The organism is Amycolatopsis sp. cmx-4-54 (assembly GCF_046548895.1).
In the GTDB taxonomy this organism is placed as follows: Bacteria; Actinomycetota; Actinomycetes; order Mycobacteriales; family Pseudonocardiaceae; genus Amycolatopsis.
In genome coordinates, this window is sequence record NZ_JAEBEJ010000002.1 from 1 (window position 1) to 226,796 (window position 226,796).

The window sequence follows — 226,796 nt, forward strand, 5'->3', positions numbered from 1 at the left end:
GTGGAACAACTCGCCCTGGTCGTTTCGGGTGAATCTCGGGGTGCGGCGGACCAGCAACCGTGCGGTGATCTCGCGTCCGGGGTTCTCGGTGACATTGGTGAACGCGGTCAGGGTGGTTTCGGCGATCTCGGCCTGGGTGATCATTTCCCCGGTCTCCGGTGCGGGGATCGGGCGCCGGTAGGCGATCGTGGTCCAGGCGTCCTCATCGATCCGGTCGATCACCGCTGTCACCGCCGTGTTTTTCCGGGCGGTGACCGAGAAATAGGCGCCCGCCTTGCGGGCCGCGGCGATGACCGGGCCGGTGAAGAACGCTGAATCCGCGCGGACCACGATCGTCCCGGTCGCCCCGGCCCGGCGCGCCAGCCGGATCGCCTCGGTGACCATCGACGCCGCCCCGCGACGGGAATCAGCGTTCCCGCCCCGCAGCCGCGCGGTCAGGATCACCGGCGCGCAGACCGGGCTGGAGAGGGTGGCGACCAGGTGGTTCAATCCGCGGACTCCGTTATAGGCGAACCCGCTGCCCTGCTTGGCATGCCCGTAGGTTTCTTTGATCTTGGAATCGATGTCAACAAACGCCAGCTGCTCGACGCCGGCCAGCAGCGACGGCACCCGCCCGGCCAGCCGGACCAGGGCCTCGGCGGTCGCGGACGCGAGCTGACGGACATGACCATGGGTGAACCCCCGCAACCACGAACCACACGTCGACGGCGCACGCAGACCGGTGAACAACCGGTGCATCCCGCCATGCCGGATCACGTCCAGATCCTCGATCGAGTCCGCCCCGGCCACCATGCCCGCCACGACCGACAACGCTTTCGCGCCCGGGTTCGCGCCGACCGGAATCCCCAGGTCAACCCGGTCTTCGATCAACCCGGCAAGATCAACATCCTCGGTCAGCCGCAACACCGGCACCAGCCCCGCGCACGACACGAGACCCGCATCATCGAACCTCACCGACACCGACCCGGCAGCATGAGATGATCGCATCCAGCAGATGCCCTCTCGCTCAATGGATTTTGTTCCGTCGCAAGAACAATCATCCCAAGCCAGAGGGCATCTGCCCCACCACGACACAACCCACCACCACAATTCACCGGTGGATCCAGGTTGGAGGTTGCGAAAGTGGCTTTCGCAACACGCCCCTCGGCCTCGACGGCGCCACGGGCACATCGGCGACGTAGTGAAGGCCTCCTTCCTTACCTTGAAGGTAGGGAAGGAGGCCTTCACGGACATCGCGCGTTAGACGGGCCAGCTCAGCCGAAAGCGGCGCGCAGCGCGGGCTTGCCGCCCGCCACCGGCAGCACCAGCGAAGTGCGGTTCAGCTCGACCGAGACACCGGCGCCCGGCTTCGGCCGGAGCGTGTAGTCGTGGTCGCTGGAGGCCACCAGGAACTCGATCTTGTGCCCGGCCGCGAGCAGATAGTCCTTCGCGACCAGTTCCACCTCGACCTTGTAGTTCTCACCGGGGGTGATCGGGTCGGTGCGAGCGGGGTCGCGCCGGTTCTGCGGGTCGGTCCAGCCTCGGGTGATCACCTTCGCCGTCCCGTCCGGAGCGCGGTCGAGGAGCACCGCGGTCACGTTCGTGGCCGGCTTGTCGAAGGACAGCGACAGGTCGGTCTTCACGGTTCCGGAAAGCCGCACGGGCTGCTTCGCCGCGGTGGTCGAGTACAGCAGCCGGTTACCCGACGACGTCGCGGCGGCGAGCTGTTCGATCGTCTTGCTCGCGTCGTCCGCCAGCGTCTCGACGGCGGCCTTGCCCGGAACGGGATTGCGCGTGTCGAGCTTGCCCTTCGAGGAGCCGCCGGGCCACGGGTAGAGCTTCACGTCCTGGGTGCCGGGCAGCGGCCACTCCGGCTCGTCCACCCACGACTTGTCCTCGCGCTGGATGGTGGCCTTCGGCTCGCGCTCGATGCCGTTGTCCACGTCGTAGAGGTAGTGCGACATCCACTTGTTGAGCGTGGCGAGCCAGACGTCGCGGCGGAGGCTGTACGGATCGGAGTGCCCGGCCTGGTGCAGCCAGATCTTGTGCTCGACACCGCGCGCCTTGAGCATCTCGTACCAGCGGGTGCCCTGGTCGGTCTTGACGTTCCAGTCGCCGAGGCCGTGCACCACGAGCACCGAGGCCCGCACCTTGTTCACGTCGTTGCGGTAGTTCCGTGCGTCCCAGAAGGCGCTGTAGTCACCGGTCACCCGGTCCTGGTCGACCGCGATCCGGTCGATCAGCGGACGGCAGACCGCGCGATCCTGGCGCGTGTGGACGTAGTCCGCGAGCACGTCCGCGTCCTCGCCCTGGAACCCGCCGGCCGCGACGACGGCACCGTCGTTGCGGTAGTAGTCGTACCAGCTGGAGATCGCCGCGATCGGGACGATCGTCTCCAGCCCTTCGACGCCCGTGCTGGCCACGGCGTTGGGCAGCGTCCCGTTGTAGGACACACCCATCATGCCGGTCTTTCCGGTGCTCCAGTCCGCGACCGCGGCCTTGCCCGCCGCGTCGCGTGCCGTCGCGCGGCCGTTCAGCCAGTCCACAATGGACTTCGCGCCGATGGTCTCGTTGACGTCGCCGCTGCTCGGGCAGCCGGTGGACTGGCCGCTGCCGAGCGACTCCCCGTACACCACGGCGAAGCCGCGGGCGGTGAAGTAGTCCTGGTAGCGCCAGCTGATCGGCGCCGCGTTCGGGCCGACGGTCTTCGTCGCGATCCGCGGGCCAGCCGGGGCACGCTTCGCGCCGGGCACGTACAACTCGACGTCGACGTTGTGGTTCGCGACGTCGTTGCCGCCCGCGTAGTACGGGCTGGCCTGGTAGACGACCGGGACCTTCATGCCCTGCTGCGTCGCGCGGGGCCGCACCACTTCCGCGTGCACGAGGTCGTCCTTGCCGTCACGGTCGCTGTCGACCGGCGCGGTGACCCAGACGTTCTCCCGGATGACGTCCGCCGGGTCGAACACCGGCTGGGCTTGGCCGTCCTTGAAGACCGGCGCCGGCGGCGCGTCGGCCTGGGCGGGCAACGCCGTCGCCGGAAGGACCAGGACGGCGGTGAACAGGGCAGCGAGCCTGGCGACTCTCACAGGACCCCCAATGGCGGGCGGGCAAGACCCAGCTGAGGTTTCCGGCCACCCGAACAGGTGTCAAGAGACTAACGTCGGAGGCATGCCGAGCGCACTGGAAGCACCGATCGTCGCCGTCACCGTCTACCCGCACCACGCCCGGATCACCAGACGGGCGTCGGCTGCCCTCGACGGCGAAACGCGCTTCGCCTTCGCCGGTCTGCCGTGGAACCTGGACACCGACTCGGTCCGCGTCACCGGTTCCGGCCCGGCGGTCATCGCCGGGGTCGACGTCGCCGTCGAGCGTCATCCCGCGCCCGCGGACGCCTCCCTGCGCGCGCTGACCGAGCAACGGCGCGCCGATCAGGCGGTGGTCGACGAGGTCGCGGACGCCGTCGCCGCGGAGACCGCGAAGGTCGATTTGCTGACCGGGCTAGCGACACGCAGCGGCAAGAGTTTCGCGAAGGCGCTCGCGGCGGGTACGGCGGAGCCGCCCCGGGTCGCCGAGGTCACCGACGCGCTCGGCACGCAATTGGCCGAGGCGCTCGGGAAGCGCCGCGAACTCGGCATCCGCCTCGCCCGGCTCCGTGACGACCTCAAGGCACTCGACCGCGAGATCGAGGCTAAGCAGGGAACGTCCGAAGTGGACAGCGCGACGGTCACGGTCGAGCTGGAGCCCCAGGAGGACGGCGCGGAGATCGGCCTGGAGCTGTCCTATGTGGTCGCGAACGCGAGCTGGGAGCCGGCTTACGACGTGCGTGTCCGTGGTGAGGACGTCTCGGTGACCTGGTACGGGCGGATCACCCAGCACACCGGTGAGGACTGGCCGGAATGCGAACTGGCCCTGTCCACCGCGCGACCGGCGAACACCGTCGAGGTGCCGGAACTCGATCCGTGGTTCCTCGACCGCGTGCCGGAGTTCAAGCCGTCGATGGCACGCATGGCGTACGGCAGTGCCTCGCCCGCGGGCGGCGGGATCCCGGAGTCGGTGGGCATGCCGGCTCCCGCCGCACCCCCGATGGCGGCGCGGACCGCGTCCGTCGAACAAGGCACCACCGCGGTCACCTACCGGCCCGGCCGCCCGGTGGCGGTCCCCTCGGGGGCGCAAGGGCACCGCACGACGCTCGCGCAGCTGGAGCTGACCGCGAAACTGGGTTACGTCACCGCTCCGGTGGTGTCGCCGGAGGCGTTCCTGCGGGCGACCGTGGTCAACACGTCGGAGCACACGTTGCGGCCGGGCAAGGCGTCGGTGTTCCACGAGACGGAGTTCGTCGGCACCACGCGGTTGGACGTCTGGGCGCCGGGTGAGGAACTCGAACTCGCCCTCGGCGTGGACGACCGGATCCGGGTCGAGCGGGAACTCGCGCACCGTACGGCGAGCAAGGCGACGCTGTCCGGGGTCCGCAAGCGGGAAGCCGCCTACACCACGACGATCGTCAACCACAGCCCGCGCGAAGCCGTCGTGACGGTGCTGGACCAGGCACCGGTCTCCCGGGACGACGCGATCACCGTCCGGGACGTGCGCACCGTGCCGGAGCCGGTGGAGCGGACCGAGCTGGGCGAGTTCACCTGGCGGCTGACGCTTGCTCCGGGCGCGAAGGGCGTCGTGACGCTCGGGTACCGGGTGGATGTCGCGAAGGGGGTCGAGCTGGCGGGGTGGCGGGAGTAGCCGTCCCTCGCGGATGCCATGAAAGGTCCTTTCCTTGCAAATTTTGCAAGGAAAGGACCTTTCATCGCACGTGCCGGACCGAGATCAGCCCTGCGAGATGTACGCCTCCAGCTGTTCCTGGCTCTTCTCCAGCTGCTCCATCCGGGTCTTCACGACGTCGCCGATGCTCACGATCCCCGCCAGCCTGCCGTCCACCAGGACCGGGACGTGCCGGATGCGGCGTTCGGTCATCAGGACCGACAGCTGATCGACCGAGTCCTCGGGGGTGCAGCTCGCGACCATCTTCGTCATGATCGCGGACACCGATCCGTCGAGCAGCTGGGGCCCGCGCTCGTTGAGCCGTCGCACCACGTCCCGTTCGGAGACGATCCCGACGATCCCGCCCTCGTCGTCGACGACCACCAGGGCGCCGACGTTGTGCTCCGCCAGTCTTTCGAGCAGTTCGGTGACGTTCGTCTCCGGCGAGACGGTCGCGACGGCCGCCCCCTTTGTCCGCAACAGATCGGAAATCCGCATACGCGCTCCTCCCGGATGGGTGACCTGAGTCACTCCAGGTTATGGCTTCACCGCCCTGCGCGAAAGTCCGGAGAGTCCGGTTCGATACCGAGCCTGGTCGCGAGCGCGTCGTACGCCTGGATGATCCCGGCGCCGTACGGGTCGTCGCCGAGCGCGCCGAGGGTGCGCCGCCCGAGCTCCCACTGGGCCTTCGCGGCCTCGTGATCACCGAGTTTGCGGTGGTCCTCGGCGAGGTTCAGGTGCAGCGACGGGTAGAACCCGCGCACGGCCAGCGTCGCGTGATACTCCTTGGCGCGTTCGTCGGTGAGCGAATCGGCCGCCGCGAGGGCGCGGAGATCCCAGACGAGTTCGTCGGCCGGATCGTCGCAGACGTCGGCCATGTAGTGCGCGAGCGCGCACCGGTGCAGCGGGTCGCCGTCCTCGCCGATCCGTTTCCACAACGCCGCGAACCTCTCGCGCGCGCCGGCCCGGTCACCGGAGATGTGCAGCTGAAGGCCGGTGTTGATCTCGGCCATCACGTCGTCGGTCATTTGACGTCCGAGGCCGGGGCCGCCCAGGTGTTGCACGCCGACGTCGTCTTCCCGGAGTACCCGGCCTTCGCCCATTTCAGCTGGTTACGACGGCTGCCGTGGGTGTCGCTGTCGTCGGCGCGGCCGTAGTCGTCGAGGGCGGCGTTGGCCAGCGACCTGCTGATCGAGCCACGACCGGCGGCCGCCGCCAGGGCGAGCGCGCCGAAGCAGTTCGCCTGCAGTTCGATGCGGCGGACCAGTTCCTTGTCGGCGGGAGAGTTCTCCTCCGGCGACGACATCTTCTCCGCGGCCGCCGACAGGATCCCGCTGGAACGCTGGACGTGATGCCCGTACTCGTGGGCCATCGTCGCGAGGTGACGGGACCGCTCGAGGCCCGCGTCGCCCAGCATCCACTGGGTCGGCGCGTAGATCGTGGTGTCGCCACCGCAGTAGTAGGCGACGGCCTCGTTCTCGCCCGGCGCCTTCCCGCAGGCGCTGGTCTCGGGCAGCGTCACCTGCACGGAAACCGTCAGCGCCGGCTCGTTCGCCTGGTCCAACGCGGGTTTCCAGGCTTCGGCCAGACACGACACGAACGTCTTGTAGTACGTCTCCAGTTTCGCGGGCTCGCGGCTGATCGCGGGCAGCCGGCAGGTGACCGCGCCGAGCGCGACGCCGTCCGCCAGCAGCGGGTTCGTCTCGAGTTCCCGCACCTCCTTGGGAGCGGGCTTCGCGTTCCCGGCCGGCGCCTTGGCCCCTTCCGAGGTGTACGCGCCGGGCACCGGGAGGGCCCGGCCCTCGACCGTTCGCGGTCCGCCCGCCATCGCCATGCCGGTGGTGGTCAAGGCGGCGACGATGAGCAGACCGATCACGGCGTTCCCCGTGCCACGCGGCTTTTCCGGACGAGGCGGCGAAGGCGCGAACGGTCTGGGTACCTCGTCGGTGCCGGTCATCGTGTCCCCCAAACGTGCGAGTCCACAGCATACGGAATGCCACACCTGGTGGCGCCGGGATGGAGCACCCGGCGAGACTGTCAGCATGAGTGACGAGGACCCGTACCTGTGGCTGGAAGACGTGACCGGCGAAGACGCGCTGGACTGGGTGCGAGCCCACAACGCCGAGGCTCTGGCGGAACTGGCGGGCGGCGAGCGATTTGCCGGGATCCGCGACGAGGTCCGCGAGGTCCTCGACGCCGACGACCGGATCCCGTACATCCGGCGCCGCGGCGAATACCTGTACAACTTCTGGCAGGACTCGGCCAACCCCCGGGGTCTGTGGCGCCGCACGACCCTGGAGCAGTACCGGCACGACACACCGGAGTGGGAACTCCTCCTCGACGTCGACGCGCTGGCCGAAGTCGAGGGCGAGAACTGGGTGTGGCAGGGCGCGGCCGTCCTCCGCCCGGGTTATGACCGGGCGCTGGTCGAACTGTCGAGGGGCGGCGCCGACGCGACAGTCGTCCGCGAGTTCGACCTCGGCGAGCGCCGTTTCGTCGAAGACGGGTTCTTCGTGCCCGAAGCCAAGACCAGGATCGGCTGGATCGACCGCGATCGGGTTTACGTCGGCACCGATTTCGGTCCGGGGACGCTGACCGATTCGGGCTATCCGAGGCTGGCGAAGGAATGGCGGCGCGGCACCCCGCTCGAAGAGGCGACGGTGGTCTTCGAGGGCAAGGCGGACGACGTCTCGGTGTCCGCCCACCACGATCCGACCGGAGGCTGGGAGCGTGACTTCGTCTACCGGTCGATCGACTTCTACCGCACGGAAAGGTATGTGCGGACGGCCGCTGGGCTCGACCGCATCGAGGTCCCCGAAGACGCGCAGACGTCTTCGCACCGCGAGTGGCTGCTGATCCGGCTTCGCTCGGACTGGACCGTCGAAGGCACGACGTACCCCTCCGGCGCTCTGCTGGCCTGCGGGTTCGACGCGTTCATGGCGGGCGAGCGCACTTTCACGACCCTGTTCACGCCGGACGCGCACACGTCCCTGGAGTACTGGGTGTGGACGCACAATCACCTGCTGCTCTCGACCCTGTCCGACGTCCGGACGGAACTGCGCGTGCTCACGCCGTCCGAGGGCTGGACCTCGGGGCCGCTCGCCGGCGCGCCGGAATTGGGCACCGCGCAGATCACCGGCACCGACCCCGACGTCAGCGACGAGTACCTGCTCGATTCCAGCGGCTACACCCAGCCGTCGACGCTGAGCTACGGGCACGTCGGGGGCGACGTCGAGGTCCTCAAGCGCGCTCCGGCGTTCTTCGACAGCGAGGGCATGACGGTCTCGCAGTACTTCGCGACCTCCGAAGACGGCACGAAGATCCCGTACTTCGTCGTACGCCCCTCCGGCGCCGAAGGCGGGCCGACGCTGCTGACCGGCTACGGCGGCTTCGAGGTCTCACTGACCCCCGGCTACAGCGGCATCATCGGCCGCGGCTGGCTCTCGCGCGGCGGCACCTACGTCGTCGCGAACATCCGCGGCGGCGGCGAGTACGGGCCGGATTGGCACACCTCGGTGACGAAAGCCAAGCGGTACAAGGTGTACGAGGACTTCTCCGCTGTCGCCGCCGACCTCGTCGAGCGCGGCATCAGCGAGCCCGCGCGCCTCGGCATCCAGGGCGGCAGCAACGGCGGGCTGCTGATGGGTGTCATGCTGACGCGCTATCCGCACCTGTTCGGCGCGATCGTGAGCCAGGTGCCGCTGCTGGACATGAAGCGGTACCACAAGCTCCTCGCGGGCGCGTCGTGGATGGCCGAGTACGGCGACCCCGACGATCCGGCGGAATGGGATTTCATCGGGAAGTACTCGCCGTACCAGAACGTCCACGCCGGACGCGAGTATCCGCCGGTCCTGTTCGTCACCTCCACCAGGGACGACCGCGTGCATCCCGCGCACGCCCGCAAGATGGTCGCGCGGATGCTGGAGCAAGGGCATGACGTGCGGTACCACGAGAACATCGAGGGCGGGCACGGCGCGGCGGCCGACAACGAGCAACTGGCGTTCAAATGGGCGCTGATGCTCGAATTCCTGTGGGAGAAGCTCGCCTGACCCGCCGGGAAGGGGACTTTCCGGCTCGAAAGTCCCCTTCCCGAGGTCACTCCGCGACCTTCGCCAGCACCACCCCGCCGACGATCAACGCCATCGCGGCGAACCGGCCGAAGCCGAGCGGATCCTTGTGGATCACGATGCCGAACACGATCGCGCCCACCGCGCCGATGCCGGTGAAGACGGCGTACGCGGTCCCGACCGGCAGCGAATCCATCGCCTTCGACAGCAGGTAGACCGCGGCGACGCCGAGCACGAAGCACAGCACGGTCGGCCAGAACCGGGTGAAGTTCTCCGTCGGCTTGATGCTCTGCGACCAGGCGACCTCGACGGCTCCCGCCAGCAGCAGGATTCCCCAGCCCATCAGGCTTCCCTTCCGGCCTTTTCGACGCCGAGGAGGGCTTGTTCCCGCGACGCGATCCGCTCGGGATCACGCGCGCTCAGCAGCGGGTCGACGAGAGCGTTCGTCAGTTCGGAGTTCAGGAACGTGACGTCCCGGACGTCGTAATGCCCGGCGAAGAAGTCGCGCAGGTACCGCTCGTGGTGGTCGACCGGCTCTCGCGGCGTGCCGGGCAGGTAGGTGCCACCGCGCGCTCCCGCGACCACGAAAGCCTTGCCCGCCAAGGACATCTTCGGGAACGTGACCTGGTCGATCCACAGCTTGAGGGTCGCGGGGATCGAGAAGTTGTACATCGGCGCCCCGATCAGCACGACGTCGGCGGCGAGCAGTTCGGCCAGCAGCGGCTCGATGACCGCCCAGGCCTCGCGCTGCTCCGGCGTCTTCACCACCGAGGCGTAACCGGCCGGATCGGTGATCCCGGCCTGGAGGAGGGCGTCGCAGATCTCGGTCCAGGCCTTGCCGATCGGCGGCACCGGATCGGCGGCGACGTCGCGGTAGGTATAGCCCGCGCCCGGGTTCGCGGCACGCCAGACCTCGGCGAAGCGAGCACTCAACTCGCGGGAGAAGGATGCGCTGCGGGCACTGGAGTCGAGGTGGAGAAGGTGGCTCATCGGGCCTCCCGGACCAGGAAGTGGACACGGCGTCCACTTGCTTCGCCGGGTACAAGTGGACGCCGCGTCCGGATATTCCCTAGGCTGCGAACATGCCGACGGAAGATCTGCTCGCGAACGGCCTGGGACGGGAACGCTCGGACGCCGCCCGCAACCGAGCGAAGATCCTGAAGGCCGCCGAAGAGCTCTTCGCGGCACGCCCGGCGGCGGACGTCACCATGGAGGACATCGCCCAAGCGGCCGGAGTCGGCCGGGCGACGCTGTACCGCCGCTACCCGGACCGCTCGGCGATCGCCGTCGCCTTGCTGGACGAGCACGAGCGGAAACTACAGGAGCGGCTGCTCACCGGCCCTCCCCCGCTGGGCCCCGGCGCACCGCCCGCCGAGCGGCTGGCCGCGTTCTACGCGGCGATGATCGGGCTGCTCACCCGGCACGCCCATCTCGTCCTCGGCACCGAGGTCGGGCATTCGCGCTTCACCAGCGGGCCGTACCGGCTGTGGCGCACCCACGTCCGCCACCTCGCCGAGCAGGCGAGAGCGAAGGATCCGGACGCGCTCGCCGACCTCCTGCTGGCGCCACTCGCCGCGGACGTGTTCCTCCATCAGACGGGCGAACTCGGCCTGAGCGCGGAACGGATCACCGACGCTCTGGCCGAACAGGCGCGGCGAGCGCTCGCCTGATCAGCCGGCGAGGCCGTCGACGACGAGCTTCATCACGGACTGCCAGTGCTCACGCTGCGCGGCGCGCTCTTCCGGGCCGACGAGCCGCTCCTGATGGAAGACCACGACCGTCTTGCCCGGCCCGGCCGGCCGGAGCCCCACCTGGACCGTGCTCTCGTGATCCCAGTCCTTTGGACGCCAGGTGAGGCGGATCTTCTCCTGTTCGCGGTAGCCGCAGACCTCGCCGACGGTGCCCTCGGTCGTCTCGTACGGCGCGCCCTTCTCCGGCTCCAGCCGCACGTCACCCAGCCAGGCCGCCAGGCCCGGACCCGAGATGTACTCCCACACCTGCTCCAGCGGATACGCCACCGTCTTGGACACGCCGATCTCCCAGCCCGCGTCCTTCGTCTCGCCGATCATCACGCCTCCGCCGTAACCGTCTTACCTGGTTTCTGGAACCGACGCCCAGGGTGAGCGGTACCGGTTCGATCCGGGCAGCCTCAGCCTCGAGCTCCTGCTGACCGGCGGTCCGGGACCGTACGAGCGCTACGAAATCGCGCACACTCCGTCCGCCCTCGCCGAGTGGTTCACCGGCTCCAGGCTGGCGCTGACCGCTCCCCTGACCGACGTCCGGATCCGGCCCGCCGAGCTCACCGCGCTCAAGGAACTCCGGGACACCCTCTATCGCGTCGCACCCGCGCTCGCCCGTGGTGAAAGGCCGTCGGACGACGATCTCGCCCTGCTGAACAGCGGGACCGCGGAGATCCCGAGGCCGCTCGTCGACCCGAAGACACGAAAGCTCGCCTGGGCGCCGCCCGTCACCGGGAAACAACTCCTCGGCGCCGTCGCCCGCGACGCCATCGGCCTCGTCGCGGGTGAACGATCCGGCCGCGTCCGCGAATGCTCCGCCGACGACTGCTATCTGCTGTTCTTGGACACCTCTCGGTCGGGCAACCGCCGCTGGTGCTCGATGGAGCGCTGTGGCAACCGCGCCAAGATCCGGGCCTCCCGGGCCCGCACCGAAACCGCGTGATCGCTAGGATTCCCCGCGATGCAGGGTGAGACGAAACTGGAACAGCGCGTCGTCGAGACGGCGGAAAAGCTGCTGGCCAAACGGAAATCGGTGACCGCGCTCGACATCCTGAGCGGTATCGGCTGGCTGCCGGAGAACGTGCTCAAAAGCTGGCAGCAGGGCCGGATCCCCGACCTGTCCACCGCCTTGTCGGTAAGTGCGGAGAAACTGGAGTTCGCCCTCGGCGCGCTTCACCGGTGGACACGGGAGAAGGCCCTCGAAAGCTCGGAGATCGAGCATGTCGGCGCGACCCGCGACCGGGCGGTCCTCCGGGTGACTTCGGGTGAACTGGCCGGTCTCGAACCGCTGTTCCGGACGCAGTGGCTCATGCCGAGACTGTCCGAAGCCAAACGTGCGCAAGTCCTCGCCCGGCAACGGAAAGCGCCGGATCTCGTCGTCTCCGTGGCGCTGAAGGACTGGACGTGCGCCGACTGCGGCGGCACCGGCGACCTGCTGTTCATGGAGAACGAGAAGCCGCACTGCCTCGACTGCGCCGACCTGGGCCACCTGGTCTTCCTGCCCGCCGGCGACACCGCCCTGACCCGCCGGGCCAAGAAGGCGAGCCGCCTTTCCGCCGTGGTCGTGCGCTTCAACCGGTCACGGAAGCGCAGTGAGCGGCAAGGGCTTCTGGTCGAGGAAGCGGCGCTGCGCGGCGCCGAGGAACAATGCCTCGCCGACGAGGACGTCCGGGAACGACGCCGCGGCCGGGATCGCGAACGCCGCGCCCACGAAGACGTCGAGTTCACCGCCCGGTTCCACACCGCGATCACGGAGTTGTTCCCCGGCTGCCCGCCGGAGCGGGCCCGCGCCATCGCCGAACACGCGGGCCAACGCGGCAGCGGCCGGGTGGGGCGGTCGGCCGCCGGGCGGGAACTGGCCGAACGAGCGGTGTTCCTCGCCGTCGTCGCCTCGATCCGGCATCTGGACACCGAGTACGACGACCTCCTCATGGCGGGCGTGGAACGGCAGGCCGCCCGCGACCGCATCCGCCCTGCCATCGACGCGGTGCTCGAACGCTGGCGGTCCTGACCGCTGTCACGTTCCGGGAGCGGGCCTCACAACAGTCCCTGAACACGAGCCCAGTCGCCGAACTCGCGCCGGTGCAAGGCAGCCGCATGCCTGTGTCCCGAACGGAGTCGATGAGGTTTCCAGCGGCGACCTCGGTCAGCTTCCCATCCCGGCAGGCCCGCGCCAGGAGCCAGATCGTTCCGTGAACCTCCAGGCCGTACCGCCTGGCCACCCGGAGCGCGGCCTGGTCATCGGTGATCGCCGTACAGTCCTCCAGCTCCGCCACCGCGAAAACGCTTGCCTCGCCACGATCCCGCTCGCCCGCCCCGATCCTTTCCGCCCACTTCACGAAACATTCGAGTTCGCGGATCGTGTCGAGCCGGTGCACTTTGATCCATTCGAGGGTCAAAGCGTCCTGAAGGGCAGGAAGAGCCGCCGAGCCGAGGCGCAGTTCCTGGATGACCACGTAGGTAGTACGACATTCATCGGAGACCAGCAGGTCCCGAAGGACGTCCAGCCGATCGGCGCGCGCGAAATGGTTCAGGCACATCGCGTCGAGCACCAGGGGACGAGAAGCGGTCACGAGCCGCTACCCGTTTCGACCTCCGGCAGATCCTCGATCTCGACCTCTCCGTGCAGGAGCTCGACGGCTCTCGCAGGCGTGACGAAGTGCTGCCGCAAAGCCTCCATCACCGCGTGGGCGTATGCGGGAGGAACCCGTACCCCCTCGAGGTCAGGCTGCGGAACCCAGCCGACGGCATCCCTGAGCTCCGCCCTCGTCGGCGCGTCGGAGAACCATTTGGTCAGTCGCTCTCCCTTGAGCAGACCGACGTGGCCGGCCTGGCGTACGGTAAGTGACCACGAAGTGCGGAAGACGGCGGACAGCTTGATCAGTTCGCCTCGTAGATCGCTCTTCACCACCTGCTCCAGCACGCCGGACGGAAGCAGGAACTCCGCCGCGAACGCGTCGATGACACGTTCCCTCTCTTCGCGAGAAGTCGATACACCGAGATCGGTCGAGTATTCGTCCCCCAGCACCAAGTGCCCCAACTCATGGGCGGCGGTCGCCCGGCGCCTGCCCGGATCGGCCAGCCTGCTGACCACGGACACGCCGAAATCCCCGTCCATCAGCGACGCCCCGTCGCCGGGGAGGTCCGACACCAGGACGTACTGCCCTGCTCGTTCACACTCCGCCATCAGTGTCCGGATCGGCTCTTGTCCGAGGTCATGCCTGTTCCTGAGCCACAAGGCAGCCTCCCGGGCACCCTGCGGATCCTTGACGGTTCTGTCGTACACCGCCGCCTTGCCCGGTTTGAGGAGGCCGAGGGCGATGACTTGGCGAAGGTCGTCCAGCCAGGCCATCAGCTTGGCCTCCAGCCGGTAGGAGTCCCTGGAGAGGGCACTGTCCGTGTCATCGACCAGGCTGGTCCGCCGCGACAGCACCACCGGCTGCTCGCGAAGGAAGTGGCCCATGGGCACCTTCAGTGCGGCAGCCAGCTTCGCCAGCTCGAGCGCATCGATCTGTCGTCCCCCGGACTCGATCTTGGCGATCTTCGTGCGCTCCAAACCGACAGCGCTCGCCAAACCGGCTTGCGACATACCCGCCGCCAACCGGCTCTCCCGGACGCGCTCGCCCACCTCAGTCCATTCCACCGGACCAGTGTGGTGCGATTTTCGCACATTCGTCAAGTCGGAGACCTGTCACCTGCGAAACGATCTCGAACCGATCACCCTGACCGCTGTCACGTTCCGGAAGCGGACCTCGTCCAGTGGGCATGTTCACCGCATATCTCATCGTGGCCATCGTGACGATCGTGCTCAACGCCGGGGCGGCGATCGCCGATTTCGTGTCCGCCCCGTTCGTTCTCAAGAACTCCGCCGCGGTCGACGTACCCCGTTCCTGGATCGTTCCCCTGGGCCTCGCGAAAGCCGCGGGCGCGGCGGGCCTGATCCTCGGCCTTTTCGGGGTGCCGTACCTCGGGGCCGCGGCGGCCGCCGGGCTCGTGCTGTTCTACATCGGCGCGGTCCTCGCCCACGTGCGTGCCCGCATCTTCCGCAGCATGGCCATCCCCGGCAGTCTGCTCGCGCTGGCCGCGGTCGTCCTGCTCCTGGATCTCGCTCAGGCCAGGTAGGGCCCGAAGTGCTCGGCGACGACGTCCGCGACCGCCTCGGCGTCTTCCGAACCGTCGACCCGCAGTACGCGGATGCCGAGCTCATTCGCGGTGCGGACGGCGTCCTCGGCGACGAGCCGATCCCGGTCGATCCGATTGCGCTGCGCGCGTTCGGGATCGCTGACCCGGTGCGCCACCGCGGCGGCCCGGGGCAGGACGCGAAGCTGGCGCTCACGGAAGCCATCCGTGGGAACCATCACGATCATGCGCCGCGGTGAATCCAGCGGCGGCGCGACCAATTCCGGGCGCAACCCTCAGCCTTCGGCGAGAATCGGGCGTCCGGAGACCAGCGCGCGCAGGTCGTCCAGAGCCCATTCGAACCGCAGCGGGAAACCGGCGATCGTGTCGGTGGCCATCTGTTCGGGAGTGGTGTCCACCCAGACGGTCTCCGGGTCGGGATCCGCGGCGAACAGTCCACTATGGACATGGTCGGCGATGCGGCGGTAGACGGTGATGCCGTAGCGGTACGCGAGCAGACGGGAGACGGTGGACTTTCCCGCCCATAGGCCGCCGCAGATCCACAAGGCTCGGCCGAGCGTGCCGAAAGGATCAACGATGGTCACGCACACGCCTCCAGTGTCATGAAAGGGTCGTTCAGGACATCTATCGCCCTGAACGACCCTTCATGACATTCGCTGTGCCCTAGCTGCAGCCGGAGGTGGCGCCGCACCCTTCACACGCGTAGCACGAACCGGCGGGCCGCATCTTGGTGCCGCAGGTCATGCAGAGCGGCGCGTCGGAGGCGGTGCCGAGGTTCAGTTCGACCAGCTCCGCCGTCGAATGCGCCACCTTGGCCGGCTCCGCGGCGGAAGAGTCCACAGTGGACCGAAGGGCGTCGAGGTCGACGTTCTCCGGTTCGACGGCGGGTGCCGTGCCGTAGTTCGCCTCGACCTGTGCCGAACGTTCGTCGGCGGTGAAGATGCCGAGCTGCGAACGCTTTTCGTAGGGCAGGTAGTCCAGTGCCAGCCTGCGGAACAGGTAATCCATGACGCTGGTGGCGATGCGGATGTCGGGGTCGTCGGTCATGCCGGCGGGCTCGAAGCGCAGGTTGGAGAACTTCGAAACGTAGAACTCCAGCGGGATCCCGTGCTGCAGGCCGACGGAGATCGACATCGAGAACGCGTCCATCACGCCCGAGAGGGTCGATCCCTGCTTGCCGAGCTTCACGAAGATCTCGCCGAGGCCGTCGTCCGGATACGAACCGGCGTGCAGGTAGCCCTCCGCGCCACCGACGGTGAACGACACCGTCTGGCTCGGGCGCTTCTTCGGCAGGCGTTTGCGGACCGGCCGGTACTCGACGACCTTTTCCGCCTCGGGCTCGGCCTTCTCCTTCTTACCGGTGGACAGCGGCTGGCCGACCTTGCAGTTGTCGCGGTAGATCGCGAGCGCCTTGAGGCCGTACTTCCAGCCCTGGAAGTAGATCTCCTCGACCTCTTCGACGGTCGCCGACTCCGGCATGTTGACCGTCTTGGAGATCGCGCCGGACAGGAACGGCTGCACGGCGGCCATCATCCGGACGTGCCCCAGCGGCGCGATGGACCGCTCCCCCACCGCGCAGTCGAACACCTCGTAGTGCTCCTGGCGCAGGCCGGGAGCGTCGACGACGTGACCGTGCTGCGCGATGTACTCGACGATCGCTTCGATCTGCTCGCCCTGGTAGCCGAGCGCGGCCAGGGCGCGCGGGACGGTCTGGTTGACGATCTGCATCGAGCCGCCGCCGACCAGTTTCTTGAACTTGACCAGCGAGAAGTCCGGCTCGATGCCGGTCGTGTCGCAGTCCATCATGAAGCCGATGGTGCCGGTGGGCGCGAGCACCGAAGCCTGCGCGTTACGCCAGCCGCCCTTCTCGCCCAGCTCGATGCCGCGCTTCCATTCCTGGGTCGCGAGCGCGCGGACCGCGGCGTCGTTCGAGTGGTAGGTCCGCACCAGTTCGTTGGCGGCGGCGTGCTTGCGCATGACCCTCTGGTGCGCCTCGGCGTTGCGCGCGTAGCCCTCGTACGGGCCGACTGCCACGGCGAGTTCGGCCGAGCGCCGATACGAGACGCCGGTCATCAGCGACGTGATCGAGGCGGCGAGCGCGCGGCCGCCCTCCGAGTCGTACGCGTGCCCGAGCGCCATCAGCAAGGCACCGAGGTTCGCGTAGCCGATACCCAGCTGGCGGAACTTGCGGGTGGTGTCGCCGATCGCCTCGGTCGGGAAGTCGGCGAAGCAGATCGAGATGTCCATCGCGGTGATGACCAGCTCGACGGCCTTCGCGAACAGCGGCGCGTCGAAACCGCCGTCCTCGGTGGCGAACTTGAGCAGGTTCAGCGAGGCGAGGTTGCAGCTGGAGTTGTCCAGGTGCATGTACTCCGAGCACGGGTTGGACGCGGTGATCCGGCCCGATTCGGGGCAGGTGTGCCAGTCGTTGATCGTGTCGTCGTACTGCAGGCCCGGGTCGGCGCATTCCCAGGCCGCCCGCGCGATGGTGCGGAACAGCTTCTTGGCGTCGACCCGGTCGATGACCTCGCCGGTCGTCCGGGACCGCAGGCCGAAATCGCCCTGGGTCTCGACGGCCTGCATGAACTCGTCGGAGACGCGGACCGAGTTGTTCGCGTTCTGGTACTGGACGGACGCGATGTCCGAACCGGAAAGGTCCATGTCGAACCCGGCGTCGCGGAGGACCTTGATCTTCTTCTCTTCGCGGGCCTTGGTCTGCACGAACTCCTCGACGTCCGGGTGATCGACGTCGAGCACGACCATCTTCGCCGCGCGCCGGGTGGCGCCACCGGACTTGATGGTGCCCGCGGAGGCGTCGGCGCCACGCATGAAGGAGACCGGGCCGGACGCGGTGCCGCCGGAGGACAACAGCTCACGCGAGGAACGGATGCGGGAGAGGTTCAGGCCGGCGCCGGAGCCGCCCTTGAAGATCAGGCCCTCTTCGCGGTACCAGTTGAGGATCGACTCCATGGTGTCGTCGACCGAGAGGATGAAACACGCCGAAACCTGCTGCTTCGACGTCGTGCCTACGTTGAACCAGACCGGCGAGTTGAAGCTGAACACCTGGTGCAACAGCATCCAGGTCAGCTCGTGATCGAAGACCTCGGCGTCGGCGGGGCTCGCGAAGTAGCCGTGTTCGCGACCGGCGTTCACATAGGAGCGGACGACGCGGTCGATCAGCTGTTTGAGGCTCTGCTCGCGCTGAGGTGTGCCGACGGCGCCGCGGAAGTACTTGCTGGTGACGATGTTCGTCGCGTTGACCGACCAGAAGCCGGGGAACTCGACACCGCGCTGTTCGAAGTTGACCGTACCGTCGCGCCAGTTCGTCATCACGACGTCCCGGTTCTCCCAGGTGACCTGGTCGTACGGGTGGACGCCCTCGGTGGTGAAGACACGCCGGACGGTGAGCCCGCCTGCCTGTTTCTTCTTCCCGCTCGTCCGCGTTGTGGCCGGGTTACCTGTTCCCACGGTCTCGGTCATGGGTCTTTCCCTCACTCCCACGCGGGAGGCGGCATCAGCCGTCTTTCGCGTCTTGATCGCTCTCGTCCGGTGCGGCAGCCATGGCCTCACGAAGGTCCGAGATCTCCTTCTCGAAGTCCTCGACCGAGGAGAAGGAGCGGTAGACACTGGCGAACCGGAGGTAGGCGACGCCGTCGAGTTCGCGCAGGGGGCCCAGGATCGCCAGGCCGACCTCGTGACTCGGGATCTCCGCCAGCCCCGCCGACCGGATCGATTCTTCGACCCGCTGCGCGAGCTGCTGCAGCGCGTCGTCGTCGACCGGCCTGCCCTGACAGGCGCGGCGCACCCCCCGGACCACCTTGTCCCGGCTGAACTGCTCGGTGACCCCGGATCGTTTGACGACGGCGAGCACCATCGTCTCCGAAGTGGTGAAGCGCCGGCCGCAAGCGGCGCACGAGCGCCTCCGCCGGATCGCCTGACCCTCATCCACCTCTCGGGAGTCGACGACCCGAGAGTCCGCATGCCGGCAGAACGGGCACCTCATCCGCCGATCACCTTCCCCTCCGCGCCGGCCGGCCCCGAATGGACGCCCGTCCCCGCCGCCACGCAACGACGAAAAGATCGACATGTGGATCGATCTGTGGACATCCGGTGGGTGAACACCGGCCAGCTGTGGACAACTGGTACCGAGTCTACCCCAAGCTATGGACCAACTACAGCCATGTAACTACTACATATAGCGGTGGAGACTAGAACGCAGGTCGGGCACACGCAAGCGCGACGGCCGGGCCGATCAGACACTGGTGAGGAGCTCACCCACGAGGGGTGAGAACGACATCGGAGTCACCTCCCGCCGTCCGCGATCTCGGCCGCGACCGGCACCGTGAGCGGCAGCCCGGGGACGAGAACGGCGTCTTCCAGGGAGTTGAGCTCCTTGATCTTGGCGACGACCGCGCCGGTGTCACTTCCTGGCGCGAAACGCGCCGCGAGATCGGACAGGGTCTCCCCCGCGGAAACGGACACCGTCGTGGTCCGTTCGGGCACCGCGGCGCCGGGAACCCCGGCCAAGAACAGACCCAATCCGGTGACGACCCCGGCGACGAGCAGGGCCATCCCGACGAGCGACGGCCACCTGAGCGGAAGCCGCCGCGGCGCCGGGCAAGCCGGAGAGACGGTGGCGACACCGGGACGGCGGCCCGCCACGACCCGCGCCCTGGTCGGCGGACGCAAGGGCTCGGCACGCCCGCCCCGCCCCACCCGCACGGGCCGGGTCACCCCTGCCGGAACGGACCTGGGGGAACTGGGCCGCACCAGTCCTCGATCGGCCAGAATCGACATCGGAACCTCCTCGCAACTCCTGCTGCGCTCGCGCCGGGCCGCGGCCCGGCGATCAAGATCGAACAGGCGTTCTATCGAACGCCCGTGCGAATGTGTACCACCTCCCACCGACAAAAATCGAGCGACACGGCGTGTCCATCGAACAGATGTTTGAAATCGTCGTCCCGGCGGGCTAACGTCGTTGACCAGGGCGTCTGCTGCGCGGACGCCGCCGGTGCCGTGGGCGGGAAGATCGTCCGCCACCGGCGAAGACACGCGAAGTCGGTCCGGGCGACCGGACGTACTGGGAGGCGACGCAGAGATGAAGGAGCGATACGGTGGCTAAGGAGAGCAAGGCGGGGAACGCGCCTAGGCGCTCGGGCAAGGTGCGCGCCTTGCCCGAGGTCTACGAGGTGGACGAGACCCTGACCGTGCGACAGCAGCAGGTGCTCGACGTGATCAAACTGTGGGTGAGCCGGTTCGGCTACCCGCCGAGTGTGCGTGAGATCGGCGAGGCGGTCGGGCTGACCTCCACTTCGTCGGTGTCGCACCAGTTGCAGGCCCTGCAGCGCAAGGGTTATCTGCGACGCGACCCGAACCGCCCGCGTGCGGTGGGGGTGCTCGCCGCGACCGACGACAACCCGATGGGCATCGACGTCGAGCAGCCGCAGTCGGCCGCGAAGGCCGCGTACGTGCCGCTCGTCGGCCGGATCGCCGCCGGTGGACCGGTGCTGGCGGAGCAGGCGATCGAAGACGTCTTCCCGCTGCCGAGGGAGATCGTCGGCGAGGGTGAGCTCTTCCTGCTCAGCGTCACGGGTGACTCGATGGTCGACGCCGCCATCACCGATGGCGACTGGGTCGTCGTGCGCCAGCAGCCCACGGCCGATCCGGGCGAGATCGTGGCCGCGATGATCGACGGTGAGGCGACGGTCAAGACGTTCAAGCGCAAGGACGGCCACATCTGGCTGATGCCGCACAACGAGGCGTACGAGCCCATCCCGGGTGACGACGCCACGATCCTCGGCAAGGTCGTCGCCGTTCTTCGCAGGCTGTAGTCCGGAGCCGGAGCACGCCGGGATCCCGGGTCACACGACCCGGGTCAGGCTCGGCAAGCTTCGGCAGACTCCTCGGCCTCTTGGTCAGGCGCGCCGCTTGCGCAGCCTGCCGACGAGGAGAAGGCCGCCGATCACGACGACCGCCGCGATCCCGACCTGCACGTACGGGAAGTCGGCCCCCTGGCCAGAGCCACCGGCCGCGGAGGTCCCGCCCGACGTGCGCCCCTCGGATTTCGCCGCGTCCACGGCGAGTGCCGCCGCGCCCTTCACCGCACGGATCTGCTCGCCGACGCCCTCCCCGCCGGACAGCAGCGTCCCGTCCGGGTCGAAGGCGATCGCCTCGCCCTGCTTCTCGTTCGGCAGGGGCACCCGCACGGGTTCGCGCTGCAGCGCACTCTTCAGATCTCCGTCGGTGACGGCGTAGAGATAGGCATCCGTGTAGGTGCGCAACGCGACCACCGAGCCGTCGGCCATCGAGGCCGCGCCGGTCACCGTCATCGAGCCGATGGACCCGACCGGTCCGCCCGGCGTCGAAGTCTCCTTGATCTGCAGCGACCCGACACTCTCCAGCGGCGTCGGGCCGGGGCTGGCGAGCGGCCCCGTCGGCCGGTACACCTTCGCGTCCCCGAAGACGTCCTTGGTGATCAGGTACGGCGTGCCCGAGCGGTCCATGATCAGCGCTTCGACGTCGTGCTGCCCGTCGGGGTAGGTGAGCCGGTGCAGCGTGGCCTTGCCCTGCGGGGTCAGCGAGATCAGCGCGACGGTGTCCCGCCGTTTGCGGTTGTCGCCGGTGTCGGAAAGCCAGAAGGTGCCGTCGGCGGTGCGGGCGAGATCCTCGGGGTCATACGGGTCCGTCGCGGCCGAGATGACCTTCTGGACTTTGCAGTCGCGGCCGAGGACGAAGACCTGCGTCTTGGTGCCGCCGTCGTTGAGGGCGTACAGGCGCTCGCCGTCGGAGACCAGGCCGGAAAGTTCACCGAGCCGGGAGTCGCTGTTCTTGCACACCGGCTGCGGCGCCGGGACCTCCTGCGCCAGGGCGGGAGCCGTCCCGCCGATGAACGCCGCCAGCACGACCGCGGCCGCGACAATCCCCCGCACATCCACCTCCGTACCGTGGAACCCCTGAAGCCCCACACTACGGAGACGTCCGGGACGGCGCGCAGTTCGGTGCGGATGCCGAGATGGGGCGGAATGTCGCGAAGGCCACTTTCAGCCACCAGCGATTGCGCGATGCCGGTGTCTTAGGCCGCACAAGTACATGAAGGGGTCCTTCACGTACTCGGCAAGCTGTGAAGGTCGAGTTTCCTCGGCTGAGCCGAGGGAAGGGGTCCTTCACGCGCCGCCGCTGTGACTGCTGGTGCTTGTGGGCCGTGTGTCGCGATCGTCGAATCCGTGAAGGCCTCCTTGAGGGACTCTGGGTCCCTCAAGGAGGCCTTCACGGACTTGGTTACAGAGCCGAGCCGTTCGTCTGGAAGTCGCTCAGCGCCGCGGCCAGTTCGGGCCTGCCGCGCACGACCAGGCGAGTACCGGTCTCGACGTGCTCTTCCTCCAGCACCTCGCCGTCGGCGTGGGCGCGGGAGACGAGTTCGCCCCGCGAGTACGGGATCAGCACCTCGACCACGATTTCCGGCCTCGGCAGCCGCTCGGCGATCACCTCGGCCAGCTCCGTGATCCCGGTGCCGGTTCGCGCCGACACCTGCACCGAACCGGCCAGCTGGTGCCGCAATCTGGCCAGCGACACCTCGTCGGCGGCGTCGGCCTTGTTGATCACCAGCAGCTCCGGCGGGAGCGGCTCGGAACGGCGCTTCGTGATCTCGGCGAGCACTTCGCGCACCGCGTTGACCTGCTCTTCCGGCGTCGGGTCGGAACCGTCGACGACGTGGACGAGCAGGTCGGCGCCGGCCGCCTCCTCCAGCGTCGAGCGGAACGCGTCCACCAGCTGGTGCGGCAGATGCCGGACGAAACCGACGGTGTCGGTCAGCGTGTAGGTGCGGCCGTCGGAGGTCTGTGCCCGCCGGGTCGTCGGATCCAGCGTGGCGAACAGCGCGTCCTCGACCAGCACCCCGGCGCCGGTCAGCGCGTTGAGCAGGCTCGACTTGCCGGCGTTGGTGTAGCCGACGATCGCGACGCTCGGCACCTCGTTGGCCACCCGCCGACCGCGTTTGGTCTCGCGGATGGTATCCATCGCGGCGATCTCACGGCGCAGCTTCGACACGCGCTTGCTGATCCGCCGCCGGTCGGTTTCGAGCTTCGTCTCACCGGGACCACGCAGGCCGACACCACCGTTGGCGCCGCCCGCCCGGCCACCGGCCTGCCGGGACAGCGCCGCACCCCACCCGCGAAGCCGCGGGATCAGGTACTGCAGCTGGGCCAGCTCGACCTGCGCCTTGCCCTCCTTGGAGCGGGCGTGCTGCGCGAAGATGTCGAGGATCAGGGCGGTGCGGTCGATGACCTTCACCTTGACCTTCTCCTCCAGCTGGCGCAGCTGGCCGGGTGAGAGTTCACCGTCGCAGATCACCGTGTCGGCACCGGTGGCCGTCACGATCTCGCGCAGTTCCTTGACCTTGCCCGAGCCGATGTAGGTGGCGGGATCCGGGCGGATCCGCCGCTGCACCAGGCCCTCCAGTACCTCGGAGCCTGCCGTTTCGGCCAGGCGGGCGAGTTCGGCGAGCGAGGCCTCGGACTGAAGGGCGCTGCCCTCGGTCCACACACCGACCAGAACGACGCGCTCCAGGCGCAACTGCCGGTATTCGACCTCGGTGACATCCGCGAGTTCGGTGGACAGGCCCGCTACCCGGCGGAGCGAGGCGCGGTCCTCGAGCTCCAGTTCGCCGGTCGATGGGTCCATGTCGTCGTTCAGATCGTTGTGTGTCAGTTCCGTCATCGTGCCTCCATGGTCCCACGTTTCGGCGGCGGGACCGAATTCATTACCTGCTGGGATACTTCGACAGGTAGATGGCCGTGCGTTTCGCGTCCGGGTCGACCGGCCGCGAGATGAAGTCGTCGACGAGCTCCATCAGCCTTGTTTCGAACTCGGCGATCTGCTCGTCCGGTACCTGGACGACCATGCGCGTCTGCTGCACCTCGTCGAATCCCACGTCGGCGATCTCGGCCAGGTAGGCCTCGAAGATCGCCTGATCGATTCCCCTGTCGCGGGAATCAAGATGCCAGGACAACCCGGTCGAGCGATACGGAATTTCTTTCGCGCCGCGCGTGCCGCGTCTCGGCGGAAGCGCTTCGAGGAACCCGGTGTCGACGAGCTTGCGCACATGGTGCAGCGTCGTCGCGGGGTCACGATCGAGCCGTTCGGCGAGTTCCTTGTTGGTCAGCGCCTCTGAGTAGGTCAACCGGATGATGCGCAGCCTTATTCCGGAGGCCATGGCGGCGATCTCGGCCTCGGTGGCGGCACGTCGTGGAGTGGGCACCGCGACAGCCTAGAGCGGAAAGTGATTGACAGTTTCCAATCACTCACGCCAAGGTGGCGTCGTGCGCAAGGACTCACTCTTCTTCCACGCCGACTTCCGGCGGCTCTGGGCCGGTGACACGGCCAGTCAGCTTGGTACCTTCGCGGGCCACACCGTGATCCCCTTGCTCGCGGCCACCGTGCTGGCCGCGACGCCGTTCCAGATGGGCCTGCTGACCGCGGCCGAGACCATCGCGTTCCTGATCATCGGGCTGCCGGCCGGGGTGTGGGTGGACCGGATGCGGCGGCGGGCGCTGATGCTGCGGGCCGACTTCGTCCGCGCCGCGCTGCTGCTCACCATTCCACTCGCCTGGTGGACAGATGTGCTGTCGCTGACGCAGCTGATCGTGGTCGCCACGCTCGTCGGCGTCGCGACGGTGTTCTTCGACGTCGCCTACCAGTCGTATCTGCCGTCACTGGTCGGCCGGGAGCATCTGCTCGAAGGAAACGCGAAACTCCAGGCCAGCCAGTCGGTCGCGTTCCTGACCGGACCGGGTGTCGGCGGCGGGCTGGTGCAGCTGGCGGGCGCGGCCAACGCCGTGCTGATGACCGGGGTGGGCTTCCTGACCTCCGCGCTGTGCCTGCTGCGGATCCGCACCGTCGAACAGGTCCCCGAGCGGCACGCCGACGAGAAGCTGCTCCCCCAGATCGTCGAAGGGCTGCGGTTCGTGTTCACCGACGCGGCCCTGCGCTCGATCGTCGCCTGCACCGCGACGGCCAACCTGGCCAACGGCGCCTTCACCGCCGTGCAGATCCTGTTCCTGAACCGGGAACTCGGCCTGTCGCCGGCGGTCGTCGGTGTCGTGCTGGCGACCGGTGGCGTTGGCGGGATCATCGGGGCGATCCTGGCCGGGCGTATCACGCGGCGGATCGGGCAGGCCCGCTCGATCTGGTTCGTCCCGTTGCTGACCTGGCCGTTCCAGTTGCTGCTCCCGCTCGCCGCGCCGGGCTGGCGGATCGTGCTGTTCCCCGCGGCGCTGGCGATCGCGGGGTTCGGGATCATCGTCTACAACGTCGCGCAGGTCTCCTACCGGCAGGCCGTCTGCCCGGACCGGCTGCTCGGCCGCATGAACGCCAGCGTGCGCTTCGTGGTGTGGGGCATGCTGCCGCTGGGCGGGCTGGTCGGCGGTGTGCTGGGTGAGACGATCGGCGTCCGGGGAACGCTGTGGTTCGCCGCGGCCGGCGAGGCGGCCGCGGTGTTGTGGGTGGTCTTCTCGCCGATCCGGAAGCTTCGCGACCTTCCCAAGGAGCCGGTCGCGGTCGGTTAGACGAGCCCGGCCCACCAGGTTTCGTCGAGTTCGCCGCGCGCGACGATCTTCGCCGGTCCGGTCAGCGTGGACCCGCCACGGCGCACATCGACCACAACGCGGCCGCCGGGGATGTCGACGGTCGCTTCGCCGGTGTCGGTTCCCGCGAGGTGCAGGGCGGCGGCGACCGCGGCGACCGTGCCGGTACCACAGGAGCGCGTCTCGCCGACGCCGCGTTCGTGGACGCGCATCTTCAGCTCGTTGCCGCCCAGCAGGTTGATGAACTCGAGGTTCACGCCGTCGGGGAACACATCGGAGTCGAAGTCGGGCTGGTCGCGCAGGTCGAGCACGTCGACGTCGTCCTCGACGACCGACACCAGGTGCGGGTTGCCGACGTTCACCGCGACGCCGGAGAACGGCTGCCCCGCGACCACGGTCACCGAAGTACCGGTGATGGTCGCCGGCCCCATCTGCACGGTCACCGATCCGTCCGCGTGCATCCGCACCGGCCGGTCGCCGGCGCGGGTGCCGATGACGAACTCGCGCTCGGACACGAGCCCGGAATCGACCAGGTGGCGCACGAAGACCCGGACCCCGTTGCCGCACATCTCCGCGATGGAGCCGTCGGCGTTGCGGTAGTCCATGAACCATTCGCCACCGGACTCGACGCCCAAGGCGGCCGAACGCACGATCCGAAGCACGCCGTCGGCGCCGAGACCACGCTGACGGTCGCACAGCGCCGCTACCCGCGCTTCGGTCAGCTCGAGGCGGCCGTCGGGGTCGGGAAGCAGCACGAAATCGTTCTGTGTGCCATGTCCCTTAAGGAATTCGATGCCGCCCATGCCCGCAAGATTACTGGGCCGTCACTTCGAGGACGCGCTCGGCCAGCCGCTCCGAACCGCCGTCCAACCACTCGATCCGCTTGTCCCGCCGGAACCAGGAACGTTGCCTTCGCACGAACCTGCGGGTGGCTTGCGCGGTGGCCTCAGCGGCGGCTTGGAAGTCGCCGTCGCCGTCGAGCGCGGCGATCACCTGCTGGTAACCCAGCGCCCTCGACGCGGTGAGCCCGTCGCGGAGTCCGTGGCCCAGCAAAGTCCGGACCTCGTCGACGAGCCCCGCTTCGAACATGAGCTCCACGCGGCGATCGACACGGGCGTCGAGTTCGGCCGGTTCGCGATCGATGCCGATCAGGACCGTGTCGTAGCGCGCGGGCCCCGGTTTCGGCAGGTTCGCCGAGAACGGTTCGCCGGTGATCTCGATGACCTCCAGCGCGCGCACGATCCGGCGGCTGTTGGTCGGCAGGATGGCGGTGGCGGCCACGGGGTCGAGTTCGGTGAGCCGGGCGTGCATCGCGGCGACACCGATTTCGTCGGCTTCGGCGGTCAGCCGGGCGCGCACGTCCGGATCGGTGCCCGGAAACGTGAGGTCGTCGAGCACGGCTTGGACGTACAGACCCGAGCCGCCGGTGAGGATCGGCACACGGCCGGCGTCGAGGAGGTCTTCGACGCGCTGACGTGCGTCGCGCTGATACGCGGCGACGGACGCCGTCTCCGTGACCTCGAGGACGTCCAGCAAATGATGCGGCACGCCCCGCCGCTCTTCGAGGGTCGCCTTGGCCGTCCCGATGTCCATCCCGCGGTACAGCTGCAGCGCGTCCGCGTTGACCACTTCACCCCCGAGGGTGAGGGCCAGTTCGACCGCCAGCGCGGTCTTCCCGGTCGCCGTGGGCCCGACGACCGCGACCGGCCGGATCACGCGCGCTCCCAGATCGCGACGTGGTAGCCGACGCCGAACGGCGCGGCGGAGTAGAGGACCTCGGCGGTCCAGTCCCCGTCCGCCGCCAAACCGGCGAGGACCTGCCAGGGCGCGCGGCCACCCGCCCCGAGTTCGGTCGCCAGAGCGGGGTCGAGTGCGGACAGCGCGCCCGTGTCGGCCTTGGCCAGCGCGTCGCGGATCCCGGCGTCGAAATCCCCCGCGCGCTCGTCTTCGCCACCGGGGGAACGCGGGCCGTGCCGGCTCGAACCGTCGCCGAGGACGAGTAGCGCGGCGGGCTCTCCCAGTCCGACGGCGAACTGTTCGCACTGGTCGGAAGGGGTGGCTGGGTCGACGAGGTGGACTCGGACGGACGCCGCGCCGCCCTGCTCGCGCAGCCAGCCGGCCACGAGCGCGGGCAACGGCAGCTCGGTTTCCGCAGTTGTCACCCGGCTGAGTGAGACTCCGAGGTCGACGCCGAATCCCCGGAAGGAGCCGCTCGCGTGCTCCGGTACCCCGGGCGCGCCCGGGGCCGCGCCGACGACGACCCAATCCGGCGAAACGCTGGTCAGGCGCCTCGCGGCGGTGAGGCAGGCTTCGCGCAGCTCGGCGCATTCGTCCGCCGCTCCGGCGGCGAGTTCGGGGATGAGCAGCGGGGGTTGCGGGAGCACGGCGACACGGCGGATCACGGCCGCCGACGTTACCTTCCCCGCCCACGGGGACCCGCAACCGACCGACACCGAGGGTCCTCCGGAAGTAGGATCACTGCCCTCTGGTGGTTCATCCGGTTCCACGGTGGACGCTGAGCTGCTTGAATGCCGCAAGGGGTTGATACCCCCGAAGCAAGACGGCAACGCATTACCCGGCCCCGCCGCTAGGCGGGGCGCCCGCGCCAGCGGGCGTACAGGCGATAAGGAGCCTGCGATGGCCCAGGAGAACACGTCCACCGGTACCCCGGCACCGCACCCGGTACCGCACGCGCTCGGTGGCGGGCACCCCGCACCCCCCGTGCCGCCCGCCGAGCCCAGCCCGTCCGCTTGGGGCAGGGTCGACGACGAAGGAACGGTCTACGTCACCACACCCGACGGCGAGCGCGCGGTCGGTGTCTGGCAGGCCGGGAGCCCGGACGAGGGTCTGCTCCACTACGCGCGCCGCTTCGACGACCTGCGCACCGAGGTCGAGCTGCTGGAAACCCGCCTGGAGTCCGGCGCGGGCGATCCGAAGCACGCCCTGGCGACGGCCACGCAGCTGCGTGGCGGCCTCGCCGAAGCCGCCGTCGTCGGCGACATCGCCGCGCTGAGCGGCCGCATCGAACAGGTCATCGCCCACGCCGAGAAGGCGCTGGCCTCGGCCAAGCAGGAGCGTGAGGAAGCCCGCGCGGCCGCCGTCGTCCGCAAGCAGGCCCTCGCCGACGAGGCCGAGAAGCTCGCCGCCGAGTCGACCCAGTGGAAGGCCGCCGGCGACCGGCTGCGCGCCATCCTGGACGAGTGGAAGACCGTCAAGGGGGTCGACCGCAAGACCGACGACGAGCTGTGGAAGCGGTTCTCCAAGGCCCGCGAGGCGTTCAACCGGCGCCGCGGCTCGCATTTCGCCGAGCTCGACAAGCAGCGCGCGGGCGCCAAGCACCGCAAGGAAGAGCTGATCGCCGAGGCCGAAGCGCTCTCGGAGTCGTCGGACTGGGGCGAGACGGCGGGCCGCTACAAGGACCTGATGACCGAGTGGAAGGCCGCCGGCCGCGCTCCCAAGGACAGTGACGAGGCGCTCTGGCAGCGTTTCCGTGCCGCGCAGGACAAGTTCTTCGCCCGGCGGTCCGCGGTGTTCTCCGAGCGGGACGCCGAGTTCGCGACCAACGCGCAGCAGAAGGAAGAGCTGCTCGTCGAGGCCGAGAAGATCGATCCCGCCGCGAACCTCGAGGCGGCGAAGCAGCACATGCGGCGCATCCAGGACCAGTGGGACGAGATCGGCAAGGTCCCGCGCGAGCGCATCCGCGAGCTGGACGGGCGGCTGAAGGCCGTGCAGGACGCGATCAAGTCGGCCGAGGACAGCAAGTGGCGCCGGACCGACCCGGAGGCGCAGGCCAGGGCGGCGCAGTTCCGCGAGCGGGTCGAGCAGTTCGAGTCGCAGGCGGCGAAGGCCCGTGCGGCGGGCGACGAGCGGCGCGCGAAGAAGGCGGACGAGCAGGCCGCGCAGTGGCGTGAGTGGCTCGAGGCGGCGGAAGCGGCCATCGCGAACCGGTAGGTCTTCAAGCGCGTGAAGGCCCCCTTCCCTCGGCTGAGCCGAGGGAAGGGGGCCTTCACGCGCTAATCGCGGGGTTAGGCGAAGGCGACGTGATGCGAAAGCCACTTTCGCAACGTTGAAGGTTGCGAAAGTGGCTTTCGCAACGTCGGCAACACGTCACTCCACTGTGGAGGGACGGCTAGCACCTTCGCGCGTATTCGAGCGCTCTCCGCGCTCGACCGTGGTCGACTTCGATCATGAACCAGACACTGATTCCCCCAGTACGCCGGGCGTTCGCCGCCCTGGCGATCAGTTGTGCTCTGGTGGCCGGGCTCGCCCCGGCCGCGGCGGCGACCGGTTCCCCGGCACCGCTCCCGGCCTCCTCCGAAGCCGGAAAGAAGGCCGGAAAGAAGAAGGTCAAGCTCGACGCCTCGCTCAGCAAGAAACAGGCCAAGGTCAACGAGCAGGTCACCCTCAAGGGGACTTTGCAGGCCCAAGAAGGCACCGACAGCACTGCCGGCACCGACAGCCTCGAAGCGATCATCGTGCAGCAGCTTTAGGGCAGCGTCTGGGTGAACATCGCCGACACGACATGCCGGCCCAACTCGACGTTCTCCCTGAGGCTGAGTTTCTCCTTCAGCGCGGTGATCACGCTGAGGGTCTATCACCCGGAAACGACGCTCTACGCGAGCGCCTATACGTCCAGCAACCTCACCTTGCGGGTCGGCTAGCTGCGCGAGAAGGCGGCACGCATCCAGTAGATGGCCAGCGCGACGGTGGCGATCCAGGCGACGATCAGCCCGAAGCCCGGACCGCCACCGACCGCGCCGGTCGCGTTCGAGGACTGCTGGGACCAGATCGCGAGCATTCCGTCGACGGAGGCGAACCAGCCTCCCGCGGCGCAGACCCAGGCCAGCCACCAGCGCCGCGTCACCAGCGTGACGGCGGAGACGAACACCCCGACCCCGGTGGAGGTCGCGGCGAACAGCTGCGGGATCCCGCCGCCCTCGCCGAGCAGCACCTCCCAGCCGGCGTGCTCGCCGACCCAGGGCAGCAGCTGCGCGACCAGCAGCACGAACACCAGCACGGCGATGGAGAACCCGCGCCTGCCCAGTTCGATCGTCTTGGCCGCGCGTTCGCCGACTTCGTCGATCTCGGCGGCGAGTTCGTCGATCTTCGGTTCGGTCACAGTGCACACCCGCTCACCGGTTCCGGCGTGACGGCCGGGGTACCGAAGCCCGGCAGGCCCAGCGTCACGCCGTTGGTCTTCGGCCGCAGCCCGGCCTCGGAGTTGTCGCCCGCCTTGGTACGGCGGTGCGAAAGCAGATCGCCGTCGGCGACGAGATGGTGCGGAGCGCCGTAGGTCACCACGGTCTCGACGACGTCGCCGGGACGCACCGAGCGGTCCACGAGCGGTCCCGTCGGCGTGAAGTGGACGAGCCTGCCGTCCCGCGCGCGGCCGCTCATGCGCCGCGTCTCGGTGTCCTTGCGGCCTTCGCCGGACGCCACCAGCAGCTCGACCCGCCGCCCGACGATCTTCTTGTTCTCGTCCCAGGAGATGTCGTTCTGCAGCTTCACGAGCCGTTCGTAGCGCTCCTGCACGACCTCCTTCGGCAGCTGCCCGTCCATCTCGGCCGCGGGCGTGCCCGGCCGGATCGAGTACTGGAAGGTGAACGCGCTGGAGAACCGCGCCTGCGCGACGACGTCGAGCGTCGCCTGGAAGTCTTCCTCGGTCTCGCCGGGGAAGCCGACGATGATGTCGGTGGTGATCGCGGCGTCGGGCATGGCCTCGCGCACGCGGTCGAGGATCTTGAGGTAGCGCGCGGAACGGTAGGACCGCTTCATCTCGCGCAGCACCCGGTCCGAACCGGACTGCAACGGCATGTGCAGCTGGTGGCAGACGTTCGGCGTCTCGGCCATCGCGTCGATGACGTCCTCGGTGAACGCCGCCGGATGCGGAGAGGTGAACCGGACGCGCTCCAGCCCGTCCACCGCACCGCAGGCGCGCAGCAGCTTCCCGAAGGCGAGCCGATCACCGAACTCGACGCCGTAGGAGTTCACGTTCTGACCGAGCAGGGTCACTTCCAGCACGCCTTCGGCGACGAGCGCCTCGACCTCGGCCAGGATCTCGCCGGGGCGGCGGTCGCGTTCCTTGCCGCGCAGCGCCGGGACGATGCAGAAGGTGCAGGTGTTGTTGCAGCCGACCGAAATCGACACCCAGCCCGCGTACGCCGAATCGCGCTTCGCCGGGAGCGTCGAAGGGAAGGTCTCGAGCGATTCGAGGATCTCGACCTCGGCCTCGGCGTTGTGCCGCGCGCGCTCCAGCAGCGTCGGCAGCGAACCGATGTTGTGCGTGCCGAAGACGACGTCGACCCAGGGCGCGCGCTTGACGATCTCGCCGCGGTCCTTCTGGGCGAGGCAGCCGCCGACGGCGATCTGCATCTCCGGCTTCGCCGTCTTCTGCGGCCGCAGATGGCCGAGGGTGCCGTACAGCTTGTTGTCCGCGTTCTCCCGCACCGCGCAGGTGTTGAACACGATCAGGTCGGGTGTGGCCTCGCCGTCACCCGGAACGTAGCCGGCGTCCTCGAGCTGCCCGGCAAGACGTTCGGAGTCATGCACGTTCATCTGGCAGCCGAAGGTGCGGATCTGGTAAGTACGCGCGCTCATCTCGCCTTCGAGGGTACGCGGGCGGGGTTCCATGGCACGATCGACCCTCATGAGGAGACCAGGGGTGCTCGCGGTGGTGATCGCCGTGGTCTGCGCCCTGGTCGCCGGGTGCGGACCGGATCTGTCCGGCACGAAGGTGCGGATCGCGGCGGGGCTCAACGGCGGCGTCTACGACAAGCTGGCCGAGGCGCTGGCCGATGCCTGGACCGCGCAACTGGACACCCAGCGGCCGGAGATCCAGGAGACGCACGGCTCCCCGGACAACATCGACCGGGTGCGCGCGGGGAAGGCCGACGTCGCGTTCGTGGCCGCCGACGTCGCCGCCGCGAAGAGCACCGGGCTGGCCGCACTGGCCCGGGTGCACGACGACTACCTGCACGTCATCGTGCGGGCCGACTCGCCGGTCGAGTCGTTCGCCCAGCTGCGCGGGCGCAAGGTCGCGATCGGCTCACCGGACTCCGGCGTCGAATTCCTGTCGAAGCAGTTGCTGACGGCGTCCGGTCTCACCGGCGCGATCGACCGGCGGAACCTGGGGATCGACGAAGCGCTGCCCGCGTTGAGGGACCGGCAGATCGACGCCGTGATCTGGTCCGGTGGTGTGCCGACGCCGTCGATCACGGAAGCCGTGCAGACGTTCGGTGTGCGGCTGCTCGACATCACCGACCTCGCGGACGCCCTGCGGGCCTCCAGCCCGGTGTATCGCACGGCGACCATCCCGGTGACGGCCTACAACCTGTCGGAGCCGGTGACCACCCTCGTCCTGCCGAACTTCCTGGTCGTACCCGCCTCGATGTCCGACGACGTCGCCGAGGCGCTGGTGCGCGGCCTGTTCGACGCGCGGGACCAGCTGGTCAAGGCGGCGGGGGCCGCGCTGTCGATCGACGTCCACCCCGCCATCGAGACCTCTCCCCTGCCGTTGCACCCCGGTGCGCTGCGCTACTTCCGTTCGCTCAAGAACTGACGATCGGCAGGGTCACGGTCACCTCGAGGCCGCCGCCCTCGGGTGAGCCGAGCCGCAGCGAACCGTCCGAGCGGGCCAGAATCTCGGTGACGATGGCCAGGCCGAGGCCCGATCCGGGCACGTTCTGATGCGCGGTGCTGCGCCAGAACCGGTCCGCCGCGCGGTCCAGCTCGTCGTCGCGCAGGCCGGGGCCGTGGTCGCGGACGGCGATGTCGACCTTCCCGTCCGCGGTGGTGACGTCCACCCGCACCTCGGTCCCCGGCTCGGTGAACTTGAGCGCGTTGTCCAGCAGCGCGTCGAGGACCACTTCGAGGCCGCGGGCCGGGGTGAGCACCCGCAGTCCGCCGCCAAGGCCGGTCGCCACCAGCGTGATGTCGCGTGCCGCGCCGACCACGGTCCAGTCGGCGACCCTGGCGCCCACCATCTCGTCGAGGCCGACCGGCACCAGTTCGCCACCAGAGGCCTCGGCGCGGGCCAGCGAGAGGAGTTCGTCGAGGATCTGGTTGAGCCGTCGCGCGTCGACGACGGCGGCTTCGAGGTCGGCAGCGGCGAGGTCGTCGTCGACGTGGCCGTCGAGGTTGCCGAGCCGGATCTTCAACGCGGTCAACGGGTTCCGCAGCTGGTGGGAGGCGTCGGCGACGAACGCGCGCTGCGCCGAAAGTGCCTCGTCGACGCTGGCGGCCATCCGGTCGAAGGACCGTTCGAGCTGCCGTAGTTCCGGCGGCCCGCCGGTCTCCCCCACCCGTTTGACCTCGCGTCCGCTGACCACGGAGGCGACCAGTTCGCCGGTGGCGTCGTCGAGCCGCCGGACCGGGCGCAGGATCCAGCGCACCACCGGCACCGCGACCAGCAACGCGATCCCGAACGCCAGCACCGCGCCCGCCGCGATGAGCAGCCACCACCACAGGAGTTCGGTGCGGGCCTTGCCGGTCGAGGACACGGTGATCACCGCGCCCCGCACCTCGCCGTCGATGAGGATCGGCTCGGCCAGCACCAGCGGCTCGGTGGTCCACGGTATCAGCAGCGCTCCGGGCTCCGAACGCCGCCCCGCCAGCGCCTGCTGCAGATGCGAGGCGATGACGGGGTCCTTCAGGTCGATCCCGGATGTCTCACCCGGCCCCCTGACGACGGATTCGCCGTCCTGGTCGACGATCGCCACCGGCACGTCGTAGACCTCGGTGTAGCGGTGGAGCTCGTCCACGATCAGGTCCGGCCGGTTCTCCACCAGCGGTCGCTGGGCCAGCGACGCGAACCGGGAGGTGTCGGTGAGACGGTCGAGGAAGAGGTCGAGCTGCACACTGGCCGCCACGCTGAGCGCGAGCGGGATGCCGAGGCCGAACACGAGCGCCGCGACCAGCGTCAGCACGATCGCCTGGAGGCGGACGCGCACCGGCTCAGCCCTCTTCGGCCGGACCGTAGGCGCCGCCGAGGCGGTACCCGACGCCGCGGACGGTCTCGATCAGCGCGGGCCTGCCCAGTTTGGTCCGCAGGGTGGCGACGTGGACGTCGAGCGACCGGCTCTCCGCGGGACCGCGATGCCCCCAGACCTCGTTCAGCACGTGATCACGGGCGCAGACCGCGCCGCGGGCGGTGACCACCAGCGCGAGCACCTGGAACTCCTTGCGGGACAACGAAACCGGCTGCCCGTCGACCTGCACCTCGTGGCGCCCGATATCGACCGAGACATCACCTGCCCGGATGACGCCCGGCGGTTCGGGCGCGGCGGGCCGTTCCCCGCGGCGACGGCGCACGGCCTCGACCCGGGCGACCAGTTCGTCGACGTCGTAGGGCTTGACCAGATAGTCGTCGGCGCCGGACCGGAGCCCTTGGATCCGGTCGTCGACCTCGCCTCGCGCCGATACGACGATCACCGCGACGTCGCTGACCGCGCGGATCCGGCGGCACAGGACGATCCCGTCGATGTCGGGGAGCCCGAGGTCGAGCAGCACGACGTCGACCTCGTGCACCAGATCGAGCACCCCGGCGCCGGAGGCGAGGCGTTTGATCGTCAGGCCGCGCCGGGTCAGCGCGGGCGTCAAGGCACCCGCGACCCGGTCGTCGTCCTCCACCAGCAGTACCCGCACCCGTGTTTTCCCTTTCGCGCCGTCACCGCCACCGCGACGACTTGAAGAACGACTCTATGGGGTGAGTCACCTCTCGCGCTGCCCGTACCGCTGGGCCGGATGGCTCTGTGAGGGACCCACTGCACGCGGTAATGGTCACGATGTGTCACAGATCTGCTGTGACCCCGGTTACGGGACACCCCCGCCTTGTCTAGGCTGATCAGCGCCGGACGGAGGTGGACCGGGGCCGTCCGGTGGCTTGAGAACGATACGGACTTGAAACCCTAAGTATTGGTCAAGCCGTCTTTACAAGCGGTCCGACGGGAGTAGGTTTCCGCCATCGCGTGGTGCCTGACCCCGCAGTCCCCTGCAAACGAACGCTCCTGGAGGCCAGATGACCGCGGAGGTGGCGGCGCCGATGATCAAGGCGGCCGCCGTGAACAAGTACTTCGGCGACCTGCACGTGCTCAAGGAGATCAACCTCGAGGTGCCGCGCGGGCAGGTCGTGGTCGTGCTCGGGCCGTCCGGGTCTGGCAAGTCGACGCTGTGCCGGGCGATCAACCGGCTGGAACCCATCAACTCCGGTGAGATCGCGGTGGACGGCGTGCCGCTGCCCGCCGAAGGAAAGGCGCTGGCCGCGCTGCGCGCCGACGTCGGCATGGTGTTCCAGTCGTTCAACCTGTTCGCGCACAAGACGATCCTCGAGAACGTCATGCTCGCGCCGATGAAGGTCCGCAAGGTCAACACGGCCGAGGCCCGCAAGACCGCGATGGACCTGCTCGAACGCGTCGGCATCGCCAACCAGGCAGGCAAGTACCCGGCGCAGCTCTCCGGCGGGCAGCAGCAGCGGGTGGCGATCGCCCGCGCGCTGGCCATGCGCCCCAAGGTGATGCTGTTCGACGAGCCGACCTCGGCGCTGGACCCGGAGATGGTCCAGGAGGTCCTCGACGTGATGACCACGCTCGCCAAAGACGGGATGACGATGCTCGTCGTCACCCACGAGATGGGCTTCGCGCGGCGCGCGGCGAACCGGGTGGTGTTCATGTCCGACGGCGAGATCGTCGAGGACTCCACCCCCGACGAGTTCTTCACCAAGCCGAGGACGGATCGCGCCAAGGACTTCCTCGGCAAGATCCTGACCCACTGAGGTCTTCCCCGCCGGCCGGTATGGCTGGACAAGATTCGGAAGGAAACTGAGAACAATGCGGTTGAACCGAGTTCTGCGAATGAGCGCGGCCGTCGTGGCGGCCGGTCTCGCCCTCTCCGCCTGTGGTGGCGGCGGCGGGTCGGACGCCGGCAGCGGCTCCAGCGGCGCCAAGAACGTGGTGGCGAAGGCCAAGAGCGACAAGAAGCTGGTCATCGGCATCAAGTTCGACCAGCCCGGTCTCGGCCAGAAGCAGGCCGACGGCACCTACGCTGGTTTCGACGTCGACGTGGCGAAGTACATCGCCAAGGAGCTCGGCGTCGAAGAGTCGGGGATCACCTGGAAGGAAGCGCAGTCCGCGCAGCGTGAGGACCTGATCAAGAAGGGTGAGGTCGACTTCATCGTCGCCACCTACTCGATCACCGACAAGCGCAAGAACGAGGTCTCCTTCGCGGGCCCGTACTTCATCGCCCACCAGGACCTCCTGGTGCGTGCCGACTCCACCGACATCACCGGCCCCGAGTCGCTGACCGGCAACAAGAAGCTCTGCTCGGTCAAGGGTTCGACCCCGGCGCAGAACGTCAAGGAGAAGTACGCCAAGGACGTTCAGCTCCAGGAAGTCGGCAAATACACCGACTGCGTCACCTCGCTGCTGAACAAGACCGTCGACGCCATGACCACCGATGACGTCATCCTCGGTGGCTACGCCGCGCAGCAGCCCGGCAAGCTGAAGCTGGTCGGCAAGGGCTTCACCGACGAGAAGTACGGCGTCGGCCTGAAGAAGGACGACAACGAGAGCATCACCGCGATCAACAACGCGATCAAGAAGATGCAGCAGGACGGCGCGTGGAAGGCCGCTCTGGAGAAGAACGTCGGCCCGTCGGGATACAAGATCCCCGAGCCCCCGGCCATCTCCTGACACTCGGCTCGCTGAGCCGCTGAACTGAAGGAATCGAACGGTGCGCCGTGTACCGCGGCGCACCGTTCCCGTACCGAGGCTGGGTTGAGCACCTTGTTCGATTTCCTCGACAATCCCAATTACGACTTGCTCGGCGCCTTCTGGATGACGATCAAGCTCACCTTCTTCTCCGCGATCGGTTCCCTGATCTGGGGCACCATCCTGGTGGGGATGCGGGTGAGCCCGGTTCCGATCATGCGGGCGTTCGGCACCGCCTACGTCAACATCTTCCGGAACACCCCCCTGACCGTGATCATCGTCTTCACGTCGCTGGGACTGTCCTCCACCCTGGGACTCAACCTGGCCTCGTCGGAGTCGACGACGTCATTGGATGACAACGCCTTCCGGCTCGCGATCCTCGGCTTCGTCGCCTACACCGCCACGTTCGTCTGTGAATCGCTGCGGTCGGGCATCAACACCGTCCCGGTCGGCCAGGCGGAAGCGGCCCGCGCACTGGGGCTCGGCTTCGTCCAGGTGCTGACCCTGATCGTGTTGCCGCAGGCGTTCCGGTCGGTGATCGCGCCGCTGGCGAACGTCATGATCGCCCTGCTGAAGAACACCACGGTCGCGTCGATCATCGGTGTCGCCGAGGCGTCACTGCTGATGTCGGACATGGTCGAGAACGAGTCCGACTCGCTGTTGCTGGTCTTCCTGGTCTTCGCCGTCGGTTTCGTCATCCTGGTCCTCCCCCTCGGCCTGCTGCTGGGCTGGGTCGCCAAGAAGGTCGAGGTCAAGCGATGAGCGCGCAGACCGTCCTCTATGACATTCCCGGGCCGAAGGCGCGAGCACGAAACTGGCTCTACTCGGTTCTTTTCGTGCTCGTCGTGGCACTGGTCGCGTACCTCGTCTACGTGGGCTTCGACGAGAAGAACCAGTGGGCCGGCGCGCTGTGGGAGCCCTTCGTCAAGGGTTCCACCTGGACCGAATTCATCCTGCCCGGTCTCCTCAACACCCTGAAGGCCGCGGCGCTGTCGATCGTGATCGCGCTGCCGATCGGTGCGCTGCTGGGCATCGGCCGGTTGTCGGAGCACAAGTGGATCCGGGTCCCGGTCGGCGCGGTCGTCGAGTTCTTCCGGGCGATCCCGGTGCTGCTGCTGATGGTCTTCGCCGCCGCGTTCTACGCGTTCTACACCGACATCGACGCCGAGATCCGCCCGCTGTTCGCGGCGGTGACCGGCCTGGTGCTCTACAACGGTTCGGTCATGGCCGAGGTGTTCCGCGCGGGCATCCTTTCGCTGCCCAAGGGCCAAGGTGAGGCCGCGTCCGCGCTGGGTATGCGCAAGACCCAGATCATGATGACCGTCCTGCTGCCGCAGGCGGTCACCCTGATGCTGCCCGCGCTGGTGAGCCAGCTGGTGGTCATCCTCAAGGACACCGCGCTGGCCGGTCAGCTGACCATCGGCTTCAACGAGCTGATCCGCAGTACCGGGCCGCTCACCGGTCTCTACGGCAACACGATCCCGACGCTGATCATCGTCGCGATCATCTTCATCGTGCTGAACCTGCTCCTGAGCTGGTTCGCGTCGTGGCTGGAGAACAAGCTGGCGCGGCGGAAGAAGGCGCCCAAGGGCGCAAAGCCGGTGCACTCCGCACCGTCCAGCGTGGTCATGCAGCGCGACGACGCGAGCGGTGGGGCGCTGTAGCTCCGTCGAAGTACATGAAGGCCCCCTTCCTTGCGTCCAGGTACAGGAAGGGGGCTTTCATGTACTTCGGGATAGGCCTCTTGGTCCTGTCGGGACGGTGACCTCGTCGGCTAACGTCGGCCGTATGGCGGACCAGGCCGCGACGCTGCTCGAAGCGCTGCCGGACCTGGCGGGCAGGTCGGTCCTGGTCGTCGGGTGCGGTGATGGCCGCTATCCGCGCCTGCTCAGACGAGAGGGTGCGCGCCGCGTGGCCGGCGTCGACGCGGACCAGACGCTGATCGCGGCCGCGCAACGCGAAGAGGAACGCGACCCCGTCGGGGTTTCGTACGAGGTCCACCAGCTCGCCCGGCTTCCGGCGATGGGTGCCTTCGACATTGTCGTGGCTTTCCTGGACTCGCCCGAACCTCTTGGTCGCGTCGCCACGAGCCTGGTGACGGGCGGACTGCTCGTGGCCGTCGCCACGAACGGCGTCGGCCTGGAAGAAGCGTTGCGGGACAACGGTTTCCAGGACATCGTCCTGCGCCGTCACAAAAGTGGCGACGTGCACAGCGCCCGCAAAATGGGTTGAGTCGCGCACCCTGGTGTCGAGCCAGGCTGGCCGGGGCTATGAATCCCGGCCGGTCGCCGGACCGTGCGCGTCTGGCGGCATGGGACACACGGACCCCACACCGCCGCACCGGTACGACGGAACAGGTTTCCCCGCCGTGCCGGGGCGTAGCGCGTGTGGGAGTCGAACCCACGTCACCGGGGTGAAAACCCGGTATCCCTTCCGCTGGACCAACGCGCCTTGGCCTGGAACACAGTCCGGCGCGCACCGCGCACCGGACTGCTTCGTTCCAGAAATCAGGGTCACCCAAAGAAAAAGCCGCCCGGTTCGGTTTCCCGATGGGCGGCTCCGCGTAGGCGACGTCCGGTTAGGACATCGGCCTGGAGCCGTGTTTTTCTTCCATGCCAAGGGCCATGGCGTAACAACGTCGCGTCATGTGTCCTCCCTTGGTGGTGTGCGGTAAGGATGCGTCAAAGCGGTGGGTGACGGCAACCGATTTAAGCTCGTGCCCGACCACGCCACCGCCGCCCTTGCCCGGTACATGGAGGGAAGGCGCGAAGGTCGAGTTTCCTCGGCTGAGCCGAGGGAAGGGGGCCTTCACGCGCAGCCACTGAGACGGCTGGTGCAGGTGGGGCGAACGTGGCGATCGCCTGGTCCGTGAAGGCCTCCTTGAGGGACTCTGGGTCCCTCAAGGAGGCCTTCACGGACTTTCCGGACTCGCGTTACTTGTCCCGCCGGAACAGCTTGTTCCCCAGCCACACGATGGGATCGTACTTCCGGTCCGCGACGCGTTCCTTCATCGGGATCAGCGCGTTGTCGGTGATGTGGATGCCCTCCGGGCACACGTCCGAGCAGCACTTGGTGATGTTGCAGTAGCCGAGGCCGTGCTCCTCCTGCGCCTCGTCACGCCGGTCGGCGACGTCGAGGGGGTGCATTTCGAGTTCGGCGATCCGCATCAGGTACCGGGGCCCGGCGAAGGCCTCCTTGTTCTCCTCGTGGTCACGCACCACGTGGCAGGTGTTCTGGCACAGGAAGCACTCGATGCACTTGCGGAACTCCTGCGAGCGCTCGACGTCCACCTGCTGCATCCGGTACTCCCCCGGCTTCAGCTCCAGGGGCGGCGTGAACGACGGGATCTCACGGGCCTTGGTGTAGTTGAACGACACGTCGGTCACCAGGTCGCGGATCACCGGGAACGTCCGCATCGGGGTCACGGTGATGACCTCGTCCTCGGTGAACGTCGACATCCGGGTCATGCACAGCAACCGTGGTTTGCCGTTGATCTCCGCCGAGCACGAACCGCATTTACCCGCCTTGCAGTTCCACCGCACCGCCAGATCCGAGGCCTGGGTGGCCTGCAACCGGTGGATGATGTCGAGGACGACCTCGCCCTCGTTGACCTCGACGGTGTAGTCCTTCAGCTCACCCGAATCGGCGTCGCCGCGCCACACCCGGAAACTCGCCTTGTAGCTCATGCCGGACTCCCGGGGTGCGAGGCCAGTTCTTCGTCGGTGTAGTACTTCCCCAGCTCGGACAGTTCGAACAGCTCCAGCAGATCCTGCCGCAGCGGGGTCTGTGCCTTGACCTCGATACCGATCTCCGGCACCACCGGGTTGTCGCCCGGCGTGGCCGAGCAGACCAGGAGTTTGTTGCGCCACTGGGCGTCCATGCCCGGATGGTCGTCGCGCGTGTGCCCGCCCCGGCTCTCGGTCCGCAGCAGCGCGGCACGGGCGACGCATTCGCTGACCATCAGCATGTTCCGCAGATCGACGGCGAGATGCCAGCCGGGGTTGAACTGCCGGTGTCCCTCGACGGTGACCCGCTTGATCCGCTCGCGCAGTTCCCCGAGCTTCTCCAGCGCCCGCTCGATCTCCTCCGACTTGCGGATGATGCCGACGAGATCGTTCATCGACTGCTGCAGTTCGGTGTGCAGGCTGTACGGGTTCTCCTCGACACCGTTGCCCGGCGGGTCGAACGGCGCGAGCGCCATCGTCGCGGCGGCGTCCACATCGGACTGACTGACCTTCGGACGGTCCTTCAGTTCCGCGACGTAGGACGCGGCACCGAGGCCCGCACGACGGCCGAAGACGAGCAAATCCGAAAGCGAGTTCCCGCCGAGCCGGTTCGAGCCGTGCATGCCGCCCGAGCACTCGCCCGCGGCGAACAGCCCGGGCACGCTCGACGACGCGGTGTCCGGGTCGACCTCGATCCCGCCCATCACGTAGTGACAGGTGGGGCCGACCTCCATCGGCTCCTTCGTGATGTCGACGTCGGCGAGTTCCTTGAACTGGTGGTACATCGAAGGCAGCCGTTTGCGGATCTCCTCCGCGGGCAGCCTGCTGGCGATGTCGAGGAAGACCCCGCCGTGCGGTGATCCCCGGCCCGCCTTGACCTCGGAGTTGATCGCGCGCGCCACCTCGTCACGTGGCAGCAGATCCGGGGTGCGGCGGTTCTTCTCCTGGTCGGTGTACCAGCGGTCGGCTTCTTCCTCACTGTCCGCGTACTGCCCCTTGAACACGTCGGGGACGTAGGAGAACATGAACCGCTTGTCCTCGGTGTTCTTGAGGACCCCGCCGTCACCGCGGACGCCTTCGGTGACCAGGATCCCCTTCACACTCGGCGGCCAGACCATGCCGGTCGGGTGGAACTGGACGAACTCCATGTTGATGAGCGTCGCCCCGGCCCGCAGCGCCAGCGCGTGCCCGTCACCGGTGTATTCCCACGAGTTCGAGGTGACCTTGAACGATTTTCCGATGCCGCCGGTGGCGAGCACCACCGCCGGCGCCTCGAACAGGATGAACCGGCCGCTCTCGCGCCAGTACCCGAAGGCACCGGAGATCCGGCCGTTCTCGGTCAGCAGTTCGGTGATCGTGCATTCGGCGAAGACCTTGATCCGCGCCTCGTAGTCCCCGGTCTCCTTGAAGTCCTCTTGTTGCAGCGAAACGATTTTCTGCTGCATCGTGCGGATCAGTTCGAGCCCGGTGCGGTCGCCGACATGCGCCAGCCGCGGGTACGTGTGCCCGCCGAAGTTGCGCTGGCTGATCCGGCCGTCCTTCGTGCGGTCGAACAGCGCGCCGTAGGTCTCCAGTTCCCAGACCCGGTCCGGCGCCTCCCTGGCGTGGAGTTCGGCCATCCGCCAGTTGTTGAGGAACTTCCCGCCACGCATGGTGTCGCGGAAGTGCACCTGCCAGTTGTCGTTCGAGTTCGCGTTGCCCATCGACGCCGCGCAGCCGCCTTCGGCCATCACCGTATGCGCCTTGCCGAACAGCGATTTGCACACCACCGCGACGCTGAAGCCGCGTTCACGGGCTTCGATGACCGCGCGGAGACCGGCACCACCGGCACCGATCACCACCACGTCGTAGTTGAGCCGTTCGACCTCGGTCATAGAAAGAGCCACCTCAAAGCTTGTCGCCGGGGACGGGAGATTCCCGCGCCGCTAGTTGATGAACCGCAGATCCGAAATGGCGCCGCTGGCCACGAGCATCACGTAGAGGTCGGTCAGCACGAGCGTGCCGAGCGTCGTCCACGCCAGCGCCATGTGCCGGGTGTTGAGTTTCGTGATCTGCGTCCAGATCCAGTAGCGGACCGGATGTTTCGAGAAGTGCTTGAGCCTGCCGCCGGTCACGTGACGGCACGAGTGGCACGACAACGTGTAGGCCCACAACAGGATCACGTTGCCGGTCAGCACGATGTTGCCGAACCCGAAACCGAATCCGCCGGTCTTGCCGTGGAACGCGGTGATCGCGTCGTAGGTGTTGACCAGCGAGACGACCACGGCCACGTAGAAGAAGTAGCGATGGGCGTTCTGGATGATCAGCGGCAGCCGCGTCTCACCGGTGTACTTCGCGTGCGGTTCGGCGACCGCGCAGGCGGGCGGCGAGAACCAGACGGCCCGGTAGTAGGCCTTGCGGTAGTAGTAGCAGGTCAGCCGGAAGCCCAGCAGGAACGGCAGGACGAGGAAGCCGAGCGGGATGAAGCCCGGCAGCTCGCCGATCCAGGCCCCGAAATGCCGGGAGCCTTCGACGCAGGATTCCGAGACGCAGGGCGAATAGAACGGCGTCAGGTAGTGGTACTCGGGCACCCAGTACGCGGTGCGCACGAAGGACCTGATCGTCGCGTAGATGATGAAGGCGGAGAGGCCGAGGACGGTCAGCAGCGGGGACAGCCACCACCGGTCGGTGCGCAGCGTTTTTTCGGCGATCCGGGCCCGCGACGGTGCGCGGACCCCCGTACCCCGTCCGGCCTCATCGCCGGCGGGGGCGCTCACCGCTGGTCGCGCTTGTAGCCGCCGACGCCTTCGTCATCGGCGCCATGCCAGAGCGCCGGGTCGTAGGGCGTATCGGGTACCTGGACACGATCGGCGGCCTTCGCCTGCGCGGGCACCGCGTTCGGGGTCGTGTCGAGGTCGGTCGCGTCGATGTCGAGCCGCTCGACGTCGTTCGCCAGGCGTCGTACCGCCGAGGCGTCGCCGTATCGGGATCGCAGCGCGCCGACGCACTGCCTCAACTGACCGATGGCTCGCCGAAGCTCGGCGATCTCTGTGGTGGACATCGGTACCTCCCGATGGTCGGTTCGGTTGGCCGCTGGAGCCTTCGAAGGCCGGTGATTCCTCGCCGTCCCGACTCTGCCGCGCGTTGTGCAATGTGACAAGTAGCACAGTGGAACCTAGTGACGTGACGGAGGTCACGCGAGTCGATCTTCTGTATCGATTTTGATTCGCGCTTTCCCCCGAGGTACTGTGGCCACTGTCACGACCCAGCGACGTCAGCGTTGCCGTCCCGCGGACCACCACGACCAGTGATCCGGAGCCGGACAATGAGCACCGCCCCGAACGTCCACCCCATCATCGCCGAAGTCACCGAACGGATCGCCGCCCGCAGCGCCGAAACCCGCGCCGCGCACCTCGAGCGCGTCGCCGCCTCCCACGACGAAGGGCCGATGCGGCGCGGCCTCGACTGCAGCAACCTCGCCCACGGCTTCGCCGCGATGGAAGGTGTCGACAAAGCGGCACTGCGCGCCGTGCGGGCGCCGGGCGTCGCGATCGTCTCGTCCTACAACGACATGCTTTCGGCGCACCAGCCGATGCAGGAGTACCCCGCGATGCTCAAGGGCTCGGTCCGTCAGGCGGGCGGGGTGGCGCAGTTCGCTGGCGGTGTGCCCGCGATGTGCGACGGGGTCACCCAGGGCCGTCCCGGGATGGAGCTGTCGCTGTTCAGCCGCGAGGTGATCGCGATGTCGACCGCGATCGCGCTCTCCCACGACATGTTCGACGCGGCGCTGCTGCTCGGCGTCTGCGACAAGATCGTTCCCGGCCTGCTGATCGGGGCGCTGTCCTTCGGGCATCTCCCGGCGATCCTGGTGCCCGCCGGGCCGATGAACTCGGGCCTGCCGAACAAGGAGAAGGCGCGCGTGCGCCAGCTCTACGCCGAGGGCAAGGCGACCCGCGAAGACCTGCTGGACGCCGAAGCGGCTTCGTACCACTCGGCGGGCACGTGCACCTTCTACGGCACCGCCAACTCGAACCAGATGGTCGTCGAGGTGATGGGCCTGCACCTGCCGGGCGCCAGCTTCGTGCAGCCGAACTCGCCGCTGCGGAAGGCGCTCACCGAAGAGGCCGGACGCCGTGTGGTGAAGCTGTCGCGGGGCGAGGAGTACACGCCGATCTCGCGCGTGATCGACGAGAAGGCCGTCGTCAACGGTGTCATCGCGCTGCTCGCCACGGGCGGTTCGACCAACCACACGATGCACCTCGTCGCGATCGCCGCCGCCGCGGGCATCCAGCTGACCTGGGACGACTTCTCCGACCTGTCGTCGGTGATCCCCCTGCTGGCGCGCGTGTACCCGAACGGCAGCGCCGACATCAACCACTTCCACGCCGCCGGCGGCATCCAGTTCCTGGTCGGCACCCTGCTCGACGCGGGCCTGCTGCACGAGGACGTCCGGACCGTCGCCGGCCCGGGCCTGCACCGCTACCGGCAGGAGCCGATCCTCTCCGAGGGCGAGCTGGTCTGGCGTGACGTTCCGACGCGCAGCCTCGACGAGGACGTGCTGCGTCCCGTGTGGCGGCCGTTCGCCGCCGACGGCGGACTGCGGATGGTCGCGGGCAACCTCGGCCGCGCGGTGATCAAGGTGTCGGCGGTGGCGCCGGAGCACCGGATCGTCCAGGCCCCGGCGCGGGTGTTCACCGACCAGAAGTCGTTCAAGGACGCTTTCGAGGCCGGCGAGCTGGACCGCGACGTCGTCGTGGTCATCCGGCAGCAGGGCCCTCAGGCCAACGGGATGCCGGAACTGCACGGTCTCACCCCGGCACTGGGCGTGCTGATGGACCGCGGGTACCAGGTGGCGTTGCTCACCGACGGCCGGATGTCGGGCGCGTCCGGGAAGATCCCGGCGGCGATCCAGGTGACCCCGGAAGCCGCGGCGGGCGGCCCGATCGCGCGGATCGCCGACGGTGACGTCGTCCGCCTCGACGCCAGGGCCGGGACGCTCGACGTCCTCGTGGGTGACGAAGAACTCGCCCGCCGTGAACTGGTGGACTCCCCGCCTTCGGAGGCATCCTGGACCGGCACCGGCCGGGAGCTGTTCGCGGCGCTGCGCCGCGCGGTCGGCCCCGCCGATCAGGGCGCGAGCGTGTTCGGACCGCTCACGCCGGAACACTTCGGCGCTCCGGCGCACACGTTAACCCCTGTGGAGGTAACCCAGTGACCACCGGCGCCGACCTGCTCGGCCTGTCCCCCGTGATGCCCGTCGTCGTGCTCGACGACGCCGACGACGCCGTGCCCACCGCGCGGGCCCTGCTCGCGGGCGGGATCGGCGTGATCGAGCTGACCCTGCGCACCCCGGCGGCACTCGCCTCCATCGAGCGGATCGCCGCGGAGGTCCCGGAGATCGTCATCGGCGCCGGGACCATCACCGCGCCCGAACACGCCAAGCAGGCCGCCGACGCCGGCGCGAAGTTCCTGGTGACCCCGGGCTGCACGGACGCCGTGCTGGACGCCGCGTTCGACACCGGCCTGCCGTTCCTGCCGGGCGCGAGCACGGTCTCGGAGGCGATGCGGCTGGCCGAACGCGGGCTGACCGCGCTGAAGTTCTTCCCCGCCGAGGCCAGCGGCGGCGTGGCGTACCTGAAGTCGATCGGCGGGCCGCTGCCCGGGCTGAAGTTCTGCCCGACCGGCGGGATCACCGTGAAGACCGCGCCGGACTATCTCGCACTGTCCAATGTGGGCTGCATCGGTGGTTCGTGGCTGACGCCGAAGGACGCCTTGGCGGCCAAGGACTTCGGGAAGATCGAGGCTTTCGCGGCGGAGGCTTCGAAGCTCTGACCCGTGGTGTGAAGGCCACCTTCGCGAAGGTGGCCTTCACTGTTTTCAGAGCGGCAGCTGGTACTGGAGGAACCCGCGGTTGACCGCGACCTGGTCGTACAGCCGGCGCGCGATGGCGTTGGATTCCTTGGTGTGCCAGTAAACCCTGTCGCAGCCGCGGTCGCGTGCCCAGTCCGCGACGGCCTCGATCAACGCCCGCGCGACCCCCTTGCCCCGGGCTTCCGGCGCGGTGAACAGGTCTTGCAGGTAACAGACGTCGGTGAGCGCGGAAGTGCTGGGGTGTACCAGGAAATGCGTGATCCCGACGAGCTCGCCGCCCACATGGGCACCGAGCGCGTGCATCCGTTCCCCGGTCCGGAATTCGCGCCAGGCTCGGTCATAGACCTCCTGGGGCGCGACACGTTCGTAGAAGGCGATGTACGCGCGGAACAGGTGCTCCCAGGCTTCGCGGTCTTCGGGCTTCAGCGGCTCGATGGTGATCATGTGGTCCTCCCGGTGATCATCCGAGCCTAGGGTTTCACCGCTGTGTCGCGAGTGGCCACTCACGCGGTAAACCGGGCTGCCACTCGCTGTGCGTGGCTTGCCGGGAGGACGTTGCGAAAGCCACTTTCACAACGTTGAAGGTTGCGAAAGTGGCTTTCGCAACGTCCTTCCACCGGGCATCGCCTGCGGTGACTCAGCTGACGGCTTGCTTCACCAGCGCGGCGATGCGCTCCTCCGCCTCGGCGGTGACGCCGGTCAGCGCGAAGGCCGTCGCCCACATCGCGCCGTCGTCCAGCCGAGCGGCCTCGTTGAAGCCGAGCGTCGCGTACCGCGTCTTGAACTTGGCCGCCGCCTGGAAGAAACAGACGATCTTGCCGTCCAGCGCGTAAGCGGGCTGGCCGTACCAGAGTTTCGGCGCGAGCATCGGGGCGTTCGCCTTCACGACGCTGTGGACCAGCTCGGCGAGCACCCTGTCCTCATCGGACATCTCGGCGATTTTCGCGACCACGTCCTGCTCGGCGGCCGCCGCTTTGTCGGCGGCGGAACCGCGACGCGCGGCTTTCTTCATGTCCTGGGCGTGTTCTTTCATCGCGGCCTTCTCTTCGGCCGTGAATCCTTCGTACGTGGTGCTCATGGCGGTTTCTCCTTGGTAAGCGGCGAGCGGGGGCATCCGGTAGTGGCACATCAGGACTGGGTGGCGAGAGTCGAGGTCTCCCATACGAACCCGTCGAGGTCGGTGAACGGGGCGGCGCCGCAGATCGCGATACGGTGCGAGCCGGTGCCCTCCGGGGACACGCCGGCGTCCTTGGCCAGGGCCTTGCGCTTGTACAGCGCCAGCTTCACGGGGCTCGAGCCGGCTTCGAACTCGACGTACACGCGGCCGAAGCTCTTTCCCACGGTGAGCCCGTGCTCGACGTAGAACTTCTTGCTCGCGGCCACGTCGGCGACGCCCAGCAGCAACACGATGGCGTCGAACTCGCGGGTCGCCGGTCCGGTGTTCTTCTTGGCGGAGGTCGCGATCTTCCAGATCGCACCGTCCGGGGCCTGCACGGTTCCGCCGTAGCCCCACATCGACTTCGTGGCGGGCTTGATCACGGTCGCCCCGGCGACGACGGCGGCGTCGATGAGCGCGTCGGCGTTGGCGGGCTGGGAAACCGTGAGGGAAAGGGTGTAGCCGCGGAAGCCGGTGGACGGCTCCTGCGAAGCCCGCAGACGCAGCTCGGAGCCGAGCCCGAAGGCGGTGGTGTAGAAGCGTTCGGCGGCCTCGGTGTCGGCCACTTCGAGGGTGATGGCGTCGATGAAGTTCATGCCGGTAACGCTATTTCCGGGCGGGCTTCCGGCGCTTCTCGATTCCTGATCGGTCGTATCGGCGCTGGTCAGCGGCTCACAGTCGCATTTGAGACGCTCAGTGTCCCTGATGCGACACTCGGCCCAGGCTGTCCCATGGCGGACCCGCCCACCCAGCAGACACGTTTGCCTACCCCTCAATACCCCGAAACAGCCGCCCGGGAACGCAAAACACCGGCCGACGGACGAACGGGGCCCGCACGGCCGGTGAGCGGCTCAGCTGATGAAGGTCAGTCTAGGGTGGCGTCGTCCAGCAGCGCCGACTCGGCGCCGAACTCGCGGAGTTCTTCGCGGATCACGGTGTAGGCCAGCCCTTGAGGATAGCCCTTGCGGGCGAGGAGGCCCAGCAGGCGGCGGATCGCCGTCTGCTCGTCGACGTTGCCCAAGGAGCGCATGCGCTTCCGTACCAGCTCTCGGGCGCGCTGCTCCTCTGCCTCTCGGTCCACCTCGTCGGCGGCCTGGACGGCGATATCCCCATCGATTCCTTTGCGTTTGAGTTCGGCTACGAGAGCGTTCCGTGCCAGGCCCATGTTGGCATGGCGGGAACGCACCCACATCTCGGCGAACTCGGCGTCGTTGATGAGCCCTGCCTGGTCCAGCTTACCCAGCAGGGTCTCCGTCGTCTCCTCGTCGAAGCCCTTGCGCTTGAGGGCCTGACGCAGTTCGTCCGCGGAACGCGGGCGCGCGGCCAGGAGATCGAAGCAGATCTCCTTGGCCTTCTTCCTCCGCTCGTCCGGCGGCAGCTCCGCCGGATCCACTTTGGGCGCACGCATTCAGCTCTCACTCCTCAAAGGCAACAATGAATCGGCACCCGAGCCCCGGGGGTCCAGGGGCTCACTCCGAGCGCGACCCACGCCCGGGGACCCAGGGGGCTTGCCCTCTGGCGGGGGCCTGGGGGTCCGACCCCCGGAAGGCACGGCGAAGGGATCAGGGCGAGCGCTCTCCGCGAGCACACCCCTCCCGATCCCGCGCCCCCCTCAGAAGTCGACCGGCGCGGGGGCGGCTTCGGCGTCGACAACGGCGCCGATGCCGAGCTTCTCCTTGATGCGCTTCTCGATCTCGTTGGCGATGTCCGGGTTCTCGAGCAGGAACTTGCGCGCGTTCTCCTTGCCCTGGCCCAGCTGGTCGCCCTCGTAGGTGTACCAGGCGCCGGACTTGCGCAGGATGCCCTGGTCGACACCCATGTCGATCAGCGAGCCCTCGCGGGAGATGCCCTTCCCGTACAGGATGTCGAACTCGGCCTGCTTGAAGGGCGGCGCGACCTTGTTCTTCACGACCTTGACACGGGTGCGGTTACCGACGGGCTCGCCGCCGTCCTTCAGCGTCTCGATCCGCCGGACGTCCAGGCGGACCGACGCGTAGAACTTCAGCGCCTTACCACCGGTCGTGGTCTCCGGGGAGCCGAACATGACGCCGATCTTCTCGCGCAGCTGGTTGATGAAGATCGCGGTGGTGCCGGAGTTGCTCATCGCACCGGTCATCTTCCGCAGTGCCTGGCTCATCAGCCGGGCCTGGAGACCGACGTGGCTGTCACCCATCTCACCCTCGATCTCGGCGCGCGGCACGAGCGCGGCGACCGAGTCGATGACCAGGATGTCGAGCGCGCCGGAGCGGATCAGCATGTCCGCGATCTCGAGCGCCTGCTCACCGGTGTCCGGCTGGGAGACCAGCAGCGCGTCGGTGTCGACGCCGAGCTTCTGGGCGTAATCCGGGTCCAGCGCGTGCTCCGCGTCGATGAACGCGGCGATGCCGCCGTTCCGCTGCGCGTTGGCGACCGCGTGCAGCGCGACAGTGGTCTTACCGGAGGACTCCGGACCGTAGACCTCGATGACCCGGCCGCGGGGCAGGCCACCGATCCCGAGCGCGACGTCGAGCGCGATGGCACCGGTCGGGATGACCTCGATCGGCACACGGCCCTCTTCGCCGAGGCGCATGACCGAGCCCTTGCCGTACTGCTTGTCGATCTGGGCCAGGGCCAGTTCGAGCGCTTTGTCCTTGTCGGGTGCTGCTGGTGCCATGGAGTCCACCTCGTTGGTTGAGCCGGTAAGGCTTGTTTCAGTTCTGAGCTGTCGGGTCCGACGCTACGGGCGACCACCGACAATTCCAGGCCTCGCGCCCAAGCTGTGGATCGCTGACCCCGTTGTGGACAACACCCTAGACGAACGTGTGTTCGAGGCCTTGACCGACACGCCGTCGCGCTAGGGTTCTTGTCCCTTTGCCGAGGTCAGCGCCGCTCCGGCGGGATCTCGAAGGCTTCGCAGACCGCCCGCCAGACATCCTTGGCCGAAGTTCCCGCGTCGAGTGCCTGTTCGACGGTCCGGCCCCCGAGTTCGCCGAAGACGTGATCCCTGGCGAGGGTTTCCGCACGTCCGGGACCGAATTCGTCGGCCATCAACCGCCGGAAGACCGTGATACGCATCGGGAGAAGTCTAGCCCCGCCTCGAGCGCGAAACGCGTGAAGGCCCCCTTCCCTCGGCTGAGCCGAGGGAAGGGGGCCTTCACGCGCGAACAGGGGCTATTCGCCCGGCTGGACGCTCTTTTCGAAATAGTCGGCCAGTTCGCCCGGCGTCGGGTTCTGGCCTTCGGCCGGGACCTGGTAGATGAAGCCGACCAGCGGCCGGTCGGTCACGGTGAACACCAGCACGGCGGCGTTCCGCCCGGCGGCCGAGGAGTACTGGCCTTCCAGCGCGTTGCCCGCCCACTTGGCCTCGGTGCGGTCCCCACCGGCCGATTTGAGCAGCCCGTCGGTGTAGGCCTTGAGCTTGTCCGTGGAGTCGCTCTGCAGGTAGGTCACCTGGGTCCCGGCACGCCCCGGGGCGGAGCAGGTCGACGTCACGCCGAGATCCTCCGCCGGTTTCGCCGGCCCGTTGCCCATCCCGGGTTTGCAGTCGCCGGTGTCGGCGATCTTCCCGGCGAGCTGGCGCAGGCAACCGGTGAGGCCCTTGTCGTCGGCCGCGCCGGGCGCCTTGCATTCGTCGGCCGTGTACGTCGCCACCGAAGAGGAGGTCAGGAAGTACGTGAGCCCGGCGGCGAGCAGCACGACGACGGCCACGATCGCGCCGATGACGAGCGGCTTCTTCCTGCTCGCGGGCGCCTTGTCACCGGAGGCCTGGCCGGCCAGCGAGTACGTCGGGAAATTCGCCGGCGCGGGCTGTTGCACCTGCTGCGGGCCGCTGTTCGGGTAACCCGTCTGGGGGAAACCGCCGGACTGGCCGGGCCCGCCGCCCGAGTACCCCGGGATCGACGCGACCTGCTGCGGCGGTGGCGCGTACGGACCCGAAACGCCGGGGTGTGCGCCGGTTCCCGCGGCGACCTGCCCTTCGACGCCCTGCGTGCGCGAGCTGATGCCGTCGGAGGCGACGTGCTGGGCGCCGAGCGCGACCGCGGTCTCGGGCTGGTCCAGGCTGCCGGGGACGACGCCGAGCTTCTCCGCGATCAGGCTGCCGACCAGCGGGAGACGGCTCGAACCGCCGACGAGGTAGATACCGGCGAGCCGGTCCGGGGTCATCCCGGCCGAGCGGACCACCCGCGACATCAGCTCGACACTGCGCAGCATCGACGGCCGCACCAGCGCTTCGAGTTCCCCTCGCGTGACGAGGACGTCCTCGAACGGCTCCGGCATCGGGACCTCGGTCTGCGGGTGCCGCGAGAGGGCTTCCTTCGCCGCCTTCACGTCCTCCTGCAGCGCGCGCCGCGTACGACGGTCCGGCGTGGACTCCGGCCGCAGGACCCGCTGCCAGCGCTGGGGATCCTTGTGTGAGACCTCGCGGCCGACGTGCACCAGCAGCGCCTGGTCGACGTCGAGACCGCCGAGGTCGGGGAGGCCGTCTTCGGCGACGACGGTGAAGCCGCCGTTCGGGGTCGCGCCGACGATCGCGACGTCGAAGGTGCCGGCGCCGAGGTCGTACACCGCGAGCGCCTGACCGGGCGCGAGCGTCTTGCCGGGGAACGACGCGAAGTGCGCGGCCGCGGCGACGGGCTCGGGGACGAGCACCAGGTTGCCGCCCATCCCGGCGAGCCGGGCGGCGGACAGCAGCACGTTGCGGCGGGTCGGGCCCCACTGCGCGGGGTGGGTGAGCCGGACCTCGTCGGGCAGGTCGCCGCCGAGCTGGCGGGTGGTCTCGTCGAGGACGCGGCGCAGGATCGCGGCCAGCACCTCGCTGACCGGGATGACGTCGGTGCCCAGCAGGAGCGTCTGCTCGTCGATGCGGCGTTTGGGGTTGGGCTCGAAGCGGGTCGGGTCGAGACGGGCGCGACGCTCGGCGTCGCGGCCGACCATGATCGTGCCGTCCTCGGTGGCGAACACCGCGGACGGCATGTTGGCCGAACCGTCGACCTCGACCACGCGCGGGGGCCTCCCGTGCGCCGAAAGGACGGCCACGGTGTTGGACGTCCCGAGGTCCACCGACAGGATCCGCACAGCTCATACCCCTTCACAGACGAACGGCGACCGCCCCAGCACTGATCCGGTCGCGCTGGCGGTGATGCTCCCATGAGCGAGGTCACCGCACGTGCGGAACCCGCCGAACTCGTCCCCGAGCGGGTGCCTCGTCACAGCCTCGGAGCGAAACTGTCGGTGGTCCGGCGCAGTATGGAGGGCGTGGCACACGTACTCGACCTTTTCTCCCCCGCGACCAGGGACTGGTTCACCGGGGCCTTCGCCGCGCCCACCCGCGCGCAGGAAGGCGCGTGGCGTGCCGCGCACGCGGGGGAACACGCGCTGGTCGTGGCCCCGACAGGCTCCGGCAAGACGCTCTCGGCCTTCCTCTGGGCGCTGGACCGGCTCTCGGTCGAGCCACCGCCGTCCGAGCCGAGGAAACGCTGCCGTGTCCTCTACGTCTCCCCGCTGAAGGCGCTGGCGGTCGACGTCCAGCGCAACCTGCGGGCACCGCTGGCGGGTATCTCCCAGGCGTCGCGGCGGCTCGGGCTGCCGGTGCCGGACATCGGCGTCGGGATGCGGACGGGCGACACCACCGCGGCCGAGCGGCGCTCGTTCGGCAAGACCCCGCCGGACGTGCTGGTCACCACGCCGGAGTCGCTGTTCCTGATCCTCACCTCCTCCGCCCGCGATTCGCTGCGCGGCGTGGAGACGGTGATCATCGACGAGGTGCACGCGGTCGCGGGCGGAAAACGCGGCGCGCATCTGGCCCTGTCCCTGGAGCGGCTCGACGCCCTCCTGGAGAAACCCGCCCAGCGGATCGGGCTGTCGGCGACGGTACGGCCGATCGACGAGGTCGCGTCGTTCCTGGCGGGCGGCAGGCCGGTCACCGTCGTCCAGCCGAAGCTCGCGAAGACGATCGAGGTCCGCGTCGAGGTCCCGGTCGAGGACATGTCCAATCTCGACGGTCCGCAAGGGCCGAAGCAGAACGAAGACCTCGACGCGGGCCTCGCCCGGCTGCCCGGCTCGCTGGAGGACATCGACGGCGCGCCGCGGCGGCCGTCGATCTGGCCCGCGGTGGAGGAGCGCGTCCTCGAACTGATCCAGGCGCATCGGTCGACGATCGTGTTCGCCAACTCGCGGCGGCTCACCGAGCGAATGACGGCCCGGCTCAACGAACTCGTGGCGGAGCAGGCCGAGCTGGAGCCGGAACAGCGGTATCCGGCCGAAGCGATCGGCCAGTCCGGGCTCACCACCGGAGCGGCGCCGGTGATCGCGCGGGCGCACCACGGCTCGATGTCACGCGAGCAGCGCACCCATGTGGAAGAGGAGCTCAAGTCCGGGCGGCTGGCGTGCGTCGTGGCGACGTCCTCCTTGGAGCTGGGCATCGACATGGGCGCCGTCGACCTCGTCGTGCAGATCGAGGCGCCGCCGACGGTCGCTTCGGGACTGCAGCGGGTCGGGCGGGCCGGGCACCAGGTCGGCGCGGTGTCGAGCGGGGTGATGTTCCCGAAGTTCCGGGGCGACCTCGTCTCCTGCGCGGTGGTCGCGGAACGGATGGCGTCCGGGGCGATCGAGGCGGTGCGGTACCCGCGGAACCCGCTGGACGTGCTCGCGCAGCAGGTCGTGGCGATGGTGGCGCTCGAATCGTGGACCGTCGACGAGCTGGCCGCCCTCGCCCGCCGGGCGGCGCCGTTCGCGTCCCTGCCGGACGACGCGCTGCTGGCCGTGCTCGACATGCTCGCCGGCCGGTATCCGAGCGAGGAGTTCGGCGAGCTGCGCGCCCGGATCACCTGGGACCGGGTCTCCGGCGAACTGCACGGCCGTCCGGGGTCGCAGCGGCTGGCGGTGACCTCCGGCGGCACGATCCCCGACCGCGGCCTGTTCACCGTGATGACGCCGGGTTCCGACGGCAAAGCCGACTCTGCTGATGGCCCCTCAGCGGGAAAGCGTACTTCGGGGAGCCGCGTGGGCGAGCTGGACGAGGAGATGGTCTACGAGTCCCGCGTCGGGGACACGATCCTGCTCGGCACCTCCTCCTGGCGGGTCACCGACATCACCCACGACCGCGTGATCGTGGTCCCCGCACCGGGCGAGCCCGCCCGGATGCCGTTTTGGAAGGGCGACGCCCCCGGCCGCCCGCTGGAACTGGGGCGGGCGCTGGGCGCGTTCGTCCGCGAACTGTCCACTTCGGAGCCATCGGTGGCCAGGGAACGCGCCGCCGTCGCCGGATTGGACGAGTACGCCTGCGACAACCTGCTGGCGTACCTGGAAGAGCAGAAGTCGGCCACGAGGCATGTGCCGAACGACAAAACCTTGCTGCTGGAACGGTTTCGCGACGAACTGGGTGACTGGCGGGTCATCCTGCACTCGCCGTTCGGCGCGCAGGTCAACGCTCCGTGGGCGCTCGCGATCGCGGCCCGCCTGCGGGAGAACCGCGGGGTCGACGCCCAGGTCGCGCATTCCGACGACGGCATCGTGCTGCGGCTGCCCGAGGCGCTGGACATGGACGGCGCCGAGGTCACCATCGGCGTCGAGGACGTACTGCTCGATCCGGAAGAGGTCGAGCAGCTGATCGTGGCCGAGGTCGGCGGTTCGGCGCTGTTCGCCGCGCGGTTCCGGGAATGCGCGGCGCGGTCGCTGCTGCTCCCCCGCCGGGATCCGCGCCGCCGCACCCCGCTGTGGCAGCAGCGGCAGCGCGCGTCCCAGCTGCTTTCGGTCGCGGCCAAGTACGAGCGGTTCCCCGTGGTGCTGGAGGCGATGCGGGAAGTCCTGCAGGACGTGTACGACGTCGGCGGGCTGCGCGAGCTGATGAGCGACGTCCGGTCGCGGAAGGTCAAGCTGGTCGAGGTCGAGACGCCGTCGGCGTCGCCGTTCGCGCGCAGCCTGCTCTTCGGCTATGTCGGGATGTTCCTGTACGAGACCGACGCGCCGCTCGCGGAACGGCGCGCGGCGGCGCTGGCGCTGGATTCGACGCTGCTGGCCGAACTGCTCGGCACCGAGGCGATCCGGGAACTGCTGGACGCCGAGGTCGTCGCCGAAGTCGAGCGCTCCCTGCAACGCCTCGATCCGGACAGGCACGCCCGCAACGCCGAAGAGGCCGCGGATCTGTTGCGGTTCCTCGGCGATCTCTCGATCGAGGAGGCCGCGGCGCGCGGCATCCAGCGGGAATGGCTGGAGGAACTGGAAGCCGCGCGGCGGGTGATCCGGGTCCGCATCGGCGGCGGCGAACGCTTCATCGCCATCGAGGACGCGGGCCGGGTGCGAGACGCGCTCGGCACCGCGTTGCCGGTCGGGGTACCGGAGGCGTTCACCGAGCCGGTCGAGGATCCCGTCGGAGACCTGCTTTCCCGCTATTCGCGCAGCCGCGGCCCGTTCAGCGCCCGGCAGGCGGCCGAGCGGTTCGGCCTCGGGACGGCCGTGGTCACCGGTGTGCTGGACAGGCTGACCGCGCAGGGCAGGCTGGTCCGGGGCGAGTTGAGCCCCATCGGGCATCCGGAGACCCATGGCGTCGGGATGGAGTTCTGCGACGCGTCGGTGCTGCGCAGGCTCAGGCGGGCGTCGCTGGCCCGGCTGCGGGCGGAAGTCGAACCGGTCGAACCGGCCGCGCTGGGGCGGTTCCTGCCCTCGTGGCACGGTATCGGGGCGCGGGTGCGGTCGGCGCCGACCGCGGACGACGTACTGTCCGTGGTCGAGCAACTGGCCGGTGCCCCGCTCCCGGCGAGCGCGGTCGAGTCGCTGATCCTGCCGAGCAGGCTGCCCGGCTACACCCCCTCGCTGCTGGACGAACTCACCACGGCGGGCGAGGTCACCTGGTGCGGCTGCGGTTCCCTGTCCGGCGGGGACGGCTGGCTGGCGCTCGCACCCACGGACGTCGCCGATCTGCTGTTGCCCGATCTCGACGACGATCTGCCCTCCGGCCCGCTGCACCAGGCGATTCTGTCCACTTTGGAGGGTGGAGCGCAGTTCTTCCGTCAGCTCGTGGACCGGGCGTCGCCGCTGGTCGAAACCCCGCCCAACGACGGTGAAGTCGTGGCGGCGCTGTGGGATCTCGTGTGGGCCGGTCTGGTCACCGGGGACACGCTGGGCCCGCTGCGGGCCCAGGTCTCCGGTTCCGGTGCGGCGCACAAGCCACGGCGGCAGGCTCCTCGCGGCCGGTACGCGCGGCTTCGGGCCGGGCGCCCGGCGATGCCTTCGCGCACCGGGCCGCCGACGGTGGCCGGGCGCTGGGCATTGACCCCGGAACGTGAAGCGGATCCGACCAGGCGCGCGCTGGCGCGGACGGAGGCCTTCTTGGAACGGCACGGCGTCCTCACCCGCGGCGCCCTCGACACCGAACGCGTGACGGGCGGTTTTTCGGGGATCTACAAGGTTTTGCGCGGTATGGAGGATTCGGGGCAGGTCGTCCGGGGATACGTGGTCGAGGGGCTCGGCGCGGCGCAGTTCGCGGCGAAGGGCGCAGTCGACAGGCTGCGCGCGCAGTCCGGGAACCAGCGCACCACCCAGGAAGGCGCCGTCGTCCTCGCCGCCGCCGACCCGGCGCAGCCCTACGGCGCCGCGTTGCCTTGGCCCGCCGCGACGGGCGACACGAAACACCGTCCGGCAAGGAAAGCGGGCGCGCTGGCGGTGCTCGTGGACGGTGTCCCGGCGATGTACGTCGAACGCGGCGGCCGGTCGCTGCTGAGCTTCACCGAGGATCAGGACAGGTTGCGCTCGGCCGCGCGGGCGCTGTCCACGGCGGTGCGGGAAGGCTGGCTGGGGCAGCTCGCGGTGCAGAAGGCCGACGGCGAGGTGGCGCTCACCTCGGAGCTTTCAGCCGTCCTTCAGGAGGCGGGTTTCCGGGCGACTCCCAAGGGCCTGCGCCTGCGGGCCTAGAATCACCGCTCAGACCTGCGGAGAAGGACGTTCGAACATGGTGATGCGCGACCTGCGCTATTTCGGGGATCCCGTGCTCAAGACCGTATGCGACCCGGTCACGACGTTCGACAAGAAGATCGAGTCGCTGGTGACCGATCTGATGGACGGGGTGAAACCGGCCGGGCGCGCGGGTCTCGCGGCGCCGCAGATCGGGGTCGGGCTGCGGGTGTTCAGCTACGACGTCGGCGGGTTGAGCGGGTACGTGATCAACCCCGAGATCGTCGAACTGTCCGAAGAGACGCACGAGATCGGCGAGGGCTGTCTGTCGGTGCCGGAGCTGTGGTTCCCGGTCGTCCGCGCGAAGCACGCCGTGGTGCGCGGTGTCGATCTGCGCAACGAGCCGGTCGAGGTCGAAGGTGTCGACGTGCTCGCCCAGTGCCTGCAGCACGAGACCGATCACCTCGACGGCAAGCTCTACCTTGAGCGGCTCACTCCCGAGCGCAAGAAGCGCGCGCTGGGTGAGGCCCGCGGCAAAGACTGGTTCTGGAACCGCTGACCCACCCCCGCGTTTCGTCCTCTGAATGCGGTGGTCGGCACCCCGAACCACCGCATCCAGAGGACTAAATGCGGGGGTCGGGGAGCGCGAAGCGCAGGGTGCCGGGGTCGCCGGGTGCGCGTTCGGGGCGGAGCCCCACGCGGGTGGCGGTGCGGTGGAGGGAGTCGTCGCCGGGCAGGCAGACGGCGGTGAGCTCACGCTCCCCCTTCGCCATGGCGAGGGTGGCGAGCCTGGCCAGCAAAGCCGTGCCGATGCCCTGGCGCTGCCAGGAATCCTCGACCAGGAGCGAGACTTCGGCCGCGCCGCCGCCGGCGGCCGGGATCAGCTGGCCGAGACCGATCACGTCACGGCCGCAGACCGCGAGCAGGCTGATCCCGCGCGGCGGCATCAGGAGCCGGTGCAGCCAGCGACGCGGCACGGCACGCATTCCGGTGTGGTAGCGGTGGAAGAGCGTGGTCATCGAGCATCTCTGGTGCAGCGCGGACACCGCTTCCGCGTCACCAGGGACCCCCTTGCGCAGGACGATCGCGGCGCCGTCGGCCCGGTCGAGCACGATCGGACCGGTCACGTTGTCGCGGACCGCGGTGCTCAGGCCGATCAGCGCGACGGCGCGGCTCAGCTCCAGTTCGACGAACGGCGACCACCGGCGGCGCGCGACGAACGCGGCGCCGTCGCCCGCCGGGAACACCGCGCGGTGACCGCCCTCGGTGCGGGCCGGGTTCGCCTCGATCGACGGGACTTTGGTGACGACGTCGGCCGCGAGGACGCCCCGGAGCACTTGCGCCAGGCCGCCGGGCTCCTCGACGGCCCGTGTGGCCGCGGTGAGCGTCGCGGTGGCCGGGTCGACCAGTTCGGCCAGATCCGCGTCGATGACGGCGGAGCATTCGCATCCTTCGTCGCGGATCGCGTCGACGAGCAGCCGGCGTGGCAGACCGGTGGCCGGCCGCAGGACGATCTCGTCGAGCACGCCGCCGGGGACCGGGAGCACCGACAGCCCGAGGATGTTGCATTCGAGGTCGGCGAGCCGGATCGCGATCCTGGCCAGCGTGCCGGGCCGGTCGTCCACGCGGATCCGGAGACGCCAGGCCGACGCGGCCGCCGTCTCTTCGCCGGGATGGATCAGGGCGGGCCGGGCTCGATAGGTCTCCATGACTCCACGGTCCCGGCCGGTTGTTGCCTGCCCACGGCGCGGGTGTTTCGCGCACGTCAGCGTTCGACGCCACCGCGCAACCCCGGCGAAACACTCAGCGCGGAGACAGCACGCTGAATTCGTTGCCCTCCGGATCCAGCAGTGCTTCGCCACGCTCCCCTGACGCGCCCAGCTCCCGCAGGCGCCGGACCTCGGCCGCCCGGCTCTTGCCTCGCCGTGGCGCGATCTCGAACCGCAGCCGGTTCCTGTGCCTTTTCTCCTCTTTCGTGGCGAGGAACTCGACCCAGGGGCCGCGGCCGTCCGGTGGCCGCAGACCGGCGATCGCCTCTTCCCGGACGCCGATCTCCCAGCCGAGCGCGGCCGCCCAGAACCGCGCCAGCCGCTCCGGATCGAGGGCGTCGGTGACGACCGAAGCGATCGCGCCGGTGCCTTCGTACTGCTCGCGGGGCTCCAGGACGCAGAACTCGTTGCCCTCGGGGTCCGCGAGCACCACCCACGGCACCCGTTTCTCCTCCGGCGGGCCCTGGCCGATGTCGATATGCCGTGCGCCGAGGGTCAGCGCACGGTCCACCAGCTCGGCCTGGTGCTCGAGCGAACGGCTCGCCAGATCCAGGTGCAGCCGGTTCTTGCCCCGTTTGGGGCCCGCCTCGGAGCGGAACGCCGGCTGGAACGGGGCGTCCCAGCTGAACAGCCCTTCCCAGAAACCCGCCAGATCTCTGGGAAGGGCCGAGTCGAAGACCAGGTTCACCAGCTGTGCCGCCACACCGGTGAATCTAGACGGCACCACCGACACTTCTGTGCGGCTTCAGTGAACCCGCGGACGCGCGAGCACATCTCCGCTGGCTGACACTTCTGACCGGTTTGGCTTCCCCACCGACCGGTCATCGGGTCGCGAGCCGCAGAAGGGCCCAGAGTTGTCCCGCCATGTCCTGGTCTCCGCTGACCGTCACCGCCGTCGGACCCGCCCGGCCCCAGAGCCAGCGGTAGATCTTGTCCGGCTTCCCGGTGATCAGGTCGTCCGCGCGCTGGGCCTCCTCGGCCGAGCACCGCCAGGCGACCGTTTCCGTGGGCCCCGCCCTGGCGATCCAGGTGTGGCCCGCGGTGCGCACGCCGACCGAGCCGGTCTTGGTGCCGGACAGTCCCAGCAACGGCAACCGCTGGCCGAACCACAGCACCAGCGCCTCGTCGATCCCGTCGAGTGCCACGTCTTCGGGGATCGCCGACACTTCCCGGCCTGCCGCGCTCTCCGCGTCGATCCGGTGGATCGTCGTCTCGTGCGCCATCCGCCGCCGCCAGAACCCGTAGCTGCGATCCGCCGGCCACCAGCTCGGCGCCGGCTCGTCCGGGTCGTGCGCGGACAGTTCGGCGACGAGTTCGTCCCGGCCCTGGCGGAAGTACTCCTCCAGGTTCTGCCCCGGCCCCGGTTTGCGCTGCCAGTGCTCGGGACGCCGTCCGTCGGTGATCCAGCGGCGGGTGACCCGGTACACGCTGCCCACATGCCTGAGGATCTCCCCGAGCGTCCAGCCCGGGCAGGTCGGGACCGGCGCGTCGGCGGACGCGGTATGCGCCACCTGGGCCATCAACTCGGTTTCGGCGCCGATCACCTCCAGGAACCTGCCCTGGTCGATCATGGCCTGCCCGGCCATCGGGCACCCCCTCTCCATGGTGGCTCTGCCGAATAGGTGAACCCGCATCCGCGACCTGGTCTCTCAAGTCACGAAGGACAAAACCGCAGCTCCGCCACCAGGCTGCTAAGCCACATGAACCGAGTCGCCCATCGGCAGCCCGTGCACCACCCGTCGCACCAGTTCCAGGAACACCGTGGCGGCCCGCGTCAGCTCGTCCGCCAGCTCGACGGAGACCTTGCCGGTGATGCCCGCCTGCGCGGCGGCCCGCGTCGCCGAATTGGCCGCGAAGAACGCCGCCCATTCCTTCAGCTCAGGGGCGACGGAATCGAGCAGCACCCAGCCGCTCGCCGGGCGGGCACGACCCCGGTGCGGACGGCCGCGGGCCTCCAGCACCGCCGCCGCACCCCGCAGCGCGGCGAGATACGCCCCGATGAACCGCTCCGCGGGATCGCTCTCCCGCTCTGCTTCGGCGAGACCCCGCCTCGCCTGTGCGTACAAGGAGACCGCCGCGGGTGGTGCCGGCGGGCGCAACGACATCGGCAGGGCGGGCTGCGCGGCGCCCCCCGGCCTCTCGGCTTCGTCGGGGGACACGACCGAAACGGACATGACGACCCTCCTCCTGTACGTGAGCGCCTGCCGGTGCCCGGCGCCGAGGCGCTTCCCCCGCCCCCGCGCCGGGCACCTACCGGTGCGCGCTCACCGAATGTCGAACGTCTGTTCGAACAGCTCCAATGTAACCCCGAAGTGCCCCATTCCTCAACCCCGTACCCGGGTGATCGCCGCATGTGGTGCGGGACACGGCATCGGCCACGTGATCTCATAGGCGTATGAGCACCATCGACCGGTCCGGTCATCCCTCGGTGGCCAAGGTCGCGGCCGCGCTCGCCGAGGCGGGCCAGCACGCCGCCGCCGACGGGATCCGGATCCTCCCCGCCGAAGTCCGCACGGCCGCGCAGGCCGCCGAAGCGCTCGGTGCCGAGGTCGGCGCGATCGCGAACAGCCTCGTCTTCCGCGGCCGCACCGGCGACACGGAAACGGCCCTGCTCGCACTGACCTCGGGCGCGCACCGCGCCGACACCGCGCTGCTGGCCTCGCTGACCGGAGCCGACGAGATCGGCAAGGCGGACGCGGAGTTCGTCCGCGCGCACACCGGACAGCCGATCGGTGGCGTCGCCCCGGTCGGTCACCCGACGGCGTTGACCACCCTCGTCGACACCGCGTTACGCGCGCACGAGGTCGTCTGGGCCGCCGCCGGGCATCCGAAGTCGGTGTACCCCACGACGTTCGAGGGCCTCGTCGCGCTGACCGGGGGCACTCCCGCGGACGTCGCGGGCGACGGGCAGGATGGGCGCCCGTGACCGCGATGTCCTCGGAATGCACCCGTTACGTCCAGCTGTCCGCGGACGAGTTCCGCGCCCGGCTCCCCGAGGCGCTGACCATCTACGTCAACGCCATGCGCTACCCCGAAGGCACGGCGGAGCAACGCGCGCCGATGTGGCTCACGCACGCGCTGCGCGAAGGCTGGCGCTGCATGGCCGCGCTCGACGCGGACGGCGTCCTGCTCGGGCTCGCCTACGGCTACAAGGGCCGCGGCGGCCAGTGGTGGCACGAACAGGTCCGCCACGGCCTGACCCGGCGTGAGGGCCAGGCCGCCGCCGAGCACTGGATGTCCGACTACTTCGAGCTCACCGAGATCCACGTCAGCCCCGAAAGCCAGGGGAAGCGGATCGGCGAGGACCTCCTGCGCCGGCTGCTCGACGGCGTGCCCAGCGCCCACGTCCTCCTTTCCACGCCGGAGGGCACCAGCCGGGCCTGGAACCTGTACCGGCGGGTCGGCTTCGTCGACGTGCTGCGGGACTACCACTTCGCCGGGGATCCGCGGCCGTTCGCGATCCTCGGCCGGACGCTGCCGCTCTAGGGCTTCGAGTACGCCACGGTGAGCGCGGCGATGAGCACCACCGCGCCGCACCAGCCCACGGTGCCGAGCCGTTCCCCGAGCAGCAGCATGGACAGCAGCGCGGCGGTCAACGGTTCGAGCAGGGCGGACAGCGCGGCCAGTACGGGATGCGCGCTTTCGAGACCGCGGAAGTACGCGGCGTACGCCAGCGCCGTCGGCACGACGCCGAAGTAGACGACGAGCGCGAGCACGTCGGCCTGGAACGGCACCGCCATCCCGAACCACAGCGCGGCCGGGGCGAGCGCCGCGCCGCCGATCAGGCAGCCGAAAGCCGTGGTGGGCAAGGGGTCGAGCCCTTCGACGCGGGTCGCGGTCACCAGCGTCAGCGCGGCGAACCCGGCCGCGGCGAGCAGGGCGAACAGCACTCCGGCGACGTCGACCTCTTGTCCGGGCGTCCATTGCAGCAGCGCGAGCCCGATGAGGGAGCCGGCCACGGACACCGCCGTCCACGCTCCGGGCAGGCGGCGGGTCTTGACGGCCGTCGCGACGGCGAGCAGGACGGGCGCGCTGCCGATGGTGGTCATCGTCGCGACGCTCACGGAACTCAGCGAGACCGCGGCGAAGTAGCTGGTCTGGAAGAGGGCGAACAACCCGCCGACCGTCAGGAGCCGGCGGCGGACCTCAGGGGTGCGGGGGAAGCCGCGGAGGCCTCCGGTGAGCCAGAGATAGCCGGTGGCGATCACGCCGCCGATGAGCAGCCGGTACGCGGCGACGCTCAGGGGATGGAGTCCCGCGCGGGACGCGAGCAGGGATCCGGCGAGGCCGCCGGTCCCCCAGAGGACTCCGGCGAGGACGAGCGCGGCCGACGATCGGGCGCGCGTGGGTACGGCAACGGACATGGGGAAACGCTCCTGCGTCTGTGTCGGTCGGAAAGGACGTCGACGACGCGGGGTGCTTCAGTGCAGCACGGATCGGCCGGGCGGCTGGAACGCCGCGCGGCCGGAGACACCCCGCTCAGGAGGCGGGGGGTGGGGTGACGAGAAAGATCCGGTGCACGGACGGAACCTACCAAGTCCCCGGCACCGGAAGCACGTGAATTGCGGCAGGCGGGCGGAGGCCCCCTCCGGATGCAATGAAAGGTCCTTTCCTTGCAAATTTCGCAAGGAAAGGACCTTTCCTAGCACTCCGCGAGGGGCACCGCGGCTCAGTCCAGCGCGGCCAGCATCTCCCGCAGCGTGTCCAGCCCCATCCCGCCGAGCGCCAGCGCTCGCGTGTGGAACTGCTTGATGTCGAACGCGTCGCCCTGCCGCGCGCGGGCCTCGTCGCGGGCGGCGAGCCAGAGCCGTTCGCCGAGCTTGTACGACGGCGCCTGCCCCGGCCAGCCCAGGTAGCGGTCGATCTCGTCGTGCACGTGGGCCGGGTCGGTGACGGTCCGGGTGAGCATGAACTCCAGGCCCAGTTCGGGCGTCCACCGCTCGCCCTCGTGGAAGCCGGTACCCGCCGGGATCTCCAGTTCCAGGTGCATGCCGATGTCGACGATCACGCGCGCGGCGCGGAAGAGCTGCTCGGACAGCATGCCGAGCAGTTCGCCGTCGTCGGCGAGGAACCCGAGGTCCTCCATGAGCCGTTCGGAGTACAGCGCCCAGCCCTCGGCGTGCCCGGAGGTGAACGCCAGCAGCCGCTGGTACTTGTTCAGCGACTCCGACTGGTCGACCGCGGTCGCGATCTGCAGGTGGTGACCCGGCGCGCCCTCGTGGTAGACGGTGCTGACCTCGCGCCAGGTGGTGAACTCGTCCCGGCCCTGCGGCAGCGACCACCACATGCGGCCGGGGCGGGAGAAGTCCTCGCTCGGGCCGGTGTAGTACGCGCCGACGGTGCCGCCGGGCGGGGCGATCTTGCACTCCAGCGCCATCACCCGGTCGGAGATGTCGAAGTGCTTGCCGCGCAACGACTTCAGCGCGTTGTCGGACAGGTTCTGCATCCAGGCCTGGAATTCGGCCCGGCCACGGACGGTGTACTTGGGGTCGGCGTCGAGGACGGCGGCCGCCTCGGCGAGGGTGGCGCCGGGTTTGATCCGGCCCGCGACCTCGCGCATCTCCGTCTCGATGCGGGTGAACTCCGCCCAGCCCCAGGCGTAGGCCTCGTCCAGGTCGAAGGTGGCGCCGGTGAACACCCTGGACCACAGCTTGTACACCTCGGCGCCGACGGCGTCCTTGACCGGCGCCAGCGGGGCGAGTTCGGCCCGGAGAAAACCGGCGAACTCCGCGTACGCCTCCTGAGCGGCGTGAGCGGCCTGGCCGAGTTCGGTGCGGAGCTTCTCGTCGACGTCCTTCGCGCCCGAGGCGAGTGTTTCGAAGAAACCGGTCTCGTCCTTCAGACCGGCCCAGGTTTCGGCCTGTTCGGCGACCTTGCCGACCTGCCGCAACGCCGACACCCGGCCCGCGTCGGCGGCCGCGAGCAGCGAGACGCGGAGACCGTCGAGCGCTTCGGGCACTCTCGCCATCCGGGCGGCGATCGTCGCCCAGTCCTCGGCGGTGTCGGTGGGCATGTAATCGAAGACCATGCGCACTTCCTGCACGGGGCTTTCGATCACGTTCAGCACCGCGAGGTCGAGACCGGCTTCGTGGATCTCGAGGTTCAGCGCGATCCGCTCGCTGAACACCGCTTTGGCCGCGCGTTCGCCGTCGTCGGCCGGTTCGGCCGCGGTGATCTCGGCCAACGCGCGCCTGGCGATCGCGGCCCTGGCCGCGTGCCCGGCGGGCGAGTAGTCGGTCAGCTGGTCGTCGTATCCGGTGATACCGAACGTCGTCGCGGCGACCGGGTCGGCCGCGGCGTACTCGTCGACGTACCGGTCACAGATCTGGTGCACATTTTGCGCGGTCGAAGCCATGACCGGCACGCTACCGGGACGGCGGGCGACTTCGGTACGGAGTTACGCGCGGGCCGGGACCAGCCCGAGCCTGCTGACCACCTCACGCGTGGCCTTGGACCGGTTGAACGTGTAGAAGTGCAGGTCGGGGACGCCTTCGGCGATGAGCCGCTCGCCCAGTTCGGTCACCGCGTCGATTCCTTCGGCGCGGAAGGCCTTCGGGTCGCCGGCCAGCGGTTCGAGCCGGTCCAGCAGCCGCCGCGGCGCGGGCGCGCCGGACAGCTTGATGGAAGTGTGCAGGGTCCGCGGCGTGGTCAGCGGCATGATCCCGGGGATGACCAGCGCCTCGCAGCCCGTGGCCGCCACCCGGTCGCGCAGGCGGAGGAAGTCCTCCGGCTCGAAGAACAGCTGCGCGATCGCGAAATCCGCGCCGGCGCGGAGCTTGCGCACGAGGTACTCGGTGTCGGCTTCGAGATTCGCCGACCGCGGGTGGCCGTACGGGAAGGCCGAGACGCCGACGCAGAAGTCGCCGAGCGAACGCACCAGCTCGACGAGTTCCTCGGCGTAGTTGAGCCCTTCCGGATGCGGGACCCAGTCGCCGTAGACGTCGCCCGGCGGGTCGCCCCGCAGGGCGAGGATGTTCCGCACGCCGACGGCGGCGTACCAGCCGATGACGTTGCGCAGTTCCGCGACCGAGTGGTTCACGGCGGTGAGATGCGCCATCGGCACCAGCGTGGTCTCGGTGGCGACGCGGGCGATGCTGCGGATCGTGCCGTCCCGGCTGGAGCCACCGGCGCCGTAGGTGATCGACATGTACGCCGGGTCCAGGGGCTCGAGTTCCCGGATCGACTTCCACAGCACGGCCTCGTCGGCCGCGTCACGGGGCGGGAAGAACTCGATGGAGAACACGGGTCCATCACCCTGCAACCGCTCGACCACCGAAGTCATTCCGCCATTTTAAGGGGGAATGTCCGCTGGCTGGGAGCCCCCTCTCAAGCTATGGGCGTGCGACTTCAGCCACGTACGAGCGGTTGCCGAGTGGAGCCGGGCTGGGGAGACTCGGTGACGAGCACAGGGAGCCGCCATGAGCGCCGAAACCGACACCAGCTGGGACGAGGACGTCCGCGTCGCGGTCTACCGCGCGTTCGCCGAGCACGGGAGGCCGCCGACGGCCCCGGAACTGGCCGACGCCGCCCACGGATCACTCGCGGTGGCGAAACAGGCGCTGCACCGGCTCGCGGAGCGGCGGCATCTCGTGCTCGACGAATGCGAGCACGTCGTGCTGGCGCATCCGTTCGCGGCGATCCCGCTGGGGTTCTCCGTGATGGGCGCGCACACGCTGTGGTGGGGCGGCTGCGCGTGGGACGCGTTCGCGATCCCCCATCTGGTCAAGGCCGAACCCGATGTGCTGGTGTCCACACGCTGCCGGGGCTGCGGCGAGCCGCACGCCCTGCTGGTGAACGACCGCACCCCGCCGAAGGGCGAGCTGGTCGCGCATTTCCTGGTTCCGGTGGCGCGGATGTGGGACGACGTCGTGCACACCTGCGCCAACCAGCGCCTGTTCTGTGGCGAGTCCTGTGTGGACGGCTGGCTGACGGAAACGGGGCAGGACAAGGGGCACGTCATGGATCTGGCGACGTTGTGGCGGCTCGCGGCAGGGTGGTACGAGGGCAGGCTCGAGCACGGGTACACCCGCCGGGATCCGGCCGCCGCGGCCGCGTACTTCACCCAGGCCGGGCTGAGCGGCCCGTTCTGGCGCTAGACGAAGGTGCCGTGGCGAAGGTGCCGTGTTGCGAAAGCCACTTTCGCAACGTTGAAGGTTGCGAAAGTGGCTTTCGCAACGCGCGGCCGGCGGGGCATCCGCGCCCCTGCCGTGGCGGCTGATGCGGAAGAGCACACCTGCGCCGAGCTGCCATGGCACGAAGGGGACGTGACTCGCGTGATTGAGCCCGTGACTCGCGAGTCACGTCCCTGGTCACGCGAGTTTCCCCGCGCCACATCGGGAGCAACCGCACGAGGGCGTCAGCGTGACTCCAGCACCCGCTCGACGAACCGGTGCAGCTTGTCCTCCAGGCGGAAGACGCGCTCTCCCAGCGTCAAGGACTCGAACGGCTGCGGCACGTCCGACTGCAACTCGCCGCGGACGTACTGGCTGCACGCGAGGTTCGCGCACGCGTAGATGCCGAGCGTGTTCCCTTCCCGCCCGAGCTTCCCGGCGCGGCGGCCGGAGAACAGCGCGATGTCGGACAGCGGATGTGTCGTCGTGCACAGCCCGCACATGTTGCTCAGCAGGACACGGCCCTTCGGCCGGGGAGCGGCCCGCAGGGACAGTCCGACGGTTTCCCCGCGGTACGGCAGCACCAGATACGCCCTGGCGGCGGCCTTCGGATCGCGCCAGCCGAGGAATTCCCTTTTCTCCCAAGGGATCTCTTCGGGCCGGGCGGGCAGCGTGACCCCCTTGGCCTCGCCTCGGGTGCAGTTCACGAAGGACGCTCTGATCTCGTCCTGACCCAGCGGTTCCATACCCGCACGGTAACCACCGCACCCGAGAACGGGCGAACCGTTTTCCGCCGGAGGTCATACGATCATCGGGTGCGCGGGATGACGATGTCGAGCCGGTTCCGGCTGGTGCTCAGGACCAGTCTCGGTTTCGCCGCGCTCGGCGTCGGATCCAGTGTGTGCGGTGCCGGCGTGGTCGCGTTGCTGCTGCTCCTGCAGGGCCTGCCGAGCGAGGTCGGCGATCGCGGCTGGATCCTCGGCGTCACCGCGGCGGGCTTCGTCGCGCTGTCGCTGATCGTCGGCACCTTGTGGACGGCGTGGCTCCAGCGGCGCACGGCGGTCTGGTTCGTGTTCGGCCGCCCGCCGACGAAGGCCGAGGCCGAGCGGGCGCTCCGGCTCCCGGTCGACATGGGGATCGTGAGCGGGACGCTCTGGCTGATCGGCACGATCGTGCTCGGCGCGCTCGCGCGGGTGCTCGGGTCCTGGATGGACGCGCTCGGGATGGCGCTGGTGATCGGGCTCGGTGGGCTGACCACGGTCGGCCTCACCTATCTCGCCGCCGAATGGGTCGCGCGGCCGGTGATGACGATCGCGCTCAAGGTGACCCCGCCGAAGGGGACGCTCAGGGTCACCGTGCGGACCAGGGTGGTCGTCACCTGGTCGCTGGCGAGCGGCGTGCCGTTCCTCGGTGTCCTGCTGGTGGCCGCCCCGCCGGACCTGGGCCAAGGCGACCACGTCGCGAGCCTGATCATGCTTTCGGCGATCGGCCTCGGTGTCGGCGCGATCGGGACGGGCGTGCTCGCGAAGGCCGTCGCGACGCCGCTGCACCGGCTGCGCGTCGCCCTCGACGAGATCGCGCGCGGCAACAAGGAGATCGTGGTCGACGTCGACGACTCCAGCGAGATCGGGCTGCTCCAGACCTCGGTCAACGACCTGGCCGCCGGGCTCCGCGAGCAGGAACGGATGCGGGATCTCTTCGGCAGGCACGTCGGGGACGAGGTCGCGCGGCACGCGCTCGAGTACGGCGCCTCCCTTTCGGGTGACGTACGCGAGGTGACGGCGCTGTTCGTCGACGTCGTCGATTCGACGGCCTTGGCGAGCCGCACTCCGCCCGAAGACCTCGTGAAGACGCTCAACCGGTTCTTCACCAGCGTGGTGCACGCGGTCGGGGCACGCGGCGGGCTGGTCAACAAGTTCCAGGGTGACGCCGCGCTCTGCGTCTTCGGCGCTCCGACCAGGCTCGCGGACGCGCCGACGGCGGCGCTTTCGGCCGCGCGGGCCATCCGGGACGCCGTCCAGGAGACCGGTGAGCTGGACCTCGGCATCGGCGTCGCGAGCGGGCGGGTCTTCGCCGGTCAGCTCGGGACCAGCAGCCGGTTCGAGTACACCGTCATCGGCGACGCGGTGAACGAGGCCGCGCGCCTGACCGAGTACGCGAAATCCGCCGACGGCCGGATCCTGGCGAGCGAGGCGGTGCTCGAGGCGGCGTTGGAGAGCGAGCGCTCGCACTGGAAGCCGTACGCGGAACTCGAGCTGCGCGGGCGCCAGGAGCCGACGCCCGCCTGGGAGGCGAGCGCGTTCAGCCCGGAATGACGTCCGGCCAGCGCAGCAGCGTCGAGCCCCAGGTCAGCCCGGCGCCGAAGGCCCCCATCACGACGCGGTGCCCCGGCTGGAGCGCGCCTTCCTTGGCCGCGTCGGCCAGCGCGATCGGGATCGAGGCGGCGCTCGTGTTGCCGACCTTCTCGATGTTCGAGTACATGACGTCCTCCGCGAGCCCGAGCTGCTTCGCGCAGGTCTGCAGGATGCGGATGTTCGCCTGGTGCCCGATGAACCGGTCGATGTCGCCGACCACCCAGCCCGCGGTGCCCAGCACCGCGCGCGCCGATTCGGCCATGCGGGCACAGGCGTGCCGGAAGACGGTCTGGCCCTGCATCACCAGATAGTGGTCACGCGGGTCGTCCGAGCTGCGGTTCTTCGCGCCGCCGGCCTCGACCCAGAGCAGTTCCGCGAGCGCGCCCTCGCTGTGCAGGTCGAACGGGCCGAGGGCACCGAGCTCGTCCGGGTCGCCCGCGCGCAGCAGGACGGCGCCCGCGCCGTCGCCGAAGATCGGCACCGTGCCGCGGTCTTCGGGGTCGACGAGCGAGGTGAAGACGTCGGCGCCGATTACCAGCACCCGGCGCGCGATGCCGGCGGCGATCAGCCCGGCGCCGGTGGCGAGCCCGTAGACGAATCCGCTGCACACGGCGTTGACGTCGAAGGCGGCGACACCGTTCAGCCCGAGTTCGGTCGCGACCTGCGGCGCGCTGGCCGGGCACAGCTGGTCGGCCGTGGACGTCGCGAGCACGACGGCGTCCGCCGTGGTCTCCCCCGCCGACGCCAGCGCCCGGCGCCCCGCCTCGACCGCGAGGTCCACAGTGGACGTCCCGGGATCGACGACCCGGCGTTCGGCGATACCGGTCCGCGAGCGGATCCACTCATCGGAGGTGTCCAGCCGCTGGGCGATCTCCTCGTTGCCCACCACGCGCGGAGGCAGCCATGAGCCGAGACCGGCGAGAACGGCGGCCTGAGATGAGGGCACCAAGAAATCCTTTCGCGGGGGAAATGAGAGGTCTGCCATTCACTTGTAAGCGCTACCATTCAGTAGACCCGCCAGTTGTGTTCCGGGTCACAATTCAAAGCATTCTCATCTTCCCCCAGGAGTGACCGGGCACACGGGCCGAGCATCCGAACGGGTGACGCACACCGCGTCGAGGCGCGGCCGGAGAACAGGCGCCCCGGAGAGCCGTCCGGTTAGCCTGACCTGGTGCACACACCCGACCTCGACCGCATGGACGTCGCCATCCTCGCCTGTCTCCAGTCCGACGCCCGCACGATCGCCGAGCACATCGGCGCGAAGGTGGGCCTGTCGGCGGCCGCCGTCCAGCGGCGGATCAAACGGCTGCGCGAGACCGGGGTGATCGAACGCGAGGTGGCGGTGCTGTCGCCGCGGGCGCTCGGGCTGTCGATGACGTTCGTGGTGATGGTCGAGATGGAACGCGAGAACCTCGCGGTCCTCGACGGGTTCCGGCGTCAGGTCCTCGCGGACGACAACGTCCAGCAGTGTTACTACGTCACCGGCAACGCGGATTTCGTGCTCGTGGTGACCTGCCGGGACATGGCGGATTTCGAGACGTTCACGCGGCGCATGTTCTTCGACAACCCGAACGTGCGGCACTTCACGACGTCGGTGGCGATGGACCGGGTCAAGACCGGCCTGACGCTGCCGCTGGAGCCCTGAGGGACGCCGAAGGGGGACGACGGCCGTGTTGCGAAAGCCACTTTCGCAACGTTGAAGGTTGCGAAAGTGGCTTTCGCAACACGCATTGCCCCAGTGCCGCCAGGAGTCGAACGTCGCCCGCCTCCAAAGAGGACAGTCCTCAGTGGACCTCGCGACGGGCAGGCCGCGCGAGAGCGGCCCACTTCGCAAGTTGCATTCTGCGCAACACCGACCTCGTCACCACGGGTGTCCGCCCGAACGCAAGGGGTCTGTGCCCGGCGTTACACCACTATGGACATGTGCAGCCGATAGCGTGAACGTCGCCGTAGTCGCGTCATCCGGCCCGTATCCGGCCATCTCCTCCCCGAGACGAAAAGTTCGCGCCGCGCGAACCACGAGCACCGAGGAGTGGCCGTGCACACCGACGCAATTCACCAGAGCCAGTTCGTTCTGCTGAACAACAGCAGCACGCCCGTTCTTTCCCGCCTGTCCTTCCACGCCGGCGAACCGTTCGCGGTCACCGTGTCGTTCCGGACGGAGCGCGGCCGGTGGGTCGAGTGGACCTTCGCGCGTGAGCTGCTCGCCACCGGCCTCACCGACCCCGCCGGGCTCGGCGACGTCCGCGTCCGCCCCGACCTCTCGGAGGACGAGGCGCTGCTGACACTCGAAATCGAGTCACCCGACGGTTATGCGTCGTTCGAACTCGAACGCGAGGACGTCGAGACCTTCCTCGAGTCCACGTACGAGCTCGTCCCGCTCGGCTCCGAGAGCGAGCACTTCGACGTCGAGGCGCTGATCGAGGAGATCAGCAACGTCTGAGACCTTCCCGCAGCAGGAAGACGAAGGGCGGCCCGAGTGCGCTGGAGGCACTCGGCCCGCCCTTCGTCGGTGTTCAGGGTCAGCCGAGGACCAGCGAGGTCCCGGTCGCGGACAGCGCCGGCCGGACCGGGAAGAAGTACGTCACCGAGCTGTTGCCGCCGGACAACATGCCCTGGGCCTGGTTGCCCGCGATGAACGAGCCGCCGGAGTCGCCCGCCTGCGAGCGGACGTTGGTGGCGGTCATGCCGTAGACCGTGCCTTCGGCGTAGCGGACGGTCTGGTTCTTGGCACCGACGGTGCCGCAGGTCCAGCCGGTGGTCGACCCGGACTTGCAGACCGACGCGCCGGTGGCGGCCTCGGTCGAACCGCTCACGCGGGTGCCGTTGTTGATGATGCCGCGCGGCACCCAGTTGCTGTTGACCCGGACGTGGCCGTAGTCGTTCCCGGGGAAGCTGGCGCGGGCGAACGAGCCCATCGCGACCCGGTTGGAGCCGGTCACCGTGCCCGGGCCGCAGTGCCCGGCGGTGAGGAAGCCGCCGTTGACCGAGAAGCCGATCGAGCAGCGCGAAGAGTTGTTGATGTAGTACGCGTCACCACCGCGGACGTCGTACTTCAGGGTCGGCACCGAAGTGGTCTCGACCACCGAGACGGCGGCCTTGTCCACCTTGGTCTTCTCCAGGTACGAGTCGACGACGCCGCTCTTGCCCGGCAGGACGTTCACCGTCACGCGGTTGGTCTTGGTATCGACGCCCCAGCCGGTGATCGCGCCGTCCGCCGCGCGCTCACCCGCGTTCAGTTTGTCCACAGTGGAATCCAGCTGGGCGGCCGAGAAGCGCACGAGTTCCGCCTCCGCGCCGACGGCGAGGACCTGCCCCAGCTTCGCCGCGTCCGTGACGCCGACGCGGAGCTTGCCGGTGGCCTCGTTGTAGCTGGCGCCGCCGAAGCTGCCGGCGAGCGCCGAAGCGAGCGACTGTTCGAGCGTGCCGGCGGCGGTCTCGCTCTGGATCCTGGCGAGTGCCTGGTCGGCGGTCAGGCCGAGGTCCCGCTGCAGGGCGGGGACCATCTCGGCGTTGAGCGGAGTTTCCGAAGACGCTGAGGTCGCTGCCGCGGGGGTACCCGTGACGAGCGCGCCGGTGGCCAGTGCTGCCGTGGCGGCCACACCGAGGAGCTTCGTGATCTTCATGCTTCTCCCTCGTCATCACGCACGGCTCCGGTTCGCCATGCGATGTCCTCCCCTGACGGGTGAGAGTTCTGGACTCGGACGAAGCCCGCAATCCGGGTCGGCGCGGGATAGGTATACCCATTCTTCGGGCACCGAATCTCCTGCTCCAGGGGCGGGCACCTAGTGCTGGCACCCGGACGGGCACGTCCGTAAGTAGGGTTTCGAAGCAAATACCTTGCGTAATCATGACCACCCCCTGAACGTGGGATGAATCGCTGAATCGGGTAGGTCGCCGACGTTTCGGGTGTCCGGTGATTTTCCAACCGACGATCCGTCAGCCAACCGGTGACGCTGCGTCGGCGGACGGCCTCATGGGGTGCCCATGGTGTCCGGGTTGGGTGGTTTACGACCAGGTAGGCAGTGCTTAGGCTCCGCAGGACAACGCACAAGATCGTGTCGGGCTCAGCGGGAACCCCCACCGAGGAGCGCATGATGTGGCTTGCCACCCCTCGCCCGACCTCGGTTTCGGTCCGCGCCGGATCGACGGCGCTCGTGGGCCGCGACGTCGAGGTCTCGGCGATCGTGAAGATCCTGCTGCGCCGTCCCGCCGCCGTGCTGATCGAAGGCGAACCCGGGATGGGCCGCAGCAGGCTGCTCGAAGAGCTGGCCGGACGCCGTGAATTCGCGGCCGCACGGGTGCTCCGGGGTGCCTGCCAGCCGATGCGCGAACCGTTCCCGTTCGGACCGGTGCTCGAAGCGCTGCGGTCGGCGGGCGACCGGCCGCTCGGTCCGCTCAGCCCGGTCGCCGGGGTGCTGAGACCCTTACTGCCCGAACTGGTGGAAAGCCTTCCGCCCCAACCGGAACCGCTCGCCGACCCGTGCGCCGAACGGCACCGCCAGTTCCGCGCCGTCCGCGAGCTCCTGATCGCCTGCGGGCCCGCGCTCATCCTGATCGACGACCTCCAGTGGGCCGACGAAGGCACCCGTGACCTCATGCGGTTCCTCGCCGCGGCCATGCCCGCCGAGCTGGCCGTCGTCGCGGCGTACCGGACCGGCTCGCCGTCGGGACACGGCGGCGCGGGCATTCCCTTCCGCACCCCGCCGAACGTCCAGACCGCCCGCGTGACGCTGGGCCCGCTCGACGTCGAAGCCGTCGGGAAGCTGGCCGAGGAACTGCTGGACCTGCCGCGGGTTTCCGCGCCGTTCATCGCGAAGCTGCACGAAAGCACCGCCGGGATCCCGTTCGTGGTCGAGGAGACCCTGCGGGCGCTGCGGGACGCGGCCGGGCGCCTGCCCATCGGGGAGGTGCTGAGCGACCGGCTGCTGGAAAGCCTCGAAGTCCCGATCTCCCTGCGGGAGGCCATCACCGAACGGCTCGAAGCGCTGCCGGAGCCCGCCGTCCGGCTGGCCCGCGCGGCGGCGGTGCTCGCCGTCCCGTCCGAGCCGTCGGTGATCGGCGAACTCGCCTGCCTCGACGGCGACGCGCTCCGCGCGGCTCTTTTGTCCACTTTGGATGGCGGCGTCCTCGGCGAACTCGGCGGCGACCGTTACGGCTTCCGGCATCCGTTGGCCCGCAAGGCCGTCTACGACACGGTGAGCGGCCCGGAGCGCACCCTGTTGCATTCGCGCGCCATCCAAGTGCTCGCCGGTCAGCCGGTTCCTCCGCTCACCCTGCTGGCGAATCACTCGCGCGCGGCGGGGCGGATGGAGCAATGGCGTCACTACGCCGAAGCCGCCTCCGACGAGGCCATCGCCCACGGTGACACGTCACGGGCCATCGACCTGCTCCAGTCCGTCCTCGCCGAGGCGGGGCTCGGCGAGGACGACATCGCCCGGCTGGCCACGAAGCTCAGCCAGGTCGCGTTGCGCGGATTCCGCCCGGACGTCATCGAGACACTGGAGCGGATCCTCGAAGACCTCACCGACCTGCGCCCGAGCGTGCGCGGGACGATCCGGCTCAGCCTCGGGATGCTGCTCGTCCGCACGATCGGGCGCCTCGGCCGCGGCCGGGTCGAGGTGGAGAAGGCGATCACCGAACTGGTCGACGAACCGGAACTCGCCGCACGGGGGATCAACCTGCTCGCCCAGCCGATCGACGGGCTGACGCCGTTGTCCTGGCACGAGGTCTGGATGGAACGGGCCCGCGAGGTCTTCGGCCGGATCGAAGACCCGGAACTGCGGCTCGCGCTCCTCGGCGACCGCATCTCCACCCAGGCGCATATCGGCGACGGGTCGGCCTGGACCGAGTTCACCGAGCTGCCCGACCAAGGCAGCGTGGTCGACGGGGTCGCCGAGCGGGTCCAGCTGGCACGGCTGTGGTGCAACCTCGCCGACGCGCAGTCCTGGGCCGGACATCTGACCAGGGCGGAAAAGCTGGTCACGGAGGGGATCCGCCGCGCGACCGACGCCGGCGCGCTCTACGCCGCCGGGCTCGCGCAGGGCACCCGGGTCCGGCTCGACTGGGTGCGCGGCGACTGGTCCGGCCTCGCGGAGGCAACCGAACAACTGCGCGACACCTATCCCGACCTCGGCCCGATCGTCATGGAGTGCTCGCTCGTCCTCGGCGGATTGTCCGCCGTTCGCGGGGAATTCGCGGCCGCGCAACGACATCTGGCCGCGGCGAGCGTCCACGCCCCGGAGCACGGGCCCATCCCCGTCGTCCTCTCGGCCGCCGGGGTCCTGATCCGGGTGCTCCTCGCGACGGACGACGTCGACGGCGCGTGCGCGGCGGCCGACAACGCCGTCGCGGCGGCCCGGCGCAAGGGCGTCTGGGTATGGGCGGCGGCGCTGGTCCCCGCCGCGGCCGAGGCCTACACGCGGGCCGGGCGCTGGTCGGAGGCGGACGCGGTGGTCGAGGAATTCGCCCGCGGGATCGACGGCAAGGATTCGCCGGTCTCCCGGGTCGCGCTGCTCGCCGGCCGGGCGATCCTGCTCGACGCGCGCGGCAAACATCCCGCCGCGGCAACGGTTTTCGACGAGGCCGCGGCGGGTTACGAGGCGCTGCCGATGCCGTACCAGGCGATCGGCGCCCGGGAGCGCGCGGCGCTGGCCCGGCTCAACGCGGGCCGCCACACCCCCGGCGACCGCAAGGCGATCGAGGAGCTCGCGGCGGCCGCCGAGGCCTACGAGCGGCTCGGTGCGACCAGGGACGCCGGCCGCTGCCGCCATCAGCTGCGGGAACACGGCGCGTGGGCTCCGTCGCAACGCGGGCGGCGCGGCTACGGCCAGGAGCTTTCGCCCCGGGAGCTCGAGGTCGCGCGAATGCTTTCCGACGGACGGACGAACCGGGAGATAGCGGACGGATTGTTCCTCTCGCCGCGTACTGTCGAACAGCACGTCGCCAAGGTCCTGCGCAAATTAGGCGCCCGTTCGCGGACCGACGTGGCCCGCCGGATGACGACCTACGCCCCCGCGGCGGCCGACCGGTAACGTGCCGGTGAACGGCCGTTATTCCTTTAGGGGCAAGAAAAGTGCCCGATCGGGCATGGTGATCCATTCCATCGGGTTCAGCGGTGTGCGTATGGTTTCGTAGGTTCATGCGCTGTGCTAGTTTGTTTTGGCCATTAACAAAGTCGGGGCCCGCCCCCGTGAGGGAGTAGCGCAGAAGCATGGCTGAGCGAGCCGATTTCGCGCTGGGGACGGTCGAGGCGACAGTGGTCGGGCGGGCGCTTGGCGTCGATGCCCGCTTGTTTCCCTTGCGCGTTCAGAACACTTCGATCGACCCGGAACGGTTCGCCGCGATCGTCCGGAAGGTCTACACCGATCTCGAACAGCGCCGCCTGTCGATCGACGGCGAGCTGAACCAGGCCGTCCGCACCGCGTTCGCGCTGCTCGGGAACCACCGGATCACCGTTTCGATCAACGGTATCGACGGTATCGGCCAGGACATCGCCGTCCTCGCGCTCACCGACGGCAGGCAGGCGCTCGGCATCACGCAGACCCACGGCGAAGACCTCCTGCAGTTCGCGCTCTTCTCCGACGAAGAGCTGGTCGAGGTCCTCTCCGGGGTACTGCCGCGGATGCGCCCCGCGTCGACCGGCCGCCGCACGATCGTGCAGAAGGAGGAGCGCGCCGTCTCCGCGATGACCGCGCGCCGCCAGGCCGAAGCCGAGTTCGACGAGGAAGAGACCGACGCGTTCGGCAACCTCCAGTTGACCGGCGTCGTCCGCGCCCGCCCGGAAGCCCCGGCGGCGCGCAGCGACGAGAGTGACGTCGAGGTCCTGGAGAAGGTGCTGTCCGGGACCCGCCTCGGCGGCGGGTACATCATCGTGAGCGGGATCGGCCGCCGCGGCGAACGGCTCCGGTCGACACCGTTGAGCTGGCTCGACACCGAAGACGGCCGGTACCTGGTCTGGACCGAGACCGACGAAGCCTCCGGCGCCGTGATCGGCCACTACGACCCGGTCAGTCAGGCGGGCGTGGCGAACTCGATCCGGGACGCCATCGCGGACATCTACTGACCTTCCTGAATCCGGCGAGAGGATCCTCCGTTGACCGAGGAAGCACAAGAACTGGAGCCGACGACGGCGTGGTCCGCCACGAAGGTCGCGCTCTCGGGCACGCAGCTCAAGCGCATGGCGGTGCAAGGCGGCTTCGCCGTCGACGAGACCACCGGCCAGGAGATGATCCGTTCACTCCAGGGTGTGATCGACAGCCTCGAAGAACGCTGGAGCGCGCTGACCAAACTTCAGAAGTCGCCGCCGATGAGCGCCACCGCGACCGCCCGCTGGGTGTCCGAGCACATGCACGGCACCGCGACGGACGCGCAAGGCCTGCTCACCCAGCTCGAAGCCGCCCGCGCCGAGTTCCCGACCTACATCGAGGCGATCGAACTCGCCCAGCGGAACTACCGGGAACGCGACACCCAGAACCAGCGTGACCTGAAGCAGATCGACACCGAGATCTGAAGGAGAGACCCGTGACCGAATCCGAGGAGAAGACGGCGAAGGTCTCCGACCCGAACTCGCCCGACTACGACAAGCTCGACCCGAACTACGACCCGACGTTCGACTCGTCGTCCGACTACTACGTCGGACCGCTGGCGGACGAGGCAGCCTCCGGCGACGAGATCCGGGCCGGGGCCTCGGCCGGAACGGACGCCATCTTCAACATCCTCGGCTGGGGGAAGACGCCGCTCGTCCTCGTGAAGGACCAGTTCACCCAGAAGATGTACGAAGCGCAGCTGGAGAAGGCGCGCGAGGGTCTCGAGAAGAATCTGGACATCCGCAAGCCCGGCGAGCCGCCGTCCACGGTCTGGGCGAACGCCACCCACGAGCAGATGCAGACCGCGATCGCGGACAACGCGGATCCGGCCGCGGTGGGCGAGACCTCCGAAGAGTGGATCCGGGCGGGCAACGACCTGGCCTCGCATCAGCGCAACCTGGCGAAGGCGATCAGCGCGAGCACGGCCAACTGGGAGGGCGAGGGCGGCGACGCGGCCCGCGAGCACCTCGCCGGTGTCGGCAAATGGCTCGGCTCGACCGCGAACGGCGCGACGCTGGCCGGGCGGCAGCAGCAGATCCACTCGCAGACGCTCAACGAGACGCAGAAGCACATGGCGGCGAACCCGCCGGTGGCGTTCAGCGTGCAGGAGGCCAACGCCAACCTGCAGAAGATCACCGACCCGTACGTGTACATGGCGCAGCTCGGCAAGGACCTCACCACCTTCAAGAAGCAGCAGGACGCGCGGGACCAGGCCGCGAAGGTGATGACCGAATTCGACACCACGGTCGGCTCGGCGATCGCCACCCCGGCGTTCCCCGCCCCGCCGAAGCTGGCGACGGCGTCCAGGCAGCTGAAGGGCAGCACGGCCGGCGGCGGCGCGGGTTCGCCCGCGCGCACGCTTCGCGACCGGATGTCGCCTGAGGGGGAGATCAGTCCCTTCAGCGCCGTCACGGAAGGTACGCGCCCGGACGGCCTCGCCGCTTCGATGGACGGGACGCCGCAGGGCGGGACCAGTGGTCCCGGCGGCGTGTCGCCATTCAGCTCGCCGAACGGCGGACCTGGTGGCGGACCCGGTGGCGGACCTGGCGGAGGTCCCGGTGGCGGTTTCCCCGGTGGCGGCGGTCCCGGTGGTGGCCCCGGTGGGGGTGGCCCCACCCCGGTCCTGCCCAACATCGGCGGCCCGAACGGGCCGACCGGCGGCGAGACCTACAAGCCCGCGGCCTCGGCGGGCCCCAACCTCCCGAACCTGCCCAAGTTCGACGACAGCACGCGCACCACGGGCTACACCCCGCCGTCCGTGACGCCGCCGTCGTTCACCCCGCCGAACATCCCCATCCCGGAGAGCGGCGGCGGCCCCCGGCCCGGTGGCGGTCTTCCGTTCACGCCGCCCAATATCCCCATCCCCAACGGGCCCAGCGGCGGCCCGCGACCGGTCATGCCGAACATCCCCGGTCCGAACGGGCCCAACAGCGGTGGGCCGAGGCCGGTCATGCCGAACATCCCACCCGTGCCGCGGCCCGGCGGTATCGGCGAGCGGCTCACCGGTCCTTCGTTCCCGGACGGCAACTCCTACAAGGGCACGCCGTACAACGCGCCCAAGCTCGGCATGCCGAACATCCCCGGCGGCGGCGGTACCGGTGGTACCAGTGGCTTCGGCGGTGGCGGCGGTACCGGCGCCGGTGGCGTGGGTGCCGGTGGTGCGGGCGCCGGAGGTCTCGGTGGGGCCGGCCGGGCGACGGGCTCGCTCGGCATGGGCGGCGCCGTCGGCGCGGGCGCGATGGATGCCGAAGCGGCCGCGGCCCGTGCGGCCGGCTCCGGCGGCAAACCCGGTACGCCCGGCGGCATGGGCCCGATGGGCGGCATGGCCCCCGCCGCGGGCAAGGGACAGGGCCAGGACGACAAGGAGCACAAGGTCGCCGACTACGTCGAGTCCGACGACCCGTCCTTCTTCGCCGCCGACGAGGTCGTGGCGCCGCCGGTGATCGGCGACTGGAAGAACAAGGACTGGAAGTGACGGCTTCGTTCGAGGTCGACCCGGACGACCTGACCGCGCACGCGAGCCATCTCGATGGGCTCGTCGACCGGCTGAACACCGCGCACGGCGCGACCGGTTCGGCGATGTCTTCGGACGCGTACGGCCTGTTGTGCGCGTTCCTGCCGCCGATCGTCAACCCGGCGGGCGAACGCGCGGCGGAGACGATCAAAGCGGCCGCGGAAGGCATCCAGTCGACGGCGGACAACGTCCGCACCGCGGCCAAGTCCTATGTAGACGGTGACAAGACCAACGCGGAACCGTTCAAGGCGGACTTCAAGGCCTTGGACATCGGAGGAAAACAGTGACCGGCGGAAACGAGCTCGGCGAGCTCATGCTGGACCCCGACGAGGCCCAGCGCAAAATGGACCGATGGGCCGCGGGGCTGGAAGAGAAGGCCCAGCGCTACGCGGCCGCGCAGGAGCGGACGGAGCAACTGCGGCTGACCGCGTCCAGCTCCGACGGCGCCGTCAAGATCACCGTCGGGGCGGACGGCGGCGTGACGGACATCGAGTTCGGGAACAAGGCCAGGACGTATCCGCTGGAGGAACTGTCGCGGCAGATCCTCCAGACCATGCACAAGGCGCAGTCCGGGATCGCGGAACAGGTCGCCGGGGTCATGCAGGAGTCGCTCGGCGACGAGGACCAGGAGACCAGGGCGCTGATGATCGGCACCCTGCGCAGCCGCTTCCCCGAAATGGAAGAGGACGAGCCTTCGGAGCCGCCCGCTCCCCCGGTTCCCCCCGCGTCGTCGGCCGACACACCGCCCCCGCCCCCGCCGCAGGCGCCTCGCGACAAGCGTCACGAAGCACCGGACGACGAGGAAAACTCGCCCTGGTGAGGCGCTCCGAGGTCGTCGTGGGTGATTCGCTTGTCGCCGAGGTAGCGGACTCGATGAAGGCGTAGGCCGGCTCGTCACCACAAAGGACCCGGCGCAACGTGGCGTATGGGTCCAGCGGCAGGCAAGTACGTGATGATCCGGTCAGGCCGGGAGCAAGCGGATATTTCCCCTTTGGTTCGCGCCTCTGTGGACAGTTGGCGAGCTTTCGGAAATCCGTGAAGGCAGCTGCCCGGACACGCCGGATTTGCCTTACCCGCAGCGTAAACTCAGTGTCCTTTAGGGACAACTGGCATCGCGATCGGCTTGCGTCGGCGGCGGAAACGCTGGCCCTTCGATCTCGAGTAGCGTGTCCTATGGACGGTGTCTCAGGCGGCGGCGAGCGCCACGACGCGATTCCGCCCGCTGTTCTTCGCCTGGTAGAGCGCGGAATCGGCGACGTGCAGCAGCCGTTCCAGCACGGCCCCGCCGGACGGGTAGACCGCGGCGCCGATCGACACCGAAAGCCCCCGCACGACGCGCGGTCCCGAAGCGCTCGCGACCTCGACCTCCAGCGCCATCACCGCCCGACGCACGCGCTCGGCCACGGGGAGCACGTCGGTCTCCGTCGCGCCGGGAAGCAGCACGACGAACTCCTCGCCACCGAAGCGGCCAACGGAGTCGTAATCGCGTACGTGCTCGGAGATCGTCTCCGCGACCGCCTTCAGCACGACGTCGCCGGCGAGATGCCCGTAGCCGTCGTTGACCTGCTTGAAATGGTCGAGATCGAGCATCAGCACGCCCAGTTTGCTCTTCGCCCTGGCCGCCGACGTGAGCTCCCGCTCGCTCAGCGCGTGCCACGCGTGCGCGTTCAGGACGCCGGTCTTGCCGTCGATGTTCGCCGCGATCTCCAGCTGCCGCACCAGCACACTGCGGTGCAGCACCAGCACCGGCAGCAGGACGAACGGGACGAGCGCGGGCGCGTGCACGATGCCCAGCGCGGTCGAGGTCCCGAGCACCAGCGTGGTGATCTCGAGCAGGTTGTCGTCGCCGGTGCCGAACAGCGAACGCGGGGCCCTCGCCCCGGTGTGCAGGTACACCGAGAGCGCCACGATGAACGCGTTGACCACGGTGAACACGGCCGCCGCCTCGACGATCTTCAGCGAGCCGGCGAACCCGACGGGCAGGCCGTTCCAGCCGGAGACGATGGCCCCCGACGCCAGACAGGAGATCACGATCGCCGCCGCGCAGTACACCACGCGATACGCCGGGCGGTGGCTCATCCCCCGCCACACCCGGAGCCAAAGATGCAGGTAGATGAGCAGCCCGAGGGCCAGCGCGAGCCCCTGCGGCAGGACGAGCACCCCCGCGAACGTCCACACCGAAGTCATGTTGATATGCGGCCGGTCACAGAGCGTGCGCCGTAACCGTTCCACCGAACGCGAAAGCTCGGCCTGCAGGACGGCGAGGCCGAGCAGTGATCCAAATCGGACGAATTCCGTAGTCTCGTAGTTCGATCGGAGCAGGGCGATTACGGCGACTGCCGCCGCCAGTCCTTCCACCACAAGAAAAACCGCGGGAACACCGCGTGGTCCGGACCATAAGTCCCAGCATCGGACCCAGGTTCTCAGACGTGTACCGGCCCCTTCTCCGGCGAGTTCCGTATCCCCCATAATCATCGTCACCGGCCCCCTTCCGTACACATTTCAATGTATCCGAGGTAGTACTGAGGGTGGCTCGAGTCAATTCCGGAACACACAGATGGAGCAGTGGGAGGGAGGACCATCATGAACGGTCGCGAGGACTGATCCCACCATTTCAGCCGGTCCGGCTCCCGGCCGGGAGCCATACATCGGGTCCGGTGGCGATGGCGCGTTTCCAGGCCATCGCCATCGGTCCCGCCGAGGCCACGGCCACCGTCGCGGCCACCCCGACGGCCACGAACGGACCGGTCAGCTGGGCGAGACCGCCCGCGAGCATGATCCCGATTCCTTGTACGGTCACCAAACTCGTCGAGGTCAGGCCCATCACCTGTGCCCGGACGCCGTCGGGAACCGCGCGGGCCATCAACGCGACGGCCTGCAGGTGGTACGGCGCCGCGAAGGCCCCGCTGAGCCCGATCAGCACCAGGCACACCGGCAGTGGCGGGCGAAAGACGAGAAAGACCAAAGGAACGACGGATGCGATGGCGAGAATGCCGACCATTCGCGTTTTCCGTCGCGCCGGAACCCATTTCGTGAAGATCCACGATCCGATTACCGAACCCACCGGATCCGCCGCGAGAATAAGCCCGACCGCGAAAGTCCCCGCCCCGAGACCGACGGCGAGCGGCGCCGCGAGCCCTTCCGGCGCGATGGCGAATCCGGCGAGCATCTTCAACCCGAAGAGCACCCGGATTCCCTTGCCCTGCCACAGTTCTCTGGCGCCTTCACCGCTGAAAGCCCGTGCCACCCGGCTTTTCACCGAAGATTCCGTGGCGACGGGTCGTCGCCGACGAACCCCTGTGGACACCAGCAGTGCCGAGACCACAAAGGTCACCGCGTCGATCACCAGCCCCCAGTAGGGCGTCACGAACCCGATCACCAGTCCGCCACCGCCGAATCCGGCGAGCTGTGCCGTTTGGATGGTGATCGTGCGGACCGCGAGCCCGGCGATGTACCGGTCGCCTTCGAGGACGTCCGGGAGCAACGCGAGCTGCGCCGCCCGGAAGGGCCCGCCCGCCATCGTCAGGATCACGAGCAGCCCGGCCAGCACCGGGAGCGGCGTTCCCGGTACGGCCATCAATGCCGCGAGCGCCGCGCGCAGCAGGTCGCAGACGATCATCACGGTCCGCCGCGGATACCGGTCCGCCAACCCGGCGAACAGGGTGCCGCCGATCAGCGTCGGCAGATACGTCAGGCCGTAGGTGAGCCCGGTCAGCCCCGCCGACGCGGTTCTTTCCCAGACCAGCACCGACAACGCCACCCTGGCCAGCTGGTCACCGGCCTGCGAAAGCGCCTCGGCCGCCCACAACGCCCGGAATTCGCCGACCGCGAAAGCGGCCTTGAACGTGGTGCTCCGGGCGGAATCCCCCTTCTCCATGAGCCCCTCCCCTTGGCTCACGGTAATCGATCACTTCCGCAGTGTCAGCGGCCATCCGGCCCACGACGTCCGTCAGTGTCCACTATGGACACTGTGGACAGCCAGGCTCGCGTGGTCCGCGGCGGCGCGGGCGAAGGCCTGGACGAGCGGATGCGGCCGGGTCCCGTCGCCGGCGAGTTCCGGCTGGAACAGCGTCGCCAGGAAGAACGGATGCTCCGGCAGTTCCGCGATCCGCGCGTCGCCCTCGCCGTCGAATCCGCTGAAGACCACCCCGTTCGCCGCCAAGGTGTCCAGATGCCGGGCGTCGAGACCGTACGAACAGTGGTACCGCTCAACGGAACGTTCGGCCCCGAGGACCCGTGCCGCGAGGGTGCCCGGGGTGACGTGGACGGCGCCCTCGTGCCGGCCTGCTCGGCCTGGTCGCCGCGGGTCAGGGGCTGGCCCTGCTCCCGGCGGACGTGCTCACCGGCGTGAGCACGCTTTCCCTGTCCTCGCCGCGCGTGGTGCACCGCACCGAACTCGTGCACGGCGACCCCGGCGAGGGCTCCGCGCTGGCCGCCGCCCTGACGGGTCAGCGGCCGTAGCTCACCATTCCCTGCGCCATCTCCATCGCCAGCGAGCTCGCCACGACGGGATCCATCATGCTCCGGAGCGCGTCGGCCGACTTGTCGCGTGATCCGGTGTCGGAACGCGGCTGCTCCGGCGGTTTGGTCTCGGCGGGCGGCAGGGCGACGACCCGTTCCTTGGCCGGCTTCTTCGTCGTCGCGGGCACTTGCTGTTTCACGGTGACCGGGACGTAGACGGTCACCGGGGCGGCCTGCGGCGCCGGCTGTACGGGCTGCGCGGGCGGCGGCGCCTGCTGGGTCGCCACGGCGGGCAGCGGCTGCTCGGGCAGGGCGGTGTCGTCGACCGGCCCCATGGTGAAGGTGCCGGCGAACCAGCCGATCGCGAGCAGCGCCACCCCGGCCCCGCCGACCAGCCACGACCGGGCGCGACGGTGGATGACGACGGCCTTGGGCCGCAGATCCTGGTCCACGACCGGCTCGCAGACCGGAGGGCGCACCGGCATCGGCTCGGGCTCGGGTTCGTTCTCCGGGCTGCGCCGCCGCTTCGGCAGGCTCGCGGCGATGATCCCCGTCCGGTCCAGCAGTTCGACGGTCTCGACAGGCGCGGAGAAGGCGTCGGTCGACGGACGTCGCTGGGCGGCGCGCGGCATGGGGACCTCCGGAAGCGGAATCACGAACTTGAGCATTGTGGTGCATTTCCGACGCCGCCGTAAGTAACGCACCCCGATCGAGTTATCCCGAGCCGTCCGGAGCACGGAGGGTTACTCCGTTCAGAGCCGCTTCATTCCCAAGCGCCCCAGCAGCGCGAGCGGCCGCTGGTAAAAAGAGCCGAGCACGCGGGGAATCGCGTCGATGGCGTACGCGTCCGGGCCGATCAGGATGCGCGCCGTCCCCCGTTCGATACCGCGCACGATGGTCTGCGCGGCCTTTTCCGGCGTCGTCCTCGCGATCTTTTCGAATCCTTCGGCCGCTTTGTCGATGTCGCGCTCGACGCCGCCCCGCGCGTCACGGGCGATATTCGTCTTGATGCCGCCGGGATGCACGCAGCTGACCTTGACCGGATGCCGGGCGATCAGCATTTCCTGCCGCAGCGCCTCGGTGAACCCCCGCACCCCGAATTTCGCCGCGTTGTAAGCACTCTGCGTGGGCACGCCGATGAAGCCGAACACACTCGAAACGTTGACGACATGCCCGTCACCCGAAGCGATCACCTGCGGCAGAAAGGCTTTCGTGCCGTTGACCACGCCGCCGAGATTGATCCCCATCAGCCAGTCGTAGTCGTCCCAGGTCATTTCCTCGACCGTGGCGCCGAGTGCGACCCCGGCGTTGTTCACCACGACGTTGGCGCCGCCGAAATCGACGGCGACCTCCTCGGCGTGCGCGAGGACGGCGTCACGGTCGGCGACGTCGAGTGCATACGCCTTCGCGGTCGCGCCCGCCTTCTCGCACTCCGCCACGGTGCCCGCCGCACGGACGGCGTCGACATCGGACAGCGCCAGCCTTGCGCCCCGCCTCGCCAGTTCGATCGCGAGCGCCTTGCCGATCCCCGAGCCCGCGCCGGTGATCACCACGACCTTGTCCGTGAACGACTTCATATCCGCTCCAACCCGCTCGACTGTTACCGGAGGTAACACATACTACGGCTGTGAGCTTGCTGTGCGTTGGCGGATTCGGGCTGTGTTCGCGGACCACTTATGGTGATCTGGAATCCGGAACTCCGACGGCCGTGGACGAGCGAAAGGAAGGCGATGCGCCGCGCCCTGTTGCTCGTGCTCTGTGTCGTTCTGTCCGGTTGTTCCGCCGCGTCCGATCCGGTCGCGACCGGAGACGCCGGCACCGCCGCGACGGTGGCGGCCACCCCCGCGTCGCGGACCACTCCGGCGATCGGCGCGCTCTTCCTCGACGGAACGCATTTCTGCACGGCCAGCGTCGTCCACAGCGCCCCCGGCGACCTCCTGCTCACGGCGGCGCATTGCCTCCACGACGGTGAAGGCGGCGAATACGCGACAGGGATCACGTTCGCGCCCGGCTATCACGACGGCGTCGCGCCCTACGGCTACTGGGACGTCTCGGATCCGCAGGTTCCCGACGGGTGGGCCGAATCCGCCGATCCGGACCTCGACGTCGGCTTCGCGACCGCCCACCAGGCGGGCACCACGAAGACGCTCGAAAGCGTCACCGGCGCCAACACGCTGCTGACCGGCGGCGGATTCGCCCATACGATCACCCTGACCGGCTATCCCGACGAACGGGAGGCGCCGGTCGTCTGCCACGGCGCCAGCGCGCAGGCCGACACCTACCAGATGCGCGTCGCGTGCCCCGGCTTCACGACCGGCACCAGCGGCGGCCCCTGGGTGGTCGGCGCCGACCCCGAGACCGAACTCGGCACCGTCGTCGGCGTGATCGGCGGCTATCTGTACGGCGGGGACGATCCGGACACGTCCTACAGCAGCTACTTCGACACCGACGTCGCCACCTTGTACCGGAAGATGGACGCACGGGGATGATCTCCCCATGAGCATCCACGACGTCCCGATCACCGGCGAGCCGATCCGCCTCGGCCAGTTCCTCAAACTGGCGAACCTGGCCGAAGACGGCTCGCACGCCAAAGACCTCCTCGACGCCGAAGAGGTCACGGTCAACGGCGAGGTGGAGGTCCGGCGCGGCCGTCAGCTGACGAACGGCGACGTCGTGAAGGTCGGCGGCGAAGGCGGCCGCGTCGTCTTGGCCTAGCGGGCGTTTCACAAGTCAAGTTCGCGGTCTCCGCGCCCAGGCGGCCCATCGAACAGACTTGTGAAACACCCGCTAGCGGCCCTGCAGCGGCGCCAGGCGCAACGCCCTCGCGAGCGCTTCGAGCTCGCGGTGCACCGGCTCGTTCAACGGGACACCCAGCGCTTGGCACTGTTCGAGGTACTGCGCCTCACGCCAGCCCGGGTAGCGCACCGGCGTGCCGCCCTCCCAGCCGAGCAGGCTGCCGAACAGCGCGCTGGCCGCCTTGTAGAACCCGTCGGCGCTGCGGAGCGTCGTCGGCGCGATGGCCATCACCATCAGGCCGGTGTCGTGATCGTGGTCGCCGACGCCCGACAGCACCCCGGCGAAGATCTCCACCAGCAGCGCGAAGCCGGAAATCGAGGCGCCGGCGGCATCCGCCAGAGTGTCCAGGTCGAGGACGAACTCCGGATACGCGCCCGCGGGGGCGGCCATCCCGAGCGGGTTCGCGGCCTTCCCCAGCTCACCGCCCGCCGCCATGACGAGCCCGATCATGGTGTGCGGCAACGCCCTCGCCGCATGGTGCCCGGCACGGCCGAACGGGCCGACGCCGCGGACCGACATGAGCCCGACGCCGTACCGGCCCGCCCGGGACACCGCCCGGTCCATCGCGTCGCCGACGGCCCACAGCCCCGGCGCGCGGCGGTAGTCGATCAGGGCCGCGGCGCCGCGGTCGGCGATCATCAGCGGTTCGGCCCTGGGCCGCACCGTGCCGTCGGCCAGCATCGGGAGATGCAGCCTGGTCAGTTCGGCGACACCGGACTCCGGCGTTCCGGTGAGATCGCCGTGGCACACCGCCTCGGCGGCCATCCTGGCGCGCGACCACGGCAGATCGTGCGCGGTGAAGATCTCGGTGACCAGGTCGATCAGGGCGTCGATCGGGACGCGCTGCCAGACCTGTTCCGGAATCGGGGAGGGTTCGGCCGGTTCGGGAATCGGCTCGACGGGCGCGCGGCGAAGTGAACGGGGTCTGAGGGGCACTCCGCCGAGGGTGCCCAACCGCGTTTTTCGGCGTCAACGAACCAAGGCACCTTCTAACCGACTGTGTGATCGAAGTACGCGGAAACGTGATCTGCTCACTCGGAAACGTCGGTGGGCGGACGTACCATCGGGCCATGTGCCGGAACATCACGACGCTTCGAGGGCTTGAGCCGGCGGCGACGCCGGACGAGATCGAGGCCGCCGCCCGCCAATACGTCCGCAAGGTGTCCGGGGTGCAGAGCCTGTCCGACGCCACCCGTGAGCCCTTCGAGGCCGCCGTCGCCGAGATCACCGAGATCACCCGCCGGTTGCTGACCGAACTGCCCGAACGCCGTCAGCCGCCGGCGACGGTGCCCCCGTTGCGCCGCCCCGAGGTCCAGGCGCGAATCGCGGCGAAGGCCGCGAAGAGTCAAGCTTCCTGAACTCGGGCGGTTACGGTGAGCGGGTGACATACCCGCAAGACCCCTACGGTCACCAGCAGCCCTACGGTCAGCCGTACCAGCAACCGGGCTACGGGTACGGCCCGCCGCAACCGCCGCAGGAGCAGGGCCTGGCGATAGCGGCGCTGGTCGTGTCGATCGCCAGCCTGGTCGCCTGCAGCGGCCTGCCGTCGATCGCGGGCGTCATCATGGGGCATATCGCGCATTCCAAGGCCAAACGCGGGGAAGCGGGCGGTCAGGGGATGGCGCTCGCGGCGATCATCATCGGCTATATCGGCGTCGCCATCATCGTGCTGCTCTTGGCGGGCTTCATCTTCGTGGGGATCCTGACCGACTGGGACTTCGACTAGATCCGAAGCATCCCAACAAAGCCTCGTCGGATACCCTCGACAGCGGTAGCGTGTCCGAGCGGCCGAAGGAACATGTCTTGAAAACATGCGAGGGCTCTGTCCTCCGTGGGTTCGAATCCCACCGCTACCGCCAGTCTTGAGAAACGAAGCGCCCCAGGTTCGCGAACCTGGGGCGCTTCGCGGTTACGCGGGTACGAGAGCCCAGACGGTCTCATCACTGCGGCCGCCGTGGAAGGGCCGCTGCTCCAGGATCGAGGCCGTGCCGTCGTTGACCTGCCGCACCGCCAGCTTGCTCGCCCGGTTCACCAGCCCGTAGCGCATGTCGGCGCTCCGGAGCAGCTTCCACTGCTGGTCGGTGGCCGAACCGCAGTGCGTCTGTTCCAGGAGCGCGCCCTCCGCGGTACTGCCCGAGACCGGCCGCAGGCACTGACCGCTGCGCTCGTTGGAGATCTTCCAGTACCCGCCGCCCGCGTCGGTGAGCCGCCACTTCTGGCCGTTGTCGTTCTGCCTGGCCACGTTGGTGATCTTCGCGCCCGCCGACGACGAACCGTCGACGACCGCCGCGCTGTTGCCGTTGGTGGCGACCGTCAGGTAGTACTTCTTGCCCGCCTTCGGGCCGGGGTCGGCGACGGGGTTCAGCGTCCACTGCTGGTTGGCCGCCCCGGTGTAGGGCCGCTGGACCAACGGCGCCGGATACGCGCCGCCGTCGGTGATCGCGTAGCCGGTCAGGTAGTTGAAGATCGCCACCTTGCCGTTGCCGAGCGGCTGGAACGCCCACCGCATGCCGTTCTGGCCGTTGCAGTTGTACTGGAGGATCTGCGTGCCGGGCGCCGTCCCGCTCTGCGCGCTGTCGGCGCACAGCTGGCTGTTGGCGTTGACGAGCTGCAATCCCGTGTTGTACCCGAGGATCCACTTCTGGCTCATGGAGTCGGTGCGCGGCCGGTGGCTGAGGTTGACGAGGCCGCCGGTCGACGAGCCCACGACGTCGATGGCGTCACCGTTCGCGCCGGTGATGACGTAGGTCTTGCCGCCTCGCGCGTGGCCGTCGTCGTTGTCGGGGATGTCCTTCTTGATCAGGAAGGCGCTGTTGGCGACGTTCCAATGGGTGGCGAGCCAGCTGCCGGGAGTCGGGTTCGTGCTGAAGTAGTCGTCGTTGCCGCAGTCCAGCAGCCGATCGAAATCGCGTTCCGTGCAGTCGAAGGACTGGGTGTCGCCGTAACACATCAGGTCCCATTCCTGGGAGCAGTGGCCGCCGCCCTGGTAATGCGGGGCGCCCGGCAGGACGGCGCCGAGCATGTGACCCAGTTCGTGGGCCGCGGCGTTGACACCCCAGCAGGGGACGGCGATCTCCGTGTAGTGCCTGCCGTTGTTGAAGGCGTTGGCGGGTCCGGGCTGGTCGTCGCTGTCGCCCCACGTGCCGGCGCAGGTGAGCGGGTTGTCGGAGAACAGCATGTAGTCGCGGTCGGCGTGGTGGAAACCGGCTTGGATGGCGCGTTCGCGGATCGCCCCCGTCTGGTACGTGCCTTCGGGCACCACGAGGTTCGCGACGGCGACCTGACAGCCCGCGCCCGCGGTCGTCACGTACCGGAGGTGCCTGCTGCCGCCGGTCGCCGCGGCGCTGTCGTTGAACGCGTCGTCGATCCCGGACGCGTAGGCGCGCAGAGACGGCACGACGGTCGAGTACCGGTCGGGCTGACCGGCCTCACGGACGTAGACCAGCTCGACACGTTTGCCGGAAACCCCGTCGCCCTCGCAGACCACCGGATTGGCGGCGACCTGCGCCTGAGCGACGGCGGGAGCGAGCGGGGCCACGGGCGCCGCGCCGGGTGGCAGTGGATGACTGTAGTCCTTGGCGACGGACACCCCGAATTCGGCGGGGTCATCGGAGGCCGCGGCCTCGCCGACGAGCAAACCACCAAGGAGACCGACTATGACCAGCAGTCGTTTCGCCTGGAACAAGGGCTCTTCCTTTCGCGAGGGAGGAACACGATGAGAACGCTAGAGGTCGGATGTATAGACCACCAGGCAGAAGGACCGGCAGACTGCCACTACCCTTCCGGCATGCCCAAGTACCTGCTGCTCAAGCACTACCGCGGCGCTCCGGCGGCGGTCAACGACATGCCGATGGACCACTGGGCCCCGCACGAGATCACGGCGCACATGAACTACATGAAGGACTTCGCCGCCCGGCTCGTCGAGACCGGCGAGTTCGTCCTTGAGCAGGCTCTCGCGCCCGAAGGCACCTTCGTCCGGTACGACGGCGAGGGCAAGCCTCCTGTCACCGACGGCCCGTTCGCCGAGACCAAGGACCTCATCGCCGGTTTCATGGTGATCGACGTCGACAGCCACGAGCGAGCGCTCGAACTGGCGGGCGAGCTGTCGGCCGCGCCGGGAGCGGGCGGGAAGCCGATCCACGAATGGCTCGAACTGCGTCCGGTCCTGAGCGAGCAGCTCGTCATCACGGAGTGAACGCCGAACCGGACGAGGCTCTGCTCCGGAGCCTCACCCCGAACGTCCTCGGAATCCTCGTCCGCCGCGGCGCCGACTTCGCCGCCGCGGAGGACGCCGTGCAGGAAGCGCTGATCGAAGCCGTCCGCGGCTGGCCCGCCGACCGGCCGAAGGACCCGAAAGGCTGGCTCGTCACCGTCGCGTGGCGCAAGTTCCTCGACATGACCCGGTCGGACGCCGCCCGTCGCCGGCGCGAAGAACTCGTCGACGAGGAGCCCGTCCCGGGGCCCGTCCCCGAGGTGGACGACACGCTGCAGCTCTACTTCCTGTGCGCCCACCCGTCGCTGACACCGTCTTCGGCGGTCGCGCTCACGCTGCGCGCCGTCGGCGGGCTGACCACCCGTCAGATCGCCGAGGCGTATCTGGTGCCCGAAGCGACCATGGCGCAGCGCATCAGCCGGGCCAAGCGCACCGTCTCCGGAGTGCGGTTCGACCAGGCCGGCGACGTCGCCACCGTGCTCCGCGTGCTGTACCTGGTGTTCAACGAGGGTTACTCCGGTGACGTCGACCTCGCCGCCGAAGCCATCCGGCTCACCCGCCGTCTCTCGGCCTCGATCGACCATCCCGAGGTCGCGGGCCTGCTCGCCCTCATGTTGCTCCACCACGCCCGCCGCGCCGCGCGGACGGCTCCCGGCGGCGAGCTGGTGCCGCTCGCCGAACAGGACCGTGGCGAATGGGACACGCGCCTGATCGCCGAAGGCGTCGAGATCCTGCAGGCGGCGCTCGCCCGCGACCGGCTGGGCGAATTCCAGGCACAGGCCGCCATCGCGGCGCTCCACGCCGACGCGCCCACCGCCGAGGAGACCGACTGGACGCAGATCGTCGAGTGGTACGACGAACTCGCGCGGCTGACCGGCAGCCCGGTCGTGCGGCTCAACCGCGCGGTGGCCGTCGGCGAGGCGGACGGACCGCGCGCGGGGCTGGCCGCCCTCGCGGAACTGGACGCCTCGCTGCCCCGGTACGCGGCGGTGGCGGCGTACCTGCACGAACGCGACGGCGACCTGGCGACGGCGGCGCGGCTGTACGGCGAGGCCGCCGTCAAGGCGGCGAACCTGGCCGAACACGCGCACCTGACCCGTCAGGCCGCGCGGCTCAACGCCCTCAAGAAGTGACCGGCGGCAGGCGCGGCAGGCCGTCGATCTCCGACAGGTGCTCCAGCACCCGCCCGAAAGCCTGCCCCAGCACCCGCTGCTCTTCGGGGCTCAGCAAATCGATCAGATGCTCACGGACCCCCTCGACGTGCGTCGGCGCGGCACCCTCCAGCAGTTCCGCGCCGCTTTCCGTCATCTCCGCGACGACACCGCGTTTGTCCGCCGGATCCCGCGTGCGGCGGATGAGACCGTCGGCCTCCAGCCGGACCATCTGGTGCGAAAGCCTGCTCTTGGTCGAGCCGAGCATGCTCGCCAGCTCCGTCATCCGCATCCGCCGGTCGGGCTGGAGCGAAAGGCAGACCAGGACCTCGTAATCGGCGAGGGTGACGTCGTGGCGCTCGGAGAGTTCGCGATGCAGGCGCTGCCGCAGCCGCATGGTGGCGACGATGTACGAGCGCCAGGCGACCATCTCGGACTCGGACAGCCAGCGCACTTCCTTCTGCTCCACCGCCATCCACGCAGAGTAGAGCGTTGATCGCACAAGGCGCATACCCACCGGTCACTTTTCGGACCGGGAAAAATCCGGCGGAACATTCGCCCGAAGGAGGGTTACGAAAAGGTTGAGACTCGGCGCGAAAAGGCGCATTCTGCTTGTCAGCGGATGGTCGGGCAAGTAACGGGCGATCGCCTCGAAGGGTCGCCGGACCTGCTCCCCAGCCGGGAAGGGTCAGGTGGTGGTATGGCGGGTGATTCTCGCGGTTGACCGCCTGCTGTGTCCCCGCGACCGGAACGGAAAGGACCGGGTCGGCCGCGACTGCGAACAGCGATGAGCGCGGGCATCTCAAGATGCGCTCGACAATTCTCGCGCATTCGGCGTCACTCCGGCCTGTTTCGGGTTCGCGGCCTCTTCGACCGCCTCGGCAGTGCCCGGCGCCGGCCCGGTGATCGCGGCCAACCGGCGATCGGAACAAGACAACCTCGGTAGTTCTGGGTGCGGCCGCTCCGGGTGGCCGCACCCAGGCATATCCGGCGTCTTCCGGTTACGCTTCCCCCGTGCGATTCGACGAAGGCGCGGGCCTGGACACCTCCGAGGTCGAAGACCTGCGCGGCGGCGGTGGTGGCGGCGGTATCGGCGGCCGGGTGGCCCTCGGTGGCGGCGGGCTCAGCGTGGTCGGCCTCGTCATCTACTTCCTCATCTCCCAGTTCGGCGGCGTGAGCCTGAACCCGTCTTCGGGCAGTCTCGGCGGCGTGGGCACCGGGCAGCAGATGGACAACACGTCGCTGTCGCAGGAGTGCAGGACCGGCGCGGACGCGAACCGGAACCACGACTGCGCGATCGTCGCCTTCATCAACTCGATCCAGGACTACTGGGGCCAGGAGTTCCAGCGGTCCGGGTCGACCTACCGCAAGGCCGTCACCAACTTCTTCAACGGCGGCGTGAACACCGCCTGCGGCAGCGCGACTTCGGACGTCGGGCCGTTCTACTGCCCTGGCGACTCCGAGGTCTACATCGACCTCGCCTTCTTCACCGAACTCCGCAGCCGGTTCGGCGCGCAGGGCGGGCCCTTCGCGGAGGCGTACGTGCTGGCCCACGAATACGGGCACCACGTGCAGAACCTCACCGGAGTGTCCAAAAAGGGCACCGGGAGCGGGCCGACGTCCGGTTCCGTGCGGCTCGAACTGCAGGCCGACTGCTACGCCGGTGTCTGGGCGAACCACGCCACGACCACCCCGACCGAATCCGGGCGGCCGCTGATCACCGAGGTCACCCAGGGGGACATCGACTCCGCGCTGGACACCGCTTCGCGGATCGGTGACGACTACATCCAGTCGAAGCTCGGCGGCGGCCGGGTCGACGAGTCGAAGTTCAGCCACGGCACTTCGGCGCAGCGGAAGAAGTGGTTCACCACCGGCTTCCAGACCGGCGAGCCGGCGCGGTGCGACACCTTCGCGGCCAAAAGCCTGGGCTGAGCCCTCACCCCGGCGAACGGGCACAACGCGTGGCCCGGCCCGTCCCACGGCCGACGTTGCGAAAGCCACTTTCGCAACGTTGAAGGTTGCGAAAGTGGCTTTCGCAACGTCCGGCGGACGACACGCGTGACTGGACGGACGACACGACCACGGCCAGGGGCCGAGACCTCAACGGCGCACCCGATAGCGCAGGTGAAGCACCCGGTCGCCTTGGATCACTTCGTCGGGACCCTCCAGCAGGTGCTGCGCCTGGACCGGCCCGAAGTAGCGCTTACCGGACCCGAACACCACGGGGACGACGTCCATGCGCACCTCGTCGACCAGGCCCGCGGCGAGCGCCTGGCCACCGACGTCACCGGCGGCGACCTCGACCACGCGGTCACCCGCGAGTTCCCGCGCCTTGGCCACGGCCGCTTCGACGCCGTCGACGAAGTGGAACGGCGCCGCGGGGTCCCAGCCCTCGGGCGCCGGCCGGTGCGTCACGACGACAACGTGGTCGATCCCGCCCGGCGGCTTCCCGTCCCAGCCGTCCGTCAGGTCGAAGACGTGGCGGCCGGCGATCGTCGCCCCGATCCGGTCCCAATAGGGCCGGGTGTAGTCGTAGGACACCTGCGACACCTTGAGCGCTCCGCTGTCGTCCAAGGGGACTTCACCGCTTGTCAACCAGTCGAACAACGGTCCGGGCTGGTCGTTCTCGTCGGCGATGAAGCCGTCCACCGACACCGAGCTGTACATGACCACTGTGCCCACGGGCTCTCCTCTGCTTGTGGTTCCCCGAACCTAGTGGGTCGCGAGGCGTCGCTCTTGTAAGAAATCAATCGGCGGGCAACGACCAGCCGTCCAGCGCGTGGCCGGGATGTTCGCGCAGGAACCGCCGCCGGACTTCGAGATACCGGGTCGGCGTGAGCCCGGTGAACTCCCGGAACTCGTGCCCGAAGTGGGCCTGGTCGAAGTAACCGGCCCCGCCGGCCAGGTCACCCCAGTCGACCGGTCCGGCGGGGTCGATCGCGAACACGGTGGCGGTGAGGCGGTAGGCGCGGGCAAGCCGCTTCGGCGTGACGCCGACGAGCTCTTTGAACCGCTTCGCCAGGTGAGTGCCGCTGACCCCGGCCGCCACGCTCAGGTCGCCGATCGCCACCGCCCCGCCGGTCGCCGCGAGAACGCCGCTCGTCTGGCGGACCAGCCCGAGGCCGGCGGTCTCGCGCAGCCGTCGCATCAGCTCCTCCTCGAGCAGCGTCAGCATCTCGTGCGGTCCGTCCACCGCGGCCAGCCGCTCACGCAGCTCGGCGACGGTGGGCCTGCCCCAAACCTGTTCCAGGGTCACCGGCCGATCGCACAGCTCGGCCGCGGGCATCGGCAGGAACGGCGCCGGCCCCCACGGTTTGAAGTGCACGCCGACGGACCGGGTCGCTGGTGGGTAGCCGAACTTCACCGCGCGGGTGGGCGTGGTGACCACACAGCCGTCGGCGTACTCGGCCGTTTCGCTGTCGGCGCCCGCGCGGATACGGAACGGCGGTCCGAGATTGACGATGAGGAACGCCCCAGGCATCGGCGGCAGTGTCAGCCGGGCGTACGGCGGCGCACCCTCCAGGTAGTAGAGGTCGTCGATCAGCCCGTCCAGCGGCGGCCGCGGCACTCTGGACACGTACTCCACGCCCACAGCATCGCCGAAGCCCCCTTCCTCGCGCCAGACGCGAGGAAGGGGGCTTCGGGTACTTCGGATCAGGCGGCGACGTGGTGGTCGTCAGCGTGGATCGAAGCCGTCAGGCTCCGCTGCTGCGACCGCTCGGCCGCGCGAAGCGCCTTCGCCTTCGCGGCCTTGGAACCCGAGACACCGTTGATGTTCTCGGTGCTGGTCGCGTACACGCCCAGCGCCCAGGCGACGGCGTCGGAGTTGCGGTCGAGCGCGACGCGATCGACGTTGCCGAGGTTGTCACAGGCCTGGTGGTAGCACTTGTCGTAAGGAACATCGGCGCTACCGCCCCACTTGGCGGCCTGTGCGGCGGTCTTCACGCCTTCGGCACCGGTGAACAGGCCACCGGCCGGGATACCGGCGCGGATGAAGCCCTGGTAGTCCGAGCGGCCGGTGAAGTCCGTGCCCTCGACCGGGACGCCCTTGCCGAGCTGCAGGTAGTCGACCAGGGTCTTTTCGAGCTGACCCGAGCCGTACGGGCCAGCGCCCTCGCCGACGCCGTCGGAGTTGTCACCGTCGTAGGCGAAGTACGCCGCGTTCGGCGAACCGATCATGTCGTAGTTGTAGTAGAGCGCGATGTCGAGCTGCTGCTCGAAGGACAGCGAGTTGACGTAGTGGGTCGAGCCGACGAGCCCGAACTCCTCGGCGCTCCACCAGCCGAAGCGGACGGCGTTGTTGGCCTTGGGCTTGCTGCCCAGCTGCAGCGCGGTCTCCAGCAGCGCGGCGGAACCGGTGCCGTTGTCGTTGATGCCGGGGCCCTCGGTGACGCTGTCGAGGTGGGCGCCGAGCATCACGACGTTGTCCTTGCGGCCGGTCTTGGTCTCGGCGAGGACGTTGTAGCTGGTCCGCTCCTCCAGGAAGGCGCGCAGGTCGAGGGTGACCGAGGAGCCCGCCTTGGTGGCGAGCGCCTGGCCGTCGGCCTGGCTGATGCCACCGGTCGGGATCTTGCCCGCGGCCGGGTCGCCGAGGGTGCCGTTGACCGGGCCCGGGACGTTGTTGTAGACGATCGCGCCGAGGGCGCCCGCCTCGGCTGCCGTCGCCTGCTTCTGCGCGAAGGAGCAGCCGCCGCGCTGGATCAGCGCGATCTTGCCCGCGACCCCGCCCGCGTAGTCGGCCGCTTCGCAACCGCTGGTGTCGTCGACCGGGACCACCGCGAGCGGCGCGGTGATTCCGCCCGCGGGCGTCGACGGGCTGTAGGACATGATGATGATCGGGACGTCGGCGCCCGCGACCGTCAGGTTCTCCGCGACGGTCTCCGCGTAGGTGAAGGGGAACTCCTGCCGCGTGACCGCGAAGCCCGCCTGCTCCAGCTTCGTGGCGATGTATTCCGCGGACCGCTTGTGGCCCTCGGTGCTGGCCGCGCGGCGGCCACCGGTCGCGTCCGAGATCCGCTGGAACGCGATCAGGTGCCGGTTGACGTTGTTCGCGTTCACCTTGTTGACGAGCTGCTTCGCCAGCGCGGGACCGTCGATCCCGGTGGCGGCGGTCGCAGCGGGAGCCATTCCGACCGTGAGCGCGGCGGTGGCCGCCACCACGATCGAGGGAACGATGCTTCTTCGCGAATATGACATGGGCGTCACCTTTATGTGGTTCGCGCCACAGGTCAACCGACGTTCGGCGGACTTTATGACACCGGGATAGGGTCGTTCGTATGTACGCGATCACCATCCGTGAGCCCGGCGATCCCGATGTCCTCGAATGGACCGAGGTCCCCGATCCCGTGGCCGGTGAAGGCGAAGTCGTCATCGAAGTCGCCGCGAGCGCCGTCAACCGCGCTGACCTGCTGCAACGCCAGGGAAATTACCCGCCTCCGCCGGGTGCGAGCGAAATCATCGGACTCGAATGTTCGGGCACGATCGCCGAAATCGGCGAAGGCGTCGAAGGATGGCGAATCGGCGACGAGGTTTGTGCTTTGCTCGCCGGTGGCGGCTATGGCGAAAAGGTCGCCGTCCCGGCCGGACAACTGCTTCCGCTTCCCGCCGAAGTCGAATTGCTCGCGGCCGCCGGATTGCCCGAAGTGGCGTGCACGGTCTGGGCGAACGTGGTGATGCACGCCGGCCTGTCCGAGGGTGAGGTCCTGCTCGTCCACGGCGGCGCGGGCGGCATCGGCACGCACGCCATCCAGGTCGCGAAGGCGCTCGGCGCGACGGTCGCGGTGACGGCGGGTTCGGAAGACCGGCTGGAGAGCTGCCGCCAGCTCGGCGCCGACATCGCGATCAATTACAAGGAGCAGGACTTCGTCGAGGTCCTGCGCGCCGAGACCGGCGGCGCGGACGTCATCCTCGACAACATGGGGGCCAAGTACCTCGACCGCAACATCGACGCGCTGAAAGCCGACGGCAGGCTGGTGATCATCGGCATGCAGGGCGGGGTCAAGGGCGAGCTGAACATCGGCAAGCTGCTGGGCAAACGCGTGAGCGTGTACGCCGCCGGGCTGCGTTCGCGGCCGCTGGAGCAGAAGGCGGCGATCGTCGCCGACGTCCGCGAGCGGCTGTGGCCGTTGGTGGCGCAGGGTTCGGTGAAACCGATCGTCGGCCAGGTCGTCCCGATGGCCGAAGCCGCTTCGGCGCATCGCGCGCTCGAAGAAGGCACGGTCTTCGGCAAGGTTCTGCTTGCGGCGAAGAGTTAGCGGATCTCTTCCAGCACCCGGACGAGCTGATTGACCTCGAAGACGTTCGAGTAGTGCGCGAGTCCGATGCGGACGGCGCCGCCGACCTCGGCGGCGCCGAGCGAGCCGAAGACACCGCTCGTACCGTCGTCGGCGAAGGCGCAGAGCCCCTGGGACGCCAGATATTCGGCGACCTCGGGCGCCTTCTTGCCCGCGACGGCGAACGCGAGCGCGGGGATCCGGCGCATGGCGTCGCCGATGACCATGACGTGCCGCAGCGAACGCAGCTCCGTGGACAGCTGCGCCAGTAGTCCCGCGTGGTACGACTTCGCCGAACCCAGCGACGTCACCAGCTTCTCGCGCCGCGAGCCCATCGCGGCGTCGTCCAACCCGGCCAGATAGTCGATCGACGCGACCAGACCGGCCAGCAACGGGTACGCGTGCGGCCCCAGCTCCATCCGGGCCGGACCGCGCGCGGCCGGATCGAGCGACACCGACGGCAGGCGTTCGAGCAGCTCGGGATCGCGGAAGACCAGCGCCCCCACCGACGGCCCGCCCCAGGCCTGCGCCGAAACCACCATCACGTCGGCACCGAGCGCGTTGAGGTCGAGCGGCACGAACGGCGCCGCGTACGTCGCGTCGACGACCACCAGCGCGCCCACCCGTTTGGCGAACTCGATCACCGTCGGGACGTCGGGCCGGGTGCCGACCGAACCGGACGCCAGCGTCACCGCGACGACCTTGGTGCGCGCGGAAACGAGGTTCTCGTACTGCCAGGCGGGCAGCTCACAGGTCTCGATGTCGATCTCGCCCCACCGCACGACCGCGCCGACGCGTTTCGCCGCGCGGCGCCACGGCGCGAGGTTGGCCTCCTCGTCGAGCCGGGAGACGACGACCTCGTCGCCGATCGTCCAGCGGTCGGCCATCGCGTCGACGAGACGGCGGATGAGATCGGGCGCGTTGGGGCCGAGCACGACCCCGTTCGGATCGGCGCCGACCAGGTCGGCGACCGCCCGGCGAGCGGCCGTGACAATGCTTTCCGCACGCTGGGAGGCCGGAAACGCTCCACCCGGCCCGGACACCGGAGCGCGCATGGCCGTGGATACGGCCGAAGCGACCTGTTCAGGTACGAGCATTCCGGCGGCGCCGTCGAAGTGAATCCAGCCGTCACCCAGCGCGGGAAACAACCCACGGATACGAGCGACGTCGAACGCCATGGGGACACCGTACGGACGTGCGGTTTGGCGCTTTACCCGGGGTTGGCTGCCCGAACACGGGGTGCGACGATTCCCGCTACGCTCGGAGACGGCGGCGAAAACCACACTGCGCTTCGCGCCCGACGTAGGCCAGGATGGAGCACATGACCGACCCAGTTTCCCGCGAATCGACCACCCCCGGTGACGGCGGCGGAGACTCCCAGCACCATGTGCTGGTCGTCGGTCCCGACGGCACCCCGGTCGGCACCGCACGCGTCGCCTCCCCCGGCTCCGGCTCCGGCGAGGAGGGGCAGGAGGAATCGCTCGGCGACCTCGTCGAAGAGCCCGCCAAGGTGATGCGCATCGGCACGATGATCAAACAGCTGCTGGAAGAGGTTCGCGCCGCGCCGCTGGACGACGCCAGCCGCACCCGCGTGCGCGAGATCCACCAGACCTCCATCCGCGAGCTGGAGCAGGCGCTCGCGCCCGAGCTGCAGGACGAGCTGGAGCGGCTCGTGCGGCCGTTCACCGAGAACTCGACGCCGTCGGATGCCGAACTGCGGATCGCGCAGGCGCAGCTGGTCGGCTGGCTGGAAGGGCTGTTCAGCGGCATCCAGACCGCGCTGTTCGCGCAGCAGATGGCCGCGCGGGTGCAGCTGGAGCAGATGCGGCGCGGGCTCCCGGCCGGGCCTTCCGCGGGCGGCGCCCTCGGCGGGCACGGGGCGGGCGGCGAGACGCACGGGCCGGGCCAGTACCTCTGACACGCGCCATGAAAGGTCCTTTCCTTGCAAATTTCGCAAGGAAAGGACCTTTCATGGCAGCGCGCGGAAGAACGTCCGCAGGTCGTCGATGAGCAGGTCCGGCACCTCCAGCCCGGGGAAGTGACCCCCGCGGTCCGGAGTGGACCAGTGCACGATGTTGTCGGTGCGCTCGGCGAGATGCCGGATCGGCAGGCCGGTGTCCTTCGGGAACACGGCCACCCCGGTGGGCACTGTGGACTCCGCCGGCCCCTCGCCCCAGGCAGGGCCGGGAGCGGCGTAGATCCGCGAAGACGAGTTCGCCGTGCCGGTGAGCCAGTAGAGCATCACGTTGGTGAGCAGATCGTCGCGATCGATCGCGTCCTCCGGGACGTCCCGCGAGTCCGAAAAGGACTTGAACTTCTCCACCAGCCAGCCGAGCTGCCCGGCCGGCGAGTCGGTGAGCCCGTAGGCAAGCGTTTGCGGTCTGGTCGCCTGGATCATCGCGTATCCCAGCTCGCCGGTCTGGAACTCCAGCCCGCGCGCCAGCGCTGCCTCACCTCGCGCCAGTTCGTCACCGGTGAGCCCGGCGAGATCGTCCTCGGATTCCGGCGCCGCGTGCGGCAGCATCGTCAGATGCGCGCCGATCACCCGCTCGGGGCACCGGACGCCCACCTCGCGCGACACGATCGCGCCCCAATCGCCGCCGTGCAGTCCGAACCGCTCGTACCCGAGGCGCGACATCAGCACTCCCCAGGCATCGGCGATCCGGCCGGTGCCCCAGCCCGCGTCGGTGGTCGGCCCCGAGAACCCGAACCCCGGCAGCGACGGCACGACGACGTGGAACGCGTCCGCGGGGTCGCCGCCGTACGCGCGCGGGTCCGAGAGCGGGCCGACGACGTCGAGGAATTCCACAATGGACCCCGGCCAGCCATGCGTGAGCACCAGCGGGATCGCGTCCGGCTCCGGTGACCGCGCGTGCAGGAAGTGGACGTTCGCGCCGTCGATGTTCGTCAGGAACCCCGGGAACCCGTTGAGGCGCTCCTCGTGGGCACGCCAGTCGTAGCGGAGCCGCCAGTACTCGGCGAGCTCCTGGAGATACCCGAGCGGCGTCCCGAGCCCCCATCCGACGCCGTCGATCTCGTCCGGCCAGCGCGTGTTCGCCAGGCGGGCAGCGAGGTCGTCGAGGTCGCGCTGGGGGACGGCGATCGTGAACGGCGTGATCTCAGCGGTCATGGGGCCGACGGTAGGGAGGATCGAGGACAGCCGCGGTCCTCGATCCTCCCCTATCGGTTACTCGAAATCGATTCCCCAACGCTGGTTGGCGAAGTACCGGCAGTCATAGATCGTCAGACGAGTGCCGTCCGCGTCGCCGCCGCCCAGCGTGCTGAGGCACCGGCCGGAACCGGTGTTCTCGATCATGCCGTCCGGGCGCTGGAACCAGCGCTGGGCCGTCCCGTAGTTGCAGTCCCACAGCTGAACCGACGTGTCGTTCGTGGTGGCACCGTTGGTGACGTCCAGGCAGCGGCTCTTCATCCTGATGGTGCCGTCGTTCTGCACCAGCACCTGCTGCGCGGTGGACCCGCTACAGGTGTACATGTTGATCGCGGTGCCGTTCGCGTCGTTGTTGTAGTACACGTCCGCGCACTTGCCGGTCACACCAACGAGCCGCCCCTTATGCGGGAAGGACCGGACGACGCTCCATACCTGGGGCTGCGAACCCGTGCAGGTCTGAATCGTCACCGTGGTCGCCCCCTGCGTCGAGTCGAGACACTTTCCGGACTGCGGATTGACGAGGGATCCGTCGGGCCGGAGCTGCCACGACTGAGCCGCGCCACCGGTGCACTGATACGACCAGACTGGCGTCCCGTCCGCGACGGCACCGTTCTTCACATCGAGACAACGGCCGAGCGCACGGATGCTCCCGTCCTTCGCCAGGGTCCATGTGTCCGACAGAGACGCGATACAACCCGTGGTGCCGATGGTCGCTCCGTTGCCTACGGCACGCCCGGTGACATTGAGACAGGCACCGAACCCATCGGTCAACTGACCCGCGGGCGCGGCCCGTTCGGAGATCTTCCAGATCTGCTGTGCCTGGCCGTTGCAGTCTTGGATGGTGATGGCCGAACCGTCCGCCGAACCGGCCGCCGACAAGCAGCGTCCGGCCGCGAGGTTGAAGATCCGGCCATCGTCGAAGATCTGCCATTCCTGCGTCGAAGACCCGGCACAGCCCACCGCGACCACGCGGGAACCGGCCGACGTAGCGCCGTTCTGCACGTCGAGGCACTGCCCCAGAACGTGGAGCACGGTGTCCCCGGCCGTCCACTGCTGGGCGACGGAACCCGAACAAGTCCACATATGGACCGTGGTGTTGGTCGGCACGCCACCGGACAGGTCGAGGCAAGCGCCGCCGACACCGGTCACCAGGCCACTCATCGAGACCCGGTTCGGGCGTGCCCTCAGGTTGCGGTACTTGACCTGGTCTCCAGTTCCATGACCCGAGAGCTGGACGTAGGAGCGGCGGTTGAACATCGACGGCGCGATGTACTCGTTCACCTTGGTGCCGTTGAGCAACACCGTCACCTTGGGGCCGGCCACGGTGATCTCGAAGGTGTTCCACTCCCCGACCGGTTTCGCCGCCGTCGCGATCGGGGCCTTGATTCCCTTGACCGCCCCGGTCGCGTCCGTGGGTGCCGCCGAAGCTCCGCCGATCGCGATCTGCGCCGCGGCGGGGCCAGGACCACGGGGAAGCCCGACGTGCACGGCCGACTGCGAATTCGCGCCCGTCGCCTTCCAGTCGACCCTCAGCGTGTAGTCGTTGTCGAACAGATTGGACGGGTTCCACGGGCCGGCCGTCTCGGCCAGCGTGCCGAATTCACAACCGTCCTGCGCGGCGGACGTCGTCCCCCAGCGAGCGAGGGAAGACTCAGCCCGGCCGTCCATGAGCGAACTGAAGCCGGGTTCGAGCTTCGCGTTGACACAGTTCCCCGCCGGGGCGGCAGCCGGGCCTCCGACGAAGTAGCCGGTCACGTCGGCGGTGAGTTCTGCTTCCCCTTCGGTGTTCGAGGCGCTGAGCTTCCCACTCGCGCCCAGCGGGACCAGTGCAGTGGCCGGAGCCGTTTTTCCCTGGTCGATTTGCAGGGCAGGCGCGTTGGCGAAGCCGGTTTCAGGAGCGAAGAAGGACACGCCTGTGTTGATCACCTTGTCGGCCGCCGATCCGGTGATCACCACGCCGGTCGCGCCGAGCGGGACTCCCGCCGTCCCAGCGACCTGCGCGGTCACGGTGGCGCCCCGCTTCAAGGTCCCCATCGGGACGCCGGTGCCGGTGCCGGTGTCGATCACCCGGCTGGTCCCGAGGGCGGGGACGAACTTCGCCCCCTCGCCGGGGGCGAACCAACCCAGCAGGTCGACCGCGAGATGAGCCAAACCGGCCGAATTCCGCAGCCGGATCTTTCCGTCGTCACCGATCCGGACGAAGGCGATGTTGGAACGTCGCTGGCCGACGTTCATGAAGACACTGCTGGTGTCGGGCGGGTAAGTCTGCGGGTACGCCGAGATGAAGGTCCCCGCGGTCGACTGGCCGGCCGTCAGGTTCACCACCACCGAGGTCGCGGTGGCCGGAACACCCGAAACACCACGGACCTGGACCGCGATCTCCTCACCTCCGCCAAGTGGCGTGTTCTTCACCGATGCGAGGTCCTTCGTATCGAGAAGCCTGGCGCCGCCTGTCTTGGCCGTGTAGGTGCCCACTCCATCAGGACTGAAGTACCCGGCGAAATCCACCGTCATCCCCGGCGTACCGACGGTGTTGTGGATCCGGACAGCCCCGTCACCGCCGAGTGGAACGATGACCGTCAGGGTGGTCTGCCTGCTGGTCTGCACAGGGAACCGGATCGGTTGCGCGGCCCCGGGGTTGCCGGCGGTGAACCGCAGTTCCGTGGGCCCGTCGGCGAGGCCGGCGGTCACGGTCAGCACGACCGCCGTCGCATTGGCCGGGGCACCGGGGACGGTGAGCGCGAAGGTCTCACCCGGGGTGAAGCGTCGCTGGTGCCCACCGACCGCTGTGTTTGTGTCGAGGATCCGAGTCGGGTTCGTCATCGCGGTGTAGCCACCCGGCTGCGCCGCGACGGCCGATCCCGGCGAACCGGCCCAGAGCACACCGACGCCCCAGTCGTTGGGCGATCCGCCCGCTACCGCCTTCGCTCGAGACTTGAGCAGGTACTCCAATTGCGCGGCGTCCAGCTGTGCGTTCGCGCCCTTGAACAAGGCGGCCACCCCGGCCACGTGTGCGGCGGCCGCGGACGTCCCGGTGAAGAGGTTCGGCGCTTTGGTGAACGTCGAAACGCCGGCGAAACCGGTGATGTCCGGCTTGGTCCGGCCGTCGACCGTCGGGCCGTGGCTGCTGTAGGGCTCGAGCTTCCCCGATGCCGGCTTGGTCGCGCCGACCGCGAGCACGTAGGGCGAACTAGCCGGCTCCGCGATACTTCCCGCCGAAGTCGACCACTGGAGGCCCCCGGTCTCCCCGAGCTTGGAGAGGTAGAGGTCGAACTTCGTGGTGAAGGGGGCATTGTTGTTCTTGACCCAGGCGTAATAAGTGCCACCTGAACCAGAGTCGTTGGTGAAGGTCGCTTCTTCGACCGGCGCACCCCCTCCGGCGGTGTCACGCTGAGCGAGCGTCGACCGAGCCACCACATGCGGATCGTTCGGACCTGTCGGAGCGGACGACCAGTCCGTAATGTAGAGGTCGAGGTCCTTCGTCGTGACCGGCCACGCATCCCAGCGCAGAGTCACCGTCGCAGGCTGTCCCGAACCGACCGAGAAGCTGTTGACCTCCGAAGCACCACTGAACTCGACCCAGGTGGAGGCCCCGGTCCGGTCCGCCGCCTGGCCGGCGAAATGCCGCTCGCCGTAGTTGCCCGCCGCCGTCGACCACAGGATTCCGGCTTGACGAGAACGCTGGACGACGTGCGCAGGACTGTTGACGTCCGGCCCCGTGCCGTCGCCACGCCCGGCCCCCGGCACGGCGATCGCCGCACTGATGATCTGCACACCCTGCTGCTGGAGCCAATCCGCAGCCGGCGCGAAACCCATATCGTCCTCGACACAGGCGAGATAGAGCTGCGCGGCAGGTGCCATGTCATGGACGATTTCCGCGACGTTCACACCGTGTGGGTCGTCGATCGTCGCGTCAAGACAGTTCGAACCGTTGGTGACGAGCTGGGTTCCGCTCGGAAGCTCACCCGCTGCCTGAGCAGCGGCCAGCCCGGCGAACCCGACGTCGAGGATGCCTATCTTCACCCCGGCGCCCTTGTTGTTCGTGTCGATCCACGCCTGGGCCCCGGAAGGCACGACACCTTCGGAAGTCACGCTAGACGGAAGCACTCTGGTCGGCCGCTTCAGTTCGCGAACGCCTGGCTGCTTCGCGAGTTGGTCGACCTTGTCCTCGGTCAACGCTGCCCTGACCCGCCCCGGCTGCGCGGCGGAAACCGTCCCGCCGACCGCCTTGACGGCGTTCCGGAGGTCGGATTCGTTCCGACCGTGCACGTAGAGGAGCACGCGGCCGTTCTGATCCTTGGCCACTCGCTCCTTGGGTCTCTGCCCGGCCACCGATTCCGCGACCGGCGCGTCGCCTGGTGGCGCCGCGTCGGCCGGCAACGTGAAGCCACTCACCGCCAAGGACATGGTGGCGGCTACCAGGGCCGCACGTCGCAATGTCTTCATTTTTCCTTCCGACCGTTCATATAAAAGAACACTAAACGCGATAATCCGGATGAGCCCAGTTAGTTAAGAGCTCCGCAGTTTCTGCCACGAGATCCTCGTCTTCGTCGCGCCCCTCCTGTCGAAGGCAGACCATAATTCGAGTTAATTCACTCAGGAGATCTTCTCGAGAGACTCCTCGCTCAAGTTCATCAATAAGCAAGTGCCTAATTCCCGGAAGATCCCTCCTAGCAACTATTCGCTCCATGAGAACCTTCTCGAATTCCTTGCCAACTTCCACTTGAAACCTCAATTCAAACTAGCGCCCCGCAAAGAACTCTAACAACTGAAGGCTAAGACCTAAAATGGCCCCACCTCCCCCGTAGCCCGCCTGGACGCCTCGGTCATTTCCCATCCTTTTCGAGTTTGCTCCAAGAGCTCTTGATACTCTCGCAAAGGCATTGACCAGCTCGGTTGAATAGTTCCATGATCAGGTGCGTCAGGAACATATTTCAAGCCCGGGGGAAGTTTGCAAGAATCGTAGCACCACATAGGGTTCTTACCCCTCCCACCATGCTCCGGAGGACGCCTGAAATCAACCGGCAGATGCGGCGCGGGCGATACCGACATCCCACCCTTTCCGGGGTGTACCATCCCGTTCTGATCAGGAACCAAGTCCGGGTTCTGACCGTCCGTCTTTACTCCTAGACCGTTCTTTCCTTGCACAACAAAAGGCAATCCGTCGTCCGCAATCTTCATGCTTCGGTAAACCATACCGCTACCCGCGATCGCATCTCCGATGCCAGGAATCGCAGCAATACCCGCAAGAAGTGCGCCATTCCAATCGCCGCGATCTAGGTAGCCACCCGCCGCGCTCGCATCCGCGAAGGCACCAACCCCTGGGAGCATCCCAAGCGACTCAAGGATTGCCTGTTGTTCGTCATACTTCGGCCCAACCGGAAGAGGACCTGTAACAGACGGGCATTGATATACGCTCCCTGTGACAGGAACACAATCCCCAAAGGAATCCGACGCGTTTGTCGCGTACTGAGAGGTCGACTCGGAAATCCGGTTGGCTATGGCAAACTGTGCAATCGACGTATCCCTTGGCGAAAATGATGGCGATGATACAGCTGAACGCTCGGGACCAATCGGCTTTACCGTCGAACCGGCAGGTGGAACATAAGCAGGCTTTTTCGCTGAAGTTTTCCACGCCGGAGGCGGCGGGCTCATTTTCCCATTGCGGTTGAAATTGCTTCCATTTCCGCTGAAATTATTGCCAGCCTTATTATGACCACCAGGACCGTTGCCGTACACTCCACCCTTCATAGTTCCGGTCATAGACGGCGGAACCGGCGCTTTGGGCGGCTTAGGTGGCTTGGGGGACTCGGCGTCGTCCCCATTGTTCCCGTAAACGTCATCCGAGAAGGGGTCCCACAAAGAATGACCGCTGGGGTCGGTTAGACCGATAGGGTCACTAGCCGCATAGGAATAACGGTTCGCCGCAGCCGACGGCACTGGATTGAGCGTCCAGTCGTCCCGCGAAAGGAACCCACCGCGCTCCGGCGAATACCACCGCGCGGTCATGTTGACGTCACCGGAATCCGGGCTGGTCCAGTCTCCCTGGTACCCCAGGTTCGAGGTGTCGCCCGACGAAGCCGTCACCACACCGAACGGATCGAACGTCCGCTGGCCGTCGACCGCCGCACCGAGGTAGCGCCCGACGACGTCACCGTGCCTGTCGGAATAGAGCAACTTCCCGCCGTCACCGGCCTTGTCGCCCAGCGCGGTTCCATCAGGAAGCCGGGACACGGTGCGCATGCCGTCGGTGACCGACTCGTTCGACAGGCCGTCGTAGGTCAGCGTGACGTTGTTGCGGGTGTGGACGCGGTCCTTGCTGTCGTATTGGTAGTTGGTCGCGCCTTTGGTGACCAGCCGATCGAAGGCGTCGAAACCGCTCGTCGTCGTGGTGCTCCCACGAGTCACCGCGGAGACTGTGCCGCGCTTCGTGTAGGTGTACGCGGCGCCGCCGCCCGACAGGAGCTGGTTTCGCTCGTTGTAGGTGTAAGCGGCGCCGTTGACCGATGATCGGTTGCCCGCGTCGTCCCAGCCATAGGTCGTCTGCTGGGTTCCGGCCGTCCACGAGGTCAGGCGACCGACACCGTCGTATCCGTAGGCATTCGCGGCAGGCGCGCCAGGACGTGTCGAGGTATTCGAGGTGACCTTGTCGTCCTTGTCGTATCCGTAGCTGTCCCCGAACACGACTCGTGCACTGGTGTCGTCGAACTGCGTCAGGTTGTCCGACGCCAGCCTGCCGAGCTTGTCGTAACCGATGTTGCGAGTGACCCGCCCAGACAGAGCCCGGTCTTTGGTCAGCGACAGCCGTCCCGCGCTGTCGTACCGGTAGTCCACCGTACGGCCGCTGATCGGGTCCGCGGCCGAGTAAAGCCGGCCTGCGGCGTCGTAGGTGAACGTCGCGGTTCCGGCCGCATCGGCGCGCGTCGCGAGAGTCCCGTTGCCGTTGTAGGTGTACACACTGGAGCCCATGGGTCCCTGCGAAGTCCGCAGGTTGCCGCGGTCGTCGTAGCGATAGTGAGTGTCGCCACCAGGGCTACCGACCTTCGTGACGCGACCCGCCAGGTCGTAGCCGAACGTGCGATCCGTGGTCGCCTGCTCCGCCCCGGCGCCACGTTCGGTGGTCAGCCTGTCCTGGTCGTCGTACTCCCGGGTGCGAGTGACACCGCCTGGAGCGACCAGCTTCGTCGCGCGTCCGACGGCGTCGTAAGAGGTGGTCCAGGAGCGATCACCGAGCTGCGTCGCACCCGTGACCGCCGGCTCGATCACCGATTCCGGCAGTCCCCAAGGGGTGTACGTGTACTCCGTCGCATTGCCCTTGCCGTCCACGAAGTGGCTGCGGCTGCCCAGCCGGTCGTAGCCGGTCCACGTCGTGATCGACTTGGTGGCGTCGACCTTCTCGACCTGCTTGACGAGCCGGTTGAGGAAGTCGTAGCCGTAGTCGACCGTCCGGCCTTCCGGCGAGACGGACTGCAGCACGTTCCCGTTGCCGTCATAGCTGGAAGACGACGAACGCTGCTGCTGGCCGTCGACGATCTGCGCGGTTCCGGTTACTCGGCCCGCCAGGTCATAGGTCCTCTTGCTAACCAAACCGGTCGGGTCGGTGACACTACTCTGCCGACCCGAGTCGTCATAGCCGTACGTCACCGTGCGGTTGGTCTCGTCGGTTTCGCTGATCAGCTCGTTCGCGCCGTTGTAGGCCTTCGTGCTGACGAAGCCTTGCGGAGTGGTCTGCGAAGTGACGTTCCCGGCGTCGTCATATCCGGTCCGAGCCGTGTAGAAGACGTTTTGACCGCCATAACGTTCGACCTGCGTCGCGGTGATCTGCCGGCCGAACTCGTCGTAGGTGAACTCCTCGCGTGCACCGGTCGCGTCGGTGCTGCTCAGAAGTTCGCCGTTCCCGTTGTAGGAAGACTTCAGAACCGACGGGGTGTCGCCGACCTGTGGCAACGTCGAGGTGAGTAGGTGGCCATAGGGGTCGTAGGTGTTCGTGGTGGTCCGGTTCAAATGATCGGTGACCGTGAGTGCGTTGCCGCCACGGTCATAGGCCGTCCGCGTCACCGGAGTGATCGGCTGGCCGCCTGGCGGCGTGTAGGTGGGGAGAATCCCTGCGGTCGCCCTGCCCATGTCGTCGCGCTCGGTCGTGGTGACGTTCCCGGCACTGTCCTTGGACTGGGTGACCTCGCCGAACGTGTTGTGCCCCAGAGACTCGGTCAGTTCCACGTTCGCGGTCTTCTGACCGTTGCCCCAGACGTCCACGGCCGGCTTGATCGTCGAAACGGGCTGCCCGGTCGCGTCGTAGGTGTAGCGAGTCTGGACCTGCCGCCTGTCGGTGCTCGCCACCGCCAGTCCGCGTTCGTCGAAGGTCGTCGTCGACGACAGGACGAGGCCTGTCGACGCGGTCGTGTCCTGCCTGCTGACACTGCCGTTGGGCGCGTAGCTGAAGTCGGTCGTCTCGACGCGCGCGGGGTCGGCCGCACCGGTCGAGGTGACGCGTGTGGGATTCCCCGCGCCATCTCGGACGAAGCCGGTCTTCCGCTTCACTCCATCCGGGTCCACTGTGGACTCGGTGGCGTAACCGGCGGGGTCGTACGCCGTCGTTGTCTTGCGGCCTCCCGCGGTGACCTGTTGGGTCAGGTTGCCGGCGGGGTCATAGACACGTTGCTCCAGCAGGACGTCTCGAGCAGGCCCGGGCGGAGGCTGATACCCCTCAAGCGTGGCCGTAGCGAGCAGACCATCGCCGTAGTAGCCGTACCGGGTGGACCGGTTCATCGCGTCTTGCACCCGCTCGAGCCGTCCAGCAGGGTCGTAGCTTCGGTTCTTCACCCGCAAGCTGCCCATACCCGAAGTGGCGGGGTCTGCCCCGATACCACTGGCCACTCGCGACAACAGGCGGCGCTCGTCGTCGAACTGATCGGTCCACTTCGTGCCGAGGACATCGGTGGTGACGACCTTGAGCAGATCAGGCGAGCGTTCGTACTGAACCACACCGCCATCTGGGTAGTTGACGCTGACCCGCTGATCGAAGGCGTTGTAGCCGAAGGTGGTCTTGCGAGCGAGGTCTCCACCTGTCGCGTCGGAGACCGTCGTCTCCAGGAGATTTCCATTGCCGTCGTAGACGTCGCTGGTGACGGACGTGTGCGTCACTCCGGTGATCGTGTTGGTCACCGCCGGTCCGGTGATCTTCGCGATCTCGGACTTCGGCGTGTACTCGAAGTTCCGGATCCCGAACACACCGCCGGCGGCGTTGCCCTCCTGCTGCGACAGCCGTCGGCCCACACCGTCATACGTGTACGACGCGACCAGCCCCATCACGTCCTTGGTGAACGCCAGATCCCCGTTCGCCCGAAACGCGTTGCTCGCGGTCTGATTTCGCCGGTCGGTGGCCTGGATCAGCAGGCCGGCGGGCACCTTGCCGCCGCCCTCGGCGGTTTCGAAACCGTTGGCGTAGGTCCGCACCTCCGTCGGCGCGGCGATCTGGCCTGCCGGGATCGGGAACGTCGTCGTGGTGAGCCGGCCTGCCGTGTCATAGGCGTAGGACGTCCGGTACCGGGTGTCGGTGGCGCTCGACGAGCGGGCATCGGAACTGGTGGCGAGCTTGTCACGCCTCGGATCCAGAGGATCCGATGACGTGACGTACGTGAAGTAGGAGGTGTTGCACGACCCCACGGCCCGGCAGGTCTTGCGGCTCAGCACGTTGCCGCGGTCGTCCGTGGTCTGCTCGACCCGGTTGTCGAGCTCGTCGACAGTGGCCTTCAGGAAGCCCTTCTCGTTGTACTCCCAATGCTTGTCGAATCCCTTGTGGACGATCGACGTGAGGTGACCGCCCTGGTCTGCGTCGAACTTGTAAGTCCACTCCGGGTAGGGGCCGCGCAACGTCACCGTGCGCTCCGCGTTGTTGCGCGACGGAAGATCGAGTGTCCACTTGCGACCGTCGTGGTCGGTGAGCGTCTTGGCACGGTCAGCTCGGTCGTCGTAACCGATCTCGGCGAAGACTCGGCCATCCTGCGGCAAGGTGACCTTCGTGAGCTGGTCGATCGTCCGCGCGGCGCCGAAGTGCTGCGCGACGGCGAACGGGCTCAAGGTGTGCTGGTAAAGCGCGACCTCGTCGATCGAGCCGTTGAAGTAGAAATCGCCACCGTTCGTCGACGGGAAGTTCTTGCCGACCCCTCCGCCGACCGTCAGCTTGCCCAGCGTCCCGTGATCGATCAGCCCGGTGATCGTTCCGATCGGCGCGCCATCGAGGTACAGGGTCTGGCGGTCGACCGCGGACGTCAGCACGGCATGGTGCCATCCGTTGTCGTTGACCGGGTTCGTGCTGACGACCTGGCTCGGGCCGGTCACGTTGCGGGCAGACAGTCCGCCGTAGAGGTGGCCGTCGATTCCCACGTAGAGCAATGGCCGCCATTTGGCGGGGGCGGTGGCGGGGAAGGCCTGATCGGCATAGCTGAGCAGAGTTCCGCTCGCTCCGGTCTTGAACCACAACTCGGCCGAGACCGACATGTTCTCCTTGAGCAGGTCGTCCGGCAGGGTCAGATAGCTGGCCATGCCGTCGAAGACCGCGGCGGTGTCGGTCGTACCGCCGAGTGCGCCCGCCGCCCCGAAGCCGAGGCCGTTCTGCTTGCCCGCGTCCGCGCCGGGCGTACGAGCCGCGGCACTCGCCGTCGTCGGACCGCTGTCCTCGCCGAGCCGCCAGTACCCACGCGGCCCGTCGTCCATGACCGAACTGCGGTAGTGCGAGCCGGCGAGACGCCCGTAACTCGTGCAGTTCGGTGCCGCGCCAGGAGCACAGACACCGGTCAACGTGTCGCCGTCGTAGGTGTAGGTCCAGGTCAACGGCTCCTGCCCGGCAGCGGGAGGGGGCGTCTGCACCTTGGTGACATGCGCTCCGGTCCAGGTGATCCCCAGCGACCGTCCGGATACGTCGTTCACCACCGCCGTCACGTGACCGGAGGTGTCGTACTCGAGGTGCTCGGTGAGCCCGGCCGGGTCGGTGATGCGGATCAGCTTGCCCGCGTTGTCGAACAGCCAGCGGCTGCCGGTGACGTCCCTGAGGGTGTAGTAGCCGGTGCCGCTGTCGTAAACGAGGTCGACGTTCTGCCCCATCGGCGGCGCGAAGGAGCCGTCCGGGTTTCGGCCGAACCGTGCCTGCCTTCCGTTCGGATAGGTCAGCAGGACGTCGACGACGACGTTCTGCGCGGACCGGTTCGGGACGAGCCGGGTGTCCAGACGGGACGCCCAGCCGACGCCGAAGGCGGTGTCCCTCCGGGGATCCAGGCTGTTGTAGGTCCTCGTGATGGTGAGGTCCGGCCCGACGGTGGCGACGCTGGCGTCGGTGACGACGGTCGAGTAGTTCCCGATCTGCGGATCGAGACCAGGACCGTTCACGGTATCCGGGCTGCCTGCGAGGTGCGAGGTGATCTCCGGCTGAGGGACACGCGTGGTCAGCGCCAACGGCCCGACCCAGTTCGGCGACGGACTCACGGTGTCATGAGTCTTGACACCCCAGTAGTAGGTCTTGCTCCAGACCAGTTTTCCGGCCGGCGGCACCCAGCTTTCGGGGCCCCACGGGGAATCCGTGCAGTTCTGGGTCAGCGCGGCATCGGTGCAGATCCGGAACTGGAACGTGAACCCCTTGTTCGGCCAGTTGTCGTCATCGACGGCCCTGGCGAACAGGGTCGGTGTCAAGGATTCGACCGTCGCGCCGTTTCCGGGTTGCTGGTAGTTGGACCCTGGCGGCGTGTTCTGGACCTTCAGCGGAGCCGAACCGTAAGGAACCTCGTAGACGACGTGGAAATCTTGGTTCGCGGGGTTCCACATGGTCAGAAGAAGTTCGTAGTCGCCTGGTGCCAATGCGCTCAGTGGCACCGTGATGGTCGCCTGGCCACCCGGTGGCACGTCCACACCCGGTGAGACTCCCTGCGAGGTCTTGATCACCGTGCCGTTCTGCTTGACCAGATAACCCAGCCGATATCCGCCACCGGCCGCCCAAGTGGAAGACCCCTGGTTGGTGACCTTCGCGGTGAACGTGCCCTCTCGCGTGTTGGTCGGCAGGAGAACGTCGGTGAGCTCGTAACCGGCGCCTTCCGGCGCGTAGCGAACATCGAGGTACGGCTTGTTCAGGGTGTTGGCGGAGGCGAAGCGTTTGAAAGCAGCGCTATCGCCTTCGTTCGCGGCGCGGATGGTGAAACCGTTGCCCAGGGCAGCTCCGTGTGACCATTGGATGGCGATGTCCTGCGGCAGAACGAACTGGGTCAGGTGCTGGCCGGCGCATCCCGCGCCCAACGCGGGGACATTCACGGTGGCGAGCGCACGGCCCGCCGCCGCTCCCGGCCAGACGGCGTTGTTGCCCCAGCCCTGGGTGACCTCGAAAAGAGTGACCGGGCGCGTCTGGCACGAATGAACGGCCAGCACGTCGAGGGTCGCCCCGATGATGTACTGGTTCCGAAGGGCGGCGGAAACCGACTCGAGCTTCAAGTACGAGCGGGAGATCGTCCTCCCACCGTTCGGCGAACCGACCTCGAGTTCGATGTTCCCCGAGTGGTTCTGCGTCGTACCGGACTTGACGTAGGTGTCCTCGTTGACCCAGACCTTCCCGACACTCGGGTCCACGACAACCGGAAAGACCCGGCTCGGATCCTTCAGCCAAGCTACGTCCAGGTCGACTCGCAGGGTCCAGGACTGGGCACCTGCCTGCGCGAGCGAGTACCGGACGCCCTCGCTTCGGACGCCGGTCCCGGTCACCGGATCGACCTTGCCGTCGATCATGAAGCCCGCGGGAATGACGCCTCGCGCCTCGCCCGCCTTGTCGACCAGCTTGATGTCGCCATCGACGATCTGCGGACGAAGTGCCCCAGTGTGCAAGTTGAACGCGTAACTCGACCGCGCCTTCGACGAGTGCAGTACGAATTCCTCTTTGAGCCCACCGTTGGTGGCCGACAACCGCAGGTCGACCTCCGGCAGGGCACCGGGGTAGGTCACCGTGTCAGCGGTCGGCCGAGCCGACACGGGGGCGGCTCCCTGGAGGGCGTAGGCCAGCGTGTGCCCACCGTCCAGACCGACGGTGGCTACCTGCCCGGCGTTCGCGAGCGGCGCGAAACTGACCGCGGTGGGAGCCTTTCGCGGAGACCACCGGCCGTCCGGGCCCGCCTGCAGGTTCAGATCGATCGGAGCCCAGCCACCGTCGGCCTCTCGAACGTTCGCCTGCCCGGTGTGCACCCGAAGAGTGCGGCTGCCATCCGGGTTCTCGAACGTCTGGGTGTCGGCAGTGCGGTCCTGCGGCCGTTCCACGGCCTTGGGATCGATCGCGGGCAACCCGCTTCGTTGTGCGAGCGCAGGCTTGACGTGTTGCACGCCGTTGACCACGCCGTTGACCTGAGGCGGCGCGGCGGCCGAGTCGGCCACCGCGCCGGCAGGACGAGGTGTGTCGCGGGGCTCGAGCCCCGGTCTTTCGTCTCTCCCTGAGCCCGGCCCGGTACCGGACCGCTGCTCGGGCGAATCAAGTGATGCCCCCAGAGGCAGCGGCTCGGCCGGTTTGGCGTACTCGACGGCCGAGCCTGCGACAGGAAACAAAACGGCCAGCACGAGGCCGAGAATCAACCAGTTCCGCGCAGCATTGACTACACGTGCACGCGCCACAGTGACGTACCCCCACGGACCGAGCGGTCGTCCCCCGACGCCGTGCGGAACGTTAAGTGCGCGTTAAACGATCAGTCAATGGAGCAGGCCATGAACTACTCGAATGCCGTAACAGTACGAAACATCCCATGTACTCCAAGTGGCCGAGTCGTCAACTGCGGATGAGGCGGGCCCACCGCCTCCGCAATGGAGTCACTTGAGATTCCGCGGGGCCGTCCGGCTCCGGTTCGGGCCGGACCACGGGCGCGTAGATGGTCTTCGCCAGGTCACGCTTCGCCTTTTTGAAACCAGCCAAGGCATCGGGTGCGTATCCACCCGCCTTCGGCCGTTCCGGAACCTCGCTCAAGTCCTCCAGCAAGGTCCAATTCGAACCGAGCGCCGCCAAGGAGCGATGCTTGGTCGCGTAATAGTCGGGGTGGATCGAGACCGCGACCCCCGAAGCGCCTCCCGCGGCCGCCAGCATGTGCAAATGGAACCTGGTGGAAATCCAGGTCTGTCCGGGCGAAACCGGGAGTCCGTGCGTCCAGATGTGCGAAAACGGGTAGAACCGGGCGCCGGGCAATTCCCGCTCGAGGAGCGCGAACACCTCCCTGTCGACGCGCGGGACCCCCTCGACCACGCCGATCTTTTCGGGCGAAATCTTCCAGGCCCGCAGCATCGACAGCACCGCGCCCGCCAGCTTGCCGACCCCGACCTCCACCAGGTCGGACTGGAGACAAAGCATGACCTCGGGAAGATCCTCGGTCTCCTCGTAGAGGTGCTGATCGATCCCGATGAACGCGTCGTCGAGCCCGACCGGCACGTCCAGCAACTCGGCCGAGGCGTCGTCGCGAACTTCCACGATCTCGAACCGGTCGGCCAACGCCCGCAACAAGGGTGCGACGTCGTCACAAGCGGGCAACAGCCCCTGCCCCGTCATGGCCGCGCGGCCGCCCGAGCGCTCGGCGACGGCCGCCGCCCCGGCCAGGAGGCCGATCTGTTTGGGCCAGAGCTTGTTGATGTAGCCGCCACCGACGACGTGGATCACGTCGACCGTCGCGAGCAGCTCGATCCCGTGATGCAACCTGGGCATCATCCCGGGGTTGTGGATCGCTTCCCGGACCCATGCCGCGGCCTGCCACGGGTCCTCGGAGGGGGCCTCCCAGCAGAGACGCCATAGAGTGTCCGTGAACTTCGCTCGCGGATGCAGACCGTCGAGGAGTACGGCGGCGGGACCGGGTGAATGGGTGTCCACCCAGACATCCGCGTCAGGTGCCACTTCGGCCAGATGCCGGAGCCAACTCGCGGCAATGAGTTCGTCACCATAGTTGGGGTGACCGACCGGCGCGACCAGGTAATACAGTGCGCGCCGGGTAGGCTTCGAAACCGAAGCCGTTCTGTCGGGGACCGGCATTCGTGCATCGTAGCGCCGCACACACCGTTACCGGAGCGGGAGCGCGGGAACCTGCTCCGGGCGGGGCGGCCCAGGCATCATCGGCCCCATCGGTACCCTCGTTACCGTGCATGCCACCAGCACGGTTCACGCCGCCGACGGTGCTGCGCCGACCTCGGTTCCGCCGATTTCGGACAGCAAGACCTTTTCGCGCGCGTTCGCCGATATCAAGACCGGTTTCGCCGCCAGAGAGCTGTGGGGACACCTCGGCTGGCAGGACATCAAGCAGCGCTATCGCCGCTCGGTGATCGGCCCGTTCTGGATCACCATCAGCCAGGGCATCATCGCGCTCGGCCTGGGGTTTCTGTACTCGCAGTTGTTCAACCTGCCGACGGCGACGTTCCTGCCCTACATCAGCACCGGATTCATCATCTGGGGCTTCATCAGCGGCTGCCTGTCCGAGGGCATGGAGACCTTCATCTCCAACGAAGGACTCATCAAACAGCTCCCGGCACCGCTTTCGGTCTACGTGCTGCGGACGGTCTGGCGCCAGACGCTGATGCTGGCGCACAACCTGATCGTCTACGTGATCGTGGTCGCGATCTTCTTCACCAGCCTGAACCAGCAGTATGCGATGAGCGGCGCGTGCGTCAACGGCGCGCTGTGCCACCCCGGGCTCGGCTGGTATTCGCTGAGCGCGATCCCCGGCATCCTGTTGCTCGCGCTGAACGCCGGCTGGGTCACCCTGCTGCTGGGCATCATCTCGACCCGGTACCGCGACATCCCACAGGTGATCAACTCGCTCATCCAGCTGCTGTTCTACATGACGCCGATCGTGTGGCCGATCGACCAGCTGATGGCGGGTGGCGCCCGTGACGGAATTTCGGGAGCCCTCCCGTTCGTCTACGCCAACCCGCTCTTCCATTTCATCCAGATCGTGCGCGCGCCCTTGATCGGCCAGGACGTCAGCATCAACAGCTGGTACGTGGTGGCGGGCATCACCGTCGTCGGCTGGGCTCTCGCGCTGGTCGCGATGCGCAATTACCGTTCCCGCGTCTCTTATTGGGTGTGACAGATGGTCAGCATTGATGTGCACAACGCCTACGTCGACTTCCCCATTTTCGACGCGAAGACCCGCTCCATGAAGAAGAAGGTGCTGGGCAAGGTCGGCGGCAAGATCGGCACCGAGACCAAGGTGCCCATCATCGAAGCACTCCACGACGTGTCCCTGTCTCTGCGCGAAGGCGACCGGGTCGGCCTCGTCGGCCACAACGGCGCCGGGAAGTCCACGCTGCTGCGGCTGCTGTCCGGCATCTACGAGCCCACCCGCGGTTCGGCGAAGATCTCCGGCAAGATCGCGCCGGTCTTCGACCTCGGCATCGGCATGGACCCGGAGATCTCCGGGCTGGAGAACATCCTCATCCGCGGCCTGTTCCTCGGGATGACCGCGAAGCAGATGGAAGCCCGCGTCGACGACATCGCCGAATTCACCGAACTCGGCGATTACCTGCAGATGCCGCTGCGGACGTACTCGACCGGTATGCGGGTGCGCCTGGCGCTGGGCGTGGTCACCTCGATCGACCCGGAGATCCTGATCCTCGACGAGGGCATCGGCGCGGTCGACGCGGCGTTCCTCGACAAGGCGAAGGACCGGCTCAAGGACCTCGTGAAGCGGTCGGGCATCTTGGTGTTCGCCAGCCATTCGGACGAGTTCCTCTTCGAACTCTGCGACACCGCCATCTGGATGGACGAGGGACACGTCAAGCAGCGCGGTTCGCTGCGCGACGTGCTCACCGGCTACAAGGGGCGCGATCCGTTCGAGAACATGAGCAAGGAAACGCTGGACCGGTTCGGTCTCGAGCGCGACCCGGTGGCGACGACGAACGGTGGCCAAGGATGACCAGCGAGACCCGGCAGTTGCCCGAAGGCGCCGTCGTCGGCGTCGTCGTCACGCGCCATCGGCGGGAACTGCTCGCGGACTCGCTCAAGGTGATCGCCGCGCAGACGCGCCCGGTCGACCACCTCGTCGTGGTCGACAACGGGCCGGACAAGCCGGCGCGGGACATCGTCGAGAACTACCCGCTTCCGGTCACGTACCTGCCCTCGCACCGCAACCTCGGCGGCGCGGGCGGGTTCGCGCTCGGCATGCTGCACGCGCTCTCGCTGGGCGCGGACTGGGTCTGGCTGGCCGACGACGACGGCCGTCCCGCCGACGAGAACGTCCTCGCGATCCTCCTGGAGGAGGCCGAAAAGCGGGGTCTGGCCGAGATCTCCCCGGTGGTGACCAACATCGACGCGCCGGACAAGCTCGCGTTCCCGTTGCGGCGCGGGCTGACCTGGAAGCGATCATCGTCGGACCTGGGCGTCGACTTCCTGCCGGGGATCGCCTCGCTGATGAACGGCGCGTTGTTCCGCGCGTCCACTTTGGACGTCGTCGGGGTGCCGGATCTGCGGCTGTTCTTCCGCGGTGACGAGGTCGAACTGCACCGGCGCCTGGTGCGTTCCGGGCTGCCGTTCGGCACCTCGCTCAAGACCGCGTATCTGCACCCGGACGGCTCGGACGAGTTCAAGCCGATGCTGGGCGGCCGGTTCCACGCGCAGGACCCGGAGAACGAGGTCAAGCGCTACTACACCTACCGCAACCGCGGCTACCTGCTGTCCCAGCCGGGCATGCGCAAGATCGGCGCGCTCGAAGTGGTGCGATTCGGCCTGTACTTCATCGGCGTGAAACGGGACCCGAAGGCCTTCCTGCAGTGGCTCAAGCTCTTGCGCCAGGGCCGCAAGGAGAAGTTCTACCGCTACTGAGAGACACGCGAAAGGGGGCCCTCGCTCGCGCGAGGGGCCCCTTTTCGTTCGTCTACTCTCCGATGACCGGCGGAGCGGTGCGCATGTCGGTCCCGAAGACCTCGTCCGGGTCACCTTCGACGAGGTACGTCGGACGCTGGTGCTCGGTGTCCTCGTCCCCGTCCGCCTGCTGACCGCGACCGCCCATGCCGCCGCCCATACCCGGCCCGCCGCGACCGGCGGCGCCACCGCCGAGACCGCCCATACCGCGGCCTGCCGCCGCTTCGGCGGCACCGATACCGCCGGGGCGGGCCGCGCCGGACGCGGAGCCCGAACCGGGTGTGGAGCCCCCGGCACCGCTGCCGGGGCCGAACCCGCTGCCGCTGCCGCCGCCACGGCCGCTGCGGCTGTTGTAGTCCGAGTCGCCCATGCCGCCACCCATCATGGGCGCCATCGGCATGGGGCTCATCGGCATCGCGGTGTTGTTGTTGGGGCCGGGAGTGCTGACCGGCGCCGGCCCGTTCTGGAAGCCGGACGGCGTCGTCCCCGACGGGATGCTGCCGGAGCCCGTGCTGCTGCCGGGGCCCGGGAGGTTCGGCGAGACATAGCCGCCACCGCCGCCGCCACCGCCGCCGCCTCCACCACCGCTGCCGCTACCCCCGCCGCGACTGCCGGGCGGGATGTAGGTGTTGCCGGGGTTGTTGAAGCCGGGATTGTTCGAGCCGGGCGGCACCTGGTAGATACCGGGCTTGCCGGTGTCATCGCCGGCGCCGCCACCCACACCGAACTTCGGCGGCTCGGCGAACGCCGGCTGCTTCGACGCGGCGTCGTACAGCGCCTTGTCGTAGCTGTGCATGGCGGAGGCCGCCTCGGTGTGCGCCTCCTGGCTGTCCTTCTGTTTCTGGATGGACTTGTCGATGTTCTCGCCGAGGTTGAACGGGTTCGACGTCATCCACCCCCCGACCTCGTCCTTCCAGCTGAAGGGGATCGGTTTGGGCATCGTGTTCTTCACGGTGGAGGCCGCGGTGCCCTGGTCGTAGATCGTCTCGGACGCGAGCTTGGCGTTCTGGGAGTTGGTCTCGGACCACTTGCTGAGGCTCTTGAAGTACCCCTGCGCGTTGCCCGCCGCGTCGCCTTCCCAGGTGCCCTGCGACGCGGTGACGGCCTGGTCCATCGTCTTCGCGAAGGTGTCGAAGGCCTTGTGGATCTCGTGGTAGGCGGTCGAGACGTCGGAGACCTGTTCGACGTTCAGGTTGCTGTTGACGAACTGTTCGAGCTTCTCGTGGTCGTAGCCCTGGTAGTCCGCGTTCGACGGCTCCAGGCCCTCGACGTACTGGACGTCCTTGTTCTTGGTCAGCTGGTCGACGTTCTTGTCGCCGACCTCCTGCGACTGCTGGTGGGCCTTCCCGGAGGCGAGGAACCGGTTGACCGCGCCGAACAGCCAGCCGTCACTGGGGTCGACACCCTCTTGGGCCTTCTGCTGGAAGTACGCGTCGCGTGCCGCGGGAGAAAGGTCGGAGACCTGCTTCTCGCTCAGGTTCGGTGTCTTCGTGGTCATCCTGATTCCCCCTTAGCCCTTCGGAAGCTTCGGTTCGACGGTGTCGGCGACCTTCTCGGCGACCTCACAGGCCTGCTTCGGATCGGTGGCGTCCACGAGGACGTCGGCCCGCGCCGAAGCGGTGAGTTCGAGTGCCATCAAGCAGCCGGACGGCGGTTTCGGCACGAGCACGGCTTTGCGCCCGTTCACGTTCCCGGTGGTCTTGCCGTTCCCGCCGTCGTTGACGCTGTCGATGTTCTGCGTGTCACGGAGGTCGACGGAGACGGTCAGGCTGTCCGAGGCGCTCGCCGCCTCCTTGGAGAACTGGCAGGCGCGGGCTCCGCCTTCGTTCAGCGTCACCGGATCCTTGAACGTCCCGTAGGAGGAGAGGTCGGCGGCGCTGAGGAGGGAGCACGGATCGATCGACTTGGTGTCGCCACCGCCGGTGGCGGGCGCCGAGCTGGACGCACCGGTCTGGGCGGGCGGCGCCGACGGCGCCGGGCTCGCGTTCCCCGGCTTCTCGGCGGAGCACGCGGCCAATACCAGGGCGGCCGCGGCGAGCGGCAGCACGCAGAGTTTCTTCATCGTCCCTCAGGCCTGAATCTTCTTGGTGGCGTCGAGCGCGCGGTCTTCGACACCCTTGTACAGCCCCGCGGCCCTGGCCAGCGCTTCGTCGGCGTCCCGGACGACCTGCTTGAACTGTTCGAGCACCGCGCTCGCGGAGTTGCTCGCCTGCGCGGCGCCCTTGTGGTCGTGGGCGGCGACGGCCTTGCCGTACGGGTGGTCGCCGAGCTGGGGTGCCTCGGAAAGCCGCGTCGTCCGGTTGCCGAGGGCGCTGAGCTCTTCCGACATGTTCGCGAGCGCCTCACGGAGCGGCTTGACGCCTTCCTCGGTGATCTTGAAGCCGCCGCTCTTCGCGGCCGCCACCAGCTTCTGGGTCTCGGCGCCGACCTTGGCGATCGCGGCCTGGTTCAGGCCACCCGCCTCCACGTAATTGGCCGCCGCCCCCATGGCGGAGCTGATCGAGAAGTCCGGTGCCGCCTGTCCGCCGTCCGCTTCGAAAGCCATCGCCCGCCCCACTGCATCGTCTGCTCGCCCGTGCGTTCCGCCCGGAAGTCTACTAGCCGGGCACTCAGCGCAACGGTGATTCCCCGATCACCGGAGATCCCACCGCCAACTGTGACGAAACGGGCGTCACGCCGGTTCCCGACGGTTCAGAACTGGCCTTCGAGCTGGGCGTACAGCTGCTGCGCGACCCTCGCGTTGTCGGCGGGAGCGTAGGTCAGCCAGCTTTGCCCGTCGGTCGCCTGGCGCGAAGTCATCATGAACCGGCCCGCTTCGGTGTCGAACCACGCCAGCGGCGGGAAGACCTGGCCGCCGCGGATGAACACGCTGAACTGGCCCACGCGCTTCATCGGCTTCTCGAAGATCCGCTCCACCTGCCGCTGCTGCGGATTCGACCCGTGCGACCGGGGGCCGCTGACCTGGGCGAACGGGTCGTACGCGTCGTCGTTCCGGGGGCGCTTCGGCGCGCTCACCGGCTTCGCGATGGTGACCGACTGGCCAGGGCCCGCCGGGGTGAGCGGCAGGAGGTCGACGATCGACGCGACGATCGCGGTCGGCCGGGTCTCCTCGAACACGAGCAGGTTCTCTTCCTGGCGCACGAGCACCGCGAACTGCCCGTTCGTCGCCGCCCGCGCGAACAGCTGCTTGTCCTTGTCCAGCTGCGCGACCGCCCAGACCGCGAGCTGCGGGTTGGCGAACGTGGCGAGCGCGAGTTCGGCGTCGGCGTCGAGCCTGCCGCCGCGCATCATGCCACGGCCTTCGAGGTCGCGGAAGACGGCCTCGCGCACCATCGCGCGCTGATCGGTCGTCGTGCCGATGTGCGGGACCTCGAACGGGACCGGCGCCGGGCCGAAGCGGCCGTGTTCGAGCAGGATGTCCACCGCCGCCAGCGACAGCGAGAACGAATGCGGCATCGCCATTTCCCCCCGCGGGTGTCTTGTTCGTCGGGATGAACGTAGTCCACACACCCGATACGCCCGCAGCGAACCCGCTTGCCCGGCCGTGATCAAGGCTGGTGCCATGGATTCATGGCAGACCAGAAACCCGCGCTCGTCCTCCATCTCGTCGCCGGCGGCGAGCCGCTGCTCTTCGCGCTCACGGCGGAGGAAACCGAACGGCTGACCAAGGATCTCTCGCATTTCGTCCGCACCGGCGCGGTACAGACGATCCAGACGAGGGACGACTCCGAGGTGGCGATCAACTTCTCCCACGTCGCCGCCGCCTACATCGACGATCTGAACCGCAAGACCAGGGTGTTCGGCCTTCACTAGTCCCGGGAGAAGAGTCCGGCAGACGGCGATCAGCAGGAAGGTGGCTTCCCGGACGAGCCGCTGGGGGTGTCGTCCGACGAGTCCCGACGTGCTGCCGTCGGCCGCGACCAGCGGGGCGAGCGAGACGAAAGGGCCCTTCACCGCGTCGTACACGGTGAAGGGCCCTTTCGTCTCACGTCAGTCAGTGCCTACAGCTTGTAGAGGCGCTTCCAGTTGTCCCGCGAGGTCAGCTCGGGCATGGCGCGCTTGTACTGCTCCTGCACCGCCGCGCCTTCCTTCCGGAGCCGCTGGATCACCTTCGCGCCCCGGCGCGCCAGGTCGAACATCTTCGCGCGGTCGTACGAGCGGACCCGCACGCCTTCCTGCGAAGCGTCCGTGACGACGGCGGTGTCGAAGGTCGCGACGTGCCACCAGTGGGCCTCGTCGATCGGGATCGCGCCGAGCGAGTGACGGCTGCGGCCGAGCACCCGGTCGAGGATCCGCTTGATCAGTACCACCCGCTGCATGCTGGGCCGCGGCGCGCTGTTGATGATGCCGATGTCGTTCGACGCGATACCCGGGACGTCGGTGGCCTTGTGCCGTTTGGTCTCGGGGTACTCGTCGCGGATCCGGCGGATCTCCTTCATCGCGGCGACGCCGCCGTCACGCAGGACCTCCGGCCCCTCGAGGAAGTCCTCGACGGCCTTGATCAGCGTGGCGGACAGGCCGTACTGCATGCCGAGCAGGTACCGGACCAGCTGCGCGATGAGCACGCGCGAGAGCAGGTTCAGGTTGAACGGCGAGTGCAGCGCGGCGGTGATGATCGAGTTCCGCAGGTTGAAGTAGCGGTGCCACTCGTCCCAGTCCTTCCAGTGGAAGTCGGCGTGCCAGACGCCGGCGCCCGGAAGGGTGACCGTCGGGAAGCCGGCTCCCCGCGCGCGGTAGCTGTACTCCGCGTCGTCCCACTGGAAGAAGAACGGCAGCGGGTAGCCCGTGGCCTTGACGACCTCGTACGGGATCAGGCACGACCACCAGCCGTTGTACCCGGCGTCGAGGCGGCGTTCCTGGCGGTTCGGCTTGAGGGTCTCCTCGTCGACGCCGAGCAGGTCGGCGGTCGAGAGCGAGTGCTGCACCGGCTGGCCGGGCTCCAGCGTGTTCAGCCGGGCGTACTCGGCGCCGACGTGCAGCTGGTTCGGGTGCAGCAGGTTCAGCATCTGCCCGCCGACGATGACCGGGTTGACCGTGCGGTTGGAGAACGCGGTCATCCGGATCACCAGATCCGGCTCCAGCAGCACGTCGTCGTCCATGAACAGGACGTTCGCGTGCTCGGTCTCGGTGTGCCCGGCGACCTCGTAGAGGCCGCGGGTGAACCCGCCGGCGCCGCCGAGGTTCGGCTGCTTGATGTAGTGCAGCTTCTCGCCGAGGTCCTTGGAGACCTGTTCGAAGCCGTCACGCGATTCGACGAGGTCGGTGCCCTGGTCGGCGACGTAGATCGCGTCGAGCGTCTCCAGCGAGGAGACGTCGGCGGCGAGCGCCTGCAGGTTCGACAGGCAGTCGTCGGCGCGGTTCATCGTGCAGATGGTCACCGCGGTCGGGCGGATCTTCTCCGGCGCTTCGACCGTCCAGCGGACGTTCTCGACCCGCAGCGACTGGCCGCCTTCGGTCTCGAGGTCGAGCCAGAGCGCGCCGCCGTCGTAGAACTTGTCGAGCTTCGCGGCGAGCGTCACCTTCTGCTGCTTCGCGCCCGCGACGATCTCGGCGGCGACCACGCGGGCGTCGCCCTCGATGTCGGAGGCGCCGACGGACAGCTGGCCATCACCGGTGACGACGGCCTCGACCTGGACCTCGGTCACGTCGGTCCAGCGCTGCCAGTAGCTCGCGGGGAAGCGGCCGAAATAGGTGTTTCCGGAGACCTTCGACGCCGGTTCGATGGCGATGGCCGCACGCTCGCGCACGGCGGTGCCCCATTCGAGCTCGGCGTAGAGGTCTTTGCTGACGATGGGGGCCGGGCCGGCGTAGAGCCCGCGCTGCGCGGTGAGACGGCCCTGCGGGGTGCGTTCCGCGAAGCGGGTGTCGTCGACAGTGCTCACCATGGCGCTCGGGGCCTCTCCGGTGACGGCGGCTTTACCGGGCATGAATCCTCAGTTCTCCTCTGTGCTGGTGGCGATGGCGCGGGGCTCACGGAAGACGACCCACTTGAGCATGACGAAATTGATCATGGTCGCGGTTGCCTGCGAAACGACCCAACCCAAGGTGGCCTTCCAGGCCGACTCCGGCAGGACGTGCAGCATCGTGCGGTTGACGCCGACGGCGACGAGGAACGTCACGGCGTACAGGAGTACGAAGCCACCGATCTGACGCGCGCCTTCCTGGCGTCCACCGGCGAAGGTGAACTTGCGGTTCAGGAAGAAGGCGGTCGTGGTGCCCACGATGAAGCTGAGCGCGCGGGCGAGGTCCACCCACGGCGTCGCGTCCATTCCGAGGGCACGCAGCCCCTGGTAGACGCCGAAATCGACCAGGGCGCAGAAGCCGCCGATGAGGCCGAAGCGGATGAGCTGCCCGAGCAGCCCAGGGGAGGACGGCGCGGCTGCCGTCACGCCGGCTTTCGGGTCGGTCGCCACCACTGCTCTACCTCATAAACTGCTGGGGCTGGTGCGCAAAGTGTAGAAGCGAGCACTTCAGGGTCACATTCCGGGCAGTGTTCGGCGTGGTTACCCTGGTCTGCGTGACCCAAGCACCCAAGACACAGCGACAGTCGCTCATGGGCTGGGCAAGGACGTCGCCGAGTATCGCGAACGTCCTGAGCACCCCCGATGTGGAAGCCATCGCTCGCGCGGTGACACAGGCCGGGGAACGCGGGGTCATCGCGCGTGGGCTCGGCCGCTCCTACGGCGACCCGGCGCAGAACGCGGGCGGCCTGGTCGTCGACATGACCGCGCTGGACCGCATCCACTCGATCGACCCGGATTCCGGCATCGTCGATCTCGACGCCGGCGTCAGCCTGGACAAGCTGATGCGCGAGGGCCTGCCGTACGGCCTGTGGGTGCCGGTGCTGCCGGGCACGCGCCAGGTCACCATCGGCGGCGCGATCGCCAACGACATCCACGGCAAGAACCACCACTCGGCGGGCAGCTTCGGCAACCACGTGGTGTCGATGGACCTGATCACCGCCGACGGGCAGGTGCGCACGCTCACGCCGGAAGGCCCCGACGCGGAGCTGTTCTGGGCGACCGTGGCCGGTATCGGCCTGACGGGCATCATCGTCCGCGCCAAGATCCGGATGACCAAGACCGAAACGGCCTACTTCAAGGCCGATATCCAGCGCACGGCGAACCTCGACGAGACTCTGGCGCTGGTCACCGACGGCTCCGAGGCCGGCTACACGTACTCGTCCGGCTGGTTCGACTCGATCTCCAGGGGCGCGAAGCTCGGCCGCGCCGCCTTCCAGCGCGGCTCGCTCGCCAAGCTGGACGAACTGCCGCCCAAGCTGCGGACCGATCCGCTCAAGTTCAACCCGGGCACGCTCGCCACCCTGCCGGACGTGTTCCCGAACGGGCTGGCGAACAAGCTGTCGTTCTCCATGGTCGGCGAGCTGTACTACCGCAAGACCGCGAAGAACGCGCGCGAGGTGATCCAGAGCCTGACCGCCTTCTACCACCCGTTGGATCTCTTCGGCGAGTGGAACCGCGCGTATGGCACCAAGGGTTTCCTGCAGTACCAGTTCAGCACTCCGCTGAACGCGCACGAGCCGCTGCGCCGGATCATCCAGAAGGTCGCGGACTCCGGGCACGTGTCGTTCCTCAACGTGTTCAAGCAGATGGGCGAGGGCAACGCGGCGCCGCTGTCGTTCCCGCACCCCGGCTGGATGGTCTGCCTCGACTTCCCGATCAAGGACGGGCTGAGCCGGTTCTGCCAGGAACTCGACGAGGACGTCCTCGCGCTCGGCGGCCGGCTCTACACGGCGAAGGATTCGCGCACCTCCGCGGAGAACTTCGCGAAGATGTACCCGCGGCTCGAGGAATGGCGCAAGGTCCGCGCGTCCGTTGACCCCGAAGGCGTTTTCGCCTCTGACATGTCCCGAAGGTTGGAACTGTGATCGACGCTGTGGGCAACCCCCAGTCCCTGCTGCTGCTCGGCGGCACCTCCGACATCGCGCTCGCGATCGCGGAGAAGTACCTGGCCGAGAAGCCCCTTCGGGTCGTGCTGGCCGGACGCCAGTCGCCGCGGCTCGACGCCGCCGCGCAACGCCTGAAGGACAAGGGCGCCGAAGTCTCCACTGTGGACTTCGACGCCAAGGCCATGGACACTCACCCGGCCGTGCTGGACAAGGCGTTCGAGGGTGGCGACATCGACGTCACCGTCGTGGCGTTCGGCCTGCTCGGCGACCAGGAAGAGCTGTGGCAGGACCACGCGAAGGCCGTCGAGGCGGCCACCGTGAACTACACGGCCGCGGTGTCCGTCGGTGTCGCGCTGTCGAACAAGCTCAAGAAACAGGGGCACGGCAAGGTGATCGCGCTGTCGTCGGTCGCCGGTGAGCGAGTCCGCCGGTCGAACTTCGTCTACGGATCCACGAAGGCCGGTTTCGACGGCTTCTACCTTGGCCTCGGCGAGGCCCTGTCCGAGTTCGGCGTGCGGATCACCGTCGTCCGCCCGGGGCATGTGAAGACCAAGATGACCGAGGGACTCAAGGACGCCCCGCTCGCGCAGACCGCCGAGCAGGTCGCCGAGATCGCCGTCGGCGCCTCGCGCGCGGGCAAGGAACTGGTGTGGGCGCCCGCGCCGTTCCGCCTGGTCATGTCGGCCCTGCGGCACGTGCCCCGGCCGATCTTCCGAAAGCTGCCGATCTAGGGAACGACTCCCGGATCCCCTCGCGTTTCGTCTTTGAATGCGGTAGTTGGCATCGCGAACCACCGCATTCAGAGGACGAAACGCGAGGGGTTAGCGGGCCGGGAGCAGGTACAGGCTCTGCGTGCCCATCCAAGGCGAGCTGATCGTCCAGGTCGCCAGCGCGTTCGGCGGCGGCGCCTTCCGAGTGGTGGCCAGCACGAGATCCGGGGTCGCGGGCGGGACGCTGTGGTCGAAGAACCGGAAGTTCGCTTCCAGCAGCGCCTTGCCGAGATCGCTGCTGCGGCTCTTCGTCTCGACGATCGCCGGGTCGACGGAGCCGCGGTCGGAGAACTGGTCGACGATGTCGCAACCGCAGGAATAAGCGAGCGCGCCGACCTCGCCCGCGCTCTCCACCTTGCGCCCCCTGGTCAGTTCGCCCAGTTGCGCGCCGATCGCGCGGTATTCGTCGGACGCGGCGTGGTTGCTGGTGATGGGCGCGAACCGGCGCGGCAGTTCGGGAGCCGCGTAGGCGACGGCGCTCACGAGGACGAACGCGCCCGCGAGGATCCCCGCGCCGAGCCGGGCCCGGCCGGGCAGAGCGCCGGCTCCGGCGGCGAGGAAGACCGTCGCGCCGACGACGCTCGGCGCGTAATACCAGTGGTACGGCGGGACGTTCAGCCAGCAATAAGCCAGATAGTGCGCCGCACCGGCGATGGCGAGCGTGGCGAACGGCAGCAGCCGCTTCGCCCGCTCCGAGCCTCGCCGGAAGTGGAATGTCCACAGTAGACCGGCGAGCCCGCCGATCACGAGCGGCAGAAAGGAAAGGGTCGCCGCCACCGGGAAGTTGCGCAGGTACAACAGCGGGCCGTTGGTGAAACTGAACGGCCCCCACGACCGCTGCATGATCTTGATGACCAGCGTGTCCGGCACCGCCGATCCCAGTACCAGCCAGCTGAACAGGAACCACGGCAGCATCACCGCGAGCGCGGCGAACGTCATCCGCCAGATGCCCACCCAGAATTCGCGGCGCCCGAGGAACAGGACGAACGCGATCAGCAGCAGGTCGATCCGGATCAGCGCGATCAGGCCGATCACCGCGCCCGCCGCGGCGGGACGGCGTTCGTGCAGGAACACCATCGACCAGACGACGGCGGTCGCGCCGAGGGCGACTTCGAGCCCCGCCGACGACAGCAGCAGCGGATTCACCAGCAGCATGCCGAGCGCCAGCGGGGCGAACCAGCCGGGGAGACCGGTCGCGGCGCCGATCCGGCGCAGGCCGAGAACGAGCGCCACCTGGCTCGCGACGTAGACGATCCCCGCGGCGAAGACGGCGTCCCGCACGATGAAGGTGACGAGCGCCAGCACGAGGACGTTCAGCGGCGACGTCGCGGTATTGGCGGTGCCTTCTTCGATCAGGCCCCAATGGCCGTGGAAGGCGAGGTTCTTCGCGTACGAGAGCGTGATGTACGTGTCATCGATCAAATGCCCGCTGACCAGCACGAACACCAGGGCCGAAGCGACCGCCGCCCCGGCCGGGAGCACCCAGGGGCGGGTAAGGACGGCGGTTCCCGGCAGCGCACCGGGAGCCTGGGGCAGATCAGCGGAGGCGCTTCGCATCACGGACACCGTACACGGCGGCGTGATGATTCCGTTATCTACCCACCGTGGCCCTGGTCACGCCAGCCGGGACCGTCGCGGAAGTCCCGGTGCATGCCGGGGCCGCCCGGACCACGGTGTTCACGGGAGATACCGGGCCGCCGATCACCGTCGCGGGAGGCCAGGCCGACGGCGGTACCGATGATCCCGCCGCCGAGGACGAATCCGAGGGCACCGACCGCGACCAGCTGCGTCGCACGGTGCCCGGCGAACCGACGGAATCCGCCCTTCTTCGGCGGAGCGGGCGTCTTCGGGGTCTCGTCCTCGTCTTCGGACGGCCGCTGCGGGTCGCTCATCTTTCGCTCCTCAGTCGATGGGGGCGGGCGCGGTGCCCGCCCCCATCACCGAGGATGCGTGCGCTTCCTATGGATGCGCTGTGCGTGAGCTGTCGATCAGAGATAGAACGACAGGAACAGCGTGACGACCCAGCTCGCGCCGAGCACCTGGAGCACGCGGTCCTTGAGCGCGATCTCCTCCGGCTCGCCCGCGTTGCCGCCGTCGACGTCGACGGCGTAGCGCAGCACGGCCACCACGAACGGGACCATCGAGACGATCGCCCAGACCGAGTCGCGCTCGACCTGGCGGATCTCGAACGCCCACAGGCAGTACGACATGATCAGGATCGCCGCGGACGTCGCCCAGACGAACCGCAGGTAACTCGCCGAGTACTTCTTGAGCGAAGACCGGATCTTCGCGCCCGTGCGCTCGAAGAGCATGATCTCGGCGTAGCGCTTGCCCGCCACCATGAACAGCGAGCCGAACGCCGTGACCAGCAGGAACCACTGCGAAAGCGCGATACCGGCGGCGACACCACCGGCGATCGACCGCATCAGGAAACCCGAGCCGACGATGGCCAGGTCGACCACCGGCTGGTGCTTGAGCCCGAAGCAGTAGCCGAGCTGGACGGCCTCGTAGACCGCCAGGACCACCGCGAGCTGCCAGCTGGCCAGGAACGAGATGCCGAGGCCGGCGGCGAAGAACACGCCCGCCGCCACGAACGCCACCGGCACCGGCACGATCCCGGCCGCGATCGGCCGGTTCCGCTTGGTCGGATGCGCCCGGTCGGCCTCGACGTCGATCGCGTCGTTGATGAGATAGACCGAGGAGGCCACCAGCGAGAACGCCGCGAAGGCGATCAGCGCGGCGATCAGCAGGCCGGTCCGGTCCGTCGACTTCGAAAAGGCGAAGAACGGTGCGGCGAACACCAGCACGTTCTTCACCCATTGACGCGGGCGTGCCGTTTTGATGATGCCGCCGACGAGACCGCCGGCGACCTTCTTCGGTTCGGCGGCCTCGGCCACGGGCTCTACGTCGTCAGGCTTGGAATCGGCCTTCTCGGTCGTTTCACTCATCGTCGCTTCAGCTTCCTACGTATCAAGCCGCCGACTACGCCCCCTAGGGCCGCTCCGGCCAGAACGTCGGTCGGGTAGTGGACGCCGAGCACGAGGCGGGAAGCCAGCATCGGCGGTACCAGGGCCGGGACCAGGTTACGCCCGGTCAATCCGGAGTACAGCACCGCCGCCGCCGTAGTCGAGGTCGCGTGCGAGGACGGGAAGCTCAGCTTGCTCGGCGTGGAGACCAGGACCTCTACGCTCGGGTGGTCCGGGCGGGGCCGCCTGACCACGCGTTTCACCGCGATGGAGGCGGCGTGCGCGCCGACGACACCGGCCGCCGCGATCAGCCAGTCCTTGCGGCGCTTCTTGTCGACCGCCGCCCCGACGAGGCCCAGCGCGAACCATCCCGCGCTGTGCTCGCCGAAGTGCGAAAGACCCCGTGCCGCCTTCACCGTGACGTCGCTCTTCAGGACGCCCTGTGCCTTCGCGAGAACAGCGACCTCACCGGTAGGAGCGCCCTTCTCAAGCATCGAGGGATCCGTCCAGAGGCGCGCCATCGGTCAGGTGCGGCGCGATCTTGTTGTCGAACGCGGTCAGCGCCGAACCGATGGCCATGTGCATGTCGAGGTACTTGTAGGTACCGAGACGGCCGCCGAACAGCACGTTCTTGTCCTTGGCCTCGGCCTTCGCCAGCTCGCGGTAGGCCTCGAGCTTTTCGCGGTTCTCCGGGGTGTTGATCGGGTAGTACGGCTCGTCGGCCTCGCCGGCGAAGCGGGAGTACTCGCGGAACACGACCGTCTTGTCGTTCGGGTAGTGCTTGCGCTCCGGGTGGAAGTGCCGGAACTCGATGATCCGGGTGTAGGGCACTTCCTCGTCGTTGTAGTTGACGACCGAGGCGCCCTGGAAATCACCGGTCTCGACGACCTCGGATTCGAAGTCCACCGTGCGCCAGGTGAACCGGCCCGCGGAGTAGTCGAAGTAGCGGTCCAGCGGACCGGTGTAGACGGTCGGGGTGCCGGCGGGGATGTGCTCGCGGACGTCGAAGTAGTCGACGTTCAGCCGGACCTCGATGTTCTCGTGCTCGGCCATCTTCTCGAGCCACGCGGTGTAGCCGTCGACCGGCAGACCCTCGTAGGTGTCGTTGAAGTACCGGTTGTCGAAGGTGTAGCGGACCGGGAGCCGGGTGATGATGTCGGCGCCGAGGTTCTTCGGGTCGTTCTCCCACTGCTTGGCCGTGTAGCCGCGGATGAACGCCTCGTACAGCGGGCGGCCGACCAGCGAGATCGCCTTCTCTTCGAGGTTCTGCGCGTTCGCGGTCTCGAACTCCGACGACTGCTTGGCGATCAGCTCGCGGGCCTCGTCGGGCGTGTGCGACTTGCCGAAGAACTGGTTGATCAGGCCGAGGTTCATCGGGAAGGAGTAGACCTGGTCCTTGACCTTGGCGAAGACCCGGTGCTGGTAGTTCGTGAACTCGGTGAAGCGGTTGACATACTCCCACACACGCTTGTTGGAGGTGTGGAACAAATGCGCACCGTAACGGTGCACCTCGATCCCGGTCTCGGGCTCGGCTTCGGAGTAGGCGTTGCCACCGAGGTGGTGACGCCGTTCCAGCACGAGGACCTTCTTGCCGAGCTCGGCCGCGGCCCGTTCGGCGACGGTCAGCCCGAAGAATCCGGACCCGACCACGATGAGGTCGTAGCCGGTGAAATCGGCTTCAGTAATCTTGTCGGGGTTCGTGTGCGCGCTCACGGGCGTCGAGGGTACGCACGTCGACTCCGTGCCCTGCAGCGAGCACCGGTTTTCACCTTCGACAGACACATTTAGGCTCCACCATCTGGGGCCCGCCCCAGACCCGGCCGGGGCTCCGCCCCGGACCCCGAGCGGAAGAGCCAGAAAGCAGTAAAAAGCGAGTGCCTACTCCGGACACCTTCTGGTCCTACTTCGGTGCGACCCTCACCTACCTGGCCGTCCTGGCGGTCCCCGGCGGGCTCGTCGGCCGGGCCGCGGGCCTGCGTGGCTGGGCCCTGGCGGGCCTGGCCCCGTTGCTGTCCTACACGGTAACCGGACTGGCCGGTCCGTGGCTGGCACTCGCGGGTGTGTCGTACAACCCCCTGACCGTGGCGGCCGTCACGCTCGTGCTCGCCGGGATCGGCTCCGGCCTGCGGAGACTGGGGCAGGCACGCGGCTGGATCAAACCGGGCGCCGAGGAGCCGCCGACGAAATGGCACCCGCGCGCGCATTACGCCGTCGCCGCCTGTGTCGCGCTGGCCGTGGGGATCTCGATCCTCGTGGTGCTCTCGGCCCGCGGCGGGACGACGGCGGTGTTCCAGCGCTGGGACACGGTGTTCCATGCGAACGGCATCCGCTACATCGCCGAGACCGGCGACGGCTCGCTGACCGGCATGGGCACCGTCAACTGGTACCCGGACGGCTCGTTCTACCCGAACGCGTATCACCTGGTCGGCTCGCTCGTGTACTCGATCTCGGGTACGACGATCCCGGTCACGCTCAACGCCATCACCATGCCGGTCGCCGGCGTCTTCGCGCTGTCGATGGTCGCGCTGATCCGCCAGCTCGGTGGGCGGGCGGTGTTCGCGGGCTGCACGGCCCTGGTGGCCGCGGCGGCCACCACCGGCGCGTACGAGTCGGTGTCCAGCGGGCTGCTGCCGTTCGCGCTGGGGATCGTGCTGACGCCGCTGGCCGTGGTCGCGCTGGCCCGTTTCCTCGCGCGGCCGGGCCTCGACACCGGCTACGTGCTCGCGCTGACCGCGGTCGGCCTGCTGGCCGCGCACTCGTCGGCGCTGTTCGGGGCGCTGCTGTTCGCCTTCCCGCTGGTGGTGCAGCGCTGGTACCGCGCGCTGCGGCACAAACCGCTCGACGGGGTGCCGGAAGGCCGTGGCGGCTGGCGGGTGCTCGGCGGCGACGTCGTCAAGATGGTGCCGGTGATGGTGGGGAGCGCGCTGCTCGCGGCGCCGCATATCCTCGGCGCCCTGAAATTCACTTCGGGTTCATACCCTTATCACGCGTGGGGTTCCGATCTGCCGGTCGTGAAGTCGCTGGGGCTGCTGGTGACGTTCCGGCAGGTGCTGAGCGCCCCGCAGGTGTGGCTGACGGTGTTGCTGGCCATCGGCGTCCTGAGCCTGTTCCGGCTCGGCCGGATGCGCTGGCTGGGGCTTTCGGCGATCGGCTTCTCGGCACTGTTCGTGCTGGTCGCCTCGTTCGGCGCCGAACCGTGGGTGATCTCGCTCTCGCGGCCGTGGTGGAACGACCGGTACCGCCTGATGGCGCTCGCCGCGATCCCGCTGTGCCTGCTGGCCGGACACGGGATGGCGGAGTTGCAGCGCTGGTTCGCGAAGTGGGCGAGCGGGCGCTCGTGGGTGAAGAGCCGTCCCGCGCTGCCCGCCCGGCTGGGGCTGGCGACCGCCGTGTTCGTCGTGGCCGCGTCGGCCGTGCTGACCAAGGGTTTCTACACCGAGTCGAACGCGCACGCGGTGTCGTTCCTGTACTACAACGGGCCCGAGGGCGAGGTCACGCCGCCGGTCAGCGCCGACGAACTGGCCGCGATGAACGAGCTGACCAAGCTGAACGTCGGACCGGACGAGAAGGTGCTCAATGAGCGCTTCGACGGGACGGCCTGGCTGTACGCGATCACCGGTATCCACCCAGTCGCCGGGCACTACGACCCGGGCGTGCCGCCGCCGGACGCGAAGTACCTGGCGCTGCACTTCCGGGAGTACGACACCGACCCCGAGGTGCGGGCCGCGGTGCGGCGGCTGAACATCAAGCACGTGCTGATCGGGAGCACGCCGATCAAGATCGGCGAGCCGCCGGCGCCGGGGCTGCGGGATCTGGACGGGCTGGGCTTCCTGCGGAAGGACTTCGGCAACGCGGGCGCGTCGATCTACACCCTGACCCGCTGACGGCCGGTTCGCGCACACTTAGCCGCTCTCGCACGCTATGAACGGCCCGTTCATAGCGTGCGGGAGGGGTGTCGCGTACTCCTGCGGGTCCAGCGATCACATGTGCACGGGGGCGTAAGACGCGTGCTTGAAGCCGTATGACGCGTGATTGAAGGCGTAACTCGCGTGTTTCCCGCCGGAACACGCGAGTTACGCCTTCAATCACGCGAGTTCCAGGTCTGGACACGCGAGTCACGGCCAAAAGATCAAGGCTCGCGTGGTCGCGGACTGCCCCTGCCGCGACCACGCGAGCCTCAGTCCCCCATTCACCCCCGGGGTGACCCATGAGGGGCAGCCGTCGTCGGCCACACCCACTCGCTGTACTCGTCTGTCAGACGACCGCGGGTCGGAACCGGTTTACCGGGCCCGCCGACGTCACCCGATCGGCCTAAGAACTTCTTCCTTGGAGTACCGGGAGTACGTCGCTCGCGACCTCTTCGAGGGTCGACTCACGGCCGACGTAGTAGTCCCCGGACCGCGGCCAGTGGGTGACGATGTCGGTGAAGCCGAGTTCCCCGGCCCGCCCGGCGGCGTCGGTGAACGCGCCCACGCTGGAGAGTGAGAAGACCGGCGCCGAGTCGAGACTCAGGACCCGCTGCACGCTCGCCTTGTCCCTGCCCACGACGTCGAGCCGTTCGTCGAAGGTCTTCCCGAGTTCCGCGACGCCCTTCCACCACTCGTCCTGAGTGTCCGCTTTGACGCCTGTGGTGGCCCAGCCCGCGCCGAACCGGGCGGCGAGCGTCATCGTGCGGGGGCCGTTCGCGGCCACCAGGAACGGCAGCCGCGGCCGCTGCACGCAGCCCGGCTGGTTCCGCGCGCCCTTGGCCCGGTAGTACTCGCCCTCGAAGTCGAAGCCGTCGGTCATCAGCAGCCCGTCGAGCGCTTCGACGAACTCGGCGAACCGGTCCGTGCGCTGTTTGACCGACAGCTCGGGGCCGTCGAAAACGGTCACGTCGTAGTTGGTGTTCGGGACGCCGGCGCCCACGCCGAGGATGAAGCGGCCGTCGGAGATGTCGTCGAGGGTGGTCAGCTCACGGGTGAACGGCACGGGGTGCCGCGCGACCGGCGAGGCGACGAAGGTGCCCAATCTGATCCGCGACGTCACCATCGCGGCCGCCGTCAACGTTGGCATCGCACTGAACCACGGGCCGTCGACGAGGTTCCGCCAGCCGAGGTGGTCGTACGTCCAAGCGTGGTCGAAGCCGTATTCCTCGGCGGCCCGCCATTTCGGCTCGGCCGCCCACCAACGATCTTCCGGAAGGATCACGATGCCTACGCGCACACCCGGCAAGGTAGCGGTGCCCGCCGACACTTCGCCCGATGGGCGGATCTTCGGGGATGATGTGCCGGTGGAAAAGCCTCTCTTGATCGCCTCCGATGTCGACGGCACCCTGCTCGGCCCGTTGGAGGTCCTGTCCGAACGCACGATCGGCGTCGTCCGGCGCGTCGCCGAGGCCGGAGTGCCGTTCGTGCTGGCCAGCGGCCGTCCGCCGCGCTGGATCGCGCCGATCGCGACCCCGCTCGGTCTGACGGGGTACGCCGTCTGCGCGAACGGCGCGGTGCTGTACGAGATCGGGACGGACCGGATCGTGGCGGTCCACGGCCTGCTGGAACCCCAGCTGCTGCACGACACGGTGAGTGCTCTTGATCACGCTCTCCCCGGCTGCCGGTTCGCCGCGGAGCGGGTCGGTGAGTCCGCGCTCGACCCGGAGATGCGCAACTTCGTGATCGAGCCGGACTACCACAATCCGTGGGGCAACCACGAGGGCACGGAGGCGCCGCGGGCCGAGGTGCTCGGGCATCCGGCGATCAAACTGCTGATCAGCAGGCGCGGGATGAACTCCGACGAGATGGCGCGGGCGGCGCGTGAGGTGCTCGGCGGCTCGGTCGACATCACCTACTCGACCAACACCGGCCTGATCGAGATCGCCGCACACGGCATCACGAAGGCGACCGGGCTGGCCGAGGTTTCCGAGCGGCTCGGTGTCCCGGCCGAGCGGGTGATCGCGTTCGGGGACATGCCGAACGACGTCGAGATGCTCGGCTGGGCCGGGCACGGCGTCGCGATGGCCAACGGGCACCGCTACGCCCTCGACGTCGCCGACGAGGTCACCGCGCCGAACTCCGAGGACGGCGTGGCGCAGGTGCTCGAACGCTGGTTCTAGCGGCCTTCACGTCGGCTCGGCCGCAGGCGTTGCGAAAGCCACTTTCCCAACCTTCAACGTTGCGAAAGTGGCTTTCGCAACATCCGGCGGGTGGCCAGGCGGTCTAACGGCCTTCACGGTCGAGCTTCGCGGCCTCTTCCGGCGTCGGCGCGGTGCCGCCGAGGTGCGCGGGCAGCCACCAGCGCTCGTCGTCGGACGACGGCTTCTCCGGGTAGCCGGCCTGGACGCGGTCCACGAGCGCGGACATCCGCACGCGAAGGTCCTTCGAAAGGATTTCGGCGTCCTCGTCGGCCTTCGGGTGCATCGGCTCGCCGACGAGGATCGAGATCGGGACGTGGCGCTTCGTGAGGTCCTTCGGGCGGCCCTTGGTCCACAGCCGCTGCGTGCCCCACAGCGCCATCGGCACGATCGGGACACCCGCCTCGGCGGCCATCCGGACCGCGCCGGACTTGATGTCCTTCACGGTGAACGACCGGCTGATCGTGGCCTCGGGGAACACGCCGACGACCTCTCCGGCCTTCAGGCGATCGACGGCTTCGCGGTACGACGCGAGACCCGCGCCGCGATCGACGGAGATGTGGTGCATGCCGCGCATGAGCGGTCCGGCGATGCGGTTGCTGAAGATCTCCTTCTTCGCCATGAACCTGACCAGGCGTTTCGCCGGCTGTGCGCCGAGCCCGCAGAAGATGAAGTCGAGATAGCTCACGTGGTTGCAGGCGATGACCGCCCCGCCCGTCGACGGGATGTGCTCGGTCCCCTCCACCCGGATGCGGTTGTCCAGCACCCGGAACATCAATTTCGCCGCCATGATGACGGGCGGGTAAACGAGCTCAGCCATTCGTTCAGGTTACGCGACCGTAGGGTGACCAACCTACGGTCGCGTAGGTCACATCACTCCGGGGCGTTCCTGACGCGCGAAGGTCACCAGCGCCAGTGCGACGCCGAGCACCGTGCAGTACAGCGCGATCACCTGGTGCTTGACGTTCTCCAAGCCGTCGCCCAGCGCGGCCAGCACGAACTGCCCGGCGGCGACGGCGAGCAGGAAGCCCAGGACGACGCCCAGCGCGGCGCGGCGGGTCTTCCAGCCGCGCCAGGCGATCAGGGCCCATATCGGCAGCAGGGCGAAGAAACCCAGTGGTGCCAGCAGTTTCGTCGCGGTCGAAACGATCGGAACGCGGTATTCCTGGGTCTCCGCGGCGAAGCCCGCCGACCGATCGAAGCTGCCGAGGTAGGGCGGCCGCGCGGTGAGCAGATCTCCCGCCGCGCGGTCCAGGATCTCGACGGTGCGCCAGGGGTGCGTCGCGAAATACTCGACGACGTTGCGCCTGCTGATCTGTTCGCGGTACTTCGGGTACTCGGGGTCCTGCGTCGCGGGCCTCGGATGCCACCAGCCGTTGCCCGCGTACTGGCCGAACGAGGCGGGCAGCCCCAGCGCGGCGAGGTCGGCCCCGGTGTCGTGCCGACCGTCCACAATGGTCAGGAAGATCGTGTTGAACATGTTGATCTCCCGCGAATCGTCGCCCGGCCGCGCGGCGAGCGAGCCGTCGGGCAGCTTCGCCGGTTCGACGGTCTGCTGCGCGTAGGCCGTGCCACCGGCGAGCGCGCCGATGACGAACACCACGGGAAGCCAGCGCTTCGGGCCGCGAACGCCCGCCGAGCGGACGAGCAGCGCGGCGAGCGCGAGCAACGGCAGGATCATCAACGTCTGGACCTTGGCGTTCACCGCGATCAGGCCGCCGAAGAGCAGCACGGCGAGTCCCGCGTAGCGCCACCAGCCGGGCCGCGCGGCGACCAGCAAGCCGCCGACGGCGAGCAGGAGACCGAGGAAGGCGGCACCCTCGCCCAGCACCGAGGCGAAGTAGCCGAAGAACGCCGAGTCCGCGACGACCAGCAGCAGCCCCACGGCCGCGAAACCGCGAACGCGGCGCGAATACGGCAATCCGACGACGATCAGCGCGACCGCCGCGGCGGCGAGGACGCTGGTGAACACGCCGAGGACGACCAGGCTGAGCGTCGCTTCGAGGCCGAGCAGCCCGCCGATCGACCGCGCGATCCGCGCGAACCAGCTCTGGGTCAGAAGATAGGTGGCGTCGCATTCGCCCGCCGGGACGGTGTAGGCGAGGTGGACGAAGCCCTCCGGTTCGCCCTTCCACGGGATGCCCGCCCCGCACAGCACGCGGAAACCGTCACCGTTGTCGGACATCGCGATCGGCCGCGGCACGAGGAAGCGGATCAGGAGCACGGCGAGCGCCGCGGCGAACACACCGAGGCCGAACAAGCGCGAGGAAGTCTCACGCGCTGCCGGTCTGCTGGGGGAAACGACACTCACGAAGGGCACGGTACGTGGCGGAAAACGGGCGAGCGGTCGAGGGCCGACGTGACCGCTCGCTCGACGTCCGCCCGGATGAACACGGTGATCCACGACGAGGTTCCTTCGCGCGCGAAGGTCGCGACGCGATACCGAGCCGCGTACGCCGGGTCGATCACGCAGGTCTGCTTCGCCGAGTAACCACTGTCGGTGATGACGGCGATCGTCGGACGCCGCCGGGAGACGACGGCCTCACCCGCTTCCTCGGTCTGGCCCCGGACGCCGACGATCTGCAGTTGCGTCCCGGCGTGGTACGACAGCACGCCGGGCGCGGAAGTGCTCACGACCGAACCGGGCGGCAGATAGCCGTCGAGCCAGCGGCCGATCTCCTCCATCTGCGCGCCGTGGTCGTGCCAGGCGCGCACGCGGGCGAGCATCTCCGGGCTGAACACCGACACCAGCACCGCGAGCCCGGACAACGCCACCGCGGCGGCGGGCATCAGCCGCTGGACCGGAGCCCGCGGGCGCGGGCTCGGCTTCGCGGTGGAAACGAGCACACCGTAGACAGACACCGCCGCCACCGAAAGCAGCGGCGGGATCGGCGCCAGCAGTCGCCAGGCGGGCCCGGCGTCGCCGCCGAAGAAGACCACGAAACCGCTGAGCCCGGCGGCGGTGGCCAGCATCAGCCACGTCAGCGACCTGGCTTCGGCCTCGTGCGGCGTCCGGCCGGTGCGGCGCAGCAGCAGGGCCACCACCGAGATCAGGCCGAGCAGCAGGAATCCTTGGTGGACCAGGGAGAACCCGGACAGATACCGCCACCCGCCCTCGATCCGGGCGGAAAGGCCGACGTCGAAAGGGATGACGACCGACGTGGGCAGGACGTGGTCGTAGTAGATCACCCGCCAGGCCGTCCACGGCGCCACGAAGACGAGCCCTCCGAGCAGCGAGCCCACGGGTGACCACCAGGTGTAGCGGCCGCGCCAGGCCGCGACGACCAGCCAGATCCCGACCAGGACCGCGAGCAGGATCCCCGCCGGGCGCGTCATCATCGCGAAGGCGACGAGCACCCCCGCGACCACCGGCCGCCGGGCCGCGAGCGAGGCGAAGACACCGAACACGAGCAGGACGAACAACGGCGTCTCGGTGCCCGATCCGCCGTACGCGGCCAGGCCCCCGGCGCCCGCGACCAGCACCGCGGCGGCCACGCCATAGGCCGGGCGCGCCTCGCCGGCCGCCCGCGCGACCACGCGGTTCACCGTCACCTGGGCGAGCAGGACGGCGCCGAGCGTGGCGAGCACGCCGAGCACCATCGCGGAGGTCTCGATGTCGGCCCCGAATGCGGCCTTCGGCAACGCGACCACGATCATCCAGAGGAAATTCGCGTAGCCCTCGATCCGCTCGCCGGGGTTGAACACCGGCCCATTGCCGTCGGCGATGTTCTGGACGTAACGGAAAGTGATGTACGCGTCCTCCGCGATGGTCGAATACATCAGCTGGTGCACCAGCGAGAAAGCGAGGGTCAGCGTCAGCGCGACGGCGCGCCAGGCCTTTTCGGCGCCGATCTTGGGCCAGGCCACCAGGACGAAGACCGCGACCAGGAACCAGGCGACGACAAGCGCGATCACCACCTGATCCCCACCCTCCCGGGCCGAGCCACTCCCCTGACGAAAGACTATGGTCAAGTATCGATCACCGCGCCGGTGTGTTTCTTTCGGCGCAGTCAATTGACACGAATGGTCCAGCAAGTGTGCACAAAGTGGGCAACCTTCCCGCCGTTTTGCCCGGCAGGATGTGACTCCTTCGGGTAACGGTGCCCGGCGGTAAATCTGACTTTCCATTCCGTTCCGCACCTCGGGGTTCTGTGCGGATTCCCCACCCGAGACGCTGTCGCCGTCGGACGCGCGGCTGCTGGAGTGGCGTTTCCGCGAGTACCCGTCGAACACGCAGGTGCGGGCGGCGGTGGCGCGGCTGAACGTGCGGTGGGTGAGTGGTCGGGTGGTGACGGCTGCGTCGGGGTTTCGTGGGCACGCTGTCTGTGCCAACGTGAACCCCTGCGCACAGGGTGCCCGTCGCCACTTTCCGGCGACGCGTCAAACAGCAAGACTTGACCGTGAACTCGAAGGACCAAAGCAGCGTCTCCGCACACGCCGCCCGTGGCCGCTTTCCGGCGACAGGGCTCCAATGACGACGCTTGGCAGCGGCAGGATTCGAAGGGGGTAAAGCAGAACCCTGCGCACAGGGGGTGCTTCTCGCCGCGTTTCGGCGAGGCGGCTCTGACGGCGAGACCTAGCCGCCTGTCGCCGGTTTCCGGCAACGCGACTCTAGCGGCGAGACCTAGCTGCCCATCGCCGCGTTTCGGCAACGCAACTCTAACGGCAAGACCTAGCTGCCCATCGCCGCGTTTCGGCAACGCAACTCTAACGGCAAGACCTAGCTGCCCATCGCCGCGTTTCGGCAACGCAACTCTAACGGCAAGACCTAACCACCCATCGCCGCTTCACGGCAACGCAGCTCAGAACGGTGGCGGTTCGTCGGCGAGCGGTGTCCTTAGGCGGGGTAGGTGAAGTGGCGGGGGTGAGCTGTCGTAGCTCTGTCCGGTGGGGTGGTGATGGTGAGGGTGCCGTCGGTGGCGAGGTGGTAGGTCCAGCCGGGTTCGTCTTTGAGACGGTGGTCTCGCCGGCAGAGGTCGATCAGTTCGTCGACGTTGGTATGGCCGCCGTGCTGCCAGTCCTCGGGCAGTACGGCTACCCGGCGGGCGCCCCGCGCCAGGCGGGACTGCGCGATCTGGACGGTCTGAACTTCGTGACCGAGGTCTACCGCAACGCCGACGCCGTCATCTACCGGCTGAACCCCTGACGCCCGCAATCAGTCGACTAAACGCGGGGGCTGGTGACGAGGCGGGCCGAGAGGGCGGCGCCGCCGGCGGTGATCAGGTCCGCGACGGTGAACATGACGCGCGAGGCGATGGCGAACGCCGTCGCCTGGACGACGGTGAGGCCCGACGCGGTCAGCACGGCGACCTGCGCGACCTCGCGGACGCCGACACCACTGGGGAGGATGAACGCGAACGTCCCGACGGTCATCGCGACGGCCATCGCGCCGACGCACAGCACGAACCCGCTGAACCCGGGCGTGCCGACGGAGTTCGCCAGCAGCCACAGGTGCACGCCCTGGAGCGCCCAGGCGGCGGTCGACGAGCCGAAGACCTTCCCGACGACCGACCAGCTCAGCCGGTGGTCCAGCGGCGGGCGGCGCAGGATCCGCAGCACCAGCGACGTGCCCCAGGTGAGGACGCGGGGGTGCAGCATCGCCAGGCCGACCGGGATCAGCACGAACAGCCACAGCGCCCGCGGGCTGTTGCTGAACACCGCGGGGGCCGCGAGCAGCGAGACGACCAGCGCGGACACCACGCCGACGCCGAGCTGGATCAGCGAACCGGTGAAGATCCGCGCCCTGGCGAGCCCGGCCTTGCGGCCCAGCTCCATCTGCAGCAGGTACGCCCACACCGAACCCGGCACGTACTTGCCGAGCGAGCCGACGAGGCAGATCTGCGCGCCGCGGGCGTAGCCGATGGGCTTGCCGAGGTCGTCGACCATGACCTGCCAGCCGTAGGTCGACACCATGATCGCGGCGATGAGCGCGAGCAGGCTCAACGTGGAGGATTCCCACGCGACCTCGGACAGCGTCCGCCAGAACTCGCCCCAATTGGTGACCAAGGTCTTCGCCGCGAAACCGACGACCAGCAGGATCGCGACCCAGCGGACGACGTCGAGGATCTTCGCCTTGGTGGATTTCGGTTGCGCAGCGGATAAAGAACCGCCTTTGTCCGATCCAGCCTCTTCGGGCGTTTCGACGGTCGTCACTGAACCTCCTCTGCTGCTACCTCGTCACCGCAGGTCAGGCCTGCACGGTCACCAAGCGGCTGAACTCGGTCAGCAGATCGTAGCCGTCCCAAATCGCGGAGAACGTCAGGGCCGAGCCGAACGGAACGACACGGTCGACGCCGCGGCCCGCCAATTCCGTCACGAATTGCGTCAATTCTTCTTTGGTGAAGCCGAATTGACCGACGGTTTGGTCTTTGCGGAGCACGATCGGGACGAGATCGGAAAGCGTGTCGACCCGCGCGTTGGCGAAAGTGCCCGCACCGAGCCATTCGCGCGGCAGGATCGCGGGGTCGGTCAGTTCGAGGGTCGCGATGCCGTTGCCCTGGAACTCGATGCCGTTGACGAGCCCGTCGACGGCCGCGCCGTACGCGGAAACCCGCTTCTGCACGGCCATGGCGGGCTCGGTGACGTGCTGTTTCGTCGCCAGTACCTCGGCGAGCAGCTTCCGGAACCCCTGTCCGGCTTCGCGGGCGCCGTCTTCGTCGCCCACCCAGAACACCGCGCGCGGCGACGAGCAGGCGGCCTGGTCGAACCAGTACGAGTCGTTGTAGAAGCCCTCGGCCGCGCTGCGGCGTTCGGCTTCGGAGGCGTTCTGCCAGCCGCGCACCGACGCGACCGCGAACGACGACCGGTCCGGGAAGGTCAGGTCACGCGCGTGCGGGGCGAGCGGGTACTTGCGCAGCGCGGCGACCGAGGCGTCGCCGCCCCAGATGACCCGCAGGTCCGCGGCGACCGAGAGCGCGCCGCTGATCGCGTCGCTGCGGTCGTAGGTGACCATGCGCTGCGTCGCGGTGATCGCGGCGGCGGTGTCCGCGTCCACTTCGGACAGTGCGGCGTTCAGTGCCTCCAGCACCGTTTCCGCGGCACCGGCCGAACGCGAGGAGACGCGGACGACGTTGTGATTGCCCGCCAGCGCCGAAAGTGCCCACGAGTACACGAAAATCGTGTCGACGTTGGCCGGTGGCACGTGGAAGACGAGCCCGCGCGGGAAGCGCAGCGCGTCACCGGAGGATTCCAACGTCTTCAGCGCTTTGGCGATCTCCCCCTTGCGCAGGAAGAAACCGAGCGACGCCAGCTCCGGGAAGCGGCGAGCCGTCGCGGGCGCGAGCAGCTTGCGCGCGAACTTCGTCAGGAACTCGACGACGCGAGGGTCGCCCACGCGCAGCCGCCCGCCGACAGGCTCGGCACGCAGCTCTTCGACGAGCTTGTCGACCTCGATCGCTTCCGCGAGCGGAAAACGCTGGTTCAGGCTCATGCCGCCGCCCCCTGGAAGGTGTCCGAGCAGCCGCGGGCCTCGGCCTTGGGCAGCCTGCCCATGACCGAGAAGTGCTTGCCCGGCCAGTCGCCGTCGTCGATTCCGTTGCAGACACCGAGATCCTCGGTGAGCAGGACGTGCCCCGGATACGAGTGCGGCAGGGTGCTGACGACCTCGATCACGCCGGGCTCGCCGACCGGCTGCTCTTCCCAGGTCTCCGGGTTCCGGATCACGACGTCGGCGAAATCGGGGCAGTACAACGAGTTCCCGGACGGACCTTCGAGGAACACGGTGCCGATCTGCTCGATCATCCCGTAGTAGTTGTGAATCCGGGTGAGCCCGGTGTCCTCTTTGAACCGGCGGCGGAACTCGGTGTTGTCCACCGCGCGGTCGATCAGCTTCTTCCAACCGCCGGAGTGGATCAGGATCCCATTCGACAGGTCCAGCTTGTGCTTACGGGCGACTTCGTAGAGGTACTGCCACACCATGAAGGTGAAGCCGAAGATCAGGAACGGCTTGTCACCGTACGTCGCCAGGAACGTCTTGACCGCCTCGACGTCCGGCTGGTCGTTCTCGTCGAGCACGTAGGTGTGCTTGCGGCCGAAGTTGGCCATGCCCAGCACGCCCGCGCCGCGCGCGGAGAACGAGCGGCGGTTCTTGATGATGCCGATGGTGTCGACCATCAGCATCGGCAGCCGCTCGCCGCCGAGGACCTCCTGCAACGTGGCGCCGAGCTGCTTGGTCTGCGCGCCGGCCGCGGCCTTGTCCAGGTAGATCCGCGACGCGCCCGCGCCGGTGGTGCCCGACGAGGTCAGCGTCTTGAAGATCTCGGACTCGGGGATGCTGCGCAGGTCGTGCGTCTTGAACATCCGCACCGGCAGCCACGGCAGGTCCGCGATGGAAGCGAACTCCGCGTCTCGCGCGATGCCGAGCGACGAGAGGATGCGTTCGTACCCTCCGGAGTTCTCGCGGTGGTGCGCGGTCAGCTCGGAGAGCTGCGGAAGTAGTGACTTCTCGCGCTCAGCTTGGGAAAGCGTGAACACACTCATACTGTTTCCTCCGCGAGCTCGCGCGTAGCTGTGTACGAGCGCGCTCTGTGGTCGGCTCGTGTGCCGCGGCTACTCATACCTTGGCCTCCAGCGACCGGTAGTCGATCTTGCCGCTGGCCAGCAGCGGCACGATGTCGCATGCGCGGACGTCGAACCCGCTGGTGTGCAGGTGCAGCCGCTCGGACAGCGCCTTCGCGGCGTCCTTGCAGATGTCCTTGTCTGCGCCCTCGGCGAACAGGACGACCTTGTCCCCGGCCGGGACGGCGGCCACGACGTCGATCCCCACCGAGGCGGAACGCACGGCGTGCTCGAGATCATCCAGGCTGACCCGGTTGCCGAAGACCTTGCCGATCCGCTTGAGGCGCCCGGTGATGTAGAGGAACCCGTCCTCGTCGAGGTACCCGAGGTCGCCGGTGGCCAGCACGCCGCCGTATTCGTCGCCCGCGGCCAGCCCCGCCTCGTCCTCGGCGTAGCCCATCATCACGTTGGGCCCGCGGTAGACGACCTCGCCGACGATCTTCGGATGCGTGGTTTCGGAACCGTCCTCGCGCCGGATCGCGAACGAGCCACCGGGCAGCGCGGGCCCGGCCGAACCGAGCTTCTCGGCGAGCCGTTCCGCCGGGACGGTGGTCATTCGCGGGGCGGCTTCGGTCTGCCCGTACATCACGAACATCCGCCCGCCGACCTCGCGGATCTTGTCGTTGAACTGAGCGACCAGGTCGTCGCGGAGCTTGCCGCCCGCCTGGGTCAGCGTGCGCAGCGTCGGATACTTCGCCGGGTCGAACTTGAGGCGCCGCAACATCTCGTAGTGGTACGGAACGCCCGCGAGCGAGGTGACCTTGTGCTCGTTGACCGCGTCCCAGAATCCGCGCCCGAGCACGCCCGAAGGCTCGATGACCACGGTCGCGCCGCGGACGAGATGCGAGTTCAACACGGAGAGGCCATAGCTGTAGTGCAGTGGGAGACTGGTCGGCGCGATCTCGTGACGGTCGATGCCGAGCACCCGCGCGATCGCGTCGGCGTTCGCGTAAACAGCATCGCGCGCGAGCCGGACCAGCTTCGGGTTGCCGGTGGAACCGCTGGTCGGCAGCAGGACCGCGAGGTGCGGATGCGGCTCGACGCCCTCGGCGGACTTCCGGACCCAGTGGCTGTCGGAAACGCCGTACCCCTCGGGTGCGGGCGCGTCCGGCGCGGACAGCACGGCGGCCGGGCGGAAACGCTCGATGAGCCCCGCCAGGACGTCGGCGTCCAGCGCCGGGTCGATCAACGCGATCGCGCGGCCCGCCTCGAACGCGCCGAGGTAGTTCAGGACGCTTTCGAGGTCCACCGACATGCGCGCGAACAGCGCGCCCGGCGGCAGCAGCGACAACGCGGTACCCACGCGGGTGACCTCGGTGTCGAGTTCCTCGCCCTCGAGCGTCCTGCCGCTCGTGACGTCGATCAGTCGCGCACCCACACCCAGAAGGGTCATTAGAGAACTAATCCTCCATCGATGCCCAGCACCTGCCCGGTGATGAACGAAGCGTCATCACTGACGAGGAACCGGATCGCCTTCGCCACGTCTTCGGGCGTGCCGAGCCGCCCGAGCGGGGTCTTGCCGATGTTCTCGGCCTTGGCGTCGTCGGTCAGGCCCGAGGTCAGGTCGGTGTCGATGACACCAGGCGCCACCGCGTTGACCCGGATGCCGGACCGGCCGAGTTCCTTCGCGGCCGAACGCGCGATGTTCGCCACCGCCGCCTTCGAGGCCGCATACACCGTTTGACCAGCGCTTCCGTGCTCGCCGACGATCGATGCGAGAACGACGATCGCGCCAGCGCTTGTGCCTCTATCGCCGGCGGGCGAGGCTTTCTTCCGCATCATCGCCCTGGCGGCGGCCTGGACGGTGTGCAGCGTGCCGGCGACGTTGGTGCTCAGCGTGGTGTCGACCAGCTCCTCGCGGATCATGCCGAGGAGCGCGTCCTCCATGATCCCGGCGTTGGCGACCACGATGTCGAGCTTGCCGTGCTCCTTGGCCACGCCGCGGACCAGCGTCGACACGGCCTTGGCGTCGGTGACGTCCAGCGCGAGCCCGCTCGCGGCCCCCACCGCGGCCGCCGCTTCCTTGGCCTTCGCCTCGTCGCGGCCGGTCAGGACGACGGTGGCGCCCGCCTCGGCGAGCGCCCGCGCGGTGGCCAGCCCGATCCCCCGGGTGCCCCCGGTGACCAGGGCGACCTTTCCGTCCAGCATCACTTGTTCTGCAGGTCGGTCACCATGTCGACGGCGACCTTGAAGCTGGACATGTCGATCACCTGATCGGTGTCGAATTCCACGTCGAACTCGTCCTCGATGGCCGCGACCAGCGACATGTGACCGACCGAGTCCCAGGCTTCGATGTCGCGGTATTTGAGGTTTTCGACGTCGACATCGCCATCGAGGTCCAGCGCCTCGACGAAGACCTCACGCAGCTTGCCGGGGACATCCGGCCTCGCGGCCTGAGCGTTGGACACTGCCATCTGTTGACTCCTAGTGCTCGTCGCGTGGACGGGCGTCCCACGCCTTCACCAAGGTAGAGAGGTCGCCGGGCAGCCGGTCGGCCAGCCCGTCCTCAGGGAGACCGGCCTTACCCTTCAGCCACGGTCCCAGTGCCTCGATGGTGGCCTCGTCCAGCCCACGGCGGGACAGCCCGACGGTATTGACGCCTGTCACCCGTGCGGGGTTGCCGACGGCGATGGTGAACGCACCCACTTCCTTGCGGACCGCGGAGCTCATCCCGACCATCGCGCCGGGGCCGACCACGACCCGTTGGTGCAGGATCGCGCCCATGCCCAGGTTCGCCCCGGACCAGATGTGGCAGTGGCCGCCGGTGATGACGTTCGAAGCGACCGTGACTGCGTCCTCGACGACGCAGTCGTGGGCGATGTGGGAGCCGCGCAGGAAGTAGCCGCCGTCACCGATGCCGGTGGTGCGCCAGGTGCCCTGGTGGACGCTGACGTACTCGCGGATCCGGTTCCGGCTGCCGATGACGACGCCGTGGCCGTCGTGATCGGGATCACCGTTCGGCGCGGACTCCCAGGCGGCCGGGTGCTCGCGGCCGCGGTCCTCACCCGGGGTCCCGATGGTCGCGTGCGGGCCGATCCAGTTGCCGTCGCCGATGCGCGTGGGACCCACGATGACGGTGAACGGTCCGATGACGTTGTCCTCGCCGAGCTCGACACCCTCGCCGATGACTGCTGTCGGGTGGATGCGGTTCACCACGTGAGATCCGTTCGTTGTGGCTGGGAGGCAGCCTGGGGTAATGGGCGCTTCGGCGGTCCCGGTAACGTGTGGCCCGCGCCAGCGCGGGCAGCCGGGCGCAGAAACGGCAGCTCACCGTACCGGACGCACCTGAACGCCCCGTCGAGAGAGACTTGCAGATGATCCCCATCACCGTGGTCGACGTCCGTGACGCGGAGGACCTCGTCGTCGAGGTGCTCCGATCCGGCGTCATCGCACAGGGACCGATGGTCAAGCGCTTCGAGGACGCGTTCGCGAACGTTTCCGGCACCGAACACGCGATCGCCGTCAACAACGGCACCACCGCGCTGGTCGCCGCCATCCAGGCGCTCGACCTGCGGCCGGGTGACGAGGTCATCACCTCGCCGTTCACCTTCGTGGCGACACTGAACGCGATCCTGGAAGCCGGCGCGACCGTCCGCTTCGCCGACATCCGGCGCGACGACTTCGCGATCGACCCGGACGCCGTGGCCGCGGCGATCACCGACCGCACCAAGGTCCTCATGCCCGTGCACCTCTACGGGCAGACCGCGGACATGGGCAAGCTCGCGCCGCTGGCCGCCGAGCACGGGCTCCAGATCATCGAGGACTCGGCGCAGGCCGTCGGCGCGTCGTTCCAGGGCAAGCAGGCCGGCTCCTTCGGCATCGGCTGCTTCTCCTTGTACGCCACCAAGAACGTGACCACCGCCGAGGGCGGCGTGATCACCACGGACGACGACAAGCTGGCCGACAGCCTGCGGGTGCTGCGCAACCAGGGCATGCGTGCCCGATACCAGTACGAGGTCGCCGGGCACAACTACCGGATGACCGATCTGCACGCCGCCGTCGGCATCCCGCAACTGGAGAAGCTGGACCAGCTCACCGCAGCCCGCCAGGCCAACGCGAAGCGCCTTACCGATGGTCTCGCCGGCACCCCGGGCCTCGACGTCCCGCGGGCCCTGCCGGGCCGCGAACACGTATGGCACCAATACACCGTGCTGGTCGGCCCGCACGCCTTCCTCTCGCGTGACGAACTCGCCGCCGCACTCACCGAACGCGGCATCGGCAACGGGATCTACTACCCGAAGATCGTCTTCGACTACGACTGCTACCGCAACAACCCGCTGATCCCCGAAGCGAAGGTCGACGACTTCCCGGTGGCCGCTTCCGTGGCCGCGCAGGCGCTTTCCCTGCCGGTGCACCCGTACCTTTCCGAGTCCGACTTGGACACCATCATCGAAACCGTCCGTGAGGCACTCGGCGCATGATCACCCGCAGGATCGCCCTGATCGGCACCGGGAGCATGGGTTCGCTGCACGCCCGTGTCCTCGCCGCGAACGAGCGCGTGGACCTCGTCCGCGTGATCGACCCGCGCGAAGAGGCCGGCCGCAAGGTCGCCGACCGCTACGAAACCCAGTGGACGCCCGAAATCGGCTCACTGTCCGATGTGGACGCCGTCGTGCTCGCTTCGGCCACCGAGGCGCATTACGAGCTGGCGCAGGAAATCCTGGGCCAGGGCAAGCCGATGCTGGTCGAAAAGCCGGTGTGCAACAGCTTCGAATTCTCCCAGGAGATCGTCGAGCTGTCGGCGAAGAAGGAGGTCCCGCTGATGTGCGGGCTCCTGGAGCGCTACAACCCGGCCGTGATGACCGCGCGGGCGCTGGTCAACGAGCCGATCCACCTGATGGCCCGCCGCCACGGCCCGTACGCGCCGCGGATCAAGACCGGTGTCGCGTGGGACCTGCTGGTGCACGACGTCGACCTGGCGATCCAGTTCTTCGGTGGCGCGACCCCGCAGCGGGTCGCCTCCGGCGCGGGCTACTTCCACCCGAGCTCGGTCGAGGGCGCCGAGGACACCATCGAGACGGTGCTGTCGTTCGAGTCCGGGCTCGCCACGGTTTCCGCGTCGCGCCTCGGCCAGCGCAAGGTCCGCTCGCTCTGGGTGTCCGAACTGGACCGCATGATCGAGATCGACCTGCTCCGCCGCGACGTCACCATTTACCGGCACGTCTCGCACGACTCGGTGACCGAGGACGGCCTCGGCTACCGGCAGCAGACCGTCATCGAGATCCCGGAGCTGGTCACCGCGCGCGAGCCGCTCGCGACGCAGCTGGACCGGTTCGTCGACCTGCTCGAAGGCAAGGTCGACGCCGACACCGAGCGGGACCTGATCCTGCCGTCGCACGCCGTCGTCGACCAGGTGCTGACGCAGGCCGCTGCCTGATCTCTCGCATTCGTCCTCTGGATGCGCTATTTGGTGAGGCGCTGGCCCCTGACGTCGTACGCGATGAGAGGGGTCAGCACGTACGGCGACTCCACCTGGCCCGGATCGAACCAGAAGATGACAATTGACGGGTCCTCGCTCCACGGGACGGCCTTGGCCTCGACCGGTTTCCCGCGGACGGTGCTGGTGATCCGCGCCGCCGGACCCGAGAAGTAGCCGAACACGGGCACGAACGTGCCTCGGATCAGGTCGCCGCCGTCCACGGCGTGGAAGCCGAACGACCGGTCGGATCCCTTGAACTCGTTGGCGGCCAGGAGCGCGTCGTAGTCGCCGGCCCGGTTCCGGTATGCGACCTGCAGGCCGAACCTGACGTCCGGCAGCTGCGGCTCGTCGATCGCGAAGGCGTGGATCACCAGCTCACGGCCGTCTTCGCCCTTGACCCCGAGCGGAATCGCCTCACCGAAAGGCCGCTCCGACGGGGCCTCGGTGACCGTCGGCGCCGGGACAGGTGCCGACGGTGGTGCGGGCGCGGGCGCGCTCGCGGCGGGCGGAAGCGGTTGCTGTTCGGAGGAGGAGCCCTTGAGCGCGACCGCGCCGACGATGACCAGCACTGTCACCACGGCGGCGGCGATCCCGCCCCCGCCGGTCGCGAGGCGGCGGCGACGGCGGATCCGCCTGCCCTTGGTCATGATCGCGCCGAGGTCGGGCTCGGCGAAGTCTTCGGCGGGCGGTTCCCGCAATGCCGAACGCAGCGTCTCGAGGTCGGTCACCGTCCCAGCCCCCCGATCAGTTCCGTTCCGTCCTCCGCGGTGATCCGCAGCTTGGTCAGGGCGCGGGAATTGGTGCTCTTCACGGTGCCGATCGAGACACCCAGTTCGCCGGCCACGTCGGATTCCTTCAAGTCGAAGAAATGCCTGAGCACCACGACGGCTCTCTCCCGGTCTGTGAGCGTACGCAAGGCGTCAAGGAGCCATTTCCGCTGGACAACGGCACCGGCGACGTCCAAGCCGCTCGGCTGCTCGGGAATGTCCTCCGTGGCGTTCTCGCGGATCGGGCGCCGCCAGCCGTCGATGACGTGGTTGACCAGGACCTGCCGCGCGTAGGCGTAAGCGTCCTTGCGGCGTACCCGCGACCAGGCCGCGTACGTCTTGGCGAGCGCGGTCTGGGTGGCGTCCTCGGCCTGATGACGGTCGCTGGTGAGCAGGTAGGCCGCATGCTGAAGACGAGTCGCCGAGTTCCGCACGAACTCGACGAACTCGTCATCGCCGCGAGCCACCCTGGTCCTCATCTCCGTTCGACGGTTGACCACCGGAAAGGTTGCCTCGGCCGCCGACGAAAGGAAGGCTACCTCGGCCCCAGATGCCTCAAGACATCGTCTTTCGGCTCGACCGCGAAGCCGGAACTGAGCCCGATCGGACCGGTGAGCCCGCCCTCGGCCTTGAACCGGATCTTGCCGTCGTCGCCGCGCGCGAAGCCCGCACCGAGCTTCGCCCCGACTCCGACCGACACCTCGGGTTTGACCTTGGTCAGCAACGGCCCCAGGTCCGCCTCGTGTTCCGGGCCCGAGATCTTCGCTCCCAGCAGCGCGGAGGCCTCGAACTCCGGGATCAACATCTTCGAGAACTTCAGTTCGAGCTTCCCGTCGACACCGACGCTGTATTCGCCGCCGGCGGTCCCGTCCGGGAGATACCAGGTTCCCTGCGCATAGAACCGGTGGCCTTCGATCGAGAAGATCTTCCCCTTGCCATCGAAGCCTTCGACCTTCAGTTCGGTGCTGTTCGGGGTGATCGCGTCGTTGAACGCCTTGACGACGGGTTCGAGGTACTTCATGGCCATCTTGCAGCCGTCGTTGCACCAGGACGGGGCGACGACGTCGTAGTCGCCCCACGGCGGCGGCGTCGCCTGCTTCTTGAGACTCACCGGTTTGACGGTCGGGACCGAGGTCGCCGTCACCGGGCGGACCGTCGGGGCCACCGTGGCGGCGCGGACGGGCTGGATCGCGGGTTCGGGCTCTGGCTCCGGCTCTGCGGCGGGCTCGGGCTCGGGCTCGCGGTGGACCGGTTTGGTGTCGGCTCGATCGTCGTCCTCGGCTTCGGCCCTGTTGGGATCCTTGCGGTCTTTTTTGTCGTCCTTCTTGTCGTCGTCGCGGTCTTTTTTGTCGTCGCCTTTTTTGTCGTCCTTCTTGTTCTCTTTCTTGTCGTCGTCGCGGTCCTTCTTGTCGTCTCGCTTTTTGTCGTCTTTCTTGTCGTCGTCGCGGTCCTTCTTGTCCTCCCGCTTCTTGTCGTCTTTCTTGTCGTCGTCGCGCTTCTTCTTGTCGTCCCGCTTGTCGTCGTCCTTTTTGTCGCGCTTGCCGTCGTCCTTGTCACGATCCTTGCGGTCGTCCTTCTTCCTTTCCTCCTTGTCGTCGTCGCGATCCTTCTTCTCGTCCTTCTGGGGCTTCTTGTCGTCCGTGTCCGGCCGGACGTGGGTCACCCGCTTCTTCGCCGGCGCCTTCTTCTCCAGCTTCTTCGCCGGCGCCTTCTTCTCCTGCTTCTGAGGCACCGCTGGGCGCAACTCCGCCCTGCCCTCCAACTTCTTGCCGCCGCCGTCCGGTGTGCAACCGCCACCGGTACTCGCGAGCCTCGTGCACGGATCGGCTGTCGCCGCGCCCGCGGCCACCAGGCCGAAGAAAACCGTGAACGCGGCACCTGTCAGTACCTGTCCCACGACTCGGGGTGCGTTTCCCGTCATGCCAACCGTCCTTTCAGCTGGTTGGAGCACCCCACGCTGACAGGAACCGGTTCATCGCCGGTTCAGGGACGATTCATTCCGAACCGGAGACTCAGTCCTTCCGGCGAGTGAACCGGAGCGCGACGACGAGACCGGCCACGACCACGGCGACCGCGAGGACGATCCACACCCAGGACGGCACCAGGTCCTCGGGAGTGGTCTCGCCTGCCTGCGGGGCCGGGGTGGCGCTGCTCGCCGGGACCGGAGCCGGGGCCTGGCTGCTCGGCTGGCTCTGGCTGCTCGGGGCGGCCGCCGGGGCGCTGAGGGTGAACTTCACCGAGCCACTCGCGGCGTGCGAGTCGTCGAAGGTCACCTTGTAGCGGAGGGTGTACTCGCCCGCGGGCCCGACGGCCTTGACCGGCGCCGTGACGACCGTTCCGGCGACCTCTGCGCGGCCGACCGTCCACGACGCATTCTCGGGGCCGGTGATCTGGATCGGGTTGTCGTCGGCGAGGGTGACCGGGCCCGAGAAGGTCAGCTTGATCTGCGTCGGCGGCGTCGCCAGCGAAGCACCCCTCGCCGGGTCACTGCTCTTCAGCTCCGAGTGAGCCAGTGCCGGGGACGCGGCGCCCAGCAGGGCCAACCCGGTGACCAGCAACGACGCGCCGAACCGCTTGAACCTCATCTGACACCCTTCTCACCGGGGGACTCCCCCGTCCGAGCCTAGTAGTCGGCTCGGGAAGCGTGTTGGTTCCGGCTCCTGATCAGGGGCGCTGCGCGTGGCGGGTGGTCAGCGCGTCGAGGTCGAAGGTGAGCGGAGTGCCGTCGAAGTCGAAGCTCGCCTTGCCGGTGTGCTCGCCGAAATTCTCGTATTCGCCATCGATCAGGCGATAGGTGGTCATACTCGCCGGTTCTTCGAGGTCGACGATCCAGTAGTGCTCGATGCCGACTTCGGCGTACTCGGAGAACTTGGTGACCCGGTCGGTGCGGACGGTGCCCTCGGACAGGACCTCGATGACGAGCTGAGCTGCTTCGCCCGGAACACGAGCCGGGCTGCTTTCCATGATCTCCGTTCTCGCGACCACCACGTCGGGGACCCGGACGGTGAGCGGGGCGGTATCGATGATCATCTCGGCCTCGCTCCAGGCGCTGAAGCCAACGGGCAGCTGGTCATGGAGCAGAAAGCCCAAACGCGTGACGGCCCACTGATGGACCAGCAGTGGACGCGGCGACACAACGAGGACCCCTTCAACGACTTCGACCCGGTGTTCCGGGTCCTCTGGCAACGCGGCCCAGTCGTCGAGCGTCAGGAATCGGTGAGGCCACTCCACGACACTCATCGAACTCCTCCTTCGCCGGTGATCACCAGACCATCTTCCCACGGTTGCCCCGAGAACGTATCACCACGGAAAGTAGCGAATCATTACGGTGAGGAGTTGCATGGTCGCAAGATCACCCCACCCTGACCTGGGGCACTCGGAAGGAATTGCCTGGTCACTCGAAACCCGCTGCGGCTACGTTCCCGACGTGCACAGATCGTGGGGAATCCTCACCACCACATGCCTGCTGTTCGCCGTCACGGCTTGCTCCAGCGGCGCCGCGGCAGAGCCCGCCCCGGCTTCGACAGCACCGACGTCGTCATCGAGCAACCGGCCATCAGCGCGGCGCCCAGCACCACGCCACCACCGGCGCCGCTCGCCAAGATCACCGCGGCCTGCCCGGTGCTGAGCCCTACCGAGTTCCTTCAGGTGATCGGGCGATCTGGTCGGCGCCGGCAAGGTCTGTCGGTGCGCCTTCGAGGACCCCAAGGGAAAATACGGGAAATCGGCCGCCTCGCGCCACGATCGACAAGCTCGCGAAGGACTGCAAGAACCGGTCACCCAGCTTTCCGGTGTCGGTGAGCAGGCCTTGTGGTGCAAGATCCCCACCGACGGGCCGGATCTCGACATTCTGGTGAGCGTGGGAAAGCGCAGCCATGGCGAAACACGGGTCGCGACGCTGTACCTGTACGAGACCAGAACCGACGTCTACTCGCCGCTGGCGAAGCTGATGGCCGACCGGCTCTAGCTACTCCGTGAAGTCGCCCGCGGGGGCGCCCCAAGATCCGGACGCGTCGCCGCGCTCCTCCGCCAGCGCCCGCCGCCGCGCGTTCTCGGCGCGGACACGCTCCACTTCGGACTGGATGTACTCGTCGTCGTACTTCTGGAACACGCGCGCGGGGTTGCCCGCGACCAGGGTGCGGGGCGGGACGTCCTTGGCGACCACGGAATTCGGCTGCACGGTGGCGAAATCGCCGATCGTGACGCCCGCCATGATCACCACGAGGCCGCCGATGAAGCAGCCTTTGCCGATCTTCACGGGTTTGCGCTCGATGAGGTCGCTGCCGGAGTGGTTCTGCAGCGTCATGTTCGCGAGCCAGCTGGAATGCGTGAAGATCAGCGTATTGAGCCCGATGCTGGTGTGCTCGCCGATCTCCAGCCCGCCGCTCGCGTCGAGCGCGGCGCCTTCGCCGATCCAGCAGTGTTCGCCGATCTTCAGGTTCTCCGGGCTGATGATCTTGACCCGTTCGCGGACCCTCGTCGACTCCGGCAGCCCGTAGAACCGGGCGCGCTCGGCGTCGTTCATGTACTGCGAGACGAGTTCGGTCAGGATCTGCGGGCGCAGCCGGTTGCTGCGCTCGTCATCGAAGAACATCGGCCTCGGTCACCAGTTTCTCGAAGGTACGCAGGTGTTCTTCGGCGACGACGTCGAGGCCGAAGTTGGCCCGCACCATCGCGCTTTCCCGCTGTGCCACCAAAGCCCGCTTCTCGGGGTCGTCGAGCAGGTCGATGACGGTGTTCGCCACCGCCTCGCTGTCGTCCGGCCGCACCAGCAGGATGTTCTCGCCGTTGCGCAGTTCGATGCCCGGGTAGTTGTCCTCGGTGACCGACGCGATGGTCGCGGTGCCCGAAAGCATCGCCTCCAGCGACGCGGTGCCGCAGCCGCCGTTGAGGTCGTGCGTCACGATGTCGGCGGCGGCGAAGTACGCGGGGACGTCGGCCTTCGGCACGGCACCGGTGACGACGATGGCGTCCGCGACGCCGAGTTCTTCCGCCCGCTTGAGGAAGACGTCGTGGTAGACGCGCCCGACGACGACCACCTTCACGCCGGGGTGCTTGTCCAAAATGGACGGAAGCGCCTCGACGAGCGGGAGCCGGTTGCGCAGCGGGATCACGTGCCCGAGCGAGACGATCACCGGGCCGTCGCCGAGTCCGTGCTCCGCCCGGACGTCGAGCGTCAGTGGCTTCTCGAAGTTCCCCGTGTCGACGGCGATCGGGAAGTAGTCCGAGTTCGTGTCGCTGGTGCCGTAGCGCTCGACGCAGTAGTCGACGCCGAGCTTGTCGAGGATGACGTAGCGCGGCTTGAGGTAGCGCAGGATCGGGTTCACCAGCACGCTGTCCAGGAACCGGAACACGCCGCCGTACAGCTTGTTGTCGCTGATCAGCAGCGTGTGGATGGTCAGCAGCATCGGCAGCTTGTGCCGCCGCGCGTACAGCCCGGCCAGCCACGACAGGTCGAAGAACTGCCCGTGCAGGTGGATCGCGTCGGGTTTGAACTCGTCCAGCAGCTTCCACAGCCGCCGCCAGTTCCCCGGCCGCAACGAGGCGAAGCTCATGTCGAAGTCGATCGACAGGCCCAGCTGCGGCATCTTCACCGCGGGCAGGCGGACGACGCGGTAGCCGTCCTTCGTCTCGTCGGCCGGGGCGTCGGCGTAGGCCGCGGTGATCGCGAGCACCTCGTGCCCGCGCGCCGCGTACTGCTCGGCCAGGGACGCCGCCATATGCGCGCTTCCGCCCACCCTCGGCGGGAAGAAGTTGTTCACGACCGCGATGCGCATGGCGCGGTTCTTCCCTGGCCCGGCGGTCACTCCGAAGCCTTCACCAGTTCGCGCATGCCCTCTTCCACGGTGATCTTCGGCTCCCAGCCGAGGACCTCGCGGGCACGGGTGATGTCCGCGGCGCGGCGCGAGACCAGCACCTCCCGCTCGTTGAACTGCGGCTCGACGTCGACGCCGACGGCGTCGATGAGGATCCGCGCCAGCGTCGCGATGGAGGTGTCGATCCCGGTGCCGATGTTGATCGGCAGGTTCGCCTGCTCCGACTCGAGCGCCGCGACGACGGCGCGGGCCAGGTCCGTGACGTGCACGAAGTCCATCGACTGGTCGCCGCGGCCGTCGATGATCGGCGGCTGGCCGGCGCGCAGGCGCTGGATGAAGTGGTTGATCACCGACGTGTAGTAGGCCTCGATCTTCTGGCCGGGGCCGTACACGTTGAAGAACCGCAAAGCGTTCCAGGACAGGCCCTTGGTGCGCTCGTAGAAGCCGAGCATGTCCTCGCCCGCGCGCTTCGAGATGCAGTACGGCGTGAGCGGCTTGAGCTCGTCGTCCTCGTGCATCGGCAGCCGCTTCGGGTCGCCGTAGACGGACGCGGTCGAGGCGAACACGACCCGCTCGACACCCTCGTCCGCCGCGGCGGCGAAGACGTTGTGGTTGCCGACCATGTTGATGTCGATGGACTCGTGCGGGTCCGCGACCGACTTGTTGATCGACACGGTGGCGAAGTGGATGACGTGCGTGCAGCCGCGCATGGCCTCGCGCACGGCGCCGCCGTAGCGCACGTCCTTCTCGACCAGTTCGACCTTGCCGGTGGCGACGAACTCGTTGATCCGGGCGCGGTCGCCGCGGGTCATGTTGTCGAAGACGCGGACGGTGTAACCGCCGTCGATCAGCATCGGGATGACGTGCGCGGCGATGAAACCGCCGCCCCCGGTGAAGAGGACCTTCTTGTCGGGCATTTCTCTCCTAGCTCGGCAGTGCGGCGCTGACGGTCCCGATGACCCGGTCGACCTGGGCATCGGTGAGGTTGGCGTGCATCGGGATGGCGAGATGACGGGCGAAGAGGTCCGCCGAAACCGGCAAGGTCTGCTTCTTGCCGTAGATGGGCTGGAGGTGCGAGGCGTACGTGCCGAAGTTGCACTGCACGCCCTGCTCGCGGATTCGCAGCGCGAGCGCGTCGCGGTCGATCTCCGGGGCCACGGTGAGGATGTAGGCCTGCCACGGGTGTTCGCGGTCCGGCAGTTCGACCGGGACGTCGAGACCGGGCAGGTTCTCAAAGGCCTCGTGGTAGCGCTTGGCCACCGAACGGCGGGCCGAGAGCAGCTCCGGGAGGCGGTCCAGCTGGACGTTCATGATCGCGGCCTGCACGTCCGAGAGCCGGAAGTTGTAGCCCAGCTCGTGGAACTCCGGGATCGGCAAGGCGCCGGAACCCTCGCGGGTGATGGCGGGCTCGATGCCGTAAGTGTGCAGCTTGCGCGCGTGCGCGATGAGGTCTTCGCGGTCCGAGACCAGCGCGCCGCCCTCGCCCGCGGTGATGCCCTTGCGGCCGTGGAAGGAAAACGCGGCCAAATCGGCGAGGCTGCCCGCTGGGCGGGATTTGTACGTCGCGCCCGCGGCGCAGGCGGCGTCCTCGAACAGCCACAGGCCGTGCTTGTCGGCGATGGCGCGGTATTCGTCGAAGTCACCGGGCTGCCCGGCGACGTCGACGGCGAGGATGCCGACCGTGCGCGGGGTGATCAAGGCTTCGATCGACGCGGGGTCGGCGCTCCACACGTCCGGGTGAATGTCGGCGAACACCGGCGTCGCACCCGCCTGGAGCACGGCGTGGCCGGTGGCGGGGAACGTGTAGTCGCCGACGATGACCTCGTCACCCGGCTTCACGCCGAGCACACGCAGCCCGAGGAAAAGTGCCGAGCCACAGTTGCTGGTGGTCAGGGCGTGCGCGGTGCCGACGGTCTTCGCGAAGCGTTCTTCGAAGCGGCGGCAAGCGGGGCCGGCACCGGCCAGCCAGCCGGACCGGAAGACCTCCGCCACGGCGGCGAGTTCTTCGTCGCCGACGGTCGGCTGACCGAGGACTACGGGTTCCTGCTCAGACATTCTTCCTACCCTCTCCCGTAGCCCTCTCCCATTGCGTGGGGACCCGGCGAAGTGTATAGACGCCGATCGGCGTAGTTCGGGCGGGCTGGATCCGACCAGGTCAACAACGCCCTAGTCTTTAGGCCATGCGATTCGGCGTTCTGGGGGCGACGGAGGTGCGCCGCGAGGACGGCACCGCTGTTCCGATCGGCGGGCCCAGGGTCCGGACGCTGTTCGCGTTGCTCGCGCTGGAGGCGGGCCGAGTCGTCCCGGCGGAGCGTCTCATCGACGGTCTCTACGGTGAGCAGCCACCCGAAGGCGTGTCGAACGCGCTGCAATCACAGGTCTCCCGGCTGCGCGGCGCGCTCAAGGAACTCGCGCCCGTCGAGTTCAGCCCGGCGGGCTATCGGCTCGCCGTGGAACCCGACGACGTCGACGTGCACCGGTTCGAGCGGTTCGCCGCCGAGGGACGGCGTGCTCTCGCGGCGGGAGATGCCGCGAAGGCGGCGGAGCTGCTTCGCGACGCTCTCGGGCTCTGGCGTGGCCCGGCCTTCGCGGACATCACCGACGCGCCGTTCCGCGATCCGCAGGTCACCAGGCTGAACGAGCTGAAGACGTCGGCGATCGAGGACCGCGTCGAGGCCGAGCTCAGGCTGGGAAAGCGCGAAGACGTCCTCGCCGAGCTTCGCGAGGTCATCGACGAGCAGCCGTTGCGGGAACGTCCCCGCGCGTTGCTGATCCGCGCGTTGCACGCCGCGGGACGCCACGCCGACGCGCTCACCGCGTTCGAGGACGCCCGCCGCGTCCTCGCCGACGAACTCGGCGCGGATCCCGGGCCGGATCTCGCCGCCGCGCATCTGGCCGTGCTTCGCGGGGAGACGCCGCCGGTCAAGCCAGCGCCCATCGAAACCACACCGCTCCCCGCCCAGCTGACCAGTTTCATCGGCCGCGAAGGCGACCTCCGGCATGTGCTCGGCAGGCTGGACGGCTCGCGGCTGGTGACGCTGACCGGCCCCGGCGGTGCGGGCAAGACGCGGCTGGCCATCGAGACCGCGGCCGCGATGGACCTCCCGGCAGTCTTCGTCGAACTGGCGCCCTACACCGAAGACGCGGACGTCGCCCACGCCGTGCTGACCGCCCTCGGCCTGCGGACGGTCCCGCTCGGGACGGTCACCGCCCCGGTGGAGAACGCGCCGCTGGAACGGCTGATCGACGCGCTGGCCGACCGGGCGGTCCTGCTGGTGCTCGACAACTGCGAGCATCTGATCGAGGCCGCCGCGAAGCTGGCCGCCCGGTTGCTGGGCGCGGCCCCCGCGCTGCGAATTCTCGCCACCAGCCGTGAACCGCTGGGCATCACCGGCGAGGTCGTCTCCCCCGTGCCGCGGCTCGCCGTGCCACCGCCGGGCACGCCGCCCGCCCGGTCGCTGGAGTTCGCCGCGGTCCGCCTGTTCGCCGACCGCGCGCGAGCGGGCGATCCGGGCTTCGCGGTCGACGACGACACCGCGGGCGACGTCCAGCGTGTCTGCGCCGCGCTCGACGGGCTGCCGCTGGCCATCGAGCTCGCCGCCGCGCGGGTGCGGACCCTGCCGGTCGGCGAGATCGCCGCCCGGCTGGACGACCGGTTCGGGTTGCTCTCGCGGGGCAGCCGGGTCGCCGAAAGCCGTCATCGCACGCTGCGCGCCGTCGTCGAGTGGAGCTGGGATCTGCTCGACGACGACGAACGCCTGCTCGCCAGGCGGCTGACCGTCTTCGCGGGCGGCACGACCCTGGCCGACGCCGAAGCGGTCTGCGCCGTGCCGGACATCGCGGAACTGCTTCCGTCCCTTGTGGACAGATCACTGGTCGAGCGCGCCGGGCACCGGTATCGGATGCTCGAAACCATCCGGGCCTTCTTCGCCGGAAAACTCACCGAAGCGGGCGAAACCGAGCGGTTGCGGCGCGCGCACGCCGAGCATTTCCTCGCCCTCGCCGAAGAAGCCGACCCGATGCTGCGCACCGGCGACCAGCTGGTCTGGCTTGATCGGCTCGACGCCGCCTACGACGATTTCCTGGCCGCGCTGCGCTGGGCCGCCGAGTCCGACGTGCGGATCGCGCTGAGGCTTTCGGCGTCGCTGGTGACGTACTGGTGGATGCGGGGCCGCCGCTTCGAGGGTTCGACGCTGTGCTTGGAAGTGGTCAAACGGCTCGGGGAGCGGGCGCCGGACGGCCTCGAAGAGGAGTACCAGCTCAGCGTGCTCACCGCGGCCGCGGGACTGCGGGGTCACGAGGCGCTCGACCGGCACTTGCCGTTGGTGGACGACCTCATGCTGAGCCTCGCCAAGGCGCCCCGAAACCCGGCACTACTGCTGTTGATGGGTGTCGTGTCCGGCCCGCCCGGTGACGACGACGCGCTGGTCAAACGCAGCCGGGCGCTGCTGGCGAACAGCGATGCCTGGAGTCTCGCCCTCGCGCCGACCGGTTACGGCCTTCGCGCGCTGATGCAGGGCGAACTCGAAACGGCGGAAGAATTCCTGATCGAAGGAGCGCAGGCGTTCCGTTCGATCGGGGAACGCTGGGGCCTTTCGATGGCCCTCGACCATCTGTCCCAGATCCTGATCTGGACGAACAGGCAGGCCGAAGCGCTCGAAACGATGAACGAGGCCCTGCGGCTGATGCGGGAACTCGGCGCGTCCGACGACAACGCGGACCTGCTGTGCCGTCGCGGCGGCAGCAAGCTGCTCCACGGCGACGCGGCGGGCGCGCGGGCGGATTTCGAACTCGCCATCGAGATCGCGCGCCGCGCCGGGATGCCCGAAAGCCGGGCGGCCGGATACGTCGGGTTGTCGTTCCTCGCCCGGCACGAGGGCGATCTGGCGGCGGCCCGCGCGTTGAGCGAACGTGCGCTCGCGGAGTGTTCCGGTGGTTCGTTCGCGGCAGAAGGAGTGCGCGCCGGCGCGAAGATCTCCCTCGGCTGGGTCCTGGCCGCCGAGGGCGACGTCGACGGGGCCGAGAAACTGCACCGGCTCGCGCTGGTCTCGGCGGACCGCTGGCACGACAGCACCACCATGGCCTGCGCCGTCGAGGGTCTCGCCGGGGTCGCGCTGGTGCGGGGCGACGCCGAGCGGGCGGCGGTCCTGATCGGCGCGGCGGTGACCATCCGGGGCACCCCGTTCGCCGTCGATCTGGACGCCGCCCTGCTCAGGACGACCGTGCGGGAGCGGCTCGGCGACGACTTCGACCGGGCCTACCGCCGTGGGCTCGGCCTGCGGGGCGCCGCTCAGCTGGCCTAAGCGCGGGCCAGCTGCGTGCCCTGCGGCGCGAAGCGGCCGACGGCCTCGGCAAGGAGCCGCTGGTCGAATTCGCTGTCCTGGACCGCGACGTACAGCGGCGCCGCGTCGAGCGGAACGGCGCCGAGCCGGGTCATCCCGGGGCCGACCGGGTCGATGGTGAGCCGGGTGACGTCACGCCACGGCACGACCGTCCGCTCGATCCGGACGCCCACCGCGTCCAGTTCGAAGAGCACCCACTGCCGGTCGTGCAGCGACTTCACGTAACCGATGGCCGCGCAGCCGACGGCGATCGCGATGATCCGCAGCACGCCGGGCCCTTCGAGCGAGCCGACCAAGGCGATGAAGCCGAGGACGACCACGACCATCCCGCTCAGTTTCGCGGCGCCGACCAGTCCCGCGTTCGGTTTGTGCACCCGGAAGCGCACGGCGCGCAGCAAATGCCGGGTGAGCAGCCCGCCACCGATCGCGGCGGCCAGCGCGAGCATCGTCACCACCAGCGAAACCGGGGAGAAGTCGGCAACGACGTTGTAGCCGGCGATCAGCGCGACGAACCCGCCCACGACGGCCAGCATCAGCGCGAGCTTGCCCTTGCGCACGTCCTGCTCGCGGCGTTGGAGGGAGGCCTGGTCGGGTGCGGCGAGGAAGCCGCCGTCGAGGTTCCTCATCGGGCGTCACGCTGCGCTTCGGTAGCCGCGCGGCGCTCGCGCTGGCGGCGGTCGAGGACGTACAGCAGCACGCCGGCGCCGGCGCTCACGGCGGCGTAGAGCAGGTCCTGCAGGCCGTCGTCCGGGTAACCGGTGGAGAACTCGACCATCGCGAGCGCGAGGAAGAGGACGCTGAGGACGGCCCCGCCGATGATGTACACCTTGTTGCTGAGCATGGTTTCCCTCGCTTGTCGTTGCCTGGTGGAACCACTTTCGCTCGGGGCACATGACATTCCGATGACAACACCGACAACACCGTCAGAGGACTGACAGCGCTTGGTGCGTGGACGGTCAGCGGCGGCGGACACCCTCCGGGGCATGACTTACGTAGCGGGATCTCCCGAAGACTTCCTCGCCGTGCGGCATCTGACGCTGCGCGGTTCCCAGGCCGAAATCGGCCATGCTCTCGGCGCCGAAGTGAAGGCGCGTTCGGACTGGGCGCCGCCGTCGCTCGACCCGGCCGTGGCCAGGGCACGTCGGGCCTGGTTCAGCCGGAACTGGCCGCAGTACGCGGAACGGACGGCCGGGTTCGCCGAGGCGCACGGGTTCCCCGCCGACGCGGCGGTCTCCTTCGACGACGCGAGTGCCTTGCCCCCTGGATCGGGTTGTTCGGCTCTCTGGACGGGGAGCGAGCTCGGCCGCAACTACGACTTCTTCACCATGAGCTGGACTCAGCTGGGTGCGGTGCTGGCCGGGGAGCAACCGGTCGACGACGGGACCGTGCCGATGGCGTCCCGGCCCTACGTCCTGACGACGATCCCCGACGACGGTATCGCCTCGACGTCCCTCACGATGTCCACAATGGACGGTGGAACCGAAGGGGTCAACGAGGCCGGGCTCGTCGTGGCGCTGCTGATGGCCGAGGTCGAGACGGCCATGCCGCTGGACCACGGTCCGCAGGCGGGCCTGTCGGTGCTGCAGGTGTGCCGGTATCTGCTGGACACCTGCGAAACCGTCGACGAAGCCAAGGAAGCGCTGATGCTCGCCAAGCAGTACGCGCACGGCGCGCCCTGCCACTACATCGTCGCCGACGCCTCCGGCCGCGGCTTCGTGTACGAACGCGGAGCGCACGACGTCGAGTACTTCGTCGAGATGGCCGACGGACCGCTGTGCGTCACGAACCACCTGCTGCACCGTCATCCGGATCTCGACGCGCTGCCCGAGGACACCCCGGAGACCATGCGCACCTACGAGCGGCTTCGCACCATCACCAAGGAAGCGGGCGCCGGGCCGCGCGACGCGCTCGACGCGGTGTCCTTCGCGGTCGAGCCCGGCGCGCCGTGGCGGACGTTGTGGCGCAGCGTCCTCGACCCGGCGGCCCGCACCCTGAGCACCCGGTTCTACCTGGGTGACGGCGAGAACGGCACCGCGCGGCACCTGCCGGAGCTCACGTTCGGCGTTTCGAGGTGACCATCGGCAAGGGCCGCAAGATCGGCACCGTCGCGGTCTGCGTACTGGCGCAACTGCTGATCGCGATCGACCTGACCGTGCTGCACCTGGTGCTGCCGACGCTTTCGGAGCAGATGCACCCGTCGACGACGGAACTGCTGTGGATCGCCGACGCGTACGGTTTCGCGCTCGCCGGGCTGCTGATCACGATGGGGAACATCGGCGACCGGGTCGGGCGGAAGAAGCTGCTGCTGATCGGGGCGTCGCTGTTCGGGGTCGCCTCGGTGATCACGGCGTACGCGCCGACGGCGGAACTCCTGATCGCCGCCCGCGCGCTGCTCGGGATCGCCGCCGCGACGCTGATGCCGTCGACGCTGTCGATCCTGCGGAACGTGTTCACCGGCAAGGAACGCGCGGCCGTCATCGGGATTTCGAGCGGGCTGACGATCCTCGGTTTCGGCATGGGGCCGCTCGTCGGCGGTTTCCTGCTCGACCACTTCTGGTGGGGTTCGGTGTTCCTGGTCAACGTGCCGGTGGTGGTGGTCATGGTGATCGCGGGCGCGCTGATCCTGCCCGAATCGAAGAACCCGATGTCCCATCGCATCGACGTGCCCAGCGTGCTGCTCTCCCTCGTCGGCATGGTCGGGATCGTCTACACGATCAAGGAAGTCGCCTACAAGGGCTGGGGACACTGGGACATCGCGGTCGCCGCCGTGCTCGGCCTCGGCTGCCTGCTGGCGTTCGTCCTGCGGCAGCCGCGGCTGGCCGAACCGCTGATGGACCTGAAGCTGTTCGCCCAGCGGGCGTTCTCGGCGACCGTCGGCACCACGATCTTGGCGATGTTCGCGCAGCTCGCGGTCTCGCTGATGTTCGCGCAGTACCTGCAGCTGGTCGCGGGCTGGTCACCGTTGAAGGCCGGGCTCGCCGGGCTGCCCGGGATGGGCGGCGCGATCCTCGGCGGTGTGCTCGCGCCGCTGGGGATCAAGTACTTCGGCCGTGCCGCCACGATCGCGCTCGGCTGTGCCCTGTCGGCGGTCGGCTTCGCGTTGTACGCGAGTATCGGCGTGACGATCGTCTACACGGATCTGCTCGCCGCGATGATCGTCTTCGGGGTGGGCCTCGCGTTGATCCTCACCGTCGCGACGGACACGGTGCTCGGCGTCGTGCCGAAGGCCAGGGCGGGCGCGGCGTCCGCGATCTCCGAGACGGCGACCGAACTCGGCGGCGCGCTGGGGATCGCCGTCCTCGGCAGTGTGCTCGGCGCGCTGTACCGGAGCGAACTCGTCGTCCCGGCGGGTGTGCCACCGGAGACCTCGGCGGCGATTTCGGACACCCTTGGCGGCGCGGTGCAGGTCGCGGCGCAACTCCCCCCGGAACAAGGCGCAGCGGTTCTGGCCGGGGCGAAGTCGGCGTTCGTCGACGGGTTGCAGGTGACGATGGTGTGCTCGGCGGGGCTGATGGCGGTACTGGCGGTCAGCGTGCTGTTCACGTTGCGCGGGGTGCCGAAGGTCCTCGAAGACCCTGACGCGGAGCCTGCCCCGGTCCCGGCTCCTGTGGCTGTGTCCTGATCGCGCGTGAAGGCCCCCTTCCCTCGGCTGAGCCGAGGGAAGGGGGCCTTCACGCGCGATCGTCAGCGCGGGCCGGCGAGCGGGACGGCGCGTTTGTCACCGGACCGGACCATGGCCAGCAAGGGCTTCGCGGCCACCTTGAGCAGCCGGGCCGCGAAGGTGCGACCGTTGCGGCGCGCGATGTCCGGGCCGAAGGCGTCCATCAGCGCGACGAGCCCCGGCAGCGGCCGCACGAACAGCGTCACTTCGGCGATGAGCCCGTCTTCGCCGAGTTTCAGCACCGCCGCCTCTTCGATCTCCTCGCCGCCGATGCGCGCGGTGTAGACGACGACCCGCGTCGCCTCGTCGCCGGTGTCGGTGTGGAACCGGACGTCGCGCAGATGCGCGTACGCGACCTCCAGCAGCGGCCTGAGTTCCGCGTGCCCGGTGAACCGGACCCGGCTCGTCAGCGGCGAACGCACGACGGCGTCCGGCGCGAAGGCGCTCAGCGCGAGTTCGACGTCTCGGGTTTCGAGGGCGCGGCGGTACCGCTCGGCGGTTTCGATGCTCATGTGTCCTCCTGGATCAGGTTCCCCAGCCCGCGCCACAACAGGTCCGCGGTGAGCGCGACGACCTGCTCCCGCGGGATGTCGCGGTTGCTCCACCACCAGGTGGCGATGGCGTTCAGCGCGCTCTTCGCCGCTTCGGCGAGCGCTTCGTTCGCGCGGTCGCGCGGCAGGTCCGCGGTCAGCGCCAGGCCGGGGGCGCGGGCGAACACCTCGGTCAGCTGCCCGGTGGCCCTGGCCTGTCCGCGCCGGTGCACCTCGGCGACCGCTTCGTCGGACGGCGTCTCGGCGAAGATCATCCGCCAGCCGCGTTCGTTCGTCTCCATCCAGGCGAAGATCGCCGCCACCCGGCCACGCAGCAGCTCCTCGGCGGTGCCCGACGTCGGCAGGTCCGCCCAGCCGGCCAGCAGACTGTCCACTTCGGACTCCAGGAGCCCGGCGTACAACGCGGCCTTGGCCGGGAAATGGTCGTAGAGCACGGGCGTGCTGATACCGGCGGCCGTGGCGACCTCGCGCATCCCGGCCGCGTCGTAGCCGGACGCGGCGAACACCCGCGCCGCCGCGGCGAGGATCCGCTCCCGGCGTTCTTCCCTGCTCAGCCGTTTACCTGACATCGGTCAGGTACGCTACCACTGAACCTGACAGCTGTCAGGTAGCGCTCCGGGTAACCTGGTCGATCGTGCGCACAGTCGTAGTCATCGGAGGCGGGATCGTCGGTCTCGCCACCGCCTGGGAGCTGACCAAACGAGGTCTGGACGTCACGGTGCTCGAGAAGGAGGACCACTGGGCGGCCCACCAGACCGGGCACAACTCGAACGTCGTGCACGCGGGGCTCTACTACAAGCCGGGTTCGTTCAAGGCCAGGATGGCGAGCGCGGGCAATCGGTCCATTGTGGACTTCGCACGGCAGTACGGGGTGCCGGTCCAGGTCTGCGGCAAACTCGTCGTCGCCACCTCCGAAGCGGAGCTTCCGGCGCTGAAGGTGCTCGCCGAACGCGCCGAGGCGAACGGTGTCCCGGCGAAGCTGATCACCCCGAGCGAGGCCCGCGAGTACGAGCCCGAAGTCTCGTGCGTCGCCGCGCTGCGCGTGGAGTCCACCGGCATCATCGACTTCGCGGGCGTCTGCACCGCCCTGGTGCGGCTGCTCGACGAATCCGACGCCGACCTGCGCCTCGGCACGCCCGCGCTGGGGATCCGCCCCGGCCGCACCGGCGGCGTCGAGGTGGCCACCGGTGACGACGTGATCCACGCGGACGCCCTCGTCAACTGCGCGGGCCTGCACGCCGACCGCGTCGCCCGGCTCGCCGGGCTGACCCCGAGCGCGCGGATCGTGCCGTTCCGCGGCGAGTACTACGAGCTGAAGCCGGAACGCCGCCATCTCGTGCGCGGCCTGATCTACCCGGTCCCGGACGCGTCGCTGCCGTTCCTCGGCGTGCACCTGACCCGCATGCTCGACGGCAGCGTGCACGCCGGCCCCAACGCCGTGCTCGCGCTTCGCCGCGAGGGCTACACCTGGCGCGACATCTCGGCGAAGGACCTCGCCGAGGTCGCCCGCTTCCCCGGCGTCTGGCGGCTCGCGCGCAAGTACGCGTACCCGACCGGGCTCGACGAGGTCCGCCGGTCGTTCTCGCGCCGCCGCTTCGCCGAAAGCCTCGCGCGGCTCGTCCCCGCCGTCACCGAGGACGACATCGTGCGGCACGGCTCCGGCGTCCGCGCGCAGGCCCTGCGCCCGGACGGCGCGCTCGTCGACGACTTCCTGATCGAGACCGCGCGCGACCAGGTGCACGTCCTCAACGCGCCCTCACCGGCGGCGACCAGCGCGCTGGAGATCGCGAAGCACATCGCCGACGAACTATCCGGCTAGGCCGTGTCCTGTAAGTCTGTTCGATGGGCTTCGTGATCCAGGTGGTTCCTGGCGGTGCGGGCGGATCCGCCTCGTACCAGGCCGTACTCGGCCGCGTCCGCCCGTGCCGTCAGGGACCTCTTGGGCGCGGAGACCGCGAACAAGACTTGCAGGACACGGCCTAGAAGGCGGGCATGTTCCCGGTCACCAGCGGCATCACGGCTTGCGGGATTTCGCAGGCCTTGGCGTTGTCGGTGAGGTCACCGGTGTCGACCTTGACCGACGACGTCTCCGTGACCGGCAGCATCGCGACACAGATGGGGCTGTCCGGGCTCGAGTAGACGAACCACTTCTTGCCCGCCACCATCTGCTCGACCGGGGTGCCGTCGAGACCGGGGACGTCCTCGAGCTTCGTCGCCGTGTAGATCCACAGGTCGAGCGCCTTCTTGCCCTTGTCGCCGTCGTTGTCGTCCCATTGGCAGCCGTTCTTCGGATCCCTCGACGAACCGTTCATCGGCCGCGCGGCCTGCAGGTTGAACGGCGTCACCTGGTCCGGTTTGAGCAGGGAGCACGGGTCGACGGTCACGAGCGGTCCGGAGGCCTCGATCGGCTTCTGGCCAGGGGGCGCGGTGAGCGGCGGGCTCGGCTGTCCGCCTGGCAGGTGGGAAGCGACCGCGGGAGCCGCGGCCTTCGCCAGGTCACAGGCCTTGGTGACGTCTTCGCCGGGGGCCTCGCTGGTGATCTCGACGAAGGTCTTCGGATCGAGTTCGGTCATCAGCGAGCAGTGGCTCGGGCCGAAGATGGACGCGTACCGGGTCCAGGTGAACCCGCCGATGCCGAACTTCTCGCCGGGAAGAGCACCGCTGACGTAGTCGACCAGCGAGAGTTCGAAGCTCTGCGACACCTCCAGCGCGACCCCGTCGGGCGCGTCGTCCAGCTCCGGGTAGCGGCAGGTCCCGGGGACCTTCTGCACCTTGTTCGCCGGCCGTTCCTTGCCGGGAAAGGTGACCCCGATGGCTTCCGCCTGCTCCTGCGTGAGCAGTTTGCACGGCTCGGCCTTCGTGATGACCGGCCCCTGCCCCGGTACGGGCGAGGCCGTACCGCCGACGACCGACGTGCAGCCGCCGAGCGTCAGCACCGCCAGCCCGATCGCCAGCGAAACCCGAAACCGCATGCGTCCCCTTCCCCTCACCGCCGACCGCTACTTCGATGTCGGCGTGAGTACCTCGGTTCCACCGAGGAAGGGGCGAAGCGCCTCCGGCACCCGGACGGAACCGTCTTCGAGCTGGTGGTTTTCCAGGATCGCGACGATCCACCTCGTCGTGGCGAGTGTGCCGTTCAGCGTGGCGACGGTCTGCGGACGGCCGTCGGCGTCGCGGTAGCGGATGCCGAGGCGGCGCGCCTGGAACGTCGTGCAGTTCGACGTCGAGGTCAGCTCGCGGTAGGTCTCCTGCGACGGCACCCACGCCTCGCAGTCGAACTTCCGGTACGCGGAGGTGCCGAGGTCGCCGGTGGCGGTGTCGATCACCCGGTACGGGACCTCGATCTTGGCGAGCATCTGCTCTTCCCAGTCCAGCAGGCGCGCGTGCTCGGCTTCGGCGTCCTCGGGACGCGTGTAGACGAACATCTCGACCTTGTCGAACTGGTGGACGCGGATGATGCCGCGGGTGTCCTTGCCGTACGAACCGGCCTCGCGGCGGTAGCAGGACGACCAGCCCGCGTACCGCTTCGGGCCGTTGCCGAGGTCGAGGATCTCGTCGGCGTGGTAGCCGGCGAGCGGGACCTCGGAGGTGCCGACGAGGTACAGGTCGTCGTCGCGCAGCCGGTAGACCTCCGACGAGTGCGCGCCGAGGAAGCCGGTGCCCGCCATGATCTCCGGCCGCACCAGGGTCGGGGTGATCATCGGGGTGAACCCGTTCGCGGTCGCCTGCGCGATCGCCATGTTCAGCAGGGCGAGCTGGAGCTGGGCGCCGATACCGGTGAGGAAGTAGAACCGCGAACCCGAGACCTTGGCGCCGCGCTCCATGTCGAGCGCGCCGAGGCCCTCGCAGAGTTCGAGGTGGTCCTTCGGCTTGAAGTCGAACTTCTTCGGCTCGCCGACGTGCTTGAGCACGACGTAGTCGTCCTCGCCGCCTTCGGGCGCCTCGGGGTGGACGAGGTTCGGCACCAGGCGATGCAGCTGCTCGAACTCCTCCGACGCCTCGGTCTGCTCGACCTCGGCCGTCTTGACCTGGGCGGCGAGGTCCTTCGCCTTGGCGAGCAGCCCGGCCCGCTCGTCACCCTGTGCCTTGGGGATGAGCTTGCCCAGCGACTTCTGCTCGGCGCGCAGCTTGTCGGCCGCGGCGATGGACGATCGGCGACGGGAGTCGAGGGAGAGCAGCTTGTCGACCACTCCTTCGTCCTCGCCACGGGCGCGCTGCGAAGCGCGCACGACGTCCGGGTCATCGCGCAGAGTCCTGGGGTCAATCACGAGTGCTGAGAGTAGTCCGTGCCGACCGCACAAAATGTGCGGGTCCGCGCGGATAACCCGACAGTCTGATCGTTGCCGCCCGTTTCGGGCCGTCCCCATACTGAGATCTCCCTGCTGCGGACGGAGAAACCCGATGACCGATGCGGACCTGCTGGCGCGGCACAAGGCGGTACTGCCGTCGTGGCTGGCGCTCTACTACGACGAGCCGATCGAGATCGTGCACGCGCAGGACCGCCGGGTCATCGACTCGACCGGGCGCACCTACCTGGACTTCTTCGCGGGCATCCTGACGAACTCGATGGGCTACGACGTCTCGGCGATCAGCGACGCCGTGCGCAAGCAGCTCGACACCGGCATCCTGCACACGTCGACGCTGTACCTGATCCGGTCACAGGTCGAACTGGCCGAGCGCATCGCGAAGCTCTCCGGCATCCCCGACGCGAAGGTGTTCTTCACCAACTCCGGGACCGAAGCGAACGACACCGCGCTCATGCTCGCCACCCAGTACCGGCGCAGCAACCAGGTGCTGGCGATGCGGAACTCGTACCACGGGCGGTCGTTCGCGACGGTCGGCATCACCGGCAACCGCGGCTGGTCGGCGTCGTCGCTCAGCCCGGTGAAGGTGAGCTACGTGCACGGCGGCTACCGGTACCGCAGCCCGTTCCGGGCGCTTTCGGACGCCGAGTACATCGACGCGTGCGTCGCGGACCTGGTCGACGTCCTGGAGACGGGCACATCGGGCGACGTCGCGTGCATGATCGCCGAGCCGATCCAGGGCGTCGGCGGCTTCAGCTCACCGCCCGACGGCCTGTTCAAGGCGATGAAGGAGGTTCTCGACCAGTACGGGATCCTGTTCATCTCCGACGAGGTCCAGACCGGCTGGGGACGGACCGGGGAACACTACTGGGGGATCCAGGCGCACGACGTCGTCCCCGACGCGATGACCTTCGCGAAGGGCCTCGGCAACGGGCTCGCGATCGGCGGTCTCGTGGCGCGCGGCGACCTCGTCGACTGCCTCACCGCGAACTCGATCTCGACCTTCGGCGGCAACCCGGTCGCGATGGCGGGCGCGGCCGCCGTGCTCGACCACATCGCCGACCACGACCTGCAGGCCAACGCGCTCGCCCGCGGCACCGAACTGCTCGACGGCCTGCGCGCGACCGGGAACCCGCTGATCGGGGACGTGCGCGGCAAGGGCCTGATGATCGGCGTCGAACTGGTCGAGCCGGGCGGTATGACGCCGAACGCGGCGGCCGCCGCGCGGATGATGGAGGAGACCAAGGCGCGCGGGCTGCTGATCGGCAAGGGCGGGCTCCACGGCAACGTGCTGCGGATCGCGCCGCCGATGACGCTCACCGCCGACGAGGCCGCCGAAGGCCTCGGGATCGTCACCGACGCGTTGGCCGCCATCGCCTGAAAACTGAGATGAAAGGCCCCTTCATTGCAAAATTTGCAATGAAGGGGCCTTTCATGTCACGCGCGTTCAGGACCGGGCGAAGCGGGCGATGACCTCGCCCAGCCGCCCACCGGCGTCCTCCTGGAGGAAGTGACCGGCGCCGGTGATCGTCGGATGCTCGAGTTCGCGGGCGCCGCGCATCGAACCCCGCAGTTCGAGGCCCCACGGCGCGGTGATCGGGTCGCCGTCGGAGAACGAGACCAGGAACGGCTTGTTCAGTTCCGACAGCACCTTCAACGCGGCCCGGTTGGCGGCCGAGGCCGGATCGTCCGGGGTGATCGGCACCAGCGACGGCATCGCGCGCGGCGCGGCCTTGTACATCTCGTTCGGGAAGGGCGCGTCGTAGGCGGCGCGGACCTCCTCGGGCAGCCTGGTCTGGCAACCCGACTGGACGAAGCGCCCGACCTCGAGCACCTGGGCGTTCTCGACGGTGTCGCGGAACTTGTGCCAGAGCTCGGGCATGTCGATGTCACCGGTGGGCAGGCCGGTGTTGGCCGCGACGACCCTGGCGAAGCGATCGGGGTTTTCGGCGACCAGCCGCAGGCCGATCAGGCCGCCCCAGTCCTGGCCGACCAGGGTGACGTCGGTCAGGTCGAGGACGTCGAAGGCGAACGCGCGCATCCACTCGACGTGCCGCTGGTAGGTGTGGTCGACCATGTCGCCGGGTTTGTCGGATCGGCCGAAGCCGACCAGATCGGGCGCGATGGCGCGCAGCCCGGCGTCGGCGAGCACCGGGATGACCTTGCGATAGAGGTAGGACCAGGTGGGCTCGCCGTGCAGCAGGAGGACGGGCGGCCCGTCCTCGGGTCCGGCCTCCACGTACCCCACTCTGATCACGCCGCCGTGAAGGTCGACGAGTTCCGCGTAGCGCGGTTCGAAGTCGAAGTCGGGCAGGTCCGAGAACCGGTCGTCCGGTGTCCTCAAAAGGCGCACGACCCCCACGTTAGTGGGAATCGTGCGCCTACGCCGTTTTCAACCGGTCAAGAAGTCACGAAATGCCGACGGCCACGACCAGGCCGAGGGCCAGGTGCGCGGCCGCGACCACGACGCTGACGGGGGCGAACTTGTCGCTCTCGATGGTCGAACGGACGTCGATACGGGTCGCCCATTCCAGCAGCCGGACCGCCAGCACCTGCACCACGATGCCGAGCAGGCCGTAGACGAGCGAGGTGATGAGGCCCTCGGTCAGGTCGCTGGCGGAGTTCGCGATCGCCACGACGACGATGAACGCCATCGACAGCAGGCCCGACGCGGTGACGATGACCGCGTTCGGCAGGCCGCGGCTGACCAGCTGGGACAGTTTGCCGGGCGTGGTCCAGTCGATCGCCCAGAACCCGGCGAACATCAGCAGCAGGCCGACGACGCCGTACAACAGAATCGCGCCGATCCCTCGCACGAGGTCGGAGCCGAACGTGTCGGACAGCGCAAGGGTGGTGGTCACAGGGGTTCTCCAGAAGTCAGGAATGTCAGGTTTGTGCGGTTGCTTCTATCACGACTCGACGATGCGATGCGGGACGAACGCCGCACCGTCGTCTGTGACGAGTCCTGCCGTCTCGCGGATGCCGAGGCCGGCGGCCTGGTCCCCGACGATCCACGCGCCGAGCGCGGGCCGGTAACCCTGGAACTCCGGGAGCGGGTCGAACGCCTGGTAGACGAACCCTTCCGCGCCGTAGACGCCGTCGGTCTGCGTCTCGTACCCGGTGGCGACGATCTGCACGTTCGCGCCCTCGCGGCCCAGTTTCGGCTTGCGGACGTACTCGGTCAGCAGACCGGGGTCGTCGGCGAAGGCGGGCAGCAGGTTCGGATGCCCCGGATAGTTCTCCCACAGGATCGCGAGCAGCGTCTTGTTGGAGAGGATCATCTTCCACAGCGGCTCGACCCACAGCGTGCGCGGCATGGTCTCGACGGCGAAGCGGCCGAACTCCTCGTCGACCACCCATTCCCACGGGTAGAGCTTCACCACGGTCGCCATCTGCGCCTCTTCGAGGTCGACGAACCGCTTGAGCACCGGATCCCAGCCGATCTCCTCGATCGACAGGCCCACGGTGTCCAGCCCGGCTTCGGCCGCGGTCTCCTGCAGGTACGCCGTCGTCACGTGGTCCTCACCGGACGGATCGGCGGACGACCAGGTGAAGTGCAGTTCGTTCGAGGGCAGCTTCTCGGCCAGTTCGGCCCAGCGCTCGACCAGCTTTTCGTGGATCGAGTTCCACTGGTCGTCCTCGGGGAAGACCGTGGTCTTCCAGTGCCACTGCAGCACCGCGGCCTCGAGCAGCGACGTCGGGGTGTCTGCGTTGTACTCGAGCAGCTTCGCCGGGCTCTTGCCGTCGTAGCGCAGGTCGAAACGGCCGTAGACGTGCGGATCCTGCCGCTTCCACGACTCCGCGATATGCGGCCAGACCCACTCGGGGATGCCGAAGCGGTGGTACTGCTCGGTGGTGATCACGTTGTCGACGGCTTCGAGGCACATCGAGTGCAGCAGTTCCACGTCCGCCTCGACGGACAGGATTTCGTCCATGTCGAAGACGTAGTGGACCGACTCGTCCCAGTACGGCCGGGATTTGCCGGAGCCGTCACGCGCGGGGGTGCCGAAGACCAGGCCCTGCTCCTCGACGATGTTCTGCCAATCCCGCCGGGGCGGCTTGGAATCCCGGTACACCTACGAGCCCCCGCTCTTGCCGCTGCTGCCGCTCTTGCCGCTGATGCCGAACCCGCCGCGCTGGACGGACTTGCCCGATTTGGTGCTGACGTTCGCGCCCGGCGGCGCGGTGTACGAGCCGCCGGAGACGCGCTGACCGATCTGCCCGCTCCCGCCGTAGTTGTAGCGGTAGCTCTGCATCGGCCCACCGAAACCGCCGATGGGGAGGAAGAAGAACCCGCCGCTGACGTAACCGCCCTGTGACCGGACGTAGTTCTCGTCGCAGTTCCGATCGTCCTGGACGATCTCCGTGTCCTTCGCGGCGCAGACCGCCGTGACCTCGTCCGGCTTCGCGACCGTGTAGAACGTCGCGACCAGACCGACCAGACCGACCGTCACCCCGGTTCCGATGAGGATCTTCTTCTTGGTCGAAGACTTCTTTTCCGCGGCGCGCGCGGCTTCGGCGGCGAGCGCCTCCTGGCGCTCCTCCTCCGCCAGCGCCTGCTGCCGCGCCCGCTGCTCGGCCAACGACGGCTGCCGCGCCTGCGTGCTGCCGTCCTGAAAGCGCATCGAGCCGCGCTTCGGCGGCTCCTGGGGCGGCTGCGCCCCCTGGTTGTCATCCTGCGTCATCGAAGCTCCGTAAATCGCCCTCGCCACGAACCCGTGTCCAACACTAACCACCCGGTACACGCACCTTACGTGCGGCGCGGGCATCATGGAGTCGATGTCTCAACAGGCCGAGCGGTTCCGTGACCCGCGAAACGCGCTGAGCACCCTGCGCACCCGGCTCATCATGGCCGGTGTGTTCGCGGGCGCGATCATCGCGCTTTCGCTGAGTGTGGCGTTTTCGTGGAACGTGGGCCCGGAGGGCGGTGCGGGCGGCGGCGCCCCCAAACTGTCGCCCGCCGCGGCCGAGGCGTTCCAGTCTCCTCCTGGCACCTGTCTGACCTGGAACAATCCGGACGCCACCGACGCGCGGCGCGTGCCGTGCGCCGAGGCCCACCTGTTCGAGGTCACCAGCATCGTCGACATCGGCGCGCAGTACCCGCCGGGAGCGCCGAGCCCGAACCTGGAGCAGTGGCAGGAGATCTCCAGGTCGCAGTGCACGATCGACGTCAAGCCGTACCTCGGCCGCACGCTGGATCCGTACGGCAAACTGAGCATGAACCTGCTCCGGCCGACGCCCGCGCAGTGGGCGGACGGCGACCGGCAGCTGCGATGCGGTCTGCAGTGGGCGGGCCAGGGCGGCAAGCTCCAGCCGACCAAGGGGCAGGCGAAGGAGCAGGACCAGTCCGCCGTCTGGGAGCCGGGCACCTGCCTCGCGCTGCTCAACAACAGCTTCGGCGACCCCGTCGACTGCGCGCAGCCGCATTCGTACGAGATCTTCGCGACGCTCGACCTCAAGACGAAGTTCAAGGACGGCTATCCGTCGCAGGAGCAGCAGAACACCTGGCTGGACACCGAGTGCTCGACGGCCTCGCAGGAGTACACCGGCAACGCGGACCTGGCGGCGAAGAAGCTCATCATCAGCTGGGACGTCCGCGAGCAGGAGAGCTGGGACGCCGGGTCGACACTGGTGAACTGCAAGGTGGCGGCGGTCTTGCCGGACAAGAAGGGGCTGGCGCCGGTCACCGGGAGCGTCAAGGTCGGCACCGGCGAGACCCCGCCGGCAGCGTCGTCTACGTCGTCTTCGGCCCCGAAGACCGGAGGGTGACCGCGTGCCCGTCGAGATGACCCAGCAGCGTTTCGAGGAGCTGGTTTCGGAGGCGCTGGACGAGCTCCCGCCCGAATTCGCGGACGCCATGGACAACGTCGTGGTACTCGTGGAGGAGTTCAACGAGGAGTCGCCCACGATCCTCGGCCTGTACCACGGGGTCGCGCTGACCGAGCGCACCCACGAGTACGGCGGGGTGCTGCCGGACCGGATCTCGATCTACCGGCGCCCGCTGCTGGAGATGTGCGACACCGAGGACGACGTCGTCGAGGAGGTGCTGATCACGGTCATCCACGAGGTGGGCCATCATTTCGGCATCGACGACGCGCGCCTGCACGAACTCGGGTGGGGCTGAGCCGCCGGACGGGCGAGAGCAAAGGTCCCTCGCTCCCCCGCGACGGAATCCGCGCCGAAGGCGGGATGGTCGGTGATTTTCGTTCGTGGAGTACCACGGGTTCTCCGGATTCTTAACTGGGTGTAACAACCCGGCCACTTTGGGCGACAGCCCCCGCTAAACTTTTCGACACGTTGTCGTCGGCAGGCGCCGGCGAATGCCTGGGGAGGCGGCCCATGCCCGAATCGGCGACACGAGGGAGGGGTGACCGGCGGCTGCGCTGGTTGCTCGCGTCCAGCGCGGCGTCGAACCTCGGCGACGGGATCGGCAAGGTCGCGTTCCCGCTGCTCGCGGTCACCCTGACCCGCGACCCGCTGCTCATCGCGGGTCTTTCGGCGACCCAGTTCCTGCCGTGGCTGCTGTTCGCGCTCCCCGCGGGCGCGCTGCTGGACCGCATCGACCGGCGGCGGGCGATGATCCTCGCGAACGGCGTCCGCGCGGTCGTCGTCGGCGGGACGGCCGCCCTGGTCGCGGCGGGCGGGGTGACGATCTGGCTGGTCTACGCCGCCGCGCTGCTCATCGGGTTCGCGGAGGTGGTCGCCGACAGCGCCGCGAACGTGCTGATCCCGGCGGTCGTCGGCAAGGGGTCGCTCGACAGCGCGAACAGCAAGCTCCAGGCGTGCGAGATCGTGGGGCAGACCTTCCTGGGCGGGCCGGTCGGCAGCGCCACCTTCGCGCTCTTCGCGACGTTCCCGTTCCTGCTCAACTCGGTGGGCTTCGCGATCGCTGCAGTCGTGTTGATCGGCCTCGCCGGGAGCTATCGGCCGAGAGCCACCGACAACGCGCCCGTCGACCTCCGCGCCGAGCTGGCGGAGGGATTTCGCTGGCTGAAGCACAGCCGGCTGGTGCTTCGCTTGGTCGTCATCGCCGGGCTGATCAGCCTGGTCAGCGAACTCGCGCAGGCGCAGCTGGTGCTGTACGCGATCGAGTACCTGCGTCTCAGCGAAGCGGCCTTCGGGCTCTTCGCGTTCGTCGGCGGCATCGGCGGTTTGCTCGGCGCGGCCGTCGCCCCGCGGCTGGTGAAGGCGACCAGCCGTCGCGCGGTGCTCGTCGGGGGCACGGCCGGTTGCGGCGCGGCGTTCACCGGCATGGGCCTGACGAGCTCGCCGGTGGCGGGAGCGGCGCTGTTCGGCCTGTTCGCGGCCGCCGTGGTCGCGGTGAACATCGTGCTCGGAACGGCGCGGCACAGGCTCGTCCCCGGCGAGCTGCTCGGCCGGGTCCTCGGCGTGTGGCGCACCGTCGTCTGGGGAGCGATCCCGATCGGCGCCCTGCTCGGCGGCGTCCTCACCCACACCCTCGGTTCCCCGGCCCGGACGTTCCTCACGTCCGGGCTGCTGCTGTTCGGAGTAGCCGGTTTCGCGTTCGTCTCGTTACGGCAAGGAGCCTTCGATGACGAATCGGCCACGGAGGAGCGGGTTCTCCACCGAGACCGGTGAAAACAAAGGCCTTTGGTGCTGAAATAGCCCATCACCGCCACGGGTGACGGGGAGGTCCGCGATGCAGCAGACACTGGTGCCGGAGGCCGGCGTGGGGACGACAGAACCTTCGAGACGCCCGCAGGTACTGACCGCCGTCGCCGGTTTCGTGATCGGCGGTGGCGTGATCGGCATGCTGTGGGCGCTCTCGGGCGTCAACGCGGGGGCGCTCGAAGACGCGCAAGACGCCTGTTCGGCGCTGGCCAGGGTCGGCACGATCCCGGACACCACCGACTCTGCACCCGGCGAACGGACCGTGGCCGTCCTCGCCCCCGAGGTCCTGCACCGGATGACGGCCGCACGCGAACTCTCCGCCGCGGCGGCCGCCGCCAACGACACCTACCGGCCGCTGGCCGAACATATCGACGGGGTCAGCCGGATGGTGTTCAGCCTGCACTTCAACCAGATCTCGGGGCAGCGCCATCTGGCGCGGGCCGAACAGCTCTGCACCCAGCTCTAGCCCTTGTGGACGGTCTTGACGGTCAGCTGGTTGCCCGGGATCTTCCCCGCACAGCCGAGCCCCTGCACCGGCACGAAGTTCGACGCCGTCTCCTGCGGCAGGTACACCCGCAGCCCTCGGGTCTCGGTGGGCTTGCAGACCGCCTCGTCGTAGTTGCGGACGTTCACGAAACCGACGTCGGCGATCGCGCTCTCCCCGTTGGAGAGCTGCACGGGGGCGCCCTTGGCGCCGTCGCGGAACGCGGCCTCGCCGACCTGGTGGCCGTCGGCTCCGGTCACGTACGAGATGCCCGGGAAACCCTGGACGGTGCACGGGTGCCCGCTCGCGTTGGTGATGACGAGCTCGCGGTACACCGTGCCCGCGGCGGCGTCACTGTCCTTGATGGACAGTTTGACGTCACCGGCCTTGCACAGCCCGTCGTTCTTCGGTTCCTGCGCGGGCGGCTGGGCGGGCTGCGGGGAAGGCGCCGGGCTCGAAGAGCTCGCGCTGGGCGCGGCGGAGGTGTCCGGCGCCGAACTGGACGGCGACGCGGACGTGTTCTGCGCGACGGGCGCGGTCTCCGAACCGCAGGCGCTGAGCAGCAGAAGCCCGGCGGTACCCGCGACGAGACCGCCGATGGAGATCAGTTTCGAACGAACCATGGTCATTCGCCTCCCTGAGTCGGACGCTGCCGGGTGACCCACGTCCAGTAGACGTGTTGTCCGTCGTGGGGGTTGCGCTCCACCGGTTAATTCCCCACAAGGTGTTAATCGATCTCGTGGGGGGTATTCCCCGGCGGACGAGGAGGCAAACGTCCCTGGTCAGCGTTCGACGGGGGCTTCCGCCCAGGTGAGACAGGTCCAGCCGGCAGGGCTGGCGACGAGTTCGACGATCCCGGTGTTCGGGATGAGCCCTTGGTTGGCGACCTCGGCGGTCACGTTCCCGGCGAGCCATTCGCCGCCGAGGCGGATCGCGCCGCCGTGGCTCACCAGCACCACCGTGCCGTCGGGGTCGGCCTGCTCGTGCTTGGCGCGCAACCGGGCGACCGCGTCGAGCATGCGGGCGCGGACCTGCGCGCCGGTCTCGCCACCGGGGATGGGCGGGTCGAGCTCGCCGAGTGTCCACCGCCGCACGACGCTCATGTAGGTCGTGATCGAGTCCTTGTCCGTCTTGCCTTCGAGGTCGCCTGCCGCGACCTCGTGCACGCCGTCGAGGACCTGGACGTCCAAGCCGAGTTTCGCCGCCAGCGGCGCGGCGGTCTGCTGGGCGCGGACCGCCTGCGAGGCGTAGACCGCGACGATCGGCTCGCCGTCCAGCCGCGTCGTGAGATCGCGGGCCTGCTCACGGCCCAGCTCGGTGAGCGGCGGCCCAGGCAACGCGGTGTCGAGCGCGCCTCGCACGTTGCCCTCGGTCTGGCCGTGGCGGACGAGGAGAAGTTTCACGCCTGTGCTCCCTTCCGTACCGACTCGACCCAGCCGATCGCGTCGGTGAAATCGTCGTTGGCGGCACCCGGCTCGATCTCGGTCGTGCCGTTGTCCGCGCGCGGGTGGGAGCCGAGGAACCGCACATTCCGGCACCGGCGGCGCAACGCGGCCAGCGCGTCGCCGATCCTCGGCTCGGCCACATGCCCCTCGAAGTCGATGAAGAAGCGGTACTCGCCGAAGTTGTTCCTGGTCGGCCGGGCGTCCAGCTTGGTCAGGTTGATCCCGCGGACCGCCAGTTCGGTGAGCAGTTCCGCCAAGGCGCCGGTCCGGTTCGTGGCGGCGGCGACGATCGACGTGCGGTCCGCCCCGGTCGGTTCCGGCAGGTCACCGGGCGTGCGGACGAGGATGAACCGGGTCTTGGCGTCGCGGACGTCGGCGACCTCGGTGGCCCGCACCTCCAGCGGGTAGTGCTCGACGGCGACCGGCGCGGTGACGGCGGCGTCGAACTCGCCCGCGTCGACCGCGACCGCGGCCGCCGCCGTGGACGACGTCGCGACCGGACGCGCGCCCGGCAGATTCGCCTCCACCCAGTGGCGGACCTGAGCGAGCGCGTGCGGATGGCTGGCCACGGTGCGGATCTCGGTGGCGCCCGGCCGGGTCAGCACGCTGAAGTGGACCGGCAGCAGCACCTCCGCCACCGCGACGACCGGCTCGGCCTCGCTCAGGCTGTCGAGGGTGGCGGTGACCGCGCCCTCCACGGAGTTCTCGATCGGGACGCAAGCGGCGTCGGCCGCGCCCGAGCGCACCGCGGCCAGCGCCGCGGGGATGGTCTCCGCCGGGATCAGCTCCTCACCGGGGGCGAGCCGGCGCGCGGCCTGTTCGGTGAAGGTTCCCTGGGGGCCGAAGTACGCGATCCGTGACACCCCGCCAGATTACGCACGGCGCGCGTGGCGACTTTCACTCGGACAGCCGGTATGCGCACCGGTTACGCCCGGTGGCTTTTTTTGCCATGCTTAGGGCGTGACCGCCGAACCGGGCACGCGCACCGGCCACGAGGACACCGGCTCCTCCTTCGCTCCCTTGCCGGACCGCCCCACTCCGGAGCTGGTGCTGTGCGCCGTCGATGACCTGCTCGCACAAGCCTGGACGACCGTCGCGGACACTGTGGACGGCCGGGTCTTCGTGCACCGCGGGTCCGTCCTCGACGTCGTCGCGCAGGCCGTCGTCAGCCCTGCGAACTCCTACGGCTGGATGCGCGGCGGTATCGACGCCGTGTACGCCCGCGCCTATTCCGAGGTCGAGCAGAACGTGCGCAGCGCCGTCCTCGCCTACCACGGCGGGGAGCTCCCGATCGGCGAAGCGGTGATCGTGCCCACCGGCGAGGCCGAGCCCGCCTGGCTGATCAGCGCGCCGACGATGCGGGAACCCGGCGAACACCTCCCGCGTGACACCGTGCATCCGTACCTGGCCGCCCGGGCGGTGTTCCAGCAGTGGCGCGACGGCAGGCTCGACCAGGGCCGGGTCCGTGATCTCGTGCACACGATCGCGATGCCCGGACTCGGTACCGGCTTCGGCGGGGTCGCGCCCGCGTCCTGCGCGCGGCAGGTCGCCGCGGCGTGGAACGAGGTCTTCACCCCGGGCCGTCCCCGTAACGGACGGTAACGCCCCGGAGCGGGGTACATCACATCGCAGCGCGTTCACGAGCCGTAAGCCCTACCGTTAAAGCGGCTTCATCCGGTTCGAGGCACGTTCACCCGCCGAGAACTCGTCAACACGGTTTTGTACGGCGCCAGCGCAGGCGACGGGCGAGGAGTGTGCGATGCCGCGGGTCCGTGAGCTCAGTCCCTACGTCGAGTTGCACCGTGAGCAGTGGCGCGAGTTGCGCAGGTCGACTCCTCTGCCGCTGACCGCCGCGGAACTGCTGCGGCTGCGCGGTCTCGGTGAACAGGTCGATCTGGCCGAGGTCGCCGAGGTCTACCTGCCGCTCTCCCGGCTGATCAATCTCCAGGTCGCCGCCCGGCAACGGTTGTACGAAGCCACCACCACCTTTCTCGGTGAAGACAGTCGCGGCACCAAGGTGCCGTACATCATCGGCATCGCCGGCAGCGTCGCCGTCGGCAAATCGACCACCGCGCGCATCCTGCGCACCCTGCTCGCCCGCTGGCCGGATCACCCCAGGGTCGACCTGGTCACCACCGACGGGTTCCTCTACCCGCGTGCGGAACTGGTGCGGCGCGGGATCATGCACCGCAAGGGTTTTCCGGAAAGCTACGACCGGCGGGCATTGCTGCGGTTCGTCACCGACGTGAAGTCCGGGGCGGAACGGGTCAGCGCTCCGGTGTACTCGCACCTCGCCTACGACATCCTTCCCGACGAGGAACAGGTCGTTCAGCGGCCCGACATCCTGATCCTCGAAGGGTTGAACGTCCTTCAGCCCGGCCCTCGGCTCACCGTCTCTGATCTGTTCGATTTCTCGATCTACGTGGACGCGCCGACGACCGACATCGAACGCTGGTACGTCGAGCGCTTCCTCAAGCTGCGGCACACCGCCTTCGCGGACCCCGCGTCGCACTTCCACCACTTCGCCGGCCTCCCGGACGACGAGGCCCGTGCCGAGGCACGCCACCTGTGGCGCACGATCAACGAGCCGAACCTGATGGAGAACATCAAGCCGACCCGGCCGCGGGCGACCCTCGTGCTCCGCAAGGACGCCGATCACGCGATCAACCGGGTCCGGCTGCGCAAGCTTTGAGGCCGTAGGCGGAACTCGCGTGACCAGAGCCGTAACTCACGTGACCAGAGCCGTAACTCACGGGCCGGAGCCAGAACTCGCGTGAGCAGAGCCGTAACTCGCGTGATCGGAGGCGGAACTCGCGTGATCGGGGTCCGCACACCAGAGTTCGGCGCCAACTAAGCAATTTCCGGGGCTTAACGCGCGAGTCACGTCGGCCAGACCGCCACATGGCGTGACCGGGCACCTGCGGATTCTCTACTCACAGCGAGCGTTCACGACAAGTTTCAAGATCACTTCGCCGGAAGCCGATCACACGGGCGACTTCCGGCCGTTCCCTCACAAGGACCAGCCTTCGCACCACCGGAGAGCCGACGGCGCCCGCCGGTCGCGCACCGCTGCCGGGCGGTGGCTTTCCTCGGCCGATCGGCCGATCCACGCTCAGTACGTGTAACCGGTTGGCCGATACCGGCTACAGCCCCCCGAGGCGACCCTTGTGTCAGGGGTTCAAGAGGTCTCGAAAAGGCCTTGAGCAGGGAGGAGGCTCACGATGTTCTCGATCATCCTGACCTGGGTCGGCTCGATTCTCGGACTCGCACTCCTGGTGGCCATGGCCGCCGGCGCCTTCGTCGTCGACTTCGACGACGCACGCGGGGACCGTCGCCGGAAGAAGCCGCAAGTCACGGAGAGCAAGGGCACCCCAGCGGCACCTCTCGGCTGAACCGCGGGCCGAACCGCCGGGCCGAACCGCGGCGGCAACTCTGGCCGATCAAGCCGTCCGGACGTCTTGATCCGCACGGAGGTCCGCTCAGTCGAACGGATCGTGCACCTGCGCACCGAGCCCGGCCATGTCGGCGAGGTTCCTGGTGACCAGGGTCAGCTCGTGGACCCGGGCGGTCGCGGCGATCAGCCCGTCGATGGACGGCACTTTCCGCGGCGCGTACTGCCTGCCCCATTCGGCCGTGATTTCGGCGGTCACCGGAAGGATCCGTTCCGAAAACTGCGTGGTGAGCCCGGCCAGCCAGTCGGCCAGCGCGTCCGCACGCTCCCTGTCCCGCTCCCCTCGATGCCTGAGTTTCGTTATCCCCCTCTCGATTTCCCCCACCGTCAGCACGCTCAAATAGAGCCTGCTCGACGACACTCCGCCCCACCACCGGGCGAAACCCGGGTTCTGCGTGCGGCGCCGTGCCTCGGACACGATGTTCGTGTCCAGCAGAATGCTCACCCGCTCACCTCCGCGGCATCTCTCGGCAGGTCTTCCGCGCGTTCGGCGGCGATCTCCTCCAGCACGTCGGCCAGCGCCTCCCCGTATTCGGGATGGTGCTGTTCCCCGGAAAGCACGAGCTTGAAATCGATCGCTTCACCGCTTCCGGTCAACCTGCGGTAATCCACGATGTCCAGCACCACGGCCACCTCCTCTCCATGTTTCGTCACGAACTGCGGCCCATCGGCCGCGGCCCGGCGCAGCAGCTCGCTCAGCCGCTGCTTGGCGTCCTGTACTTGCCAGGTTGCTGCTTCCATCTAGACAGACTAGACAGAATGGGAGGGGATGGCAAGGGCTTGAGAGGTGTGACCGGGGAAAAGGGACGTCAGGCGAGCTCGCCGAGAGCCTTCCGGTAGTCGTCGATGTCGTAGTCCATCTCGTGCTCGCCCGCATCGGTGAGCTGGGCGGACAGCGCGTCGATGAGGCGGTCGAAGATCTCGTCGCGCTCCTGCCCGGTCTCGCTCAGCCGGCGCACGGCCTGCCAGACCTCGGCGGGCTCGTCGGCCCAGAGCTGGTCGACGATCGCGGTCTTGAGCGCGAGCCGCATCCGCGGTTCGCCGTCGAAGGTCTCCTCGGCCAGCGCTTCGTGGTACTCGGGGTGCTCGCCGATCACCAGCAGACGACGCTGTTCGGGGTCGGCGGGTTCGAGCTCCAGCTCCTCGTCCCCGATCTCCGCGTAGACCGTCGGGACGGCGAACATCCGGCGCGCCAAGGCTTCCGCGAGTTCCGCCGGGTCTTCGATCCCTTCGGAGCCGTCGAAGTAGACATCGAGCGTGGAGTCCTCGTCCTGCGCGAATTCCTCCAGGAACTCGGTCGCGCTCTCCAGCAGTGCCACACGCGCGGCCTCGGGAAGCCCGGCGCGATCGGCGGCCCAGGTGACCCAGCCGAGCAGAGCGGGCTCCAGCGCGTCTTCGTAGGCCTCGTCGATCTCGAACTCGCCGTCCAGCAGCGATTCGAGGAACCGGGCGAGCTTCTCGGGCCCGACCCGCAGCGGGCTGCCCGGCTCGGTTTCGCAGCCGTAGTCCACAAGCAGGCGTGCGTAGAACCGCGTCGCCTCCGTGTCCTCCACCAGTCCGGACCCGATGAAGTCGGCGACGACCTCTTCGCGGACCTGCTCGGGCCATTCGGTGATCTCGGGCGACGGCTCGGGAGCGGGGAGCGCCCGGATCCAGCCCAGCGCGAGCGCGTGGAACCGTGCGTAGTCCTCGCTGACGTCGGGCTCCTCGACGACGTCCGTCGCGGCCAGCCCGTCCGCGAGCAGCTGGTGGGCGCGCTCGGGCAGCACCCGCTCCAGCGTGACGAGTTCCGGGTCGTCGGCGGCCTGCTGCCGCATCTCGGCCAGTACGTCCTGCGGCTTGTCGACCACGACGACGTCGCGGATCCGGCCACCCTCGGTGAAGTCGACCAGCGCGAGCAGGCCGTGCTCGGCACCGCCGCGGGAGAAGACGCACAGGAGTGAGGACTCGTCACCGAAGACGTCACCGGTCCGCCAGCATTCCCCGACGGTCACCGCGGCCAGCTCCGCCGCCCATTCCGGTTCCGGGATGCCGCGGCCCAGCACGGTGTTCAGCGCCGAAGCGGCCGCCTCGCGCTCCTCCTCGGTCTCGGCGAAGACCTTCAGCCCGGCGAGCAGCGCGGCCGCGGCGGGGGTGATCTTCCGCTCGGCGAACGCGATGAGCTCCAGGCCCAGCGGCGTTTCGTCCTCTTCGAGCTCGATCTCCCACCACTGGCCGAGCACCTCGGAGGTCAGCAGTTCGACGTCGAGCACCTCGGGTTCGGCACCCAGGGTCGAGAAGTCCCGGAGGACGTCCTTGAAGAGGCCCGTCACACTCGGAGTGGAGGGCTGGGCTGCCTTCTTGCGGGCACGGCTCACCGGACTCATGAATCACATGTTTTCATCGAGCGGGCCGCGGGTGCGTAGCGGGCCGACGAATCTCGAACCGGACTCATGACGACATGTTTTCACGCGGACCCGGCCGGGTTCGTCGCGGTGGCCCTGGGCGCGGAACGCGGGGTCCCGGACGCGGGCGGACACCGGTTCACCGGCCACCGCGACTTCGACCTCTTCGCGGGGTTTCCTCGGTTCATCGCGAATAACGACAGGCGGCGGGCGCGGTTACGCCCTGACCGGTTTGGGAATCGCTATTCTCGCCGCTTTGACCTCGGCGATCAGCCGCGTCTTGCGTTTGTGTGTTTCCACCAATGTGCCGAGGTACGAGCTGAATTCTTCAGCCGTACCGGCCTTTTTGTGCGCCGTGCGCAGTTTGCGCAGTTGCCGGGCGGCCTCGCGGTAGGCGGTCGGATCCTTTCGCGTGATCAATTCTTCGACATGGTCCCGGTACACGGGAATGGTTTCGGCCGGATGGGCGACGGAACGGGAATCCGCGAGTTCGACCCGCACCGGCAATGACGCCTCGAACCGCACCGCCGCCCGCCATGCCTCGTCGGCGCGGTCCTCACCGAGCAGCGCGCGGACGAGTTCGTCGGCGGCCTCCGTGCTCCCGGCGGCGAGTTCACGCAGACGGGCCAGCGCGGTCTTCCGCTGCGGGACCCAGCGCCCCGTTTCCAGCGACTCTTCGCGCAGCGCGAGGTACGTCGCGGCCGTGGGAGTCTCGTCGAAGTCTTTGCGCGACAAGGGAACCGACTCTTCCTCCGGCGGAGGCGCCTCTTCCTTCTTGTCGTGCGTGAGCGCCCGCGCCGCATGCGCGATGGCCTCGCTGTGCCGTCCCGCCGCGCGCAGCACGCGCACGATCTTGAGACTGACGTCCACCCGCGGCGGCTTGGCGGCGAGGATCGCGACGAGCGCGTCGACGTCGCCGGAGACCTCCGCCAGCTCCTCGCGCAGCCGCTCGGCGGTCTCGCGTCGCGCGCCGGACGAATGCTCGGCCAGCACATCGTCCACAGTGGACTTTATCCGCGCGATTCCCTTGTCTCCCAACGCGGAGGCGAAGTCGGCCAGCTCGATGACCGGCCAGCCGGGGCCGTCGAACTCCACTTCGAGGATCCAGGCGGCCAGGCTCTCGGGATCCGGCGGATGCGCCACGCAGGCCCGCGCGTACAGCTCGACGGCCCGGTCCAGCCGGTCCGCGACCTCGCCAGAGGCGTCGTCGATCTGCTCCAGCATCTCGCTGATGTCGTCCACGGTCCGGCGGGCGAGCGGGGCGAGATCGGCCCGGCTTCCGGCGTCGAGAAGCCGCTGAAGCGTGTCGAGGACGGAACCGACCTTCGCGGCGTATTCGACGTTGCTCGCCATCACGGCGGTGTCGAGGAGGCGGTGCGCCTCGGCGAGGTCACTCCCCTGGGTGACGAAGCGGCTCTCCAACGCCTGCCGTAACAGAGGGTCACGCTCGGCTTGGGCGTGCAGCAGGTCCGCCAGCGTTTCCGCGTCCAAGGTACGCAGGTAGGGGCGCAGATCCGTCGGGGAACTCACCCGGACAAGTCTGCCCGACCGCTTCGCCGACTCGTGTGGGCCAACAGCGTGCTCTTTTCGGCGTAATCGCTCACCAGGTGTGACCAGCTCGGCGGGGTCATCGGCAGCCGACGGGCGAGCTGCATGACGATCGCCATCACCACCCCCGCGAGCAGCGAAATCGCCGCGGCGGCGGCGAGCGCGCCGCTCAGCACCCGGCGCCCGCCGTCGGCCGCGAGCTGCGCCGAGTACTCGATCTGGCGCGCGGCGAGGTCACCGAGAGTCCGGCCGACGACGCCGGCCGCGACCCGCCAGGCGGCCTGGCCGACGGGCGGCGGCGTGGCCGCGCTCAACGCGGTTTCGACCGCGCCGAACCGGCCCCAGGCCTCGCTCGCGACGAGATCCCGGTAGGCCCGGCGGCTACTTTCCGTCAGTTTTCCGGCGATCGCGTCGAGCCTGGACCGGTAGGCGCCCACGGTGGCGGCGTAGTCGCGCCGCCCCGCGTCGTCGATCCCGGCGACCGCGAGGGAATCGCTGCGGTCCATGCCTTCGACCGCGGTGAGCAGTTCGACGGCGATCGTCTGCTGGTAGCCGACCTCGGCGTCGGGGGCCGCCCGCACGATCTCGCGCACGGAGGAAAGCGAGGTGTCGATGCGATCGGCGTACGCGATGTAGGTGGCGGAGCGGCTGCCGGGCGCCTTCAACGCGACCGCCCGTTCCCGCTGCAGCGACGCGAGCCCCCGGCTCGCCTCGGCAAGGGCGACCGCTCCGTTCGCGGCGTCGTCGCGGTCCTCGATGGCCTGCTGGACGAGGAATCCGCCGATGAACAACGCGACGAGCACCAGGGCCGCGCACGGCACGAACGCGATGGAGAGCACGCGAGACCGAAGGCTTCGCTGATACGTCAAGACTTTCCTTCCGGATCTCCGCTCCCGACGCGGAACGACGTTATGCAAGTTGCAAATTGCATGTCAACGGTCGTCCGCCATACGGCCGTTCGCGCACCGTGACGATCTGGTAGGCACGGCACGTGACACTCGACGACCTCAACCAGCGCCTCCGCGACTTCGCCGCGGCACGGGACTGGGAACCGTTCCACACACCGAAGAACCTGGTCATGGCGCTGTCCGGCGAAGTCGGCGAGCTGACTTCGCTGTTCCAGTGGCTCACCCCGGAGGAGTCCGCGAAGTGGCGTTCCGACCCTGAACTGGCACACAACGTCGTCGACGAGATCGCCGACGTCACGCTGTACCTCCTCCAGCTCGCGAACAGCCTCGGCGTGGACCTGATCGAGGCGGCCGACGCCAAGATCGACCGGAACGAAATCCGCTTCCCGGCGCCCGGTTAGGCGCGAAGACCGCGGACTTGACTTACCGGACAGTGCCTAGGCCGTGTCCTGTAAGTCTGTTCGATGGGCTTCGTGATCCAGGTGGTTCCTGGCGGTGCGGGCGGGCCGGCCTCGTACCGGGTCGTACTCGGCCGCGTCCGCCCGTGCCGCCAGGGACCGCTTGGGCGCGGAGACCGCGAACAAGACTTGCAGGACACGGCCTAGCCGCCTTTCGGGTCTTGTGGGGCGTTCGTTCGGCGGAAACACTGTGCCGACGTCCCTGGAGGTGGCCCTTGTCGCGTTCGGCTCGCACCGTGTTCCTGGCCCTCGTGCTGTCCCTGAGCGCGGTCGCCGCGCCGGCGTACGCGGCGCCGCCGCCGACGACGCACCGGGACCCCGGCAACGGGCCGGAACGCAACGAAATCGCCGCGGCCGATCAGCCGATGGGCGCCGCGCGGGCCGCGGCCGGCGAGAATCTCGCGGGCGACCATTCCGGCTATCCGCGCAAGACGAAGCTGCGGGTGTACCCGGAGAACGCGGCCGACAAGTCGATCAAGCTCGGGCTCGCGCCGTATCACGCGATCGCGCCGAAGCTGAACGCGTTGCAGGCGCGCAGCGATCGGATCTCCGTCGAGATCGCCGGGCGGTCGGGCCTCGGCCGGGACCTCTACCTCGTGACGATCACCGCGCCGGAGAGCCCGTTCGAGACGCGGCGGCAGGACGCTTGGCGGTCGCTGATCGAGAACGACCCGGCCCGCGCCGCGCGCGACCCGTTCCTGCGCCACGGCTACAAGGCGCCGGTGTGGATCAACAACAACATCCACGGCAACGAATGGGAAGGGACCGACGGCGCGCTCCGCGTCATCGAGAAGCTGGCGACGTCGAACGATCGCAAGACCGCCGAACTGCTTAAACGGAACCGCTTCTACTTCAACGTCACGGCCAATCCGGACGGCCGGGTCGCCGGCACGCGGCAGACGTCGCAGGGTTTCGACCCCAACCGCGACTTCGTCACCGCGTCGCAGCCGGAGGTGCGGGCCATGCGCGGGATCGCCATCGGCAAGCAGCCGCTGATGATGCTGGACGAACACGGTTACGTCGCGAACACGCTCATCGAGCCGACCACCCCGCCGCACGGCCAGAACTACGACTTCGACCTCTACCTCAAGCACGGGTACGCCAACGGGCTCGGCATGGAGAAGGCGGTCCAGGCCCTCGGACGGCCGGAGACGGCGAAGCCCGAAATCCCGTTCCGCGACTACGAACCCGGCAGCTGGGACGGCTGGGCGCCGATCTACACCGCCCAGTACGCGATGTACCACGGCGCGGTGTCCTTCACGATCGAGATTCCGATGCGGGTCAACAACGCGGACTACGAGACGCAGCCGGTGCCGGAACTCCAGCGGCGCGCGGTGATCAACACCGAGGTCGTCGAGGCCACCATCGGCAGCACGCTGGCCTACGTCGACCGCAACCGCGGCGAACTCATCGCGAACCAGATCGAGATGTTCCGCCGCGGCACGGCCGGTGAGGCGCAGCGCGACATCCCCGACGGGTTCGTGCCCGGTTTCGGGCCGGAAGACCGCTACCGCACCGAGTTCCCGCGCGCGTACGTCGTCCCGGCCGGCGCGGATCAGCGTTCCGCCGTCGCCGCCTCGCGCCTTGTCGACCACCTGGTGGCCAACGACGTCCGCGTGCGGCAGGCGGACCGCCCGTTCTCAATGGCCGGGCGCCGGTATCCGGCCGGCTCGTACGTGGTCGACATGCACCAGCCGAAGCGCGGCCTGGCGAACGTGATGCTGGAGCAGGGCAGCGACATCTCGGCGAAGGTGCCGGTCATGTACGACATCTCCGGCTGGAGCCATCGCCTGCTGTGGGGCGCGTCGGTCGACATCGTCAAACAGGGCAGGCTCGACGTCCGGGCGCACGACGTCGTCGCGGCGTCGCCCACCGGCGGCATCGACGCCGCGCCCGGCCGTGACCTCGCGCTGAAGCTCGTCGACGGCAAGGACGTCAGCGCCGTCAACGACCTGCTGAACCGGGGCCTCGCGCTGGGACGGACGGACGACGGCACGATCGTCGTCCCCGCGTCGGCCCGCCCGGCGGCCGCCGAGGTGGCGGACCGTTACGGCGTCCGGTTCACCGAAGCACGCGGGACGGCGACGCCGCTGACCCGCAAGACCATCGCGGCCGCCGTCGGACCCGACGAGCTGAAAGCGCTGCGGGACATGGGCTTCGACGTGCGGCCGGTGTCGACGGCGGTGCTCAACGCCGGCTTCGACTGGTCCCGGGTGGACCTGCTGTTCGTCTCGTCGGGACTGCGCTACACCGACCTCGATCCGGCCGCGAAGGACGCTTTGCGCGCCTTCCTCGGTCGCGGCGGCGTGGTCACGCGCGGTGCCACGGGCGCGCGGTTCAACACGGACGTGGGACTTCTCGAAGCTCGTCCGGTGGCGGGCTGGGAGGACGGGAACGGTGTCGTCTCGGTCGTCAACGGGGCCGGACCGGTGGGCGGCGGCGCGCTGCCGGACTCGTTCGTCTACGGGCCGTTCTGGTTCACCGATCTCGGCTCCTCGGTCAGTGTCGAGCAGCGCTACGCGAGCGGGAATCCGCTGGTCGCGGGGCATTGGCGGACGCGGGACGACGGAACGGGCGGGCCGCTGGAGGCGGCGGGACAGGCCGCGGTCGTGTCCGGGACGTCGGGGCTCGGCGGGCGAGCGGTGCTGTTCGGCACCGAACCGTTGTTCCGCGATCACCCGAAGGGCTTGTACTCGCAGGTGGCCAAGGCGATTTACTGGGCCGCCGCGAAGTAACGTGGGGGTATGCCGATCCAGGTACTGCTCATCGACGACCACGAGGTGGTGAGGCGCGGTCTGCGTGACCTCCTCACCGACGAGCCCGACATCGAGGTGGTCGCCGAAGCGAGCGGGGTCGACGAGGCCCTGGCCGTGGCGATGCACGTCGAGCCGGACGTCGCGGTGGTCGACGTGCGGCTGGGCGACGGCGACGGCATCGCGCTCTGCCGCGAGCTGCGGTCGAAACCGAACCCGCCGCAGTGCCTGATGCTGACCGCGTTCGACGACGAGGAGGCCATGGTCGGCGCGATCATGGCGGGCGCGGCCGGGTACCTGCTGAAGCAGGTCCGCGGGCAGGACGTCGTCAACGCGGTCCGCGAGGTCGCGGCGGGCCGGTCGCTGCTCGACCCGCTGTCGACGGCGCGGGTGCTCGACAAGCTGCGGCATCCGCCCGAGGACGAACTCGGGTCTCTCACCGAACGCGAGCGCGAGGTGCTGGACCTGATCGGGCAGGGCATGTCCAACCGCGAGATCGCGGAACGCCTGTTCCTCGCCGAGAAGACGGTGAAGAACTACGTGACGTCGGTCCTCGCGAAGCTGGGCATGCAACGCCGCACCCAGGCCGCGGCGTGGATCGCGCGCCGGGACAGGTAGTGCGCGAAAAAGGTACCCCCCCCCCGTCGTTTTGGCCGAAGGTTCCGGTCGAGCCGGGGTTCCGCTCCTGGTTGACCAACGCCCCCGAACGACAACTCCTCGTGGTCGTCCGGACGTTGACGACGTTGAACCGGCTTCAGGACATCCTGACCCTGACGAGTGCCGATTTCCGGATCCAGACCACCTTCACCTTCGACGAGGCGCGGCCGGGCATCCTTTCGGCCGGGGTGAGTGACGCTTTGCGCGCCCTGCGCGTCGCCGTCACGCCGTGGGAGCAGGCCGCGAAGAACACCTTCGACCTCATCCTCGCGGCGAGCGAGAACGACGCCCTTCACGAGTTGAACGGGCCGATCCTGCTGGTGCCGCACGGAATCGGCTACCAGAAGTACTACCCGGGCGGACGGGTCACGTCGGGGATGGACCCGGATCGGCTCAGGCACCACGACCGGGTGATCCCGGCGGCGATCGCGCTCTCGCACTCCGTGCAACGGGAGCAGCTGAAGTCGGCTTGCCCGGAGGCGCTGGACCGGGCGGTCGTCGTCGGCGATCCCTGTCACGACCGGATGATGGCGAGCAGGCACCGGGTGACGGCGTACCGCGCGGCGCTCGGCGCCGGCAACCGGAAGGTCGTCGCGATCGCGTCGACCTGGGGCCGGCATTCGCTTTACGCCACGCATCCGCACCTGCCCCACCGGCTGCTGACCGAACTGCCGCTCGACGACTACCAGATCGTCCTCACCCTGCATCCCGGGGTGTGGGCGGCGCACAGCCCGTGGCAGCTGGAGTCGTGGCTACGGCCGGAACTCGCCGCGGGGCTCACCCTCGTTCCCCCGGATCACGGCTGGCAGGCCGCGTTGCTGGCCGCGGATTGCGTGATCTCCGATCAGGGATCCGCCGCGCTGTACGCCGCCGCGGCGGGCAAACCGGTGCTTCTCGCCGCGTCCGCCGCCACCACGACCGTGGACGACTCGCCGCTCGCGCTGCTGACCCGGGTCGCGGCCGAGCTGGCGGACGAGGGGCTTCGCGAGCAGATCGACGCGACCATCGAGAACCATGTTCCGGAGCGCTACCGGCCGATCGTCGACCAGGCCGTCGAGGACGCCGCGAGCGGTCCGCGGCTGGGCGATGTGCTCTACGACCTCCTGGACCTGAAGCAGCCGGATCCCCGTCCCGGCTTCCCGCCGGTGCCGGATCCGGCGCCGGTGACCCATCCGGTGGCCGCGCTCGCCGCCGGATGGGACGAAACCGGGAAACTGGCCCGGTTTCCGGCGTCCATCCGGCCGGAAGGCCTGCGCCACCGGCATGTTCTCGCCCACGCGGATCAAGCGACCCTGCGTGAGCTGGACGGTGCGGCCGTCGTGTTCGCCGAGGACCCGGGCCGGTTCGACGAGCTGCTCACCCACTGGCCGCTCGCCCGGCTCGTCGCCGCCCCCGCCCCCGGCGGCTGTCTCGCGCGGGTCCGGGACCGCGGCGATTTCCTGCTGTCCGCGGAACTCGACCCGACCCTCCTGGCGAGTCACCTCTACCTTCTGCTCGCCTCGCACGAGGACGTCGAAGGGACGCACGCGGTCGGCGGGCGGCCCGTCACCGTCGCCCGGTGTTAGCCAGGACCGAACGGAACTCGGCCTCTCGCGGATGTCCCGCGTCGAAGTACGTCTGCCAGGCACGCTGGAAGTGCGTGTGCGCCCGGCCGTGGTCCCCGCGCGCCGCGAAAAGCCTGCCGAACTCCTCCTCGAACTCGGCCGTGTACTGCGTCGCGCCGGACACCAGCCGCCACGCCTCGAGCAGTTCGCGTTCGGCGTCGTCGTAGTGACCGACCGTCCGGAGGTATTTGGCCCGCACCATGGACACCCGGCCGAGGTTCCGGCCGTCCGACGCGGGGAACTGCTGCGCGGATTCGGCGAGCAACGCCCAGACGTGCTCGTACGCTCCGGCCTTCAGCAGCACGTTCGCCAGCATGCGGGTGTGGATGCCGAGTGACCGGCGGCCCGCTTCGGCCATCGCCCGGTCCAGTGTCACGGCCCGCCAGAGGAAGTCCGCGGCGGCCGGGAGGAGCCCTTTCTCTTCGTGGAACCGGCCGCAGAACTCCTGCACCGACGATTCCAGCCCCGGGTTGTCCAGGGTCCGGACCGTTTCGAGCGCCTCCTCCAGCAATGGCTGGGCGCGGTCGAAATCGTGCAGCAGGAAGAAAGTACGGCCTTGCTGACTGAGGATCCTCGTGGTCAGGGCCGGTTCGCCATGCCGCCTCGCCGCGAGGAGGCCCCAGTGGTTGATGTGGGCGAAAAGCCGGTGGTGCCCGCGGTTGAGCATGAGCACTTCCAGCGCGCCGCAGATCTGCCCGAGCTCGACGTCCCGTTTCCGCTCGAAGGCCTGAAAGGCCAGCGCGCCATAGGTTTCCCGGGCGTCCTCCACCCAGTCGAGCGGCGCCTTGCCCTCGAAATCCGGCTCGGGCACGGAAACCGGCGCGTAGCAACGCAGGCGGTCCGGGCTGGTGCGGTGGTCCGCGGCCACGGCCTGGTCGCGGAAGAAGACCAACGCCCGATCGGTCGCGACCTCCCTGCTCCCGCGTCGGCGCGCCCCCTCCCGGATCAGGTTGAACAGCCGCTGCCGGGGAGTGCCCGTCGGCGCCAGGAACCCCGCGTCCGTGAGTTCGTCGAGGGCGTCTCCGGCGGGTTTGCCGAAGACCGCGGTCGCCGACGCCGTCGTGAAATCGGGCCCGGGATGGGACGCCAGCACTTCGCACAGTTCCGCGGCGTCGGCGGACAACTCGGCGAACGACCGCTCGAACGCCATCGCGATGACGTCGACACCACCGAGCACCCCGGTCCGCCGGAAATCGGCCAGTACCGAGGCGACCGCGCCGGGGCCGCGCCGCAGTCGTTTGCGGATCCGGACGCCGGCCTGCACCAGGGCGAACGGCATGTGGTCGCACAGCGCGGCGAGTTCGACGGCGGCGTCGCGTTCCGCCTCGATGGCCGCCGGATCCGACGCCTTGCCGAGGAGTTCGAGCGCGAAGTCGCGTTCGAGGGAGTCCAGCTCGATCGGCGGAGCGACGTTGCCGGTCAGCAGGTCGTCGTCCTGGCGGATGGCGGTCACCAGCACGAGGCTCGACGGTGACGGGGGGATCAGTTCGCGGACGTCCGTGGCCACTTCGGCGTTGTCCAGGGCCAGGAGGAACCGGCGCCGGGCGGTGACCGACCGGTACTGGGCCCACAGCTCGGCGGGGTTCGTGGTCACCAGATTCGTCTCGACCCCGAGCGCGCGCAGGACCCTGGTCGCCACCTCCGAGCGGCGCAGCACGGTGCCGTCGCGATAGTCCGCGAGGTCGACGTAGACCTGATCCGGGTACCGGTCGCGGAGGTCGTCCGCGAGCCGGTACACGAGCGCGCTCTTCCCGGCCCCGCGCGGACCGGTGATGACGTGGACGCCCGGACCCGAAGCGCTTCGCCGTTCCCTGTCCCGGTCGACGAAATGCGCGGGCGCGCCCGGCATATCGCGGACGCCGGTACCGTCTCCCGCGAGGATCGCCTGCAACCGCTCGGCGAATTCGGGATCGGTCTCGACCAGTTCCCGTACCGCCCGCTCGGCACTGCCGGGGTCCGCGAGCAGCGCCTCGACGTCCTGTGCGGTGCGGCGCCGGGCGAGCCGCTTGGCCACCAGGTCCTTCACCCCGCCGGCGGCGCCGACCGCCAGCGCTTTCACGGCCTCACCCAGAACGGCTTCCCACACGGCGTGTTCCCCTCGTCACGGCTCGTACCGAGGTTATCAACGTTCGGTCTCCCCGGTCGGAAGATGGCCGATCCCGGCGAGCGTCACGACCTGCCGGTTGTGGAAGTAGTCGTCCTCACGCAGCACCGTGACGCTCCCGGGTGAACCGCGGAAGTCGACGTGGCCTGCCGACTCGAGCGGCATCCGGATCCAAGCGGCGATCACAAAGGTGAGCGCGCCACCGTGCGTGACGACGATCTGGTGTTCGCAGCGGCTCGCCAGAATCGACTCCATGGCCGCGTACACCCTCGCGGCCATCGCTCCCTTGGTTTCGGCGCCGGGGATCCCTTCGTCGTGTCCCAGCCGGTCGCCGACGGCGGGAGGCGGGACAAACCGGCTGTCCAGCCATTCCCGCGGACGGCCACCGGCTTCCCCGTACGACTTCTCGCGCAGCCGCCGGTCCAGGATCGGGGTCACGCCGAGCCGTTCACCGATCAACTCGGCCGTCCGCGCGGTACGGCGCAGATCCGAGGAGTAGAGCTCCACCGCTTCCGGCACCTTCGCCCGCAACGACTCGGCGACGGCGGCGGCCGCGCGTTCTCCGTCGGCCGTGAGTTCGGCGTCGAACCACCCGCCCACCAGACGGTCGACATGGTGCGTGGCCTCGGGATGCGTGACGACGTAGACGGTGCGCATCCCCCGAATCTAACCGCGGGTCAGTTTCGCGAAGGCGACGACGTTGTCGAGGTAGTTGCCGGTCGAGGAGTCGAAATCCCCACCGCAGGTGATCAGGCGCAGCTCCGGCCCGGTCGTGTCGCCGTAGACCTTCTCCGTGGGGAAGGACGCCTTCGAATGCCGTTCGACGGCGTACACCGTGAACACCGCGGTGATCCCGTCCTCGCGGTGGACGAGGGCTTCGTCGCCGGTCTTGAGTTCCTTGAGCCGGACGAAGACGCCGGGAACCTTTTTGTAGTCGACGTGCCCGGCGAGGACGGCGGGCCCGACTTCGCCGGGTGCCGGGCCCCCGGTGAACCAGCCGGTGGTGATCGCGTCGTGCGGCACCTCCAAGGTGCCGTCACCGGCCAGGCCCAGGTCGATGATCTCGCCGGTGCGGACCCCGATCGCGGGGATCTCGAGCTTTGCGGGCCGGGCGGGCGCGAGCGGAGAGACCGTTGAAGCCACTGCGGAAGAAGGCGCCGCCGTGGACACCGTGGTGGGTGGCGCGGGGGACGCGACCTTGCCCGGCGGCGGGACGGCGCACGCGGTCAGCACGGCCGCGCACACCATCCCGACGAGGACGCCGATGACCAGCGGAAACGGCCACCGGCGCCACGAAGATCCGGTCATCGCTCGGCACGCCGCCGGAGCACCAGTGACGCGCCCGCGGCGGTCGCGGCCAGCAGTGCCGCGCCGGTCAGCGCGACCGTGGCGACCTCCAGGAAACCGCCGTTGGCCTCTCCGCCGCCGGTCGCGACGCCTCCGACGGGCTTGACCTTGACCTGTCCCGCTTTCGCGGGTTCGCCGAACCGGGATTCGCAGGCGTACCCGTCGTGGTCAACATCGAGCTTGTGCGGGTCCCGCGGGTTTTTCTTGAGCTCGGCCTGCGCGGCGGCCTGCGAGGGGAAATCGGCGCAATCCTTGTCGGTGGATCGCGGCGCCGGCTTTTCCGTGGCGACCGGCGGCGCGGTGGACGTGCTCGTTTCGATCGGCGCCGTTCCACGCTTGGGAAGCGTTTCGCAGGCGATTCCGTCGTTGTCGTCATCCAGGCGGTGGGGATCGGATCGATCTTTCGCGAGTTCGGCCTGCGCGTCTTCCTGATACCGGAAGTCACCGCAGTCGAGATCGGCGATCGCGGGCGCTTCCACCAGCGCGAACGCCACGGAAGCGGGGCCGAACAAGGAGAAACCGGCGAGGATGACGGCCGTGCCGATGGCGCGACGAACCGAGGACATGGGGAGTCCTTTCTTTGGGAATTCGCGCTCCGAGCGCGTTCGATGCACTTACAGTCGCGCACCGGCCCCAGCTGTTACGGATTAATCAGAATTCGCGAACTGTCACTCCAACGAGCGACAAAGGCCCGTTAATTTCACACGGTTTGGTCGAGCGGAACGTCGAAAGCGACCAAAGTCCCGAGACTCGGGGAGGAATTGATCGAAAAGCGCCCACCGGACGTCGTCGCGCGTTCGGCGAGATGACGGAGGCCGCGTTTGGCCACGCCCTGCGGGACGCCGGATCCGTTGTCCCGCACCCGGAGTTTGACGCCTTCCGCGTCACGGCTGAGTGTCACGCGGGTCTCGCTCGCCCCGGAGTGCCTGACCACATTGGACAGTGCTTCGCGCAGGGCGGCGCGGATGTGGTCCGCCTGTTCGGCGGGGATGTCGGCCAGTTCGCCCGAAAGTTCGAGGGTCGGCGGGTAGCCGAGCAGCTCGCCCGCGATGCGCACCTCGCCCCGCGCGGACTCGGCGAGGTCGGTGGCGGTGACCGTCTGGTTCGCGGGTTCCGGACTGCGCAGGGCGCGCACGGTGCCGCGGATCTCTTCGATGGTCTGGTCGAGCTGGTCGATCGCCTCGGACAGCCGCGCGCCGTCGGCCTGCGCGAACCGTTTCCGCATGTTCTTGCGGACGCGGTCGAGCTGCATCCCGGCACCGTAGAGGCGCTGCACGATGACGTCGTGCAGCTCGCGCGCGATGCGTTCGCGCTCTTGGTAGAGGGTCACGCGGTGCCGGGCGTTGGCGCCTTCGGCCAGCGCCAGCACCACGCCCGCCTGTGCGGCGAACGCCGTGAGCACCTCGACTGTGCTGGCGGAGAACGGTTCCCCGCCATGGCGGCGGTACACGGTGAGCGCACCGAGGACGCGCCCGCCCGCGCCGAACGCCGACGCGGCGAAAGGACCGAATCCCTGCAGCTCCGGCGGCACGAACGGCGCCGTGCGGGGATCGACGGTGAAGTCCTCGCTGACCACCGGTTTCCCACCCCTGGCGACCTGGCCCGCGGCGGAATCGGCGGAAAAGGCCAGCCCACGAAGGCCTTGGGTGGTGTCCCCGTGCGCGGCCTCGGCGACCACCTGGCCGTCGTCCGCGCGCACCATGACGAGACCGAGGTCGGCCTCGGCCAGTTCGACGGCGCGGGCGACCACGGTCTCCAGCACGTCACCCGGGTCTTCGCCGGACAGGGCGGTGCCGGTGATCTCGGTGGCGGCGGACAGTGCGCGCGCGGCAAGTGTGGGATCCATGAGCGCTATCGACATTAGGCCGTGTCCGGTGAGTGTGTTCGATGGGGCTTCGTGACCCAGGTGGTTCCTGACGGACACGGCCTAGCCCGCTCCGGCCCTTGTCCGCGCTGTGACCCGGCCCTCCCGCACCTCCAGGATCACGTCCGCGTCGTCGGCTTCGGCGGCGTTGTGCGTGACGTGGACGACGGTCTTCCCGGCGAGTGCCTCGCCGAGCCGTGCGCGGACGGTGCGCGCGGTCGGTTCGTCGAGGTGGGCGGTGGGCTCGTCGAGCAGCACGAGATCGGCCCGCGCGGCACCGAGCACGGCCCGCGCCAACGCGACCCGTTGCGCCTGCCCGCCCGACAGCCCGGCGCCGGCGCTGTCGAGCATCGTCGTGAGCTCGACGTCCTCGAGAACGGCTTGGTACAAGGCCTTCCGCAGGTCGGCCTCGGACGCCGCCGGCTGAGCGAGACGCAGGTTCTCGGCGACCGTGGTCGACACGAGCATCGGCTCCTGCGGCGCCCAGGCGACGTTCTCGGGGGCGGCGACGTCACCCTTGCTCGGCTTGAGGAAGCCGAGCAGGGCCGCTACGAGCGTCGACTTCCCGGCGCCGCTCGGGCCGACGACGGCGATGTGCGTACCGGGTGCGATGTCGAGGTCGACGCCGGTGAGGACCGGGCGCTCGGTACCGGGCCAGCCGAGGTCGGCGTTCCGGATCCGCACCCCGCCGGTGCTATGAAAGGCCCCTTCATTGCGAATTTTGCGATGAAGGACGCCTTCATTGCACGCGGCGAGGCGCAGACGGGCCTGGCGCAGGGTGTCCCAGTGCTGCGCGGCGGGCGGAAGAAGGGAGAGGACCTCCGCCAGCGCGAGCGGCACCAGGGCGACCACGGGCGCGAGTACCGGGCTCAGCGCGCCGGCGGCGACGGCGCTCACGGCGAACCCGGTGCTCACGACAGTGGCGGCTCCTGTCGCCAGGATGATCAGGGCGTCGGCCGCTCCGGCGCCGAAGGCCTGTCGCCGGGCTTCGGCGGTCAGTGCGGCGTCAGTGGTGGCGATTCGGCGACGTCGCTCTTTGTCGACCCCGTACGCGATCAGCTCGGCGGCGGCTTCGAACAGGCTCAGCACCTGTGCCGACACCGAACGCCGTCCGGCGGCCAGCGCGCTGGTGGCGCGGCGTTCCGCCCGGAGCGCGAGCAGCGGCGCGAACGCGCTGACCAGCACGGCCGCGGCCAGCGCGAGTCCGGCTTCGGGCAGCACGACGGCCTGGACCGCGACGGCGCCGACGGCCACCAGAGCGACCACGACCAGCGGGGTGATCACACGCGGGAGCAGATCGCGCACGGTGTCGGTGTCGCTGACGAGCCGCCGCTGTTCCTCACCGGCCCGAAGCGCGCGTGCCGGCCCGAGCCGCACCAGCGACTCCCACAGCCGGACGCGCAGGCTCCCGGCGATCCGGAACGCGGCGTCGTGCGTGACCAGCCGTTCGAGGTAACGCAGCCCCGCGCGGCCGAGGCCGAACGTCCGCACGCCGACGATCAGCACCGTCAGCGTCAGGATCGGCGGCTGTTGCGACGCCCTGGCGATCAGCCAGCCCGAAAGCGCGGTCAACGCGACCCCGGCGAGCAACGCGGCGGCACCCAGCAGCGCGCCGCCGAAGAACCTGGGGTGCAGCAGGTCGCGCCAGGGCAGTGGCTTGACTGTCTGTCCGTCTTCAGTGGTTCCGGAGTCGGCTGTCGCCATGGTCGACATGTCGACACTGGGGGTGCGCTCGTGTGCGGCGATGATCGCGGCGGCGCCGTTGTCGACCGCCTCGCGGACCGCGGTCATGACGAGTGCGGCGTTGGCCTCGTCGAGGTGGGCGGTGGGTTCGTCGAGCAGGAGCAGCCACGCGCCCGACCGGACGCGCGTCAGCGCCCGCGCCACCGCGACACGCTGCCGTTGTCCCTGTGACAGCTTCGAAATCGGCCGCTCGGCAAGTCCGGCGAGCCCGAGTTCGCCGAGGACGTCTTCGCCACCAACCTCCTCGCGGACGGTGCCTCCGCCGAACACCGGCGACTGCGGCACCCAGGCGACGTTCTCGCGCCACCGCTCCAGATCGGCGTCGGCGAGGTCGGTACCGCCGACCATGATCGTCCCGTCGTGGGCCTGCACGAAGCCGAGCAGGGCGGCGAGCGTCGTCGATTTGCCGCCGCCGCTCGGCGCGCGCAACCAAGTGATCTCACCCGGCCGGACGCTGAACGTCTCCCCGTCGGGCGCGAATCCTCCCCGCCTGGCGACGCGCAGTCCGCGGACGTCGATCTCGCCCTTGACGGGAGCCTCGGAACCGTTGGACGGCAAGGGTTCCGCCAGAACGTCCGCGACGCGGCGCACGGCCTCGACGCCGTCTTCGCTGGCGTGGAACGCGGCGCCGACCGCACGCAACGGCTGGTAGCACTCCGGCACGAGGATCAGCACGCCGAGCCCGATGGCCAGCGGCAGTTCGCCGGAGACCAGGCGGACGCCGATGACGACCGCGACCAGCGCGACCGAAAGCGTCGCGATCAGTTCCAGCGCGAACGCCGACGCGAACGCGACCTTCAACGTCTTGAGCGTCGTGCGGCGATGACGTTCGGAGATCTTCCGGACCGTCTCGGCCTGCGCTTCGGCGCGGCGGAAGGCGCTGAGGATCGGCAGCGCGCGGACGAGTTCCAGGAGATGCCCGGCCAGTCGTTGTTCGGCGTCGGCGGCCTCGGCGACCCGCTCGGCGGTGTGCTTGCCGATCAGGATCGCGAACAGCGGGACCAATGGCACGGTGATCACGACGAGCACGGCCGACGGCCAGTCGGCGAACAGGATCGCGACACCGGCGGCGAGTGGCACGATCGCGGCGGTCACCAGTGCCGGCAGGTACTGGGTGAAGTAGGCGTCGAGCGCGTCGAGTCCCTTGGTGGTCAACGACGTCAGCTCGCCGTGACCGCGGCGCGCGATCCACTCCGGGCCGAGTTTCAAGGCGTGGTCGAGAGCTTTGGCGCGCAGCTCCTCCTTCGCGCGGGCGGCGGCGCGAACGGAAACGATCCGCACCGCCCAGCCGGTCAACGCGCGCCCTGCGACGAGCGCGAGCAGCACGGCCAGCTGGGCGGTGCGGTCCCCCGGTGCTCCGCGGACGACCGCGGAGAGGACGTCGGCCAGCAGGAACGCCTGTCCCACCAGCAAGACCGCGTTGACGAAGGAGAGGATTCCACTGAGGATCAACGCCCGGCGCGCCGCACTCGAAAGTGGAGCCAGCGCGCCGAGCGGACCCTTCCCCGGTCGCGCTGAGTCCATTGTGGACTCCGTGGCGGAAAGGGTGTCGCGGCCGGGAAGTTCGGTCATGGTGCGTGCACCGGCGGGATGTGCCGGGTGCCGATGCGCTTGCGGAACACCCAGTACGTCCACCCCTGGTAGATCAGGACGGCGGGCGCGCCGAACAGCGCGACCCAGGTCATCACGGTCAGGGTGTACGGGCTCGACGCCTCGCCCGCGATCGTCAACGTGTTCGCCGGGTCCACAGTGGACGGCAGGACGTTCGGGTACAGGGCGGCGAAGATCGCGACGGCGGAAGCCGCGATGACCCCGCCGAGCGCGGCGAACGCCTGCCCTTCGCGGCCCGCGCGGATCCTGAACCACGCGACGACCGCGGCGATGACCGCGACGCCGATGAGGAACAGCGTCCACAGGTCGCCGGAACGCAACTGCACGACGACGAGGAACGCGAGCAACGGCAGCAGCGCGACCGGGAGCAGACGGGTGGCCAGGTTCCGCGCGCGGTGGCGGAGGTCGCCTTCGGTCTTGAGCGCGAGGAACGCGGCGCCGTGGACCAGCGAGAACCCGACGACCGCGATCGCGCCGAGCAGGGTTTCCAGGCTGAGCGCGGCGAACGGGCCGCCGACCCGATCGCCGTCGGCGTCGAGCGGGAGGCCGAGGACGGTGGTCGCGAGGAGGAGACCGACGCCGAACGGCGGAACCCACGAGCCGATCCCGATGACGCGGTCCCAGTTGCGGCGCCAGCGATCGGAGTCGACCTTGCCGCGGTATTCGAACGCGACGCCGCGGCCGATGAGGGCGAGCAGGACCAGCAGGAGCGGGAGATACGCGGCCGAGAACAGAGACGCGTACCAGCCGGGGAACGCGGCGAACATCGCGCCGCCGGCGACGATCAGCCAGACCTCGTTGCCGTCCCAGACCGGGCCGATCGTGTTGACCATGACGCGGCGCTCGGTGTTGTCCTTCGCGAGGACCGGCATGAGCATGCCGACACCGAAGTCGAAGCCTTCGAGGAAGAGGTAGCCGAGCCAGAACAGGGCGATGACGCAGAACCAGATCGTTTCGAGGGTCATCGGATGCTCACTTTCCTGGGCTCCCTGGGGTTTCTGGGGTGACGGGCGCTTTCGCCGCTTGCGACGCGGTGGAGGGCTCCTTCTGCCCGCTGCCCGGTCATCTCGCCGGTCGCCTCGCCGGCCACCTCGCCCGTCGCCTCGCCGTCCCGAGCGTTGCGAAAGCCACTTTCGCAACCTTGAGCGTTGCGAAAGTGGCTTTCGCAACCCGCCCCTACCACTCGAGACCGCCCGCCGATCCCCCTCAGACCCCGGTCGCCCTGAGTTATCCACAACCGCTCAAGTTGTCCACAGATCGGCTGTGGGTAACCCGCCTGAGCGATACCCCCGATACGCTGGGTGCGGGGCCGTCCCCCGGGAAGGGCGGGGGGCTGGGTAGGTGAGGTAAAGAGGCGATCAGTAGGCGAAGGCCAGCGCGTCGTCATCGCCGTCACCGCCTTTCGAGTCGCTGTTTTCGCTGGTCGAGGCCGGTTTCTTGGGTGGCATGACGGCGTCCACGCCGCCGCGGACGTACTTCCGCATCAGGAAGACCTCGACCACGCCGAGCACCGCGTAGACGGTCGTCAGGGCGATCAGCGACGTCCAGACCTCGCCTGTGGACAACTTCGAGACCGCCTGCGCGGTGAACATCCACACCCCGTCGACACCGGTCGGGTTCGGCACCACCACGAACGGCTGACGGCCCATCTCGGTGAAGATCCAGCCGGCGCTGTTGCCGATGAACGGGGTCGCGATGCCGCCGAGCACGAGCCACGGGAACCACCGCTGCCCGGGGATCCGCCCACGACGGGTCAGCCACAGCGCGAGCACCCCGATCCCGGCCGAAATCGCGCCGAAGCCGATCATCGCGCGGAAACCCCAGTAGGTCACCGGCAGGTTGGGCACGTAGTCGATCGGCTTGCCCGCGAGCAAACCGAGCTGCGGGTCGTCCGGGTAGTTCGTGCCGTACTTCGCCTGGTATTCGGTCACCAGGTTCTCCACGCCCTTGACCTCGGTCGAGAAGTCGTTGTGCGCCAAGAACGAGAGCAGCGCAGGCACGTTGAACGTCTTGACGTCCTCGCAGTTCGCGTTCCGTACGTCGCCGATCGCGATGATCGAGAAGCTCGCCGGTTTCTCCGTGTGGCACAACGCTTCCGCCGACGCCATCTTCATCGGCTGTTGCTCGAACATCAGCTTGCCCTGCAGGTCGCCGGTGATCGCCAGCACCGCGAACGCCACCACACCGGTCCAGCCGCCGAGACGCAACGACGAACGCCACACCGCGCGGTGCTCGTCGTCCTCCGAACGCTTGCGCCACAACTGCCAGCCCGCGACACCGACCAGGAACGCCGCCGCCACCGAGAAGGCGCCCGCGAGCGTGTGCGGGATCGCGGCCAGCGCGGTGTTGTTCGTCAGCACCGCCCAGATCGAGTTCATCGTCGGCTTCCCGTCGACGAACTCGACCCCGACCGGATGCTGCATCCACGAGTTCGCCGCGAGGATGAAGTACGCGGACGCCACGGTCGCCAACGAGTACGCCCACGCACACGCCAGGTGGACCTTCTTCGGCAGTTTGTCCCAGCCGAAGATCCACAGCCCCAGGAAGGTCGACTCGACGAAGAACGCGACGAGCCCCTCCATCGCCAGCGGCGCCCCGAACACGTCACCGACGAACCGCGAGTACGCGCTCCAGTTCATTCCGAACTGGAACTCCTGCACGATCCCGGTGACCACGCCCATCGCGAAGTTGACCAGCAGGAGTTTCCCCCAGAACTTGGTCATCTTCAGGTACCGCTGATCACCCGTCCGGACCCACGCCGTCTGCATCCCGGCGACCAGGACGGAAAGCCCGATGGTCAGCGGGACCATCAGGAAGTGGTAGACGGTGGTGATGCCGAACTGCCATCGAGCGAGATCGAGAACTTCCACGCCTCAAGCCTGCTCAACGCCCGTTGAGCCCGCCAGTCCGAGTGGTCCCGATCTCGCCGGGACGTAGGTCCCGCGCCCAGGTCAGCCGAGGGCGGCGAGTGTGAGTCGCGCCTCGTCGGCGACCTGCCGCCGCACGCCCGTGTCCCCCAGTGTCAGCACGTGTTCCAGCGCCGACGCGTACGCCGTGTCGAATGCAGCCTCGACGCCGACGGCGATGTCGGGCTGGACGCCGATGCCTTCCCAGTTGGTCCCCGTGACCGGGTTCACGGCCCGCCCGCCCGGAACGGTGACATCCAGATGAGTGTCCACTTTGTACTGTCGCCGCGGGTTCGCCCCGCCGCCGGTGACCGCGCCGACCGTCTTCGCCCGCCCCAGCTGCTGCAATGAGTAGCTCAGATCCTCGGCACCGGAGAACGTCGTCGGCCCGGTCAGCACCCACACCGGCTTGTCCGCGCCGAATTTGCGGCCCGGTACGTACGGCAGCGTCCAGAACTGGTTGGTCACGTCGCCGTCGCGCAGGTAAATACTGTTGAAATGCGTGGGCTCGTCGACCAGGTAGCTGATCAGCAGTGCGACCGCCGCCGGATCCCCGCCCCGGTTCTCCCGGACGTCGATGATCAGCGCGTCGGTGGTCGCGAGCAGCGTCATCGCCGCGGCCAGCGCCTCGCCGGCGATGTCCGGCCCGTAGAAGAGCTTCGTCTCCAGGTAGCCGACGTTCCCGGCCAGCCGTCGCGCCGACGCGATGCCGTGGCAGTTCACTTCCGCCTCGCGCCGGAACTGCTCGGGATCGAACGACTCCCCGTCCACCTCGGGCAGCGGGTCGACGTGATGCCGTAGCCGCAGGTGCTTGTCCCCGTTGACCGACTGCAGGTCCTCGGTGACCGCGATGGCGAACGCTTGATCGTCGAGCCCCGCGTACGCGCCGTCACTCAGCCGCGCCAGCAGCAACACCGTCAGCTTCTCGGCGACGTCGGGGAACACGTAGTGCTCCTTCAGCCGTCTGCACACGTCTTCGATGCGCGCTCTCTCGTCCATGTGCCCGGACGCTACCAGCGGAGCCTGAAAAAAGAATTCGGTTTACCGAAAACTCAATTCCGCCGCACCACGGAACACAATTTCGCCCGCACATGCCGTCTGATTCGGAAAAGCCATCAGCTTGCCTTTCTCTGAATCCGCCCTTTATCGTTGCAGTGAAAGGGGTGAAGAACCATCATGTCTAGCTCGATGCTGGCGCTGATCAGCGCGTTCGGCCTGGTACTCGCCGTGGAGCTGCCGGACAAGACCCTCGTCGCCACCCTGGTTCTCACCACTCGTTTCCGTGCGTGGCCGGTATTCGCCGGAGTCACCGCCGCATTCGCCGTGCAATCCGCGATCGCCGCCACCTTCGGCAGTGTGCTCACTTTGCTGCCGGAGACACTGGTGACCGTGATCGTCGCCGCGATGTTCGGAATCGGCGCGTTCATGCTCCTTCGTGAAGGGTTCAGGCCGGGCAAGGACGGCGGAGAGGACGCGTCGCGTTCCGGGCCGAGCCCCGCCACCTTCTTTCGCTCCGCGCTGACGTCGTTCGGTGTGCTGTTCGCCGCCGAATGGGGCGACGCCTCCCAGCTCGCGACGGCCAGCCTCACGGCCCGTTTCGGTAACCCGTTCGCGGTCGCGCTCGGCTCCTTCGTCGCGCTTGTCGCCGTCGCCGGGCTCGCCGTCTTCATCGGCGCGAAGGTCCGCAGCCGGATCCGGCCCAAGCTCATCCAGCGCGTGGCGGGTTTCGTCTTCGCCGGGTTCTCGCTGTTCGCGCTGGCCCAGCTGGTGTTCTGAGGCGCACGGGGTTTTCACAGGTTCGCCGGGTAACCTTTCGGGAACGAAAAGGTGAACACCCGCCCCGACGTGCCTGGAGAAACCGGTCGTGACCTCGCCCAAGATCCTCGCCGTTTCCCCCGTGCACGGCAGGCTCGCGATCTTCGGCATGGCCGTCGCGGTCGCCATCTCGATCGACCTGCACCTGCGGCTCTCCAGCCAGGTCAGCCCGATTTGGCAGACCCTGTCCGAGTACGTCTACGGCTACCTTTCGCCCGGTTCGACGGCGGCGCCGCTGTTCGGCGCGATGTGCCTGGCGCTGGGGTTCGGTTCGCTCGCGCTGCTCGGCGGGATCGCGAAAGCGCACCGCCGCGGCTACGAGTCCGTTCTCGTTCTCCTCGGTGTGTGGTGCGCCGGGCTGTTCGTCCTCGCGCTCGTCCCCGTCGACCCCGAGGGCCAGACCCGTTCATTGGCCGGGCAGATCCACAACTACGCCGCGCTGGCGGCCTTCCTCGCGCTTCCCGGCGCCGCTTGGGTGCTGACCCGCCCCGGCCGCGCGCTGTGCCCGTGGGAGCCGCGCCGCACGACGATCCGGCGGCTTTCCGTGGCCAGTTTCGCCGCGGTGGTGATCGTGCTCGGCGGATTCGTCTGGACGATGCTGACCGGCCCGTCGCATCAGGAGGTCACGCTCGGCCTGTTCGAGCGGCTGCTGTTCGCGGTCGACCTCACGCTGCTGGCGACCATGATCCGCCCGCTGCTCAGCCACCGCTGAGAGCCTGTTGGCGGAGCCGAGATGTATCGCCAAAAGCAGCGAACGAGTGAACCCGCTGCCGACTCGATCGCGGGTTCACCAACAGACTGAGCGCTACTCGGGCTGCTTCAGCACCTCGGCCAGCCGGACGGCGGCCGCCACGACCGCCGGGCCCACCACGGACGCGTCCAGCGGCTCGAGGGACACCACACCCACGCTGGCCTTCAAACCCGGCACCCCGCGTACGGGCGCGGCGACGCCCGACGCGCCTGCCTCCAGTTCACCGGACGAGGTGACCCAGCCCTCGCCGCCGGGACGCAGTGTGATCGCCTTGCCCGCGGCGCCGGCGGACAGCGGATGCCTGGTGCCGACGCGGTAGGCGACGTGGAAGCTCGTCCAGGACGGTTCGACGACCGCGACGGCCTGCGCCTGGTCCCCCTGCGCGACCGACAGATGCGCCGTCGCGCCGACCTTCTCCGCCAGCTCACGCAAGACCGGCCTCGCGGCCTCGCGCAGCTGCGGGAGGACCTGTCCGGCGAGCCGGAGCAGGCCGACACCTAGCCGCACCTTGTTGCCGTCGCGCCACACCAGGCCGCGCTCGGACAGCGGGACGAGCAGCCGGTAGACGGCGGCCCGGCTCGCGCCGATGGCGACCGCGAGCTCCGAGATCGTCGCCGCCTCGCCGCCGGCGTCCGCGACCGCTTGGAGCAACGCGAGCCCGCGGTCCAAGGTCAGCGACCCTTCACGAGTCAAGGCCGACCCGCCCGAAGCTCAGGCGACCGAGGCTGAAGCGACCAAAGATCTTTTGATCTTTTGAAGTCGCGCCTTTTGGCCAAAGGCCCCGCTATCGCGATGACAGGGCGCCCTCCAAGAACACGCGACCTTCTCTGGTCACGAGCGTCCTGGCAGCGCGATAGCGGCAGCGCGATCATCAGAGCAGCCCGAGTTCCCCGAGGTCGGCGACCGGCTCGTCGAACGAGGCCGCCGCGTACGAGGCGAAGAGCCCGCGAACGGCCTTCGCCGCCTCGTCCGACAGCCCTTTGGCCTCGGCGGCCAGCGCGGCGCCGTCGGTCGATTCGAGGGCGGCGCGCACGTCGCCACCCGAAAGGCACCGTGCGGAGGCCACGATCAGGTTCAGGAACCCGTGGTGGGTGAAACCGCTCGACTCCTCGGTGTGCCGGACGGCACGGTGCAGGCTGTTCGTCGCCTTGAACGACGCCCCGGACGAGCCGCTGACCACCGCGAGGAAGTCGGCGACCTCGTCGACGCTGGGGAAGTTCTCGCCCGCTTTGCCGCCGCAGCGGATCTTGGGCCAGCTGCCGTGCTCGATCACCTTCCGCACGCCGTCCAGCCAGCCGACGCCGCGCCGCGGCTCGACCACGCGGATGACGTCCTCGGGCACGAACTCGGAGACGCGCTCCAGCCAGACCTCGTCGACGTCCGACGGCGCCGGCATCTCCACCATGCGCAGGCTGAGGATCTCGCTGCGCGACTCGACGATCGAAATCGCCTTCGGGACCCCGCCGAGGCCGGTGTCGATGATGAGCGACAGCGGCAGGGGTTCCTTGGGTTTGATCTTGATGAGTTCCGTGATGAGCTCGGGCAGCCGCGACGCCTGGCACAGGAACACACCGAGGACGCCGGAGTGCTCACCGGCCCTCGACGCGAAGTGCGCTCGCAGCGCTTCGGGCATGGACGCCTCGCCGGGCGGGAACAACGCCGAGTCGTCGACGAGCCGCGCGAACAGGGGAGGGATTCCTCGGGGGCCGGGTGGCGTGAGTTCCACAGCGCTTGACACGACTGACACGCTAGTAGCGTACGACATCAGGACAAAATCGTTCGCACAGCGGACACGCTCCGGGGAGATTCCGATGCCTTACTACCGGCAGGTAGGCGAGATCCCGCACAAGCGCCACACGGCGTTTCGCAAGCCCGACGGAGGCCTGTACGCCGAGGAACTGATGGGTGTCGAGGGCTTTTCGGCGGACTCGGCGCTGCTGTATCACCGGGGGCTGCCCACCGCGATCGTCGACGCCGTCGCGATCGAGGACGAGCGTGGCCCCATCACCCCGAACCACCCGCTCAAGCCCCGCGCCTTCAAGACCCACGACCTCAAGTTCGGCGACGCCGACGCGGTCACCGACCGGCGGCGGCTGTTCGGCAACGCCGACGTCACCATCGGTTTCGTCCACGCCACCCAGCCGTCGCCGCTGTACCGCAACGCCGCGGGTGACGAGCTGTTCTACGTCCAGGGCGGCGGCGCGACCGTCGAGACGATCTACGGCGCGCTGGAGGTCGGTGACGGCGACTACCTCGTCATCCCGACGTCGTGCACCTATCGGGTGCTCCCGCACGGCGACGACGGGGTCAAGCTGCTGACCATCGAGGCGCGCGGCCACATCGGCCCGCCGAAGCGGTACCTGTCGGCGAAGGGGCAGTTCCTGGAGCACTCGCCGTACTGCGAACGCGACATCCGTGGCCCGTCCGAGCCGCTGGTCGTCGATGGCACCGACGTCGAGGTCCTCGTGCGGCACCGCGCCGGGCTGACGCGTTACACCTACGCGACCCACCCGTTCGACGTCGTCGGCTGGGACGGCTGCCTGTACCCGTGGGCGTTCAACATCGACGACTTCGAGCCGATCACCGGACGCGTGCACCAGCCGCCGCCCGTGCACCAGACGTTCGAGGGCCCGAACTTCGTGGTCTGCTCGTTCTGCCCGCGCAAGGTCGACTACCACCCCGAGTCGATCCCGGTGCCGTACAACCACGCGAACGTCGACTCGGACGAGCTGATGTTCTACGTCCGCGGGAACTACGAGGCGCGCAAGGGCTCCGGCATCGAGGTCGGCTCGCTTTCGCTGCACCCGTCCGGCTTCACCCACGGGCCGCAGCCCGGGGCGGCGGAGGCGTCGATCGGGGCGCAGTTCTTCGACGAGACCGCGGTCATGGTGGACACCTTCGCGCCGCTGGACCTCGGCGAGGCGGCCGACGCGTCGGAGGACCCCGGCTACGCGTGGACCTGGTCCGGCCGCGGCCCGGGCGCTTAACGGCATGCGTTCAGTCCTCTGAATGCGGTATTCGAAGACCGGCGCGCGCGGGTGCCCACGCATTCAGAGGACTGAATGCGAGGCGGTGGCGGGATAAGTACCGCCACCGCCGCAACGGTTCGGCAACGCCGAGCCTGGCAAGGCGAAACCTCCGGATAATCGGTGTTTCTCACCGGGAGGTTCTCCATGGTCGTGAATCCAGGGCAGTCCCGCGGCGGCCGCAAGGTCCTGGCGTTCGTGGCCGCCGCGGTGGTCGCGATCGGGTTGATCATCGGTTTGCGCGCGCTCACGAGCGATTCCGGTGAGGAAGCCGCGGAAGCGAAGTGCACGACGGGCGACGCCGTCAAGCTGCAGGTGTCGTCCTCGCCGGAGAAGGCGGGCGTGGTCGCCGAGATCGCCAAGGGTTACAGCGGCCGCACGGTGGCCGGACGCTGCGTGGACGTGCTCGTGCAGTCGAAATCGTCCGGTACGGCGATGCAGGCGCTGGCCCGCGGCTGGAACGAGGCGGTGGACGGTCCGCGTCCGGACGTCTGGACGCCCGCCGCGTCCGGCTGGATGAACCTGTTGCGCCAGAACCTCACCGGCTCCGACCACCCCGCGCTGGTACCCGAGGGCGACCCGGAATCGGTCGCGAACGCGCCGCTGGTCGTCGCGATGCCGAAACCGATGGCCGAGGCGCTCGGCTGGCCGGGCAAGGGCATCGGCTGGAAGGATCTCGCCGCGCTGGCCACGGATCCGCAGGGCTGGGCGAAGTACGGCCATCCGGAGTGGGGGAAGTTCCGGCTGGGCAAGACGAACCCGAACATCTCGACCTCCGGCCTCAACGCCACCATCGGCGCCTACTACGCGGCGACGGGCACCTCTTCGGACCTCACCGCGAACGCGCTCGCGAAGCCGGAGGCGCGGACGTTCGTGCAGAACGTCGAGCAGGCCATCGTCCACTACGGCGACAACACGCTGACGTTTCTGACGAACCTGCAGAAGGCCGACGACCGCGGCGCCGCGATGTCGTACATCTCGGCGGTGACGGTCGAGGAGAACTCGCTCGTCGGCTACAACCAGGGCAATCCCACCAACGACCCGGCGAAACGCGGTCAGCACGCGCCGCCGAAGGTGCCGCTCGTCGGGATCTACCCGAGCGACGGCACGCTCAACTCCGATCACCCGTTCACCGTGCTGAACTGGGCCGACGACCTCCACAAGCAGATCGCGGCGGACTTCCTCGCGCATCTGCGCGGCGCCGAGGCGCAGCAGAAGTTCAGCGACATCGGTTTCCGCACGTTCGACGGCAAACCCGGCTCGCAGACCACGAAGGAGAACGGCGCCGAGCCGGATTCGAAGCTCAACCTCATCCGCCCGCCGAGCCCGCCGGTGCTGACCGAGGTGCTGAAGTCGTGGAAGGACCTGCGGAAGAAGGCGAACGTGCTGCTGGTCGTCGACGTCTCCGGGTCGATGGGTGACGGTGTCGGCGGGACCGGGAAGAACAAGATGGATCTCGCGAAGCAGGCGGCCGTGGCGTCGTTGCCGCAGTTCAGCGACGCGGACAAGGTCGGGCTGTGGATGTTCTCGACGAAACTCGACGGCGACAAGGACTTCGTGGAGCTGCGGCCGGTGTCGCCGATCGGCGGTGAGCCGGGCAGACAGGAACTTGCGGCACGGCTGAACGGGCTGACGCCGCAGAACGGGACGGGGCTCTACGACTCGTCGCTCGCGGCCTACGAATTTATGAAGCAGCGGCTCGATCCGAACGCGATCAACGCCGTCGTCGTGCTCACCGACGGCCGGAACGAGGATCCGGGCGGGATCGACCTGCCGAACCTCGTCGGGCAGCTGCGGACCGAGGGCGGCGGCGAAGCGGTGCGGATGTTCACGATCGCCTACGGCTCCGACGCGGACCTGAACGTGCTTAAAGAGATCGCCGAGACCACCCAGGGGGTCGGGTACGACTCGTCCAAACCGGACTCGATCGACCAGGTCTTCACCGCCGTTATTTCGAATTTCTGAGATCCTCGGTCATGCGTTTCGCCCGTGAACTAGCCGAACCGTGGGGACTGCTCCTCGCGGCGACGTCGGCGGGTGCGGCCTGGGCCGTGCAGCTGCCGGTGCTCGCCGCGCTCGGTGTCGGCGTGACGGTGCTGGCCGCCCGCGCCGGGGTCGCCGCCGCCACGCGGCCGAAACCCCTGTCGGAGCCCGAAGAACGGCCACTCCCCGACGTCGAGTCCGGTTCCCCGGAAGCGGATTGGCTGCGGCGCGCGGAAGCCGCGGCCGATGGTTTCCGGTCGATCTCCGCTTCGCTCGACACCGGACCGCTCGCCGATCGGGTGGCCGACATGGAACCGGTGGTGCGGGAAACCGTCGACACCCTCCGGCGACTGGCCGCCCGCACGTCCGCCACCGGGAAGGCGCTGGCGCGTGTGGACCTCGGCGCCGTGTCGGCGGAGAAAGCCCGGCTGCGAAAGGACCTCAAGACCGCCGACGACGACATCCGCGGCGACCTGACCCAGTCGCTCGAAGCCGTGCAAGCACAGGAAGACGTGCACGCGCGGCTTACGAGTGCGCAACGGAAACTGCTGGCACAGCTGCGATCCGGCGCGCTCGGGCTCGACGGCCTGGTCGCCAGGGCGGCCGAATTGTCGGCCGCCACCGGCGATTCGCTGCTCGACACGACGACCATCGGCGAGCTGAGCGAACAACTGGAAGGGATCCGGCGAGGTGTCGTGGAGACCGAGGAGGCGACGAGACGCTCCCTCGGCTGACGTCACCGGCCGAAGCGGACCGGTCCGAAGACCGCGTGACCGGGCACTCCGGCCTTCACCGTCTTCCCTGCCGCGGGCACGCCGAGCACCCACAGCCGTCCGGTCGCGGCGATGTTCGCGGCCAGCGACTGATCCGAACCACCGGCGGTGACGGTGACCTCGCGGCCGTCGGGCAGGACCGTCCGGCCCTTCACGGTGACCATGCCGAAGAAGCTGATCGACGCCGGCCCGGACACGACGGCGAGTTCGGTCCATCGCGGTTCGGGCAGCTTCCTGAGCAGCACCACGACGACTATCGCGAGCCCGAGGGCGCCTACCGCGAAGCCGTAGCCGAAAAACCACGTGGTCTTCACCAGAGCGCTGTCCCGCCGCGGATAGTCCGCCGACGTCCAGAAGCCGAACGCGCTCGCGACGAGCAGCATCACGACACTGAGGAAGTAGTACGCCGAAAGCAATCGCCGCTGCTTCGCGAGCATCCGGCCAGGCGACACCGGTTCGAAGGCGAACGGGACCGAGCCCTTCACCGGGGCGTCGCGGATCGCGCCACGGCGCGGGACGACGACACCGGGCAGCATGACGAACGGGCCGAGCACCCAGAGCCGTCGCTGGGCCGCGAGTTGCGCCCGGAGCGGGGCGGGGAACCGCACGACGAGCCACCGCCCGTCCAGGGGAACGCTCACCCGCGAACCGGCGACGACGGCGCCGTCCAGCCCGCTCACCAGGCGGAACGGTTTGCCGGTGAGTTTCCGCATCGAGGAGGATCCGGCAAGGGCGAAGTAGCCGAAGTAGAGCGAAGACGGTGTCATGAACACCAGCAGGGTTAGGGGCACGGCGATCCCGTGTCCCCCGGAGACCGCGAGCACGACGCCCAGCGCCACGAGCAGGCCGGTCGCGATGGCCATCGTCCCGGCGGTGACGGTGTTGCGGTCGAGCAGGGGCACCAGGACCGGCATGTTCTTCGCCGGAATCCCTTCGGGTGGTTCGAGCACCCGGATTCTGTGGGCTTCCACCTGGTCAACCTATACGCGAGCGGCGAGACGTGATCCACGCTACTTCCACTCGGCGGCCAGATCAGGTTAGGCTCACCTAACTAGGAGGTGAGCCGTGACCACACCGACGTCCATCCGCCGCCCGCCGGCGCCGAACCCCGCCGAACGCGCGAAGACGATCGCCACCCGCAACGGGCCGGCGACGCTGATGCCGACCGCGGAGCAGCGTGACCAGCCAGGACAGTGCGGCCGTGTCATCCCCGAGCTGCACCACGTGCATACGAGCGGCAGCGTCAGCATCCTGCTACCGGATGAGCACCACCTGGTGAAACGCGCGCACGAGGCCCAGCGCGGCGAGCTCGCGGTGATGGTCGAACTGACCGACCAGGCGCCGGTCGACCTGCGGGAACCCATCCGCGGGCTCCTGTGGATCACGGGCTGGCTCCGCCCGCTCTCCGAGGTTTCGGCACGGGCCCGCGCGGTCTCCATCGCCGAGACCCGGCCGGACGAGCGGCTGCTGGACGTCGGGCACGGCCTGACCCTGCTGCGGCTGACCCCGGCGTCGCTTGTGCTCGCCGACGCCGAGGGCACGCATTCGCTGCGGCCGCACATGTTCAGCGCCGCGCCGCCGGATCCGTTCCACGACTACGAGGCCGCGTGGCTGCGGCATCTGGAGACCGACCACGCCGACGTCGTCCAGCAGCTCGCCAAGCACGTGCCCGCCGAACTGCGCGGCGGATGGATCCGGCCGCTCGGGCTGGACCGCTACGGGCTGCGGCTGCGGGTCGAGGCCGACTCCGGCGACCACGACGTCCGGCTCGCGTTCTCGCGTCCGGTCGAAGGGCCGCAGCAGCTGAGCGGCGAGATCCGCCGTCTCGTCGGCTGCCCGTATTTCCCGCAGGGTTAGACGGTGTCCGGTAGGTCTGTCCGCGGTCTTCGCGCCCACGCGGCCCCTGACGGCACGGACGGCTCAGCCGAGTACAACCCGGTACGAGGCCGAACCGCCCGCACCGCCAGGAACCACCTGGATCACGAAGGCCCCTCGAACAGACCTACCGGACACCGCCTAGGCCAGCTCAGCCGGGAAACCGCCCTTGGCGATCGGGCCCCACGATTCGATGGTGACGCGGATGATGCTCTTGCCCTGCTTCACCATCGCTTCGCGGTACTCGTCCCAGTCGGGGTGCTCGCCCGAGATCGCGCGGAAGTAGTCGACCAGCGGCTCGACCGAGTCGGGCAGGTCGAGTACCTCGGCGGTGCCGTTCAGCTGGACCCACTGGTCGTTCCACTCGTCGGAAAGGACACAGGCGGACACCTTCGGCTCGCGTCGCACGTTGACGACCTTCGCCCGCTTCGGGTACGTGGAGATGACCAGCCGGCCTTCGGCGTCGACACCGCAGGTCACCGGGGAAAGCTGGGGGCCGCCGTCGGCCTTCGTGGTCATCAGGATGGCGCGGTGACGGGTGGACAGGAAGTCGACGAGCGCGGCACGGTCGACGGTTTCGTTGGTCGCGATGCTCCTTGGCATGACTCGACGGTAACGTGCGGCCGATGAGCTGGCTGCGTCCCGAACGCCCGGCGCTGCCGGAATTCGTGGAAGACCCGGCGCGCCGCCGCGCGATCGTCATCGAACTGGTCGTCGTCTTCGGCATCACCCTCGGCCTCTCCGGGCTGCGCAGCTTGCTGTCCCTTGTGGACTCGCTGCTCCAGCCGGTGCCGCTGGCGCAGCAACAGGCCCAGCTGAACGTTCCCCAGGCGACCCTGAGCCTCGTCGACCTGCTCAAGCAGCTCCTGAGCGCCGGTCAACTGGTCGGCTGGGGCGCGCTCGGGCTGTACCTGCTGTGGCGCGGCGGGATGAAACTCGCGCAGATCGGCCTCGACAAACAGCGCCCGGGCCGCGACGTCGTCCACGGATTGCTGCTCGCCGCCGTGATCGGGATTCCGGGGCTGGGCCTATACTTCCTCTCCTACGGCCTCGGGTTCAGCCTGTCGGTGCAACCGTCCACTTTGGGCGAGACGTGGTGGCGTCCGATCACGCTGACGTTGTCGGCCTTCGGGAACGCGTTCGCCGAAGAAGTGCTCGTCGTCGCGTACCTGCTGACCAGGCTGCGGCAGCTCGGCTGGCGTGAGAACACCTCGCTGGTCGCGTCTTCGGTGCTTCGCGGGTCGTATCACCTGTATCAGGGTTTCGGCGGTTTCGTCGGCAATGTCGTGATGGGCCTGGTGTTCGGCAGGCTGTGGCAGAGGACGAACCGGCTGTGGCCGCTGATCGCCGCGCACACCGCGCTGGATTTCGTTTCCTTCGTCGGATACGCGCTGCTCAAAGGGCGAGTTTCCTGGCTTCCCTAGCTAGTGTGAACCAGTGATTGACGAGACGACTCCACCCCGAGTTGACAGCGAAGTCGGCCCCCTGCGTGCGGTCCTGCTGCACAGGCCCGGCAACGAGCTCAAAAGGCTCACGCCTCGCAACAACGACCAGCTCCTGTTCGATTCCATCCCCTGGGTGGACCGCGCGCAGGAGGAGCACGACGCGTTCGCCGAGGTGCTGCGCGGCCGAGGTGTCGAGGTGCTGCTGCTGGCCGACGCGCTGCGCACGGCGCTCGCCGACACCCGCGCCCACGCGGCCGGGGTGCACGCGGCGGTCGACGAGCGGCGGCTCGGGCCCGACCTTGCCGATTCGCTCCGTTCCCATCTGTCGAGCGTCGCCCCGGCGACGCTGGCCGAGGTCCTGATGGCGGGGATGACCTTCGAGGAGCTGCCCGCCGCCGAGGGCGCCTCGCTGGTCCGGCTGATGAACCACCCGAACGACTTCGCCGTCGATCCCCTGCCGAACCTGCTGTTCACCCGTGACTCGTCGGCGTGGATCGGCGACCGGGTCGCGGTCTCCTCGCTGACCATGCCCGCCCGGGTCCGCGAGACCGCGGTACTGGACCTCATCTACGCCTACCACCCGTGGTTCCGCCACGCGTCCCGCGCGTACGGCGCGCATTCGGCGCCGATCGAGGGCGGCGACGTCATGCTGCTCTCGCCGGGAGTCCTGGCCATCGGCGTCGGCGAGCGGACGACCGCGGCGGGCGCGGAGTCCCTCGCGCGCTCGGTCTTCGCCGACGGGATCGCGCACACCGTGCTCGCCGTCCCCATCCAGCAGACCCGCGCGACCATGCATCTGGACACCGTCTGCACGATGGTCGACGCCGACGCCGTCGTCATGTATCCGCTTTCCCGCGATTCACTGACCGCGTTCACGATGCGGCCCACCGACGACGGTTCCGTGAAGGTGGAAGGCCCGGCCCCATTCCTCGCCGCGGCCGCCGAGGCAATGGGAATCGACCGGCTCCGCGTCATCGACACCGGGCTCGATCCGGTCACCGCGGAACGCGAGCAATGGGACGACGGGAACAACACCCTCGCCCTCGCGCCCGGCGTCGTCGTCGGGTACGAACGAAACGTGGAAACCAACGCGCGCTTGGTCGAAGCCGGTATCGAAGTACTGGCCATCACCGGCTCCGAGCTGGGCTCCGGCCGCGGCGGGCCGCGCTGCATGTCGTGCCCCATCCGGCGCGAAAGCATCTGACCCGGAAATAAAGTAAGCCTTCCCTAATTGATTTCGCTCGATTAGGGAAGGCTTACTTAATTGAGGCGAACCTAGTATTGGGAATACTAACCTAATAGGGGGCAGGTCACCAGATAAAAGTGGAAATCGAATAAGGACCTGACGTATCGTCGAACACATGGCCCTCCTCAAGAAGCAACCGCGCTCGAAGTTCTACGAACTGCTGCAGGCGCAGATCCACAACGAGTTCAACGCCTCCCAGCAGTACATCGCGCTGGCGGTCTGGTTCGACGCCGAGGACCTGCCGCAGCTCGCGAAGCATTTCTACAAGCAGTCCGTCGAGGAGCGGAACCACGCGATGGCGCTCGTCCAGTACATGCTGGACACCGACCACCACGTGGAGATCCCCGGCACCGGCGACGTGCGCAACGACTTCTCCGACGTCACCGAGCTGATCGAGCTCGCGCTGCAGCAGGAGAAGGGCGTCGCGACCGACATCCAGCAGCTGGCCAAGGCCGCCCGCGCCGAAGAGGACTACATCGGCGAGCAGTTCACGCAATGGTTCCTCAAGGAGCAGGTCGAGGAGATCTCCCAGATGTCCACGCTGCTCAACATCGTCAAGCGCGCGAACGGCAACCTGTTCGAGGTGGAGAACCACCTGCACCGTGAATCCGTCGGGGACGGCGGCGCCGACTCGGGGATGCCCCCGGTCGCGGGCGGCGCGCTCTGACGCACTGACCAACGCTCCCACCACGGGAAAACCCGGGCTCTCCCCCTTGGAGAAGCCCGGGTTTTCTTCGTCCCGTCAGCTGAACTGACAGCTCTGCTCGATCCGGGTCAGCAGGATGCCGAGGACCGACCCGTCGTTGCCCAGCGCGATCCGGTACGCGCTCACCGAATTGATCGGCGCGAAGTAGGCGTTGCCGTTCTTGGTGCCACCGGGGTAGGCGGCGAGAATGTCCGCCTCGGTCGAACCGACCCCGATCCCCTCCGGGGTGTGCACCGCACCGGAGGGGTTGATGACGGTGATCCCGTCGGCCTCGGTCAGCGACACCGAAGTCGGCCCCGGAACGGCGGCCCCCTCCACGTAGCCGTAGACGCAGGCTTGCCGCCAATCCTTCGCGCGCAGCGGGCCGGCGGCGGCTTCCGCCTCCTCCTCGCTCATCCCGAGCCGGAGCTTGCCGAAGCCGGCCGGGGTCAGCAGCGCGCCGGTGGTCACCTTCCGCGGTGTCGACGGGTTCGTGGCGGCGCTGCTCTTCGGCGGCTTGACCGGCCCGCCGGAGACCGTCGACGACGGCGGCGCGGACGTCGGGTTCGTCGACGCCGCCGGAGCGGAAACCGGCGGCGCGGAACTCCCTGGCCCAGGCTGGGCGAGGCTCGACGAGGCCGCCCCCATGGTGAGCTGGTCGCCGCCGGGAAAGGCCGCGCCGTTGTCCTTGTCGTGGATCGTGAAAATCGTGACCCCGCCGGCCAGCAGGACCACCGCGGCGGCCAACCCGCTCGTCGTCTGCGTCAGCTGGCGGCGGCGCCGTCGACGGCGGGCGCCCTCGACGATCACCTCGGGATTCAGCGTGGATCCCACGCTCATCCGCTCATCAGAGAACAGGTCACGCAGCTTCCGCTGCACGTCCTCGTCGGACATGTTCATCCCGCTTCCCTCCCTTCGTCCTTGGGCTCGATCAGGGCGAGCTTCGTGCGCAGCGACGCGATCGCCTTGCTCGCCTGGCTTTTGACGGTGCCCTGGCTGATCCCGAGCGAATCCGCGATCTCCGCTTCGGACAGGCCTTCGTAGTAACGCAGGACCATAACCGCGCGTTGCCGCGGCGGCAGCGCACGTAACGCCTGCCACAGCGGCTCGTGCTCGAACGGGTCGGCCGGACTGTACGGCTGGGTGTCCGGCAGGTCGGCGACCAGGCTCTCGCGTTTGGTCCGGCGCCAGCGGCTGATATGCGCGTTGGCCATCGAACGGCGGATGTAGGCCATCGGGTCGCCGGTCTTGTGCTGGACGTACGACCAGCGGGAACCGATCTTCTCCAGCACGGTCTGGACCAGGTCGGCGGCGTCGTGCGGGTTTCCGGTGAGGGCGTGGCCGTACCTCAGCAGACCCGGGAGGCTGGTCCTCACGAAGTCGCCGAAGTCGATGAGTTCACCCGGCACGTCACTCCTGCGGCTCTCGCCGGCCCCCCAGACGTCCGTCCCCGGTACGACCGTCGCGGCAGCGGTCACCGTATCGCCTCCTCCCGGGGTCACCCGGCCAGGTTCGCCTGGCTCACCTCTCCCGAAACGCATGACGGCCCCCACAGGTTGTCTCTTGCCGCGCACCGATTCGAGGGACGCCTGTTCAACGCCTCGACACGGAGTCGGGAATTCTGAACGTACCGTCCCCCTGAACAGGGAATTCGTGGACGGCCACCACGGCGTTACGGGGTATCGGCCCGTACACGTGGGGGAACTGGAGACCGGCCGGATGCGGCGGGTCGCCGTCCTCCCAGACCACGGGCGCGCCGACGAGCGCCGGGTCGATTTCCAGCAGCAGCAGATCGGTGCGGCCGGGAAAGACGGCGTTGGCCGGGATATGCGCCGTTCCGGGGTCCGAGCAGTGGATGAAGCCGTCGGAGTCGAGCGACGCGGCGGTGTAGACGCCGCCTTCGGGCACCGCGGCCCAGTCGGCCTTGGGGCAGATATGGAGGATCACGCACCCATCCTCGCGCATTTCGTCCTCTGGATGCGGAGGCCGCATTCAGAGGACGAAACGCGCGGGAGGGTCAGCGGATGGTGAGCTGGCGGCCGATCAGGCCGTCGCGCGAGCGCCGCTCGGCGGCGTTGAGCGGCTCGGTGTCGAGCGACTTCAGCGCGGCCTCGAGCCGGACGCCGAGCTGGTCCTTCGCGTCGGCCCACTCGCGGGCGTGGGCCTCGGTGTCGAGGTCCCACACCGGGACGAGCAGCCCGTGCGCGCGGAACGAACCGGCGTAGCGGGAGCCCTCGCCGAGGTTCAGCTCACCGGCCGCGGACAGCCTCGCAAGCGCTTGCAGCAGCAGGTTCTCCGGTTCCGGGCGGACCCAGCGCAGGTGTGCCTTCTCGCCGGCGAGCACCCAGTACGCGCCCGCGCCGAGGCGTTCGGTCGGCATGATCGCCGCGTTCGCGCGCTCCAGCGACAGCGCGACGTCTCCGCTCGCGTCGGCGTCCTCGGGGAGCCACCAGGCGAAGTCGTTGTAGAGCGTGACGTCGAGTTCGGCGTTCACGTCGAGCAGGTCCTGGAGACGGGCCTTCTCGTCGGCGGTGGGCGGCGTCGTGGTGTCCGGCACGGACAGCACGTCACCTTCCTTCGCGTCCAGCACCCACCGCAGCGCGCGGCCGAGGTCGCGGCTGATGTCCGAGGACCGGGTCTGCACCTGCATCCCGATGTAGCGCTCACCGTCGGACCGGACGAACGCGGCCGCCGCCATCGGCAGCACCGTGCCGAGGGTGACCTTCTCGCCGGAGCCCAGCGCGATCGTCGCCGTCGCCGACGGGACGAACTCGCGCAGCGCGATCAGCTCGGACTCCGCCGCGAGCCCCTCGAAGGGCTGGCCGACGAAGACGTCGCGCACCTTCGGCTTGCGGTCCGAGGTCGTCTTGGGACCCTTCTTGCGCGAACCCTTGCCCACGTCAGCCTCCTCAAAGCTCGGTTCGGAACGCTATCGCGGGAAGGCACGCGTCTCGTAAGGCCCCCGGGGTTGGTGACGAAGCCGATGCGGACGACACCCGGCAGGCCGCCGGATCGACCGGATCGATGGGTTTCAGCGGCCATCCGGGTACCACGGAAACGTGACAGCGGAAGGCCGCCGCAATTCGGATGATCTAACCGCGGGTGACGACCCTGCCCTTTCCCCGTATTTCGGCGAATACTTGATCTTGGCGCTGATCGCGCCGAACCACGAGAAGGGATCAAAGATGAGCAACTCCAAGCGTCGGGCCGCGCTGGCGGCCTTGCCCGTGGCACTCGGACTGCTGGTGGCGGGCCCCACGGTGGGCATGGCTTCGGCCGCCGCGCCCCAGGCCGAGAAGAGCGACGAGGCACGCTGCCTGCTGCTCTGTTTCGGCCACTACCACCACCATCATTATTTCCATCACCACCACGGCCACCCGGGCTGGTGGCTGTATTGATGAGTCTGTGACCGCGTCGGGGTGGGCTCCCGGCGCGACACGGTCGCGGCGAGGCCGGGTTAAAGTCGGCGAGTGTTCGACCTCGCCGACCCGGCCTTCCTCGCGAATCCGTACCCGTATTTCGCCGACCTCCGCGAGCGCGGCGAAGTCCACCGGCACGAGGGTCTCGGCATCGCCGTGGCGGTGTCGCACGCGGCGTCGGCCGCCGTCCTGCGGCATCGCGGACTCGGCCGGATCTGGCAGGACGCGCTGCCGGTGGAACGGTTCGCGTCGTTCAACCTGCTGCACCGCAACTCGCTGCTGGAGAACGAGCCGCCCGCCCACACGCGGTTACGGCGGGTGATCGCGGGCGCGTTCGGGCGCGGGCACGTGCAGCGGCTGCGGCCGATGGTCACCGAACTCGCCGACGGCATGGTCGCCCGCCTCGCCGCCGAGATCGCCGAAACCGGCTCGGCCGACCTGCTGGCGCATCTCGCGCAGCCGCTGCCCGTCGCGGTCATCGCGGAGCTCCTGGGCGTCCCGATCGAGGACGGCCCGCGCATGGTCACCCTTTCGAACCACATCGTGAAGATGTACGAATACGGGCTCGCCGAGGAGAAGCGCGACGCCGCCGAAGCCGCAGCGGCGGAGTTCGTCGAGTACCTACGTGATGTCGCGAAGCAGCGCGCGGACTCCCCCGGCGACGACATCGTCAGCGATCTCCTGCGCAGCGAGCTCACCGAGGACGAACTGGTCGCGACCGCCGTGCTGCTCCTGATGGCCGGGCACGAGGCGACGGTGAACGTCATCGGGAACGGCGTCAACGCGCTGCTGACCCACCACGACCAGTGGGAGCGGCTGGTGGCGTCCCCGGATCTGCTGGACCCGTGCGTCGAGGAGCTGATCCGCTTCGACGCGCCGCTCCAGCTCTTCGAGCGGACGGCGACCGCGGACGTCGAGGTCGCCGGGTTCCGGGTGGCCGAGGGCGAGAAGATCGGCGCGCTCCTCGGCGCCGCCGCACGGGACCCGAAGGTCTTCGACCGGCCCGACACCCTCGACATCGGCCGTACGCCGAACGCGCACCTCGGCTTCGGCATGGGCATCCACTACTGCGTCGGCGCCCCACTCGCGCGCGTGGAGATCGCGGCCGCGCTGAGCTCCCTCGCCTCGAAGCTGCCGGGACTGCGACTCGCCGAAACCCCGGAGCGGCGGCCCGAATTCGTGATCCGCGGGCTGCGGTCGCTCCGGGTCACCACGGCTCAGGGGTACTCGACGACGACTTCGTAGAGCGCGGCGTTGGGCGTCGCGACCTCCGCGGCGCGTTCGGTCGACGCCTGGAACACCTGGTTCTTGCCCGCCGCCTCCCAGTCTTCCTTGCTGTCGTAGTGCGTGACGTTGACCAGCTGGAAGCGTGAATCCGGCAGCAGGGCCCGATGGAGCTTCGCGTCACGGAAACCGGGCGCGTCCCGCATCAGCTTCGCGCGCTCTCGCCACGTCTCGACGAACTCGTCCACGCGGTCCGCGGGGATCTCGAAGACATTGATGAAGGTGACGCCGTCGTCGCTCATGGCATCAGTCTCGAACCTCCAGTGAGCTGGAGGTCAACGGTGACCTGGCTCACTTGCCGGCTGAGGCGGTAGCAAAGGTCCCTTGCTCTCTTTCCGCAGGTCAGGCCCGGAGTGTCCACGAGGACGCTGTCCGGCTTCGGCGTGCCCGATCAGAGAGCTTCCCCCTCGAGGCTGTCGCAGCGCGATCACGGCGCCAATTGTCCACAAAGGACATAGAGGCTTCATCGTGTGTCCGATTTGGGTGTTTGGCGCGGGGGTCGTGAGTGGCGATGGTCGTTCTAACCCCCTTTATCACTCACGACCCCGGCGCGAGCGTCAAGGACGGGGCAGCACCTGTGATCCGGCGGACGACACGCGTGATTGGACGGACGACACGTTGCGTCAGCGCACCGAAGAAGCCGGGCGCTCCCGCCGCTCCGGATCCGGCGCCCCCTCCACCTTCAGCACGCGAAGCAGCCGAAGGCGCTTCTCCGCCACAGGCGCGAGCAAGCCGGACATGCGCTTCACGAGCAGCGCCGTCACCACCGCGAGCCCGGCCGCGGCCAGATCGGTCAGCGCGACCAGGACGACCCCGTCGGCCAGCGCCTGGACGCCGTCACGGAACCGCCAGACGATGACCAGCCCGAGCAGCACCCAGTTGAGTGCCCAGACGCCCCACCAGATCAGCACGAGCCGCGACGGTTTCGGCCGGGTTTCCCGCGTCCGGCGCAGGACGGCGTGTTCGAGTTCGGCGACGATCGGCAGCACCATGATCAGGTTCACCACCGGCACCAGCACGAACGCCAGCACCTGCCACTGCCGCCTCGGCGGCACCTCGCCGCATACGTCCGCGGCGGCGTGCCTGGCCACGAGCAGCCACCACACGGTGAGCCCCGACGGC

The 226,796-nt window shown here is 68.8% G+C and carries 211 protein-coding genes, 2 tRNA genes and 1 pseudogene (1 of these 214 running past the window's edge); 81 read left to right on the top strand and 133 right to left on the bottom strand.

Going from position 1 to position 226,796, the window contains the following annotated elements; genetic code table 11:
* Together ACLJQ7_RS05225 and ACLJQ7_RS05230 are read right to left on the bottom strand one after the other, a co-directional pair.
* The coding region (locus ACLJQ7_RS05225) for an IS1380 family transposase (protein ID WP_410647019.1) at positions 1-954 on the bottom strand (954 nt) is incomplete at its 3' end.
* 299 nt (positions 955-1,253) lie between these two features.
* Positions 1,254-3,065 carry a Xaa-Pro dipeptidyl-peptidase gene (locus tag ACLJQ7_RS05230; protein WP_410647020.1) on the bottom strand — a complete coding sequence of 604 codons (1,812 nt, stop codon included), beginning with the start codon at positions 3,063-3,065 and terminating at the stop codon, positions 1,254-1,256.
* A gap of 82 nt (positions 3,066-3,147) precedes the next feature.
* Here ACLJQ7_RS05230 and ACLJQ7_RS05235 point away from each other — a divergent pair, with 82 nt between their 5' ends.
* A complete protein-coding gene (locus tag ACLJQ7_RS05235) occupies positions 3,148-4,713 on the top strand; it encodes a DUF4139 domain-containing protein (RefSeq protein WP_410647021.1) in 1,566 nt (521 codons plus the stop codon).
* Between the two features lie 84 nt (positions 4,714-4,797).
* Here ACLJQ7_RS05235 and ACLJQ7_RS05240 read toward each other — a convergent pair whose 3' ends face one another.
* Genes ACLJQ7_RS05240 through ACLJQ7_RS05250 form a run of 3 tightly spaced genes read right to left on the bottom strand, consistent with a single transcriptional unit; the run spans position 4,798 to position 6,688 of the window.
* Positions 4,798-5,229 (bottom strand): CBS domain-containing protein, encoded by a 432-nt coding sequence (locus ACLJQ7_RS05240; protein ID WP_410647022.1) that lies wholly within the window; start codon positions 5,227-5,229, stop codon positions 4,798-4,800.
* A gap of 47 nt (positions 5,230-5,276) precedes the next feature.
* A complete protein-coding gene (locus tag ACLJQ7_RS05245; RefSeq protein ID WP_410647023.1) occupies positions 5,277-5,759 on the bottom strand; it encodes a hypothetical protein in 483 nt (160 codons plus the stop codon).
* Positions 5,756-6,688 (bottom strand): neutral zinc metallopeptidase, encoded by a 933-nt coding sequence (locus ACLJQ7_RS05250; protein ID WP_410647024.1) that lies wholly within the window; start codon positions 6,686-6,688, stop codon positions 5,756-5,758. Before ACLJQ7_RS05250 ends, ACLJQ7_RS05245 begins: the two co-directional genes overlap by 4 nt.
* Before the next feature lie 85 nt (positions 6,689-6,773).
* Here ACLJQ7_RS05250 and ACLJQ7_RS05255 point away from each other — a divergent pair, with 85 nt between their 5' ends.
* The gene (locus ACLJQ7_RS05255) at positions 6,774-8,780 is read left to right on the top strand and encodes a prolyl oligopeptidase family serine peptidase (protein ID WP_410647025.1); all 2,007 of its coding nucleotides are present in this window, start codon (positions 6,774-6,776) and stop codon (positions 8,778-8,780) included.
* A gap of 46 nt (positions 8,781-8,826) precedes the next feature.
* Here ACLJQ7_RS05255 and ACLJQ7_RS05260 read toward each other — a convergent pair whose 3' ends face one another.
* On the bottom strand, positions 8,827-9,141 hold the full coding sequence (locus ACLJQ7_RS05260) for a DMT family transporter (protein ID WP_410647026.1): 315 nt from the start codon (positions 9,139-9,141) through the stop codon (positions 8,827-8,829).
* Complete coding sequence (locus tag ACLJQ7_RS05265; protein WP_410647027.1) at positions 9,141-9,788, bottom strand: FMN-dependent NADH-azoreductase; 648 nt, start codon at positions 9,786-9,788, stop codon at positions 9,141-9,143. The genes ACLJQ7_RS05260 and ACLJQ7_RS05265 overlap by 1 nt, the downstream gene beginning before the upstream one ends.
* 92 nt (positions 9,789-9,880) lie before the next feature.
* On the opposite strand from ACLJQ7_RS05265, the gene ACLJQ7_RS05270 reads away from it, so the two are divergent.
* Positions 9,881-10,468, top strand: coding sequence for a TetR/AcrR family transcriptional regulator (locus tag ACLJQ7_RS05270; protein ID WP_410647028.1), 588 nt, complete (start codon positions 9,881-9,883; stop codon positions 10,466-10,468).
* On the opposite strand, the gene ACLJQ7_RS05275 is transcribed toward ACLJQ7_RS05270, so the two are convergent.
* Positions 10,469-10,867, bottom strand: a complete 399-nt coding sequence (locus tag ACLJQ7_RS05275; RefSeq protein ID WP_410647029.1) for an SRPBCC domain-containing protein — start codon at positions 10,865-10,867, stop codon at positions 10,469-10,471.
* Positions 10,868-10,892: 25 nt separating this feature from the next.
* Here ACLJQ7_RS05275 and ACLJQ7_RS05280 point away from each other — a divergent pair, with 25 nt between their 5' ends.
* Both ACLJQ7_RS05280 and ACLJQ7_RS05285 read left to right on the top strand, forming a co-directional pair.
* Complete coding sequence (locus ACLJQ7_RS05280) at positions 10,893-11,480, top strand: CGNR zinc finger domain-containing protein (RefSeq protein ID WP_410647836.1); 588 nt, start codon at positions 10,893-10,895, stop codon at positions 11,478-11,480.
* Positions 11,481-11,498: 18 nt separating this feature from the next.
* Positions 11,499-12,548, top strand: a complete 1,050-nt coding sequence (locus ACLJQ7_RS05285; protein WP_410647030.1) for a DUF2293 domain-containing protein — start codon at positions 11,499-11,501, stop codon at positions 12,546-12,548.
* Here ACLJQ7_RS05285 and ACLJQ7_RS05290 read toward each other — a convergent pair.
* Entirely contained in the window at positions 12,466-13,089 is a 624-nt protein-coding gene (locus ACLJQ7_RS05290; protein WP_410647031.1) for a hypothetical protein, read from the bottom strand. The two genes, ACLJQ7_RS05285 and ACLJQ7_RS05290, sit on opposite strands and share 83 nt — an antisense overlap.
* Positions 13,090-13,106: 17 nt before the next feature.
* Complete coding sequence (locus tag ACLJQ7_RS05295; RefSeq protein WP_410647032.1) at positions 13,107-14,180, bottom strand: ImmA/IrrE family metallo-endopeptidase; 1,074 nt, start codon at positions 14,178-14,180, stop codon at positions 13,107-13,109.
* A gap of 122 nt (positions 14,181-14,302) precedes the next feature.
* Between ACLJQ7_RS05295 and ACLJQ7_RS05300 the strand changes: the two genes are divergently transcribed.
* Entirely contained in the window at positions 14,303-14,659 is a 357-nt protein-coding gene (locus ACLJQ7_RS05300) for a DoxX family protein (protein WP_410647033.1), read from the top strand.
* On the opposite strand, the gene ACLJQ7_RS05305 is transcribed toward ACLJQ7_RS05300, so the two are convergent.
* From ACLJQ7_RS05305 to ACLJQ7_RS05325, 5 genes are all read right to left on the bottom strand, one after another.
* Positions 14,647-14,895, bottom strand: a complete 249-nt coding sequence (locus ACLJQ7_RS05305; RefSeq protein ID WP_410647034.1) for a hypothetical protein — start codon at positions 14,893-14,895, stop codon at positions 14,647-14,649. The two genes, ACLJQ7_RS05300 and ACLJQ7_RS05305, sit on opposite strands and share 13 nt — an antisense overlap.
* Before the next feature lie 57 nt (positions 14,896-14,952).
* Positions 14,953-15,261 (bottom strand): hypothetical protein, encoded by a 309-nt coding sequence (locus ACLJQ7_RS05310; protein ID WP_410647035.1) that lies wholly within the window; start codon positions 15,259-15,261, stop codon positions 14,953-14,955.
* A gap of 79 nt (positions 15,262-15,340) precedes the next feature.
* Positions 15,341-18,157, bottom strand: coding sequence for a vitamin B12-dependent ribonucleotide reductase (locus tag ACLJQ7_RS05315; protein WP_410647036.1), 2,817 nt, complete (start codon positions 18,155-18,157; stop codon positions 15,341-15,343).
* 34 nt (positions 18,158-18,191) lie between these two features.
* Positions 18,192-18,680 (bottom strand): transcriptional regulator NrdR, encoded by a 489-nt coding sequence (nrdR, locus tag ACLJQ7_RS05320; RefSeq protein ID WP_037304189.1) that lies wholly within the window; start codon positions 18,678-18,680, stop codon positions 18,192-18,194.
* 299 nt (positions 18,681-18,979) lie between these two features.
* Positions 18,980-19,474, bottom strand: a complete 495-nt coding sequence (locus ACLJQ7_RS05325; RefSeq protein WP_410647037.1) for a LysM peptidoglycan-binding domain-containing protein — start codon at positions 19,472-19,474, stop codon at positions 18,980-18,982.
* A 317-nt stretch (positions 19,475-19,791) separates the two neighbouring features.
* On the opposite strand from ACLJQ7_RS05325, the gene lexA reads away from it, so the two are divergent.
* Complete coding sequence (lexA, locus tag ACLJQ7_RS05330; RefSeq protein ID WP_410647038.1) at positions 19,792-20,508, top strand: transcriptional repressor LexA; 717 nt, start codon at positions 19,792-19,794, stop codon at positions 20,506-20,508.
* Positions 20,509-20,592: 84 nt separating this feature from the next.
* Here lexA and ACLJQ7_RS05335 read toward each other — a convergent pair whose 3' ends face one another.
* The 3 genes from ACLJQ7_RS05335 to ACLJQ7_RS05345 form a co-directional block, all read right to left on the bottom strand.
* The gene (locus ACLJQ7_RS05335; protein WP_410647039.1) at positions 20,593-21,606 is read right to left on the bottom strand and encodes a hypothetical protein; all 1,014 of its coding nucleotides are present in this window, start codon (positions 21,604-21,606) and stop codon (positions 20,593-20,595) included.
* 349 nt (positions 21,607-21,955) lie between these two features.
* Entirely contained in the window at positions 21,956-23,392 is a 1,437-nt protein-coding gene (gene hflX, locus ACLJQ7_RS05340; RefSeq protein ID WP_410647040.1) for a GTPase HflX, read from the bottom strand.
* Between the two features lie 43 nt (positions 23,393-23,435).
* Positions 23,436-23,933, bottom strand: coding sequence for an ArsR/SmtB family transcription factor (locus ACLJQ7_RS05345; protein WP_034311941.1), 498 nt, complete (start codon positions 23,931-23,933; stop codon positions 23,436-23,438).
* Positions 23,934-23,994: 61 nt separating this feature from the next.
* Between ACLJQ7_RS05345 and ACLJQ7_RS05350 the strand changes: the two genes are divergently transcribed.
* A complete protein-coding gene (locus tag ACLJQ7_RS05350; RefSeq protein WP_410647041.1) occupies positions 23,995-25,239 on the top strand; it encodes an MFS transporter in 1,245 nt (414 codons plus the stop codon).
* On the opposite strand, the gene dapF is transcribed toward ACLJQ7_RS05350, so the two are convergent.
* Genes dapF through ACLJQ7_RS05365 form a run of 3 tightly spaced genes read right to left on the bottom strand, consistent with a single transcriptional unit; the run spans position 25,236 to position 27,659 of the window.
* The gene (gene dapF, locus ACLJQ7_RS05355; RefSeq protein WP_410647042.1) at positions 25,236-26,060 is read right to left on the bottom strand and encodes a diaminopimelate epimerase; all 825 of its coding nucleotides are present in this window, start codon (positions 26,058-26,060) and stop codon (positions 25,236-25,238) included. The two genes, ACLJQ7_RS05350 and dapF, sit on opposite strands and share 4 nt — an antisense overlap.
* A gap of 10 nt (positions 26,061-26,070) precedes the next feature.
* Positions 26,071-26,973, bottom strand: coding sequence for a tRNA (adenosine(37)-N6)-dimethylallyltransferase MiaA (miaA, locus tag ACLJQ7_RS05360; protein WP_410647043.1), 903 nt, complete (start codon positions 26,971-26,973; stop codon positions 26,071-26,073).
* On the bottom strand, positions 26,970-27,659 hold the full coding sequence (locus ACLJQ7_RS05365; RefSeq protein ID WP_410647044.1) for a class III extradiol dioxygenase subunit B-like domain-containing protein: 690 nt from the start codon (positions 27,657-27,659) through the stop codon (positions 26,970-26,972). Before ACLJQ7_RS05365 ends, miaA begins: the two co-directional genes overlap by 4 nt.
* Positions 27,660-27,894: 235 nt before the next feature.
* Here ACLJQ7_RS05365 and ACLJQ7_RS05370 point away from each other — a divergent pair, with 235 nt between their 5' ends.
* The 3 genes from ACLJQ7_RS05370 to ACLJQ7_RS05380 all read left to right on the top strand — a co-directional run bounded on the left by ACLJQ7_RS05370 (position 27,895) and on the right by ACLJQ7_RS05380 (position 29,918).
* Entirely contained in the window at positions 27,895-29,208 is a 1,314-nt protein-coding gene (locus ACLJQ7_RS05370) for a DUF349 domain-containing protein (RefSeq protein ID WP_410647045.1), read from the top strand.
* Positions 29,209-29,444: 236 nt separating this feature from the next.
* The gene (locus ACLJQ7_RS05375; protein WP_410647046.1) at positions 29,445-29,747 is read left to right on the top strand and encodes a hypothetical protein; all 303 of its coding nucleotides are present in this window, start codon (positions 29,445-29,447) and stop codon (positions 29,745-29,747) included.
* Positions 29,748-29,759: 12 nt separating this feature from the next.
* Positions 29,760-29,918, top strand: a complete 159-nt coding sequence (locus ACLJQ7_RS05380; RefSeq protein WP_410647047.1) for a hypothetical protein — start codon at positions 29,760-29,762, stop codon at positions 29,916-29,918.
* On the opposite strand, the gene ACLJQ7_RS05385 is transcribed toward ACLJQ7_RS05380, so the two are convergent.
* Complete coding sequence (locus tag ACLJQ7_RS05385) at positions 29,915-30,376, bottom strand: hypothetical protein (protein ID WP_410647048.1); 462 nt, start codon at positions 30,374-30,376, stop codon at positions 29,915-29,917. The genes ACLJQ7_RS05380 and ACLJQ7_RS05385 overlap by 4 nt on opposite strands.
* Positions 30,373-31,887: a tRNA (N6-isopentenyl adenosine(37)-C2)-methylthiotransferase MiaB gene (miaB, locus tag ACLJQ7_RS05390; protein ID WP_410647837.1), complete on the bottom strand. Its 1,515-nt coding sequence runs from the start codon at positions 31,885-31,887 to the stop codon at positions 30,373-30,375. Before miaB ends, ACLJQ7_RS05385 begins: the two co-directional genes overlap by 4 nt.
* 16 nt (positions 31,888-31,903) lie before the next feature.
* On the opposite strand from miaB, the gene ACLJQ7_RS05395 reads away from it, so the two are divergent.
* Entirely contained in the window at positions 31,904-32,815 is a 912-nt protein-coding gene (locus ACLJQ7_RS05395) for a TAXI family TRAP transporter solute-binding subunit (protein WP_410647049.1), read from the top strand.
* Here ACLJQ7_RS05395 and ACLJQ7_RS05400 read toward each other — a convergent pair.
* Together ACLJQ7_RS05400 and ACLJQ7_RS05405 are read right to left on the bottom strand one after the other, a co-directional pair.
* A complete protein-coding gene (locus ACLJQ7_RS05400) occupies positions 32,805-34,205 on the bottom strand; it encodes a sensor histidine kinase (RefSeq protein ID WP_410647050.1) in 1,401 nt (466 codons plus the stop codon). The two genes, ACLJQ7_RS05395 and ACLJQ7_RS05400, sit on opposite strands and share 11 nt — an antisense overlap.
* A gap of 4 nt (positions 34,206-34,209) precedes the next feature.
* Complete coding sequence (locus ACLJQ7_RS05405; RefSeq protein ID WP_185927233.1) at positions 34,210-34,899, bottom strand: response regulator transcription factor; 690 nt, start codon at positions 34,897-34,899, stop codon at positions 34,210-34,212.
* A gap of 397 nt (positions 34,900-35,296) precedes the next feature.
* Between ACLJQ7_RS05405 and ACLJQ7_RS05410 the strand changes: the two genes are divergently transcribed.
* The 5 genes from ACLJQ7_RS05410 (at position 35,297) to ACLJQ7_RS05430 (ending at position 39,191) form a co-directional block, all read left to right on the top strand.
* On the top strand, positions 35,297-36,025 hold the full coding sequence (locus ACLJQ7_RS05410; protein ID WP_410647838.1) for an amino acid ABC transporter ATP-binding protein: 729 nt from the start codon (positions 35,297-35,299) through the stop codon (positions 36,023-36,025).
* Between the two features lie 55 nt (positions 36,026-36,080).
* The gene (locus tag ACLJQ7_RS05415) at positions 36,081-36,941 is read left to right on the top strand and encodes a glutamate ABC transporter substrate-binding protein (protein WP_410647051.1); all 861 of its coding nucleotides are present in this window, start codon (positions 36,081-36,083) and stop codon (positions 36,939-36,941) included.
* 84 nt (positions 36,942-37,025) lie between these two features.
* Positions 37,026-37,721 (top strand): amino acid ABC transporter permease, encoded by a 696-nt coding sequence (locus tag ACLJQ7_RS05420; protein ID WP_410647052.1) that lies wholly within the window; start codon positions 37,026-37,028, stop codon positions 37,719-37,721.
* Positions 37,718-38,623: an amino acid ABC transporter permease gene (locus ACLJQ7_RS05425; protein WP_410647053.1), complete on the top strand. Its 906-nt coding sequence runs from the start codon at positions 37,718-37,720 to the stop codon at positions 38,621-38,623. Before ACLJQ7_RS05420 ends, ACLJQ7_RS05425 begins: the two co-directional genes overlap by 4 nt.
* Positions 38,624-38,747: 124 nt before the next feature.
* Positions 38,748-39,191, top strand: a complete 444-nt coding sequence (locus tag ACLJQ7_RS05430; protein ID WP_410647054.1) for a class I SAM-dependent methyltransferase — start codon at positions 38,748-38,750, stop codon at positions 39,189-39,191.
* A gap of 147 nt (positions 39,192-39,338) precedes the next feature.
* On the opposite strand, the gene ACLJQ7_RS05435 is transcribed toward ACLJQ7_RS05430, so the two are convergent.
* From ACLJQ7_RS05435 to ACLJQ7_RS05455, 5 genes are all read right to left on the bottom strand, one after another.
* Positions 39,339-39,410: transfer RNA gene (locus ACLJQ7_RS05435), tRNA-Glu, on the bottom strand.
* Between the two features lie 482 nt (positions 39,411-39,892).
* Positions 39,893-40,645, bottom strand: a complete 753-nt coding sequence (locus tag ACLJQ7_RS05440) for a succinate dehydrogenase/fumarate reductase iron-sulfur subunit (RefSeq protein ID WP_410647055.1) — start codon at positions 40,643-40,645, stop codon at positions 39,893-39,895.
* On the bottom strand, positions 40,642-42,558 hold the full coding sequence (locus tag ACLJQ7_RS05445) for a fumarate reductase/succinate dehydrogenase flavoprotein subunit (RefSeq protein WP_410647056.1): 1,917 nt from the start codon (positions 42,556-42,558) through the stop codon (positions 40,642-40,644). The genes ACLJQ7_RS05440 and ACLJQ7_RS05445 overlap by 4 nt, the downstream gene beginning before the upstream one ends.
* A gap of 51 nt (positions 42,559-42,609) precedes the next feature.
* Entirely contained in the window at positions 42,610-43,440 is an 831-nt protein-coding gene (locus ACLJQ7_RS05450; protein WP_410647057.1) for a hypothetical protein, read from the bottom strand.
* The gene (locus ACLJQ7_RS05455; protein WP_005164726.1) at positions 43,437-43,724 is read right to left on the bottom strand and encodes a hypothetical protein; all 288 of its coding nucleotides are present in this window, start codon (positions 43,722-43,724) and stop codon (positions 43,437-43,439) included. The genes ACLJQ7_RS05450 and ACLJQ7_RS05455 overlap by 4 nt, the downstream gene beginning before the upstream one ends.
* Positions 43,725-43,988: 264 nt before the next feature.
* Here ACLJQ7_RS05455 and edd point away from each other — a divergent pair, with 264 nt between their 5' ends.
* Both edd and eda read left to right on the top strand, forming a co-directional pair.
* Complete coding sequence (edd, locus tag ACLJQ7_RS05460) at positions 43,989-45,878, top strand: phosphogluconate dehydratase (protein WP_410647058.1); 1,890 nt, start codon at positions 43,989-43,991, stop codon at positions 45,876-45,878.
* Positions 45,875-46,495, top strand: coding sequence for a bifunctional 4-hydroxy-2-oxoglutarate aldolase/2-dehydro-3-deoxy-phosphogluconate aldolase (gene eda, locus ACLJQ7_RS05465; protein ID WP_410647059.1), 621 nt, complete (start codon positions 45,875-45,877; stop codon positions 46,493-46,495). The genes edd and eda overlap by 4 nt, the downstream gene beginning before the upstream one ends.
* A gap of 45 nt (positions 46,496-46,540) precedes the next feature.
* Here eda and ACLJQ7_RS05470 read toward each other — a convergent pair whose 3' ends face one another.
* The 7 genes from ACLJQ7_RS05470 to ACLJQ7_RS05500 all read right to left on the bottom strand — a co-directional run bounded on the left by ACLJQ7_RS05470 (position 46,541) and on the right by ACLJQ7_RS05500 (position 52,745).
* Positions 46,541-46,978: a GNAT family N-acetyltransferase gene (locus ACLJQ7_RS05470; RefSeq protein WP_410647060.1), complete on the bottom strand. Its 438-nt coding sequence runs from the start codon at positions 46,976-46,978 to the stop codon at positions 46,541-46,543.
* 193 nt (positions 46,979-47,171) lie between these two features.
* Positions 47,172-47,612: an iron chaperone gene (locus tag ACLJQ7_RS05475; protein ID WP_410647061.1), complete on the bottom strand. Its 441-nt coding sequence runs from the start codon at positions 47,610-47,612 to the stop codon at positions 47,172-47,174.
* Positions 47,613-47,662: 50 nt separating this feature from the next.
* Positions 47,663-48,286: a glyoxalase gene (locus tag ACLJQ7_RS05480; RefSeq protein WP_410647062.1), complete on the bottom strand. Its 624-nt coding sequence runs from the start codon at positions 48,284-48,286 to the stop codon at positions 47,663-47,665.
* A 269-nt stretch (positions 48,287-48,555) separates the two neighbouring features.
* On the bottom strand, positions 48,556-49,083 hold the full coding sequence (locus ACLJQ7_RS05485) for a regulatory protein RecX (protein WP_410647839.1): 528 nt from the start codon (positions 49,081-49,083) through the stop codon (positions 48,556-48,558).
* 219 nt (positions 49,084-49,302) lie between these two features.
* Positions 49,303-50,343 (bottom strand): recombinase RecA, encoded by a 1,041-nt coding sequence (gene recA, locus ACLJQ7_RS05490; RefSeq protein ID WP_125675722.1) that lies wholly within the window; start codon positions 50,341-50,343, stop codon positions 49,303-49,305.
* 206 nt (positions 50,344-50,549) lie between these two features.
* Complete coding sequence (locus ACLJQ7_RS05495; RefSeq protein WP_126734939.1) at positions 50,550-50,744, bottom strand: DUF3046 domain-containing protein; 195 nt, start codon at positions 50,742-50,744, stop codon at positions 50,550-50,552.
* Positions 50,745-50,840: 96 nt separating this feature from the next.
* Complete coding sequence (locus tag ACLJQ7_RS05500) at positions 50,841-52,745, bottom strand: Hsp70 family protein (protein ID WP_410647063.1); 1,905 nt, start codon at positions 52,743-52,745, stop codon at positions 50,841-50,843.
* A 171-nt stretch (positions 52,746-52,916) separates the two neighbouring features.
* On the opposite strand from ACLJQ7_RS05500, the gene ACLJQ7_RS05505 reads away from it, so the two are divergent.
* Together ACLJQ7_RS05505 and def are read left to right on the top strand one after the other, a co-directional pair.
* Entirely contained in the window at positions 52,917-57,578 is a 4,662-nt protein-coding gene (locus tag ACLJQ7_RS05505) for an ATP-dependent helicase (protein ID WP_410647840.1), read from the top strand.
* A gap of 37 nt (positions 57,579-57,615) precedes the next feature.
* Positions 57,616-58,116 carry a peptide deformylase gene (def, locus tag ACLJQ7_RS05510; RefSeq protein WP_037343240.1) on the top strand — a complete coding sequence of 167 codons (501 nt, stop codon included), beginning with the start codon at positions 57,616-57,618 and terminating at the stop codon, positions 58,114-58,116.
* 64 nt (positions 58,117-58,180) lie between these two features.
* Here the strand turns inward: def and ACLJQ7_RS05515 are convergent, their stop codons facing one another.
* The 4 genes from ACLJQ7_RS05515 to ACLJQ7_RS05530 all read right to left on the bottom strand — a co-directional run bounded on the left by ACLJQ7_RS05515 (position 58,181) and on the right by ACLJQ7_RS05530 (position 61,500).
* Positions 58,181-59,266: a GNAT family N-acetyltransferase gene (locus ACLJQ7_RS05515; RefSeq protein WP_410647064.1), complete on the bottom strand. Its 1,086-nt coding sequence runs from the start codon at positions 59,264-59,266 to the stop codon at positions 58,181-58,183.
* Between the two features lie 94 nt (positions 59,267-59,360).
* Positions 59,361-60,029 (bottom strand): VOC family protein, encoded by a 669-nt coding sequence (locus tag ACLJQ7_RS05520; RefSeq protein ID WP_410647065.1) that lies wholly within the window; start codon positions 60,027-60,029, stop codon positions 59,361-59,363.
* A 118-nt stretch (positions 60,030-60,147) separates the two neighbouring features.
* Positions 60,148-60,912, bottom strand: coding sequence for a maleylpyruvate isomerase family mycothiol-dependent enzyme (locus tag ACLJQ7_RS05525; RefSeq protein WP_410647066.1), 765 nt, complete (start codon positions 60,910-60,912; stop codon positions 60,148-60,150).
* Positions 60,913-61,017: 105 nt separating this feature from the next.
* Positions 61,018-61,500: an SAV_6107 family HEPN domain-containing protein gene (locus ACLJQ7_RS05530; RefSeq protein ID WP_410647067.1), complete on the bottom strand. Its 483-nt coding sequence runs from the start codon at positions 61,498-61,500 to the stop codon at positions 61,018-61,020.
* A gap of 221 nt (positions 61,501-61,721) precedes the next feature.
* On the opposite strand from ACLJQ7_RS05530, the gene ACLJQ7_RS05535 reads away from it, so the two are divergent.
* Positions 61,722-62,252 (top strand): YbaK/EbsC family protein, encoded by a 531-nt coding sequence (locus ACLJQ7_RS05535; protein ID WP_410647068.1) that lies wholly within the window; start codon positions 61,722-61,724, stop codon positions 62,250-62,252.
* Positions 62,249-62,812 (top strand): GNAT family N-acetyltransferase, encoded by a 564-nt coding sequence (locus ACLJQ7_RS05540; protein ID WP_016332697.1) that lies wholly within the window; start codon positions 62,249-62,251, stop codon positions 62,810-62,812. The genes ACLJQ7_RS05535 and ACLJQ7_RS05540 overlap by 4 nt, the downstream gene beginning before the upstream one ends.
* Here ACLJQ7_RS05540 and ACLJQ7_RS05545 read toward each other — a convergent pair.
* From ACLJQ7_RS05545 to ACLJQ7_RS05555, 3 genes are all read right to left on the bottom strand, one after another.
* On the bottom strand, positions 62,809-63,690 hold the full coding sequence (locus ACLJQ7_RS05545) for a DMT family transporter (RefSeq protein ID WP_410647069.1): 882 nt from the start codon (positions 63,688-63,690) through the stop codon (positions 62,809-62,811). The genes ACLJQ7_RS05540 and ACLJQ7_RS05545 overlap by 4 nt on opposite strands.
* Before the next feature lie 305 nt (positions 63,691-63,995).
* Positions 63,996-65,681 carry a DUF885 domain-containing protein gene (locus ACLJQ7_RS05550; RefSeq protein ID WP_410647070.1) on the bottom strand — a complete coding sequence of 562 codons (1,686 nt, stop codon included), beginning with the start codon at positions 65,679-65,681 and terminating at the stop codon, positions 63,996-63,998.
* 42 nt (positions 65,682-65,723) lie between these two features.
* A complete protein-coding gene (locus tag ACLJQ7_RS05555) occupies positions 65,724-66,608 on the bottom strand; it encodes a methylenetetrahydrofolate reductase (protein WP_410647071.1) in 885 nt (294 codons plus the stop codon).
* 136 nt (positions 66,609-66,744) lie between these two features.
* Between ACLJQ7_RS05555 and merB the strand changes: the two genes are divergently transcribed.
* Positions 66,745-67,422 carry an organomercurial lyase gene (merB, locus tag ACLJQ7_RS05560; RefSeq protein ID WP_410647072.1) on the top strand — a complete coding sequence of 226 codons (678 nt, stop codon included), beginning with the start codon at positions 66,745-66,747 and terminating at the stop codon, positions 67,420-67,422.
* Between the two features lie 260 nt (positions 67,423-67,682).
* Here merB and ACLJQ7_RS05565 read toward each other — a convergent pair whose 3' ends face one another.
* Positions 67,683-68,183: an FBP domain-containing protein gene (locus ACLJQ7_RS05565; RefSeq protein WP_410647073.1), complete on the bottom strand. Its 501-nt coding sequence runs from the start codon at positions 68,181-68,183 to the stop codon at positions 67,683-67,685.
* Positions 68,184-68,267: 84 nt separating this feature from the next.
* On the opposite strand from ACLJQ7_RS05565, the gene ACLJQ7_RS05570 reads away from it, so the two are divergent.
* Positions 68,268-69,752, top strand: coding sequence for an adenylate/guanylate cyclase domain-containing protein (locus ACLJQ7_RS05570; RefSeq protein ID WP_410647841.1), 1,485 nt, complete (start codon positions 68,268-68,270; stop codon positions 69,750-69,752).
* On the opposite strand, the gene ACLJQ7_RS05575 is transcribed toward ACLJQ7_RS05570, so the two are convergent.
* Entirely contained in the window at positions 69,739-70,737 is a 999-nt protein-coding gene (locus tag ACLJQ7_RS05575; RefSeq protein WP_410647074.1) for a beta-ketoacyl-ACP synthase III, read from the bottom strand. The two genes, ACLJQ7_RS05570 and ACLJQ7_RS05575, sit on opposite strands and share 14 nt — an antisense overlap.
* Before the next feature lie 225 nt (positions 70,738-70,962).
* Between ACLJQ7_RS05575 and ACLJQ7_RS05580 the strand changes: the two genes are divergently transcribed.
* Together ACLJQ7_RS05580 and ACLJQ7_RS05585 are read left to right on the top strand one after the other, a co-directional pair.
* A complete protein-coding gene (locus ACLJQ7_RS05580) occupies positions 70,963-71,436 on the top strand; it encodes an Lrp/AsnC family transcriptional regulator (protein ID WP_125679070.1) in 474 nt (157 codons plus the stop codon).
* A gap of 393 nt (positions 71,437-71,829) precedes the next feature.
* The gene (locus ACLJQ7_RS05585) at positions 71,830-72,234 is read left to right on the top strand and encodes an SsgA family sporulation/cell division regulator (RefSeq protein WP_410647075.1); all 405 of its coding nucleotides are present in this window, start codon (positions 71,830-71,832) and stop codon (positions 72,232-72,234) included.
* Between the two features lie 79 nt (positions 72,235-72,313).
* Here ACLJQ7_RS05585 and ACLJQ7_RS05590 read toward each other — a convergent pair whose 3' ends face one another.
* Positions 72,314-73,417: a S1 family peptidase gene (locus ACLJQ7_RS05590; protein ID WP_410647076.1), complete on the bottom strand. Its 1,104-nt coding sequence runs from the start codon at positions 73,415-73,417 to the stop codon at positions 72,314-72,316.
* 471 nt (positions 73,418-73,888) lie between these two features.
* Between ACLJQ7_RS05590 and ACLJQ7_RS05595 the strand changes: the two genes are divergently transcribed.
* From ACLJQ7_RS05595 to ACLJQ7_RS05620, 6 genes are all read left to right on the top strand, one after another.
* On the top strand, positions 73,889-76,825 hold the full coding sequence (locus ACLJQ7_RS05595; protein ID WP_410647842.1) for a helix-turn-helix transcriptional regulator: 2,937 nt from the start codon (positions 73,889-73,891) through the stop codon (positions 76,823-76,825).
* Positions 76,826-77,004: 179 nt separating this feature from the next.
* Complete coding sequence (locus ACLJQ7_RS05600) at positions 77,005-77,856, top strand: ESX secretion-associated protein EspG (RefSeq protein ID WP_410647077.1); 852 nt, start codon at positions 77,005-77,007, stop codon at positions 77,854-77,856.
* 30 nt (positions 77,857-77,886) lie between these two features.
* Complete coding sequence (locus ACLJQ7_RS05605) at positions 77,887-78,303, top strand: hypothetical protein (protein WP_410647078.1); 417 nt, start codon at positions 77,887-77,889, stop codon at positions 78,301-78,303.
* Between the two features lie 11 nt (positions 78,304-78,314).
* Complete coding sequence (locus tag ACLJQ7_RS05610) at positions 78,315-80,354, top strand: hypothetical protein (RefSeq protein WP_410647079.1); 2,040 nt, start codon at positions 78,315-78,317, stop codon at positions 80,352-80,354.
* Entirely contained in the window at positions 80,351-80,680 is a 330-nt protein-coding gene (locus tag ACLJQ7_RS05615; RefSeq protein ID WP_410647080.1) for a type VII secretion target, read from the top strand. The genes ACLJQ7_RS05610 and ACLJQ7_RS05615 overlap by 4 nt, the downstream gene beginning before the upstream one ends.
* Positions 80,677-81,213: a YbaB/EbfC family nucleoid-associated protein gene (locus ACLJQ7_RS05620; RefSeq protein WP_410647081.1), complete on the top strand. Its 537-nt coding sequence runs from the start codon at positions 80,677-80,679 to the stop codon at positions 81,211-81,213. The genes ACLJQ7_RS05615 and ACLJQ7_RS05620 overlap by 4 nt, the downstream gene beginning before the upstream one ends.
* 365 nt (positions 81,214-81,578) lie before the next feature.
* Here ACLJQ7_RS05620 and ACLJQ7_RS05625 read toward each other — a convergent pair whose 3' ends face one another.
* From ACLJQ7_RS05625 to ACLJQ7_RS05645, 5 genes are all read right to left on the bottom strand, one after another.
* Complete coding sequence (locus ACLJQ7_RS05625) at positions 81,579-82,754, bottom strand: diguanylate cyclase (RefSeq protein WP_410647082.1); 1,176 nt, start codon at positions 82,752-82,754, stop codon at positions 81,579-81,581.
* 253 nt (positions 82,755-83,007) lie between these two features.
* Positions 83,008-84,270: an MFS transporter gene (locus tag ACLJQ7_RS05630; protein WP_410647083.1), complete on the bottom strand. Its 1,263-nt coding sequence runs from the start codon at positions 84,268-84,270 to the stop codon at positions 83,008-83,010.
* Between the two features lie 72 nt (positions 84,271-84,342).
* Positions 84,343-84,555 carry a hypothetical protein gene (locus ACLJQ7_RS05635; RefSeq protein ID WP_410647084.1) on the bottom strand — a complete coding sequence of 71 codons (213 nt, stop codon included), beginning with the start codon at positions 84,553-84,555 and terminating at the stop codon, positions 84,343-84,345.
* A 286-nt stretch (positions 84,556-84,841) separates the two neighbouring features.
* Positions 84,842-85,510 (bottom strand): hypothetical protein, encoded by a 669-nt coding sequence (locus tag ACLJQ7_RS05640; protein WP_410647085.1) that lies wholly within the window; start codon positions 85,508-85,510, stop codon positions 84,842-84,844.
* A gap of 96 nt (positions 85,511-85,606) precedes the next feature.
* On the bottom strand, positions 85,607-86,431 hold the full coding sequence (locus ACLJQ7_RS05645; RefSeq protein ID WP_410647086.1) for an SDR family NAD(P)-dependent oxidoreductase: 825 nt from the start codon (positions 86,429-86,431) through the stop codon (positions 85,607-85,609).
* Positions 86,432-86,584: 153 nt separating this feature from the next.
* On the opposite strand from ACLJQ7_RS05645, the gene ACLJQ7_RS05650 reads away from it, so the two are divergent.
* Entirely contained in the window at positions 86,585-87,343 is a 759-nt protein-coding gene (locus tag ACLJQ7_RS05650) for a trypsin-like serine peptidase (protein ID WP_410647087.1), read from the top strand.
* A 7-nt stretch (positions 87,344-87,350) separates the two neighbouring features.
* Positions 87,351-87,569 (top strand): RNA-binding S4 domain-containing protein, encoded by a 219-nt coding sequence (locus ACLJQ7_RS05655; protein ID WP_410647088.1) that lies wholly within the window; start codon positions 87,351-87,353, stop codon positions 87,567-87,569.
* A gap of 72 nt (positions 87,570-87,641) precedes the next feature.
* Here ACLJQ7_RS05655 and ACLJQ7_RS05660 read toward each other — a convergent pair whose 3' ends face one another.
* A complete protein-coding gene (locus ACLJQ7_RS05660; RefSeq protein ID WP_410647089.1) occupies positions 87,642-88,586 on the bottom strand; it encodes an Ldh family oxidoreductase in 945 nt (314 codons plus the stop codon).
* Positions 88,587-88,720: 134 nt separating this feature from the next.
* Here ACLJQ7_RS05660 and ACLJQ7_RS05665 point away from each other — a divergent pair, with 134 nt between their 5' ends.
* The 3 genes from ACLJQ7_RS05665 to ACLJQ7_RS05675 all read left to right on the top strand — a co-directional run bounded on the left by ACLJQ7_RS05665 (position 88,721) and on the right by ACLJQ7_RS05675 (position 89,509).
* Positions 88,721-89,008: a DUF2277 domain-containing protein gene (locus ACLJQ7_RS05665; protein WP_410647090.1), complete on the top strand. Its 288-nt coding sequence runs from the start codon at positions 88,721-88,723 to the stop codon at positions 89,006-89,008.
* 23 nt (positions 89,009-89,031) lie between these two features.
* Positions 89,032-89,376 carry a DUF4190 domain-containing protein gene (locus ACLJQ7_RS05670; protein WP_410647091.1) on the top strand — a complete coding sequence of 115 codons (345 nt, stop codon included), beginning with the start codon at positions 89,032-89,034 and terminating at the stop codon, positions 89,374-89,376.
* A gap of 44 nt (positions 89,377-89,420) precedes the next feature.
* A tRNA-Ser gene (locus tag ACLJQ7_RS05675) sits at positions 89,421-89,509 on the top strand.
* 50 nt (positions 89,510-89,559) lie between these two features.
* On the opposite strand, the gene ACLJQ7_RS05680 is transcribed toward ACLJQ7_RS05675, so the two are convergent.
* On the bottom strand, positions 89,560-91,335 hold the full coding sequence (locus ACLJQ7_RS05680) for an RICIN domain-containing protein (RefSeq protein ID WP_410647092.1): 1,776 nt from the start codon (positions 91,333-91,335) through the stop codon (positions 89,560-89,562).
* 102 nt (positions 91,336-91,437) lie between these two features.
* Here ACLJQ7_RS05680 and ACLJQ7_RS05685 point away from each other — a divergent pair, with 102 nt between their 5' ends.
* Positions 91,438-91,845 (top strand): YciI family protein, encoded by a 408-nt coding sequence (locus tag ACLJQ7_RS05685; protein WP_410647093.1) that lies wholly within the window; start codon positions 91,438-91,440, stop codon positions 91,843-91,845.
* Positions 91,842-92,996, top strand: a complete 1,155-nt coding sequence (locus tag ACLJQ7_RS05690) for an RNA polymerase sigma factor (RefSeq protein WP_410647094.1) — start codon at positions 91,842-91,844, stop codon at positions 92,994-92,996. Before ACLJQ7_RS05685 ends, ACLJQ7_RS05690 begins: the two co-directional genes overlap by 4 nt.
* Here ACLJQ7_RS05690 and ACLJQ7_RS05695 read toward each other — a convergent pair.
* Entirely contained in the window at positions 92,986-93,489 is a 504-nt protein-coding gene (locus ACLJQ7_RS05695) for a MarR family winged helix-turn-helix transcriptional regulator (RefSeq protein ID WP_410647095.1), read from the bottom strand. The two genes, ACLJQ7_RS05690 and ACLJQ7_RS05695, sit on opposite strands and share 11 nt — an antisense overlap.
* Before the next feature lie 539 nt (positions 93,490-94,028).
* On the opposite strand from ACLJQ7_RS05695, the gene ACLJQ7_RS05700 reads away from it, so the two are divergent.
* On the top strand, positions 94,029-94,946 hold the full coding sequence (locus tag ACLJQ7_RS05700; protein ID WP_410647096.1) for a neutral zinc metallopeptidase: 918 nt from the start codon (positions 94,029-94,031) through the stop codon (positions 94,944-94,946).
* Between the two features lie 168 nt (positions 94,947-95,114).
* Here the strand turns inward: ACLJQ7_RS05700 and ACLJQ7_RS05705 are convergent, their stop codons facing one another.
* The 3 genes from ACLJQ7_RS05705 to ACLJQ7_RS05715 all read right to left on the bottom strand — a co-directional run bounded on the left by ACLJQ7_RS05705 (position 95,115) and on the right by ACLJQ7_RS05715 (position 98,210).
* A complete protein-coding gene (locus tag ACLJQ7_RS05705) occupies positions 95,115-95,696 on the bottom strand; it encodes a dihydrofolate reductase family protein (RefSeq protein ID WP_410647097.1) in 582 nt (193 codons plus the stop codon).
* A 64-nt stretch (positions 95,697-95,760) separates the two neighbouring features.
* Positions 95,761-96,582: a helix-turn-helix domain-containing protein gene (locus tag ACLJQ7_RS05710; RefSeq protein WP_410647843.1), complete on the bottom strand. Its 822-nt coding sequence runs from the start codon at positions 96,580-96,582 to the stop codon at positions 95,761-95,763.
* Positions 96,583-96,668: 86 nt separating this feature from the next.
* Entirely contained in the window at positions 96,669-98,210 is a 1,542-nt protein-coding gene (locus tag ACLJQ7_RS05715; protein WP_410647098.1) for a M28 family peptidase, read from the bottom strand.
* 80 nt (positions 98,211-98,290) lie between these two features.
* On the opposite strand from ACLJQ7_RS05715, the gene ACLJQ7_RS05720 reads away from it, so the two are divergent.
* On the top strand, positions 98,291-99,268 hold the full coding sequence (locus tag ACLJQ7_RS05720) for an NAD(P)H-quinone oxidoreductase (protein ID WP_410647099.1): 978 nt from the start codon (positions 98,291-98,293) through the stop codon (positions 99,266-99,268).
* Here ACLJQ7_RS05720 and ACLJQ7_RS05725 read toward each other — a convergent pair.
* Positions 99,265-100,464, bottom strand: a complete 1,200-nt coding sequence (locus tag ACLJQ7_RS05725; RefSeq protein ID WP_410647100.1) for a cysteine desulfurase-like protein — start codon at positions 100,462-100,464, stop codon at positions 99,265-99,267. The genes ACLJQ7_RS05720 and ACLJQ7_RS05725 overlap by 4 nt on opposite strands.
* Before the next feature lie 134 nt (positions 100,465-100,598).
* Here ACLJQ7_RS05725 and ACLJQ7_RS05730 point away from each other — a divergent pair, with 134 nt between their 5' ends.
* A complete protein-coding gene (locus ACLJQ7_RS05730; protein WP_410647101.1) occupies positions 100,599-101,204 on the top strand; it encodes a bacterial proteasome activator family protein in 606 nt (201 codons plus the stop codon).
* Positions 101,205-101,255: 51 nt separating this feature from the next.
* On the opposite strand, the gene ACLJQ7_RS05735 is transcribed toward ACLJQ7_RS05730, so the two are convergent.
* From ACLJQ7_RS05735 to ACLJQ7_RS05750, 4 genes are all read right to left on the bottom strand, one after another.
* Positions 101,256-102,416 (bottom strand): epoxide hydrolase family protein, encoded by a 1,161-nt coding sequence (locus ACLJQ7_RS05735; protein WP_410647102.1) that lies wholly within the window; start codon positions 102,414-102,416, stop codon positions 101,256-101,258.
* 57 nt (positions 102,417-102,473) lie between these two features.
* The gene (locus ACLJQ7_RS05740; RefSeq protein ID WP_410647103.1) at positions 102,474-106,901 is read right to left on the bottom strand and encodes a ricin-type beta-trefoil lectin domain protein; all 4,428 of its coding nucleotides are present in this window, start codon (positions 106,899-106,901) and stop codon (positions 102,474-102,476) included.
* Between the two features lie 336 nt (positions 106,902-107,237).
* Positions 107,238-114,002, bottom strand: coding sequence for a LamG-like jellyroll fold domain-containing protein (locus ACLJQ7_RS05745; protein WP_410647104.1), 6,765 nt, complete (start codon positions 114,000-114,002; stop codon positions 107,238-107,240).
* A gap of 2,239 nt (positions 114,003-116,241) precedes the next feature.
* Positions 116,242-117,483: a polysaccharide pyruvyl transferase family protein gene (locus ACLJQ7_RS05750; protein ID WP_410647105.1), complete on the bottom strand. Its 1,242-nt coding sequence runs from the start codon at positions 117,481-117,483 to the stop codon at positions 116,242-116,244.
* Positions 117,484-117,589: 106 nt separating this feature from the next.
* On the opposite strand from ACLJQ7_RS05750, the gene ACLJQ7_RS05755 reads away from it, so the two are divergent.
* From ACLJQ7_RS05755 to ACLJQ7_RS05765, 3 genes are read left to right on the top strand one after another with little or no spacing between them, the layout of a single operon-like run.
* Positions 117,590-118,534, top strand: a complete 945-nt coding sequence (locus tag ACLJQ7_RS05755; RefSeq protein ID WP_410647106.1) for an ABC transporter permease — start codon at positions 117,590-117,592, stop codon at positions 118,532-118,534.
* A gap of 3 nt (positions 118,535-118,537) precedes the next feature.
* Positions 118,538-119,362 carry an ABC transporter ATP-binding protein gene (locus tag ACLJQ7_RS05760; protein ID WP_410647107.1) on the top strand — a complete coding sequence of 275 codons (825 nt, stop codon included), beginning with the start codon at positions 118,538-118,540 and terminating at the stop codon, positions 119,360-119,362.
* On the top strand, positions 119,359-120,267 hold the full coding sequence (locus ACLJQ7_RS05765; RefSeq protein WP_410647108.1) for a glycosyltransferase: 909 nt from the start codon (positions 119,359-119,361) through the stop codon (positions 120,265-120,267). Before ACLJQ7_RS05760 ends, ACLJQ7_RS05765 begins: the two co-directional genes overlap by 4 nt.
* A 52-nt stretch (positions 120,268-120,319) precedes the next feature.
* On the opposite strand, the gene ACLJQ7_RS05770 is transcribed toward ACLJQ7_RS05765, so the two are convergent.
* From ACLJQ7_RS05770 to ACLJQ7_RS05785, 4 genes are all read right to left on the bottom strand, one after another.
* Complete coding sequence (locus ACLJQ7_RS05770) at positions 120,320-121,804, bottom strand: hypothetical protein (protein WP_410647109.1); 1,485 nt, start codon at positions 121,802-121,804, stop codon at positions 120,320-120,322.
* A 12-nt stretch (positions 121,805-121,816) separates the two neighbouring features.
* Positions 121,817-122,368 carry a DUF3558 family protein gene (locus ACLJQ7_RS05775; protein ID WP_410647110.1) on the bottom strand — a complete coding sequence of 184 codons (552 nt, stop codon included), beginning with the start codon at positions 122,366-122,368 and terminating at the stop codon, positions 121,817-121,819.
* A 6-nt stretch (positions 122,369-122,374) separates the two neighbouring features.
* Positions 122,375-122,851 (bottom strand): hypothetical protein, encoded by a 477-nt coding sequence (locus tag ACLJQ7_RS05780; RefSeq protein ID WP_410647111.1) that lies wholly within the window; start codon positions 122,849-122,851, stop codon positions 122,375-122,377.
* Between the two features lie 146 nt (positions 122,852-122,997).
* A complete protein-coding gene (locus ACLJQ7_RS05785; protein ID WP_410647112.1) occupies positions 122,998-123,762 on the bottom strand; it encodes an ESX secretion-associated protein EspG in 765 nt (254 codons plus the stop codon).
* A 114-nt stretch (positions 123,763-123,876) separates the two neighbouring features.
* Between ACLJQ7_RS05785 and ACLJQ7_RS05790 the strand changes: the two genes are divergently transcribed.
* The gene (locus ACLJQ7_RS05790; protein ID WP_034309787.1) at positions 123,877-124,119 is read left to right on the top strand and encodes a hypothetical protein; all 243 of its coding nucleotides are present in this window, start codon (positions 123,877-123,879) and stop codon (positions 124,117-124,119) included.
* 188 nt (positions 124,120-124,307) lie between these two features.
* Here the strand turns inward: ACLJQ7_RS05790 and ACLJQ7_RS05795 are convergent, their stop codons facing one another.
* The gene (locus ACLJQ7_RS05795) at positions 124,308-126,233 is read right to left on the bottom strand and encodes a glycosyltransferase (RefSeq protein ID WP_410647113.1); all 1,926 of its coding nucleotides are present in this window, start codon (positions 126,231-126,233) and stop codon (positions 124,308-124,310) included.
* Positions 126,234-126,239: 6 nt separating this feature from the next.
* Positions 126,240-126,722: a GtrA family protein gene (locus ACLJQ7_RS05800; protein ID WP_410647114.1), complete on the bottom strand. Its 483-nt coding sequence runs from the start codon at positions 126,720-126,722 to the stop codon at positions 126,240-126,242.
* Positions 126,723-126,823: 101 nt separating this feature from the next.
* Here ACLJQ7_RS05800 and ACLJQ7_RS05805 point away from each other — a divergent pair, with 101 nt between their 5' ends.
* Both ACLJQ7_RS05805 and ACLJQ7_RS05810 read left to right on the top strand, forming a co-directional pair.
* Positions 126,824-128,194 carry an FAD-binding protein gene (locus tag ACLJQ7_RS05805; protein WP_410647115.1) on the top strand — a complete coding sequence of 457 codons (1,371 nt, stop codon included), beginning with the start codon at positions 126,824-126,826 and terminating at the stop codon, positions 128,192-128,194.
* The gene (locus ACLJQ7_RS05810) at positions 128,191-128,946 is read left to right on the top strand and encodes a decaprenylphospho-beta-D-erythro-pentofuranosid-2-ulose 2-reductase (protein ID WP_410647116.1); all 756 of its coding nucleotides are present in this window, start codon (positions 128,191-128,193) and stop codon (positions 128,944-128,946) included. Before ACLJQ7_RS05805 ends, ACLJQ7_RS05810 begins: the two co-directional genes overlap by 4 nt.
* Positions 128,947-129,036: 90 nt before the next feature.
* Here the strand turns inward: ACLJQ7_RS05810 and ACLJQ7_RS05815 are convergent, their stop codons facing one another.
* From ACLJQ7_RS05815 to glf, 5 genes are all read right to left on the bottom strand, one after another.
* On the bottom strand, positions 129,037-130,542 hold the full coding sequence (locus ACLJQ7_RS05815; RefSeq protein ID WP_410647117.1) for a hypothetical protein: 1,506 nt from the start codon (positions 130,540-130,542) through the stop codon (positions 129,037-129,039).
* A gap of 38 nt (positions 130,543-130,580) precedes the next feature.
* Positions 130,581-130,877 (bottom strand): hypothetical protein, encoded by a 297-nt coding sequence (locus ACLJQ7_RS05820; protein WP_410647118.1) that lies wholly within the window; start codon positions 130,875-130,877, stop codon positions 130,581-130,583.
* A 96-nt stretch (positions 130,878-130,973) separates the two neighbouring features.
* A complete protein-coding gene (locus tag ACLJQ7_RS05825; protein WP_410647119.1) occupies positions 130,974-131,933 on the bottom strand; it encodes a decaprenyl-phosphate phosphoribosyltransferase in 960 nt (319 codons plus the stop codon).
* Positions 131,930-132,445: a phosphatase PAP2 family protein gene (locus ACLJQ7_RS05830; RefSeq protein WP_400947150.1), complete on the bottom strand. Its 516-nt coding sequence runs from the start codon at positions 132,443-132,445 to the stop codon at positions 131,930-131,932. The genes ACLJQ7_RS05825 and ACLJQ7_RS05830 overlap by 4 nt, the downstream gene beginning before the upstream one ends.
* A complete protein-coding gene (gene glf / locus ACLJQ7_RS05835; RefSeq protein WP_410647120.1) occupies positions 132,438-133,664 on the bottom strand; it encodes a UDP-galactopyranose mutase in 1,227 nt (408 codons plus the stop codon). Before glf ends, ACLJQ7_RS05830 begins: the two co-directional genes overlap by 8 nt.
* Positions 133,665-133,825: 161 nt before the next feature.
* Here glf and ACLJQ7_RS05840 point away from each other — a divergent pair, with 161 nt between their 5' ends.
* Entirely contained in the window at positions 133,826-135,835 is a 2,010-nt protein-coding gene (locus tag ACLJQ7_RS05840) for a DUF6541 family protein (RefSeq protein ID WP_410647121.1), read from the top strand.
* Between the two features lie 427 nt (positions 135,836-136,262).
* Here ACLJQ7_RS05840 and ACLJQ7_RS05845 read toward each other — a convergent pair whose 3' ends face one another.
* Positions 136,263-137,156, bottom strand: coding sequence for an LLM class flavin-dependent oxidoreductase (locus ACLJQ7_RS05845; protein WP_410647122.1), 894 nt, complete (start codon positions 137,154-137,156; stop codon positions 136,263-136,265).
* Between the two features lie 82 nt (positions 137,157-137,238).
* Between ACLJQ7_RS05845 and ACLJQ7_RS05850 the strand changes: the two genes are divergently transcribed.
* Positions 137,239-138,039, top strand: a complete 801-nt coding sequence (locus ACLJQ7_RS05850) for an HAD family hydrolase (RefSeq protein WP_410647844.1) — start codon at positions 137,239-137,241, stop codon at positions 138,037-138,039.
* 103 nt (positions 138,040-138,142) lie between these two features.
* On the opposite strand, the gene ACLJQ7_RS05855 is transcribed toward ACLJQ7_RS05850, so the two are convergent.
* The 4 genes and pseudogenes from ACLJQ7_RS05855 to ACLJQ7_RS05870 all read right to left on the bottom strand — a co-directional run.
* On the bottom strand, positions 138,143-138,877 hold the full coding sequence (locus ACLJQ7_RS05855) for a lysophospholipid acyltransferase family protein (RefSeq protein WP_410647123.1): 735 nt from the start codon (positions 138,875-138,877) through the stop codon (positions 138,143-138,145).
* A gap of 48 nt (positions 138,878-138,925) precedes the next feature.
* Positions 138,926-140,368 carry a hypothetical protein gene (locus ACLJQ7_RS05860; RefSeq protein ID WP_410647124.1) on the bottom strand — a complete coding sequence of 481 codons (1,443 nt, stop codon included), beginning with the start codon at positions 140,366-140,368 and terminating at the stop codon, positions 138,926-138,928.
* Complete coding sequence (locus ACLJQ7_RS05865) at positions 140,365-141,975, bottom strand: hypothetical protein (RefSeq protein WP_410647125.1); 1,611 nt, start codon at positions 141,973-141,975, stop codon at positions 140,365-140,367. Before ACLJQ7_RS05865 ends, ACLJQ7_RS05860 begins: the two co-directional genes overlap by 4 nt.
* 884 nt (positions 141,976-142,859) lie before the next feature.
* Positions 142,860-143,074 (bottom strand): annotated as a pseudogene (locus ACLJQ7_RS05870) (HNH endonuclease); the annotation flags it as partial.
* Here ACLJQ7_RS05870 and ACLJQ7_RS05875 point away from each other — a divergent pair.
* Positions 143,015-143,203: a hypothetical protein gene (locus ACLJQ7_RS05875; protein WP_410647900.1), complete on the top strand. Its 189-nt coding sequence runs from the start codon at positions 143,015-143,017 to the stop codon at positions 143,201-143,203. The pseudogene ACLJQ7_RS05870 and the gene ACLJQ7_RS05875 sit on opposite strands and share 60 nt — an antisense overlap.
* A gap of 17 nt (positions 143,204-143,220) precedes the next feature.
* Here the strand turns inward: ACLJQ7_RS05875 and ACLJQ7_RS05880 are convergent, their stop codons facing one another.
* The 7 genes from ACLJQ7_RS05880 to ACLJQ7_RS05910 form a co-directional block, all read right to left on the bottom strand.
* The gene (locus ACLJQ7_RS05880) at positions 143,221-144,210 is read right to left on the bottom strand and encodes a lysylphosphatidylglycerol synthase transmembrane domain-containing protein (protein ID WP_410647126.1); all 990 of its coding nucleotides are present in this window, start codon (positions 144,208-144,210) and stop codon (positions 143,221-143,223) included.
* A gap of 34 nt (positions 144,211-144,244) precedes the next feature.
* A complete protein-coding gene (locus ACLJQ7_RS05885) occupies positions 144,245-145,486 on the bottom strand; it encodes an acyl-CoA reductase (protein WP_410647127.1) in 1,242 nt (413 codons plus the stop codon).
* Positions 145,483-146,535: an acyl-protein synthetase gene (locus tag ACLJQ7_RS05890; protein ID WP_410647128.1), complete on the bottom strand. Its 1,053-nt coding sequence runs from the start codon at positions 146,533-146,535 to the stop codon at positions 145,483-145,485. The genes ACLJQ7_RS05885 and ACLJQ7_RS05890 overlap by 4 nt, the downstream gene beginning before the upstream one ends.
* A gap of 73 nt (positions 146,536-146,608) precedes the next feature.
* Positions 146,609-148,006 (bottom strand): AMP-binding protein, encoded by a 1,398-nt coding sequence (locus tag ACLJQ7_RS05895; protein WP_410647129.1) that lies wholly within the window; start codon positions 148,004-148,006, stop codon positions 146,609-146,611.
* Positions 148,006-148,761 carry an SDR family NAD(P)-dependent oxidoreductase gene (locus ACLJQ7_RS05900; protein ID WP_410647130.1) on the bottom strand — a complete coding sequence of 252 codons (756 nt, stop codon included), beginning with the start codon at positions 148,759-148,761 and terminating at the stop codon, positions 148,006-148,008. Before ACLJQ7_RS05900 ends, ACLJQ7_RS05895 begins: the two co-directional genes overlap by 1 nt.
* The gene (locus ACLJQ7_RS05905) at positions 148,761-149,027 is read right to left on the bottom strand and encodes an acyl carrier protein (protein ID WP_410647131.1); all 267 of its coding nucleotides are present in this window, start codon (positions 149,025-149,027) and stop codon (positions 148,761-148,763) included. Before ACLJQ7_RS05905 ends, ACLJQ7_RS05900 begins: the two co-directional genes overlap by 1 nt.
* Before the next feature lie 10 nt (positions 149,028-149,037).
* The gene (locus ACLJQ7_RS05910) at positions 149,038-149,769 is read right to left on the bottom strand and encodes a UDP-N-acetylglucosamine acyltransferase (protein WP_410647132.1); all 732 of its coding nucleotides are present in this window, start codon (positions 149,767-149,769) and stop codon (positions 149,038-149,040) included.
* Between the two features lie 158 nt (positions 149,770-149,927).
* On the opposite strand from ACLJQ7_RS05910, the gene ACLJQ7_RS05915 reads away from it, so the two are divergent.
* Both ACLJQ7_RS05915 and ACLJQ7_RS05920 read left to right on the top strand, forming a co-directional pair.
* Positions 149,928-151,034 (top strand): DegT/DnrJ/EryC1/StrS family aminotransferase, encoded by a 1,107-nt coding sequence (locus tag ACLJQ7_RS05915; RefSeq protein ID WP_410647133.1) that lies wholly within the window; start codon positions 149,928-149,930, stop codon positions 151,032-151,034.
* Complete coding sequence (locus ACLJQ7_RS05920) at positions 151,031-151,990, top strand: Gfo/Idh/MocA family protein (protein WP_410647134.1); 960 nt, start codon at positions 151,031-151,033, stop codon at positions 151,988-151,990. The genes ACLJQ7_RS05915 and ACLJQ7_RS05920 overlap by 4 nt, the downstream gene beginning before the upstream one ends.
* 26 nt (positions 151,991-152,016) lie before the next feature.
* Here the strand turns inward: ACLJQ7_RS05920 and ACLJQ7_RS05925 are convergent, their stop codons facing one another.
* The 10 genes from ACLJQ7_RS05925 to ACLJQ7_RS05970 form a co-directional block, all read right to left on the bottom strand.
* Positions 152,017-152,760: a hypothetical protein gene (locus ACLJQ7_RS05925; RefSeq protein ID WP_410647135.1), complete on the bottom strand. Its 744-nt coding sequence runs from the start codon at positions 152,758-152,760 to the stop codon at positions 152,017-152,019.
* Positions 152,757-153,266: a SigE family RNA polymerase sigma factor gene (locus ACLJQ7_RS05930; RefSeq protein ID WP_125679130.1), complete on the bottom strand. Its 510-nt coding sequence runs from the start codon at positions 153,264-153,266 to the stop codon at positions 152,757-152,759. Before ACLJQ7_RS05930 ends, ACLJQ7_RS05925 begins: the two co-directional genes overlap by 4 nt.
* A gap of 68 nt (positions 153,267-153,334) precedes the next feature.
* Positions 153,335-154,720, bottom strand: a complete 1,386-nt coding sequence (locus ACLJQ7_RS05935; protein ID WP_410647136.1) for a hypothetical protein — start codon at positions 154,718-154,720, stop codon at positions 153,335-153,337.
* Positions 154,721-154,811: 91 nt separating this feature from the next.
* Positions 154,812-155,384, bottom strand: a complete 573-nt coding sequence (locus ACLJQ7_RS05940; RefSeq protein WP_410647137.1) for a copper resistance protein CopC — start codon at positions 155,382-155,384, stop codon at positions 154,812-154,814.
* A gap of 79 nt (positions 155,385-155,463) precedes the next feature.
* The gene (locus ACLJQ7_RS05945; RefSeq protein ID WP_410647138.1) at positions 155,464-156,039 is read right to left on the bottom strand and encodes a Uma2 family endonuclease; all 576 of its coding nucleotides are present in this window, start codon (positions 156,037-156,039) and stop codon (positions 155,464-155,466) included.
* Positions 156,040-156,275: 236 nt separating this feature from the next.
* Positions 156,276-156,407 (bottom strand): hypothetical protein, encoded by a 132-nt coding sequence (locus ACLJQ7_RS05950; protein ID WP_410647139.1) that lies wholly within the window; start codon positions 156,405-156,407, stop codon positions 156,276-156,278.
* Positions 156,408-156,766: 359 nt separating this feature from the next.
* A complete protein-coding gene (locus tag ACLJQ7_RS05955; RefSeq protein ID WP_410647140.1) occupies positions 156,767-157,393 on the bottom strand; it encodes an acyltransferase in 627 nt (208 codons plus the stop codon).
* Positions 157,380-158,576: a glycosyltransferase family 4 protein gene (locus tag ACLJQ7_RS05960; RefSeq protein ID WP_410647141.1), complete on the bottom strand. Its 1,197-nt coding sequence runs from the start codon at positions 158,574-158,576 to the stop codon at positions 157,380-157,382. Before ACLJQ7_RS05960 ends, ACLJQ7_RS05955 begins: the two co-directional genes overlap by 14 nt.
* Before the next feature lie 26 nt (positions 158,577-158,602).
* Complete coding sequence (locus ACLJQ7_RS05965; protein ID WP_410647142.1) at positions 158,603-159,532, bottom strand: NAD-dependent epimerase/dehydratase family protein; 930 nt, start codon at positions 159,530-159,532, stop codon at positions 158,603-158,605.
* A gap of 7 nt (positions 159,533-159,539) precedes the next feature.
* Positions 159,540-160,670: a DegT/DnrJ/EryC1/StrS family aminotransferase gene (locus tag ACLJQ7_RS05970; RefSeq protein ID WP_410647143.1), complete on the bottom strand. Its 1,131-nt coding sequence runs from the start codon at positions 160,668-160,670 to the stop codon at positions 159,540-159,542.
* A gap of 125 nt (positions 160,671-160,795) precedes the next feature.
* On the opposite strand from ACLJQ7_RS05970, the gene ACLJQ7_RS05975 reads away from it, so the two are divergent.
* On the top strand, positions 160,796-163,918 hold the full coding sequence (locus ACLJQ7_RS05975; RefSeq protein ID WP_410647144.1) for a BTAD domain-containing putative transcriptional regulator: 3,123 nt from the start codon (positions 160,796-160,798) through the stop codon (positions 163,916-163,918).
* On the opposite strand, the gene ACLJQ7_RS05980 is transcribed toward ACLJQ7_RS05975, so the two are convergent.
* A complete protein-coding gene (locus ACLJQ7_RS05980; RefSeq protein ID WP_410647145.1) occupies positions 163,915-164,583 on the bottom strand; it encodes a hypothetical protein in 669 nt (222 codons plus the stop codon). The two genes, ACLJQ7_RS05975 and ACLJQ7_RS05980, sit on opposite strands and share 4 nt — an antisense overlap.
* A complete protein-coding gene (locus ACLJQ7_RS05985) occupies positions 164,580-164,798 on the bottom strand; it encodes a hypothetical protein (RefSeq protein ID WP_410647146.1) in 219 nt (72 codons plus the stop codon). The genes ACLJQ7_RS05980 and ACLJQ7_RS05985 overlap by 4 nt, the downstream gene beginning before the upstream one ends.
* 142 nt (positions 164,799-164,940) lie before the next feature.
* On the opposite strand from ACLJQ7_RS05985, the gene ACLJQ7_RS05990 reads away from it, so the two are divergent.
* A complete protein-coding gene (locus tag ACLJQ7_RS05990; RefSeq protein ID WP_410647147.1) occupies positions 164,941-166,032 on the top strand; it encodes a C45 family autoproteolytic acyltransferase/hydolase in 1,092 nt (363 codons plus the stop codon).
* The gene (locus tag ACLJQ7_RS05995; protein ID WP_410647148.1) at positions 166,029-167,579 is read left to right on the top strand and encodes an MFS transporter; all 1,551 of its coding nucleotides are present in this window, start codon (positions 166,029-166,031) and stop codon (positions 167,577-167,579) included. The genes ACLJQ7_RS05990 and ACLJQ7_RS05995 overlap by 4 nt, the downstream gene beginning before the upstream one ends.
* Positions 167,580-167,641: 62 nt before the next feature.
* Here ACLJQ7_RS05995 and ACLJQ7_RS06000 read toward each other — a convergent pair whose 3' ends face one another.
* Positions 167,642-168,130: a nuclear transport factor 2 family protein gene (locus tag ACLJQ7_RS06000; protein WP_410647149.1), complete on the bottom strand. Its 489-nt coding sequence runs from the start codon at positions 168,128-168,130 to the stop codon at positions 167,642-167,644.
* Entirely contained in the window at positions 168,127-168,738 is a 612-nt protein-coding gene (locus ACLJQ7_RS06005; protein WP_410647150.1) for a TetR/AcrR family transcriptional regulator, read from the bottom strand. The genes ACLJQ7_RS06000 and ACLJQ7_RS06005 overlap by 4 nt, the downstream gene beginning before the upstream one ends.
* Here ACLJQ7_RS06005 and lhgO point away from each other — a divergent pair.
* Positions 168,732-169,988: an L-2-hydroxyglutarate oxidase gene (lhgO, locus tag ACLJQ7_RS06010; protein WP_410647845.1), complete on the top strand. Its 1,257-nt coding sequence runs from the start codon at positions 168,732-168,734 to the stop codon at positions 169,986-169,988. The genes ACLJQ7_RS06005 and lhgO overlap by 7 nt on opposite strands.
* A 160-nt stretch (positions 169,989-170,148) precedes the next feature.
* Here the strand turns inward: lhgO and ACLJQ7_RS06015 are convergent, their stop codons facing one another.
* Together ACLJQ7_RS06015 and serS are read right to left on the bottom strand one after the other, a co-directional pair.
* Positions 170,149-171,141 (bottom strand): DUF3558 family protein, encoded by a 993-nt coding sequence (locus ACLJQ7_RS06015; protein ID WP_410647151.1) that lies wholly within the window; start codon positions 171,139-171,141, stop codon positions 170,149-170,151.
* Positions 171,142-171,168: 27 nt separating this feature from the next.
* Positions 171,169-172,437: a serine--tRNA ligase gene (gene serS, locus ACLJQ7_RS06020; RefSeq protein ID WP_410647152.1), complete on the bottom strand. Its 1,269-nt coding sequence runs from the start codon at positions 172,435-172,437 to the stop codon at positions 171,169-171,171.
* Positions 172,438-172,570: 133 nt separating this feature from the next.
* Between serS and ACLJQ7_RS06025 the strand changes: the two genes are divergently transcribed.
* Positions 172,571-173,854, top strand: a complete 1,284-nt coding sequence (locus ACLJQ7_RS06025; RefSeq protein ID WP_410647153.1) for an aspartate aminotransferase family protein — start codon at positions 172,571-172,573, stop codon at positions 173,852-173,854.
* Between the two features lie 66 nt (positions 173,855-173,920).
* On the opposite strand, the gene ACLJQ7_RS06030 is transcribed toward ACLJQ7_RS06025, so the two are convergent.
* The 4 genes from ACLJQ7_RS06030 to ACLJQ7_RS06045 are packed head-to-tail and all read right to left on the bottom strand — an operon-like array spanning position 173,921 to position 177,158.
* A complete protein-coding gene (locus tag ACLJQ7_RS06030; RefSeq protein ID WP_410647154.1) occupies positions 173,921-174,826 on the bottom strand; it encodes a haloalkane dehalogenase in 906 nt (301 codons plus the stop codon).
* Positions 174,827-174,881: 55 nt separating this feature from the next.
* A complete protein-coding gene (locus ACLJQ7_RS06035; RefSeq protein WP_034309700.1) occupies positions 174,882-175,334 on the bottom strand; it encodes a DUF350 domain-containing protein in 453 nt (150 codons plus the stop codon).
* A gap of 48 nt (positions 175,335-175,382) precedes the next feature.
* A complete protein-coding gene (locus ACLJQ7_RS06040) occupies positions 175,383-176,549 on the bottom strand; it encodes a glutathionylspermidine synthase family protein (protein ID WP_410647155.1) in 1,167 nt (388 codons plus the stop codon).
* Entirely contained in the window at positions 176,550-177,158 is a 609-nt protein-coding gene (locus tag ACLJQ7_RS06045; protein ID WP_410647156.1) for a hypothetical protein, read from the bottom strand.
* Between the two features lie 94 nt (positions 177,159-177,252).
* On the opposite strand from ACLJQ7_RS06045, the gene ACLJQ7_RS06050 reads away from it, so the two are divergent.
* The 4 genes from ACLJQ7_RS06050 (at position 177,253) to ACLJQ7_RS06065 (ending at position 180,571) form a co-directional block, all read left to right on the top strand.
* Positions 177,253-178,242 (top strand): septum formation family protein, encoded by a 990-nt coding sequence (locus ACLJQ7_RS06050; RefSeq protein WP_410647157.1) that lies wholly within the window; start codon positions 177,253-177,255, stop codon positions 178,240-178,242.
* A gap of 4 nt (positions 178,243-178,246) precedes the next feature.
* Entirely contained in the window at positions 178,247-178,597 is a 351-nt protein-coding gene (locus ACLJQ7_RS06055; RefSeq protein ID WP_410647158.1) for a metallopeptidase family protein, read from the top strand.
* A 215-nt stretch (positions 178,598-178,812) separates the two neighbouring features.
* Positions 178,813-180,072 carry an MFS transporter gene (locus ACLJQ7_RS06060; protein ID WP_410647159.1) on the top strand — a complete coding sequence of 420 codons (1,260 nt, stop codon included), beginning with the start codon at positions 178,813-178,815 and terminating at the stop codon, positions 180,070-180,072.
* Between the two features lie 61 nt (positions 180,073-180,133).
* The gene (locus ACLJQ7_RS06065) at positions 180,134-180,571 is read left to right on the top strand and encodes a hypothetical protein (RefSeq protein WP_125679151.1); all 438 of its coding nucleotides are present in this window, start codon (positions 180,134-180,136) and stop codon (positions 180,569-180,571) included.
* Here ACLJQ7_RS06065 and ACLJQ7_RS06070 read toward each other — a convergent pair.
* From ACLJQ7_RS06070 to pheA, 3 genes are all read right to left on the bottom strand, one after another.
* Positions 180,568-181,218, bottom strand: coding sequence for a DUF4232 domain-containing protein (locus tag ACLJQ7_RS06070; RefSeq protein ID WP_410647160.1), 651 nt, complete (start codon positions 181,216-181,218; stop codon positions 180,568-180,570). The two genes, ACLJQ7_RS06065 and ACLJQ7_RS06070, sit on opposite strands and share 4 nt — an antisense overlap.
* A gap of 153 nt (positions 181,219-181,371) precedes the next feature.
* On the bottom strand, positions 181,372-181,992 hold the full coding sequence (locus ACLJQ7_RS06075; RefSeq protein ID WP_410647161.1) for a histidine phosphatase family protein: 621 nt from the start codon (positions 181,990-181,992) through the stop codon (positions 181,372-181,374).
* Positions 181,989-182,897, bottom strand: a complete 909-nt coding sequence (pheA, locus tag ACLJQ7_RS06080) for a prephenate dehydratase (protein ID WP_410647162.1) — start codon at positions 182,895-182,897, stop codon at positions 181,989-181,991. Before pheA ends, ACLJQ7_RS06075 begins: the two co-directional genes overlap by 4 nt.
* A gap of 97 nt (positions 182,898-182,994) precedes the next feature.
* On the opposite strand from pheA, the gene ACLJQ7_RS06085 reads away from it, so the two are divergent.
* From ACLJQ7_RS06085 to ACLJQ7_RS06095, 3 genes are all read left to right on the top strand, one after another.
* Positions 182,995-183,636: a macro domain-containing protein gene (locus ACLJQ7_RS06085; protein ID WP_410647163.1), complete on the top strand. Its 642-nt coding sequence runs from the start codon at positions 182,995-182,997 to the stop codon at positions 183,634-183,636.
* A 157-nt stretch (positions 183,637-183,793) separates the two neighbouring features.
* Positions 183,794-184,726: a type I pantothenate kinase gene (gene coaA / locus ACLJQ7_RS06090; protein WP_410647164.1), complete on the top strand. Its 933-nt coding sequence runs from the start codon at positions 183,794-183,796 to the stop codon at positions 184,724-184,726.
* A 529-nt stretch (positions 184,727-185,255) separates the two neighbouring features.
* Positions 185,256-185,426, top strand: a complete 171-nt coding sequence (locus ACLJQ7_RS06095; protein ID WP_167551706.1) for a hypothetical protein — start codon at positions 185,256-185,258, stop codon at positions 185,424-185,426.
* A gap of 87 nt (positions 185,427-185,513) precedes the next feature.
* On the opposite strand, the gene ACLJQ7_RS06100 is transcribed toward ACLJQ7_RS06095, so the two are convergent.
* The 5 genes from ACLJQ7_RS06100 to ACLJQ7_RS06120 form a co-directional block, all read right to left on the bottom strand.
* Entirely contained in the window at positions 185,514-185,930 is a 417-nt protein-coding gene (locus ACLJQ7_RS06100) for a type II toxin-antitoxin system VapC family toxin (protein ID WP_410647165.1), read from the bottom strand.
* The gene (locus ACLJQ7_RS06105) at positions 185,927-186,226 is read right to left on the bottom strand and encodes a type II toxin-antitoxin system Phd/YefM family antitoxin (protein ID WP_410647166.1); all 300 of its coding nucleotides are present in this window, start codon (positions 186,224-186,226) and stop codon (positions 185,927-185,929) included. The genes ACLJQ7_RS06100 and ACLJQ7_RS06105 overlap by 4 nt, the downstream gene beginning before the upstream one ends.
* A gap of 68 nt (positions 186,227-186,294) precedes the next feature.
* Positions 186,295-187,851, bottom strand: a complete 1,557-nt coding sequence (locus tag ACLJQ7_RS06110; RefSeq protein WP_410647167.1) for a DUF1841 family protein — start codon at positions 187,849-187,851, stop codon at positions 186,295-186,297.
* A gap of 234 nt (positions 187,852-188,085) precedes the next feature.
* A complete protein-coding gene (locus ACLJQ7_RS06115) occupies positions 188,086-189,399 on the bottom strand; it encodes a hypothetical protein (protein WP_410647168.1) in 1,314 nt (437 codons plus the stop codon).
* Positions 189,396-190,286: a nitrate- and nitrite sensing domain-containing protein gene (locus tag ACLJQ7_RS06120; protein WP_410647169.1), complete on the bottom strand. Its 891-nt coding sequence runs from the start codon at positions 190,284-190,286 to the stop codon at positions 189,396-189,398. Before ACLJQ7_RS06120 ends, ACLJQ7_RS06115 begins: the two co-directional genes overlap by 4 nt.
* A gap of 122 nt (positions 190,287-190,408) precedes the next feature.
* Here ACLJQ7_RS06120 and ACLJQ7_RS06125 point away from each other — a divergent pair, with 122 nt between their 5' ends.
* The 4 genes from ACLJQ7_RS06125 to ACLJQ7_RS06140 all read left to right on the top strand — a co-directional run bounded on the left by ACLJQ7_RS06125 (position 190,409) and on the right by ACLJQ7_RS06140 (position 195,758).
* Positions 190,409-190,726 (top strand): nucleotide pyrophosphohydrolase, encoded by a 318-nt coding sequence (locus ACLJQ7_RS06125; protein ID WP_410647170.1) that lies wholly within the window; start codon positions 190,409-190,411, stop codon positions 190,724-190,726.
* A 272-nt stretch (positions 190,727-190,998) separates the two neighbouring features.
* Complete coding sequence (locus tag ACLJQ7_RS06130) at positions 190,999-193,518, top strand: M14 family zinc carboxypeptidase (RefSeq protein ID WP_410647171.1); 2,520 nt, start codon at positions 190,999-191,001, stop codon at positions 193,516-193,518.
* A gap of 9 nt (positions 193,519-193,527) precedes the next feature.
* Positions 193,528-194,154 carry a response regulator gene (locus tag ACLJQ7_RS06135; RefSeq protein ID WP_016330621.1) on the top strand — a complete coding sequence of 209 codons (627 nt, stop codon included), beginning with the start codon at positions 193,528-193,530 and terminating at the stop codon, positions 194,152-194,154.
* A gap of 71 nt (positions 194,155-194,225) precedes the next feature.
* Positions 194,226-195,758, top strand: coding sequence for a hypothetical protein (locus tag ACLJQ7_RS06140; RefSeq protein ID WP_410647172.1), 1,533 nt, complete (start codon positions 194,226-194,228; stop codon positions 195,756-195,758).
* On the opposite strand, the gene ACLJQ7_RS06145 is transcribed toward ACLJQ7_RS06140, so the two are convergent.
* The 9 genes from ACLJQ7_RS06145 to ACLJQ7_RS06185 all read right to left on the bottom strand — a co-directional run bounded on the left by ACLJQ7_RS06145 (position 195,739) and on the right by ACLJQ7_RS06185 (position 208,371).
* Positions 195,739-197,883 (bottom strand): AAA family ATPase, encoded by a 2,145-nt coding sequence (locus ACLJQ7_RS06145; protein WP_410647173.1) that lies wholly within the window; start codon positions 197,881-197,883, stop codon positions 195,739-195,741. The genes ACLJQ7_RS06140 and ACLJQ7_RS06145 overlap by 20 nt on opposite strands.
* Positions 197,884-197,919: 36 nt before the next feature.
* The gene (locus tag ACLJQ7_RS06150) at positions 197,920-198,558 is read right to left on the bottom strand and encodes a histidine phosphatase family protein (protein WP_410647174.1); all 639 of its coding nucleotides are present in this window, start codon (positions 198,556-198,558) and stop codon (positions 197,920-197,922) included.
* Between the two features lie 9 nt (positions 198,559-198,567).
* A complete protein-coding gene (locus ACLJQ7_RS06155) occupies positions 198,568-199,209 on the bottom strand; it encodes a class F sortase (RefSeq protein WP_410647175.1) in 642 nt (213 codons plus the stop codon).
* Complete coding sequence (locus ACLJQ7_RS06160; RefSeq protein ID WP_410647176.1) at positions 199,206-199,814, bottom strand: excalibur calcium-binding domain-containing protein; 609 nt, start codon at positions 199,812-199,814, stop codon at positions 199,206-199,208. Before ACLJQ7_RS06160 ends, ACLJQ7_RS06155 begins: the two co-directional genes overlap by 4 nt.
* A gap of 134 nt (positions 199,815-199,948) precedes the next feature.
* Entirely contained in the window at positions 199,949-201,094 is a 1,146-nt protein-coding gene (locus ACLJQ7_RS06165; protein ID WP_125679171.1) for a GAF domain-containing sensor histidine kinase, read from the bottom strand.
* An 81-nt stretch (positions 201,095-201,175) separates the two neighbouring features.
* Positions 201,176-204,427 carry a thiol reductant ABC exporter subunit CydD gene (gene cydD / locus ACLJQ7_RS06170; protein WP_410647177.1) on the bottom strand — a complete coding sequence of 1,084 codons (3,252 nt, stop codon included), beginning with the start codon at positions 204,425-204,427 and terminating at the stop codon, positions 201,176-201,178.
* Positions 204,424-205,431: a cytochrome d ubiquinol oxidase subunit II gene (gene cydB / locus ACLJQ7_RS06175; protein ID WP_410647178.1), complete on the bottom strand. Its 1,008-nt coding sequence runs from the start codon at positions 205,429-205,431 to the stop codon at positions 204,424-204,426. The genes cydD and cydB overlap by 4 nt, the downstream gene beginning before the upstream one ends.
* A 393-nt stretch (positions 205,432-205,824) precedes the next feature.
* Entirely contained in the window at positions 205,825-207,336 is a 1,512-nt protein-coding gene (locus tag ACLJQ7_RS06180) for a cytochrome ubiquinol oxidase subunit I (RefSeq protein ID WP_410647179.1), read from the bottom strand.
* Positions 207,337-207,417: 81 nt separating this feature from the next.
* Positions 207,418-208,371 carry a S41 family peptidase gene (locus ACLJQ7_RS06185; protein ID WP_410647180.1) on the bottom strand — a complete coding sequence of 318 codons (954 nt, stop codon included), beginning with the start codon at positions 208,369-208,371 and terminating at the stop codon, positions 207,418-207,420.
* 189 nt (positions 208,372-208,560) lie between these two features.
* Between ACLJQ7_RS06185 and ACLJQ7_RS06190 the strand changes: the two genes are divergently transcribed.
* Both ACLJQ7_RS06190 and ACLJQ7_RS06195 read left to right on the top strand, forming a co-directional pair.
* Positions 208,561-209,148 carry a TMEM165/GDT1 family protein gene (locus ACLJQ7_RS06190; RefSeq protein ID WP_410647846.1) on the top strand — a complete coding sequence of 196 codons (588 nt, stop codon included), beginning with the start codon at positions 208,561-208,563 and terminating at the stop codon, positions 209,146-209,148.
* A gap of 88 nt (positions 209,149-209,236) precedes the next feature.
* On the top strand, positions 209,237-209,899 hold the full coding sequence (locus tag ACLJQ7_RS06195; RefSeq protein WP_410647181.1) for a DUF998 domain-containing protein: 663 nt from the start codon (positions 209,237-209,239) through the stop codon (positions 209,897-209,899).
* A gap of 93 nt (positions 209,900-209,992) precedes the next feature.
* Here the strand turns inward: ACLJQ7_RS06195 and ACLJQ7_RS06200 are convergent, their stop codons facing one another.
* Together ACLJQ7_RS06200 and ACLJQ7_RS06205 are read right to left on the bottom strand one after the other, a co-directional pair.
* Positions 209,993-210,631 (bottom strand): IclR family transcriptional regulator, encoded by a 639-nt coding sequence (locus ACLJQ7_RS06200; protein ID WP_378434738.1) that lies wholly within the window; start codon positions 210,629-210,631, stop codon positions 209,993-209,995.
* 178 nt (positions 210,632-210,809) lie between these two features.
* Entirely contained in the window at positions 210,810-211,664 is an 855-nt protein-coding gene (locus ACLJQ7_RS06205) for a hypothetical protein (RefSeq protein WP_410647847.1), read from the bottom strand.
* An 85-nt stretch (positions 211,665-211,749) separates the two neighbouring features.
* Between ACLJQ7_RS06205 and ACLJQ7_RS06210 the strand changes: the two genes are divergently transcribed.
* From ACLJQ7_RS06210 to ACLJQ7_RS06220, 3 genes are all read left to right on the top strand, one after another.
* A complete protein-coding gene (locus ACLJQ7_RS06210; protein ID WP_410647182.1) occupies positions 211,750-212,925 on the top strand; it encodes a homogentisate 1,2-dioxygenase in 1,176 nt (391 codons plus the stop codon).
* A gap of 186 nt (positions 212,926-213,111) precedes the next feature.
* Positions 213,112-214,929 carry a substrate-binding and VWA domain-containing protein gene (locus ACLJQ7_RS06215; RefSeq protein ID WP_410647183.1) on the top strand — a complete coding sequence of 606 codons (1,818 nt, stop codon included), beginning with the start codon at positions 213,112-213,114 and terminating at the stop codon, positions 214,927-214,929.
* An 11-nt stretch (positions 214,930-214,940) separates the two neighbouring features.
* Entirely contained in the window at positions 214,941-215,681 is a 741-nt protein-coding gene (locus tag ACLJQ7_RS06220; RefSeq protein WP_410647184.1) for a hypothetical protein, read from the top strand.
* A 2-nt stretch (positions 215,682-215,683) separates the two neighbouring features.
* Here ACLJQ7_RS06220 and ACLJQ7_RS06225 read toward each other — a convergent pair whose 3' ends face one another.
* Entirely contained in the window at positions 215,684-216,691 is a 1,008-nt protein-coding gene (locus ACLJQ7_RS06225; RefSeq protein ID WP_410647185.1) for a hypothetical protein, read from the bottom strand.
* 94 nt (positions 216,692-216,785) lie between these two features.
* Between ACLJQ7_RS06225 and ACLJQ7_RS06230 the strand changes: the two genes are divergently transcribed.
* Positions 216,786-217,577 carry a DUF2470 domain-containing protein gene (locus ACLJQ7_RS06230; RefSeq protein WP_410647186.1) on the top strand — a complete coding sequence of 264 codons (792 nt, stop codon included), beginning with the start codon at positions 216,786-216,788 and terminating at the stop codon, positions 217,575-217,577.
* Between the two features lie 159 nt (positions 217,578-217,736).
* Here the strand turns inward: ACLJQ7_RS06230 and ACLJQ7_RS06235 are convergent, their stop codons facing one another.
* Positions 217,737-218,198, bottom strand: coding sequence for a PPOX class F420-dependent oxidoreductase (locus tag ACLJQ7_RS06235; RefSeq protein ID WP_410647187.1), 462 nt, complete (start codon positions 218,196-218,198; stop codon positions 217,737-217,739).
* A 23-nt stretch (positions 218,199-218,221) separates the two neighbouring features.
* Between ACLJQ7_RS06235 and ACLJQ7_RS06240 the strand changes: the two genes are divergently transcribed.
* The 3 genes from ACLJQ7_RS06240 to ACLJQ7_RS06250 all read left to right on the top strand — a co-directional run bounded on the left by ACLJQ7_RS06240 (position 218,222) and on the right by ACLJQ7_RS06250 (position 220,953).
* Positions 218,222-219,019, top strand: a complete 798-nt coding sequence (locus ACLJQ7_RS06240; RefSeq protein ID WP_410647188.1) for a CPBP family intramembrane glutamic endopeptidase — start codon at positions 218,222-218,224, stop codon at positions 219,017-219,019.
* Positions 219,020-219,032: 13 nt separating this feature from the next.
* Complete coding sequence (locus tag ACLJQ7_RS06245) at positions 219,033-220,244, top strand: arginine deiminase (protein ID WP_410647189.1); 1,212 nt, start codon at positions 219,033-219,035, stop codon at positions 220,242-220,244.
* 157 nt (positions 220,245-220,401) lie between these two features.
* On the top strand, positions 220,402-220,953 hold the full coding sequence (locus ACLJQ7_RS06250; RefSeq protein WP_410647190.1) for a ferritin: 552 nt from the start codon (positions 220,402-220,404) through the stop codon (positions 220,951-220,953).
* Between the two features lie 75 nt (positions 220,954-221,028).
* Here the strand turns inward: ACLJQ7_RS06250 and ACLJQ7_RS06255 are convergent, their stop codons facing one another.
* The 4 genes from ACLJQ7_RS06255 to ACLJQ7_RS06270 form a co-directional block, all read right to left on the bottom strand.
* On the bottom strand, positions 221,029-221,871 hold the full coding sequence (locus tag ACLJQ7_RS06255) for a hypothetical protein (protein WP_410647191.1): 843 nt from the start codon (positions 221,869-221,871) through the stop codon (positions 221,029-221,031).
* The gene (locus ACLJQ7_RS06260) at positions 221,868-222,380 is read right to left on the bottom strand and encodes a SigE family RNA polymerase sigma factor (protein ID WP_410647848.1); all 513 of its coding nucleotides are present in this window, start codon (positions 222,378-222,380) and stop codon (positions 221,868-221,870) included. The genes ACLJQ7_RS06255 and ACLJQ7_RS06260 overlap by 4 nt, the downstream gene beginning before the upstream one ends.
* Positions 222,381-222,564: 184 nt before the next feature.
* Positions 222,565-222,918, bottom strand: a complete 354-nt coding sequence (locus tag ACLJQ7_RS06265; RefSeq protein WP_410647192.1) for a DUF952 domain-containing protein — start codon at positions 222,916-222,918, stop codon at positions 222,565-222,567.
* A 70-nt stretch (positions 222,919-222,988) separates the two neighbouring features.
* Positions 222,989-223,870, bottom strand: a complete 882-nt coding sequence (locus ACLJQ7_RS06270; protein WP_410647193.1) for a DUF5926 family protein — start codon at positions 223,868-223,870, stop codon at positions 222,989-222,991.
* A gap of 286 nt (positions 223,871-224,156) precedes the next feature.
* Here ACLJQ7_RS06270 and ACLJQ7_RS06275 point away from each other — a divergent pair, with 286 nt between their 5' ends.
* Together ACLJQ7_RS06275 and ACLJQ7_RS06280 are read left to right on the top strand one after the other, a co-directional pair.
* Complete coding sequence (locus ACLJQ7_RS06275) at positions 224,157-224,369, top strand: hypothetical protein (protein WP_034309894.1); 213 nt, start codon at positions 224,157-224,159, stop codon at positions 224,367-224,369.
* Between the two features lie 72 nt (positions 224,370-224,441).
* Positions 224,442-225,635, top strand: coding sequence for a cytochrome P450 (locus ACLJQ7_RS06280; protein ID WP_410647194.1), 1,194 nt, complete (start codon positions 224,442-224,444; stop codon positions 225,633-225,635).
* On the opposite strand, the gene ACLJQ7_RS06285 is transcribed toward ACLJQ7_RS06280, so the two are convergent.
* Both ACLJQ7_RS06285 and ACLJQ7_RS06290 read right to left on the bottom strand, forming a co-directional pair.
* Positions 225,608-225,916: an antibiotic biosynthesis monooxygenase family protein gene (locus ACLJQ7_RS06285; protein ID WP_410647195.1), complete on the bottom strand. Its 309-nt coding sequence runs from the start codon at positions 225,914-225,916 to the stop codon at positions 225,608-225,610. The two genes, ACLJQ7_RS06280 and ACLJQ7_RS06285, sit on opposite strands and share 28 nt — an antisense overlap.
* A 381-nt stretch (positions 225,917-226,297) precedes the next feature.
* On the bottom strand, positions 226,298-226,796 hold the 3' portion of the coding sequence (locus tag ACLJQ7_RS06290) for a DUF4328 domain-containing protein (RefSeq protein WP_410647849.1). The gene runs 428 nt beyond the window's last position; 499 of the gene's 927 nt are visible here — the last part of the coding sequence; its start codon lies off the right edge, out of view; it ends in the stop codon at positions 226,298-226,300.

Excerpts from the sequence above, each read along its gene's own strand:
- ACLJQ7_RS05235 (WP_410647021.1), top strand. The coding sequence starts at position 3,148 with ATGCCGAGCGCACTGGAAGCACCGATCGTCGCCGTCACCGTCTACCCG.
- ACLJQ7_RS05240 (WP_410647022.1), bottom strand. The coding sequence starts at position 5,229 with ATGCGGATTTCCGATCTGTTGCGGACAAAGGGGGCGGCCGTCGCGACC.
- ACLJQ7_RS05245 (WP_410647023.1), bottom strand. The coding sequence starts at position 5,759 with ATGACCGACGACGTGATGGCCGAGATCAACACCGGCCTTCAGCTGCAC.
- ACLJQ7_RS05250 (WP_410647024.1), bottom strand. The coding sequence starts at position 6,688 with ATGACCGGCACCGACGAGGTACCCAGACCGTTCGCGCCTTCGCCGCCT.
- ACLJQ7_RS05255 (WP_410647025.1), top strand. The coding sequence starts at position 6,774 with ATGAGTGACGAGGACCCGTACCTGTGGCTGGAAGACGTGACCGGCGAA.
- ACLJQ7_RS05260 (WP_410647026.1), bottom strand. The coding sequence starts at position 9,141 with ATGGGCTGGGGAATCCTGCTGCTGGCGGGAGCCGTCGAGGTCGCCTGG.
- ACLJQ7_RS05265 (WP_410647027.1), bottom strand. The coding sequence starts at position 9,788 with ATGAGCCACCTTCTCCACCTCGACTCCAGTGCCCGCAGCGCATCCTTC.
- ACLJQ7_RS05270 (WP_410647028.1), top strand. The coding sequence starts at position 9,881 with ATGCCGACGGAAGATCTGCTCGCGAACGGCCTGGGACGGGAACGCTCG.
- ACLJQ7_RS05275 (WP_410647029.1), bottom strand. The coding sequence starts at position 10,867 with ATGATCGGCGAGACGAAGGACGCGGGCTGGGAGATCGGCGTGTCCAAG.
- ACLJQ7_RS05285 (WP_410647030.1), top strand. The coding sequence starts at position 11,499 with ATGCAGGGTGAGACGAAACTGGAACAGCGCGTCGTCGAGACGGCGGAA.
- ACLJQ7_RS05300 (WP_410647033.1), top strand. The coding sequence starts at position 14,303 with ATGTTCACCGCATATCTCATCGTGGCCATCGTGACGATCGTGCTCAAC.
- ACLJQ7_RS05305 (WP_410647034.1), bottom strand. The coding sequence starts at position 14,895 with ATGGTTCCCACGGATGGCTTCCGTGAGCGCCAGCTTCGCGTCCTGCCC.
- ACLJQ7_RS05315 (WP_410647036.1), bottom strand. The coding sequence starts at position 18,157 with ATGACCGAGACCGTGGGAACAGGTAACCCGGCCACAACGCGGACGAGC.
- nrdR (WP_037304189.1), bottom strand. The coding sequence starts at position 18,680 with ATGAGGTGCCCGTTCTGCCGGCATGCGGACTCTCGGGTCGTCGACTCC.
- ACLJQ7_RS05325 (WP_410647037.1), bottom strand. The coding sequence starts at position 19,474 with ATGTCGATTCTGGCCGATCGAGGACTGGTGCGGCCCAGTTCCCCCAGG.
- hflX (WP_410647040.1), bottom strand. The coding sequence starts at position 23,392 with ATGACGGAACTGACACACAACGATCTGAACGACGACATGGACCCATCG.
- dapF (WP_410647042.1), bottom strand. The coding sequence starts at position 26,060 with ATGGGCGGCATCGAATTCCTTAAGGGACATGGCACACAGAACGATTTC.
- ACLJQ7_RS05370 (WP_410647045.1), top strand. The coding sequence starts at position 27,895 with ATGGCCCAGGAGAACACGTCCACCGGTACCCCGGCACCGCACCCGGTA.
- ACLJQ7_RS05375 (WP_410647046.1), top strand. The coding sequence starts at position 29,445 with ATGAACCAGACACTGATTCCCCCAGTACGCCGGGCGTTCGCCGCCCTG.
- miaB (WP_410647837.1), bottom strand. The coding sequence starts at position 31,887 with ATGGAACCCCGCCCGCGTACCCTCGAAGGCGAGATGAGCGCGCGTACT.
- ACLJQ7_RS05395 (WP_410647049.1), top strand. The coding sequence starts at position 31,904 with ATGAGGAGACCAGGGGTGCTCGCGGTGGTGATCGCCGTGGTCTGCGCC.
- ACLJQ7_RS05410 (WP_410647838.1), top strand. The coding sequence starts at position 35,297 with ATGATCAAGGCGGCCGCCGTGAACAAGTACTTCGGCGACCTGCACGTG.
- ACLJQ7_RS05415 (WP_410647051.1), top strand. The coding sequence starts at position 36,081 with ATGCGGTTGAACCGAGTTCTGCGAATGAGCGCGGCCGTCGTGGCGGCC.
- ACLJQ7_RS05425 (WP_410647053.1), top strand. The coding sequence starts at position 37,718 with ATGAGCGCGCAGACCGTCCTCTATGACATTCCCGGGCCGAAGGCGCGA.
- ACLJQ7_RS05430 (WP_410647054.1), top strand. The coding sequence starts at position 38,748 with ATGGCGGACCAGGCCGCGACGCTGCTCGAAGCGCTGCCGGACCTGGCG.
- ACLJQ7_RS05440 (WP_410647055.1), bottom strand. The coding sequence starts at position 40,645 with ATGAGCTACAAGGCGAGTTTCCGGGTGTGGCGCGGCGACGCCGATTCG.
- ACLJQ7_RS05445 (WP_410647056.1), bottom strand. The coding sequence starts at position 42,558 with ATGACCGAGGTCGAACGGCTCAACTACGACGTGGTGGTGATCGGTGCC.
- ACLJQ7_RS05455 (WP_005164726.1), bottom strand. The coding sequence starts at position 43,724 with ATGTCCACCACAGAGATCGCCGAGCTTCGGCGAGCCATCGGTCAGTTG.
- edd (WP_410647058.1), top strand. The coding sequence starts at position 43,989 with ATGAGCACCGCCCCGAACGTCCACCCCATCATCGCCGAAGTCACCGAA.
- ACLJQ7_RS05470 (WP_410647060.1), bottom strand. The coding sequence starts at position 46,978 with ATGATCACCATCGAGCCGCTGAAGCCCGAAGACCGCGAAGCCTGGGAG.
- ACLJQ7_RS05475 (WP_410647061.1), bottom strand. The coding sequence starts at position 47,612 with ATGAGCACCACGTACGAAGGATTCACGGCCGAAGAGAAGGCCGCGATG.
- ACLJQ7_RS05480 (WP_410647062.1), bottom strand. The coding sequence starts at position 48,286 with ATGAACTTCATCGACGCCATCACCCTCGAAGTGGCCGACACCGAGGCC.
- recA (WP_125675722.1), bottom strand. The coding sequence starts at position 50,343 with ATGGCACCAGCAGCACCCGACAAGGACAAAGCGCTCGAACTGGCCCTG.
- ACLJQ7_RS05495 (WP_126734939.1), bottom strand. The coding sequence starts at position 50,744 with ATGCGTATCACGGTCTTCCGGCGGTTGATGGCCGACGAATTCGGTCCC.
- ACLJQ7_RS05505 (WP_410647840.1), top strand. The coding sequence starts at position 52,917 with ATGGAGGGCGTGGCACACGTACTCGACCTTTTCTCCCCCGCGACCAGG.
- def (WP_037343240.1), top strand. The coding sequence starts at position 57,616 with ATGGTGATGCGCGACCTGCGCTATTTCGGGGATCCCGTGCTCAAGACC.
- ACLJQ7_RS05515 (WP_410647064.1), bottom strand. The coding sequence starts at position 59,266 with ATGGAGACCTATCGAGCCCGGCCCGCCCTGATCCATCCCGGCGAAGAG.
- ACLJQ7_RS05525 (WP_410647066.1), bottom strand. The coding sequence starts at position 60,912 with ATGGCCGGGCAGGCCATGATCGACCAGGGCAGGTTCCTGGAGGTGATC.
- ACLJQ7_RS05530 (WP_410647067.1), bottom strand. The coding sequence starts at position 61,500 with ATGTCCGTTTCGGTCGTGTCCCCCGACGAAGCCGAGAGGCCGGGGGGC.
- ACLJQ7_RS05535 (WP_410647068.1), top strand. The coding sequence starts at position 61,722 with ATGAGCACCATCGACCGGTCCGGTCATCCCTCGGTGGCCAAGGTCGCG.
- ACLJQ7_RS05545 (WP_410647069.1), bottom strand. The coding sequence starts at position 63,690 with ATGTCCGTTGCCGTACCCACGCGCGCCCGATCGTCGGCCGCGCTCGTC.
- ACLJQ7_RS05550 (WP_410647070.1), bottom strand. The coding sequence starts at position 65,681 with ATGGCTTCGACCGCGCAAAATGTGCACCAGATCTGTGACCGGTACGTC.
- ACLJQ7_RS05555 (WP_410647071.1), bottom strand. The coding sequence starts at position 66,608 with ATGACTTCGGTGGTCGAGCGGTTGCAGGGTGATGGACCCGTGTTCTCC.
- merB (WP_410647072.1), top strand. The coding sequence starts at position 66,745 with ATGAGCGCCGAAACCGACACCAGCTGGGACGAGGACGTCCGCGTCGCG.
- ACLJQ7_RS05565 (WP_410647073.1), bottom strand. The coding sequence starts at position 68,183 with ATGGAACCGCTGGGTCAGGACGAGATCAGAGCGTCCTTCGTGAACTGC.
- ACLJQ7_RS05570 (WP_410647841.1), top strand. The coding sequence starts at position 68,268 with ATGTCGAGCCGGTTCCGGCTGGTGCTCAGGACCAGTCTCGGTTTCGCC.
- ACLJQ7_RS05590 (WP_410647076.1), bottom strand. The coding sequence starts at position 73,417 with ATGAAGATCACGAAGCTCCTCGGTGTGGCCGCCACGGCAGCACTGGCC.
- ACLJQ7_RS05595 (WP_410647842.1), top strand. The coding sequence starts at position 73,889 with ATGTGGCTTGCCACCCCTCGCCCGACCTCGGTTTCGGTCCGCGCCGGA.
- ACLJQ7_RS05600 (WP_410647077.1), top strand. The coding sequence starts at position 77,005 with ATGGCTGAGCGAGCCGATTTCGCGCTGGGGACGGTCGAGGCGACAGTG.
- ACLJQ7_RS05630 (WP_410647083.1), bottom strand. The coding sequence starts at position 84,270 with ATGGAGAAGGGGGATTCCGCCCGGAGCACCACGTTCAAGGCCGCTTTC.
- ACLJQ7_RS05645 (WP_410647086.1), bottom strand. The coding sequence starts at position 86,431 with ATGAAGTCGTTCACGGACAAGGTCGTGGTGATCACCGGCGCGGGCTCG.
- ACLJQ7_RS05650 (WP_410647087.1), top strand. The coding sequence starts at position 86,585 with ATGCGCCGCGCCCTGTTGCTCGTGCTCTGTGTCGTTCTGTCCGGTTGT.
- ACLJQ7_RS05655 (WP_410647088.1), top strand. The coding sequence starts at position 87,351 with ATGAGCATCCACGACGTCCCGATCACCGGCGAGCCGATCCGCCTCGGC.
- ACLJQ7_RS05665 (WP_410647090.1), top strand. The coding sequence starts at position 88,721 with ATGTGCCGGAACATCACGACGCTTCGAGGGCTTGAGCCGGCGGCGACG.
- ACLJQ7_RS05685 (WP_410647093.1), top strand. The coding sequence starts at position 91,438 with ATGCCCAAGTACCTGCTGCTCAAGCACTACCGCGGCGCTCCGGCGGCG.
- ACLJQ7_RS05695 (WP_410647095.1), bottom strand. The coding sequence starts at position 93,489 with ATGGCGGTGGAGCAGAAGGAAGTGCGCTGGCTGTCCGAGTCCGAGATG.
- ACLJQ7_RS05715 (WP_410647098.1), bottom strand. The coding sequence starts at position 98,210 with ATGTCATATTCGCGAAGAAGCATCGTTCCCTCGATCGTGGTGGCGGCC.
- ACLJQ7_RS05720 (WP_410647099.1), top strand. The coding sequence starts at position 98,291 with ATGTACGCGATCACCATCCGTGAGCCCGGCGATCCCGATGTCCTCGAA.
- ACLJQ7_RS05725 (WP_410647100.1), bottom strand. The coding sequence starts at position 100,464 with ATGGCGTTCGACGTCGCTCGTATCCGTGGGTTGTTTCCCGCGCTGGGT.
- ACLJQ7_RS05730 (WP_410647101.1), top strand. The coding sequence starts at position 100,599 with ATGGAGCACATGACCGACCCAGTTTCCCGCGAATCGACCACCCCCGGT.
- ACLJQ7_RS05735 (WP_410647102.1), bottom strand. The coding sequence starts at position 102,416 with ATGACCGCTGAGATCACGCCGTTCACGATCGCCGTCCCCCAGCGCGAC.
- ACLJQ7_RS05740 (WP_410647103.1), bottom strand. The coding sequence starts at position 106,901 with ATGAAGACATTGCGACGTGCGGCCCTGGTAGCCGCCACCATGTCCTTG.
- ACLJQ7_RS05750 (WP_410647105.1), bottom strand. The coding sequence starts at position 117,483 with ATGCCGGTCCCCGACAGAACGGCTTCGGTTTCGAAGCCTACCCGGCGC.
- ACLJQ7_RS05760 (WP_410647107.1), top strand. The coding sequence starts at position 118,538 with ATGGTCAGCATTGATGTGCACAACGCCTACGTCGACTTCCCCATTTTC.
- ACLJQ7_RS05765 (WP_410647108.1), top strand. The coding sequence starts at position 119,359 with ATGACCAGCGAGACCCGGCAGTTGCCCGAAGGCGCCGTCGTCGGCGTC.
- ACLJQ7_RS05770 (WP_410647109.1), bottom strand. The coding sequence starts at position 121,804 with ATGACCACGAAGACACCGAACCTGAGCGAGAAGCAGGTCTCCGACCTT.
- ACLJQ7_RS05775 (WP_410647110.1), bottom strand. The coding sequence starts at position 122,368 with ATGAAGAAACTCTGCGTGCTGCCGCTCGCCGCGGCCGCCCTGGTATTG.
- ACLJQ7_RS05780 (WP_410647111.1), bottom strand. The coding sequence starts at position 122,851 with ATGGCTTTCGAAGCGGACGGCGGACAGGCGGCACCGGACTTCTCGATC.
- ACLJQ7_RS05785 (WP_410647112.1), bottom strand. The coding sequence starts at position 123,762 with ATGCCGCATTCGTTCTCGCTGTCGCTGGCGGCGGTGGACATCCTGCTC.
- ACLJQ7_RS05790 (WP_034309787.1), top strand. The coding sequence starts at position 123,877 with ATGGCAGACCAGAAACCCGCGCTCGTCCTCCATCTCGTCGCCGGCGGC.
- ACLJQ7_RS05795 (WP_410647113.1), bottom strand. The coding sequence starts at position 126,233 with ATGCCCGGTAAAGCCGCCGTCACCGGAGAGGCCCCGAGCGCCATGGTG.
- ACLJQ7_RS05815 (WP_410647117.1), bottom strand. The coding sequence starts at position 130,542 with ATGCGAAGCGCCTCCGCTGATCTGCCCCAGGCTCCCGGTGCGCTGCCG.
- ACLJQ7_RS05820 (WP_410647118.1), bottom strand. The coding sequence starts at position 130,877 with ATGAGCGACCCGCAGCGGCCGTCCGAAGACGAGGACGAGACCCCGAAG.
- ACLJQ7_RS05825 (WP_410647119.1), bottom strand. The coding sequence starts at position 131,933 with ATGAGTGAAACGACCGAGAAGGCCGATTCCAAGCCTGACGACGTAGAG.
- ACLJQ7_RS05830 (WP_400947150.1), bottom strand. The coding sequence starts at position 132,445 with ATGCTTGAGAAGGGCGCTCCTACCGGTGAGGTCGCTGTTCTCGCGAAG.
- ACLJQ7_RS05855 (WP_410647123.1), bottom strand. The coding sequence starts at position 138,877 with ATGGCTGAGCTCGTTTACCCGCCCGTCATCATGGCGGCGAAATTGATG.
- ACLJQ7_RS05885 (WP_410647127.1), bottom strand. The coding sequence starts at position 145,486 with ATGAGCCTGAACCAGCGTTTTCCGCTCGCGGAAGCGATCGAGGTCGAC.
- ACLJQ7_RS05890 (WP_410647128.1), bottom strand. The coding sequence starts at position 146,535 with ATGAGTGTGTTCACGCTTTCCCAAGCTGAGCGCGAGAAGTCACTACTT.
- ACLJQ7_RS05895 (WP_410647129.1), bottom strand. The coding sequence starts at position 148,006 with ATGACCCTTCTGGGTGTGGGTGCGCGACTGATCGACGTCACGAGCGGC.
- ACLJQ7_RS05900 (WP_410647130.1), bottom strand. The coding sequence starts at position 148,761 with ATGCTGGACGGAAAGGTCGCCCTGGTCACCGGGGGCACCCGGGGGATC.
- ACLJQ7_RS05905 (WP_410647131.1), bottom strand. The coding sequence starts at position 149,027 with ATGGCAGTGTCCAACGCTCAGGCCGCGAGGCCGGATGTCCCCGGCAAG.
- ACLJQ7_RS05915 (WP_410647133.1), top strand. The coding sequence starts at position 149,928 with ATGATCCCCATCACCGTGGTCGACGTCCGTGACGCGGAGGACCTCGTC.
- ACLJQ7_RS05920 (WP_410647134.1), top strand. The coding sequence starts at position 151,031 with ATGATCACCCGCAGGATCGCCCTGATCGGCACCGGGAGCATGGGTTCG.
- ACLJQ7_RS05935 (WP_410647136.1), bottom strand. The coding sequence starts at position 154,720 with ATGACGGGAAACGCACCCCGAGTCGTGGGACAGGTACTGACAGGTGCC.
- ACLJQ7_RS05940 (WP_410647137.1), bottom strand. The coding sequence starts at position 155,384 with ATGAGGTTCAAGCGGTTCGGCGCGTCGTTGCTGGTCACCGGGTTGGCC.
- ACLJQ7_RS05945 (WP_410647138.1), bottom strand. The coding sequence starts at position 156,039 with ATGAGTGTCGTGGAGTGGCCTCACCGATTCCTGACGCTCGACGACTGG.
- ACLJQ7_RS05955 (WP_410647140.1), bottom strand. The coding sequence starts at position 157,393 with ATGTTCTTCGATGACGAGCGCAGCAACCGGCTGCGCCCGCAGATCCTG.
- ACLJQ7_RS05960 (WP_410647141.1), bottom strand. The coding sequence starts at position 158,576 with ATGCGCATCGCGGTCGTGAACAACTTCTTCCCGCCGAGGGTGGGCGGA.
- ACLJQ7_RS05965 (WP_410647142.1), bottom strand. The coding sequence starts at position 159,532 with ATGCCCGACAAGAAGGTCCTCTTCACCGGGGGCGGCGGTTTCATCGCC.
- ACLJQ7_RS05970 (WP_410647143.1), bottom strand. The coding sequence starts at position 160,670 with ATGTCTGAGCAGGAACCCGTAGTCCTCGGTCAGCCGACCGTCGGCGAC.
- ACLJQ7_RS05975 (WP_410647144.1), top strand. The coding sequence starts at position 160,796 with ATGCGATTCGGCGTTCTGGGGGCGACGGAGGTGCGCCGCGAGGACGGC.
- ACLJQ7_RS05980 (WP_410647145.1), bottom strand. The coding sequence starts at position 164,583 with ATGAGGAACCTCGACGGCGGCTTCCTCGCCGCACCCGACCAGGCCTCC.
- ACLJQ7_RS05985 (WP_410647146.1), bottom strand. The coding sequence starts at position 164,798 with ATGCTCAGCAACAAGGTGTACATCATCGGCGGGGCCGTCCTCAGCGTC.
- ACLJQ7_RS05990 (WP_410647147.1), top strand. The coding sequence starts at position 164,941 with ATGACTTACGTAGCGGGATCTCCCGAAGACTTCCTCGCCGTGCGGCAT.
- ACLJQ7_RS06000 (WP_410647149.1), bottom strand. The coding sequence starts at position 168,130 with ATGAGCATCGAAACCGCCGAGCGGTACCGCCGCGCCCTCGAAACCCGA.
- ACLJQ7_RS06005 (WP_410647150.1), bottom strand. The coding sequence starts at position 168,738 with ATGTCAGGTAAACGGCTGAGCAGGGAAGAACGCCGGGAGCGGATCCTC.
- ACLJQ7_RS06015 (WP_410647151.1), bottom strand. The coding sequence starts at position 171,141 with ATGCGGTTTCGGGTTTCGCTGGCGATCGGGCTGGCGGTGCTGACGCTC.
- ACLJQ7_RS06025 (WP_410647153.1), top strand. The coding sequence starts at position 172,571 with ATGACCGATGCGGACCTGCTGGCGCGGCACAAGGCGGTACTGCCGTCG.
- ACLJQ7_RS06045 (WP_410647156.1), bottom strand. The coding sequence starts at position 177,158 with ATGACGCAGGATGACAACCAGGGGGCGCAGCCGCCCCAGGAGCCGCCG.
- ACLJQ7_RS06050 (WP_410647157.1), top strand. The coding sequence starts at position 177,253 with ATGTCTCAACAGGCCGAGCGGTTCCGTGACCCGCGAAACGCGCTGAGC.
- ACLJQ7_RS06060 (WP_410647159.1), top strand. The coding sequence starts at position 178,813 with ATGCCCGAATCGGCGACACGAGGGAGGGGTGACCGGCGGCTGCGCTGG.
- ACLJQ7_RS06065 (WP_125679151.1), top strand. The coding sequence starts at position 180,134 with ATGCAGCAGACACTGGTGCCGGAGGCCGGCGTGGGGACGACAGAACCT.
- ACLJQ7_RS06070 (WP_410647160.1), bottom strand. The coding sequence starts at position 181,218 with ATGACCATGGTTCGTTCGAAACTGATCTCCATCGGCGGTCTCGTCGCG.
- coaA (WP_410647164.1), top strand. The coding sequence starts at position 183,794 with ATGCCGCGGGTCCGTGAGCTCAGTCCCTACGTCGAGTTGCACCGTGAG.
- ACLJQ7_RS06095 (WP_167551706.1), top strand. The coding sequence starts at position 185,256 with ATGTTCTCGATCATCCTGACCTGGGTCGGCTCGATTCTCGGACTCGCA.
- ACLJQ7_RS06105 (WP_410647166.1), bottom strand. The coding sequence starts at position 186,226 with ATGGAAGCAGCAACCTGGCAAGTACAGGACGCCAAGCAGCGGCTGAGC.
- ACLJQ7_RS06110 (WP_410647167.1), bottom strand. The coding sequence starts at position 187,851 with ATGAGTCCGGTGAGCCGTGCCCGCAAGAAGGCAGCCCAGCCCTCCACT.
- ACLJQ7_RS06135 (WP_016330621.1), top strand. The coding sequence starts at position 193,528 with ATGCCGATCCAGGTACTGCTCATCGACGACCACGAGGTGGTGAGGCGC.
- ACLJQ7_RS06150 (WP_410647174.1), bottom strand. The coding sequence starts at position 198,558 with ATGCGCACCGTCTACGTCGTCACGCATCCCGAGGCCACGCACCATGTC.
- ACLJQ7_RS06155 (WP_410647175.1), bottom strand. The coding sequence starts at position 199,209 with ATGACCGGATCTTCGTGGCGCCGGTGGCCGTTTCCGCTGGTCATCGGC.
- ACLJQ7_RS06160 (WP_410647176.1), bottom strand. The coding sequence starts at position 199,814 with ATGTCCTCGGTTCGTCGCGCCATCGGCACGGCCGTCATCCTCGCCGGT.
- ACLJQ7_RS06165 (WP_125679171.1), bottom strand. The coding sequence starts at position 201,094 with ATGGATCCCACACTTGCCGCGCGCGCACTGTCCGCCGCCACCGAGATC.
- cydD (WP_410647177.1), bottom strand. The coding sequence starts at position 204,427 with ATGACCGAACTTCCCGGCCGCGACACCCTTTCCGCCACGGAGTCCACA.
- cydB (WP_410647178.1), bottom strand. The coding sequence starts at position 205,431 with ATGACCCTCGAAACGATCTGGTTCTGCGTCATCGCCCTGTTCTGGCTC.
- ACLJQ7_RS06185 (WP_410647180.1), bottom strand. The coding sequence starts at position 208,371 with ATGGACGAGAGAGCGCGCATCGAAGACGTGTGCAGACGGCTGAAGGAG.
- ACLJQ7_RS06190 (WP_410647846.1), top strand. The coding sequence starts at position 208,561 with ATGCTGGCGCTGATCAGCGCGTTCGGCCTGGTACTCGCCGTGGAGCTG.
- ACLJQ7_RS06210 (WP_410647182.1), top strand. The coding sequence starts at position 211,750 with ATGCCTTACTACCGGCAGGTAGGCGAGATCCCGCACAAGCGCCACACG.
- ACLJQ7_RS06215 (WP_410647183.1), top strand. The coding sequence starts at position 213,112 with ATGGTCGTGAATCCAGGGCAGTCCCGCGGCGGCCGCAAGGTCCTGGCG.
- ACLJQ7_RS06220 (WP_410647184.1), top strand. The coding sequence starts at position 214,941 with ATGCGTTTCGCCCGTGAACTAGCCGAACCGTGGGGACTGCTCCTCGCG.
- ACLJQ7_RS06235 (WP_410647187.1), bottom strand. The coding sequence starts at position 218,198 with ATGCCAAGGAGCATCGCGACCAACGAAACCGTCGACCGTGCCGCGCTC.
- ACLJQ7_RS06240 (WP_410647188.1), top strand. The coding sequence starts at position 218,222 with ATGAGCTGGCTGCGTCCCGAACGCCCGGCGCTGCCGGAATTCGTGGAA.
- ACLJQ7_RS06250 (WP_410647190.1), top strand. The coding sequence starts at position 220,402 with ATGGCCCTCCTCAAGAAGCAACCGCGCTCGAAGTTCTACGAACTGCTG.
- ACLJQ7_RS06255 (WP_410647191.1), bottom strand. The coding sequence starts at position 221,871 with ATGAACATGTCCGACGAGGACGTGCAGCGGAAGCTGCGTGACCTGTTC.
- ACLJQ7_RS06275 (WP_034309894.1), top strand. The coding sequence starts at position 224,157 with ATGAGCAACTCCAAGCGTCGGGCCGCGCTGGCGGCCTTGCCCGTGGCA.
- ACLJQ7_RS06285 (WP_410647195.1), bottom strand. The coding sequence starts at position 225,916 with ATGAGCGACGACGGCGTCACCTTCATCAATGTCTTCGAGATCCCCGCG.